This window comes from Siminovitchia thermophila, from assembly GCF_016909185.1.
Classification (GTDB): Bacteria; Bacillota; Bacilli; order Bacillales; family Bacillaceae_C; genus Siminovitchia; species Siminovitchia thermophila.
Window position 1 is genome coordinate 57,672 of the sequence record NZ_JAFBFH010000001.1, and the last position, 230,686, is coordinate 288,357.

The 230,686-nt window shown below is 41.0% G+C and carries 194 protein-coding genes, 1 tRNA gene, 10 pseudogenes and 1 riboswitch (2 of these 206 only partly in view); of the genes and pseudogenes, 53 read left to right on the forward strand and 152 right to left on the reverse strand.

Annotated features, from left to right (window positions below; all coding sequences use genetic code 11):
• Positions 1 to 282: the 5' portion of an alpha/beta hydrolase gene (locus JOC94_RS00285; RefSeq protein ID WP_077109851.1), read on the reverse strand. The gene continues 690 nt to the left of window position 1, outside the view; 282 of the gene's 972 nt are visible here — the first part of the coding sequence; its start codon is at positions 280 to 282; its stop codon lies beyond the left edge, outside the window.
• 195 nt (positions 283 to 477) lie between these two features.
• Between JOC94_RS00285 and JOC94_RS00290 the strand changes: the two genes are divergently transcribed.
• Genes JOC94_RS00290 through thrB form a run of 3 tightly spaced genes read left to right on the forward strand, consistent with a single transcriptional unit; the run spans position 478 to position 3,751 of the window.
• Positions 478 to 1,779, forward strand: a complete 1,302-nt coding sequence (locus JOC94_RS00290) for a homoserine dehydrogenase (RefSeq protein ID WP_077109850.1) — start codon at positions 478 to 480, stop codon at positions 1,777 to 1,779.
• Entirely contained in the window at positions 1,776 to 2,837 is a 1,062-nt protein-coding gene (gene thrC / locus JOC94_RS00295) for a threonine synthase (RefSeq protein WP_077109849.1), read from the forward strand. The genes JOC94_RS00290 and thrC overlap by 4 nt, the downstream gene beginning before the upstream one ends.
• A complete protein-coding gene (gene thrB / locus JOC94_RS00300; protein ID WP_077109848.1) occupies positions 2,834 to 3,751 on the forward strand; it encodes a homoserine kinase in 918 nt (305 codons plus the stop codon). The genes thrC and thrB overlap by 4 nt, the downstream gene beginning before the upstream one ends.
• Before the next feature lie 192 nt (positions 3,752 to 3,943).
• Here thrB and JOC94_RS00305 read toward each other — a convergent pair whose 3' ends face one another.
• The 14 genes and pseudogenes from JOC94_RS00305 to JOC94_RS00370 form a co-directional block, all read right to left on the reverse strand.
• Positions 3,944 to 4,411 (reverse strand): FixH family protein, encoded by a 468-nt coding sequence (locus JOC94_RS00305; protein ID WP_236016918.1) that lies wholly within the window; start codon positions 4,409 to 4,411, stop codon positions 3,944 to 3,946.
• A gap of 99 nt (positions 4,412 to 4,510) precedes the next feature.
• Positions 4,511 to 5,893 carry a sensor histidine kinase gene (locus JOC94_RS00310; RefSeq protein WP_077109846.1) on the reverse strand — a complete coding sequence of 461 codons (1,383 nt, stop codon included), beginning with the start codon at positions 5,891 to 5,893 and terminating at the stop codon, positions 4,511 to 4,513.
• Positions 5,890 to 6,567, reverse strand: a complete 678-nt coding sequence (locus JOC94_RS00315) for a response regulator transcription factor (RefSeq protein WP_077109845.1) — start codon at positions 6,565 to 6,567, stop codon at positions 5,890 to 5,892. The genes JOC94_RS00310 and JOC94_RS00315 overlap by 4 nt, the downstream gene beginning before the upstream one ends.
• Complete coding sequence (locus JOC94_RS00320; RefSeq protein ID WP_077109884.1) at positions 6,567 to 7,535, reverse strand: YncE family protein; 969 nt, start codon at positions 7,533 to 7,535, stop codon at positions 6,567 to 6,569. Before JOC94_RS00320 ends, JOC94_RS00315 begins: the two co-directional genes overlap by 1 nt.
• 260 nt (positions 7,536 to 7,795) lie before the next feature.
• Entirely contained in the window at positions 7,796 to 9,247 is a 1,452-nt protein-coding gene (locus JOC94_RS00325; protein ID WP_077109844.1) for an alanine/glycine:cation symporter family protein, read from the reverse strand.
• Between the two features lie 284 nt (positions 9,248 to 9,531).
• Complete coding sequence (locus tag JOC94_RS00330) at positions 9,532 to 11,715, reverse strand: malate synthase G (RefSeq protein WP_077109843.1); 2,184 nt, start codon at positions 11,713 to 11,715, stop codon at positions 9,532 to 9,534.
• A 76-nt stretch (positions 11,716 to 11,791) separates the two neighbouring features.
• Positions 11,792 to 12,964 (reverse strand): pyridoxal-phosphate-dependent aminotransferase family protein, encoded by a 1,173-nt coding sequence (locus JOC94_RS00335; RefSeq protein WP_077109842.1) that lies wholly within the window; start codon positions 12,962 to 12,964, stop codon positions 11,792 to 11,794.
• A 616-nt stretch (positions 12,965 to 13,580) separates the two neighbouring features.
• A complete protein-coding gene (locus JOC94_RS00340; protein WP_077109841.1) occupies positions 13,581 to 14,978 on the reverse strand; it encodes an NCS1 family transporter in 1,398 nt (465 codons plus the stop codon).
• A gap of 102 nt (positions 14,979 to 15,080) precedes the next feature.
• Complete coding sequence (locus JOC94_RS00345) at positions 15,081 to 16,382, reverse strand: uracil/xanthine transporter (RefSeq protein WP_077109840.1); 1,302 nt, start codon at positions 16,380 to 16,382, stop codon at positions 15,081 to 15,083.
• A gap of 51 nt (positions 16,383 to 16,433) precedes the next feature.
• Positions 16,434 to 16,817: a cupin domain-containing protein gene (locus JOC94_RS23300; protein WP_205177860.1), complete on the reverse strand. Its 384-nt coding sequence runs from the start codon at positions 16,815 to 16,817 to the stop codon at positions 16,434 to 16,436.
• Between the two features lie 18 nt (positions 16,818 to 16,835).
• Entirely contained in the window at positions 16,836 to 17,627 is a 792-nt protein-coding gene (gene allE / locus JOC94_RS00355) for a (S)-ureidoglycine aminohydrolase (RefSeq protein ID WP_077109839.1), read from the reverse strand.
• A gap of 34 nt (positions 17,628 to 17,661) precedes the next feature.
• Entirely contained in the window at positions 17,662 to 18,921 is a 1,260-nt protein-coding gene (gene allC, locus JOC94_RS00360; protein WP_077109838.1) for an allantoate deiminase, read from the reverse strand.
• Positions 18,922 to 19,219: 298 nt separating this feature from the next.
• Positions 19,220 to 20,605 (reverse strand): allantoinase AllB, encoded by a 1,386-nt coding sequence (allB, locus tag JOC94_RS00365; RefSeq protein ID WP_205177867.1) that lies wholly within the window; start codon positions 20,603 to 20,605, stop codon positions 19,220 to 19,222.
• A gap of 182 nt (positions 20,606 to 20,787) precedes the next feature.
• A pseudogene (locus tag JOC94_RS00370) lies at positions 20,788 to 22,015 on the reverse strand (pyridoxal-phosphate-dependent aminotransferase family protein).
• Positions 22,016 to 22,192: 177 nt separating this feature from the next.
• On the opposite strand from JOC94_RS00370, the gene JOC94_RS00375 reads away from it, so the two are divergent.
• Both JOC94_RS00375 and JOC94_RS23435 read left to right on the forward strand, forming a co-directional pair.
• Entirely contained in the window at positions 22,193 to 23,851 is a 1,659-nt protein-coding gene (locus JOC94_RS00375) for a PucR family transcriptional regulator (RefSeq protein ID WP_077109837.1), read from the forward strand.
• Positions 23,852 to 24,359: 508 nt separating this feature from the next.
• On the forward strand, positions 24,360 to 24,653 hold the full coding sequence (locus JOC94_RS23435; protein ID WP_077109836.1) for a YesK family protein: 294 nt from the start codon (positions 24,360 to 24,362) through the stop codon (positions 24,651 to 24,653).
• Positions 24,654 to 24,998: 345 nt separating this feature from the next.
• Here the strand turns inward: JOC94_RS23435 and JOC94_RS00385 are convergent, their stop codons facing one another.
• The 3 genes from JOC94_RS00385 to JOC94_RS00395 form a co-directional block, all read right to left on the reverse strand.
• Positions 24,999 to 26,735, reverse strand: a complete 1,737-nt coding sequence (locus tag JOC94_RS00385) for an AAA family ATPase (protein WP_077109835.1) — start codon at positions 26,733 to 26,735, stop codon at positions 24,999 to 25,001.
• Positions 26,736 to 26,820: 85 nt separating this feature from the next.
• On the reverse strand, positions 26,821 to 27,228 hold the full coding sequence (gene mgsA / locus JOC94_RS00390; RefSeq protein ID WP_077109834.1) for a methylglyoxal synthase: 408 nt from the start codon (positions 27,226 to 27,228) through the stop codon (positions 26,821 to 26,823).
• A 34-nt stretch (positions 27,229 to 27,262) separates the two neighbouring features.
• On the reverse strand, positions 27,263 to 30,007 hold the full coding sequence (locus tag JOC94_RS00395) for a tetratricopeptide repeat protein (protein ID WP_139345551.1): 2,745 nt from the start codon (positions 30,005 to 30,007) through the stop codon (positions 27,263 to 27,265).
• Positions 30,008 to 30,468: 461 nt separating this feature from the next.
• Here JOC94_RS00395 and JOC94_RS00400 point away from each other — a divergent pair, with 461 nt between their 5' ends.
• Complete coding sequence (locus JOC94_RS00400) at positions 30,469 to 31,626, forward strand: pyridoxal-phosphate-dependent aminotransferase family protein (protein ID WP_077109832.1); 1,158 nt, start codon at positions 30,469 to 30,471, stop codon at positions 31,624 to 31,626.
• Positions 31,619 to 33,229 (forward strand): phosphoglycerate dehydrogenase, encoded by a 1,611-nt coding sequence (gene serA / locus JOC94_RS00405; protein WP_077109831.1) that lies wholly within the window; start codon positions 31,619 to 31,621, stop codon positions 33,227 to 33,229. Before JOC94_RS00400 ends, serA begins: the two co-directional genes overlap by 8 nt.
• A gap of 294 nt (positions 33,230 to 33,523) precedes the next feature.
• On the opposite strand, the pseudogene JOC94_RS00410 reads toward serA, so the two are convergent.
• From JOC94_RS00410 to JOC94_RS00420, 3 genes and pseudogenes are all read right to left on the reverse strand, one after another.
• Positions 33,524 to 33,697, reverse strand: a pseudogene (locus JOC94_RS00410) (IS110 family transposase); the annotation flags it as partial.
• A 21-nt stretch (positions 33,698 to 33,718) separates the two neighbouring features.
• Positions 33,719 to 34,000, reverse strand: a complete 282-nt coding sequence (locus JOC94_RS22705; RefSeq protein WP_077109829.1) for a hypothetical protein — start codon at positions 33,998 to 34,000, stop codon at positions 33,719 to 33,721.
• Positions 34,001 to 34,250: 250 nt separating this feature from the next.
• Positions 34,251 to 35,393 carry an HAD family hydrolase gene (locus JOC94_RS00420; protein WP_077109828.1) on the reverse strand — a complete coding sequence of 381 codons (1,143 nt, stop codon included), beginning with the start codon at positions 35,391 to 35,393 and terminating at the stop codon, positions 34,251 to 34,253.
• A 139-nt stretch (positions 35,394 to 35,532) separates the two neighbouring features.
• Between JOC94_RS00420 and JOC94_RS00425 the strand changes: the two genes are divergently transcribed.
• Together JOC94_RS00425 and JOC94_RS00430 are read left to right on the forward strand one after the other, a co-directional pair.
• Positions 35,533 to 35,748 (forward strand): hypothetical protein, encoded by a 216-nt coding sequence (locus tag JOC94_RS00425; RefSeq protein ID WP_077109827.1) that lies wholly within the window; start codon positions 35,533 to 35,535, stop codon positions 35,746 to 35,748.
• A 145-nt stretch (positions 35,749 to 35,893) separates the two neighbouring features.
• Positions 35,894 to 36,382: a QueT transporter family protein gene (locus JOC94_RS00430; RefSeq protein WP_077109826.1), complete on the forward strand. Its 489-nt coding sequence runs from the start codon at positions 35,894 to 35,896 to the stop codon at positions 36,380 to 36,382.
• 286 nt (positions 36,383 to 36,668) lie between these two features.
• Here the strand turns inward: JOC94_RS00430 and JOC94_RS00435 are convergent, their stop codons facing one another.
• Both JOC94_RS00435 and JOC94_RS00440 read right to left on the reverse strand, forming a co-directional pair.
• Positions 36,669 to 37,955, reverse strand: a complete 1,287-nt coding sequence (locus tag JOC94_RS00435) for an MFS transporter (RefSeq protein ID WP_077109824.1) — start codon at positions 37,953 to 37,955, stop codon at positions 36,669 to 36,671.
• A gap of 40 nt (positions 37,956 to 37,995) precedes the next feature.
• Positions 37,996 to 38,823 (reverse strand): STAS domain-containing protein, encoded by an 828-nt coding sequence (locus JOC94_RS00440; protein WP_077109823.1) that lies wholly within the window; start codon positions 38,821 to 38,823, stop codon positions 37,996 to 37,998.
• Between the two features lie 196 nt (positions 38,824 to 39,019).
• On the opposite strand from JOC94_RS00440, the gene dpaL reads away from it, so the two are divergent.
• The 6 genes from dpaL to JOC94_RS00470 all read left to right on the forward strand — a co-directional run bounded on the left by dpaL (position 39,020) and on the right by JOC94_RS00470 (position 45,013).
• Complete coding sequence (dpaL, locus tag JOC94_RS00445) at positions 39,020 to 40,240, forward strand: diaminopropionate ammonia-lyase (protein WP_236016919.1); 1,221 nt, start codon at positions 39,020 to 39,022, stop codon at positions 40,238 to 40,240.
• A gap of 206 nt (positions 40,241 to 40,446) precedes the next feature.
• Entirely contained in the window at positions 40,447 to 41,160 is a 714-nt protein-coding gene (gene pxpB, locus JOC94_RS00450) for a 5-oxoprolinase subunit PxpB (protein WP_077109822.1), read from the forward strand.
• On the forward strand, positions 41,157 to 42,170 hold the full coding sequence (locus JOC94_RS00455) for a 5-oxoprolinase subunit C family protein (RefSeq protein ID WP_077109821.1): 1,014 nt from the start codon (positions 41,157 to 41,159) through the stop codon (positions 42,168 to 42,170). The genes pxpB and JOC94_RS00455 overlap by 4 nt, the downstream gene beginning before the upstream one ends.
• On the forward strand, positions 42,171 to 42,944 hold the full coding sequence (locus tag JOC94_RS00460) for a LamB/YcsF family protein (protein ID WP_077109820.1): 774 nt from the start codon (positions 42,171 to 42,173) through the stop codon (positions 42,942 to 42,944).
• A gap of 63 nt (positions 42,945 to 43,007) precedes the next feature.
• On the forward strand, positions 43,008 to 44,150 hold the full coding sequence (locus JOC94_RS00465) for an NRAMP family divalent metal transporter (protein WP_139345554.1): 1,143 nt from the start codon (positions 43,008 to 43,010) through the stop codon (positions 44,148 to 44,150).
• Between the two features lie 71 nt (positions 44,151 to 44,221).
• Entirely contained in the window at positions 44,222 to 45,013 is a 792-nt protein-coding gene (locus tag JOC94_RS00470; RefSeq protein ID WP_077109818.1) for a putative hydro-lyase, read from the forward strand.
• Between the two features lie 566 nt (positions 45,014 to 45,579).
• On the opposite strand, the gene JOC94_RS00475 is transcribed toward JOC94_RS00470, so the two are convergent.
• The 13 genes from JOC94_RS00475 to JOC94_RS00535 form a co-directional block, all read right to left on the reverse strand.
• Positions 45,580 to 46,545: a 2-hydroxyacid dehydrogenase gene (locus JOC94_RS00475; protein WP_236016920.1), complete on the reverse strand. Its 966-nt coding sequence runs from the start codon at positions 46,543 to 46,545 to the stop codon at positions 45,580 to 45,582.
• A gap of 301 nt (positions 46,546 to 46,846) precedes the next feature.
• Entirely contained in the window at positions 46,847 to 47,767 is a 921-nt protein-coding gene (locus tag JOC94_RS00480) for a DMT family transporter (protein ID WP_077109817.1), read from the reverse strand.
• 112 nt (positions 47,768 to 47,879) lie between these two features.
• Positions 47,880 to 48,305: a DUF2935 domain-containing protein gene (locus JOC94_RS00485; RefSeq protein WP_077109816.1), complete on the reverse strand. Its 426-nt coding sequence runs from the start codon at positions 48,303 to 48,305 to the stop codon at positions 47,880 to 47,882.
• A 229-nt stretch (positions 48,306 to 48,534) separates the two neighbouring features.
• Positions 48,535 to 48,906: a DsrE family protein gene (locus JOC94_RS00490; RefSeq protein ID WP_077109815.1), complete on the reverse strand. Its 372-nt coding sequence runs from the start codon at positions 48,904 to 48,906 to the stop codon at positions 48,535 to 48,537.
• Between the two features lie 553 nt (positions 48,907 to 49,459).
• Positions 49,460 to 49,813, reverse strand: a complete 354-nt coding sequence (locus JOC94_RS00495) for an OsmC family protein (RefSeq protein WP_328799751.1) — start codon at positions 49,811 to 49,813, stop codon at positions 49,460 to 49,462.
• A 236-nt stretch (positions 49,814 to 50,049) separates the two neighbouring features.
• The gene (locus tag JOC94_RS00500) at positions 50,050 to 50,781 is read right to left on the reverse strand and encodes a CoA-transferase subunit beta (RefSeq protein WP_205177869.1); all 732 of its coding nucleotides are present in this window, start codon (positions 50,779 to 50,781) and stop codon (positions 50,050 to 50,052) included.
• Positions 50,774 to 51,559: a CoA transferase subunit A gene (locus JOC94_RS00505; protein ID WP_077109812.1), complete on the reverse strand. Its 786-nt coding sequence runs from the start codon at positions 51,557 to 51,559 to the stop codon at positions 50,774 to 50,776. Before JOC94_RS00505 ends, JOC94_RS00500 begins: the two co-directional genes overlap by 8 nt.
• Positions 51,560 to 51,576: 17 nt before the next feature.
• A complete protein-coding gene (locus tag JOC94_RS00510) occupies positions 51,577 to 52,335 on the reverse strand; it encodes a CoA-transferase subunit beta (RefSeq protein ID WP_077109811.1) in 759 nt (252 codons plus the stop codon).
• A 2-nt stretch (positions 52,336 to 52,337) separates the two neighbouring features.
• Complete coding sequence (locus tag JOC94_RS00515; protein ID WP_077109810.1) at positions 52,338 to 53,363, reverse strand: CoA transferase subunit A; 1,026 nt, start codon at positions 53,361 to 53,363, stop codon at positions 52,338 to 52,340.
• 24 nt (positions 53,364 to 53,387) lie between these two features.
• Entirely contained in the window at positions 53,388 to 54,041 is a 654-nt protein-coding gene (locus JOC94_RS00520; RefSeq protein ID WP_077109809.1) for a methionine ABC transporter permease, read from the reverse strand.
• Complete coding sequence (locus JOC94_RS00525; RefSeq protein WP_077109808.1) at positions 54,031 to 55,032, reverse strand: methionine ABC transporter ATP-binding protein; 1,002 nt, start codon at positions 55,030 to 55,032, stop codon at positions 54,031 to 54,033. The genes JOC94_RS00520 and JOC94_RS00525 overlap by 11 nt, the downstream gene beginning before the upstream one ends.
• Positions 55,029 to 55,859 carry a MetQ/NlpA family ABC transporter substrate-binding protein gene (locus JOC94_RS00530; RefSeq protein ID WP_205177871.1) on the reverse strand — a complete coding sequence of 277 codons (831 nt, stop codon included), beginning with the start codon at positions 55,857 to 55,859 and terminating at the stop codon, positions 55,029 to 55,031. The genes JOC94_RS00525 and JOC94_RS00530 overlap by 4 nt, the downstream gene beginning before the upstream one ends.
• Before the next feature lie 487 nt (positions 55,860 to 56,346).
• A riboswitch (SAM riboswitch) is annotated at positions 56,347 to 56,465 on the reverse strand.
• An 84-nt stretch (positions 56,466 to 56,549) separates the two neighbouring features.
• Entirely contained in the window at positions 56,550 to 56,936 is a 387-nt protein-coding gene (locus tag JOC94_RS00535) for a DUF4870 domain-containing protein (protein WP_077109806.1), read from the reverse strand.
• 337 nt (positions 56,937 to 57,273) lie between these two features.
• Between JOC94_RS00535 and JOC94_RS00540 the strand changes: the two genes are divergently transcribed.
• Complete coding sequence (locus JOC94_RS00540) at positions 57,274 to 57,492, forward strand: hypothetical protein (RefSeq protein ID WP_236016921.1); 219 nt, start codon at positions 57,274 to 57,276, stop codon at positions 57,490 to 57,492.
• A 117-nt stretch (positions 57,493 to 57,609) separates the two neighbouring features.
• Here JOC94_RS00540 and JOC94_RS00545 read toward each other — a convergent pair whose 3' ends face one another.
• The 4 genes from JOC94_RS00545 to JOC94_RS00560 form a co-directional block, all read right to left on the reverse strand.
• Complete coding sequence (locus tag JOC94_RS00545; protein WP_236016922.1) at positions 57,610 to 58,212, reverse strand: cation:dicarboxylate symporter family transporter; 603 nt, start codon at positions 58,210 to 58,212, stop codon at positions 57,610 to 57,612.
• Positions 58,213 to 58,284: 72 nt separating this feature from the next.
• On the reverse strand, positions 58,285 to 58,542 hold the full coding sequence (locus JOC94_RS00550) for a transposase (protein WP_077109805.1): 258 nt from the start codon (positions 58,540 to 58,542) through the stop codon (positions 58,285 to 58,287).
• Between the two features lie 488 nt (positions 58,543 to 59,030).
• Positions 59,031 to 60,362: a hypothetical protein gene (locus JOC94_RS00555; protein WP_077109804.1), complete on the reverse strand. Its 1,332-nt coding sequence runs from the start codon at positions 60,360 to 60,362 to the stop codon at positions 59,031 to 59,033.
• Between the two features lie 451 nt (positions 60,363 to 60,813).
• Entirely contained in the window at positions 60,814 to 61,242 is a 429-nt protein-coding gene (locus JOC94_RS00560) for a hypothetical protein (protein WP_077109803.1), read from the reverse strand.
• Between the two features lie 1,033 nt (positions 61,243 to 62,275).
• Here JOC94_RS00560 and JOC94_RS00565 point away from each other — a divergent pair.
• On the forward strand, positions 62,276 to 64,330 hold the full coding sequence (locus JOC94_RS00565) for a molybdopterin oxidoreductase family protein (RefSeq protein ID WP_077109802.1): 2,055 nt from the start codon (positions 62,276 to 62,278) through the stop codon (positions 64,328 to 64,330).
• Between the two features lie 173 nt (positions 64,331 to 64,503).
• On the opposite strand, the gene JOC94_RS00570 is transcribed toward JOC94_RS00565, so the two are convergent.
• Both JOC94_RS00570 and JOC94_RS00575 read right to left on the reverse strand, forming a co-directional pair.
• Complete coding sequence (locus JOC94_RS00570; RefSeq protein ID WP_077109801.1) at positions 64,504 to 64,983, reverse strand: DUF7878 domain-containing protein; 480 nt, start codon at positions 64,981 to 64,983, stop codon at positions 64,504 to 64,506.
• On the reverse strand, positions 64,959 to 65,426 hold the full coding sequence (locus JOC94_RS00575; protein ID WP_077109800.1) for a hypothetical protein: 468 nt from the start codon (positions 65,424 to 65,426) through the stop codon (positions 64,959 to 64,961). Before JOC94_RS00575 ends, JOC94_RS00570 begins: the two co-directional genes overlap by 25 nt.
• A gap of 76 nt (positions 65,427 to 65,502) precedes the next feature.
• Between JOC94_RS00575 and JOC94_RS23440 the strand changes: the two genes are divergently transcribed.
• The gene (locus tag JOC94_RS23440; protein WP_077109799.1) at positions 65,503 to 65,796 is read left to right on the forward strand and encodes a transposase; all 294 of its coding nucleotides are present in this window, start codon (positions 65,503 to 65,505) and stop codon (positions 65,794 to 65,796) included.
• A 158-nt stretch (positions 65,797 to 65,954) separates the two neighbouring features.
• Here JOC94_RS23440 and JOC94_RS00585 read toward each other — a convergent pair whose 3' ends face one another.
• Positions 65,955 to 67,535 (reverse strand): glycerol-3-phosphate dehydrogenase/oxidase, encoded by a 1,581-nt coding sequence (locus JOC94_RS00585; RefSeq protein WP_077109798.1) that lies wholly within the window; start codon positions 67,533 to 67,535, stop codon positions 65,955 to 65,957.
• Between the two features lie 165 nt (positions 67,536 to 67,700).
• Here JOC94_RS00585 and JOC94_RS00590 point away from each other — a divergent pair, with 165 nt between their 5' ends.
• Positions 67,701 to 68,264, forward strand: a complete 564-nt coding sequence (locus JOC94_RS00590; RefSeq protein WP_077109797.1) for a glycerol-3-phosphate responsive antiterminator — start codon at positions 67,701 to 67,703, stop codon at positions 68,262 to 68,264.
• A 27-nt stretch (positions 68,265 to 68,291) separates the two neighbouring features.
• Here JOC94_RS00590 and JOC94_RS00595 read toward each other — a convergent pair whose 3' ends face one another.
• The 11 genes from JOC94_RS00595 to JOC94_RS00645 form a co-directional block, all read right to left on the reverse strand.
• Entirely contained in the window at positions 68,292 to 69,068 is a 777-nt protein-coding gene (locus JOC94_RS00595) for an HAD-IIA family hydrolase (RefSeq protein ID WP_077109796.1), read from the reverse strand.
• A 21-nt stretch (positions 69,069 to 69,089) separates the two neighbouring features.
• Positions 69,090 to 70,790 (reverse strand): ABC transporter permease, encoded by a 1,701-nt coding sequence (locus JOC94_RS00600; protein WP_077109795.1) that lies wholly within the window; start codon positions 70,788 to 70,790, stop codon positions 69,090 to 69,092.
• Positions 70,787 to 71,917: an ABC transporter ATP-binding protein gene (locus JOC94_RS00605; RefSeq protein ID WP_077109794.1), complete on the reverse strand. Its 1,131-nt coding sequence runs from the start codon at positions 71,915 to 71,917 to the stop codon at positions 70,787 to 70,789. The genes JOC94_RS00600 and JOC94_RS00605 overlap by 4 nt, the downstream gene beginning before the upstream one ends.
• A gap of 16 nt (positions 71,918 to 71,933) precedes the next feature.
• Positions 71,934 to 72,971 carry an ABC transporter substrate-binding protein gene (locus tag JOC94_RS00610; RefSeq protein ID WP_077109793.1) on the reverse strand — a complete coding sequence of 346 codons (1,038 nt, stop codon included), beginning with the start codon at positions 72,969 to 72,971 and terminating at the stop codon, positions 71,934 to 71,936.
• 1,104 nt (positions 72,972 to 74,075) lie between these two features.
• Positions 74,076 to 76,034, reverse strand: coding sequence for a hydantoinase B/oxoprolinase family protein (locus JOC94_RS00615; RefSeq protein ID WP_077109792.1), 1,959 nt, complete (start codon positions 76,032 to 76,034; stop codon positions 74,076 to 74,078).
• Positions 76,035 to 76,073: 39 nt separating this feature from the next.
• Positions 76,074 to 78,119 carry a hydantoinase/oxoprolinase family protein gene (locus JOC94_RS00620; protein ID WP_077109791.1) on the reverse strand — a complete coding sequence of 682 codons (2,046 nt, stop codon included), beginning with the start codon at positions 78,117 to 78,119 and terminating at the stop codon, positions 76,074 to 76,076.
• Between the two features lie 528 nt (positions 78,120 to 78,647).
• Complete coding sequence (locus JOC94_RS00625; protein ID WP_077109790.1) at positions 78,648 to 79,625, reverse strand: 5-oxoprolinase subunit C family protein; 978 nt, start codon at positions 79,623 to 79,625, stop codon at positions 78,648 to 78,650.
• On the reverse strand, positions 79,622 to 80,512 hold the full coding sequence (locus JOC94_RS00630; protein ID WP_083717254.1) for a 5-oxoprolinase subunit B family protein: 891 nt from the start codon (positions 80,510 to 80,512) through the stop codon (positions 79,622 to 79,624). Before JOC94_RS00630 ends, JOC94_RS00625 begins: the two co-directional genes overlap by 4 nt.
• Complete coding sequence (locus tag JOC94_RS00635) at positions 80,490 to 82,547, reverse strand: sigma 54-interacting transcriptional regulator (protein WP_077109788.1); 2,058 nt, start codon at positions 82,545 to 82,547, stop codon at positions 80,490 to 80,492. Before JOC94_RS00635 ends, JOC94_RS00630 begins: the two co-directional genes overlap by 23 nt.
• A 299-nt stretch (positions 82,548 to 82,846) precedes the next feature.
• Positions 82,847 to 83,071, reverse strand: a complete 225-nt coding sequence (locus tag JOC94_RS00640) for a sulfurtransferase TusA family protein (RefSeq protein WP_077109786.1) — start codon at positions 83,069 to 83,071, stop codon at positions 82,847 to 82,849.
• A 12-nt stretch (positions 83,072 to 83,083) separates the two neighbouring features.
• Complete coding sequence (locus tag JOC94_RS00645; RefSeq protein WP_077109879.1) at positions 83,084 to 84,145, reverse strand: YeeE/YedE family protein; 1,062 nt, start codon at positions 84,143 to 84,145, stop codon at positions 83,084 to 83,086.
• Between the two features lie 363 nt (positions 84,146 to 84,508).
• On the opposite strand from JOC94_RS00645, the gene JOC94_RS00650 reads away from it, so the two are divergent.
• Entirely contained in the window at positions 84,509 to 85,900 is a 1,392-nt protein-coding gene (locus JOC94_RS00650; protein ID WP_077109785.1) for an NAD-dependent succinate-semialdehyde dehydrogenase, read from the forward strand.
• Between the two features lie 22 nt (positions 85,901 to 85,922).
• On the opposite strand, the gene JOC94_RS23305 is transcribed toward JOC94_RS00650, so the two are convergent.
• Positions 85,923 to 87,920, reverse strand: coding sequence for a glycosyltransferase (locus tag JOC94_RS23305; RefSeq protein ID WP_205177873.1), 1,998 nt, complete (start codon positions 87,918 to 87,920; stop codon positions 85,923 to 85,925).
• 167 nt (positions 87,921 to 88,087) lie between these two features.
• On the opposite strand from JOC94_RS23305, the gene JOC94_RS00660 reads away from it, so the two are divergent.
• Positions 88,088 to 89,053, forward strand: a complete 966-nt coding sequence (locus tag JOC94_RS00660) for an MBL fold metallo-hydrolase (protein ID WP_236016923.1) — start codon at positions 88,088 to 88,090, stop codon at positions 89,051 to 89,053.
• Here JOC94_RS00660 and JOC94_RS00665 read toward each other — a convergent pair.
• The 11 genes from JOC94_RS00665 to desA all read right to left on the reverse strand — a co-directional run bounded on the left by JOC94_RS00665 (position 89,038) and on the right by desA (position 100,960).
• Positions 89,038 to 89,265, reverse strand: coding sequence for a hypothetical protein (locus tag JOC94_RS00665; protein WP_077109783.1), 228 nt, complete (start codon positions 89,263 to 89,265; stop codon positions 89,038 to 89,040). The two genes, JOC94_RS00660 and JOC94_RS00665, sit on opposite strands and share 16 nt — an antisense overlap.
• 83 nt (positions 89,266 to 89,348) lie before the next feature.
• Complete coding sequence (glsA, locus tag JOC94_RS00670; RefSeq protein ID WP_077109782.1) at positions 89,349 to 90,278, reverse strand: glutaminase A; 930 nt, start codon at positions 90,276 to 90,278, stop codon at positions 89,349 to 89,351.
• 68 nt (positions 90,279 to 90,346) lie between these two features.
• Positions 90,347 to 91,537 carry a cytochrome P450 gene (locus JOC94_RS00675; RefSeq protein WP_077109781.1) on the reverse strand — a complete coding sequence of 397 codons (1,191 nt, stop codon included), beginning with the start codon at positions 91,535 to 91,537 and terminating at the stop codon, positions 90,347 to 90,349.
• Positions 91,534 to 92,262 carry a dethiobiotin synthase gene (gene bioD, locus JOC94_RS00680; RefSeq protein ID WP_077109780.1) on the reverse strand — a complete coding sequence of 243 codons (729 nt, stop codon included), beginning with the start codon at positions 92,260 to 92,262 and terminating at the stop codon, positions 91,534 to 91,536. The genes JOC94_RS00675 and bioD overlap by 4 nt, the downstream gene beginning before the upstream one ends.
• On the reverse strand, positions 92,259 to 93,431 hold the full coding sequence (bioF, locus tag JOC94_RS00685; RefSeq protein WP_077109779.1) for an 8-amino-7-oxononanoate synthase: 1,173 nt from the start codon (positions 93,429 to 93,431) through the stop codon (positions 92,259 to 92,261). The genes bioD and bioF overlap by 4 nt, the downstream gene beginning before the upstream one ends.
• The gene (gene bioA, locus JOC94_RS00690; RefSeq protein WP_077109778.1) at positions 93,421 to 94,767 is read right to left on the reverse strand and encodes an adenosylmethionine--8-amino-7-oxononanoate transaminase; all 1,347 of its coding nucleotides are present in this window, start codon (positions 94,765 to 94,767) and stop codon (positions 93,421 to 93,423) included. The genes bioF and bioA overlap by 11 nt, the downstream gene beginning before the upstream one ends.
• On the reverse strand, positions 94,764 to 95,534 hold the full coding sequence (bioW, locus tag JOC94_RS00695; RefSeq protein ID WP_077109777.1) for a 6-carboxyhexanoate--CoA ligase: 771 nt from the start codon (positions 95,532 to 95,534) through the stop codon (positions 94,764 to 94,766). The genes bioA and bioW overlap by 4 nt, the downstream gene beginning before the upstream one ends.
• A 1,487-nt stretch (positions 95,535 to 97,021) precedes the next feature.
• On the reverse strand, positions 97,022 to 97,873 hold the full coding sequence (locus JOC94_RS00700; protein WP_077109776.1) for an STAS domain-containing protein: 852 nt from the start codon (positions 97,871 to 97,873) through the stop codon (positions 97,022 to 97,024).
• A gap of 193 nt (positions 97,874 to 98,066) precedes the next feature.
• Positions 98,067 to 98,678: a response regulator transcription factor gene (locus tag JOC94_RS00705; RefSeq protein WP_077109775.1), complete on the reverse strand. Its 612-nt coding sequence runs from the start codon at positions 98,676 to 98,678 to the stop codon at positions 98,067 to 98,069.
• A gap of 1 nt (position 98,679) precedes the next feature.
• Positions 98,680 to 99,816 (reverse strand): sensor histidine kinase, encoded by a 1,137-nt coding sequence (locus JOC94_RS00710; RefSeq protein ID WP_077109774.1) that lies wholly within the window; start codon positions 99,814 to 99,816, stop codon positions 98,680 to 98,682.
• 94 nt (positions 99,817 to 99,910) lie between these two features.
• Complete coding sequence (desA, locus tag JOC94_RS00715) at positions 99,911 to 100,960, reverse strand: Delta(5) desaturase DesA (protein WP_077109773.1); 1,050 nt, start codon at positions 100,958 to 100,960, stop codon at positions 99,911 to 99,913.
• 207 nt (positions 100,961 to 101,167) lie between these two features.
• Here desA and JOC94_RS00720 point away from each other — a divergent pair, with 207 nt between their 5' ends.
• The 5 genes from JOC94_RS00720 to adhP all read left to right on the forward strand — a co-directional run bounded on the left by JOC94_RS00720 (position 101,168) and on the right by adhP (position 104,655).
• The gene (locus JOC94_RS00720) at positions 101,168 to 101,359 is read left to right on the forward strand and encodes a YbxH family protein (RefSeq protein WP_077109772.1); all 192 of its coding nucleotides are present in this window, start codon (positions 101,168 to 101,170) and stop codon (positions 101,357 to 101,359) included.
• Positions 101,360 to 101,672: 313 nt separating this feature from the next.
• On the forward strand, positions 101,673 to 101,996 hold the full coding sequence (locus JOC94_RS00725) for a PadR family transcriptional regulator (RefSeq protein ID WP_077109771.1): 324 nt from the start codon (positions 101,673 to 101,675) through the stop codon (positions 101,994 to 101,996).
• A gap of 5 nt (positions 101,997 to 102,001) precedes the next feature.
• Positions 102,002 to 102,667: a DUF1129 family protein gene (locus JOC94_RS00730; protein ID WP_205177875.1), complete on the forward strand. Its 666-nt coding sequence runs from the start codon at positions 102,002 to 102,004 to the stop codon at positions 102,665 to 102,667.
• Between the two features lie 23 nt (positions 102,668 to 102,690).
• On the forward strand, positions 102,691 to 103,440 hold the full coding sequence (locus JOC94_RS00735) for an HAAS domain-containing protein (RefSeq protein ID WP_205177877.1): 750 nt from the start codon (positions 102,691 to 102,693) through the stop codon (positions 103,438 to 103,440).
• Between the two features lie 204 nt (positions 103,441 to 103,644).
• Positions 103,645 to 104,655 (forward strand): alcohol dehydrogenase AdhP, encoded by a 1,011-nt coding sequence (gene adhP, locus JOC94_RS00740; RefSeq protein ID WP_077109769.1) that lies wholly within the window; start codon positions 103,645 to 103,647, stop codon positions 104,653 to 104,655.
• 176 nt (positions 104,656 to 104,831) lie between these two features.
• Here the strand turns inward: adhP and JOC94_RS00745 are convergent, their stop codons facing one another.
• The 5 genes from JOC94_RS00745 to JOC94_RS00765 all read right to left on the reverse strand — a co-directional run bounded on the left by JOC94_RS00745 (position 104,832) and on the right by JOC94_RS00765 (position 112,371).
• Positions 104,832 to 106,265, reverse strand: a complete 1,434-nt coding sequence (locus JOC94_RS00745) for a sigma-54-dependent transcriptional regulator (protein WP_205177879.1) — start codon at positions 106,263 to 106,265, stop codon at positions 104,832 to 104,834.
• 16 nt (positions 106,266 to 106,281) lie between these two features.
• Positions 106,282 to 107,943 (reverse strand): sensor histidine kinase, encoded by a 1,662-nt coding sequence (locus JOC94_RS00750; protein ID WP_205177881.1) that lies wholly within the window; start codon positions 107,941 to 107,943, stop codon positions 106,282 to 106,284.
• Between the two features lie 11 nt (positions 107,944 to 107,954).
• The gene (locus tag JOC94_RS00755) at positions 107,955 to 109,088 is read right to left on the reverse strand and encodes an iron-containing alcohol dehydrogenase (RefSeq protein WP_205177883.1); all 1,134 of its coding nucleotides are present in this window, start codon (positions 109,086 to 109,088) and stop codon (positions 107,955 to 107,957) included.
• A 556-nt stretch (positions 109,089 to 109,644) separates the two neighbouring features.
• Positions 109,645 to 110,526 (reverse strand): helix-turn-helix domain-containing protein, encoded by an 882-nt coding sequence (locus JOC94_RS00760; RefSeq protein WP_205177885.1) that lies wholly within the window; start codon positions 110,524 to 110,526, stop codon positions 109,645 to 109,647.
• A 183-nt stretch (positions 110,527 to 110,709) separates the two neighbouring features.
• Positions 110,710 to 112,371 carry an ABC1 kinase family protein gene (locus tag JOC94_RS00765; protein WP_205177887.1) on the reverse strand — a complete coding sequence of 554 codons (1,662 nt, stop codon included), beginning with the start codon at positions 112,369 to 112,371 and terminating at the stop codon, positions 110,710 to 110,712.
• Positions 112,372 to 112,557: 186 nt separating this feature from the next.
• Between JOC94_RS00765 and JOC94_RS00770 the strand changes: the two genes are divergently transcribed.
• Positions 112,558 to 113,211, forward strand: coding sequence for a hypothetical protein (locus JOC94_RS00770; RefSeq protein ID WP_205177889.1), 654 nt, complete (start codon positions 112,558 to 112,560; stop codon positions 113,209 to 113,211).
• Positions 113,212 to 113,561: 350 nt separating this feature from the next.
• Here the strand turns inward: JOC94_RS00770 and JOC94_RS00775 are convergent, their stop codons facing one another.
• Entirely contained in the window at positions 113,562 to 114,371 is an 810-nt protein-coding gene (locus tag JOC94_RS00775; protein WP_205177891.1) for a S1C family serine protease, read from the reverse strand.
• 96 nt (positions 114,372 to 114,467) lie between these two features.
• Positions 114,468 to 115,961 carry an MDR family MFS transporter gene (locus tag JOC94_RS00780; protein WP_205177893.1) on the reverse strand — a complete coding sequence of 498 codons (1,494 nt, stop codon included), beginning with the start codon at positions 115,959 to 115,961 and terminating at the stop codon, positions 114,468 to 114,470.
• A gap of 162 nt (positions 115,962 to 116,123) precedes the next feature.
• Here JOC94_RS00780 and JOC94_RS00785 point away from each other — a divergent pair, with 162 nt between their 5' ends.
• Positions 116,124 to 117,041, forward strand: a complete 918-nt coding sequence (locus tag JOC94_RS00785; RefSeq protein ID WP_205177895.1) for a TetR/AcrR family transcriptional regulator — start codon at positions 116,124 to 116,126, stop codon at positions 117,039 to 117,041.
• Between the two features lie 216 nt (positions 117,042 to 117,257).
• On the opposite strand, the pseudogene JOC94_RS22715 reads toward JOC94_RS00785, so the two are convergent.
• Positions 117,258 to 117,479 (reverse strand): annotated as a pseudogene (locus JOC94_RS22715) (IS3 family transposase); the annotation flags it as partial.
• A gap of 545 nt (positions 117,480 to 118,024) precedes the next feature.
• Here JOC94_RS22715 and JOC94_RS00790 point away from each other — a divergent pair.
• The 6 genes and pseudogenes from JOC94_RS00790 to JOC94_RS00810 form a co-directional block, all read left to right on the forward strand.
• Positions 118,025 to 118,165 (forward strand): hypothetical protein, encoded by a 141-nt coding sequence (locus JOC94_RS00790; RefSeq protein ID WP_205177896.1) that lies wholly within the window; start codon positions 118,025 to 118,027, stop codon positions 118,163 to 118,165.
• Between the two features lie 75 nt (positions 118,166 to 118,240).
• Positions 118,241 to 119,026 (forward strand): polysaccharide deacetylase family protein, encoded by a 786-nt coding sequence (locus JOC94_RS00795; RefSeq protein WP_205177898.1) that lies wholly within the window; start codon positions 118,241 to 118,243, stop codon positions 119,024 to 119,026.
• A 557-nt stretch (positions 119,027 to 119,583) separates the two neighbouring features.
• Positions 119,584 to 120,123 (forward strand): integrase, encoded by a 540-nt coding sequence (locus JOC94_RS00800; protein WP_205177899.1) that lies wholly within the window; start codon positions 119,584 to 119,586, stop codon positions 120,121 to 120,123.
• A 250-nt stretch (positions 120,124 to 120,373) separates the two neighbouring features.
• On the forward strand, positions 120,374 to 121,060 hold the full coding sequence (gene dctP / locus JOC94_RS00805) for a TRAP transporter substrate-binding protein DctP (RefSeq protein WP_268920929.1): 687 nt from the start codon (positions 120,374 to 120,376) through the stop codon (positions 121,058 to 121,060).
• The gene (dctP, locus tag JOC94_RS23090) at positions 121,030 to 121,260 is read left to right on the forward strand and encodes a TRAP transporter substrate-binding protein DctP (RefSeq protein WP_328799752.1); all 231 of its coding nucleotides are present in this window, start codon (positions 121,030 to 121,032) and stop codon (positions 121,258 to 121,260) included. Before dctP (JOC94_RS00805) ends, dctP (JOC94_RS23090) begins: the two co-directional genes overlap by 31 nt.
• Before the next feature lie 40 nt (positions 121,261 to 121,300).
• Positions 121,301 to 121,669 (forward strand): annotated as a pseudogene (locus tag JOC94_RS00810) (isocitrate/isopropylmalate family dehydrogenase); the annotation flags it as partial.
• A gap of 134 nt (positions 121,670 to 121,803) precedes the next feature.
• Here the strand turns inward: JOC94_RS00810 and JOC94_RS00815 are convergent.
• Positions 121,804 to 123,021, reverse strand: coding sequence for a dicarboxylate/amino acid:cation symporter (locus tag JOC94_RS00815; protein WP_205177901.1), 1,218 nt, complete (start codon positions 123,019 to 123,021; stop codon positions 121,804 to 121,806).
• Between the two features lie 116 nt (positions 123,022 to 123,137).
• Positions 123,138 to 124,544 (reverse strand): FIMAH domain-containing protein, encoded by a 1,407-nt coding sequence (locus JOC94_RS00820; RefSeq protein ID WP_236016924.1) that lies wholly within the window; start codon positions 124,542 to 124,544, stop codon positions 123,138 to 123,140.
• A 238-nt stretch (positions 124,545 to 124,782) separates the two neighbouring features.
• Here JOC94_RS00820 and JOC94_RS00825 point away from each other — a divergent pair, with 238 nt between their 5' ends.
• Positions 124,783 to 126,036 carry a sensor histidine kinase gene (locus tag JOC94_RS00825; protein ID WP_205177903.1) on the forward strand — a complete coding sequence of 418 codons (1,254 nt, stop codon included), beginning with the start codon at positions 124,783 to 124,785 and terminating at the stop codon, positions 126,034 to 126,036.
• 4 nt (positions 126,037 to 126,040) lie between these two features.
• Entirely contained in the window at positions 126,041 to 126,976 is a 936-nt protein-coding gene (locus tag JOC94_RS00830; RefSeq protein ID WP_205177905.1) for a response regulator, read from the forward strand.
• A 99-nt stretch (positions 126,977 to 127,075) separates the two neighbouring features.
• Here the strand turns inward: JOC94_RS00830 and JOC94_RS00835 are convergent, their stop codons facing one another.
• Positions 127,076 to 128,293, reverse strand: a complete 1,218-nt coding sequence (locus JOC94_RS00835) for an MFS transporter (RefSeq protein ID WP_205177907.1) — start codon at positions 128,291 to 128,293, stop codon at positions 127,076 to 127,078.
• Between the two features lie 397 nt (positions 128,294 to 128,690).
• Between JOC94_RS00835 and JOC94_RS00840 the strand changes: the two genes are divergently transcribed.
• The 4 genes from JOC94_RS00840 to JOC94_RS00855 all read left to right on the forward strand — a co-directional run bounded on the left by JOC94_RS00840 (position 128,691) and on the right by JOC94_RS00855 (position 134,038).
• A complete protein-coding gene (locus JOC94_RS00840) occupies positions 128,691 to 130,283 on the forward strand; it encodes a sigma-54 interaction domain-containing protein (RefSeq protein ID WP_205177915.1) in 1,593 nt (530 codons plus the stop codon).
• Between the two features lie 163 nt (positions 130,284 to 130,446).
• Positions 130,447 to 131,595, forward strand: coding sequence for an iron-containing alcohol dehydrogenase (locus JOC94_RS00845; protein WP_205177917.1), 1,149 nt, complete (start codon positions 130,447 to 130,449; stop codon positions 131,593 to 131,595).
• Positions 131,596 to 131,615: 20 nt separating this feature from the next.
• The gene (locus tag JOC94_RS00850) at positions 131,616 to 133,013 is read left to right on the forward strand and encodes a hypothetical protein (RefSeq protein WP_077113502.1); all 1,398 of its coding nucleotides are present in this window, start codon (positions 131,616 to 131,618) and stop codon (positions 133,011 to 133,013) included.
• Between the two features lie 233 nt (positions 133,014 to 133,246).
• Positions 133,247 to 134,038 (forward strand): arylamine N-acetyltransferase family protein, encoded by a 792-nt coding sequence (locus JOC94_RS00855; RefSeq protein WP_077113503.1) that lies wholly within the window; start codon positions 133,247 to 133,249, stop codon positions 134,036 to 134,038.
• Between the two features lie 1,395 nt (positions 134,039 to 135,433).
• Here the strand turns inward: JOC94_RS00855 and JOC94_RS00860 are convergent.
• The 12 genes from JOC94_RS00860 to JOC94_RS00915 form a co-directional block, all read right to left on the reverse strand.
• A complete protein-coding gene (locus tag JOC94_RS00860) occupies positions 135,434 to 136,225 on the reverse strand; it encodes a 2-keto-4-pentenoate hydratase (protein ID WP_205177925.1) in 792 nt (263 codons plus the stop codon).
• Positions 136,222 to 137,256 (reverse strand): 4-hydroxy-2-oxovalerate aldolase, encoded by a 1,035-nt coding sequence (gene dmpG / locus JOC94_RS00865; RefSeq protein ID WP_205177927.1) that lies wholly within the window; start codon positions 137,254 to 137,256, stop codon positions 136,222 to 136,224. The genes JOC94_RS00860 and dmpG overlap by 4 nt, the downstream gene beginning before the upstream one ends.
• 52 nt (positions 137,257 to 137,308) lie before the next feature.
• Complete coding sequence (locus tag JOC94_RS00870) at positions 137,309 to 138,184, reverse strand: acetaldehyde dehydrogenase (acetylating) (protein ID WP_205177929.1); 876 nt, start codon at positions 138,182 to 138,184, stop codon at positions 137,309 to 137,311.
• Between the two features lie 13 nt (positions 138,185 to 138,197).
• A complete protein-coding gene (locus JOC94_RS00875; RefSeq protein ID WP_205177938.1) occupies positions 138,198 to 138,986 on the reverse strand; it encodes a 2-keto-4-pentenoate hydratase in 789 nt (262 codons plus the stop codon).
• Positions 138,987 to 139,053: 67 nt separating this feature from the next.
• Positions 139,054 to 140,520, reverse strand: coding sequence for an aldehyde dehydrogenase (locus JOC94_RS00880; RefSeq protein ID WP_205177940.1), 1,467 nt, complete (start codon positions 140,518 to 140,520; stop codon positions 139,054 to 139,056).
• 3 nt (positions 140,521 to 140,523) lie between these two features.
• Positions 140,524 to 141,021 carry a RidA family protein gene (locus tag JOC94_RS00885; RefSeq protein WP_205177942.1) on the reverse strand — a complete coding sequence of 166 codons (498 nt, stop codon included), beginning with the start codon at positions 141,019 to 141,021 and terminating at the stop codon, positions 140,524 to 140,526.
• Positions 141,018 to 142,028, reverse strand: a complete 1,011-nt coding sequence (locus JOC94_RS00890) for an amidohydrolase family protein (protein ID WP_205178081.1) — start codon at positions 142,026 to 142,028, stop codon at positions 141,018 to 141,020. The genes JOC94_RS00885 and JOC94_RS00890 overlap by 4 nt, the downstream gene beginning before the upstream one ends.
• Complete coding sequence (locus JOC94_RS00895; protein WP_408021894.1) at positions 142,025 to 142,570, reverse strand: 3-hydroxyanthranilate 3,4-dioxygenase; 546 nt, start codon at positions 142,568 to 142,570, stop codon at positions 142,025 to 142,027. Before JOC94_RS00895 ends, JOC94_RS00890 begins: the two co-directional genes overlap by 4 nt.
• A 527-nt stretch (positions 142,571 to 143,097) precedes the next feature.
• On the reverse strand, positions 143,098 to 143,625 hold the full coding sequence (locus JOC94_RS00900; RefSeq protein WP_205177946.1) for an FAD synthetase family protein: 528 nt from the start codon (positions 143,623 to 143,625) through the stop codon (positions 143,098 to 143,100).
• A gap of 34 nt (positions 143,626 to 143,659) precedes the next feature.
• Positions 143,660 to 145,162: a 4-hydroxyphenylacetate 3-hydroxylase family protein gene (locus tag JOC94_RS00905; protein WP_205177948.1), complete on the reverse strand. Its 1,503-nt coding sequence runs from the start codon at positions 145,160 to 145,162 to the stop codon at positions 143,660 to 143,662.
• A gap of 15 nt (positions 145,163 to 145,177) precedes the next feature.
• The gene (locus JOC94_RS00910) at positions 145,178 to 145,666 is read right to left on the reverse strand and encodes a flavin reductase family protein (RefSeq protein WP_205177950.1); all 489 of its coding nucleotides are present in this window, start codon (positions 145,664 to 145,666) and stop codon (positions 145,178 to 145,180) included.
• Positions 145,667 to 145,982: 316 nt separating this feature from the next.
• Complete coding sequence (locus tag JOC94_RS00915) at positions 145,983 to 147,377, reverse strand: L-cystine transporter (RefSeq protein ID WP_205177951.1); 1,395 nt, start codon at positions 147,375 to 147,377, stop codon at positions 145,983 to 145,985.
• 1,007 nt (positions 147,378 to 148,384) lie between these two features.
• Between JOC94_RS00915 and JOC94_RS00920 the strand changes: the two genes are divergently transcribed.
• The gene (locus JOC94_RS00920) at positions 148,385 to 150,289 is read left to right on the forward strand and encodes an endonuclease MutS2 (RefSeq protein ID WP_205177953.1); all 1,905 of its coding nucleotides are present in this window, start codon (positions 148,385 to 148,387) and stop codon (positions 150,287 to 150,289) included.
• A gap of 95 nt (positions 150,290 to 150,384) precedes the next feature.
• Here the strand turns inward: JOC94_RS00920 and JOC94_RS00925 are convergent, their stop codons facing one another.
• From JOC94_RS00925 to JOC94_RS22730, 8 genes are all read right to left on the reverse strand, one after another.
• A complete protein-coding gene (locus JOC94_RS00925) occupies positions 150,385 to 151,671 on the reverse strand; it encodes a TRAP transporter large permease (RefSeq protein WP_077109430.1) in 1,287 nt (428 codons plus the stop codon).
• Positions 151,668 to 152,153 (reverse strand): TRAP transporter small permease, encoded by a 486-nt coding sequence (locus JOC94_RS00930; RefSeq protein ID WP_077109431.1) that lies wholly within the window; start codon positions 152,151 to 152,153, stop codon positions 151,668 to 151,670. Before JOC94_RS00930 ends, JOC94_RS00925 begins: the two co-directional genes overlap by 4 nt.
• 11 nt (positions 152,154 to 152,164) lie before the next feature.
• Positions 152,165 to 152,767, reverse strand: coding sequence for a TRAP transporter substrate-binding protein (locus JOC94_RS23095; protein ID WP_253191826.1), 603 nt, complete (start codon positions 152,765 to 152,767; stop codon positions 152,165 to 152,167).
• Positions 152,768 to 152,795: 28 nt separating this feature from the next.
• The gene (gene dctP, locus JOC94_RS23100) at positions 152,796 to 153,185 is read right to left on the reverse strand and encodes a TRAP transporter substrate-binding protein DctP (protein ID WP_253191827.1); all 390 of its coding nucleotides are present in this window, start codon (positions 153,183 to 153,185) and stop codon (positions 152,796 to 152,798) included.
• A gap of 117 nt (positions 153,186 to 153,302) precedes the next feature.
• On the reverse strand, positions 153,303 to 154,049 hold the full coding sequence (locus JOC94_RS00940) for an IclR family transcriptional regulator (RefSeq protein WP_077109432.1): 747 nt from the start codon (positions 154,047 to 154,049) through the stop codon (positions 153,303 to 153,305).
• 206 nt (positions 154,050 to 154,255) lie between these two features.
• Positions 154,256 to 154,618 carry an MFS transporter gene (locus tag JOC94_RS22720; RefSeq protein WP_408021891.1) on the reverse strand — a complete coding sequence of 121 codons (363 nt, stop codon included), beginning with the start codon at positions 154,616 to 154,618 and terminating at the stop codon, positions 154,256 to 154,258.
• On the reverse strand, positions 154,512 to 155,084 hold the full coding sequence (locus JOC94_RS22725) for an MFS transporter (RefSeq protein WP_236016926.1): 573 nt from the start codon (positions 155,082 to 155,084) through the stop codon (positions 154,512 to 154,514). Before JOC94_RS22725 ends, JOC94_RS22720 begins: the two co-directional genes overlap by 107 nt.
• A gap of 230 nt (positions 155,085 to 155,314) precedes the next feature.
• A complete protein-coding gene (locus JOC94_RS22730; RefSeq protein WP_236016927.1) occupies positions 155,315 to 155,509 on the reverse strand; it encodes a hypothetical protein in 195 nt (64 codons plus the stop codon).
• 335 nt (positions 155,510 to 155,844) lie between these two features.
• Between JOC94_RS22730 and JOC94_RS23310 the strand changes: the two genes are divergently transcribed.
• Positions 155,845 to 156,720 (forward strand): M23 family metallopeptidase, encoded by an 876-nt coding sequence (locus JOC94_RS23310; protein WP_213088935.1) that lies wholly within the window; start codon positions 155,845 to 155,847, stop codon positions 156,718 to 156,720.
• Positions 156,721 to 157,156: 436 nt separating this feature from the next.
• Here JOC94_RS23310 and JOC94_RS00955 read toward each other — a convergent pair whose 3' ends face one another.
• Positions 157,157 to 158,728, reverse strand: coding sequence for an alkaline phosphatase family protein (locus tag JOC94_RS00955; RefSeq protein ID WP_083717189.1), 1,572 nt, complete (start codon positions 158,726 to 158,728; stop codon positions 157,157 to 157,159).
• A gap of 31 nt (positions 158,729 to 158,759) precedes the next feature.
• On the reverse strand, positions 158,760 to 159,329 hold the full coding sequence (locus tag JOC94_RS00960; protein ID WP_236016928.1) for a YkoP family protein: 570 nt from the start codon (positions 159,327 to 159,329) through the stop codon (positions 158,760 to 158,762).
• A 20-nt stretch (positions 159,330 to 159,349) separates the two neighbouring features.
• Here JOC94_RS00960 and JOC94_RS00965 point away from each other — a divergent pair, with 20 nt between their 5' ends.
• A complete protein-coding gene (locus JOC94_RS00965) occupies positions 159,350 to 159,841 on the forward strand; it encodes an endonuclease/exonuclease/phosphatase family protein (RefSeq protein WP_171973763.1) in 492 nt (163 codons plus the stop codon).
• Positions 159,842 to 160,102: 261 nt separating this feature from the next.
• Here the strand turns inward: JOC94_RS00965 and wrbA are convergent, their stop codons facing one another.
• From wrbA to JOC94_RS00995, 6 genes are all read right to left on the reverse strand, one after another.
• On the reverse strand, positions 160,103 to 160,714 hold the full coding sequence (gene wrbA, locus JOC94_RS00970; protein ID WP_077109435.1) for an NAD(P)H:quinone oxidoreductase type IV: 612 nt from the start codon (positions 160,712 to 160,714) through the stop codon (positions 160,103 to 160,105).
• Positions 160,715 to 160,929: 215 nt separating this feature from the next.
• A complete protein-coding gene (locus tag JOC94_RS00975; RefSeq protein WP_077109436.1) occupies positions 160,930 to 163,332 on the reverse strand; it encodes a transglycosylase domain-containing protein in 2,403 nt (800 codons plus the stop codon).
• A gap of 353 nt (positions 163,333 to 163,685) precedes the next feature.
• Positions 163,686 to 164,450, reverse strand: a complete 765-nt coding sequence (locus JOC94_RS00980; protein WP_077109437.1) for an ABC transporter ATP-binding protein — start codon at positions 164,448 to 164,450, stop codon at positions 163,686 to 163,688.
• Positions 164,450 to 164,740, reverse strand: coding sequence for a hypothetical protein (locus JOC94_RS00985; RefSeq protein ID WP_077109438.1), 291 nt, complete (start codon positions 164,738 to 164,740; stop codon positions 164,450 to 164,452). Before JOC94_RS00985 ends, JOC94_RS00980 begins: the two co-directional genes overlap by 1 nt.
• A 641-nt stretch (positions 164,741 to 165,381) precedes the next feature.
• On the reverse strand, positions 165,382 to 166,656 hold the full coding sequence (locus tag JOC94_RS00990; RefSeq protein ID WP_077109440.1) for a hypothetical protein: 1,275 nt from the start codon (positions 166,654 to 166,656) through the stop codon (positions 165,382 to 165,384).
• A gap of 286 nt (positions 166,657 to 166,942) precedes the next feature.
• On the reverse strand, positions 166,943 to 167,710 hold the full coding sequence (locus JOC94_RS00995; RefSeq protein ID WP_077109441.1) for a MerR family transcriptional regulator: 768 nt from the start codon (positions 167,708 to 167,710) through the stop codon (positions 166,943 to 166,945).
• A 170-nt stretch (positions 167,711 to 167,880) separates the two neighbouring features.
• Here JOC94_RS00995 and JOC94_RS01000 point away from each other — a divergent pair.
• A tRNA-Leu gene (locus tag JOC94_RS01000) sits at positions 167,881 to 167,963 on the forward strand.
• Positions 167,964 to 168,712: 749 nt separating this feature from the next.
• On the opposite strand, the gene JOC94_RS01005 is transcribed toward JOC94_RS01000, so the two are convergent.
• From JOC94_RS01005 to JOC94_RS01025, 5 genes are all read right to left on the reverse strand, one after another.
• Positions 168,713 to 169,225 (reverse strand): GNAT family N-acetyltransferase, encoded by a 513-nt coding sequence (locus JOC94_RS01005; RefSeq protein ID WP_077109442.1) that lies wholly within the window; start codon positions 169,223 to 169,225, stop codon positions 168,713 to 168,715.
• 165 nt (positions 169,226 to 169,390) lie between these two features.
• Positions 169,391 to 170,656, reverse strand: a complete 1,266-nt coding sequence (locus JOC94_RS01010; protein WP_077109443.1) for an erythromycin esterase family protein — start codon at positions 170,654 to 170,656, stop codon at positions 169,391 to 169,393.
• 604 nt (positions 170,657 to 171,260) lie between these two features.
• Positions 171,261 to 171,443 (reverse strand): ATP-binding cassette domain-containing protein, encoded by a 183-nt coding sequence (locus JOC94_RS01015; RefSeq protein WP_139345517.1) that lies wholly within the window; start codon positions 171,441 to 171,443, stop codon positions 171,261 to 171,263.
• A gap of 48 nt (positions 171,444 to 171,491) precedes the next feature.
• Entirely contained in the window at positions 171,492 to 171,842 is a 351-nt protein-coding gene (locus JOC94_RS01020) for a DUF2178 domain-containing protein (protein WP_077109444.1), read from the reverse strand.
• Positions 171,832 to 172,077 carry a helix-turn-helix transcriptional regulator gene (locus tag JOC94_RS01025; RefSeq protein WP_077109445.1) on the reverse strand — a complete coding sequence of 82 codons (246 nt, stop codon included), beginning with the start codon at positions 172,075 to 172,077 and terminating at the stop codon, positions 171,832 to 171,834. Before JOC94_RS01025 ends, JOC94_RS01020 begins: the two co-directional genes overlap by 11 nt.
• A gap of 1,941 nt (positions 172,078 to 174,018) precedes the next feature.
• Between JOC94_RS01025 and JOC94_RS23445 the strand changes: the two are divergent.
• A pseudogene (locus JOC94_RS23445) lies at positions 174,019 to 174,642 on the forward strand (hypothetical protein); the annotation flags it as partial.
• 158 nt (positions 174,643 to 174,800) lie between these two features.
• On the opposite strand, the pseudogene JOC94_RS01030 reads toward JOC94_RS23445, so the two are convergent.
• Positions 174,801 to 179,090, reverse strand: a pseudogene (locus tag JOC94_RS01030) (phosphodiester glycosidase family protein); the annotation flags it as partial.
• An 892-nt stretch (positions 179,091 to 179,982) separates the two neighbouring features.
• Between JOC94_RS01030 and ucpA the strand changes: the two are divergent.
• Positions 179,983 to 180,774, forward strand: a complete 792-nt coding sequence (ucpA, locus tag JOC94_RS01035; protein WP_077113977.1) for an SDR family oxidoreductase UcpA — start codon at positions 179,983 to 179,985, stop codon at positions 180,772 to 180,774.
• A 576-nt stretch (positions 180,775 to 181,350) separates the two neighbouring features.
• Here ucpA and JOC94_RS01040 read toward each other — a convergent pair.
• The 24 genes and pseudogenes from JOC94_RS01040 to JOC94_RS01150 all read right to left on the reverse strand — a co-directional run.
• A complete protein-coding gene (locus JOC94_RS01040) occupies positions 181,351 to 181,932 on the reverse strand; it encodes a hypothetical protein (RefSeq protein WP_205177965.1) in 582 nt (193 codons plus the stop codon).
• Between the two features lie 212 nt (positions 181,933 to 182,144).
• Positions 182,145 to 182,349 (reverse strand): annotated as a pseudogene (locus JOC94_RS22740) (ATP-binding protein); the annotation flags it as partial.
• Positions 182,350 to 183,056: 707 nt separating this feature from the next.
• Positions 183,057 to 183,638, reverse strand: coding sequence for a DUF4256 domain-containing protein (locus tag JOC94_RS01050; protein WP_205177967.1), 582 nt, complete (start codon positions 183,636 to 183,638; stop codon positions 183,057 to 183,059).
• Positions 183,639 to 184,009: 371 nt separating this feature from the next.
• On the reverse strand, positions 184,010 to 184,654 hold the full coding sequence (locus JOC94_RS01055; protein WP_205177969.1) for a lysozyme inhibitor LprI family protein: 645 nt from the start codon (positions 184,652 to 184,654) through the stop codon (positions 184,010 to 184,012).
• Positions 184,655 to 184,970: 316 nt separating this feature from the next.
• On the reverse strand, positions 184,971 to 185,456 hold the full coding sequence (locus JOC94_RS01060; RefSeq protein WP_205177971.1) for a MarR family winged helix-turn-helix transcriptional regulator: 486 nt from the start codon (positions 185,454 to 185,456) through the stop codon (positions 184,971 to 184,973).
• Positions 185,457 to 185,465: 9 nt separating this feature from the next.
• Entirely contained in the window at positions 185,466 to 186,269 is an 804-nt protein-coding gene (locus tag JOC94_RS01065; protein WP_205177973.1) for an N-acyl homoserine lactonase family protein, read from the reverse strand.
• A gap of 630 nt (positions 186,270 to 186,899) precedes the next feature.
• Positions 186,900 to 187,685, reverse strand: a complete 786-nt coding sequence (gene ant(9) / locus JOC94_RS01070) for an aminoglycoside nucleotidyltransferase ANT(9) (RefSeq protein ID WP_205177975.1) — start codon at positions 187,683 to 187,685, stop codon at positions 186,900 to 186,902.
• A gap of 73 nt (positions 187,686 to 187,758) precedes the next feature.
• Positions 187,759 to 187,978, reverse strand: a pseudogene (locus JOC94_RS01075) (aminoglycoside 6-adenylyltransferase); the annotation flags it as partial.
• Positions 187,979 to 188,547: 569 nt separating this feature from the next.
• Positions 188,548 to 188,934: a hypothetical protein gene (locus tag JOC94_RS01080; RefSeq protein WP_205177977.1), complete on the reverse strand. Its 387-nt coding sequence runs from the start codon at positions 188,932 to 188,934 to the stop codon at positions 188,548 to 188,550.
• A 238-nt stretch (positions 188,935 to 189,172) separates the two neighbouring features.
• Positions 189,173 to 191,242, reverse strand: a complete 2,070-nt coding sequence (locus JOC94_RS01085; protein WP_328799753.1) for a DUF5050 domain-containing protein — start codon at positions 191,240 to 191,242, stop codon at positions 189,173 to 189,175.
• Positions 191,223 to 192,458 (reverse strand): ABC transporter permease, encoded by a 1,236-nt coding sequence (locus JOC94_RS01090; protein ID WP_205177979.1) that lies wholly within the window; start codon positions 192,456 to 192,458, stop codon positions 191,223 to 191,225. The genes JOC94_RS01085 and JOC94_RS01090 overlap by 20 nt, the downstream gene beginning before the upstream one ends.
• Positions 192,452 to 193,324 (reverse strand): ABC transporter ATP-binding protein, encoded by an 873-nt coding sequence (locus tag JOC94_RS01095; RefSeq protein WP_205177980.1) that lies wholly within the window; start codon positions 193,322 to 193,324, stop codon positions 192,452 to 192,454. Before JOC94_RS01095 ends, JOC94_RS01090 begins: the two co-directional genes overlap by 7 nt.
• A gap of 50 nt (positions 193,325 to 193,374) precedes the next feature.
• The gene (locus tag JOC94_RS01100) at positions 193,375 to 194,574 is read right to left on the reverse strand and encodes a transcriptional regulator (protein ID WP_205177982.1); all 1,200 of its coding nucleotides are present in this window, start codon (positions 194,572 to 194,574) and stop codon (positions 193,375 to 193,377) included.
• Between the two features lie 13 nt (positions 194,575 to 194,587).
• On the reverse strand, positions 194,588 to 195,661 hold the full coding sequence (locus JOC94_RS01105; RefSeq protein ID WP_205177984.1) for a beta-glucanase/beta-glucan synthetase: 1,074 nt from the start codon (positions 195,659 to 195,661) through the stop codon (positions 194,588 to 194,590).
• A 50-nt stretch (positions 195,662 to 195,711) separates the two neighbouring features.
• Positions 195,712 to 196,890 carry a M56 family metallopeptidase gene (locus JOC94_RS01110; RefSeq protein WP_205177987.1) on the reverse strand — a complete coding sequence of 393 codons (1,179 nt, stop codon included), beginning with the start codon at positions 196,888 to 196,890 and terminating at the stop codon, positions 195,712 to 195,714.
• Between the two features lie 2 nt (positions 196,891 to 196,892).
• Positions 196,893 to 197,270 (reverse strand): BlaI/MecI/CopY family transcriptional regulator, encoded by a 378-nt coding sequence (locus tag JOC94_RS01115; RefSeq protein WP_077110405.1) that lies wholly within the window; start codon positions 197,268 to 197,270, stop codon positions 196,893 to 196,895.
• Between the two features lie 109 nt (positions 197,271 to 197,379).
• The gene (locus tag JOC94_RS23450) at positions 197,380 to 197,526 is read right to left on the reverse strand and encodes an aspartyl-phosphate phosphatase Spo0E family protein (RefSeq protein WP_408021892.1); all 147 of its coding nucleotides are present in this window, start codon (positions 197,524 to 197,526) and stop codon (positions 197,380 to 197,382) included.
• Between the two features lie 781 nt (positions 197,527 to 198,307).
• Positions 198,308 to 199,147, reverse strand: a complete 840-nt coding sequence (locus JOC94_RS01120; RefSeq protein WP_077110406.1) for a hypothetical protein — start codon at positions 199,145 to 199,147, stop codon at positions 198,308 to 198,310.
• Between the two features lie 35 nt (positions 199,148 to 199,182).
• Positions 199,183 to 199,611, reverse strand: a complete 429-nt coding sequence (locus JOC94_RS01125; protein ID WP_077110408.1) for a cytidine deaminase — start codon at positions 199,609 to 199,611, stop codon at positions 199,183 to 199,185.
• A gap of 53 nt (positions 199,612 to 199,664) precedes the next feature.
• A pseudogene (locus JOC94_RS22745) lies at positions 199,665 to 200,187 on the reverse strand (IS3-like element IS655 family transposase); the annotation flags it as partial.
• A 132-nt stretch (positions 200,188 to 200,319) separates the two neighbouring features.
• A complete protein-coding gene (locus tag JOC94_RS23110; protein ID WP_268920932.1) occupies positions 200,320 to 200,442 on the reverse strand; it encodes a hypothetical protein in 123 nt (40 codons plus the stop codon).
• A 1-nt stretch (position 200,443) separates the two neighbouring features.
• A complete protein-coding gene (locus JOC94_RS01140) occupies positions 200,444 to 201,424 on the reverse strand; it encodes a hypothetical protein (RefSeq protein WP_077110410.1) in 981 nt (326 codons plus the stop codon).
• Positions 201,425 to 201,583: 159 nt separating this feature from the next.
• Entirely contained in the window at positions 201,584 to 201,955 is a 372-nt protein-coding gene (locus JOC94_RS01145) for a hypothetical protein (protein ID WP_077110412.1), read from the reverse strand.
• Between the two features lie 782 nt (positions 201,956 to 202,737).
• Positions 202,738 to 203,781 (reverse strand): annotated as a pseudogene (locus JOC94_RS01150) (IS4 family transposase); the annotation flags it as partial.
• Between the two features lie 501 nt (positions 203,782 to 204,282).
• On the opposite strand from JOC94_RS01150, the gene JOC94_RS01155 reads away from it, so the two are divergent.
• The 3 genes from JOC94_RS01155 to JOC94_RS01165 all read left to right on the forward strand — a co-directional run bounded on the left by JOC94_RS01155 (position 204,283) and on the right by JOC94_RS01165 (position 205,991).
• Positions 204,283 to 204,552: a hypothetical protein gene (locus JOC94_RS01155; RefSeq protein WP_077110416.1), complete on the forward strand. Its 270-nt coding sequence runs from the start codon at positions 204,283 to 204,285 to the stop codon at positions 204,550 to 204,552.
• A 26-nt stretch (positions 204,553 to 204,578) separates the two neighbouring features.
• Complete coding sequence (locus JOC94_RS01160) at positions 204,579 to 204,854, forward strand: hypothetical protein (RefSeq protein WP_077110418.1); 276 nt, start codon at positions 204,579 to 204,581, stop codon at positions 204,852 to 204,854.
• Positions 204,855 to 205,592: 738 nt separating this feature from the next.
• Entirely contained in the window at positions 205,593 to 205,991 is a 399-nt protein-coding gene (locus tag JOC94_RS01165) for a hypothetical protein (protein ID WP_077110250.1), read from the forward strand.
• Positions 205,992 to 206,110: 119 nt separating this feature from the next.
• On the opposite strand, the gene JOC94_RS01170 is transcribed toward JOC94_RS01165, so the two are convergent.
• Positions 206,111 to 206,887 (reverse strand): hypothetical protein, encoded by a 777-nt coding sequence (locus JOC94_RS01170; RefSeq protein WP_077110069.1) that lies wholly within the window; start codon positions 206,885 to 206,887, stop codon positions 206,111 to 206,113.
• Positions 206,888 to 207,245: 358 nt separating this feature from the next.
• Here JOC94_RS01170 and JOC94_RS01175 point away from each other — a divergent pair, with 358 nt between their 5' ends.
• On the forward strand, positions 207,246 to 208,652 hold the full coding sequence (locus tag JOC94_RS01175; protein WP_077110068.1) for a recombinase family protein: 1,407 nt from the start codon (positions 207,246 to 207,248) through the stop codon (positions 208,650 to 208,652).
• A gap of 128 nt (positions 208,653 to 208,780) precedes the next feature.
• Here JOC94_RS01175 and JOC94_RS01180 read toward each other — a convergent pair whose 3' ends face one another.
• The 6 genes from JOC94_RS01180 to JOC94_RS01205 all read right to left on the reverse strand — a co-directional run bounded on the left by JOC94_RS01180 (position 208,781) and on the right by JOC94_RS01205 (position 216,704).
• Positions 208,781 to 211,501, reverse strand: coding sequence for an ATP-dependent DNA helicase (locus JOC94_RS01180; protein ID WP_213088936.1), 2,721 nt, complete (start codon positions 211,499 to 211,501; stop codon positions 208,781 to 208,783).
• 60 nt (positions 211,502 to 211,561) lie between these two features.
• Positions 211,562 to 212,758 carry a hypothetical protein gene (locus tag JOC94_RS01185; RefSeq protein WP_236016929.1) on the reverse strand — a complete coding sequence of 399 codons (1,197 nt, stop codon included), beginning with the start codon at positions 212,756 to 212,758 and terminating at the stop codon, positions 211,562 to 211,564.
• Positions 212,759 to 212,874: 116 nt separating this feature from the next.
• The gene (locus JOC94_RS01190; protein ID WP_205177993.1) at positions 212,875 to 214,443 is read right to left on the reverse strand and encodes a recombinase family protein; all 1,569 of its coding nucleotides are present in this window, start codon (positions 214,441 to 214,443) and stop codon (positions 212,875 to 212,877) included.
• A 1-nt stretch (position 214,444) separates the two neighbouring features.
• Entirely contained in the window at positions 214,445 to 214,861 is a 417-nt protein-coding gene (locus tag JOC94_RS01195) for a serine integrase family protein (protein WP_205177995.1), read from the reverse strand.
• Entirely contained in the window at positions 214,861 to 216,423 is a 1,563-nt protein-coding gene (locus JOC94_RS01200; protein WP_205177997.1) for a recombinase family protein, read from the reverse strand. Before JOC94_RS01200 ends, JOC94_RS01195 begins: the two co-directional genes overlap by 1 nt.
• Before the next feature lie 53 nt (positions 216,424 to 216,476).
• On the reverse strand, positions 216,477 to 216,704 hold the full coding sequence (locus JOC94_RS01205) for an SHOCT domain-containing protein (protein ID WP_186088529.1): 228 nt from the start codon (positions 216,702 to 216,704) through the stop codon (positions 216,477 to 216,479).
• Positions 216,705 to 216,936: 232 nt separating this feature from the next.
• Here JOC94_RS01205 and JOC94_RS23455 point away from each other — a divergent pair, with 232 nt between their 5' ends.
• The 3 genes from JOC94_RS23455 to ant(6) all read left to right on the forward strand — a co-directional run bounded on the left by JOC94_RS23455 (position 216,937) and on the right by ant(6) (position 219,444).
• The gene (locus JOC94_RS23455) at positions 216,937 to 216,999 is read left to right on the forward strand and encodes a tetracycline resistance efflux system leader peptide (protein WP_205178096.1); all 63 of its coding nucleotides are present in this window, start codon (positions 216,937 to 216,939) and stop codon (positions 216,997 to 216,999) included.
• 33 nt (positions 217,000 to 217,032) lie between these two features.
• Entirely contained in the window at positions 217,033 to 218,409 is a 1,377-nt protein-coding gene (gene tet(L) / locus JOC94_RS01215; protein WP_001574277.1) for a tetracycline efflux MFS transporter Tet(L), read from the forward strand.
• Positions 218,410 to 218,583: 174 nt separating this feature from the next.
• Complete coding sequence (ant(6), locus tag JOC94_RS01220; RefSeq protein WP_205177999.1) at positions 218,584 to 219,444, forward strand: aminoglycoside 6-adenylyltransferase; 861 nt, start codon at positions 218,584 to 218,586, stop codon at positions 219,442 to 219,444.
• 107 nt (positions 219,445 to 219,551) lie between these two features.
• Here the strand turns inward: ant(6) and JOC94_RS01225 are convergent, their stop codons facing one another.
• From JOC94_RS01225 to JOC94_RS01270, 10 genes are all read right to left on the reverse strand, one after another.
• On the reverse strand, positions 219,552 to 220,259 hold the full coding sequence (locus tag JOC94_RS01225) for an N-acetylmuramoyl-L-alanine amidase (protein ID WP_186088528.1): 708 nt from the start codon (positions 220,257 to 220,259) through the stop codon (positions 219,552 to 219,554).
• Complete coding sequence (locus JOC94_RS01230; RefSeq protein ID WP_186088527.1) at positions 220,256 to 220,666, reverse strand: phage holin family protein; 411 nt, start codon at positions 220,664 to 220,666, stop codon at positions 220,256 to 220,258. Before JOC94_RS01230 ends, JOC94_RS01225 begins: the two co-directional genes overlap by 4 nt.
• 76 nt (positions 220,667 to 220,742) lie before the next feature.
• Entirely contained in the window at positions 220,743 to 223,169 is a 2,427-nt protein-coding gene (locus tag JOC94_RS01235; protein WP_205178001.1) for a glycosyl hydrolase family 18 protein, read from the reverse strand.
• A 41-nt stretch (positions 223,170 to 223,210) separates the two neighbouring features.
• The gene (locus tag JOC94_RS01240) at positions 223,211 to 223,792 is read right to left on the reverse strand and encodes a hypothetical protein (RefSeq protein WP_186088525.1); all 582 of its coding nucleotides are present in this window, start codon (positions 223,790 to 223,792) and stop codon (positions 223,211 to 223,213) included.
• Positions 223,793 to 223,801: 9 nt separating this feature from the next.
• On the reverse strand, positions 223,802 to 223,996 hold the full coding sequence (locus JOC94_RS01245) for a hypothetical protein (protein WP_057995379.1): 195 nt from the start codon (positions 223,994 to 223,996) through the stop codon (positions 223,802 to 223,804).
• An 11-nt stretch (positions 223,997 to 224,007) separates the two neighbouring features.
• Positions 224,008 to 226,527, reverse strand: coding sequence for a phage tail spike protein (locus JOC94_RS01250; RefSeq protein WP_205178003.1), 2,520 nt, complete (start codon positions 226,525 to 226,527; stop codon positions 224,008 to 224,010).
• Positions 226,528 to 226,534: 7 nt separating this feature from the next.
• Positions 226,535 to 227,308 (reverse strand): distal tail protein Dit, encoded by a 774-nt coding sequence (locus JOC94_RS01255; protein ID WP_205178004.1) that lies wholly within the window; start codon positions 227,306 to 227,308, stop codon positions 226,535 to 226,537.
• Positions 227,309 to 227,323: 15 nt separating this feature from the next.
• Complete coding sequence (locus tag JOC94_RS01260; RefSeq protein WP_205178006.1) at positions 227,324 to 229,945, reverse strand: phage tail tape measure protein; 2,622 nt, start codon at positions 229,943 to 229,945, stop codon at positions 227,324 to 227,326.
• An 85-nt stretch (positions 229,946 to 230,030) separates the two neighbouring features.
• The gene (locus JOC94_RS01265; RefSeq protein WP_205178008.1) at positions 230,031 to 230,339 is read right to left on the reverse strand and encodes a hypothetical protein; all 309 of its coding nucleotides are present in this window, start codon (positions 230,337 to 230,339) and stop codon (positions 230,031 to 230,033) included.
• 287 nt (positions 230,340 to 230,626) lie between these two features.
• A protein-coding gene (locus JOC94_RS01270; protein ID WP_205178010.1) for a hypothetical protein crosses the window boundary here: on the reverse strand, positions 230,627 to 230,686 show its final stretch. 324 nt of this gene lie beyond the right edge of the window; only the last 60 of its 384 coding nucleotides appear in the window; the start codon falls outside the window, past its right edge; it ends in the stop codon at positions 230,627 to 230,629.

Here is a 230,686-nt window from a genome sequence, read left to right on the forward strand (position 1 = left end):
TGCCGGAACGGGAGGTTCAAGCACCCAGCCCGCCAACTTCGTTTTGGCATCATGGCTGAAAAAGTCGATATCTTGATAATTCATGTCATAATCGCCAGGGGTAATGACGATCGGTTTTTTCTCCGGTTTTGTCAAATTTGTTCCCACATATACAGAAATCGCGACGCAAGTTGCAGCAGCCAGGAAAAACAAGGCAGCCAGAGAACCGATCACAATGAATTTGGTGTTCCGTTTCTTTGGCCCTCTGTTGACCGTTGTTTCCCTGTTGATTTCCGGCCCCATAATGCCGTATTCCTCCTTTTGCTTTATTCTTTTATTCATATTTCTAGAAAAACGGTTGGATTCCTCTTTTCAAAATGTCACAATATGTTCATTTTACAGCAAAAACAGGTAAAAAACCCCTTGACTTTTGAAGTTTAAATGTCTACTATATAAAAACAAATGTATTTTACAGACATACAGAAAGGTGAGGAAGAAATGAAAAGCTATGTATCTATCGGACTATTGGGTTTGGGAACGGTTGGCTCCGGAGTTGTCCAGCTCATTCAAAATCACCAAGAGGAGTTGCAACATCAAGTAGGATGCGAAGTGAGAGTCAAAAGCATTCTCGTCAGAAACACTGATAAGGAACGTGATATTCAAATCGGCCAAACATTCCTCACCTCTAATCCGGATGATATACTGCAAGACCCCGATATTGATCTTGTCGTGGAAGTAATCGGTGGTATCGAAGAGGCACGGGAACACATGATAAAAGCGATCCAGTCGGGGAAACATGTTGTTACCGCCAATAAGGATTTAATTGCCCTTCATGGTCCGGAATTGCTTGAAGCGGCTGCTCAAAATCAGGTGGATTTGTTTTATGAAGCGAGTGTCGGTGGCGGAATTCCGATTTTAAGAGGATTATCGGAAGGTCTTGTATCAGACCGGTTGAAAAAAGTGATGGGTATTGTCAATGGTACGACGAATTATATATTGACAAAAATGGATGAAGAAGGCCAGTCCTATGAAGCGGCTCTGAAAAAAGCGCAAGAACTCGGGTTTGCAGAAGCAGATCCAACAGCAGATGTGGAAGGGTTGGACGCGGCAAGGAAAATGGCCATTTTAGCCAGGCTGGCGTTCTCAACCAATGTATCGCTCGATGATGTGGAAGTGGAAGGCATAAGCAATCTTTCGCTGCAAGACTTGCATTACGGGCAAAAACTGGGATATACGATGAAGCTCATCGGTATAGCCCAATTGGATGACCAAAAAGTGGAAGTCAGTGTACAGCCTACTTTCCTTGCGACTAGTCATCCGCTTGCCTCTGTTAAAAATGAATATAATGCCATTTATGTTAAGGGAGAAGCCGTTGGAGAAACAATGTTCTACGGTCCTGGTGCAGGAAGCTTGCCTACGGCAACCGCGGTGATGGCGGATGTCGTAGCGGTGATCAGAAACATGCGGCTTGGCGTAAATGGAAAAACCGTTGTAGCGCCTAGGTTTAAAAGTGTGTTAAAATCACCTCAGGAGCGGTATGGACAGTTTTATTTCCGTCTCCACTTAGCAGATGAAGTCGGGGCATTTTCCAAAATCACAGGCTTATTCAACGAATTAGGCATTAGCTTTGAGAAAATTTTGCAAACCCCGCTCAATAAAGGAGAATTGGCAGAAATTATTATTGTTACCCATACCGTATCATTGGAAAACTTCCAAGAAGCACTGATGAAATTAAGGGATCTCCCCGTTGTAAAAGACGTCATCAGTTATTATCGAGTAGAGGGGAATGGAGCAAAATGAATTGGCCGGGCCTGATTAAACAATATCAATCCTACTTGCCTGTTACAGATCAAACACCAGCGCTTACGCTTCAAGAAGGGAATACACCTTTGGTGCATCTGGCCCATTTATCTGAGCAATTGGGAATCGAATTATATGCGAAAATGGAAGGTGCCAATCCGACTGGATCTTTTAAAGACCGCGGAATGGTGATGGCCGTCGCCAAAGCAGTGGAAGCTGGCAGCGAGTCCGTCATTTGTGCATCTACGGGGAATACGTCCGCTGCCGCTGCGGCTTATGCGGCAAAAGCCGGGATCAGGGCGATTATCGTCATCCCAAATGGAAAAGTGGCACTCGGTAAGCTTGCCCAAGCAATGATGTACGGTGCCGAAATTGTTGAAATTGAAGGCAACTTCGACGAAGCATTGCAAATTGTCCGCACTGTAAGTGATACAGCGCCGGTTACACTTGTCAACTCTGTCAATCCATACCGGATTGAAGGGCAAAAAACAGCGGCATTTGAAATTTGTGATCAACTTGGAGCCGCTCCAGATATTTTGGCCATCCCGGTGGGGAATGCCGGTAATATAAGCGCCTATTGGAAAGGATTTAAAGAGTACAACGACGCAAAACAAACAGGACTTCCAAAAATGTTCGGCTTTGAAGCGGAAGGTGCGGCGGCCATTGTAAAAGGAGAGCCGATCGCCCAGCCGGAAACGGTGGCAACGGCCATCCGCATTGGAAATCCGGCAAGTTGGAATCTTGCTGTCGCCGCTCGTGATGAGTCTGAAGGTAAAATTGAATCCGTTTCTGACCAAGAAATTTTAGAGGCATTCCAGCTACTTCCGAAATCGGAAGGTCTGTTTGCCGAACCGGGTTCATGCGCCTCGATTGCCGGAGTAATCCAACAAGTGAAAAATGGCCAAATTGAAAAAGGAAGCAAGGTAGTGGCCGTATTAACCGGAAACGGATTAAAAGATCCGCAAACGGCTGTTTCTCAAATCAAATATGATCCCGTAGTCTTGCCAAATGATGAAGAAGTCATTATTGACTATATTAAAGGCGTGGTTAAGGCATGAACTGTTTGACCATTACGGTTCCCGCCAGCTCAGCCAATATCGGACCCGGGTTTGATTCCGCCGGTATGGCTTTGAACCGCTATTTAACATTACATGTTACACCGAATGAAGAGTGGATATTTGAACACCGCTCTTTGCATCTTCCGCAGGCCCCTCCTGCGGAAGATCATTTTATTTTTAACATTGCCAAACAGATGGCGGAACAATTCAACGCCAACCTTCCTCCGTGCAACATTATGGTGGAAAGCGACATTCCTTTGGCACGCGGCATGGGAAGCAGCGCATCTGCGGTAGTGGCAGGCATCGAACTGGCCAACCAGGTTTGCCAACTTGAATTAAGCGCGTCAGAAAAGTTGCGGTGGGCCACCAAGTTTGAGGGGCATCCCGACAATGTGGCGCCTGCATTGCTGGGTGGGCTCGTCATTACAGCAATGCTTTCTGAAGACCGTATCGAATTTTTTCAAACTACAAATATTGATTTGGATCTCGTACTTTATATCCCGGATTTTGAATTAAAAACGGAAGCAGCAAGAAAAGTGCTCCCAGAACAGTTTTCCAGAAATAACGCGACTGCCGCAAGCAGTATTGGGAACATGATGGTAGCCGCTCTCGTCGCCGGGGATTATCAGCTGGCAGGACGCATGATGGAAGCAGACTTATTTCATGAGCCATACCGTGCTTCCCTCATTCCCAACTACGCTGAAATCCGCCGCGAAGCAAAAAACCTCGGAGCATACGGAACAGTCATCAGCGGTGCCGGACCAACCTTAATCTCCTTTGCTCCCAAAGGCGGCGGACAAACCATTGTGGATCATTTACAAACAATGTTTTCCGACCACTCCGTTCAATTGGTAAAATTGGATAACGAGGGACTTCGTGTCAATCATCAAAGTGAAAATGCGATTTGCCAATAAACCGCTGGATAGGCAAATTTGTATTTTGAAACGAACATGCGAAAACCCGGGCGCCAGTTAACAACGTCCGGGTTTTTTACAATATAACAGCACATAGGTGTAAAGCGCATCGAAGTCAACCTATTTTTTTTATTGAAAAAGCGCACACCTGCTTTTCTCTATAAGCAGGCGGTTCCTTTTCTCTTACGAAGCTTAATGGTGCATGCCATTATCAGTGGACTCGGCTTGTTCATCTTGTCCGCCTTTACCCTGAGTCCCCTCACCAATGGTGATCGACTTTTTCGGCATATTGTGCATGCCGCGTGCGGTCACGTGGACTTGAACAGTAAATGCTCCTTCGCGATCAAACGCTTTTTCCATCTCATAAGTGCCGTCTTCATTGTTTTTCGCTTCAATCTTTTCTCCCTCTTCTTTTTTTCCTTCTTCCCAAATTTCAAACTCCACCTCATCGGCGTCTTTCACTTTTTCATCGCCTTGTGTCACCAAGGCTGTAAAAACGACTTTTTCATTTACATCGGCAGTATCAGGACCTTCAAGCTCTACCTCAAGTACCTCGGGAACCTTATCGCTAACTCCGTTGTTTTGATCTTGGGTACTTCCACATGCTCCCAATAAACCAATGGCGAAAGCCAAAATTAAAAACGAACGTATCCTGTTCAATTTATTTACCCCCAACACTATGATTCTTGTCATCAACTCAGTTTAACATGATTATGTGTGAAAGATGTGAAATCCGCGTTACCAATTAACGAAACAACGTTACATAAGCGGCAGCTTGATCGAGACGGAAGTGCCCTTGCCAACTTGGCTCGAAATTGTCATCGTTCCTCCATGCAGCTTCGCCAGCCTGTCTACAATCGCGAGCCCAAGCCCTGTACCGCCTTGCTTGCGTGTCCTTGCTTTATCAACCCGGTAAAAGCGTTCCGTTATTTGGGCCAAATCCGCTTCGGGAATTCCCTGCCCGGTATCCGCGATCGTAATAACTCCAAAGCGTTCGTCCTCCAAAGTAAGGGAAACGAATATGCTCCCTCCCGGATTTGTATAGTTAATCGCATTATCCAATATATTCATCAACATTTGAATAAGCCGTTCCTCATCTGCTTCCGCAATTAATTCGTAATCAAAACAGCTTTCCAAATGGATCCCTTTTTCATCCATTCGGTGTTTTACCTTGTTGATGGATTCCTCAATCGTTTGTGCAAGCGGAATCGGCGCCATCTTTAACGAAAATTCCCTGGATTCAAACCTGGCAAGATCAAGTAAATCATCAACAAGCCGTTCCATCCGGTTCGCTTCCCGCAAAATAATGTGCTCATATTTTTCTTTGTCTTCCGTTTTGGCGACACCCGTTTGGATGGCTTCCATATAACCAATAATGTAGCTGAGCGGTGTTCGAAGTTCATGCGAGACATTGGCCAAAAATTCCTTTCTCCGATCATCTTCCTTTTGGACAGATTCCGCCATTTCATTGAACGTTTTGGCAAGCTGTCCAATCTCGTCATCATGATAATCGGCTACCCTTACAGACAAATTTCCCGATGAAAGCTCGCGAGCGGCATTTTTCATGTCGGTGATCGGTTTAAGTGTTCGCTTCAGCCACTTATTCCCGATCGTAAGCGCAACGAGTAAAAAAAGAAATGCCCCGGCAAGCCAATACACAGAATACCGAAAAGTCATTTCACTTAAATTTTCGAGCGGATAGTATAAATAGATAATGCCCTCCAGCCTTTTGCCGTCAAGCAGCGGGACAACAACCGAAATGACATCCCGATCCAGCCGCTCCACATGCCCTTTTCGATAAACGGGAGCGCCTGTTAACAGCTTTTCCCGGTCCTCTCCGCTAATCAAAGCGTGATAATCTATTTCAAAAGGCAAACACATGCTCAATTCCCTGGGATTTTTCACAGCAAACACTTCAAACTGCGATTTTTCCCCGAACGCGTTAATGTCCTCTATCAAGGAGTTTTCCACAGCTCCCCCTTCATATGAAAGAGCCAGCCGCTTTCCGGTTTCAAGCATATCCTTTTCCAATTTTTTGACGTACAAACTTTCATATAGCATATACGAAAAAAAAGAAGCGTACACAATTGAGACAAGAAAAGCGACTAATAAGGCCAAAGACAATTTTCGAGACAGCCTCATTTTGGCACCTCAAATTTATATCCACAGCCCCAAACAGTTTGAATATATCTCCCCGCGCTTTCTCCAACTTTCATCCGCAAGGTTTTAATATGGGTATCCACCGTCCTTGGCCCTCCCTGGTAAGACATATCCCACACCTGATCCAGCAGGGCCTCTCTGGAAAATACTTTTCCCGGCTCGCTCATCATGACTTTCAACAGTTCGAATTCCTTAAATGTCAGCTCCGTTTCGATACCGAATATCTCAAGCCTTCTCCTTTCCAAGTCCATGAAATAGCTCCCTATCTCAATCGTCGCCTTCGTATTTCGCTTATAAGCGGATCTTCTTAAAACAGCTTCTATTCTGGCAACAAGTTCACCGGGAGAAAACGGCTTTACGATATAATCATCTCCGCCAAGCTTCAACCCCTTAACCTTGTCCCATTCCTCTCCTTTTGCTGATAAAAAAATAATCGGAATTTCGCTTTTTTCCCGGATTTCTTGACAAATATCAAAGCCATCCTTGCCGGGAAGCATAATATCGAGCAAAACAAGATCTATTTTTTCCTTCGTTAAAAAATGATAAAGCTCTTCGTGTCCCTTTGCTTCCGAAGTTTTATAACCGGAATTTTGCAAGTACATCGAAATTAAATGCCTCATATCCTCTTCATCATCGACAATTAAAACATGTACCATTATTCCACCTTCTCGCGTGTAAAAATTCCGAATGGACCTTTGCCCACCTTGGTTTTCCCTTCAATTTCCAATGTCTCCGGATCAATCCAATACACTTCATTACTGTCAAACCCGGCTACAATCATTTTTCCCGAAAAAGAACTGACTGCAAAAGGATTCGCCCCTACTTCGACTTGCGCTTTCAGCTTTTTGTCAAAATCAAAACGATACAACATGTTCGTTCCGTGGCTTAGGGCATACAAACCGTAATTATTTTCATAAAAATCAACAGGCATCAGCGGCGCGGGAATCTGTTCCTTCAATGCTTGTGTTTTTAATGAATAGACTGCGATGAAGGACTGGGGCTTCGTCCCTTCCCCATGTCCCCCTATCCATAATTCGCTTTCTTTGCTGCGCAACAGCATGCCGGTGCTTGATGCCGGAATCGAAAGCTCGCTTTCAATTGAATAATCGTCTAAATTGATAAAAGCCAACGCTTTTCCTTTGAAAGAAGCAACATATAGATACTGCCCGTCTGTTTCCATTTCAAGCGGATATGGCTTCGTCTTCACACTTTTGATTTCTTCTCCGTTTTTATTGAAAAATCGGACTGCATTGCTTTCCTTATCGGCAAAAGCAAATCCTAAATTGTTTTTAAGATAGACACCGTTGACAATGCCCTTCCCGGTCTTGAACGACCGCTTTAGCTTTCCCGTTTTCAATGAATAAAAGTCGACTTCTTCAAGCTCTGGCCCGAATAACAACAATGTATCCCCATCAGGAAGCAGCCTTGCGCCTGTATAGGCTTTGTGCAGTTCCCAGTGGCCAAATACTTCTCCTTTTTTGTTCAAAAAATCAATGCTGAACTCCCCCAAGTTTAACGTAGCGGCAAACTCTTGGCCTTCCTTTACAGGTTGATAGCTTTTATCTTGGCAGCCCGCCAGCAAAATGATGAACAATATAAAAAGAAGATGGGTTTTTTTCTTCACTTTCTCACCTTCCGCCAAAACAATTTCATCTTATTTTAGCATAACGGATATTTGTGATATTTAAATGAAATTCACATGAAAATTTCGGCGCCGGCCACCCTATTTCCAAATTTCTGTTGAGATGCTTCAGTCTGAAGATTTTACGTCTGAATCGATACGGAGCTATTTTGAGGTGGACGATGTATAGTGATATGCGGGGTTCCCATAAGCATTGTCGAGGCAAAAAAATGGCCGGACCGCTCAAGCAGTCCGGCAGTCTTTTAACTGACATCCCTTTTTTTAAAATCGTCACTTTCCCAAAAGTCGGCGTTTTTAATGCCCACTTTCTGAGGATCAAATACAGGATCCAGCCCTTGTTTCCTCTGTTCCTCGTAGTCTTTTAAGGCGATCATCGCTGGTTTAAACAGGATCAAAATGGCAATCAAATTAAGCCAGCACATGATCCCAAGCCCGACATCCCCGAGATCCCAAGCAGCCTTTGCCGTTCTGACACTTCCATAAAAAACGCCAGCCAACAAGACGATTTTTACAATGAACATGGGAATCTTTCCGTCTTTTCCCCGCGTCAAATAAGCGACATTCGTCTCGGCGATATAATAGTAAGCCATGATAGTCGTAAATGCGAAGAAAAAAAGCGCGATGGCCACAAAAGCCGAGCCAAATCCGGGTAAAGCGGATTCCACTGCCGCCTGGGTGTAAACTGGGCCCGGTTCCACATCGCCGAGGCGGTTGACGATAAAAGATTTGTCGGGACGAACCGTATTATACATGCCTGTAACGATGATCATGAAAGCGGTCGCCGAACATACGATCAAGGTATCCACATAAACCGAAAACGCCTGAACAATTCCTTGCTTTGCGGGATGCGACACTTCAGCTGCCCCCGCAGCATGCGCGCCTGACCCTTGGCCGGCTTCGTTTGAATAAATTCCCCGTTTAACCCCCCAGGAAATCGCCATTCCGAGAATTCCCCCGAAGGCAGAATCAAGCCCGAAAGCACTTTTAAAGATTAAAGCAATAACTGCCGGCAATTCCGTGATGTTAAACGCCATAACGATCAAGGCAACAAGAACATAGCCGATAGCCATGAACGGGACAACGAATTCAGCCGTTTTCGCAATTCTTTTAATACCACCGAAAATAATAAAGCCCAATAATAATACGATGACAATACCGGTAATAACAGTACTGATTCCAAAAGCATTTTCAAGTCCAGTCGCAATCGAGTTGGACTGCACCCCTGGCATCAGAAGAGCCATCGCAATACTCGTAGCCACTGCAAAAATGACCGCGTACCACTTTTTCCCCATCCCTTTTTCTATATAGTAGGCAGGACCGCCGCGGTATTGTCCGTCTTGCTTTACTTTATATATTTGGGCTAATGTCGATTCTACATACGCGGTGCTAGCACCCAAAAATGCAATCGCCCACATCCAAAAGACCGCGCCCGGACCCCCAAAGGCAATCGCTGTCGCTGTTCCTGCGATATTACCAGTTCCGACCCGTCCCGAAACCGCAACTGACAACGCTTGGAACGATGAAATTCCTGCACTTGAACTTTTTCCAGAGAATAATTGCTTAAGCATTTCCTTAATAAGACGAAGCTGCATAAAACGAGTCATGATCGAAAACAAGATGCCAATACCAAGCGACAAATAAATAAGGGGGGAACTCCATATTACGCCCGACAGCCATTCAATAAACGTTACCATCCGCATTCCTCCTAGCCATTATTATATTAATATATTTGTAAGCGCTTGCAAATAGAATTATATACCGCTTAAAAAAATAATACTACATCATAAATTCTTAACTATAAGAATGTTCAAATGGATAAAAAATCCCCCTTAACCTATACCTCGTCTAACACGGTATCCGGCTAAGGGGAGTTTATATAAAGAGGTTATTAGATTTTTGCGGCTTAAACATTTTCAAAATACGAGCAACTGTGTTTCACACCACATCATTTTCGAAGACTTCACTTAACCTGGTTCCCTTATGTGTGCTGAATAGATGTCTTTTCCTTGAATTCTAAACGGCGACGATGCAAAATGGGCTCGGTATAACCATTTGGCTGATCTCGTCCTTTAAATACAAGGTCACACGCAGCCTGAAATGCCACGGAACGATCAAAATCGCCTGACATCGGTCTATATGCCGGATCTCCCGCATTTTGCTGATCCACAACTTTTGCCATCCGTTTCATCGTTGTCATAACTTGCTCCTTCGTGCAAATGCCATGGCGGAGCCAATTGGCGATATGCTGGCTTGAAATTCGCAGGGTAGCCCGGTCTTCCATTAAACCGACATCGTGAATATCAGGCACCTTTGAACAGCCGACACCCTGTTCCACCCAGCGGACAACATATCCCAGTATCCCTTGAGCGTTATTATCAAGCTCTTTTTGAATTTCTTCTTTGCTGAAGTGGGGATTTTTTTCAAGCGGAATATCCAGCATGTCATTTTGCAAGTCTTTGATTGAACGGGATAGCTGTTGTTGTACATCCCAAACATTCACCTTGTGATAATGTAAGACATGCAATGTCGCAGCTGTCGGAGACGGTACCCAAGCTGTGCTGGCCCCCGCCTCGACATGGCCCATTTTTTGTTCGATCATGTCTTTCATTTTATCCGGCATTGCCCACATGCCTTTCCCTATCTGCGCCCGGCCGGGCAGCCCGGCCGCAAGGCCCGTGTACACATTGGATTGTTCATATGCACTGAGCCAATTGGCTTTTTTCATTTCATTTTTTCTTATTACGGGTCCAGCCTCCATAGAAGTATGGATTTCATCTCCTGTCCGATCAAGGAAACCCGTATTGATAAAGGCTATTCTTTCTTTTGCTTCGTAAATGCAATTTTTCAAATTTAACGACGTCCGCCGTTCCTCATCCATAATGCCCATTTTCAAAGTGTGCCGGGCAAGGCCGAGCAGATCTTCTACCCGATTAAACAGTTCATTGGCGAAAGCTACTTCTTCCGAACCATGCATTTTAGGTTTGACAATATATACAGAGCCTTTTTTAGAATTTTTCTTTGCGGTGTTGCCAAGCAGATCATGCTTAGCAATTAAACTGGTGACAACCGCATCCAAAATCCCTTCGGGAATCTCTTCCCCATTATGATCCAAAACCGCAGGCGTTGTCATTAAATGACCTACATTGCGGACGAGCTGCAGCGAGCGGCCGGGAAGCTGAAACGCTTCTCCATCCGGTGACATGTATTTCCGATCCTCATTCAGTACTCGATGAACGATTTTTCCATTTTTCTTAAATACAGCTGTTAATGTTCCTTTCATCAAACCAAGCCAGTTTCGGTACACATCGACTTTGTCTTCCGCGTCCACTGCTGTGACGGAATCTTCGCAATCCATGATCGTTGATAAAGCAGATTCTAGCAATATATCTTTTATCCCTGCCGGATCTGTTTTACCGACAGGATGTTGGGGGTCAAATTGAATTTCAACATGCAAACCATTGTTTTTCAACAGAACGGCAGTCGGATTTTCAACACTTCCACGGTAGCCAGCCAACTTTTTTTGATTGAGCAAACACACTCTATTTCCGTTATTTAATTGAACAGCAAGCTTTCTCCCGTCAATATAATAATTGACCGCTTCTTTATGAGATGCTCCGTGAAGGGGCGCGATTTGGTCCAGAAATTTTTTTCCGTACTGAATGACCTTTTGTCCGCGAACCGGGTTATATTCACTCATTCGGCGTGCTCCATTTTCCTCATCAATGGCATCTGTTCCGTACAGGGCATCATACAAACTTCCCCATCTGGCATTTGCCGCGTTAATAGCGTACCTGGCATTATTGACCGGAACAACCAATTGTGGTCCCGCCATATTTGCCATTTCTTGATCCACATTTTTGGTTGTGACTTTACAATGGTCTACAGGAGGCTCCAAGTACCCAATATCTTTTAAAAAAGATTTATACTCTGTCAAGTCAAAGTGATCTGTATGTTTGTGATGCCATTCATTTATTTTTCGTTGCAACATGTCACGCTTTTTTAAAAGTTTCCTGTTTTTGGGAGCAAGATCTTGAATAAGTCTGCTCAACCCCCTCCAAAACACCCCGCTCTCAACCCCGCTCCCGGGCAAGGCCTCTCTTTCAATAAATTTGTACAAAGCGGGAGCCACTTGAATTTCATTTACATTCAGATAGCTTTCCATCTCTTTCTCCTCCATTTCCGACGGCCAAATATATCATAAATTGATTTTTGCTTGCTTGATCATCACCCTGTTTTATTTACACCGGAACTTTGGAGAACTCCTCCTGAAATCTCGCTATCGCCCCATCAACATTTGCAGAATAACCCATTTCATTCAGCGTTTCACCAATGAAACGAACCGCCTTTTCAAGCATTTCTTTCGTTGTGTTGCCCATATGGCCAATGCGGAAGGCTTTGCCAGCCAAGTGAGCTAGCGCTCCTGCCACAATGAGCCCCTTCCCGGCTAATTGTTTACGGAAAGCAGCGTCATTGACTCCCTCTGGATAAAGAATGCAAGATAATGTCGGGGCCGCAACTTTTTCTTCTGCCAATGGTGTCATACCGTACGCTTTCAACGCTGCCCTGACGGCTCTTCCAAATTTTTCATGCCGTTCATATCTATTTTCCAAGCCCTCCTCCAACACGAGCCTCATCCCAAGTTCATACGCATAGACCAAATTGATGGCAGGCGTTGCAAAATATTTTTGCGGATCGTGCATAACAGGTAGCCAATTGTAAATATCGCAATAATAAGCAGGCACTTTTCCGAGTTTTTCACGGGCGGCCAATGCTGTTTGATTAAAGGCTACCACCGCTATGCCTGGTGGCACTCCAATAGCCTTTTGCGAACCTGTTAATACGACATCTATTTTATAAGCCGGGTTGCCCCCATACGCTTTTCCCATATTCTCTTCCATTGCGGCAGTAGCACAAACACCATCCAAAATGACAAGCGCATCATATTTTTTAATGACAGGAATGAGCGAATCCAAATCCGCTTTTACCCCTGTTGAAGTATCTGCATGCGTAATCGTAACTGCCTTGAAACCGCCTTTTTTCAACTTTTTTTCCACTTCGGCCGGTGAAACTTGTTTGCCCCATTCCGATTGGACTGTTTCAACCTCAATCCCAAATGCTGCTCCCAATTTGCTAAATCGATCTCCGAAAAATCCTTGGCTGATGACCAAAAGCTTCTCCCCCGGCGCAACTGTATTCACCAACGCCATTTCCATTGCAAGTGTTCCAGAACCGGAAATGACAAATGTCTCACCATCTGTTTGCAGCATTTCTTTTGTCTTGGAAATGGCACTTGTATACAGTTCGGCAAATCGGGGATCTGTATGACTCCGGGTTTCTTGGGCCAACGCCTTATAAATAGGATCAATGACCGGTGTTGGGCCGGGTATTAACAACATTTCTTTGTTTGGCATCATGCATCCTCCTCCAATATAGTTGTATTTTTTAAAAATATTCGGTGAAATTTGTCTTAATATATACATTAAGCGCTTTCAACTTCTGAATCATTATTGAAAATAACTAAAAAGGTTGGCCGGTTTTATTCATTTCAGATAAAACGAATACCAAAATGCTATTCTCGTTAAAGTATAAAGCCGCAGTAGAACCAGGCCTTCAAAATTGTGGGCCATGCAGACGCGTTGCCACACAACCTCTAAGCCCCCGTATCAGAAAGGGAACAAGATCGAAAGTGTCCTGTTGGCAAGCTCATGCAGCGATATCTTCGGAAAAAACTTATCCTTTTCCTCCGTGCGCTAACGATCATGTAGCTTATACTATAATAGCTTATACTATAACAACGAAGCTTTCCTTTGTCTGTCGCTTCGCTAGCGCTCATACACCCTGTACGTCGCGAAGCCTTTTGATCGACATTCTTGAAAAAACGATTGTTTCAAGTCGGCAGGACAAAGCAGCGGCATAGGCTTTTACAGGCTGTTGGTCCTCCACTCATCATTCTCGTTTTGCCCCGATTTCTTGAAGTCACGAGGCATACAGCCGGTTCATACCGGATAAATCCCTCATAGGGCCGGTTCATTGATCAAATATGGTTCCTTTTCTAAACTCAGACTGCTTATATGCATATTTCATTAACAGAATATAGACAATACCGGAAGTGATCGCTCCAACGACCCATGCCAGCTCCACCATGATAAAAGCCGCTGCCGCCCCGATAATCAGCGCCATGATGGCGGCCGGATTAAATCCGGCAAATGGGCCGTCTTCTTTATACAAATCCGGTATATGTACTTGTTGCGTTCTCAAAATATAATATTCTATCAGCAATATCGAAACAATCGGACCTAAAAATGCGGAATAGATCAGAATAAACATCCCAAGGCCTTTTGCGGATGAATCTTGCACAAGCACCCACGGGAATGAGCATAATGCCAGCAAACCCGTTATGATAACAGCTGGCTTGTAATGTAATTTTGTCAGTAACGTAATGACATAAGTTGGCGGAATAATATTTGCCATCATATTTACGCCAATGGCGCCAATCACTATAAAGGCGGATACAACGAATGTGATATATGAATTGTCAACTACGATGGCAAAAGCTTTTACGGGATTGGAAATCCCAGTGACAGAAGCAAGCATTGCGCCAATTGAAAGCGTCAGAACGAATGCCAGCATAATAGGGAAAAAATACAAAAATACGCGCGCTTTGTTGCTGATGCCTGTTTTCAATTCTCGTGAATAATCCGCCGCACTTAAAAAGAGTGCCGAATAATAACCGATCAACATCATAATAAACCCAAAAAACGGCAATCCCCAAGATCCCTTTGCAGCAACCCATTTTTCAACAATCAAAGCAGAGTGGTTCGTCAGAAGGACAAACAAGACATAGCCAAGGCCCAATGAAATCATAATGGATACAGCTGTTTCCACCCACTTCACAGCTTTAAATCCATGTAAGGAAAGCCCTATTTGCAAGACTTGAAGCAAGACAAAGCAAGCAGGGACACTGTCAAAAGCGCCTCCGGTCATGATCTTGGCGATTTCATTTAATGCCGTGCCGCCAATCCAACTCTGAAACCCAAACCAAATGATACCGGGAACCCCCCGAAGGAGCGCTGAAACAACAGATCCTTTTAAGCCGAATGACATTCTAAGCTGTATGACATAAGGAATCCCTGTTTGATATCCGACCCGATCATTTAAGGCAAATATGACCGATACGATACAGACCGCTATGATTGCTGCCATAAATGTTTGATAAACATTTAATGTCGCGATTCCGGCAACAATCAAACTTGCTCCCAGCGTCATATTTCCCAAATTGATACCTTCTCCGGTCCACATAAACATATAAGAAATTGGACCGACTGTTCTTCCCTCTTCTGTTTTTGGGCGTAATGATTCGTTTGATCCATATGGGTGTCCAGTATTATTTTTTTGCGTAGTAACATTTTTTATTTGTATCGGCATAGAGGTCAAACTCCTTATTTTCATCGCGTACCAAAAAAATTTGCCCATCGAAATGGCGGATAATTCCGCCGGCCAATACTTATGGTGGCAAGAGCAACATTATTATCCGGCTTTCAATTTGGAAGTCACTTTATTCCAATTCACAAATTTCTCCAAAAATATCGATATAAGAACTCCCATCATAAACCCATTTGATATAAGCGGCCGCATAAAAGGCGGTACGCTGCCAAATTGTTCTGGAGGTATATTCATTACACATACACCTATGATGACTGGAACCGCCAAACGATAGATTGTATGAGAATTAAAGAGCATGCCCTTTAAACTATTTAATGAAGTTCCAAATAATTGGAGGTAAGCAACAAATAAAACGGCGTTCCCCACGGTCAGCGGCATGGTTCCCAAAAAGGCGGCCAAGGGCGGTATAATTCCCAGCAACATAAACATCAGCCCGCCAATAAAGAAAGGATTCTTTTTTAATAGCTTTGTACTTTCCAAAAATCCGATCGTGGATGTAAAAGGCGTATAGGGCACCAGGCCGAAAACAGCCGATATGGACGTAAAAATACCCGTAATAAAAATCGACTTCCTATATTGGTGATGTTGGATCTTTTCCTTGTATATTTCAGCAGCAGCCCTAATTGAAACAAATGTATTCGTTAAGTTCATCAGGACTCCGAAAAAAGAGACAATGATGATGCCCAACTCCAAGTTTGGAACTCCAAAAGGAAAGATGATAAACTTCGCGGCCGCAACCCCTTCTTCAGGTGCATGAGAGGGAAAAAGAATCCGGTACAATAACCAGCCTCCGGTCATGCCGATCAAGATGGAAAAGTTGGCTATTCTTTTGCCGCCTTTTATCATCAAAAAGATAACGAAAATGACAACTCCGATTGAAAAAAAGCTGACAGGAAGGTCAAATGTTCCACTTTCGGTCATTTTAAACATGCCTTTAAAAAAAACAAAAGTAAGGTGAAAGGTAAGCAAAAATGTGTAGACGCTCATCACCATGGGTGTAATGATTTTTTGGATGATAGAAATAAGGTCAAACGCCGCCATAAAAATCAGTACAATGCCCGCCAACAGAACACCTGTTGCAATTCCCCCTCCGACTGTGGAGAAATCCATTCCAAGAGCGGAGGCAGAAATCCCCAAATTTAGGATAAGTCCCCACATTAAGCCTGAGTGGCTATCTAAAATGGGATAACGGTGCCCTGCCCAGGCCTGCAATATACAGGCGGCTCCTGTGATGATAAAAGAGTAGCGAATGGTCATTTCAACGACTTCTGATGGAAGCTGAAATGCAGCACCGACCGATATAGGAACCACGACTGTATTTACAAAGATAAATAAGAGCCATTGGAATGAGGAAAATAAAGTTATGACAGCTTCTTGCTTTGTCATTCAGACATCACTACTTCCAAATGGAGTTTACAGTTATAAACAGACGGCTGTTTAATATCTCGTAATATCCATCGGCAATGAGCCGGCTGCAAATCCAACAAACATAAAACGGCCTTTTCCAGTGTTTCGCATTCCGTGGATTTCGTTTGGTCTTGCCAATAAGACCATTCCCTCTCTGATTGGGATTTCATTTTCCAAGTCTGGAAAGTAGATGCCCTCTCCTTCTATGCAGACCCACATATCATCGACATTTGAATGAGAGTGGATGTATACTTCCTGCCCTGGTTCTAGACACCAAATAGCTCCAACTGTTTTGTCCGTTTCATAAAAATAGTTTTTCTGTGGTTCATCCGGGTCAAATTTGGCAATTTTATCAATCTCAAAGACTCTTTCTTTTAAAATCTGGGCAACGCTTAATGTTGTCTTATTTTCCACCTTTAGCTCCCCCTTTTTTTAAAGATCTTCATCACGATTGCAATCCTTGGAGTAAACATAAGTTAAATTTTCCTCTCCTACCGCGTACGCTGCTTGCTGTACATAGGGCCCCATGAAAATGTAATCGTCTTTTTGAACCGGAACCCACTGATTGTCCAAATTGTACATCCCTTGGCCGCTCAACAGATAGGCGCCATGTTCTTGAACATGTGTTTCTATAAAAGGATGGCTTGCGGCCGGATCAAAAGATAAAATATGAAAATTCATGTCAAAATCCAAATCCGCAGGAAGCAAATCCTTAATATGGACATTATGCAAGCCGTCATATATTTCATAATCGATATGGTCGGCATGATTGGAATAAACCCACGGCTTCCTGCCTTCAAGAGGCCGATATTTTTTCTTGTAAAGAAACAACTTTGATTGACCGTTCCGTAGATTTTCCAAATACATTTTTACTCCTGGAGGACAGTATAAATAGCCACTTTCCTCTAAAATGAATTCCTGTTCCCCCGCAGCGGCTTTTATATTTCCATCAATTACGTAAACAAACGTTTCTATATTAGCTTGGCCGCCAAAACCTTCCATGTTTTTCCCGCCGTCTTGCATCGTTACTATATAATCAACAAAGCTCGCCCCAAGCTTTGGAGAAGCCAAAATGGAAATGATACAATTCTCAAATCCCGGGATGATGTTGTTCACCAAACCTTCAGGTGTAATCAGTGCGTATTTTCCCGGTTCAATAATGGATCTGCTTGATAATAACTCTTTAACGGTACTGCTCGTTAATAGATCTTTCGGATAGCTCATCTTTATAAACTCCTTTTTATTCTTTTATTGAATCCTAATATGCCAATTCGTATAAAATACCAATCAAAGTCTTAACTCCTTTGCCCAAATCCCGGTAATCCGTGTATTCTGCGGGATTGTGGCTAATCCCCTTTCGGCTTGGAACAAATATCATTGCCGTCGGGATCGTTTCGGCCATCATTTGAGCATCATGCCCCGCCCCGCTATGCATCAATTTGTAGCTGAATTTATTTAACTTGCAACCGTTTTCAATCAGTTCTACTAATTGGGGAGCCATCGGGACCGGATCGGTATCGAGCTGCATGTTAATGGATATTTCTACTTCATGTTCTTTGGAGATCCCTCTTATTTTCTCCTTGAATAAATCGGAATACTGAACGATTGCCTGTTTATCCGGGTGGCGAACATCCAATGAAAAAACCACTTTTCCAGGCACAACATTTACATTATTGGGAATAAATGTGATTTTTCCGACGGTAGCTACCAACGGATCTCCATATTGCTCAGCCAGTTTAATCATTTCATAGATCATATGGCTGCTTGCATAGGCCGCATCTTTCCGGTATTTCATCGGCGTTGTTCCGGCATGGTTTGCTTCGCCAGTAACCTCTATAGAGAACCTTCTTTGGCCAACGATGCTGTATACAATACCGATACTCTTCTGTTCTGCTTCAAGCACCTGTCCCTGTTCCACATGCACTTCGATAAATGCCTTTAAGTCCTGCCGTGGAGGTTTTGATTCATCCCTGAAAGTAAATCCCGACGCTTTCATTGCTTCTATAAAAGAAATACCATCTGCATCTTGAATACGTTCTACTTCCTTCCGTGATGCTTTTCCAATGACATTTTTTGACCCCCAAAAAGTATAGGGAAACCGGCTCCCTTCTTCTTCCGCAAATGAGATGACTTCGATATTCCTTTTTGGCTTGCCGAAATGGTCTTTGAGATATTTAATAGCAATCATGCCTGCCACAATGCCATATTGGCCATCATAGAGCCCGCCATTTGTCACGGTGTCAATATGTGATCCGGTCAGAATGGTTTCATCTGCGTTGGCGCCCTCTAAAATGCCGCTTAAGTTCCCAACTTCATCGAAACGTGCTACAAACCCCTCGCTCTCCATCCATTGCTTTAAGGCCCTTTGAGCTTCCACCCATTCTCTTGAATAAAGCAGGCGGGTGACGCCCCCTGCCGGATCCTTTCCAAATCTTCCGAGCCAAACGAGCCTGTCAATAGCCTCTTTTCCCAACTTTTCTATGTCATGGTTTGTGGCATTTTGTAATTGGGCCGCCATACTCTTATCCCCCCTTTGTTTGCGAGTCATTTCCCAGTTTATGTTTCATTTTAAATATTTTTCTTTTATTTATCATTAACACTAACAGCTAAAAAACGTTCAGCAAATTAGCCATTATCAATAAAGAAATCTATTTTCCATACAAAAAGTGGGGATGTCCGCAAAGTATAATTCAAACTTGAAAACTAAAAAACAAAACCCAAGAATGCTGTAAATCAACATTCTCGGGTTTTAAATTTTAATGCGTTTACTCTGATTGGACTTTTTTAGACATCTCCACTATGCCTGCATGATTTTTTTAATTTGCCATGTGGGGCGTTTTTTTATGTGTGATAAATTGGCCGATCGGCTCTCCTATAAATCCACGATTAACATCATAAACGAGATTCCCCCGAACGATTGTCTTTGTGATGCGGCAATTTATTTTTCGGCCGATATAAGGACTGTGCTTATGTTTATAAAACAGATCGTCTTTCTGAACGATATAGGACTGTCCTGAATCAATCAATATGAAATCAGCATCCTTCGCTATGGCAATGGTTCCTTTATTCGGTATATTGAATCGTTTGGCAGGATTGGCGGCAATCATACGGGCAAATCTGGCAGGCGGAACCCCACGCTTTAAAACGGCCTCGTCAAACAGTAAGTCCACACTATTTTGACACCCCGAGATTCCCCCCCACGCTTCAAACATATTATTTGCAGGGTTTTGTTTTAGGTCTGTTGGACAAGGTGAATGATCCGAGGCCACTATATCAATCTTTCCTTCTATCAACTTTTTCCAAAGTTTTTTCTGCTCCTCTTCATTCCGCAATGGCGGCGAACATTTTGCCGCCGGCCCGATAGCCGCAAACTGGGCGGCGGTGATCGTAAAATAGTGGGGGCAAGATTCAATCGTTACGTCCTGCCCGCCGTTGCGGGCTTTGACAATTTCTTCTACCGCCTCTGCCGAGCTGATGTGCACAAAATGAAGCATACAGCCTGTTTCCTTGGCAAAGTACAAGGCTCTTTTGACCGCATCCACTTCTGTAAAAACGGGACGCGACGCGGTATAATCTTCAGCCGAAGTTCTTCCCTGCTTTTCCATTTCCTCACCGAGGCGGTCTGTAATGACCGCATTTTCAGCATGGATCGCTAATACTTGCCCCAGTTCAGCCAGCTTTTTCATTCCTTCGTATAAAGTGTGATCATCGACATTTTTAAAATCCCCTGGCAGATCAGATCCACAAGTGGCCATAAAACATTTAAAGGCAACGGCTCCTTCTTCAACGAGTTCCTCTAGTTGATCCAAATTCCCCGGAACAAGGCCGCCATAAAAAGCATAGTCAATATAGTTTTTTCCTTTTGCCGCTTCCCTTTTTAATCGGAAAGAAGCCCGGTCCACCGTTGCTGGAAGGACATTTAGCGGCATATCTATATAACAAGTTGTACCGCCCGCAGCCAAGGCTTGCGTCCCTGTCACAAACCCTTCCCATTCGGTTCGCCCGGGTTCGTTCATATGTACATGGGCATCCACCATGCCCGGCAGCACATATTGCCCGCCAGCATGTATTTCCCCATCTGCAGGATCGGTTATGGATTCGGCCATTGCCGCTATTTTTCCATTTCTGACCCCGATATCAACTTTCTTAACTTGGTCTGAAAACACAACATTGCCGCCCTTAATGATCAAGTCATATTTCATGTTCTTCCTCCCGCTTGATATGTCATTTCGATGAAGCAGTTGATTATAATGATATTGTAACCGTTACCACAACTGACTTCATTATATCTTTTATCCAAACAGAAATTCGACGTTTAGACAAAACATACAAAAAAAGGATGCCTCCAACTTTGTCAGCACCCCTTTCCAGAAATCTCTTGATATTACTGAATGACAGCAGATTGATTTTCATATACATCGAGGGCGGCTTGCGCTGCCGCGCCTAAATGAACTTTTCCCCCTTGGCGATAAACAGATGCTTCTAATGCTGTCAATACCTTTAAAATATTTTCTTTTCGGCAACTGTATCCCATTGAGCCAATACGCCAAATTTTTCCAGCCAGCGATCCGAAAGAACTCGCAATTTCGACACCAAACTCATAAAGCATCATATGACGAACTTGATCGCCGTCCACCCCTTCGGGAATGTTCACACAAGTGACCACGGGCAATTTATAGAACGGATCTCCAAACAGTGTGAGCCCCATCGCTTTCAATCCTTCCGTCAGTGCCTTCTCATGTAATTTATGTCTGGCAAAGCGCGGTTGCAGCCCTTCTTCATGAATAATGCGCAGCCCTTCCCGCAATGCATAAAGCATGGATGTGGCTTCAGTATGGTGATTCAGCCGCTGGGGGGCCCAATATTCCTGTATCTGGCTTAAGTCCAAATAATTACTTTGAATTCTTCGGTGGTTGACCGATGAAATATCCAGACCCTGTTCAATTTTCTGCCGTTCTAATAATATTTTCTCCACTTTTTCATTATAAGTGATCGGAGCCATCCCCGTTGGAACCCCTAAACATTTCTGTGTTCCGGATATAACGGCGTCAACATTCCATTCATCCGTTTTAAAATCGGTCCCGCCCAAGGTTGCGACCGCGTCCCACAATCAATAAAATTTGATTGTCGCGGCAAAACTTCCCTACTTCTTCTATCGGCTGCATGATGCCAGTGGACGTTTCTCCATGAACTAAGGCGACCACTTTTGGCTTCACTTTTTTTATCTGAGTAATCATATCTTCTTGCTCAAAGGCTGTCCCCCATTCGCATTCAATCGTAGAAACTTCCGCTCCACTTCGATAAGCTATTTCCGCCAGCAAATGGCCAAACCTGCCGTAAATCGGAACTAACACTTGATCACCCGGTTCAATTACGGAACAAAGAACAGCTTCGATCCCGGAGCGCGCTGTGCCATCAATCGGATAGGCCCAGTGATTCTTCGTTTGAAACAGCTTTCTTAATAAAGCCATCGTCTCGTCCATTATTTGGAGGAACTCCGGATCAAATTGTCCAATGACCGGAATGGACATCGCGCGCAAAACCCGCGGCTCCGCCTCCACGGGTCCCGGAGTCATTAACGTACGTATTGAAGGATTCAATTCTTTTAACATGTTTATCCTTCCTTTCTATCATAAGAGATAAAAATTTTAAACTTTTAGTTGAAATATGGTGATTTCCGTTTAAAATTGATTTTATAGCAATAAAATTCAAAATTCATTATCCACTCTGAACAATTTGGCTTCCCAAGTTTGTATATTTCATATTTTTAAAGAAGGTGAGGTGCAAAAATGAAAAAAGTCGAGGATTTATTTTTAGTAGATGTTTTCCAAAACGTAAAAATTATAGCCGGACATGCGGGTGTAAAAAGAGTTGTTGAGTCGATCGAAATATCGGAAACACCCGATGTCATTCACTTTTTAGCGGAAAATGCCTTATTGCTGACAACCGGGTTCGCCTTTAAGGAAGACCCTTCTGCGTTATACAATCTTATTGCGGAGTTGAGTGAATACCCTTGTGCGGGAGTCGCGATCAAATTAAAAAGATTCATCGACGAAGTCCCCCAAAACGTGATCGACCTGGCTAACGCAAAAGACTTTCCCATTATGAAAATTCCAGAATCATTGACACTTGGTACGGTTGCCCATCAATTATTAAGTTTTATATGGAATCATCAAATCGAAGAGCTGACGTATGCGATTCATGTCCACAAGAGATTTACCAATATGATGATAAAGGGATATACACTGCAATCATTGATTGATAATATCGGCTTTTTAATCAAATGCCCTGTCCTTCTACTGGACCCTATTGGGGATATTGCCTCTTTTTCCAAGCATTTTCAAAAAGAGGATATGAAAAACATCATGAACAAAACGGAGGAAATCATTAAAAAAAAGAGAGAGCCATTTCAAGTTCAAAAGCGTTTTTCAATCCCCGATCCAAACAAAGAAGGTGACTACATTTCAGCCAGAATATTCCATGTCAAGACAATGCATCCGTACCCATACCTGCTCATCATATTTTATATGGACAAACTTTCCCATCCCTCTTCACCGTTGGCCATTGAACAGGCATCGACAGTCATTTCTTTTACACTGCTTAAAAATGAAGCCATTCGAGAAAACAGCCGTATGCTGGAAAATAATTTCTTTACTTCCCTTGTTGACGGGAACATCACGAATAGACAAGAGATCATTCATAGGGGAAAGCAGCACGGCTTGCTGGACAATCAGAAATACGCTTGCATCGTTTGTAAAATGGATGAGGAAAAGCAGGATCCCTTTTCGCAAAATACAGAAATGATGAACAGACTGTATGATTATTTAAACAGATTTTTGGATAAATCCATTTTAAAAGCTGATGCCAAAAATTTAGTGTTTATGAAAGATGAATTCTTTGTCATTTTGATGCAATGCCCCAAAGACTTGGATGATCCGCTGAAAAACAAAATCGAAGAATGGCTAAAAGAATTTCAACGTGAAGCATTCTCCAGTTTAAACATTTCACTTTCATTTGGGGTAGGCAATTTTTTTAACGACATTGCCTATATACCGATTACATATAAAGAAGCGGTAAACGCCTGGGAAGATGGAGCAGAGCTGTTCCGGTTTTCATTTATCAACTTTTACGAAACAAAGCAATTGCAAGAAATGATTCGCTTGATTCCAGAAGAAAACTTGCTCAAATTTTATGAAAATACTTTACGCTCACTTTCTTATCCACAAAATAAAGATGAAGAAAGTTTATTGAATACATTAATGGTGTATTTGGACCATAATTGTGAAATAGCGATCACGGCGAGAAAATTGTACGTACACAGAAATACTGTTAAGTATCGAATTGCCAAATGTGAGGAAATGTTGGGGTATCCGATCGAAGATTCACAAAACTCACTCAATTTACGCATGGCTTTGCTGATGCGGTCAATGTTTACGGAGGGAAAATAAACATATAAAGTGATCGGCGGTTACTACTTGTGAGGTACGGGGCACGCAGAGAGAGCGTTCCTTATCCTAGTAACAGAAAGTGAGATCCCTAAAAATCAAGCAACATGCAGAGGAATATCAAGGAGAGATAATACATCACTTAAATTTTACCTTTTTGTGTCTTGACAAAAGGAGGGCATTATACTTTTTGGGAACCCTGAAATGTGAACAGTATTATTTATATACAACGTTTGAGGAACTCCAAAAAGCCGTGAGTTATCCACTTCTATAATCACAAATGTCTATAAGAAAGACTAAATGGTCTCAACCCGTTTGAATACAGAGCGTAAGTCGTATAATCCTGTTCAACTGTCAACTTAACGAGGAGACAGTTCACAGTGATTTTCATTTTTGCAATTTGCGCATAATATACAGTAAAAACATATTTTTTTGACTTTAATTGCTTTCTAATGATCGTTTGTTTTATATTAAGGGGAGTATTCAGAATGCAAAAAATGCGAATTGGGGGATGGTTATAATCGGAGGTTTGCATGTTTTTTTAATCGCTGGTTTACTATCAATATTTATTTTCTATGTTGCTTCCTATTACTTAAAAAAGAAATATCCACACAGAATCTATTATTTATTGCCAGCCATTATCATAACAGTTTGCTTGGCTTTATTTGCAATCTTTTCAATTTTTACAGCAATAGATGGTTGGGTGGTTATGGGGAATTTCTTTTTCGCATTCGCCATTGTCACTGGAGCTTTTATAGGGACATTCCTTCCGTTTTTATTTCTAAAGTCTAGTAAATTAAGGTAATAATTAATTAGTTGTTATCACTGGGTCGCATACTAGTATAGTTATCCTGTATTGGCTACAGGAAGGCTTTTTAAGACAATCCAGCACGGCAGTCACCGAATGCTTTCCTTACAATCGTCCCGGCAGTCTTACGATGACGAGTGAGACAAAGCAGATAGGAAGTGGGTGAAGAGGACGGGATTTGGCGCTTGAGCCACTACCTCACGATAACACCTTGTCTTCCGCTAACGGTTCCTACTGCCAAGCCTGTAGCGGACTTTAACCACCGAGTATTCACCCATGCCCCGTGTACAATAAAAAGGGGCGTCCAACATCGAAAAAATCGACTGATTGGACACCCCTTGTTTACACAAGAACCAGTTCTTCCGAACCCTCCACGGTTTGGCCCCCTACGATTTGCTGGACTTCATGTCCGTCCAGCGTTTCTTTGTGAAGCAGGGCTTCCACCAGGTTTTCGTACTCGGCTTTATGTGATTTGATCAAAGCTTCAGTTCGTTCGATCGCATCATCAAACAGCTCTTGCATTTTGGCTTCTTTTTCTTTCTTGTCAAACGTCAAGGTAAATCCATCCTGCAGCATGCCCGTATCGACCATTTGTTCCAAAATATGCTTGGCTTGCTGGACATCACCGCTTACTCCGATACTGTGTTCACCAAGGTAAAGGCGCTCTGCAACACCGCCGGCAAGAATCATACTCACTTGGTCAAGCAATTCGCTTGTCGTGGACAAGTGCAATTCCTTCTGAATTGGTGCCACATAGCCAAGCGCTTGGCCACGCGGAATGATGGTTGCTTTTCTTACCGTATTTGGTTTTGTGAGAGCTTGGACAAGCGCATGCCCCGCCTCATGTATCGCCACTCGACGTTTTGTTTTCGGATCTTTCAATGACCGGGATGTACTGCCAAGGATCGTTCTGTCGATCGCATAATCAAGGTCTTCCTTCCCGATTACGTCTCTTCCTTCCCGTACGGCTTTTCTGCTGGCTGATTCAAACAATGAACTAATTTCAGCACCGGAAAAACCCGAAGTACTTTCAGCCAGCATGTTTAAAGACGCAGCAACTTCCGGTGATAAACTTTTGCCTTTTACATGGATGTCAATGATTTCTTTTCTTCCTTGCGTATCGGGAAGCGGAACGTGGAATGAAAAATCAATCCGTCCCGGACGCAAGAAAGCATCATCCAACATGTCTTTCCGGTTTGTCGCCGCTATAAATAAAATTCGGTCGTTGGAATGGCCGCCATCAAGCTGAACGAGCAGTTCCGTCAGCGTTTTTTCGGTTTCTTCCCCGCCGTGGGCTTTCCGTTTCCCGGCAAGCGCATCTACCTCATCAATAAAGATTACGGCCGGCGCCTGCTTGCGGGCATTTTCAAACAGTGAACGCACCCGGGAAGCACCAACACCCACAAATAGTTCTGTAAAGGCGGAACCCGATGAAGAGAAGAAAGAAGCGCCAATCTCATGGGCAATGGCCTGTGCCAACAGTGTTTTTCCCGTACCGGGAGGCCCATATAATAAAATTCCTTTCGGAGCCTTGATTCCAAGCTTGTCTGAACGATCAGGATCTTTGATAATTTCCAGCGTCTGAAGAATCTCTTCTTTCATCTCTTTTGGCAATCCACCCACATCATCTAATGTAATAGATGGAAGAGGCGTTTCTTTAGCCGTGCTATTCTTCATGGCGGAAACGCCAATTTTTCCTTTTTTATGCAAAACGAACGCGGCACCAACCATGAGGACAATCAGGCCCCCAATGAGCCAATTCCCTGCTTGGTTGCCGTCCGTATATTTATAGCTTATATGGTAGTTTTGAACAAGCTTTTCTACCATCGGACTATCCGGTCTGACATGGGAGATGAACTTTCCTTCCGGTGTCTTCAGGTACAAAGTTCCATCAGAAGTTTCTTTAAGTGAAACCTGCTTGCCACTTTGGGCTGCTTGTATCGTTTTTTCCATTTGCGAAAATGGAATGACGGTTCCTCTATCGAAAGATTGAACCGCCCACACAATGCATGCCGCAATGACAATCACACCAATGGCTAGAGGAACAATCTTCGCTGTGATCTTGGAATTCGATTTCACTCTTCCATCTCCTTATAAATGTAAAAATCTATGTTCTAGTATAACATCTATAAAGAGATTAGGCTATAAGTCATATTATGGCATGTCAGTGGATTTCTTTATGAATAATAGAGCGCCATTCCAAGTCACCGCGTTCTAATCCGCGAATCAGCACCTCGGCTGTTCCCATGTTTGTGGCCAGCGGTACACCGTAAACATCACTCAGCCTCATCAATGCAGAAACATCCGGTTCATGAGGCTGGGCTGTCAGTGGATCCCTCAGAAAAATAATCAAATCAATTTTGTTCTCCGCGACAAGAGCCCCAATTTGCTGATCCCCTCCAAGCGGGCCGGATTGAAAGCGTTGAATATCGAGACCCGTAGCCTCCATGATTCTCGTTCCTGTCGTTCCTGTTGCAAACAACTGATGCTTTTTCAAAATATATTTATAAGCCATGGAAAATTCGACTATATCGTCCTTTTTCTTGTCATGCGCAATCAGAGCAATCCGCATAATCGTCCCCCTTTTTCGTCATGCGTCACATATGTTAGCCGTTCACGCTGTTATTTGTCCGAGAACCTGTTTTACTTTTTCCTTTCATCCATTCAAGTTGGCGGAGTCTGACGTCAAACAACTTCAACGGGTTGTGGAATTTTTCCGGATTTGATTTCATGTCATCCAGCTTTGCTTTATTTTTGTCCACTGTCTCTTGGAGTTCATCCGCAGATTTCCGCAACACATGATACGGATTGCGGAAGAACAGTGATATATCCCTGGGAATTGCTTTTTCAAACAGTTCAAATTGCCGAAAAAACTTTTCAGCGATTGATTCTGCCGTATCATCATAATTTTCGTTTTCTATATATTGACGGTAACGTTTATACATGATGGATTGATTGGCCGGTATCACTCCAAACAGCTTCCCGGCACTTTTTAATAGAACTTGCGCAGGCGTTCTTTTTAGTAATATGTTTTCTTTATCTATCTGAATGGTGCCTGTCATACGATCGGCGTCTCTTCGCCAGTCCCCAAGAATTTGAAAATCGCAAGCAAGTTCGAGTCGCTCTTCTCCGAACATAAGATTGAACCCTTCATTCCACTCGATTAATTGCTCTTGGGCCTTGTTCAGTTCCCCTTCGGAAAAACTGATCCAATCCTGAAGCGAGCTGATATATGTTGGATGGACCGTATACTGCAAATAATCGGAAATCCGCTTGTTCATTTCATCATTCAATTTTTTGTGGATCGTCCCAAAGTCGCTGTCCTCCTGAAGAATATCGGCAGATTCCTTAAGCAATTTCGGTACGGTTTTTAACAGATCAGATTTGATTTCATCCTTAAATGATCGGTAAGCATCGCTTAATACTTTTGTTTTTTCCTCTTCCAGATCATACAATTGATGGATGGCGCCCTGGATCTTAGTCAGCACCTCTTCATCAAACTCAATCGCTTCGGTAAGTTCCCTTTGGATTTTTTCGCGTTGTTTCAGCAGGCCCCCGATCATTTTTTTGATTAAAAAGATCAGGTGTCCTGTTAACAGCAGCCAATTTTTCTTTTCGTCGACCTCATTTAATATGCTTTCCAATTGGCTGTCACTGATTGGATCGGAACCGGAAATGGCGAAGAAGTTTGCGTCAGGAAAAAATTGAGAAACATGTTGCTTCACGCTGTCAAGCTTTTCGTTCGTGATGGGTCCATTCGTCTGTAAAATAAAATGGACCGGATATTCCGGGATATGCTCTTTAATTTCATTTAACAGTTCTTGCTCATCAATAGTGAGTGAAGCATCTTCATTTAATATGAAAAACATACACGCGCTCATCCGGATACTTTCAATGACACTTTCCTTCCTTTTGGGAAAATGCAGCACCGGAAAATCAATGACAGATAACCTATGATCTGCCAAAAAGCGGTTTGGCCATATATATTCGATCAAGGCGTCGGGCTTGCGTTCGCCTTCCACCAATTCGTGGCTAGTAGTTACCGTTGCGATGTTTTCGTTCGTAATGAGACGAAATGCAGTCGTCTCTCCGTGCCCATAAAGTACTGGAACAGACGTGTCAAAAAAATCTGCTTCCGTACTGCCTAGCAGCATATTAACGAAGGAAGACTTGCTGCCTGCAGACGTACCGGCTATCAAGACCGTTTTATGATCCAACATGGACAGTTTTTGAAACATCCATTTTACTTTTGGATTCATGGCAGCATTCATAGCGGATGCCCATTGTTCAATCGACTTGAATAAATTTTGGCTGTCCATAAACAGGTTTGAGCGATCTGCAACTCCAGAAAGCCGTCCAAGAATATCTTGGGCTTCCTGTATTGAAGATTCCCCCACGCTGGCAGGGAATACGTCGTTCCAGGCAAGCACCCCGGCGGCGGCTGCAGGAGCCGTTGCGGAGTCAGCTACTTGAAGCCATGATGATAATAAAGATGGTACGACTTCTTTGAGCCGCTCTAAAGGAAAATCTTCTAAAAGCAGCTTCCTAAAGGAATCGGAGAATTTGGCAGGCAGTTTATTCCACCGATATGATGCTGTTATCTCCGATTTGGCGATCACCGCACTTAATTCTTTCAACCAGGACAAGTAATGATCCCGTTTCTGAAAATTGTCCCATAAAACAACCGTCATTTGTTCAAAAAGCGAAAAGTCTATTGCCTGCAATGCGGTTAGCGCCGGCACAAAAAAGCGCGGCTCCTGGGCACTGGCATGCCCGTTTTCTATATAATCGAGCAGCTTTCTGAACCACTGCCGGGATTTTGTCCTAACCGCCTCACTTATCGTCAGATCCAATGCGCTTTCCCAGTCCTGCTGCTCTTCAAAAAATGCGCAAGCAAGTTCCGTTACATTTTCATAGTCAGGATTTAATACAACGGCATTTTTGATCATTTGGTCTGCTTCTCCGGCTTTGCCCTGCTGCAAGTATAAAGAGAAAAGCTGTAATGAAATTTCCGTGTTTAAGATCAGAGAATCGGACGAAATAGATTTATAAATTTCCTCCGCAGTACTTAGCAAGTCCAACTCCATATAAGCATCCGCTATATTTTTTTTCGCCCACGGCTCCAGTTCATTATGTATATTCTCCCATTTGAAGATGGCCGCTTCATAGTCATTATTTAAAAAGTACACTTCTCCTTGGGCAAAACGAATGTAGGAGAGGTCCGCCATTTCTTTCTTTTGCTCGGATACATATAGTTCGCCCAGCACCCGAATCGGATGTTCAGACTCATCCCCCTTCAGAAAATGTTGTTCATGGTAAAGCTTTTTTACCAAATATTGTTCCTTTTCCACTTTCATCACCCGCCCAATTAGAATATAGCATATATTAATAATACTATATTTCATTTCTTGGTTTCTTGCATCGTTCAGCTAATGTAATATAAATGAAATAATGGGAGCGGTTACAAAGTTTTTTTATCATTTAAGTCTTTTTATTGCGAATGCGTTGTGTTAAAATGATCACAAACATAGGAAATAAATGATGAAAGTTATGATGAAGAAGGCATGGAGTAAAACCTTAAGAGAGTCGGTGGCTGGTGAAAACCGATGCTTTTGCTTCAATATTGCCCAGCACTTCTGAACTGGCTTTGCAGCCCGGCGCTTCGCCGTTATTCACTCGAGACCGCTCTTTGGAAAAAGTGGCGGTGAACGAGGGTGGCACCACGGAGATTACGTCCCTCATAACAAGGCAACCATGCCTGTTATGAGGGCTTTTCATTTAATTTTAACTTTTTGAAAGGGATGAACAACAAGTGTTTCTAGACAAAGAATATTTATTTACACCGGGGCCGACTCCCATACCGGATCGGGTAAAAATTGCCATGAACCAACCGATGATCGGGCATCGGGGCGCTGCTTTTCCCGTGTTGCTGGAAGATGTAGCCACAAGGCTCCAACCAGTCTTTGGGGCGGACAACCCTGTTCTCATCATTTCAGGCAGTGGAACAGGCGCCCTTGAAACAGCAGCTGTAAATGTAATAGATCCTGGAGATGACGTAGTTGTTATTGTCGGTGGTGCTTTTGGCGACCGTTTTGCAAAAATTTGTGAAGCTCACGGTGCCAACGTCCATAAGCTTGAAGTTGAATGGGGTACTGCTTGCCAGCCCGAACAGCTTGAAGATTTTATAAAATCTCTTGATGCGAACGTAAAAGCCGTTTTTGCCACTTATTGTGAGACATCAACAAGCATTATCCATCCGATCAAACAACTCGGAGAAGTGACCAAGCGCCTGACAGACGGGCTGTTTATAGTTGATGGCGTCAGCTGCATTGGCGGTGTTCCTGCGGACATGGCAGGATGGAATATTGACATTTTAGTATCCGGATCACAAAAAGCGCTCATGCTTCCTCCGGGCCTTGCATTCGTGGCTGTCAGCGACCATGCGAAAGAGGCGATCCAAAAAACAAAAAATACCCGGTTTTACTTTGACTTAAACCGCTATTTTGACAATTATGACCAAAAAAAATCAACTCCGTTCACTCCTGCCATCTCTTTAATATATGGGGCGCAGGAAGTATGCAACATGATTGATGAAGAGGGTTGGGAAAATGTCATTAAACGCCATGAATTGTTAAAAACAATGACGCGCGAGGGAGTGAAAGCTCTTGGCATCCCGCTTTTGACAAATGATAAAGAGGCTTCTCCGACAGTTACAGCTGTCATGCCTAAGGACGATCAAGCGAATGCTATCAGAAAAATCATGAAAGACAAATATCATATTTCCCTTGCCGGCGGACAACAAAAGCTATCTGGAAAAATATTCCGGATCGGCCATATGGGCTATTGCAATCCGTATGATGTCCTCACCGTTTTGGCGGCATTGGAAATGACCATTAAAGAAATGGAAAACAAAGACGTACTTGGTCTAGCGACCAAAAGAGCACAGGAGGTTTGGGCAGAACATGTATAAAGTATTAGTAACGGATGCAATCAGCGACAGCGGATTAAAAGTATTGTATGATCATCCGAATTTTACCGTCGATAAAAAATCAAACTTGTCCCCTGCGGAATTGAAAGAAATCATGAAAGACTATGACGCTCTCATCGTCCGGAGCCAAACACAAGTAACGGAAGACTTGCTTGATGCCGCGGACCGACTTCGCGTCATTGCCCGTGCGGGTGTAGGTGTGGACAATATCGACGTCGCCACTGCGACAAAAAAAGGCATTATCGTCATCAACGCACCAGGCGCCAATACGATTGCAGCCGCAGAACATACGATGGCGATGATGTTATCGATGGCACGCAAAATACCGCAAGCCCACATGTCCACTTCTGCTGGAAATTGGGACCGAAACGCGTTTAAAGGCGTTGAATTATACGAAAAAACACTCGGCATCATCGGCATGGGCAAAATTGGTGCGGAAGTATCGAAAAGAGCCAAAAAATTCGGCATGAGCATTTTAGGCTTTGATCCTTATTTGACAGAAGAACGCGCCAACCAACTCGGCATTACGAAAGCCTCTTTGGACGAAATTGCTGAACAAGCCGACTTTATTACGGTTCATACTCCGTTAACGAAAGATACAAAAGGCCTCATTAACGACGAATATTTGGCCAAAACGAAAAAAGGCGTTCGGATTGTTAACTGCGCACGCGGCGGCATCATCGACGAAGCCGCTTTGGTAAGGGCATTAAACTCCGGACAGGTAGCAGGTGCTGCCATTGACGTTTTTGAAACCGAACCGGCATCCAATATGGAGTTGCTTACGCATCCAAATGCCGTTGTAACACCACACTTGGGTGCTTCCACAGTAGAAGCACAAGAAAAAGTAGCACAAGAAGTCAGCCAAGAAATCATTAATATTTTTGAAACAGATTCAATCCGCCACGCGATCAATATGCCTCAAGTTTCCGGGGAAGCCCAGAAAAAACTTCAGCCGTATATTGATCTTGGCGAGCAGATTGGCATTTTGTCCATTCAACTTTTAAAACATGCTCCGGACAAAATTGAAATCAACTTTTACGGTGAATTGGCCAAACAAGATACTGACCTGTTGTCGAGAACGATGATTAAGGGAATCCTTTCCCATCATCTGAGCGACTCTGTTAATATGGTCAATGCCCTTCACCTATTAAATGACCAGGGAGTTGCCCTTAACGTGGTGAAAAATCCGACAAGCAAAGGTTTTGCCAACTATATGGAACTCACTTTATTTAAAGGTGATGAGCAGGCAAGCATCGGTGCAACGGTCCTGAACGGATACGGCGGCCGCATCGTAAAAATGAATGAATACAGGGTTGATGTGCGTCCCGAACAATACTTGCTGTACATTGAACACCACGACGTTCCAGGAATGATTGGCCGGGTTGGATCAATTCTCGGCAGCCACGAAATCAATATCGGAACGATGCAAGTCGGAAGAGCCGTAGCCGGCGGCGAAGCAATCATGGTTCTTACTTTGGACAAAAAAGTGGATGAAAGTGTCGCAAAAGATCTCGTCGCCATGGACGGATTAAGGGCTGTCCAGTTTTTGGAACTGCCCACTGCAAATGTGCCGGTTTATCATTAAGAAAAGAAACTGGGACATAAGCAAATACGAAATATCAAAGGGGCCGGGACCAAGTTAAAAGCTGATTGATTTTCGTAAAAATAATGAGGATTAAACCGCTTGAAATCAAGGCTTTTAAACTTGATTTCAAGCGGTTTATTCATTTTTACAGGGTTCTATCCCGGCTCCTATTCTTACGATTAGTCAAGTGTATTTCATCAATTTCTTTTATTGTGACTAAATTTTCACATGACGAAAAGACCTAACGATTTTTATTTTTTTCAAGAGGTCTGTATGGTATAGTTGAGTTATGTTTTAATACGATTTCTGAGCTGGTAGTGCGGACTCATAATCGTATGGAATACCTTGCGTCACTAACTGAAATGTTACTTTTAGAAATGTATTGACGCAGGCGATGATCGCAACCTTATGAGGCTTTCTCTGAGGTTGCGTTTTTAATTTATAGTAGTAATCCACAAAATGATTTCGCTTCTCTTTTAAGGCTCTATACTAAATGTTGGGGTTTTCACACAATTTGCCCGTAAAAAAATACACGCAAACATCCAATTCTTTTTGAATTGACGAGAAACAAGAAAAGATTGGAGTTGCGTGCAAGTGAATTTTACCATAAAAATCCCCGGTCTTGAAGATGTATGGATCACAAAAATGGAAGAAGCGGAAGATCGCATTGCGCTTATGGAGTTCTCCTTCAAATTCACATTGACAATAGCCATCATAAACGACCATCGAACTTTTCCCTTTACTTACATCTAGTGCAATGACATGTTTCATATCGTTTCTCCTTTTTCGCCAAATATAGAAGTCTTCACAGTACCTTCTCGATTCCACTTTCTTATACACGATCTCTTGGACCCGACAAACTAAACTGATTCGCATAAGGGTGTGAAGTTAGCCGGTTTTATATACGGACTCTCAAATGGTCCCAGAGGCTGGTCGACTTTCCTTCGCTTCTATTATAAAAATAGTAGCACAAACCATGGCCTTGGTTTGTGCTACTAATCTTAGCATGTTTTTATTGTCTTTATTTCACAAGGGACAGCACAATCTCTTTTACGTCAAGAACACTGTCCAATATATAATCTGCCTGATGTTCCTCAAATTCCGGGCGCGCATCTTGCCCTGACAATCCCGTCAGTACTGCCGCAAACAAGCAGCCCATTTCCCTTGCCGCCAGTAAGTCAGCGAGCGAGTCCCCGACAATTAATGTTTCTTTCGAATGATCAATGGGGAGTTTTTCGGCAAGGCATTGTTCTACCGTTTTGGTTTTTCCGGAAAGTGCCAAAATATATGTAAACGGGTGGGGCTTAGCCAAGGCGGGGATATTATTGTTTTCTCGCTCCGCCTTTAATACATCATCTGCTGTCACGATATAATTACGATCAAAATGCTGTAGCCAGCCCAATATTCTAAACGGTTCAATCGTCTCTAGTTCCGGGCGCCCTGTTCCAACCCCGATTCTTACACCGTGATTGTTTAATGCCGCAAACAACCCGGCAATTTCTTCTTTGGGCGCAAGCACTTTTTCATCGGACATAAACCCGGCTTTTCCGGTTTGTACTGAAGGCTTGCCAGTCGATTGAAAGACGTATTTGTCTCCCACATACCATTCTTGGGAAGCATGTTCGCACGTCGACCATAACGCATCCGCTTTGCCAAAAATATCCGTATCCACACCGAGCTTTTCTTTCGACAATGTGTCCAAATGCCCCAGTAGCCCCTGTTTGGACGGTTCGGCCGTTTTGAAATCATCAAGAAATTTCGCGTAGTCAAGCTCAACCCGCTTTCCTTTCAAGTTCGCGCCTATTTCAAGCAAAATATCACGATTGATCTCATTTGTCAGCCACCCTTGTATTTGATCCGCAAATTCATCTTTTACCTGTTCCAACACATGAATCAACTGGTAACCGACTGCCAAATATATCATGTCCCAGTTCGCGTTTAATCCGCAGGCCTTCATAAATTTCAAGGCTTGGTCCTGAACAAACACTTGTGAGCGAATGTCATCAATCTCGCGATCTCCAAGATCTGTTTTAAATGTTTCGGGTTCGAGCCCCAAATATTTGCTACTGTTCAATACTTCCCACACCGTAAGTGCAGACATGTCAAAATATCGTTCTTCACTTAATAAAACGCCATCCACATCAAATAAAACCGTTTTTACCATGAGTATCTCCTTCGGCTGCTTTTTTCCTTTAGTGTAGCATAGGAAGAAAATAATGTCTTTAGCCGGGCCAACTTTCACACATTTCATATGCATATTCAAAGAGCTTTTTCCCATGCTAAAATAAAAGGAGTTGAACAAAATGCCGAGAAAAACCGAAAATGTCGGTAGCAAAACAACTGGCCATCATGATGGAACATATGAGGGCGTCATCAATGACCCCGGATTGCAAAGCCCTGGCATTGGGATTGCCGCAAACAATGAGAAAACGCCCAATCCTTTTCGCCTGTCCAAAACAAAAAACAAGGATATGACAGAATTCGAACAATATATGCGCGGCGATTCTCTTGATAAATAATCGTCATAAGTGAACAGGAAAGCCTTGTCAGCTTCCTGTTTTTTATTGACGAAGCAAGGCGTACGGCGCTATTATAAAGTCTCGGGCCTTCCGCCCGCGTGGTTCGAAACCATCCCACGTTATCAAAACTAAGGAGAGAGTTAGATTGAAGTTAAAAACGTTGGCCACAAACGGCATTTTGGCGGCACTTTACATGGCCGTATCCTTTTTTATCCAGCCTTTTGGATTTACGAACATCCAATTTCGTGTTTCCGAAATGTTTAACCATCTCATTGTTTTTAACAAAAAATATATTTTTGGCATCGTAATGGGCGTCTTTTTAACGAATCTGCTGTTTTCTCCCCTTGGCGTATACGATCTTGTTTTCGGCGTCGGACAATCATTGATCGCCCTGCTCATTACAATATTTTCTTCTAAGTTTTTGAAAAATATTTGGCTCCGGATGATATTTAATACGGTCGTCTTTACTTTTACCATGTTTATTATTGCACTTGAATTAAAGCTTGTCCTTGGTTATCCATTTTTCATTACTTGGTTTACGATCGCGGCAGGGGAATTTGTCGTCATGTTCGCAGGAATGCCCATCGTTTATTACTTGAATAAGCGAATTGGCTTTGACAAGCTTTTATCTTAAAAAACTGGAAGCTTCAGCTTGTAGGGAAAGCAAGTGTTTCTTTTCTCTGCAAGCTTTTTCCTATTGCTTCATTCCTAGTTCGTTACGAAGTCCTCTCCATACTGACTGTTCGGGCACAATTTTATCCTTGTTCTTATAAGTAAACAGATATGCGTGCCCCCTGTTCTTTATCAAAGAAGTACAAAGCTTCGGGAGCGTTGATGACCAAACCATAAAAAAGCGTGCAACAGTAAAAAGGCTGCCGAGAATTTTCTCAACAGCCTGGAAACGGATCATCCGCGGTTCCTTATCCTGCCTCTTCATCCAAATCCTCGTTTTTCCGGTCACGCACCGTGGCAATGGCAATCAGTGAAATGAGAGAAGTGAAAATGATGTACAAAGCAACAGGGACATACGAATTGTTATATGCATTCAGCAATGCTGTAGCAACTAACGGGGCGGTCCCTCCCGCGACAGCGGCACCAATCTGGTAACCGAGAGATATACCCGTATATCTTACGTTTGACTTAAAAATCTCCGAAAACATTGTTCCAAGGACAGCCGTGATCGGCGCCCAAATAATTCCCAAACCCACAATAGTAGCCACGATCAACAGCACTTTGGAATTTTGGTGCAACAGCCAAAAATAGGGGAATGCATATAAAATCATCAAAACGGTTCCACCTACATAAAGCGGCTTCCGGCCCACTTTATCCGAAAAACGTCCCATCACTGGAATCAGCAGTGTTGTAACAACAGTAGCAATTGTAACCGCATTCAACGTAACTGTTCTTGAAAATCCAAGATTGGCCGTCGCATAGGAAACGATGAAAGTCGAGAAAATGTAAAATGGCGCGGTTTCCACCACTTTTCCCCCGATGGCAATCAGCACCTCTTTCCAATGGGTACGCATCGTTTCAACAAAAGGCAATTTCGCAATTTCCCCTTTTTCCTGGGCTGCCTTAAAGGATGGTGTTTCATCAATTCCTTTACGAATCCATAAACCGAAAAAAACTAAAAATGCGCTTAAAATAAAAGGAACCCGCCATCCCCATGTCATAAAGGCATCTTCCGGGAGCAGTGACATGAGTGAAAGTGCCAGCGTACCGAGCAGCATGCCGATTGTTACGCCCATTTGCGGAATACTGCCAAAAAATCCGCGTTTTTCTTTCGGTGCGTATTCAACAGCAAGCAAAAGGGCTCCTCCCCATTCTCCCCCAAGACCCAAGCCTTGAATGAGGCGAAGCAAGATAAGCAATACAGGAGCCATTGTGCCAATAGAAGCATACGTCGGCAGCAATCCCATTAAAACAGTCGCTCCCCCCATTAGGGACAACGTTAACACAAGTGTTTTTTTGCGTCCGATTCGGTCTCCAATATGACTGAACACAATTCCCCCAATCGGGCGGATAAAGAAAGCCAACGCGAATGATGCATATGCCAACAATAAACCGACCGCGGGATCATCCGCGTGAAAAAACAACTCATTGAACACAAGAGCGGCAACCGTCCCATACAAGAAATAATCAAACCACTCGATGGAGCTTCCTACAAGACTGGCAATGAGTACCCTTTTTGTCACTTTATGTTCCAATCAGCTTGCCTCCCCTTTCAGCTCATCTTTTGTCAATCACTTATGGTAAAAGATAATCACGGATTGCCTGTTGCAGTGTCCCTTTTAAAATGGCTTTATCCCCAAAAGAGACGCCCAGATCAATCACTTTCTTCACTACAACCGGGTGCAGTCCGGTAATGACCGCTTTGCAGCCCATCATTTCAATTCCGTCAATCATTTTTAAAAATTGATCAATGACATATGGCTCCATTTCGCCAACGCCCGACAAGTCCATAATCAATGTTTGAATGCGTTTGCTTGAAATCTCCATCAGCACTTTTTCAGTAATGGAAGCTGAGCGCCTGTTGTCGATGCTTCCAATTAAAGGAAGCACGCTAATCGAGGCATCAATTGGGATAATCGGAGCAGATAAATTTTCGACCATTTTCCGCTGCGATTCAATCAGCTCATCTTTAAACTTGGAATAAGCAATAAAAAAGCGGTTGAGAAACTGGTCAATTCCTTGGTTGATCTCTTTTTCCACTGCATAAAATTGATCAATAGGCACTTCTTTCCCTTTCAAATAATCGTACTGATGGAGGAAAGCCCAAAGGGTTCTGCGAATCGCCTGCACCCACTCGAGTTTAAATGACAAAGTAAGAGAAAATCGCGCCCAGGCCTCCCCTTCCTGATTGGCAAAGGCGACCACCTCTTCTCCCCTGCCCTCCACAACGAATAAAACAAGCTTATGGGCATTTTCTAACAGATTAATATTTCCGATTTGGCGAATTTCTTCAATTTTATCACGGACATTGACTGCTTCTTCTAAAAGGCGCTTCTCAAACTGGTCTCTATTTTCTTTTAAGAAAGCTTTAATATCTTGGTCTTCATGATAAGTCAATTCCATGTGGCAGTCCCTCTTTCATCCTAAATGTAGAAAAATAACTTATGAAAATAATTCATAATTTGTTCATATTTTAGCAGATACAAAGCTTTTTTTAAAATAATATGGAAACCACGGCTCAGTCCCTGGACTGGCAAAATATGTCCGTTTCCCCTATGGTAGAAGCAGAAGCCTATTTACAAAATGGAGGAATGAAGAATTGATAGATAAGTTGTCGGAACACGTCAAATGGGTATCTAATCATAAACACGCAAAGAAAGCCTCAGAAGACTTGATCTATTTTTCCCGTGAGAAGATAGAGTCTGTATTGCGTTTTCAAATGTCCCACAAAAACTATTCCAGCACTCCCCTTATTGCATTACATCACCTGGCCAAAAAATGGAATGTAAAAACAGTTCAAGTAAAAGATGAATCTTGGAGATTTGGCTTAAACGCCTTTAAAGTGCTGGGAGGCATTTATGCCATTGGAAAATACTTGGCAGAAAGGTTAAATAAACCGATTGAAGAACTGTCATTTGCAGAATTGACTTCCCCAGAAGCAAAGAAAAAGCTCGGTAATATCACGTTTATTACGGCTACTGACGGCAACCACGGCCGGGCAGTCGCCTGGGCAGCCCGTGAACTGGGACAACATTCCGTTGTATATATGCCGAAGGGGGCCTCCAAAGCCCGCTTGGATGCGATCCGGAATGAAGGCGCCCACGCCGGCATAACGGATGTAAACTATGATGAAACAGTAAAATTATGTGCCAAATTGGCGGAAGAAAACGGTTGGATTCTCATCCAGGATACCGCATGGGAAGGATATGAAGAGATCCCTCTTTGGATTATGCAAGGATATGCCGCCATTGCTCTGGAGATCATTGATGAAATAGAGCATAATGACGAACAGCCGCCGACACATATCTTTCTTCAGGCGGGCGTCGGCACGTTTGCCGCCGGAATTGCCGCTTATTTCGCACAGCATTACAGAGCAAATCAGCCATCTATTATCGTCGTGGAACCGGATCAGGCCGACTGCTTTTACCGTTCATTTTTAACAGGAAATATGAAAACCGTTACAGGTCATTTAGATACGATCATGGCAGGGCTGGCCTGCGGCGTTCCTAATGAGACGGCGCTCCGAATTTTAAACAGCACAGCGGCTGCGGCTTTTTCATGTTCCGATCCCATCGCCGCCCTTGGTATGAGAATATTGGGAAATCCGCTTGGGGATGACCGAAAACTAATCTCCGGGGAATCCGGCGCGGTCACAATGGGATTGTTGTATTATCTTTTGACTGCCCATCCCTGTTTTGCGGAAGAACATTTACAGCTTAATAAGGAATCGAGAATCCTGTTGATCAACACCGAAGGAGATACAGATAAACAGCGCTACCGTGATATTGTGTGGAAGGGAACCCATTCAATAAGCTTTTGAACAAAGGCTCCATTGAAATATTTACATGTTGCATGCTAAAATGCATGATAAAAGAATGCTATTTTTGGGCGAAAAAAACTTCGAAAACATACATTTATTTTTTCAACATCAATGAAGGCGTTTACAGTAAGCGTCTCCAATTATAGGGAAATTCCCCCACTTAACTTACGCTTGTCCACTATATATAGAAAAAATGGGGTGAAAAAATGAATTATCATCTTAAACCATTTGGTGATAACGCGGTAGTGATTCATGGAGGCGATGAGATCAATCCGCAAACGCAAAATCTTGTTCAAAGTATTTGCGAAATTCTTGAAAGACAGCATGAAGAGTGGTTGATCGAATATGTCCCGGCTTATACAAGCGTGACACTTTTTTATGATATTTATAAAGCTTCCAAACTAGCGAAGAAACATGAGCCGCCTTTTGAAACCGTTTCCCGAAGAATTCATGAACTCCTTTCTTCTTATACGGCCGAACAAAAAATAAGGCAAAGAGTGATTGAAATCCCCGTGTGCTATGGCGGTGCATTCGGGCCGGACTTGTCATATGTTGCCGAACATAATGGACTCACCCCCGAAGAAGTTATCGACATTCATTCCACTGGGAATTACACCGTTTATATGATTGGGTTTGCACCCGGCTTTCCTTTTGTTGGCGGTATGCCGGAAAAAATCGCCACTCCAAGAAGGAAGACGCCCCGGCTGAAAATTCCACCAAGAACAGTTGGGATCGCGGGAAAGCAAACAGGAATCTATCCGATTGAAACACCCGGTGGCTGGCAACTTATCGGCAGAACTCCAATAGAGCTATTTTATCCTGGTCAGGAGCCTCCCACCTTGCTCCAAGCAGGAGATAAAATTCAATTCAAGCCGATCAGCTTGAAGGAATACAAGCAGTGGGAGGTACAGAGCCAATGATCAAAGTGCTACGTCCCGGTCTTATGACAACCGTTCAAGATCTCGGAAGGACCGGCTACCAAAAATACGGAGTCATAACAAGCGGAGCAATGGATCCGTTGGCGCATCGGATCGCCAATTTGCTTGTCGGGAATAGCGGCAATGAAGCCGCCCTTGAAATCACATTGGTCGGACCTGCCATTCAATTCGAAGAAGATACGCTCATCGCCATTACCGGCGCAGACCTCTCCCCCACTATAGATGGAGAACAAGTAAGGGCATGGCGGCCTGTTCTTGTCAAAAAGGGAGCCCGCCTCGATTTTAAGTATGCGCAAAAAGGATGCCGGGCCTATTTGGCCATCGCGGGCGGATTAGATATTCCCATTGTGATGGGAAGCCAATCCACTTATCTGCGCGCGAAAGTGGGTGGATACAAGGGACGTGCCTTGGAAACAGGGGATCGCCTATCAGTCGGTTCCTCTTCTGCACTTTCCAAACAGATTCTGAAGCAATTGGCGATTCAATGCGGAAATAAGCCGTTTGCAGAGAGTCGTTGGGCCGCTTCCGAAAACCTGTACCCGCCTCTTGAAAAACGCAGGTCTGTTCGGGCAATGAAAGGCCTTCAATTTCATTGGTTTCAGACAGCAAGTCAAACAGGCTTTTTTGAAAAGCCCTTTTATGTTACGTCCGAATCGGATCGGATGGGGTACCGATTAAAAGGCCCTGCCTTGCAACTAAAACAAGCAAAAGACATGATATCGGAAGCCATCAATATCGGCTCCATACAAGTGCCGCCAGATGGAAATCCGATTATTCTTTTGGCAGACCGCCAGTCTATCGGCGGATATCCGAAGATTGGACAAATTGCTTCCATAGACTTGCCGCTCGTTGCCCAGACGAAGCCCGGAGAACAGATCAGCTTTACAGAGATATCGTTGGAAGAGGCGCAAGAATTGTATGTAGAAATGGAAGTTTCCATCGAACAATTGACACAAGGCATTTATTTAAAAATGACTCGGGAGGGAGCTTAAATGTATACTGTCGATTTAAACTGTGATATGGGAGAGGGCTTTGGAGCCTACATAATCGGACATGACGATGAAATCTTGAATTATATTACCTCTGCAAACATTGCCTGCGGCTTTCACGCTGGCGATCCTTCCATCATGAAAAAAACAGTTAGAAATGCGCTGAGAAAGAATGTAGCCATCGGTGCCCACCCCGGCCTGCCCGACAAATTGGGATTTGGCCGTAGGGAAATAAATATTTCCCCCGAAGAAGCATATGACATCGTTGTTTATCAAATTGGGGCGCTCCATGCGTTTGTCGCGTCAGAAGGCGCAAAGTTACAACATGTAAAGCCGCACGGGGCGTTATTTAACATGGCCGTAAAAAATGCCGCTCTTTCAAAGGCAATCGCCGAAGCCGTATACAAAGTGGATCCGGAACTAATCCTATTTGGTCTTTCCGGGTCAGAACTCGTAAAAGCCGGAGAAAAAATCGGGCTAAAAACGGCAAATGAGGTGTTTTCGGACCGGACATACCAGGAAGATGGGACACTAACTTCCAGACAGGAAACCAATGCGCTCATTACCGATCACGGAAAAGCGGTCAACCAGGTGATCCGGATGGTAAAAGAAGGGAAAGCTCCCACCCTTCAAGGGAGGGATATTCCGATTAAAGCTGAAACTGTCTGCATCCATGGAGACGGCCAAACAGCCCTCGAATTTGCCAAATATATTCCGGAAGCATTAAAAAAGGAAGGCGTTACTGTTACCGCGATTGGAAACTTCATACATCAATAGTTGGAGGAATGATTAGTGGCTAAGAAAGGAAATACGAGCCTCTTGCTTGGAGCTGCCTTCCTAATGGCAACTTCGGCAATCGGGCCAGGATTTTTGACACAAACAACTGTATTTACTGAAAAATTATTGGCAAGCTTCAGCTTCGTCATCCTCATGTCAATCATTATTGATATTGGTGCTCAACTGAATATTTGGCGTATTATTGCCGTTTCGGAAAAGCGTGCCCAAGATATCGCAAATGACGTATTGCCTGGCTTGGGCTATTTGCTTGCCGCTTTGATTGTGGCAGGAGGGCTGGCCTTTAATGTCGGCAACATTGCCGGAGCCGGTCTGGGCGGGAATGTTTTGCTTGGGTTGGATATCAAGGTAGGAGCGCTTTTAAGTGGTGCTGTCGCCATTGGCATCTTTCTCGTACGAGAGGCTGGCAAGGCGATGGACCACTTTGCCCAAATCATGGGCTTTGTCATGATCGGGCTAACCGTTTACGTGATGTTTACCGCACAGCCCCCGGTTGGAGAAGCGCTCATGAAAACATTTGCGCCAGACCAAATCGACATATTGGCCATTATTACCCTCGTCGGCGGCACTGTTGGGGGCTATATTACGTTTGCAGGCGGACATCGTTTAATCGACGCCGGATTAAAAGGGAAAGAGGCACTGCCTGAGGTGACGAGAAGCTCGGTGAGTGCCATCGGGATTGCGTCTATTATGCGTATTTTCCTTTTCTTAGCTGCGCTCGGGGTTGTCGCGCAGGGATTCACACTTGACCCAGGCAATCCGCCGGCATCTGTCTTCCGACTGGCAGCCGGCGATATCGGCTACAAAATATTTGGGATTGTTATGTGGGCGGCGGCCGTTACTTCTGTTGTGGGCTGTGCTTATACTTCCGTTTCTTTTATCCGCACCTTTCATCCGACTTTGGAAAAGTATCATAATTGGATCATTATCGGATTTATCACTGCTTCAACACTTGTCTTCATTTCAGTTGGACAACCAGTCAAAATTTTGGTGTTGGTCGGTTCCTTAAATGCGCTCATACTCCCGCTTGCGCTCGGAGTGATGCTTGTTGCTGCCCACCGCGCAAAAATTGTCGGTGATTATAAGCATCCCCTGTGGATGACCATTTTTGGCATCTTTATCGTCATCGCCATGTCATATATGGGTGTGTATTCGCTTGTCAACGGAATTCCGCAACTCTTTAAATAAGGAGCCAATGAAAATTTGAGAATGAGCGAGTCTTTTAGAGATCATTTAACTTTTTTGAAGGAGGACAAATCATGAGTTTAATGGCCGACATGAATCCGGCAGAGATCAGACAACTCATACGAAGGAAAAAGTGGGTAAAACCAACGTCGGGATTGGCATCTGGGTTTGTACAAGCAAATTTGGCCATACTGCCGAAAGAACTGGCTTTTGAATTCCTGCTGTTTTGCCAACGGAATCCAAAGCCTTGTCCGTTAATCGATGTGACAGAGCCGGGCTCTTTCATTCCAACATTATCTGCGCCAAATGCCGACATCAGAACCGACTTGCCCAAATACAGGGTATATCGCAATGGCGTATTAACAGAGGAACGGACAGACATCTTTGATTTTTGGAATAACGAAATGGTCGCTTTTCTTCTTGGCTGCAGCTTCACTTTTGAAGAAAAGCTGCTGGACAACGGCGTGCCGGTCCGCCATATGGAAGAAGACTGCAATGCTCCTATGTATATTACAAATATTCCTTGCCAAAAAGCAGGACGTTTTGAAGGCCCGACTGTCGTAAGCATGAGGCCGATGCCTCCCAAAGACGCCATTCGCGCTGTGCAAATTACGAGCCGCTTTCCAAGTGTCCACGGAGCCCCCATACATCTAGGAGACCCTGAACAAATTGGAATTCGAGATATCAATCAACCTGACTTTGGCGATAGCGTCACAATCAAAGAAGGAGAAATTCCTGTATTTTGGGCTTGCGGAGTCACCCCGCAAGCAGTCGCCATGCATGTAAAACCTGATATGATGATCACACATGCACCCGGGCACATGTTTTTGACCGATTTAACAAATGAAAGTCTGAGTATTATGTAAAGTAAAAAACGAGGCTCATCTAGCTTATAGAGAAAGTGGGTATTCATTTTTGTTACTAGTAAAAATGCATAAAAACCTGTCTCTCCTGTTTGTTACTGAAAAAGCGCATTGGCAGATGGAAAGCATTGCACCAATATTGTGGAAGAGGCGATCATCCGGTAATGATTTCGCCTTTATCATTACCGATAAGGCGGAAGTCACGCACGCTCCCCACTTTATCCCTTGCCGAAATAGGGGAAGTAACGATCATCCGGGCACGGATTTCTTTTTTATCTTACCGAGGAGTTTGGTATAATTCCTCTTTTATCGTTACTGAATTGCAAAACAGATATGGTTCGGGCGCGTTCTTAAGAAATCGCAATCATTCTGTCTTTTGCTAAAACGGCTGTTACTAAGAGCTGGAAGAAAGGGCTGTCCAAAAAGTAAAATTGCAGCTTGAAAATAAAAAAACAAAACCCAAGAATGCTGTAAAATTAACATTCTTGGGTTTTAAATTGTAGTGCATTTACTCTAAATTGGACTTTTTAGAATGCCCCTGAATCAGCCTATTCAGGCTAAATTTTGCTTTACCACACGGGGTCGATTGGTTTTTGGCCAGTCAAGACGGCAACCATGTTCTGAGCCGCCCGCATGGCCATGGCATCGCTTGTTTTTTGGGTGGCGGATCCGATATGGGGAGTTGTTACAACATTTGGCATTTGGAGCAAAGGGTTGTCTTTTTCCACTGGCTCTTGATCAAACACATCCAGTGCGGCCCCATGAATCTCCTTATTTCGCAAGGCAGTGATCAAGGCCTGCTCATCGACCGTTTGGCCCCGGGACACATTGATGAAAATTGCCGTCTTTTTCATCAGCTTGAATTCTTTTTCCCCTATTAAATGGCGGGTTTCCGGAGTAAGCGGTGTCATTAACAAAACGAAATCAGATTCCTTTAATAAATCTTCGAAATGACTGTATGTAACGCCGACCTCTTTTTCAACCTCGGGCTTTTGGTTCCGGTTGTAATAAAGAACATCCATATTAAATCCGAATTTTGCCCTTCTGGCAATCGCTTCTCCAATTCTGCCCATTCCTATAATGCCGAGAGTCGCATGATGCACGTCTACACCCATAAACGGATCATCACCATTCTCTCGTTCCCATTTCCCCTCTTTCACAAAACGATCCAGCTCAGCGATGCGGCGGGCAGAAGCAAGAATGAGCCCAAAAGCCAAGTCGGCAACGGTTTCATCCAAAACATGCGGTGTATTAGTTCCGATCACGTTCCTTTTTTTCATCGCCTCTAAATCAAAGTTGTTATAGCCAACAGAAACATTGCTCACAACTTTCAACTTCGGTGCGTGATTTAGTAGATTCTCTGTGATTCTTCTTCCAGTAGTCATCAAGCCATCTATATCAGCAAGCTCTTTCAGAAGCATGTCCCTCGGGATCGCTTCCTTTCTTTCCCATTTGCGAACTTCACAATGTTTGGCAATATATTCTTCCACTTCTTTTGCCACCGGAAGCGTAATATACACTTTGGGTTTACTCATGGCACTTTCCCCCTGTTTCATCATTGTCCTCAAACTCATTTTAACATTGATCACCTGAAAATAAAGGGAAATGAGAATCCCTTAGTCTCCCAACACCCATACCGCACGGCAAACATTACTGATCCGATGCAGGAGACTTTTCCCGATGAGGAGCAAAAACAACCTTTTTTATATCCTTCAACTGTTGAAAAAAACAGTAGTGAAGGGAAACGCTTTTTTACAAAATCCGCATCTCATAAGTGTTAAGTTCCCTCTATCTTTAGCTTTCAAACACTGAACGCCTGTTTACGCGAATCCATTGTTATGCCTCACTTTTTGATTGTTTGTTATTTACTTTAACCGAGTTTCTCTTCCCTTTTACCCTGGTCGTCAATAATACTCCGCCAATAACGGCCAACGCACCGACAATTTGGGTTACAGTGACTGTTTCCCCAAGCCAAAAATAGGCGCCAATCATCGTGATGACTGGGAGAAAATTCAAGAAAATGGATGCTTGGGAGGGATTTAAAATTTCTACAGCGCGATTGTAAAATATAAGAGCAAGAACAGACGGAAAAATGCCCAAATATAAAAGCCCCCCTACGGTTGGAACAGTAAATGCCGGAATCCCCATAACGAACCATTCAATAAGAAGAAATGGCAGCAACATGATGAGGGATAAACCCGACATTACGAGTAATGCGCCATAGAAAGGGAATAAAGGCATATATTGTTTAACAGCAATTGTATAAACAGCCCAAGTGATAACAGCCCCAACCATGATGACGTCCCCCACATTCCAATCAGACGTGGCCAGCTCCAGCACATTGCCATTCATGACGACCCAGACCGCTCCCGCCATTGAAAGGAGAATTCCTGACCATTGGCTGATATTCAAGCGCTCTTTTAGCATATACGCGCTCATGATAACCGTTACAACGGGAATGGCTCCCTCCATCACGGCCACTTTTGTGGAAGTCGTAAATTGCAACGCCCCGTAAAGCAAAATGTTGAATAGAGCAATCCCCGTCACCGTCATGATCAGCAGCGGCTTTTTATGCTTTCTAAATTCTTCACGATGGCGCAATGCGCCTGAAACACCGATAGGAAGCAACACAATAAAAGCAGTCAGCAGCCGAAAGAAAGTGATGGTAAAGGGCGGCAATTCATTTATTGCTTTTCCCACTAGGATATTTCCTGCATAAAAAATCACGGCAAACATCAATAATATGTAGGGATACATAAAAATGCCCCCCTTTGCATTTTGTTTTATGTAATCGCTTTCTAACGTATCCTATTTCATTGTATCAAAAAAAGAATAGTCCCGGGACTCTAACAAGCCCCGAGACTATTTTTTATCTGGAAGTCAGCAGCGCACGAGCTATACCGATAAAATATTCCGATTCACGTATAATATGGTCCAAGACGACAACAGCCGTTTGATTGTTCGCCACAACCGCGCTGTCATTTTTTATTTGCCGGCATAACTCGATAAAACGTTCACTCTCCTCAAGACAAAATGTCACGAGCTGAAGTACTTGCTGATACAATTGAACAGGAATATAGTAACCGGAACGGACGACAGACTCAATAAAACTGACGACTTGCTGATGGGTGTTTGACAGCGCTTTCTCCCATTCAAACAGCGCTTCGACATATTCCGGCTCTAAACCTGTCACTAATTCCCGGATAACGACTGTATGTTCTTCTTCTTGATGCTTCCAAAACTCCGCCTCATCCAATATGCGCAGCGGCATTTGCGGGCCGTAATAAAACTGCATGCCACTCCCCCTCCCATTTTCAATATATGGGAAGGAGGACAACTATATTCTTCTAACTTCCTATTCATCCATCTTTCAGTGGGTACTTGTTTAGATAGGCAGATGAACGAAGCCTTTACTTCCCAGAACGGGAAAATGTTTTTTTCGAATTCAACGTGTAAAATGACCAGTCGCCCTTGTTTCTTATGAACGTTTCTGTTTTTACGGACGACCTGGCTTTCTATGCAATTCAATTAAGTTGTAGCGTTTTCTCAGAATTCATGATGGAATCTATTACATCGTCCGCCTGAATCACTTCACTGCCTTCAATGAGGTTTTCTTCTTTTACGCCGTTATGTTTCATGCATGCTGAACATACTTTTATTTTACCGCCTTGTCGCAAGAAGGCAGGCAATAATTCTTTGATGGGTTGAAAAGGTTCGCCAATATCAATCTTGTCAGCATAACCTGTTTCAGCCAGATAGACAGCATCTGACAGAAGCAGCAATTCAACGGTATGTCCTTTTTCCAACGCTCTGGTACCCATCGTAAAAGCAATCGTTACATTGTTTGGATTGTTTTCATATGCGGTCAGTGTAATGAGCAAGTCTGCGTGCGCCAAAACAAACCCCTCCTAAATTTTTCAATCATTGTAACATATTGGGCATCGATATCAAAATGTCAGTGGTCATCCTTTAATATGAAGAAAAATACCAAATCTGTAGGTTCAACTAATGGCCTCATTGTCACCCTTCCGGCATGAACATGGCAAATATCCGCGCCACACTGGGACACCGATCTAACGATTGAGCAACGAACAATAAATGGTTTATAGCTGCTCATAACAGAAGCTTTGACACAGCCCTTCCGGTTAATGGAATTCGGCTTTATACCCTTCTTACAATAAGCCATGAAATAACTACCTCGTGTAGTCTTTTGGTTTTGCATCCAGCGGCAATGAAAGGCTGTTCATACCATCAAGAAAGACTTTCCATTATAAAAAGCCGCTACTCGAGCGGCTTTCCGTTTGTATGGATAGGGTCGAAAGTAGATCGTACATCTGGCGAGTCAAGCGGAATTCTCAAAAATTCGTCACGTAAAACCGGAAAATAGCAAAGTAAATCGAAAAGTGTGAATGGCTTGCTATCACCAGCCTCTCGAACAGCATTTTCCCCTTATACCCTTATCCATTCACCTTGAACATTTACACCCGCATCAACCAACAAATTAAAAACAGGGCATCTTTTTTCCACTTCACTTTTTAAAGCATTTATTTTTTCTTCGCTTTCATTCGTTTTAATGTGTACCTTATAATGAACCGTTTGAAAGTGGGGAGAAATTCCTTCAACTCCCTGCAATCCCCGTAAATCAAGCGCTCCTTCATTTTGAAATTCCACACCTTCATACGAGAATTGTTGTTCCTTGGCAATGAGCGCAATCATGACGGAAGTACAACTGGATAACCCGCCCAATACAAGCTCAACCGGGTTTGGTCCTTTGTCCGTCCCCCCCCAGACTGGCTGGTTCATCAACAATTATTTTTTCAAAATCCCTGATGAAAATGGAGGTTTGCAATCCTTTTTCCCATTTACCGCTTGTTTTTACTTTCATAAATTGTGCTGTTGCCATTTCAATACACCTCTTCTTTAATTATTTTTACTTGGCCGTCTTGCGTTGGGGAATCGACTAGACTGTTTACCCCTTTGATTCCCGAAAACTGTAAGTTTCAAAACATAAACCCACTCTTTAAATATACGAGCGAACATCACTTAAATTCACTAAATCTTGTTCCGTTGGGATCAATCGATTGCAGTATTGACAACTCTTCTTTCGTAACCGGAGGAAATTCAATGAACTCCTCGTGCTTTTCCACAACAAATCCCGTGTTCTCTTGAATTTCTTGCAAAGAGCTGTTTGGAAAAATAGCGTAAAGACGCAGACGCCCATCCTCCTTTGATTTTTTAAAAATGCCAAGTGGCGTGATGACAAATTCCGTATTGCCCGCAGCGGTCACAATATCCAATTTCTCCACTAGGCTCCTTTTATCATGATTCGTTTTCCAAAGGATGCCCCTCTTGGCAGTTGGAAGCAAAGCCGCACTGCCCGCCCCGCCCGGCAATCGGACTTTCGGTTGGTCATACGTTCCGATTGCACTCAAGTTCATCCTACCATACCCATCAATTTGCGCTCCACTTAAAAAAGCTACATCAAGCCCGCCACGAGCCGATAAGTCGAAAATATCGGAAAGCGGAAAATCAGAAATGGACCCTTCCCGCAATACAGGATCTGCCGAAGAATAACTTGAAAAAGCTGCAGGTACAGCATCCACCCCTCCCGGGATGCTCAAGTACACCGCTGTTTGGGCATGCAACTTTTTCGCCAATTGAATCGCTACCGCGGGCATGGGAGAGGCTACTCCATGAAAGACGCGCTCACCGTCTTTGATTAGACGGGCCATCGCAATCGTGATGTTATCAGCCAATTGAACATTAGACATGGATTTCAGCCTCCTTTACTTTTTCCACGAACCCTTCGCAATTCTGCAAATATGCCACAACACCGGCTTTGTCGATAGAATACAAAGGTGCACAACTGCCTGGTGCCGCTCCGTTTTCAGCCAAGACGACATGCTCGACGAGGAAGCCGGGAACTTGCGGCCTGACAGTCCAGCTTTCGGAATCAATTACTTGTTCGGCTGTGACGATTACTTTTTTCGCCGCCCGTACCATAATCAGATCTTCAAACACTGCTCCTTCGATAAAAGCATTTCCTTTTTCATCGGCAATGTTAGTGTGAATCACCGTGTAATCTGGACGCAGTGCGGAAACTACGGCTGTTTTTTCACCTGTAAAAGGACAGGTAACATAGCGAACCTCTCCCGTAAGCTCCGGAAGCTCGCTTCCTTGAAATCCGTTGAGTGGCTGAAAAGGGATACCATAAATGCTTGCCCGCAAAGCCGCGATGACACTGGCACATGCATGTTCATACACTGTAATGTCTCCTTTTTGGACGCCTTTACGATAGCTTTGCGCCAATCCAAACATTTCAAAGCCAATGTAGCCGCCGTATACAGCCTTTAGCGATTGAGCCGCCGCTAACAGATCGACATCCAAGGCGCCGGCTGTTTTAATAACGGAAAGATTCTTCTTTTCTTGACGGATCAACTCTTTGACGAACGCCACCGGAGAGCGGTGCAGCGCATTTCCGCCAAGGGCGAGCAACGCTCCGTCTTCAACGGCTGCCACCGCTGTTTTTAAGCTTGTTTGTTTTGACATTTGTTTTCTCCTCCTTTTTATGCAATGACAATGCCATCAGGATCAAGCGTCCGCAATGTTTTCAAGTCAGCTTCTGTCGGAGGATCCACATAGGACCAGTCGTCGGCTACTTCAATTGGGAAGCTGCTGTTTGCCTGAACATCATCCAACGTATATCCCCTAAATAATTGAAGCAATGTCATTTTCTTTGTTTCTTCAGCAAATCCGTACACACCGATCTGTGTAATGACGCGATATGGTCCCGTATTGGCCGGCAATCCGGCTTCCTCCCGCCTGCCTGGCCCTTGCAAATACCCGGGACTTGTTAAAAAGTCGAGCCTGTTAACAAACTTTCTCTTATCCTGACCCATGATGATGATCGTACGTTCACACAAGGATGCGATATCGGCTCCGCCGCCGGAGCCGGGCAACCTTACTTTCGGCTTTTCCCAATCACCGATTACGGTTGTGTTCAAATTTCCGTACTGATCGATCTGGGCGCCACCCAAGAATCCGTAACGGATCCAGCCTGCTTGCGCCAAACTCATCACATAGTCCATAGAGCCGACTGTCACGCCGTTTTCATATGTCAACGACTCACTTACCTGAATCGGCAGCCTTCCGGTTGGCTTCCCTCCCACTCCACCGCCTTCATAGACAAGCAACAAATCGGGTGCATGAGTATTTAAAGCCAAAACAGAAGCGAGAAGCGGCATGCCCGTTCCTACATAAACAGCCGCATCTTTCGGTAAAAGACGCGATGCCGCAATAATCATTTTTTCTGTATCGTTTCCCATTTTTATCCTCTCCTTTTCGCCACTTTTGGATATGGCGCCAATTTCTTTTCAATTTTCTCCAACTGTTTCAACACACGGACACCACCAATTTGCTCCAAATATTCGTAGTGATCATGGCTGCCATACACATATTCCTGCAAATAGGTTTCAACGCCTTCATCACTGATAGATGCATCCAGCCAAATTTGCCAATGATCTTCATCGAATGAATAAAGGCTCGGCACTTGATTTGGATGAGAACCGTATGGTACTTCAACAACCGCATCCACAACGAAATAAGGAATTTTCGTCAAGTCCGGACGACTTGAAAATACTTCGTCATGTACGATTTCTTCCGCTGTCACTAAGACGAATTTTGCCGCGTGGGCCAGTTCAATGTCTTCCGCGACATTCCCATCAATTTGACAGTTTCCATATTGATCAGCACGGTGGACATGGATGACCGCGACATCCGGATAACAAGCGGGCAGAAGCTCCACTTTCTCGTTTGTAAAAGGGTCCGTGATTGTTTTCGATCCGCTGTAATGTAAAGTATCCGTGCCAAGCGAGGATCTCGTCGGGTAAAAAGATAAACCTTTCATCGCCGCGGTAAAGCGCCATTGAAAACCGGCATTTGTAATCTCGGATAACACTTTCAACCGGCCGGATTCAACCGCTCTTCTCGTTGGAAGTGACAGTCCCCGCACTTCATCGGCAAAACCGTAGGAGACTTCCGCTTTTGTGATGTTTCCCGCTGCCGCCAACAATTGCCAATCATGCTGTGATCCTTTCGTGCCAATTGTCAGATTCCCTGTTTTTTGGCGGATGATTTCATGCACCGCGGCAATCGGGTTGCGCACCGATCCCATTCCGCCAAAAACGATATAATCCCCTTCTTTCACCCCACGCGCCACCGCTTCTTGCAATGTGGCTCTCTTGTCTTTTTTCACGAGTGATTTATTGTTTTTTCGGAACTCCCTTATTTTGTCCGGATGCTCCCACCCGAAAAGCCTGGATGTGGTATCTTCCTTTATGAATGTTTGAGTCATTGTTTTTCCTCCTTTGATATACCATTATCTTTTATCTACTGCCCTGGCTGCCCGGTCGCCGACAAACTGGATCAATTGAACGAGAATAACCAATATGATCACCGTGGCAATCATGACATCGTTTTGGAAACGGTAATAGCCGAAGCGAATGGCCAAGTCGCCAATTCCTCCGCCGCCGACGATGCCAGCCATTGCCGAATAGCTTAATAGACTGATCACCGTCACAGTAAGTCCGGCTATCATGCCCGGCTTCGCTTCAGGAAGCAGGACATCTTTCATAATCAGCCACGGGGAAGCGCCGCATGATTCCGCCGCTTCGATCACCCCTTTATCAATTTCCCGTAATGATGTTTCCACAAGGCGGGCGTAAAAAGGGATGGCGGCGACGGTCAGTGAGACGCTTGCAGCCACCGGTCCCATCGTTGTTCCCAGGATCAATTTTGTAAACGGAATAAGAACAACGAGTAAAATGATAAATGGGATCGAGCGAATGATATTGATGATGCTTCCAGCCACGCTTTGTATATAGCGGTTTTGCCAAAACATGCCTTCACTTGTCACAAAAAGGGCTACCCCCATAGGGACGCCGATGATGACCGCAAACGCAACAGCAATGCCCATCATCCATGACGTTTCAACAAATGCTTTTCCAAACTCATTTACCATTTCAGGCAACATCGGCAAGCACCTCCAATTGATTCGTCCTTTTCGTTATATATCGAATCGCCTGCCGGACATCTGATTGACTGCCAATCATTTCGATGATGAGTGTTCCGAGCGGACGTTCCTGAATGTAAGAAATTTGACCATGCAGGATATTCACAGAAATATGAAATTGTCTTAATGTCTCCGAAATGACCGCCTCTTCGGCCGAATCTCCTTTGAAAGTGATTTGGACAATCGCCCCTTTTCTTCCTAAAAGAAGTCTTTCAGGCAATTCCAGGGAGTGGACCGTTTGAACAAATTGCTTGGACAAGGCCGTTTGCGGATTGGCAAACATATCATACACATCAGCCAGTTCAACAACCTGCCCATTTTCCATAACAGCCACCCGATGGCATACATTCTGAACCACTTCCATTTCATGTGTGATTAACACGATCGTGATCCCAAGCGTTTTGTTGATTTTTTTCAACAGTTGCAATATTGACTTTGTTGTTGTCGGATCAAGTGCCGAAGTCGCTTCGTCGCATAGAAGCACTTTCGGTTCATTGGCCAGCGCCCGGGCGATACCGACCCGCTGTTTTTGTCCTCCTGAGAGTTGAGCGGGATAATGAGCGCTACGATCGGACAGCCCTACCATCTCCAAAAGCTCCGGAACCCGCTTTTTAATTTCAGCTTTCGTCTTGCCTGCCGCTTTTAATGAAAAAGCGATATTGTCATAAACGGTTTTCGAACTAATCAGATGAAAATGTTGAAAAATCATGCCGATCTTTTGGCGCTCTTTCCGAACTTCCTGATCAGATAATGCCGTCAATTCTTTACCGTCAATAACAATGATGCCTTGTGTCGGCTTTTCCAGCAGATTCAAGCATCTGAGCAATGTGCTTTTCCCGGCCCCGCTGTAACCAATGATGCCAAAAATCTCACCTTGGCGAATGGACAAGTTGACATGGTCGACAGCCGTCAACTGTTTATACCGTTTCGTAACATTCACAATTTCGATCATTCATTTTCCTCCTTTTTCACTTGATAGGGCGGTTTCACATATCCCTTTGCATGCTTGTTTGTATAGTCTAAAAATTCATCTGAGTGATAGGCTTTTTCGAGAGCTTTTGCGAACGGCTTTTCAATATCTTCTTTTCTGAGCGTCACATAAATCAAATAACCTTCCGGTGTTTTTTCGATCTCCACTGCTTCACCTAGTTTTAATCCCGAAGCCAATGCAAAATTTCCGTTAATAAAAGCAAAATCAGTATCTCCCAATGAACGCGGTGTTTGGGCGGGATCAATTGGTTTGATGTGTAAATGAAGCTTATTTTCCACGATGTCTTTTTCAGAAACGACAGTTGGATCGGCCTTTTCATTCACAGTGATCAACCCGAAATCCGCAAGCATGTTCAACGATCTGGCCAAGTTGGTCGGATCATTGGGCATCGTTATCGTCATCCCTTCTTTCAGATCATCCAACGAATCATGTTTGTCGGAATAAAGTGCGATAGGGGCAGTCGGAACCGCGTAAGAAGCAACAAGATCCACGTCATGATTTTTATTGAACTGTTTTAAATAGATGCTGTTCTGAAATAGATTGGCGTCTATTTCTCCTTCGTTTAATGCGATGTTTGGCTGGATGTAATCATTGAACTCCACAATATTTACTCGATATCCCTCCTTTTCAAGAATCGGAATGATGCCTTCTTTCAATTGATCGCTGTACGGTCCTGCTGTGGCGCCAATGGTGATTTCTTTCTTTTCATCCCCTGCTGAAGTGCTTCCACACGCTCCCAAAGCAAGTAAAGTAAAAATCAGGCTAATGGTAAGTAATGTTTTTCTCATTTGATGATTCTCCCTCTTTAGCAAATTTATTTTTCCCATGTTATGCCAACAAATCGCAATATAATCGTTTTAAGATAGGAATACTATGTTTTTTTCCATGACAGTATCCATATTCTTTCCGGCCCTGGCTACGTATCAATGGAAAGCGTCGTGTCACTCAAAACAATTCGCAATCCACTTTTTTCATAAAAAAGACCCCTTGATTCGCACAACTATGCCGTACGTGGGCAAACTTGTGTAAATCAAGAGGCCTCCGGTTGTCCGGTCAGCTTCTTTATCATCTATAGATGTATCAGGCTGGAAATTTCGGTTGTTTTGGCGTCGTCATGGGCAACTATTGATTTTGTAATGACCTGCGACTTCAAGATTCATTTTTGCTTCAACACTCCCTTTTACGAAAGCATCTATCATTTCAATAAATGCCCAAATAAAAAGACCCCTTTACACATAAGAGGTCTCCGCTTTAAATCATATTTATCAGCTTCGCCCCTTATCTGTCAGACTTCGAACAAAAGTCTGCTGGAATTGGCACCGTTTGAATATAAAATATATTCAATGGTTGCCGAGGCTTCACAGGGCCAGTCCCTCCACCTCTCTTCATAAGAGTCATAAAAATCATTTGATTTTGTTTGGAATGTTGAAACCTATTCTATTCCGAATCTTCCCGGTTGTCAACTAAGTTTTAAAATTTTATTGGCTTCTGCCGTTAAAATGTTGAACAAGGTTTTCCGCGATGTCACCAACGACCGGCACTTTTATCCGCTCACGATGATATGTCTGGACCATGAGCACCACCCACAAAATGAAGCCAACCAATGAGATAAGCAACTTGAATAACCATCCGACAAAGGGTACATAACTAACGCCTGTCCCTACAATCCACAGAGTTGCATAAAGGACCATTGACTGCATTGCATGAAATTTTACAAAAGGGCTTTTCTTTTCCAAGATAAAGAAGATAATGCCCGTCACGAATGTTCCCAAATAGCATAATAAGCCCGCGACATTTTCTTCAAGGCCGGTGGATGATTTCCTGTCGTTCTCCTTTTGGGGGCCAATTTCATGATGATCGTCCATTCACTGCTCTCCCTTTCAAGTAATTTTTGCTGACACGAGTGTCACAAATCACACCATTTATTCAACCTTACATAAAAAAGTGAATCTAATCAATCATAATTTAGCCAAAAAAAGAACCCATAGCATGATAGCAGATTTTTCCCCACGTTCAACGGGCAAGGTCCAGAGCATGGTATAATCTATGAATAATGAGTCTGACAGATTTATGAAATAGGAGAAGTTCGTTCCGCCGTACAGCCAACGACGGCTTTGAAAAGAATGGTGGAAGTACATGAAAGCGCTATAAGCTAAAAAAGATATAGAATGAAAACGACACATTTTAGGGGAGTTGTTTGTTTTGAATAACGAATTGAAACTTTTGATAGCTATGTTTTTAATTATCGTCCCTATTTTACTTTCAATTTTTTTCAGTTTTAAAAGTGAGCTCTTGTTGCCCAAAGGTTACGATTTAGCACTTGATGGATATGTAATATCTAAAACGATGGTGATGATTTTTACCTTTTATTTACTGACTAAAACAGGATTTTTTATTTTGCGACATATTAAAAAAGACTAGCTGTATACTAGTCTGAGGCTGGCGACAAAGCATTTGGGACTGTAACAGTTTTTCCAGGTTTATTCAAACTATACGATTATATTTCGTCCTCCTAGAAATTTTTGATGTTATTCCCCCTTATAAAATTATATAAATGGGGGTGGAATGATCACTTAAACCAATCATCTCATATATTTGAGCAATAAAAGGCGTTGCAAGAGCTTGATACAATGTAGAGTCATCCAAGTTAAAGGAATAACCGGTCGGAACTACAAAAGAAACAATATTTTTTGGACATCTGAACTTTTCCATTTTATGCATCACTTTTGGCAATACTGTTTCAGAGCTAGAAGTTGAATATGCCAAAAGCAGCTCATCTTTCAATAATTTCAATGTGGAAAATATTAGTAATAAGCCAGCTTCTCGATACCTCCAAGCACAACAACAATAAAAAAGAGCATAGTTGCAAAGACAAGAATCATTAGTTTTCCAAGTGGAATCAATGAATCTAAACCAAATTTTGACACCGATACACCAATTAAAGAAAATACACCGAATGGGGCAAAACTTCATAATAATATTTGTCACCCAAAACATAGCATCTGCTCCACCTTCAAAGAAGGCAAACACAGTTTTTCCTTTTTCGCCAACCACTGTAATCCCTAAACCGAATAAGACAGAAAAGAAGATAATGGGAAGCATATTCCCATGATTGGTAATACGTACTTCTTGGCACTTCAAGCACTTCGCACATTATTCGAACCGGGTGGTTTTCTTTCTCCTGCTTGATATGGTCGATGATCTCTTGGTTGGTCACTTTTTCGCGAATATGGTCATAGCCTTTTTTAGAATGTCGCCCTCTTGTTTAAGGCGAAGGTTTTCTTTTTGGATTTCCGCAATCTCTGCTGATGATAAGCCATCACTTCCTTCAGGAGAAAGTGCTTTGATCCATTTATAAATCGTTACTTCAGATACCCCATATTCGCGGTTGAGATCGCTCACAGATGTGCCAGATCTGTAAAGCTCGACAATTGTTTGCTTACATTCTTGATTATAACGTTTTTGTTTCATTCCGGACACGTCCTCTCTATTTTATAGGATAGAGACTTAACTAACATGTGTCCATACATCTATACTAGCTCCACACTTCATCCAGCAGGTGATATGATGAGAAAATTTATGATTGAAACTACTAGCGGACGGATTACAGCCCATACAGGTTTAGCCATTGCTTAATTCGGCCTTCTTCTTCGTTTCTGCTCTTCTTGTTACTTGCCTTCTTTTTCCGATAATGAGCCGAGGCGGAGCATCTTCTGTGCATTTCTAATCATATCCTTGCATGTTTTTAGCTGGTGCTTTTTGAAAGTAAGCTATATAGATTTCATAAGAATATACGTTCTTATTTGGTTTAAAAGAAAAGCCCGAAATTGGGCCATTTTGTTACATGTTTAAAATTTTTTCTTTTTGTGCTTGACATTCTTCTTGTGTAACGATGCCCTCATCAAGCAATTCTCTGAACTTTTTATCGAAAAATCCCAATTAATTTACCTCTGATTTTATTATTTCCTAAGTCCCGTCAGTTTTAAAAGGCTTGATAAAAATCCTTCTTTTTTACGTCTCGTCTCGGGTTGTTTATTGACATCTACTGTTATTGTTATGGAATTAACGTGAGCAAGATGATTTTTTGGCTCAACACCTTCATTCACCCTAACCCAATCCTTGTCTATTTCTGGATTAATAAAGTCTGGCAGATCATCTAACGCTTTTAGTATTCTTTCCATGGAAAATGCTGGACAGTGAATATAAGGAGTGGAATATTCTTTGATTCTATCTAAAATCTCGTTTTTATTTACATGCCATACTCCATTAGTATCAAATCTGCCAAATTTCCACCAAGGGTTATTAAACTGACTTATTTGTAGCCTATGGCAACCGAATGGATTTATAGTATACTCACTAGCGCCGTAACAAAAATCAGACTTACCAGACCTTAATTTATCTCCATAACAATAGTTAATTCCACCAACAATTTTTCTGTCTACAATTTCACCGTTTATTATAACAAAGCATGATTTCCAATTATTTATTAGCTCATATAAACTAATAAACGCGAGGTAATCACTGGTCTGCTCCGAAAATACAGCTTGATGAATAATGTTATTATCTTCATCAAAAGATTCAATATATTGCGGCGCTGATTTCGCTAATGTGACTGCCTTTTGATAATTCTTAGAAGTAGAATAACCAAAACTTATTGAAACATACCATTTTGGAAATAATGATACGTTAATGTTTTTTTTTGCTAAACTTAAAACGTCTTCATTCATTACTACATTGTTATTATCAACAATTTCCTGTATCGGTTCCTCTGGAATATCCTGACCTTCTAACCACAAAGAATATGTACTTTTGATTTTTCTCTTTATTAATGAGTTTGTGTTTGCTAAGTACCATTTCAATGCATTTCTATCCAACTCTGGAAGAATAACGTATAAGTCTTTTTGCAAAGTTCCTGGATATTCTCTTACTCTAGATTGGACAGAAATATATGCACTTTTAACATTGTTTATAAACTCTAATTCATCGTTTCCTCGTCTTTCATCCCAAGCTCGACATTCAACTGATCTATTAACTACACTTCTTGCTTTCTCAAAATCTGAAATAATCAAGTAGCATTTTAACAAAACATCTCTACAAGGAATAGAGGGAGGAATTATTACAGAGTGATCTTTGTATTCTATATGGCATTCTCTAATAAAAGCTGGGAGGTTATCCATTCCCATTTCGCAAACACTAATGCATTTTTCGATATCCCCGTCTCCATTTCGTTTTGGTCTATATTTTTCGATTTTCTCATGAAGACTAAAGTGAAAATCAATAGCATTCTTCACAGCGATCACCCCTTAAAGAAATATTTTTTTTACATATTGATCAGAATAAGGGGGCGACAAATATTACAAGTAAACATTCAAAAAAATTACACTTCTTGAGTTTAACAAACTCTTATGGGACTCCAAAAATACATAACATGCAATTTCATACATGGATAGTCTCATAATATTCCTTTAACTGATTGTCAGGCATGTAATTCAACAGCAAACTTGTGAGCTTCCGCCTCAATCCTGCTGACTGAATAAAAGGTGTTTTTACGCGCGCAAACGTACTTTTGAATTTCATAGCATAAGTCCTTATTAATCGCGATGAATTTATTTAAATATTTACGTGGTTAGTCGTTACTTGAATCATGAAATGAATGGCTTTTAAAAATATCAGTTAATAAGTAGGGATCATTCGTTTTGTGTTTTTTGATTAATTCATTAACTTTTTTACGAATCAACTTAACTACGCCCTATTCTTTATTTTGAATATCTCCCGTTCATGTTGAGAAATCTTTTTATCAAAATAATCAAGGTCATCCTTTGTGGCGAGCTGTTCAAGATGAGACATGGTTTCAGAATGGTATTCAGTTAGCTTTCCAGTTTGCTCATAAATAATTTGTTGCTTAGATTCTATGCTGGTTAAACGTTCGTTTGTTTTTTGTTGTTCTAGTTTAATTTCAAAAACTTCGGTCTTAATCCCGGCAATTTCTTCTTTGACGCCTTTTAATTCATCTAAAATCTGCTTCAACAGCTGCTCATTCATCGCTATTCTCCTTTCTGTATTTTTTGGTGTGTATTTTCTTATTAATTTTTTTAGTGTTCTCACGATATATTCCATGGATTTTGAAAATGATTTCTGCGCTTCTTTTGAAAATGGTTCATCATCAAACACTAACCCTTCTGCATGCTCAAGATCGTTTTTTATTTCCTAAAGTCTTTTGGCAATGTCCTCTTCGTCTTGGTCAGCAGGGCGGTGTAGAGAGTATCTGGTTTCATTTTATCAGTTCTGCCGAGGTGGGAACAGTTAAAACTTTATAATAATCAGCTATTTTTTGTAATGTTTCATAATAAGGTTCTCGATTACCCTGTTCATACATAAGGCAACATCAATTTTTTGAAAATTTTTATTGAGTAAGATTAGTAGTTGAATGAGCGGTCGCTTTCTTTTGCCACATAGCTTCGTTTCTCTATTTTCGCAGAAAGGCGTTTTCCTTTCTTGTTTTTGTAGTATTGCTATATTCTATTGCCATATATTGGCCGGCGATGATCTTTTCAAAGGAAATCATTGTAATTAACAGCCCATTATTAAAGGACAACTATGCTATTTCTCAAGATATAACTGATAGTGCTTCTCCTGAAAAAGTATTAATGAGCGTTGAATTATAAAAAGAGGTTTATCCTCTACTCTATAAAAATCATGGAACGAAAATGGAATTGGTTTCCCAGAAAGAGGATTCAACAAAAAGATGTATGTCATTAGTGATGATGGGAAAACCCTCTCTTATGGGAAACTAATCGTGCCCTAGAATAAGAACAAATTCCGCTGTTGTTTATTCATTTAAAACATCGGTTATATAGCCAAAACCCTTCCTTCCTCTTTTGTGTAATACGGTACTGGCAACTCTGGGCTCCTTAACATATCCCTTAACCACATGAGCAACTGAATTCAAATATACAATGGCATCGTCTTCCGCTCTTGCTTTACTTGATTTGAATTTCGTTTCGAAAAAGCGACTATATTAGTTCTCCAGTTATTGGCGTTTTCACAGACTTTTGTTAGAAAATGTCACTTTTTTCAGTGGTGGTATCATGCTACTTTCTTGTGCCTTTTTCTTTATCACCCATCTAGGCTCGCTTATTTTTTCAACGTCCGATTGTCCGTAATATGATATAATCTATGAAATTATGATGTTAGGGGATGCTATATGGAATCTTTTGCACATATAAAAGATGGACTATTTCCTGCGGTTTGCTCCCTTGATTGCCCGGATCAATGCGGATTGCTCATCCATAAACAAGATGGGAAAATCGTGAAAATTGACGGAGATCCGGCTCATCCCGTTACGAAAGGGAGTATTTGCAATAAAGTTCGGAATATGGGAGCGCGACTTTACGATGAAAAAAGATTGAAAACACCTTTAAAGCGGGTTGGACGAAAAGGCGAAGGTACTTTTGTTCCAATCAGTTGGCAAGAAGCGATTGAGAGTATTTGTAGTAACTGGAAAAAGCTGATTGCTAAACAAGGCCCTGAGTCCATTTTGCCGTATAGCTTTTATGGAAATATGGGCAAGATCCATTCGGAGGGAATGGACAGGCGATTCTTTTACCGGCTCGGGGCAAGCCAGTTAGAACGAACCATTTGTTCAGATGCCGGAAGTGAGGGCTACCGCTATACGATGGGCGGCAGTTTCGGTACGGATCCCGAGGAAATGACAGAAACAAAACTATTTATTTTTTGGGGAATCAACGCGGCGAGCACAAATATGCATCAGGTGATGATCGCGCAAAAAGCGAGAAAACGAGGGGCAAAACTCATCGTCATTGATGTCCATAAAAACCAGACCGGCCGGATGGCGGATTGGTTTATTCCAATCATCCCCGGAACCGATGCGGCATTGGCGCTCGGCATCATGCACATTTTATACAACGAGAACCTCGTTGACCGCGCTTTTTTAAAAAAGCATACCGTAGGATACGAAGAACTGGAACACCACGTAAAACAATATGAGCCGGATGTTGTCTCTGGCATTACCGGAATTCCGGTTGAAGATATTTATAAACTTGCCCGGCTGTACGGGGGTACTTCCCCTTCCATGATCCGGATCGGCAACGGATTGCAACACCATGACAACGGGGGGATGATAGTCAGAACCATTTCTTGCCTCCCGGCTTTAACGGGTCAATGGCTGTTGAATGGCGGCGGCGCAATTAAATCAAATTCCGCTTACTTGAACTACAACACAAGGGCATTACAGCGGCCGGATCTGCAAAGAAAACCAACCCGCTCCATTAATATGATCCAATTGGGCCAGGCGCTTATGGAGAAGGACAACCCGATATACTCCCTGTTTGTATATGGCAGCAACCCTGCCGTGGTTGCGCCTAATTCCAGTAAGGTAAGAGAAGGATTGATGCGTGAAGATCTGTTTGTAGTCGTCCATGACTTGTTCTTAACGGAAACGGCGGCATATGCCGATATCGTTTTGCCTGCAACGTCATCCTTTGAGAATAGAGATATTTATACATCGTATTGGCATCATTATTTGCATTTACAGGAGCCAGTAATCCCTCCTTACGGGGAAAGCAAGTCAAATGCGGATGTGTTTAGGTTGCTGGCGGAAGCGATGGGATTTGGTGAAGAAGCTTTTAAAGACAGTGATGAAGATATGATTCGCCAGGCGATATCAAATGTGTCCAACCCATATTTTCCCGATGTTACCTTGGAAGAACTGCAAGACAAACGCTTTGTCAAAGCACGTGATCCGCAAAGCCGCTTACAACGGTTGAACACACCAAGCGGGAAAATTGAATTGTATTCGCATAAAATGGCGTTGGACGGGCATCCGCCACTGCCAACGCATATACCGTTGAAAGAAGAGCATTCCGACTATCCGTTTCTATTTGTACCAGGTCCGAACCATAACTTTTTGAATTCCACTTTTTCACATAACGAAAAACATGTACGATTGGAAAAAGCGCCGCAACTGTTCATTCATGAGGAAGACGCGCTGCGGCTCGGTATTGAAAATGGTGATTGGGTCCGCATTTGGAATGATCGTGGAGAATGCGAGCTGCCGGCATCTGTCGGAGACCAAGTTCTCCCAGGCGTTCTGGTCACTCAAGGACTCTGGGCCGATGCCCCTGGAGCAAAGCGACTTGTAAATTCATTGACTCCAGACCGGGAAGCAGACATGGGCGGAGGCGCAGTGTTTTTCTCAGGCAAAGTAAATGCCGAGAAGCTGGTTGTGGTGAGCAAATAAAGATGGAGTAAAGATTAAATGAAAAATAAGCCCATGGTTTTAGGCTTGAAAGTGGCGGGCATACCCCGGCTACTTTCAAGAGGAAACCCCACAAATGCAAAATCAGTCGTGGAAAAATGGTTCGTTTTTTACGACTGATTTATTTTAGGGGCTTTTTAGACACGCCCTTTTCCTTAACTCTCGATAAGAGTATGTGAAATATATTTTATAAAATTCATTAATTTGATATCAAAGTATTCTTCTATATCTTTTCTTAGCTTTTGCTCTAAATCAACAAACTCAGTAACAATATAATTCAAATCAAATACATTATAAATATCTGATTCTGCCCATATTGATTTAACCCTTGCCTTATCAGAAAACGGTAGCAAAGAAATAATAGCCCCATCTTCATAATCATCATATTCAACAGTATAGTATTGGAATTTCGGTATATTATCTTTTGTAATTTTTTCCTTCCATCTAAACAAAGCTTTGTAAAACTCAAGTATAGCCAACTCTGATTGAAAATATATTTCGTCATTAATTTTAATTGTAAACATTGCCTCTACAGCTAAAATAGATGGTACGTCCTTATTATGTTTATTAGAAATAATCTCTTTATTACTAATAAATTCATATTCAAAACTTATTTTACTGGAAATGCTGACCATATCTTACCATCATATCCTATCACTATTCTAATTTTAGTTTCTCCTTTTGTTCCAACTTTTTTTCCTAAATTGACATCAACTCTAAATGATAATTTTTCATTTTTATTCATTTCAAATTTGGAGACTGATGCTTTCTGCAATGCTTCCTTAATACATTTCTTATCAGTAGTTTGACTATTTGCATTAAATTTACTAAACCTTTGTTTGCTACTCTTTAAGTGCTTACTTTTAACTGTTAGTTTTGCAACGTTTTTTATTGCGTTACTTAGAGCATATTTTCCAAATGCACTTATAAGAGCTCTTTTTCCGTATTTTTTGATAGCCCACGTTGCGCCTTGTCTTAAAACTAAAGCTAAAACTGGTATTGCAGATGCTTGTGCATCAATTGTATTTACATTATATATCTCTCCACTACTTCTAAAAACTGGACCTATCTGGCGCACGATGATCTGCTCAACTGTCCAAATGGCCGGAAAGTGATCTTTCAATCGTACAAAAATAAAAAGAATGCCTTAGGCCATGTCCAAAGCTGAATGCGAGGATTGTTCCGATTGCCCGCTAAAAGCTCGATGTATAAAAGCCAAAGGTAACAGGCAGGTCCATTTGAATATGATCTATGAAGAAATGAAAGCAAAGGCCAAGAGAGCCCTTGAAAGTGAAGAGAACGCAGAAATCTACGCCCAACGCAAAGTTGGGGTAGAAAGTGTGCTCGGTCACATCAAGGGCAATCGGTCGTTCCCCCGATTTTCCTGCGGGGCCTTGAAAAGGTCCACTTGGAATTCGGGATCGCGGCCCTTGCCCACAACTTCTTGAAAGTAGCGGGCATACCCCGGCTACTTTCAAGAGGAAACCCCACAAATGCAAAATCAGTCGTGGAAAAATGGTTCTTTTTTCTACGACTGATTTATTTTAGGGGCTTTTTAGACACGCCCTTTTTCTTTTGCAATCCTTCGTCCAAATGAGTCCGCCTTTCACTTATGCCTATCCGCCAGTTGTTTCATATAAACCGTTACCGCTTGTTCCCACTTCTTCTTCCAGTCCACGTTAAAAAGACTCGCCCCAGTTCTGCGTGTGAAAAAATCTTCCGGCGTTATGGCCATTTCATACATCATGGCGTAGTAAACAAGCAATTTAATGGCCAATGGCAGATCGCCATCCGGTAACACATCTTCTTTGAGCGAAGCGAGAATATCTGCGTTTGTTCCATAAGTTGCGGCCATTTTCCTCGCTTCTTGTTCATCTAAACCCAACGCTTGCAATTCTCGGCTTTTCTGGTCAACAAACAGATCATAATCCCTCGGACTCGTAAAGTCTCCTCCGGAAAGCCGCAGGTTTTTCGTTACGCATTGTCCGCTTTGAACCCCTTCTTCTTCAAGCTTTTGCGCCAGCATATCCGTAACGGTTTCAGCCATTTTTCGATAACCTGTTAATTTCCCGCCAGCAATAGTTATTAATCCGGTATCAGATATCCAAATTTCATCTTTACGAGATATCTCGGAAGGGCCTTTGCCTTTTTCCTGAATTAATGGACGAACTCCAGACCATCCCGATTCAATGTCATCTATAGTAAGATCAAGTTCAGGAAACATAAACTCAATGCATGACAACAAATATTCTTTATCCTCCTCCGTAATGGGCGGATTTTTCAAATCACCGTCGAAAAAGGTGTCTGTTGTCCCAACATAAGTTTTTCCGTCTCTCGGAATGGCAAAAACCATCCGGCCATCAAGCGTATCAAAATAAATAGCCTGTCTAAGTGGAAATACCCCTTGATCAATTACAATATGGACACCTTTCGTATGTGTCAGACCTTTTCCTTTTACCTCTATATCTTTTTCAATAAGACTCTCCACCCACGGACCTGTTGCATTGACAACCTTACGGCCCACTGCTTCATATCGTTGATCCGTCAAGACGTCCCGAACCTTAACCCCCGAAATGTTTCCATCTTCATATAAGAAGCCTTCCACCTTTGTATAATTGAGCAGGTCGGCTCCCTTTTCAAAGGCTTTCTTGGCCACTTCTATTGTCAGGCGGGCATCATCCGTCCGATATTCAACATAATAACCGCTTCCCAGGAGACCATCTTTTTTTAAAAGCGGTTCCTTTGCCAATGTTTCTTCCCTCGTCAACATTCGACGCCGTTCATCCCTTTTGACTCCGGCTAAAAAATCATATACCCGCAAGCCAGCAGAAGTCGAAAACTTGCCAAATGTTCCTTTCTTATAGATCGGCAGCAACATCCATTCCGGATGTGTCACGTGGGGCGCATTCTCGTAAACAATCGCCCGCTCCTTTCCAACCTCTGAAACCATACCGACTTCAAACTGCTTTAAGTATCGCAGCCCTCCGTGGACTAGCTTTGTCGACCTGCTGGAAGTTCCCGCGGCAAAATCCTGCATCTCGACGAGAAGTGTCTTCAATCCTCTTGTTACACAGTCAAGAGCGATCCCGGTTCCTGTAATTCCCCCTCCCACAATGATGACATCGTAGTTTGTATCACCTAAATGCTCCAATAATTGGTTTCGTTCCTTAAATGAAAATGTTCTCACTTTAAAATCCTCCGTATAATAAAAGCCACTCCAACCGCCCCGTTTAAAAACGGGGGATTGCAATGGCCTTTTCTCAGAATCTCTGACCCTATATCATATTTTTAACAAATCACTTATGTGATAAACTAAAACTATTAACAATAAAAAGGGTGTGATTTGTACTACATGAGAATTGAAGACATGGTTGAATCACAAATTATCGCTTCCGTTAAAAGTGAAGCCGATCTGGAAATGGCATTAAAGAGCAACGTCAATATCGTCTTCTTGCTTACTGGGAACCTGTTATCCGCTGAGCGCTACATTTTGCAGCTAAAAGAAGCCGGAAAACACGTCTTTCTCCACCTTGACTTTATTGAAGGTCTTTCCAATTCCCGCAGTGCCGTCAACTTCATTGCTGAGGCATGGAAGCCGACAGGAATCATTACGACGAAAGCAAACATGGTCAAATTCGCCAAAGAAATGAATCTCATGACCATTCAACGGATCTTCCTTTTAGATCGCAGCGCCTTGTACAAAGGAATTGAAATGGTAAAATCATGCAGTCCCGATGCTGTTGAAATCATGCCGGGTATCATGCCGAAAATAGTTGATCAGCTTACATCAGAGCTTCCTTATCCCATTATCGTTGGTGGACTAATTTCGGAACTTCAAGAAGTTCATGACGCATTGAGAGCCGGGGCACTCGCGGTTTCTTCCGGCAATCCGAATATGTGGCATTTCGACCTGTAATCTTTCCTCATCCATATGAATTGATTTTTACACAATCTGATCAATGTCCTTCACGCTGGAGAGTGTATATTTGGGTCGATCCACCGTCCTTTCAAGCATAGATGAATCCGTGATTCCTGTCAACACAAGAACAGAGTTCATCCCTGCTTCATTCCCCATACGAATATCTGTTTCAAGCCGGTCCCCAACCATATAAACGTTTTCTGCGGGAAGCCGAAGAACTTGATCCAATACATAGCTGGCCATAAGATGAGACGGTTTTCCTATAATCATTGTCACCGTTTCTCCTGTCGCACCTTCAATGGCGCCAATCATCGCACCGCAATCGGGTAATTCTCCTTCTTTAACCGGACAAGTCCTATCCGGATTCGTTGCGATGATTTTCGCACCATTTCTCCACGCTTGAAAAGCGATGTTTAACTTATTATAATCAAATTTTCGATCCCAACCGATAACAACATAAGAAGCTAGGTGGGGATCCTTCGCTATATGGATGTTTTCTTCCGCGAGCTCGTCAAATAACGGCTCCTCCCCTATAACGTAAGCCGCATCCCCTGGCTTCATGCTATTTTTTAAATATTTTGCCGTTATAAAGTTGGAACTAATCACTTCATCTAAAGTGGTATCTACTCCAAGCATGTTGAGTTTTTTAACATAATCGGTCCGGCGTGCGATCGACTTGTTTGTCAAAAAAATCACTCGATCCCCCCGGGATTTCAGCCTGTGAATGGCGTCGGCGGCTCCTTCAATCATTTCATCATCAACATAAATCGTTCCATCCAGATCAAATATAAACCCCTTCATCACTGTCACTCCTGTAGTCTGCTATAACTGCTTATTCCCCAGCCTGTTTGCAAGTGCCTGTAACACAAGTACAAGGACAACTAATACGATCGACATCGCTGCGGCTGTATAATATTCTCCCCGCAATATATTTTGAAAGATCGCCAAACTCATCGGTGCCCACTCAGCCGGAGCCAGAAGGATTGAAACACTGGCTTCCTTAATGACAGTAACGAAAACAAGAACCGATCCAGCCGCTATACCCGGAAGCATAAGTGGTCCAATAATCGTCATCGCCGCTGTAAGCTGTGTGGCTCCAAGATTAATGGCGGCCTCTTCAATATCCTGCTTGATGGCACGCATTGTTCCCATCGTCGACCTGATCATGTACGGAAGACGCCTGATCGTATAGGCGATGATGAGCAAGATAGCTGTTCCCGTTAATTGGAGCGGAGCGGTATTAAACGTTTGAATCAGCGCAATGCCAAAAGCAATACCTGGAACAACCAACGGGATTGATACCATAAAGTCCAGCGCAGAAGAGTTTTGCCGGACAACGAAATACGAAACGAAAGTTGAAATGATCACACTGACCACAAGCGCGCCCAGCGCCAGAATAATGCTGTTTTGAATATTTCCCAGCGAGGTTGAGAAAATTGTTTTATAATGCTGCAGTGTATATCCGTTCGGCAGCGGATCTTTTCCCCATGTTGTCGCAAAAGACTGAATGGCGATTGAAAACATCGCCAAGCATGGAATGAGCACAACGATTAAGGAGTAGATCGAAAGTGTCCAGTTTAATCCTTTATGATCACTAAGCTTTTGCTGCTTAGGCTTTCCGGAAACTGTTCCGTAATTCTTTCCTTTTGTAAACAAATGCTGCAGCCAAAAGAAGAAGCCGGCGACCAGCACCATGACGACCGTTAAGATGGCTGCACCTCCCCAATTAAAGAAACCGGCCATTTCGCGGTAAGCCTCCACAACAAGCAAATTTGTTTCTTTAGGCGCCAAGATGATCGGCGTGCCAAAGTCGGAGAAACTCACAGTAAAAATAAGAAGCGCGCTCGAAATAATACCTGGCAATGCAAGCGGAAACGTTATAAAAGCAAAGGTGAAGAGGTTTTTCGCCCCGAGATTTTGCGAGGCTTCTTCCAAACTTAAGTCACTTACTTTAAACGCGGCTACGAGCGGCCAAAGTGCATATGGAAAGAAGAAGAAAACTTGAACAAGCATGATCCCCGACATGGAATACGGGTTCATCAACATTCCTTCTCCTCCAAGCGCATTGTAAATCTGCGTAACCCAACCTGAGCGGCCAAGCATAATAATGAAAGCATAAGCAGAAATAAAGGTTGGTACGATGAGCGGAACCATACATAAAGCTGATATCGTTTTCTTAAATGGCATTTTGGTGCGGGCAATGCCGTATGCAAGTGGTATACAGACGAGAGTTACAACAATCGTAACGAGAAACGAAAGCAGCAAACTATTTTTCAAAGCGGCAAAGTAACTTCTTGTTGTAAAAATCTTTTTATAATAATCAAAAGACGCCCCTTTAAACTTCTCAACCGTGGAACTGAACGTAGCCGGATCGGTCAGCGAGCCAAGCAGATTGATCGGCTGTCCGGTAAAACTGACGAGAATAACCGAAATAAGCGGAAGAATCAGGAATAGTCCAAAAAATATATAAATGAGGACTTTCACGACCGTCAGACCATTAAATCTCCCTTTTATCTGCTTCATATCAATAGCACCCTCTCGTGTTCCACCGTAAGCTTTACCTTTTTCCCTTCTTCAAAAATGCCGGTTCCAGCAGAATACGTTGTGTCTACAATAAGCTGATAACTTCCGACTTGGACGTCATATCGGACGATTGAACCAAGATATGTTGCCATTATAACGATTCCTTGAATAACGTTTGTATCATCTTCGTTGACTGTTTGATTTGCATCAGCCACTTTCACATGCTCAGGCCGAATAATGACATCCACTTCATCTTTATCTGTCCCGTTTGAGGATCGCAATACAAAACCATCCCCTTTTACAACGGTCAATCCGTTCTCTTTTCCGTCAACAATGGCTTGGAGAATGTTGGATGTTCCAACAAAATCGGCAATGAATGGTGTCGCCGGATGACTATAAAGTTCGGTTGGTGTTCCCACTTGGACCACATTGCCATGATCCATAACCGCAATGCGGTCAGCCATGCTCATTGCTTCTTCTTGATCATGGGTAACAAAAATCGTTGTGATCCCAAGATCCTGTTGAATGGAACGAATTGTATTACGCATCGAATGGCGTAGCTTCTGGTCCAGATTAGAAAGCGGCTCATCCATCAGAAGCACTGCCGGTTCCATAAGAAGGGCCCGCGCCAATGCGACACGCTGCTGCTGGCCCCCAGAAAGCTCGCTCGTTAAACGATCCGCATACTGTTCGAGTTCAACATATCGGAGCATTTCTATGACTCTGTCTTTAATGTCCTTTGGAGTCCTCCCAAGCCGTTTCGATAAAAGCCGGGCATATATCGGTAATTTTGCAAGCCACTTCTTTGTATTTAGCTGTTTGATGTTCAAGCTGTACGCAACGTTATCAAACACATTCATATGTGGGAACAAAGCATAACTTTGAAATACCATCCCGCAATTCCGCCTGTTGGCAGGAATCCCCTTCATTTCGCGGTCACCTATGTAAATGGAGCCGCTTGTAGGACTCTCGAAACCCGCGATACATCTCATTGTCGTTGTCTTTCCACAACCCGACGGGCCGAGAAGGGCGAAAAATTCGCCTTCTCGAATGTCGAGGCTAATGTTGTCCAAAGCTGTCATCTCTCCAAATTTCTTTGTTACGTTTTCTATTCTCACTGACCCCATATTGTTTCATCCTTTTCTACTGAAATTTATCTTTCCACTCATTTCGAATGCGGTCATAATTTTCGTTGACCCAATCGATATCAAGATCTATCGCATGCGATTTCACGCTGTCCAAGGTGAGTGGTGTTTTAGATTCTACTTCAGGATTAATTGGAATATGGTACCAATTCGCCAACACTTCCTGTCCTTCTTTAGATAGAAGGAAATCAATAAACTTTTTGCCGCCCTCCTCGTTTGGTCCCCCTTCAACTAGTGATACAGGATTAACAAGAATGGGCGTTTTATCCGGAACAATAAAATCAACGCTTTCTCCCTTGGCTTTTAATTCATACGCCATGAAGTCGAAACCAACCCCAATATGAGCCTCCCCCATGGAAACCGCTTTTGTAGGAGCTGAACCTGAATCCGGCATAGAGTTTGCCTGCTCCGCCAGTTTCTCGAAATATGTCCAAGCTTCGTCTTCTCCCTTTTGCATCATCTTGCTCATAACCATTAAAGTGGCTGTGCCTGAAGCTGCCGGGTTGGAAAATTGGATTTTTCCTTTCCACTTCGGATCAAGTAAATCTTCCCACGTTTTCGGCGCTTCTTCTTCGGAAACAAGTTCAGTGTTATATGAAAATCCAAGGACAAAGATTTCCACACCGACATATTTGCCATCCTCATGTTTCACTTTTATGCCGTTTTCTACCACTTCCCAATCAGCTGCCAAGTCGGGAATATAAGAACCGATAATACCTTTTTCAACAGCAGCTTCAAATGGGAGAATGCCTCCACCTCCATACCAAACATCAGCTTTTGGATTGTCTTTCTCTGCCATCATTTGGTTGACAAGAACATTAGTCCCCGCATAGTGCACATCAACCGTTTCATCATTAAGCTCTTCATATTTTTGCTTCAATTCTTTCGTCATATCTGGTGTTTCCGGGGAATAGAGCGTTATCCGCCCCTCGCCCTTCTCGCCGCCTTCACCTGAGCCCGACGAATCACCTGCACATCCTGCCAACATGACAGCAACCAAAAAAACACTTGCCAAGAATCCTACTACCTTTTTCACTTCGTTCCCCCCTTAATAAATGTGGATAACCAAGACAAAAAAATGAGATAAACGTACTGAAAGAAACCCCGCACACTTTGTAAGGGTTTTCAATTCAGGCGTTCATCTCATCGTCTCTGCCTTATATTGGATTTACATACATTATACTCTATTTTTATAAAACATCAAGTGTAAATTCAGAATAAAAGAATATTTGTCAGTGTTAACAATTTTTTGTTTTATCCCGCGTGTAAGGTGCCGTAAGACTCCCACTTCAAAATCTTGAGTGAATACAAATGGTCTAAGTGGGAGAAAACGGCACCTACATGCCCGATTGGTTCAACTAATAACATTCAGTAGAAGCCCTACTGAATGAAGTTTCTCTTTATCTGCTTGTTTACAAAGCAATAGCAACACTTGCAAAGGAATGAATCCCAAATTTTTCGCGCGATCCGTCCTCCCCTTGGATGATAGGCAGGAACTGATGCATAACCAATGCCGACTACAATGCCATGAGTCAGAAACTTATAAAGCGTATGAAAATCTATTAGAACGGAAAGTGATGGCAAGCTTCTCGGGCGTTTTGGATGTACGTCAGACAGTAAAATAAGGCCAACCACTTTTTGTTTGAATCCATATTTGACCACAAAATACCCCAAAGGTTAGAATTGGTTTGTCTAACTTTTGGGGTGCATATCAGTATGGATAGTCTAGTCTTGCTTATTAGTTTTAAATTAAGGTAAGGTATAAATCAAATATAATAAAGTTTAAATATAAGAAATATCCCAACAGTGTATACTAGTTGAGTCAAAACAAATAAAATATATCCTTTATTGAGATTTTTTTCTTTATATTTTTGATCATAAATACTCGCTGGTGAAACAAATTTGGATGTCTTAAGGATTGGATTTTTCACTATTTGTAAAAGCCAATGAAAACAGTATGATTGAAATGGCTAAAAATATATACGAAAATCGGAAATTTTTGAAATACCCCCTTTAAGCATCCAGGTTTTCATTTTTTACAAGTCTACTTAAAAGGGAGCATATCAGCTGACCCCTCTCATTCCGGCATTTTTTCTTGTTCCATATTCTTATTAGGAAAAGAATGAATCTCCTTTTTTCTCTATCCCCAATAAGCCAATGTGCGTTTTTTCATCGCTTCCCTGTATTGGGCGGTTGACTTCGGAAGCAGTTCATTTGTTTTTTGATCAATAATAATGCCGTAATGACGGATCAGATCCAATAGATCCAATTCACCATTATGATATTTTTCCATGACGCTTTCCGGATCTTGTTCCAGCCACTTTCTGCGGTTAAGCCGAATATACTCGCGAGCCGTTTTCGTTGCTTCTTCATCAATTTCAAAGAGGTCGATTTCTCTGTCAATTTCCTTTATGACGACACCATAATCTTTCTTCGCTCTTTCAATGGACACATAGTCGTCAATGACGTCTTCAAGCACATCTTGCGGATCTCTTTCAAGCGGATCGCCAAGACCGCCGCCGCCAGCAGATGGTCTTGTGAATTCATCTCCTTTGTTTACTTTAACATTGGAAAAAATCGTTCCCAGGAATTCGCTGTCTGCTTCACCCCGCATCAGTTGAACACCATGCGGAGTGGAGGGTAAACCGCCGAAGATTCCCCACGTGACAGAACGGGAGCGGTCACAGCAGTAAGACATCACAGCATCGTCTGCTTCCGTCAGGATACCGCCTTTTTCCACGCCGCAGCCGCCGCGGAATTTTCCAGGGCCGCCGGAATCAGTGACAATTTCATGTTTGGTCGTAATGACGGGGGACAGACGTTCCTGCCCTTCACATGGCTGAATGCTCAATCCGACACCGAACACCGGGGACAATGCATTCGCCCCATCTTTTGTGCTGCGGCCTCCATGGCCTCCGGCCATCCAGTCATACCACATGAAATAGTTGTTATAGCCGTTCCGTTTATCGTCTCCGCCGATAAGAAGATACTCCAGGTTGAAAGAACAGGCAAGGGCGCGCTCAGGCATGATCTGCGACCATAATTCAAAGCACGCATTCATGATTTTTTCATACGCTCCCGAACAGAACCCAGTGACAGCCACCGGCCAGCAGGAATTGACGACTGTATTTTCCGGAAGATCCACATGGACAGCCCGGTAAAATCCGGAGTTAAGCGGTATATCCGGGAAGAACGTTTTCGTTCCGGCGTATGCCGCGGACATCGAAGCACCAAATGCCGAATTCAAGAAACAGCCGATCGATTCATGAGAACCGGAAAGATCGTAAAAAATTTCATCGTCTTTAATCGTCATTTTTACTTTTATCGGTATCAGGCTGTCCCCAATCTCAGGATCCATGTCGATATAATCAGTCGTTTCCCACACACCATTTGGAAGCTCTTTTACTTTTACGCGGGTTAAGCGTTCCACATAATTTTGGACTTCTTCAAATGCAGTCAAAATCGTATCAAGTCCATATTTTTCGATCAATTTGATCAACTGTCTTTCTCCCGTTTTGGTCGCTTCCGCCTGGGAACGGAGATCCCCGAGCCGTTCTTCGGGTACACGCATGTTGGCAACGAGCAAGTGAGCCACATCATGCAAGTACTCTCCTTTGCTCCAAATTCTGAGTGGAGGAATCCGGACTCCTTCCCCATAATGGTTTTTGGCGTTAATATCAAAGGAACCCGGCGTAGATCCGCCCATATCTGCCCAGTGCCCATTCACTTGCATAAAAGCGATGAGTTGGCCCTCATGAAAAACTGGACGGATAATCCGTGTATCATTAAAATGCGTTCCCCCTCTATAGGGGTCATTAATGATAAATACATCCCCCGGATGAATATCGTCACCAAAATCCTCAATCACCGCTTTCGCTGTTAAATGCAATGTCCCGACGTGGACGGAAATATCCTGAGTTCCCTGCATTACGGTGTTTCCTTGGGCATCACAAAGCGCCGAGCTGAAATCGCGGTTGTATATCACAAAAGAATAACAAGTTCTCAATACTTGCTCTGACATTTGGTCAACCAAATTGACAAAGCCATTTTTTAAGACTTCAAACGTTACCGGATCTAATTTTGTATCCACTTTCAACATGATATCGCTCCTTCTCTTCATTATAGAATTTGTCTGTTTTTAAACCCGATTCATAATAATATTGCGGTATTCGTCTATTTTGACGTTGTAATCCGCCGGCACAACGATCGTCGAATCAAGCTGTTCAATAATTGCCGGGCCTTGGAATTCCGACAGAACCGGGATTTTCGAACGGTCGTAAATCTTCGACTCTACCATACCGCCTTCTTCTTGGAAATAAACAGGGCGAATTTCTTTTAGGGCATCTTCCAAAGTTCCGGCCGGCTGCTCTTTTACGAATTGAGGCTTTTTGACAGTACCAATTGCTTCCACACGCAAGCCGTAAATTTCAATGTCTTTTTCACGGTCCGTAAAAGCGAATTCACGCTCATGCTCAAGATGGAACTTTTCAATGGCATCTTCCAGATTGAAAATCGGTCGGTCAACTGTGACGGATAAAGTTCTCCACTGTCCGACATAGCGCATATCAATATAGCGAATCAAATTCATTTGATCGTCTTCAATTCCTTCTTCCGCCAAAAGTTCAGTTGCTTCTTTTTCCATTTCGATAAACTCATTTTCTAATTGTTCTTTTGTAACTCCTGCCGCTTTGGCAAAATACGTTTTTGAAATATCGTGGCGAACATCCACAAGCAGACAGCCCATAGCCGCAGCAACGCCCGGATGGGCGGGAACGATCACTGTGGGAATTTCCATTTCCCTTGCCAAATCTGCGCCATGAAGCGCACCTGCACCACCAAATGCCACAAGAGCAAAGTCACGGGGGTCATAGCCGCGACGGACGGAAATTAAGTTCAATGCATCGCACATATTGGCGTTGGCCACTTGGATCATGGCATTGGCAGCACCGAGAGTATCATAACCGAGAGGCTTCGCCACTTTTTCTTCAATTACTTTGGCGGAAATCCCTTTATCCAGTGACATCTCGCCATTAATCAATTTCGTATTCAATCTGCCAAGAACCAGGTTGGCATCTGTATTTGTCGGCTCCATGCCGCCATTTCCGTAACATGCAGGCCCTGGGTCCGCTCCGGCACTGTGCGGGCCATTCCGCAAGGACCCTCCTTCATCAATCCAAGAGATACTTCCGCCCCCCGCGCCAATCGTCAAGATTTCAATGCTCGGGAAACCGATCGGATAACCGTATTCAATGTACCAATCTTTCGTGATCCGGAGTTCATTGTCATACATCAATGAAATATCTGTACTTGTCCCACCCATATCCAGACCGATCGCATTTTTAAATCCGCACATATTGGCAATATGTTTGCTGGCGATCGCGCCTGCCGCGATACCGGAGCTTGCCAATCTTGCCGCATACTTTGGAACCGTTTGGGAGGTCATTACCCCTCCCCCTGAGTGAAGGACAATAATATCGCCTTCGTACCCGATATCTTTCATATTGCTTTCCAAAAGATGAATGTACTTGCTGACTGTCGGTCCAAGCACCGCGTTGACAATTGTCGTGCTCATCCGCTCATGCTCAAAAATTTCCGGTAAAGTATCGGAAGAAGTGCAAATATAAGCATCTGGCAATTCTTCTTGTAAAATTTCCTTCGTTTTCTGCTCATTTTTTCCGTTGACATAAGCATTCATAAAGCAAATGGCTACTGATTTAATTTCTTTTCTTCTTAAAATTCTGGCTAATTCACGGACTTCTGCTTCATTTACTTCCTTCATCATTTCCCCGTTAAAGTCGACACGCTCGTCCAATTCGAAGCGGTTTCTCCGCTTAATATAAGGCTCTGCCACATCATTATATGCATCCCATAGATCGAGCTTCGTCCCGCGCCGTATTTCAGGAACATCTCTGAATCCTTTTGTCGTAATAAGCGCTGCTGTTGGAAGCTTCCTTTCGATTAATGCGTTGGTCCCCACTGTCGTACCATGGGAAAACATTTTTATTTGATCGCCTGTCAACTCGGCTTTCATAACCCCATTAATAATCCCTTTTTCCGGATTGGAAGGCGTAGAAGAAGTTTTGGTGACAAACATCTCACCGGTTATTTCATCAAAAACAAATACGTCCGTAAAAGTACCTCCTACGTCTACTGCCACATGATAGCCTGATTTTTTGCTCAACATAATCCCCTCCGTTTTAAATATATTTATTGATCCCGCATGTAAGGTGCCGTAATACTCCCACTTTCAAAATCTTGAGTGAATACAAGAGGTCCATGTGGGAGATAACGGCTCCTAAATGCCCGATTGGTTCAACTAACATTCAGTAATAAGCCCTACTGAATGAAGTTTCACTTTATCCCGCATGTAAGGTGCCGTAATACTCCCACTTTCAAAATCTTGAGTGAATACAAGAGGTCCATGTGGGAGATAACGGCTCCTAAATGCCCGATTAGTTCAACTAACATTCAGTAATAAGCCCTACTGAATGAAGTTTCACTTTATCCCGCATGTAAGGTGCCGTAATACTCCCACTTTCAAAGTCTTGAGTGAATACAAGAGGTCCATGTGGGAGATAACGGCTCCTAAATGCCCGATTGGTTCAACTAACAGTCAGTAATAAGCCCTACTGAATGAAGTTTCACTTTATCTAAATAATGCATTGCTTAATTTTTGCAGAGCTGTTTGACGAAGCATCACCACCTAACATGATTAAAATTGAACACTTTCCCGTACTCTTTCAATCAATCTTTCTTTTTCTCTCCTCATGGCAATCGCCTGATCGACAGTAATCGCTTTAAATTTCACCGTTGACAATGGTCTCATTTGAGATAATTCGTTGATATCCTGCCATATGACGGTTCCGATCGTGACGAATCCGCCTCCGCCCGTTCCATCTGTTAATAGCACAATGATTTCTCCTTCGTTGGGAACGATGACTGCTCCAATCGGATAAGGAATATCAACGATATTTCCCGGATTTCCCCCTGAGCCAAACGGTGGTTCGCTCTCTTTGTAGCGAACGTCCCCGCCGTTTAACCGGCACGCTGTCCGGGTTGATTGCGGTTGTATCGTCCAGGGCGTATTTAAAAAGGAAACCAATCCTTCGTCACTCACCAAGTCACATGTGATCCCCAAAACAATATGGGCCGTTCCCGTTCTGGCAAATATTGGCTTTGCTTCTTCAATCACTTGTTTTCCCACAAGCTGAATGGCCCCGGGAAGCGGTTCAGCCATTCTGATTTCATCACCTGCCAATAAAAGCCGGCCAGTGATGCCATGAAAGCCGCTGGCTAAACAACTGGATCTGCTTCCCAGCACCTCCGGCGCTTCCAATCCCCCTGAAACACACAGATAGCTGAACAAGCCTTCCGAAATCTTCCCAATTTCCAGCACATCGCCTTTTTTGACTTCAAATACTTCCCACATTGGCTGCATGTTCCCGTTTAACCTGACTTCGGCCGGGGCGCCTGTTATGACTACGGTCGTTCTTTTTTCAAATTCAACACTGGCACCCTTTACCATCATCTCCAATCCCGCGACATCCGTTGGATTACCGATGAGTACATTGCCAAGCATAAAAGACAATTTGTCAGCAGCTCCGGATGGAGGAACTCCCAAATGAAAAAAACCTGTCCGTCCAAGATCTTGTATAGTTGTCCGTATTCCGGGATCAATTAGTTTCATCATGAACGGAGTCCCTCCATTAAATCTGCGATATACAAATCTCCTTTCTCCTCGTAGCGGGAGGCAGAGAAAGTGACATGCTTTATATTGAATTCGTAAGTGCCGCTGGACACTTGTTCACGGATATTTTGGTATTCCGCCTCTGATACGGGCCGATATTTCCATAAATCACCGGGCCTTGCCAGGAAAAAGCTTTCTTTAAACGGCTCCAGCTTTTGATTGACATCGTAAACGGGGACTGCCGCCATACCGATCAATTGGTAGCTTCCCGGAGAATCGGAAGGGTAGACCACCGTAAAGGCGCCACCCAGCCCTACCGCTCTTTCCGGAGTGAATGGGCGCGGGCTTTTATACTTGGGAACTTCGATAATTCTTTCCCTTTCCTTTATTAATGGAAAGCACCACGCAGTTCCTGGTTTAAACCCGAGCGATGTGACAAAGTAAAGAGGGCGGGAATGGGCTTGAATAAAATCTTCCTTGCTGCTATATCCCGTGAGCTCCATGACATAATCAAAATTCGACTTTTCTTCTCCCCCATGTTGGGCTGAGTACTTTCCGGACACTTCTTTTGTCCACTCATCGTTATACAGAACGGGAATTTCAATGATCCTTGATTGAAAGTTCAAGCTTTCATGTTCATTCTTCATGGAATCCACGTCCCGCAAATATTCAAGCAGATGATGCGGAGAAATGGTGTTTGGATCATAGCGAATTAAATAGGACGTATTATTCGGGTAAATCTCTATGATTCCCGGAATCTTTCTCTCTTGCAACTCGTTCGTAATGGAAAGCGCCTTTAACGTGCTCTCGATCCGCATCTCTCTGGAAATTTCGGCGTAAATATATTCATCGCCACAAAAGTCAAATTTAGTTTCGGAAAAAAAGATCAACTTCCGCACCCCCCGCACCGTTAAATCTTTTCATGCGCCGACTGACAGTAGATATACTAATATCAAGCGCCTTAGCCGCTTCAGTGGCTGTTCCAAATTTCGCCACTGCTTGCTCAATGAGCTGCCGCTCCACTTCATCAACCGCTTTTTTCAAAGGCATGATCCCTTTAACCGTCAAGAAGCTTTGTTCATCAGCATCATTGGCCCAAAGCACACGATAGACGTCAGTTTCGGTAATCAGTTCTTCTTTGGAAACGACTACAAGCCTTTCAATCATATTGCGCAATTCTCGAATATTTCCTGGCCATTGGTAGCTTTCCAATGCATTCAGGGCATCAGTTGAAATTTTTTTCCTCTTTCCAAACTGCTCGTTTAATTCTTCCAAAAAATGAATCGCCAGCGGCGCGATATCTTCTTTTCTTTTTCTTAACGGCGGAATAGAAACGGGAACAACGTGCAAACGGTAAAAAAGATCCTCCCGAAACTGATTTGCCTCAACCATTTTCTGTATGTTTTTATTGGATGCGGCAACCACCCTTACATTTACTTTTACAGGAATAACCGAACCGACTTTGGCAATCTCTCTTTCTTCCAAAACCCGCAACAGTTTCACTTGCATCAGGAGCGGCAATTCAGAAATTTCATCCAAAAATACCGTGCCGTTGTGAGCTTCCTCAAACAGGCCGATTCTTCTTGTATCTGCTCCCGTGAAGGCGCCTTTTTCATGGCCGAATAATACGCTTTCAATCAAGTTTTCAGGGATGGCGCCACAGTTCACCGCTATAAAAGCGTTGTCTGACCGACTGCTTAAATCATGAATTTTTCGGGCGATGACTTCCTTTCCGACACCCGACTCGCCGTGGATCAGAACTGTGGAATCCAAAGGAGCAACCGCTTTCACTTCGTCCATAAGCCGATGCATTTGACGAGAGCGGTAAATAATGGAAACCATACTCGCGGATTCATGTACCGGCTCTTCGTTTGTCCCCATCTCTTTGTCTGCCGATGTGATGTCTTTTGAAAAAACGATAACCTTCTTTAGTTTTCCTCCGACATATATCGGTGCCGCTGTTGATAAAACAGCCCCTTTTTTTCCTTCCTGCGTTAACGACACCCTTGACTTCTTTTCGATTGCTGCGGAAACAATATCCGGAATAAAAATGCCCTTATCCACAAACTCTTGAATACGCTTTCCCTTTAAAGCTCCCGCATCCTCTTCTCCCCAAAAATGCCGAAAAAAAGCCCCAGCTGCCCGTGTAATTGTTCCGGAAGCGCTCACAACCAAAATCTGCTCATTGGCCAGTGTATAAAATGCCTGAAGGTCTTCATTCATCTCCTGTACAAAATCCACTTCATGAACAGCTTCTTTAAGCTGTTCTTTCAAGTAAAAATTATGAATAATCCCGATGATGTTTCCGTTTTCATAAATAGGAGAAAATTGGCCTGTGATCACTTTAAAGTTGAACATATTTTCAATCCCAAACCACTTTTGCCCCTCGAACACTTCATCAAAGGATTCTTCCATGCGGATGATCTTCCTGTAATCTCTCCCTTGCAAAATTGATCTTTTCATGCCAAGGATTTGTTCCGCCTTTTCGTTCATGAATTGAACGTGGAAGGAAGCATCCATCGTGACGATCCCCATCTCCGCACTATTCAGCGCATCATTAAAGCTCTTTAACTGCAATTGATTCATTTGATGTTGCAGGTCGTCCATCAGAATATAACCCGTTGGTTTTTCAGAGTGATCCACTCCAATCACCAGAAAACAGTTATGAATCCGTTTCGCTTGTGTATCTTCCCTCACGAACAGAAAATTGTTTTCAGGCTTGATCAAGCCGTTCTTATCATCCCCATTCACAAGTTGGTTTAATAAAGAAGAGGGGGTTACGTAGCCGATTATTTCTTCATTATCGGCAACAAAGCCAACCTCGAAGCCTTCTTCTTTTAACAGAACAATCGATTGTTCCACAGTCCAGTCAGGAGATAATATAACCGATAAGGGTTGCAATACATCTTTCCAATCCCAACTCATGGATCCCCCTCCAAACATCTATTTGTATCTTCTTGACGGTGCTGTTTTCGATTTTCTGTTTTGCAAAGTTATTTTGCAATTTGCGTGCCAACGAATGTTGAAAATGCGAAAACGTGCTATCGTTAGCGTTTTCAAACGGAAAATCTATAAGTACAGCTCCGATCTTTTTCATTTTTGAAAAACAATTTTGCAATTCTGCAAAATTATGTGGTTTCATCATATAGGAAAAAAAACGTTTGCGCAATAGCGCAAAAAAAAAAAGCGGGAGTCATCAACTCCCCGCTTTCACCATTCTTCTTTTAATTTTTTTGTACAGTAATCGTCCAAGCCGCTTCATCAATTTGTTCAAAGTTGGTTACAGTGTGGCCAGCCTCGGCTGCCCAGCGCGGAATACTTTCCGTCGCCTGCGTACAATCAAATTCAATGACAAGCTCGTCTCCTGGCCCAATTTCTTCGATTGCTTTTTTTGCTTCAACGAGCGGGAAAGGACATACCTGCCCCATCACTTCCAATTTTTTTTGCATGTTGCTTCCTCCTTATGTTATCACTGTTTTTTCCGCCACAACAGCGTTTTTCTTCTTCGCATATGGACGGATAAATACAAAGTAAGATGACGTCCACGTTCCAAGAATAATAAACAATAGCGATATCCACCCTTGCCATGTCATCATCGCCGTCATAACCAAACCATTACCAATCGAGCATCCTCCGGCGAGACTTGCTCCAAAACCCATTAAATTTCCTCCAATAAAGCTTGTAATGCCTGTTTTGGCATCGGGCATTCTAAAGCGGAATTCTTTGCTTGCCTTGGCCGCAATAAATGAACCAAGAAAAATACCAAGGACAAGAAAAACACCCCAATTCACAAACTTCATGTCACTGGTGACCAAGTATTGAAGGATATTGGCTGATGGTGTCGTAATGCCCAACCCATACATTCTTCCAGTTGCTTCACTGAGCGGCCAGGCGAGAATCGCGATCAATCCCACCAACACCGCCGTAAAAAATGGATGCCAACGTTTCTCAAACAACAGATGGGAAAGTCCCGAACGCTTTGGTTTCATTGCAGGAATAGCAACTTTTGGTTTCTTGAGCTCTCTGATGATCACCCATAATACGATGCCGACAAAGACAATGATAAAAACCCACACGGAAATACCTGTTGTTTCCGCAATGGAATTCGTGGCAAACTGCACTGATTTCATCGACTGATCAATAGGGGCAAGTACTCCCGTTCGCATGACAGCGCTCATGAACATATAACCGAATAAAGCAATCCAACTGCCAAGCAATCCTTCACCCGCACGATACCACGTACCGGTTGCGCAACCGCCGGCAAACACGATGCCGATCCCGAAAATAAAGGACCCAATGATCGTGGCAACCCACGAAAAAGCCCCTGCTGAAAATTCGATCAATCCGAATTGAATCAATGCAAATACACCAATGCTTTGAACAGCAATAGCGATGAGCAAAGCATAAAACATTCGATTGTCTTTCGCAATATACATATCACGGAATCCGCCGGTAAGGCAAAAGCGGCCTCTTTGCATGACAAAGCCAAGCAAAGCCCCACATAACAGACCCGTAACAACCATTTGAAGCAATCTCATTCTCCTCCTTTACTACAAGCAAAAACATAAGTAAACCGCTATGATTTATAAACATAATTGTATATCCATTTTACCTCTTTCGTCAATAGGCTAAAATAGAGTAAAAACTCCATTTGCAAACAGGGACTTTTTCTTTTAAAATGATATTGTTTAACGCTACATAAATCGAAACAGTTGTTTCGGCAAAATGAGGTTTCCCCAGTGTACGGCTGAACTCCGAGTCACATCGTATACCGGTTATACGGATACTCTGTTACAATAAGGGAGAGGTAAAATGAGATTGCAGGTTATGTCTTTCCGGCATAGAACCTTGTAACCATTGACTACTATAAAGAAGGAGAGAAAAACATGGCACAAACTTTTGAAGTAAAAAACCCAGCAACGGGTGAAGTAGTCGATGAAGTGAAAATCGACACATCCGAAGAAGTCAAAGCAAAACTGGAAAAAGGCCATAAAGCTTTTAAAGAGTGGTCTAAAATCAATGCTCACAAACGGGCCGAGCTTCTTTTCAAATGGGCCGATAAAATTAAAGAAAACAAAGAAAGCATTGCAGAAATCATGACAAAGGAAAACGGCAAACCTCTTCACGAATCACTAGGAGAAGTTGACTATGCAGCCAGCTATGTCATTTGGTATGCCGAAGAAGCAAAACGCATTTATGGAAGAACCGTTCCCGCTTCAACGGAGTCCAAACGGATAATCGTCACAAAACAGCCAATCGGCCTTGTTGCCGCCATCACTCCATGGAACTTTCCGGCAGCGATGATGACAAGAAAAGCGGCTCCCGCGCTTGCAGCCGGTTGCACTTTTATCGTCAAACCTGCGGTTGAAACACCGTTAACAACAATTCGTCTCATTGAACTGGCTCATGAAGCAGGCATTCCAGAAGACGCCGTTCAAGTAGTCAATGGGAGCGGACGGGAAATCGGCGGATTGTTCACTGACAGCACACTCGTCAGAAAAATTACATTTACAGGCTCTACGCCTGTTGGAAAAGCCTTGATCAAAGACAGCGCCAATACAATCAAGCACGTCACAATGGAGCTTGGCGGACATGCCCCGCTCATTGTTACCGAAGATGCCGACCTTGATTTTGCCGTTGAACAAACAATGATCACCAAATTTAGAAATGCGGGTCAAACTTGTGTTTGCGCGAATCGCCTCCTCGTTCACGAAAGTGTCGCCGATGAGTTTTCCAAAAAATTGGCTGAACGCGCACGCCAGCTAAAAGTCGGTAACGGCTTGGAAAAAGGCACAGATATCGGTCCGGTTATCAACAAAAAAGGCTACGAAAAAATTGCTTTCCAAATTAATGACGCCATTGAAAAAGGCGCAGAAGTGCTTGCCGGCAATAAATTTGATGTAGATGAAGAAAAAGGCAGCTATTTCATTTATCCTACAGTCCTTAAAAACGTAACGGACGACATGGACATCATGCAGGAAGAAACTTTCGGACCTGTCGCACCCATTACAACATTCAGCACATTGGAAGAAGCGGTTGAAATTGCCAACAGCACGCCATACGGGCTTGCCGCGTACTTCTTTACGAATGACTACAAGGCTGGCACTTACCTTTCCGAAAACCTCGAATTCGGGATTGTCGGCTGGAATGATGGAGCTCCATCTGCAGCCCACGTACCATTCGGCGGTATGAAAGAAAGCGGTCTTGGACGAGAAGGCGGTCCCGAAGGAATCGAACCCTACTTGGAAACAAAATATTTGTCCATTGGCGGACTATAAATTCGAAAAAATGCTCCCTGCCTCAGGGAGCGTTTTTCATCTGAATTTCCTGCAAAATATCCCGGAATTTTGCAATGGATCTGGTGTAAAAAAGTTTTGGCCGCCGCTTAAAGTCGATCTGTTCCTTACGTCCCGACCTATATATTTTTATGCGGGGGCCATCTTCGTGTTCCAGGAAGCGGAGCACCGCTCTCCCCATATTCTTTTTTACTTTCGGAATATCCGCCCCCTTTTTTATCACTGGCTGAATCATTCTATGATCGTTTAAACAAGATACACAAACAAAGACATCCCATTTTCCTTTAGGAAGATTCATACACGAAAGACGCCCCTTAAATTCGGCTGTCCCCTTATCCAGCCAACGCATCTCAAGTGGAACACATATGTCTTCCAGCCGCTTTTTCCGTCTTAATTGCAATGCCAAAGAGATATCCTGTTTGATGAACTTTTCCTTGACCTGAACGCGCCCCTGTAAAACAATCTCTTTTGCATTCGGATATGATACTTGTTCCAACTCGCAATCAATTTTTCCAAGTCTGATACGCCTGTCTTTTTGCTTTACCGCTTCTTCAAAAACAGTCAACCACTTTTCCGCGATCACTTCCCCGCAATGTGTTTTACTGGCCTTTTGCGCCGCGAGGCTGAGAGCGCGACGCTTTTCCTTGTTCAAAAACAGTCCAGTCATGGCCTCCGCCAGTCCGTTGATGTGATCTGCTTCGACAAGAAGCCCGTTTTTTCCATGTTCAATCAAATCAGAGGGACCATACTTGCAGTCATAACAAATGACAGGCGTGCCCGCTGCCATACTTTCCACGATCGCCATGCCAAAAGCTTCGGATTTGGAAGTCATAATCGAGAAAGCCGCCCGCCTGAATACCTTAAAAGGCTGGTGTGTAAATCCCATTACAAATACATGGTTTTCCAGCTTTAACCTTTTGATTAACGCTTTGTACTTGGCTTCGTCCTTTCCAAACCCCCAAATTTCCAGTCTTGCTTTTGGTACTTGTTTCACCACTTTCTTGAACGCCTTAATGGCATGCGGGATTTGCTTGATTCTTTGAAATCGTGACAGCATCACCGCTGTATAAGGATCATATTCACCCTTTATGTCCTCATTCATGACCGCTGGATGACCAATGACATGAATGGTCGTCCTGTCTCCGAACCTTTTGCGAATATCTTCCGCCTGGCTTTCTGTCAGCACAATCAGCCCATCGAGATTGCTCAATTGGTATAACAGATTGCCGTTTCTTGGCACAAGACTACTGCCATATTCAAACGGAAACTGCAAATGATTGCTATGAAGAACGGCGAGTTTGGCAATTTTTGGATTTCGAATGGGAAAAAGCACCCTGTCGGAAAAGCGGCTGTCCGAAACCAACACCGCCGCTTCATCTTGTTGAACGATCGCGTTGATAAAGAATTCCCGGTAATCTCTTACCGCCCGAAAGGCTTTCACTTGTTTTCCGTTGCGGTCGAACCAATAACACCCTGCCGACTTGCCGGTCACCGGATGAAAGAGCCGTTTAAAAAAAAGCCGTCCGTTCTTTGTAAAGAACATTTCTTTCGTTATCTCGGATGTTTTCGGGTCATAATGCGCCACTTGCCGAACATTTCCATACTGATCAAAAAGAATTCTCTTTTCTTTTTTCCTTTTACCGGACAAACAATTGATCGCATGCAAACGATTTTCCTTAAACTCTTTCTCGAGCCGATAGTTTCCGTAACGAAGCGCTTGCTTTCGATAGCTCTGCCCTTTTTCAACAGGGATATCATCTTCACCGCTTTGCTTTTCAAAAAATTCATATACATTGAAATGGCCTATCTTCCTGTTCCAAAGCCCAATAGAACAGTAATGCTCGATCACATCTCCATAATCGGGATTAAAATCGAAAGTGATAATGCCTATTTCTTTTCCCTGCCCGGACAATAAAGAAGCTCTTTGGATCATTGCCCTCGTCATGCCCCCTCTTTGGGTTTCGATCGAGTGAGTCATAAAGTAGACGCCATAATTATTCACATGATTTCACCTATCATTCCATAGCATTGATATATTAACCTTTATAGTCAACAAAAGAACAAAATAAACGGATATCCACGTGATTGAACTTGGCATCCACAAACGTTTACAATAACATCATAGGAAAGTGCTTCAAGATAATACGAGCCAATAAGGAGTGACAGTATTTGCCAATCGTACAACATATGGACATTTTTCCGATTCATGTACCAGTTTCATCATCTTTGCGATCCATTAACTTTTACCTCGTACAGAGCGGACAATCCCTTATACTGATCGACGCCGGATACAACAATGACGATTGTCGGAAGGCGCTTGTCGATACTTTAAAGCAAAATGAATTTGCTTTAAAAGATTTGACGCATATCATTTTGACCCATCACCATATAGACCACGCAGGCCTTGTCAATTGCCTAACCGCGGAACACCCAATTCCTGTATATGCGCACCCGCTTTCTTTTCCAAGATTAAAAAGAGCGTCCGTTTTTTTGCAAATGCGAATACAATTTTTTCAAGAGCTATATGAAACAATGGGGTGCGGCCAACAAGGGAAGAAACAGATTGAACATTTGAAAAAAACAATGAAGGAAAACGAATCTCAAAAAATAACGGCGGAACTGGTTGAAGTTGGAGAAAACTTTGGAGATCATTTCGAAGTGCTGGAGGTACCCGGGCATGCCCCAGATCAAATCGCTCTTTATGACCGTAAACAAGAGCGGCTTTTTGCCGGAGATTTATTAATCAGCCACATCTCCAGCAATGCCCTTGTCGAGCCTGATGAAAACGGAAAGAGAATTCCCTCCTTGTTGATCCATATCGATTCTTTGAAAAAATGCTTGTCGCTATCGCTTGAGCAAGTCTATTCAGGTCATGGGAAAGTCATCCAGCAACCAAAAGAATTGATACAAAAAAGACTGGATGGAATAGAGAAAAAAGCGGAGCGCTTTTTAACATTGATCAAGGGTGGGAAAAGAACGGCCAACGACATTGCCGAAACGTACTATAAAGATGTTTACGACCAGCAGTTTCCGCTTGTCATGTCAGAGGTGATTGGACATTTGGATTATTTGGAACAGCGGGAAAAGATACAAAAAGAGAAAGTGCATGGCATTTGGCGTTATACTTCCTCATAAATCTGCTTTCTTTGGCCAAACGGCGCCACCGAAAGGATATTTTCTCTTTTAAAAGTCCGACATTGTTTTTTAAAGTAACAGTACGCCTTAACAGTCGTTTCAGACACAAATAGGACTTTAATGACACGCTGGGAAAGCTGATTATTTTCCGACAAATAGATGATTTCCAGCCTTTCTCCTGACAACGCAGCACGCATGAGCAGCCTTTTCATTTGCATCACCCCGAACTTTTGTTTGTGTATATTATATGCAAACAAATGTTCTTTATTCAAGTGGAAAATGTTGTTATCAAAGTTTAAAACATGCTTAAACGGTAAGCTTTTGCTAACAGCTCCAACAGCTTGATACCTGCCGCACTGTTCCCCTTTTCATTCAATGCGGGACCAAAAATGCCGATCCCGCAAACCCCCGGAACAGCGCCCATGATCCCGCCGGATACGCCGCTTTTTGCCGGAATTCCGACTTTAATCGCAAACTCTCCGGAAGCATTATACATCCCGCATGTCACCATAAATGTTTTACAGATACGGGCAACTTTGGGCGGCATAATCTGTTTTCCACTCACCGGATCCAGGCCGTTCATCGCGAACACCATTCCGATTCTGGCCAGTTCAAGACAATTCATTTCTATCGCGCACTGCTTCGTGTACAGATCAATCAGTTCTTCCACATCTTCCTGAATGACACGATGCTGTTTTAAAAAATAAGCAAGGGCACGATTTAAAAAAGATGATTGATATTCAGACAAAGCAACTTCTTCACTGAAATCAACCTGGCTGTTATCCGCCATTTCCCGTGTAAAGGAAAGCAATGATTGTAACCGGCCTTCAACACCGTTTCCTTTTAGCAAGTGCGTAACGACTAACGCGCCGGCGTTGATCATTGGGTTTAAAGGCTTGGCTGGCGACATTGTTTCCAGTTTGGCGATCGAATGAAACGGATCCCCAGTCGGCTCCATGCCCACACGCGAAAACACCTCTTTTTCTTCCCTGTCCATGAGGACGAGCGCCAGGCTTACGACCTTGGAAATACTTTGCAGTGTTATCTTTTTTTCAATATCACCTGCCGATACGCATGTTCCATCGGGATAAAAAATAGCAATCGATAAGCTATGGGGATCCGCTTTTGCCAGTGCCGGAATATATTCCGCAACTTTTCCATGTTTGGCAGCTTCCCTTGCTTCTTTTACAAATTCTATTAATTCTTCGTTCGAGCGACACAACATATTCATCACCAATAGCAGTATGATCAAAAAGCGCGTGATCCAACCGCTCATTTAAAAAATCGAGATCGCTACGAGCGTAAAATAACAGGTAGTTCCGACAATGACCGAAATCCGATCAACTTCCTCCACCGCGGCTTGGAATCGGATAATCGAAGACCCGGCATGCGCTGTAATAGTATTTGAATTGCGATTTGAGCTTCCATTCGCGCCAGTGACGCACCTATACAAAAGTGAACACCATGTCCAAATGCCAGATGAGGGTTGGGTTTCCTCGTCATATCAAATACATCGGCCTTGGCAAATTTCTCTGGATCCCGGTTTGCCGCCCCTAAAAGAACATATACATGGTCACCTTTTTGAACGATAGATTCCCCCATTTTTATATCTTCTGATGCCACTCGGGCTGTCATCTGTGTAGGGCTTTCATAGCGAAGAACTTCCTCTATCGCCGTTTCGATCAGTGCTGGATTTTCTTGTAATGCCTTATACTGCACCGGATGATTCAATAAAACGAGGACAGTATTACTAATCAAGTTTACCGTCGTTTCATGTCCGGCTATCATCAGCAAAATGCATGTTGCCAGCAATTCTTTTTCAGATAATTCGCTGTCCTGCTTTACGAACATGCTAATCAGATCATCTTTGGGAGCTCTTTTCTTCTTGTTGATTAATCTCTGAAAATAATCCAACAACACACCAATGGTTTCGTCGCCACTTGCCAATATATGTCTGGTGCGGGTAAAATCAATCGTTCGGATTAAACTGGCCGACCATTCTCTAAATAATGGCCGCTCTACTACCGGAACACCAATCATCTTTGCGATCACCAGACTTGCCAGAGGAAAAGCATAATCAGATACGACATCCATTTTGTTCTTTTGCTCTGCCTGATTAAGCAAATCATGAGCAGTTTCTTCTATATAATAGCGAATATGTTTCAGCTTGGAAGGTACAAAAGCCGCGCTGGCAAGTCCGCGCAAGCGCCTGTGGTCAAGCTCATTTTTAAACAACATCATATGATTTTGAACTTCTTTCAGGCGCTCATATTTTTTCGATGTGAGTGGAAGCGGTATCCGATTTTTAAACCTTGTGTCCAAAAGGACTTTTTTGACTTCCTCATAACCGGTCACATACCAACCCGGATATGGAAACGAATCCAGCTTGTATAACGGCCCCATGGAACGCATCTCGTCATAAAACGGATAAGGATTGTCTATAAACTCCGCGGAAGTAAGTGAAATTGACTGCTTTGTCGTCATGTCAAACGCACTTCCTGATCAGAAGCCCCGTCTACTTTCAAGCGGCTTAGCAATAATGGCATATCCAAGTAAACTTGAATCATGCTTTGAACCTTTTCCTTCGTGACTTTTTCAAGCTTCGGCAGCATGCCTAAAATGGGCACGCCACACATATCCTCCATCAATTTCGGGCTCGTTACCTCGGCAATATCCGGGTGCTCACTTCTACCATTAATGACGATGCCGGCAATGGGAAGACCCATGCTTTTGGCGTATTGAACCGTTAAAAAAGTATGATTGATTGTCCCAAGATTGGGCCGGGATACAATTAACAACGGCAACTGTAAAGCTTTTATCAAATCACTCACCAAAAAGTCTTCGCCGAGCGGTACAGAAATGCCGCCCGCGCCTTCCACGATAAAAAATTCATGCTTTTCTTTCACTCTCTCCCAATGAGCGAGCACATCTTCAAGAAACATCTTTCTCTCTTCCAGGCGTGCCGCCACGAGCGGGGCGAGAGGTTCCGCAAATTCAAATGGGGTAATCTCCTCATGGGATAGCGTTGTTTGCGACATTTGTTTCAACAAGCTCGTATCACTCTCGGCATGTTCACGCGAAATACCGCTTAACAGCGGTTTATATACGCCAACATCCAGCATTCGTTCTTTTAACACTGCCGCAATCCCGCAAGAAACAATTGTTTTTCCAACTCCGGTATCTGTCCCCGTTACAAATATTCCTTTCATTTGATAATCCTCAACTCTCTTCCTATAAAATCAAACACCTTTAACAAGTATGTTATTTCTTTTACATCATGGTCGGCGGTCACTGTCAGCCGGATACGGCTTTCCCCTGCCGGTACGGTTGGCGGACGGATGGCTGGCGCGTATATTCCTTTTTCCTGCAATTTTTTGGAAAATGTAACTGCCGTTCTGTCATCACCAATGATCACGGGAATAATCGCAGTATTTTCCCCTTTGACTTGGTACCCCAAACTACATAATCCCGTTTTCAACTTCTTGATGTTGTAATAGAGATGTTGACGCTTTTCCCCCTCCTGTTCGATGATCCCCAAAGCAGTATACGAAGCCGCACAGCTTGCCGGAGGAATGGCCGTTTGAAAGATAAATGTTCTGGCGTGATTGATTAAAAATTTAATGAAGACATGAGAACCGGCGGCAAAGCCACCTTCCGTACCGACAGCTTTGCTTAAAGTGCCAATCACTATGTCAGGTAATACGCCAAAATATTCACTCGTCCCTCTGCCATTTTTCCCCACAACACCAGTGGCATGAGCATCATCGACAATCACATAGGCATCATAGCGGTTGGCAAGCTCGCTGATCCGGTCAAGAGGCGCTATCGTGCCATCCATGCTAAAGACACCGTCTGTCACGATAAACCGCCGTTGATAACAAGCCGTATCAATCAGTTTTTTTTCCAGATCCTCCATGTCGACATGTTGGTAAATAAGTGTTTCCGCCCTGGATAGCCTGCAGCCGTCGATAATGCTGGCGTGATTATATTGATCACTTAAAATGACGTCTCCTTTTCCCGGCAATGATGACAAGACACCGATATTCGCTAAATATCCGCTTGAAAAAAGCAGAGCGGCTTCCTTTTGCTTAAAGTCCGCAATTCTTTTTTCCAATTCTTGATGCCAATCAGAATTTCCTGTCGTTAACCGTGAACCGCTACTTCCAACCCCATATTGATTCAATGTGTTCAGCGCGGCGGCAATTACCCGTTTATCATTCGCAAGCCCCAAATAGTTATTGGATGAAAAGACGATTTGCTTTTGTCCATCTACCATCATTTCGGGCTGGGGAGCCGTCTCCATTGTTCGGAGCTCCCGGTACAACCCGGCGGCTTTTACCTCGTTTAAGCGGCCATGCAGCCAGCCATCAAACGGCAACACTTGTCACCTCATGAATGGCTTTTTTCATAATGGCGATCATTTCCTCAAGCTCCTCAACGGTACTGGCAAGTGGCGGCATGAAGACGATCGTATTACCGAGCGGCCGTGTCAACATACCGAGTTCCCTCATTTTTAGAGAAACACGATAGCCGACTCTTTTTTCATTAGGAAAAGGTTCCTTCGTTTCTTTGGATGCGACAAGCTCGACACCGCACATAAAACCGAGCTGTCTAATATCTCCAACGTGTGGAAGTGTATACAACGTATCGAGAAGCCGTTCCAGCACCTTGGCCTTCTTGGCCACCTCGTCAACAATATTTTCGGTTTTCAATAACCGCAAATTTTCAAGGGCGACTGCGCACCCGAGCTGATTTCCTGTATACGAATGACCATGGAAAAAAGTCTTCATTTGATCATAATCATCGTAAAAAGCTTCGTAGATTTTTTCGGTGGTGAATGTTGCGGCAATCGGCAAATACCCTCCCGTTATACCTTTGCCGACAGCCATAAGATCCGGCTGGACATGTTCATGTTCACAAGCAAACATTTTTCCTGTTCGTCCAAATCCGGTCGCCACCTCGTCGACAATCAGCAAAACATCATATTTCGTGCACAACTCACGCACACCTGACAAAAATCCTTCAGGCATCACAATCATCCCGGCGGCCCCCTGAATCATCGATTCTATGGAAAGTGCCGCAATCTCCTCATGCTTTTCAATCAGAAGCTGTTCAAGCTCATACAGGCATTCATCGCGACACTGATTTGGATCGCCGCTTTCAGAACGATAAACGTATGGAATGGACGACTTGTAACTGTCAAACATCAACGGCCCGTAGACTTGATGAAAAAGCTCAATGGAACCGACGCTTACAGCACCAATCGTATCTCCGTGATAGCCGTTTTGCATGGCGATAAATTTCTGCTTCTCCGGCCTGCCGATATTGATCCAATATTGAAAGGCCATTTTCAGGGCAATTTCCATGGCTGTTGCCCCGCTGTCTGAATAAAAAACACGCGTCAAATTCTCGGGGCTGATTTCAATCAGCTTTTCGGCCAGTTCCGTTGCAGGAACATTTGTCATACCGAGCAGCGTGGAGTGGGCAATTTTTTCAAGTTGGTTCTTGATCGCTTCGTCCAACTCTTTTTTACGGTGCCCATGCACATTTAGCCAAACAGAAGAAAAGCCGTCATAATACTCCTTCCCAAATATGTCTTTTACTTTTACTCCATTGCCGCTCTCGATGATGAGGGGATCATGATCATAATCTTTCATTTGCGTAAAAGGCAGCCATAAATATTTCTTGCTTTTGTCAATGATTGCTTTTGTCATTTTTCTACCTCCCATTGAATCATTACAGGCTGATGTTCCAAATAATGTATGTAAGAATCCACATCTTCCTTGCCGTCAATAAAAAAGATCCGGCACCCCTGTTCATCCCCATATTCTTTTAGTTGGGTGATGCGCTGATAGCCAAGGGTTTTACTTGCCACATAACCAGTTATATAATCCGGATCATCTGACCAGCACAACTCCGCCACCGCGACTCGATGTTCACATACCTTTGTGGCAAGAGCAAGCGCTTCTTTTATCCTTGAGTGGAGGGGCATATGATGACAGCCAGCCCATTTTTCATAATGTCCGTTCTGCCAATCCATTCTGGAAGCCCGCACCCCTTTTTCTCCCCTGTCATCCAGCCGTTTTCCTGAATGAACATCAATCAACATGGCCCCTCTCATGCTTGAATATTGCGAAACAAGCCTATCGGCTTCATCAATGATGTTTCTTGGAATTCCTGATTGTTCCAGCAAACTCCATGCCAGCGCTCGTCCTTCCTTTGCACTTTTCACCTTATTCGTCGTCACGCTCAAAGGTTCCACGCGCTTTGCCGGTTCCTCAATGCATTCAAATTGAATTTGCATAAAGTCCGGTTTGCCTTTTGAATGAACCAATCCTTTTTCAAGCAAATACATAACCGCCTGTTGTATATCACTGTAAGCTGCCAGCATCTCTCCACCAGAAACATGAGTGCTGCCTCGTTCATGTGCCCCACCCTTGGCCGCCCTCATTCTAACACTGAACAGCTCTTCCCTTTTCATCGCATTCTCCCCCTTTCCACACTCTATTGTTAACCATTATGTAAATATAGTTAACAATAAGGATTGTATGTCTCAAATGGCTATCTGTCAATACGGCAAAACAAAATGAGGAAGAAAAGCAGTAAAGGAAAAGAGGGAGATAATACGGAAGGAAAGGTTTTTTCTTGTGTACGAGATAAAAAATAATTGTTAACATTTTTCTGTTTATCGTAAACATTCAACCGGTTATAGTCTAGTAAATTGAAAAAGTTATAAAATTCTTTTTTTCATGCAACCAATTGGACTCTCTCCTAAAATCGCCAAGGGGGTAGTGGAGTGGGATCATGAAAAGCCTTGGTCATAAGGGCAAAAAAGGAGACGACGAGGAGGATATTTCACTTATAAAGCAGGGCCGAACAGCATTGTTAAGCAATGAAGACGGTGTGTTTGATCTGATGTAAGAAACTATTATCGGAAAGAGCTGTTCCGAGTAACCAAACGTAACGGCGACATATGGAAAATGCAGGATTAAACATCGGGTATTCATGCTTCCGAAGCTTATGCTAATCCAACATCATTCAACCTGGCTTTTTCATGGGAAGGGATATATATGAGGCTGAAGATACCTTTGCATATCGAATGAAAGTCAGCGATGAAACGGACAATGAGTATCAAGCAAAAGGATCTCAGATGAGTCCATAAAACATGATTTTTTTACTTATCTACTTCAAAAACTTAAGCTAGTATTAGAAATATAGGATAAGGGGAATTGTTGAAACAATAGCCAGCCCGAAAAAAACCCCTAAATTTGTGTTAAGACAGCGTTCGGAATTTTTTATAAATCCGACTGTAGTACACTTTGAACCGTAATACCCCTACGCAAACAAATCAAATTCCCTGATCACAAAACTTGGAACATCGCCTTATGGTAAAAGGAAAAATGGCATGATTTAAACGCGGAAAATTCAGTCTTATTTTATGATGAATTGGAATGGAATTTGGGAAGTTATATCATCTAGTGAAATTCGGAGTACACATGCGCCAATACTTTGGGGATCGGAAACGAAAGTTCTTTAAAATACGCCTCGCGAAAAATTTCACTGTAAAAAAACTATTTTACGAAAGTCAGAATATTAGGTTAGTCCCTGGTGCGGGGAGCTTCTCATTCAGTTACCATGGTTTATTAGGTAAAAAGAGATCATGATATATTTGCCCAAAAATTACGGAGGCTTTGCCATTGTATGTTGAAAGAGCTTGATAGACTTCCTCGGTAGAGCCAGATTCGCGGGGGTATCTGGCTCCCCTTCATACTGGATGAGGCTCCCTATCATGAGAATGTTAGTTGCGCATTCACCGGTGGAATATCTTACATCTGCACCGAAAGGAACCGCTATAAAGTCACAACGGTTGCAAATCATTCGTGAATGAGGGAAAGTATCCACTTGCTGATTGAAGTTTTAACAGCTCCCTTATTGCGAACGGTGGACAATGAAGAGCAGTACACCTTATTATTCCGCGACGATTAAAAACTCTTCCGCCAGCACTTGCTGGAGTGACCCATATGTATCGATTGAACTGAAATCCAATCCAAGTTGTATGGCCGTTTGGGCAATTTCGGGACGGATTCCTGTAATTCTCGCTTGAATCCCCAATAAATCCAAAATTTGAGCCATATCATATAATTGGTGAGCAACCATCGTATCAATAATCGACACGCCCGACAAGTCAATGTATAAACGCGTAATCCCAATATCAACACTTTTTTTAGGAACATATTCAAGAATCTTCTTTGCCCGATATGTATCAATATCGCCAATAAGAGGGAGCACTCCGGATTCTGAAGTTATTTTTATGACGGGAGTACTTAGCTCATCAATCAAATTGAGCTGTGCAGTAAGCCGATTCGTCATTAATTTAAAATACATTTCGGAGAATTCGACATACAATTCATCAAACGCCAGATGAATAACTTCCCCCCATCTTTGCAAATCTTCCTTCGTCACCACTTCTCCCTTTAAAGAAGAAAATTGCTTTACAAATGACCAATAAATTTTCCTGACTTTACTAAGTGCCCCTAACACTTCGTAAATCGGCGTATTGCTTTGGATTCTGCTCTTTGCAACGATTTGGGCCCATTTTTCCTTGCTTTCTTGAAATTGCTTTTCATCAGCCAACAAACTGCTGGCAATGGTTACATTCGTTAAACGATTTTGTTCTCTCAAAGTATGTTCCACTTCTTCGCCCGCATCGACAGAGTAGATGGAACCCTTCTCCTTTTTTCTAAGAGCGAGCCATTGATCGGAAATCGCATCCAGATGATCGATCAAATATCCGTAAAGCTCAATATCGATGTCGCTCATATAGGTAACCTCCCCATAACTAAGAAGTCTCGTTATCCATTATTATAACATAACAGAAATTGTAAACTCTTTAGGGAAATGCACGCAGTCCATAATTTTATGCAGAAACAACCATTCATTTAAACGTATACAATACGATCCTTCAGTATCATGAACTAAAAATTCACCAATTGGATCCAAAGCTGTTCCTATACTATTTAAACCATCCTTTTTCCTTAAACCTGGAAATCGCCTCAATCCGATTACCAACGCCCAGCTTTTCAAGAATCGAAGATATATAATTTCGGATGGTCCCCGGAGTCAAATATAGTTCTTTTGCAATCTCTTTCGTTGTTTTTCCTTCGGCGACAAGGGCAAGGACTTCACTTTCCCGCTCCGTCAGCGGATTTTCCATCTCCTCCCCATCACCATAAGCGATATCTATGAGCTCAGGTGCATACATGCGCCTACCATCCATAATCAAGCGAATGGCAGATACCAGTTCTTCAATTGGACTATCTTTCAATAAATACCCGCGTACTCCCGCTTTTCTGGCGCGCTCAAAATAACCCGCCCGTGCAAAAGTGGTTAAAATAATGACTTTACAAGTACTGCCTTTCAGCTCTTGGGCGGCTTCCAACCCTGTTTTTACCGGCATCTCGATATCCATAATACAGACATCCGGCTCCTGTTCTCTTACTAATCTGACCGCTTCTTCTCCATTTTTTGCCTGCCCAACGACTTCCATATCTTCTTCTATGTTCAGTAAAGAAGCAAGCGCACCCAGCATCATCCCTTGGTCTTCGGCGATCACAATACGAATCATATTAATCAGCCTCCTCCATTATATGCTTTAAGACAACTGGCACCCGAATAGTCAGCTTTGTTCCTTTTTCCCCTTCAATTTGCAGACTCCCATTTACAAACTCCAGCCTTTCACGGATTCCTCTTAAACCGCTCCCGTTTTGCATCTCTCCCCCACCTGCTAAACCAACTCCATTATCCTCAATACTAATGACAAATTCATTTGGCTGTTGTTCAAATGTAATGCGGCACGAAGTTGCTTGGCTATGTTTGACTACATTTGTCACCGCTTCTTTTAGGCACATGCTTACAACACTTTCGACAATCGGAGGAATGTGATGGAAAGAAGGATCACCGGCAATGGTCAAGTCCATTTCAGCCGCTTGAAACATCTGTTTCGTCCTAAGCAACTCTTCCTTCAACTTTGTTGCCCGAATGTCGGCGACCAGCTCTCTTACTTCCCGGAGTGCCGCACTGGCAGTCTGGCGAATATCTTTCAGCTCTTTTTCAGCAGCATGAGGGTCGCGATAAATCAATTTCCCAGCCAAATCACTTTTCAAGCCGATCAGCGATAACTTTTGTCCTAAAATATCATGTAAATCCCGGGAAATACGCTCCCTTTCCTCTATAATCACAAGTTCCGAAATCCGCTCGTTGGCGTCCTCCAGCTGGCCTTCCAAGTTCATGTTTTTATTTCTGTAATATAAATTAAACGGCAACAGCACGGTCCCCAGGACAGAAATAACAATGAAATGAATCTGAGGAAGAAACAAATCCATATCGATAAAAAAGCCCGCAACAATCGCGCCGACCGTCAAGGCAATATGAAGTCCATACATAATGAAAAAGCCGACTGGATTGCGGATATTGCCGATGAAAAAAGCCGTAAATATGGCTAAATATACATATCCAAACAACAGTGTCATCACAATGTTGATGACAACTTCAAAACTGATCCACATATAAACGAGACCGCTTTTCGACTTATAGGAAAACCGGTAAGATAAAAAATACAATAGTAACAATGATATCCCAATGGAAATTTCTATGGGCGACGAGGATCTGAAGATAAAAAAGAACGGCAAAAAACAAAAAATAACCCACGCGTATATACTGATCCAGGGATTTTTCGGAAAAATGCTTAACCAACTGCTCTGCATTTGAAGTCACCGCCTCGTCTGATTGCCTTATTATTATATCATGAATCATGAAAAAGCCATTCCCAAGAAGCAGAATGGCTCATGAACACCCTCTTTATTTCGTATCAAAACTGACATGTTTTGTTTTTAAAGGAACGCGGTTCTTTTCAGCCTGAAGCTGACGATGCGCTTCTTTGAAAGTGACAAACATTTTCTTTTCAGGGTCATACAATCGGAACTTTAAAGACTCCAAGCTCGATTTTATCGTGATGGTCGTGGCATGATGAAGCGGAGGATTCTCGTTATGCGCCTTTTCCAGATGGTAATTCGGAACGCGGGGCGCCAAATGGTGCACATGGTGAAAACCGATATTTCCCGTCACCCACTGCAATACTCGCGGCAATTTATAATAGGAACTGCCCTCAACCGCCGCTTTTACATAATGCCAATCTGATTCTTCTTCAAAGTAAGAGTCTTCGAACGTATGCTGGATATAGAACAGCCAAATCCCTAATGCCGTTGCAACGAACATGATGGTCCCCTGGATGAGTGCAAAAGCCTGCCAACCAACGAGAATCGCCATGAAAGTATACATCACCAACACACAGGCATTCGTCAAATACGTATTGAACCGCTCTTTCCTTCTTGCGTCTTTCCTGTTTTTCCTGTTTATAATCAGCATTAAATACAAAGGACCCAACCCGAACATGACGAGCGGATTTCGATAAAAACGATACCATAGACGCTCCCATTTAGATGCTTCTTTATATTCATCAATCGTCATCACCCAAATATCGCCGACCCCCCTTTTATCAAGGTTGGAACTGGATGCATGATGAATAGCGTGTTCCCGTTTCCACTTTTCATATGGAAAAAGTGTCAATATTCCTGTAATCGTTCCGACGATATCGTTTGCTTTTTTACTTTTAAAAAAAGATCCGTGGGTGCAATCATGAAAAATGATAAATGTCCGTACCAAAAAACCCGCCGCAACGACAGCTAGTCCCAACGTCAGCCAAACCGATATGGATAAGCTTTGGTAGGCCAAAAACCATAAAATAATAAAAGGTAAAACTGTATTGATTATTTGCAAGATACTTTTCTTTTTATCAGATTTGGCAAAAACAGCAACTTCTTTGAATAATTTCCTTGTTTTTTCTTTCATCGAATCCTCCTCATGCTGATGAATTCATTTGTTATATCTAATGATAAGATTCTTCTTGCTTCTCGAAAAGACATAAACGTCATTACTTTGAGATGATAAACGTCATATATTGTGAATCACTTCACAATTTCTCCTGCATGACAGGTATTTTTGCCCGTTGTTCGTGAAATAATAACCAAAAAATATAACCTTCGGAGTTGATTAACATTGGGTGCCATCGAAAGGAACGGATTTATATTTGAACCTGAATATAGTGTCATTGAGCAAAATGGAGCCATTCATGTATACCATGAAGGAGAATTTATTGAAGAAATAAAGTTTACTTTTTCTGGAAAGTCCCCCGATCTTGACGGAATTGAGCGGCTCGTTGACGATTATTGCGATCAAAAAGGCATTTGATGTTTTTTAGCGTTAAGTATTGACAGCTATAGCGAAACATTTTACAATAAAAATAGCTACATTGTATAACAAAGTAGTTATTTTTTTATGACACTATCTCGCTTTGTCAAGTACCGGTCATGACATCTTTTTTATGATCAACTATCTTGTATGGCAATATAGCATCAAAGGAAGGTGCGTATATGTCTGTACATGGCAATGATAGTAGCTATTTTTTTATGACACTATCTTGCTTTGTCAAGTACCAATCATGACATCTTTTTTATGATCAACTATCTTGTATGGCAATATAGCAACGAAGGAAGGTGCGTATATGTCTGTACGTAGTCAATTGCTGAAAGGAATTTTAGATGGCTGTGTATTGGCAGTGATTGAAAAAGAAGCCGTATACGGCTATGAGCTGTCCAAAAAGCTGCAAGACATTGGCTTGCAAGATGTGAGTGAAGGCACTATTTATCCGGTATTATTAAGACTGCAAAAAAACGGCTTAATAAGAGGCGAAATGCGGCCATCCGATTCCGGGCCGAATCGGAAATATTATTTTTTAACGGATACAGGGCAGGAAACACTAACAACAATTATTGAGGAATGGCACCGCCTCTCTGGTCCTGTCAATACATTACTAAAAAGAAGGTGAAAGATATGAATGTTGACATGCTGATTGAAGAAAACAACAGAAAAAGAGAGTTGCTGACACCGGAAAATGAGAAATACTACGACGACATGTTGATATATATCCGCCTTCAATGGCGCCTTTCTGAACAGCAATCCGAAGAAGTGTTAATGGAAATCCTGGACCACCTCCTTCAAGGTCAGGAGGAAGGAAAAACGGCAAAAGACATGTTCGGCCATAACCCGAAGGCTTTTGCGGATGAAATAATAGAACAGCTTCCAAACGAGAAGAAGCGGGAAATCATCCCTTTTTATGCCAGGATCATTGGTAATATTGTCAGTTGGTCGTTAATAATTAGAGGGATTCTGCATTTGATTTTATCGCAATTTATTGAAGTCAATTCAGAAATCAATTTGTTTCAAATGGCTATGAGTTTCTTGGCTATCACATGCTTTGTCAGTTTTAGCATTTGGTTTATTTTGAGACTTGTCCACAACTCTTTATTTAAAGAAAACCGAAACATAAAGCTGCTGACGATAAAAGCCGGATTCGTTGGTGCGGCTGGTATGGCAGTCGTATTGCTTGTTGCCAAGTTCACCCCTGAGATCGGACCATCTTATAACTTGCCTTGGCAAGTATCGTTAATCGCGGGGGCTATCCTGTGGCTCATTTTATTTGTGGAAAAGAAACGGTAAAGAACTGGGGGGGGGAATCAACATTGTTATCAGTCAAAAGCAAAGCATTTATTGAGAATCTGCGGCTTTATTTAGTGACATCCGGAAAAAAGCAAAAAGAAATAAATGAACTAATCGATGAATTAAAAGTTCATTTAATAGAGGCGGAAAAACAAGGGAAAAGTATCGACGAGATGATTGACTGTACGCCGGAACAGTATATGAACTCATTAAAAAGAGAAATGGATACAGACTATAAAAACCTTATCAAAAATGTGACAATTATTTTTGCAGGTGTTATTGCTTACTTAATCATGGGATCTGCCATCAAGGGAGAGTTCTCGCTCAATATCGTGCAAGTCATAGCTTTCCCTCTCATCATCATCGCCGGCCTGCTTATTTATGTATTCTTTTTGCAACAGGCGGGAAAAAAGCAATTCTCAACCAAAAAATTATTTGTCATGGGCATGCTTGCCACCACAAGTGTCAATACACTCTTTATACTAGTATTGCTGGGAAGCACTCTTATTGTTGAACCTTTTTATATAGGAACCACTTTTGTCAATTGGATTGTTGTTGGTGTTTGTGCCAGTATTCTTATCATCTTTGCTATTTGGAGCAAGACTTGGTTCTCCATTTTGATCCCCGTCCTGCTGTTTATACCAGATATGCTTTTCCGCTTTTCAAATTTGAGTGATACGACTATTTTCATCATTGGCTTAGCATCTTTCATGCTTATTTTTATCTTCATGATCATCAACCTTCTTATCATGGATAAAAGGAAGAAGAGATGATCTTGAAGTTGATCACCGTTTGGACTATATCATTTTTGATTCAAATGCCAACATTTCGTCCTATTAAGCCGAAATGTTGGCAAAAAAGAACAATATAGCGGCGGCGACTGTAAGTCATCGTATATTGCCGGGGAAATAATGTTGGCATTATTTTTGCAATATTAAGTAATTAGTTAGCCGATTAAATCTAAGGAGGAATCAGAATTGAAAGCAGCAGTCGTTAATGAATTCCAACAAGAACTGGAAATAAAAGAGGTGGATATTCCAAAGCCGGAGCATGGCGAAGTGTTGATCAAAATGGAAGCGTGCGGTGTTTGCCATACCGACTTGCATGCGGCCCACGGAGATTGGCCCATTAAACCAAAGCTTCCGGTTATTCCTGGCCATGAAGGCGTGGGAATTGTTGAGCAGGTAGGACAAGGCGTAACTTCCTTGAAAAAAGGAGACCGTGTCGGGGTTCCGTGGCTTTTTAAAGCATGCGGTGAATGCGAATACTGCCTATCCGGCAATGAAACCCTCTGTCCCAACCAATTAAATGGCGGCTATTCTGCTGACGGCGCCTTTGCCGAATATTGCGTGGCACCCGCCGATTATGTGGCAAGAATTCCCGATGGTGTGGATTCCGTTGAAATTGCCCCCATATTATGTGCGGGGGTGACCACTTATAAAGCATTAAAAGTCTCCGGGGCAAAAGCGGGAGATTGGGTGGCCATTTACGGCATTGGCGGACTGGGCCATATCGCCTTGCAATATGCCAAAGCGATGGGGTTTAATGTGGTGGCGGTTGATATTAACGATGATAAACTTCAGCTTGCAAAGGAGCTGGGGGCTGATTTGACCGTTAATGGAAAAGCTTCAGACCCTGCGCAAACAATCAAAGATAAAGTCGGCGGCGTGCAGACCGCCATCAGTGTCGCAGTGAACAAAGCCGCGTTTGAGCAGGCTTATCACTCTGTCAAACGCGGCGGATCAGTTGTCTTAGTAGGATTGCCTAATGATGAAATCCCAGTGCCCATTTTTGATACCGTGTTAAATGGCGTAACTGTCAAAGGCTCCATTGTCGGTACAAGAAAAGATATGCAAGAAGCCTTGCAATTTGCTGCGGATGGAAAAGTTCGGGCTATCGTTTCCACCGCCAAGCTTGAAGACATTAATCAGGTGTTTGACAAAATGGAAAAAGGGCAAATCAATGGACGGATTGTGCTAACTTTTTAATGTATCCGTTACTTGATAAACAAGAAAAAGCGTAGCCAATGACATACTAAGGCTTTGCCATTGATAACTATAAAAAGCGGGGAGACAATGACAGCAATCCCCGGGAACCGCTTCCAACGATTGATTCGGGTAGGCAATTCCAAGGTGCATTACCCAACATCAGGCATCCGCTCATTTCATGGACGGGTGCTTTTTTCATTCAATAAGTACCTGAGCTTACGCATGCTTATATTCAAACGCTTGGCTGCATCCTGTCTGTTTCCGATCGTTGCCCTCAGCATTTTTATGACGAATGCACGGCCGATTTCACGTTCCAGCTCTTTTACGTTGTGCAGAATCATTTCCATTTCGACTTTGTCTTCACTTTTCCAAACGGCAATCATGTTATCTGTCCATTGTTGCATATATTCCTCAAAGTTCTCTTCTTCAGGCTGTTTTTTTTCAACAAGACGCGGCTTGCCGATCCGCATTTTCTCGGGCAAATGTTTAGGGGTGATGATGTGGCTGTCTTCATCCATAACCGTTAATGCCCGCTTGATAACATTGGATAATTCCCTTACATTCCCCGGCCAATCGTATTGCTCGAATATGGCGGCCGTTTCTGCACTTAACTGGAAGACAGTTCCCGCCTGTTCCAACAAATGATTTGCAATCAGATGAATGTCTTCCTTCCTTTCCCGCAAAGGAGGGATGACCAACTTCACAACATCCAACCGATACAAGAGATCTTCCCGGAATGTTTTGCTTTTGACCGCTTCTGCGAGATCGACATGCGTGGCCGAAATAATCCGGGTGTTTGTTTTTTGTATTTTTTCACCGCCAACCCGCATAAATTCACCTGTCTCCAATATACGCAGCAGCTTCACCTGTGTGGCTAGCGAAGCCTCACCAATTTCATCCAAGAACAATGTCCCTTTTCCCGCCAGTTCAAACACGCCTTTTCTTTCTTTGAGCGCACCTGTAAAAGCGCCCTTATCGTGGCCGAACAGTTCGCTTTCCAGCAGTGTGTCAGATAAAGCGCCGCAGTTAATGCCGATAAAAGGCTGTTCATTCCGCTTACTCGCTTGGTGAATGAAATGAGCCAACAGTTCCTTTCCCGTCCCTGTCTCACCCTCAATGAGAACATTGATATGTTTGGGGGCAATTTTATAGGCAAGAGCGAGAAGACGCTTCATCGTTTCACTATTTCCCGTCACAATGCCGCTCTTTTTAGCCAGTACTTGAATATCACTTTCCGCCATGGTTGTTTTGTTTTTCAACAGATGGTCAATGGTTTTTTCTAATACATCTAAATCGGCAAACGGCTTTTCAATAAAGTCGTTGGCACCAAGCTTAATTGCTTCTACAGCCACTTTTATCGTACTATATCCGGTCATAACGATCGTTTTGCACACAGGCATTTGTTCCGTTATCTCTTTTAAAATATCCAATCCGCTCGCATCGGGCAGCTTCACATCGATCAACGCCAAGTGGTAGGACTGCTGCCGAAATAACCGTTGAAAATCTTTCCCGTTATATGCTTTGTATACTTCTAAGTTTTTTTCTTTTAAAAAATAACTTAAAAAATTGGCGACTTCTCGATCGTCATCCACTATCAATATATTGGCCACAATCCTACACCACCTTTTATGCAGGGTCCTTTTTGACCGGCAAACGAAGAGTGAAAACACTCCCAATCCCCGGTTCGCTTTTGACATCAATCGTCCCGCCATGAGCTTCCGCAATACCAAGGCTGACTGATAGACCAAGTCCTGTTCCTTTCAAAGCTTCTTTCGTCGTATAAAACGGATGGAATATTTCCTTCATTCCTTTTGAATCAATTCCCGGCCCATTATCACTGACCGATAGGGCAACCCCTTCCCGGCTGCTTTCCGTTCGAATGATGATTTTTTTGTCATTCTGCCTCGCTGTCTCATCCAGCGCATCCCTGGCATTTAAAAGCAAGTTGATGATAATCTGCTCAAGCTGCTGGATGCTGCCATCGACAAGGGGAATATCGGGATCGAGTCTCACTTTTACATCAATATGGCTCTGGCGAATTTGATACCCGACGAGGCTAAGTACTTGTTCAACCGCCTCATTGAGGGAACAAGTTTGGAATAAGTATTCGTCCTGTCTGGAAAAAGTGAGCAAATTCCGAATAATATCTTGACATCTTTTGCTGCATTTCAAAACATCTGCCAGCAATTCATGCGAAGGATGACCTTTATCCGCTTTTCGCAGCAATAACTGAGTGTTTCCTAAAATCGCCGTCAAGGGATTGTTCAACTCATGGGCCACTCCTGCAGCCATTTCACCAAGAGCCGCCAGCTTGCCGGATTGCATCATCCGCGCCTCAAAATGGCGTTTTTCGGTCACATCTTTTATATAGGCGATCACCCCGTACATGTCATCTTTTTCGTTTATGATCGGGTATGTATGCACTTCACAAATCGTCTGGCCAAACATTGTTATTTCCCGATAGGCAGTCCTTTTCGTCTTCAAAGTTTCATAAAGCGGACTTTCCTCTTTCATCTGCTCTCCATACAGCAAATTGTCCAATGTGTAATCGGCGGCCTCCACCCCATCCAAACGGAAAAAAGAAGATGCCGCTCCGTTGCACCGCAAAATGCTTCCGTTTACATCGACTAACATAATCGGATCTGCCACCGCAAGAAATGTCTGCTCCCATTCTTTCTTGCTATTCAATACTTCGTTATATAAACGGACATTCTCAATGCATACTGCCAATTGGTCCGAAAACTGCTGTAAAAACACAAGATCTTCTTTGTCATATGCTGATTGCCGCTCACTCCCCAGACTTAAAACACCGATAATCCGCCCTTTGCCATAAAGGGGAAAAACAAGCACTTCGCGCAAACTTAATTTTTCAAAAGCCACTATTTCCGTGTACGTTTCCCGATCATCCGCATTCACAAAATACACCTGCGAAATACCAGACTCCGCCACCTTCCAATAAAGGGACTTTTCCTTAGGTATCGCACTCCCGATATCAACATGGGCGTAATCACGCGGATATACATTTGTCAGTATCAGTTTGCCGCTTTTAAAAATGGACAAACTCAATCTCTTAAGAGGAAATATTTTCCGCAATTTTTCCAGTATGTTTTTCAGCATGGCGTCCATTGACATATCAATATTAAAGCTTCGCATCACTTCATTGATGATCTCAAGCTGTGTATTTTTCTTCTTCATTTCATCAATCGTTTTTTTGAGTTCCGTATAATAATTGATTTTCGATGAGGAAACCCCGACAAGCCGTTCAATCAACTGCTGTCTGTCTGACATTAGATGCCCTCCTATAATGCGAGTTTAAACAACCTTTCCACATCTGCCGCTGTGATGTCACGGGGGTTGGTAATCATGCAAGCATCTTCTATTGCGACTTGCCCGATAATGGCCGCATCCGAATTTTGCAACCCCATGTCCGATAACCGCTGAGGCGCCCCGATATCCAGCGACAGTTGCTTGACATATTCGATCGCTTTTTTCCCTGAATGGCGGCCGTCTTCGCCAAACAGCTCCGCAATCTGATAAAACTTTTCCGGACAAGCTAAATAATTAAATTCCATGACGTAGGGCAGTAAAATGGCATTTACATCACCATGTGGCAGAAGAAATCGTCCCCCGATCGCATGACTCATGGCGTGGACTGCCCCAAGAATCGCGTTCGAGAAAGCCAAACCGGCCTGTACGCTTGCCATGGCCATTTTTTCTTTCGCTTCTTTATTCATTTTGGAAGCGACAGACGGCCGTAAATATTGCGCTACGAGCGAAATCGCACTTTTTGCCTGTACGTCCGTCAAGGGAGTTGCCGCAATGCTGACGAATGATTCGATTGCATGCGTCAACACATCCAATCCTGTTGTCGCCGTTAAGTGGGGACTTTTCGTCATCAATGTCTGGGGATCCACTATGGCAATATCAGGGACAAGGGATTTGGAAATGATCGTCAATTTTTTCTTTTTCTCCGAATCCGTTATAATTGAAAATTGGGATACCTCGGAACCTGATCCGGCAGTCGTCGCGACCATCACTTGGGGAGGAAGAGGAAATACGATTTTGTCCACTCCTTCATAATCATGAATGCTTCCGCCATTTGTGGCAACGATGGCAATGGCCTTCGCCACATCAATGGGACTGCCGCCGCCAACCCCTACAATGGCATCACACTCCTCTTCCAAATATATTTGTACACCCCTATCCACCTCATCATCTTTGGGATTCGTTGTGATATCCGAAAAAATGACATAGGGAAGTCCGGCACTTTTACAACTGTCTAGTACCTGCTCGAACCAGTTCAAAGCCAGAACCCCCGGATCCGTCGTAATAAACACTTTCCTGGCACCAAGCCTTGCGCAGCTCTCGCCCACCCGCTCAATGGAATCGCTTCCAATAATAAGTTCCGGCATGACGAATTTATTAATCTTCATAAGCGGGCGATCCCCTCCCACAACTCTTTTATACTATTATAACAGGTATTTTTCTTGACCACCGCATAAAAATTCCAGAAAAGTTGCTCTCCATGAATCAAAATGTAAATCGCGACGTTTTCAACTTGAAGCATACTTATATACGTTGAGCTGATCTTATACCTGTCGACACGGTTGCTGTTTGTAAAAAATACACCGACTCATGTCATGGCTTATTAAGACTAAGTTAAAAGCAAAGCCGCAACTTCGGAGGAAGCCTCAAAAGCTGCGGCCATTTGCTTGCGGCTATTATATTTCTGTACCTAAAAAGAATATACCATCTTTTGGCCCTCTGAAAAAAGTTCTATTTGGCATGCTCAAGGGGGAGCTCCCCCCAATAGGTCATCCGATAATTGAAAAGCGACATGTTGGACAGCCTCTATGTGAATCTACAGAATCCATTCTTTTACATAGGAAAAAATAACATTTCCTATGAGAAATTTTAAAGCGATGATGATGAAGAGTCCCATTAACAAAACCATTCCTGCTTTCTTGTTATTAGCCATGCGAATCCTCCTTATTCTTCAAACGATAAATTGATAGGTTCATCCAATAACTCGCTGGTGAACTCTAAGTTTGTTGTAGGTGTATTGTGGTCAACTTCTTCAAATGTTATTTCATCCACCCAAACATGGCCTTTCCCTGAAAGCAATACGCCGATAGCAATGACCGCACTATTTTCCGGCACATCCAAAACAATGGCGTAATGGTTCCATTCATTGTCTCCCTTTATCGGACGATCACTCATATTATCAAATTGCAAGACATCTTGGAGATGGTCATCAACCCGCATCCATAATCCGCAAAATCCATCCACTCCTTTTGATTTGATAAAACCGGAGAGCTTTAATCTTTTCCCCAAATATTTATCCGCTTTGAATTCCTGCATCATCGTTGCAAACTCCCCAACTTCTTCTACAGTGACAGATTTTAAATACCCCGATGCTTGCCCTTTATGGAATATCTCTCTGTCAATCCCCATTTCATAATGAAATGGATGACTACCGCTTAATTGCCATCCTTTTAATAATTGGTCATTTTTCAACTTCATTTCCTCCTTTTGAAATAGCAATTTACCCATGATTTTCCGATATTGGCCCGGTGGCAAATGATAATACTTTTTAAAAGAGCGAGTGAAAGACTCTTGTGATTCAAAGCGATAAAAAAGAGCAATGTCGATGATTTTTTCATCCGTATACAGCAATAATGTAGCAGAATTGGCAATGCGCCGATAGCGCACATACTCGGAAATAGATACACCCACTTCACGGAGAAAAATCCGGTGATAATGATATTTGGAAAAACCAGCCTGCCGGGCGATCCTGTCTAACGATAAATCTGTCTGTAAATGATTCTCGATATAATGAATCGTTTTTTGAATAATCGGGTTGTAGCTCATCACCGTGCCTCCTTGACTATAAGATAACAAAAAGAACGAAAGACTTTTTGACATAAATTGCTCTCTTTTGAAAAGGAAAGCTGGGAATTGCTATTCATACAAATCGTGAAAATAAAACCGCGTGAAATCAAGATTATTACATTTGATTTCATGCGGCATGTTCATCTTATAGGGTATTGTCGCCTACATTCTTCCGGACTTGAAAATCGAGTAGATCATAAATAAAAACATGAGTGTAGCCACGACCGAACCTATTTCAATGGCAGGAAGCCTGAATAAAAAGGCCGTTTTGTCAGCAATAGCGGTCCCGATGATTAAGCCGACCATTAAAATACTAAAAGAAAGCAAAATGATACTAAAAGAAAGCCGATTGCTGATTTTATCCAATCTTTGCAGAAAAGTTTGCAACTCTTTTATATTAATATCAAATCGGAGTCTGCCTTTTTTGACGGTTGTCGAGATTTCTTTTAAGTCCTTCGGCAGATCCCTGATGACTTCAATATTCTCAATCATATCCTCCAAAGACCTGCTCAGAATATGTTTTGGGCTGAACCTTTGTTTCATCAATTTTTTGCCGAATGGCTCAACCGCACTCATGACACTGAATTCCGGATCCAATGTTGAGATAATCTCCTCCATCGTCAAGATCGCCTTGCCGAGAATCGCAATTTCGGTCGGAATCCTCACCCGATGCCTATAAGCGATGGCGAACACATCGGTAAGCGCTGTCCCCATGCTGATTTCCTTAAAAGCAGTATCATAATATTTGCTGATCAAGCGCTCCAAATCATACTGAAGATCGTGTGCATCCGTATCCCCGTCAAGCAAATCCATCGCAGCAAATGTCTTGATCATCCCCTTGGCGCTTCCTTGCTGGAGATTCATTAAAAGAGAGGCAAAGTGATACTTCAAATCCTCCTTCAACTGCCCCACCATCCCAAAATCCAAATAGGCAACAACATTATCGGGTAAAACATAAATATTTCCGGGATGCGGGTCCCCATGGAAAAAACCGTGCTCCAACACTTGGCTGAACATCGAATCGGCCAGCCGTCCTGCAATCAGTTTCCGGTCATATCCTGCTTCATCCAACTTGTCCACGTGCGTCACTTTAATTCCTTTGATTAATTCCATCGTAAGAACCTTCTTAGATGAAAAGTCCCAGTAAATTCGTGGAATATGGATAGACGACTCATTTACAAATTGCCTCGCAATACGTTCTCCATTACGACCCTCCACTTCGTAATTCAGTTCATCGCGCAAAGAAGCGGAGAACTCTTCGATCATTTCACGAATCCGGTACCGCCTGGCCAGCTCCATCCTTTTTTCGACTCCTCTGGCCAAATCATGCAAAATGTCCAAATCAGTTTCAATGATCGACTGGATGTCAGGCCGCTGAATTTTCACAGCCACTTTTTCACCCGTGAAAAGCTGCGCAACATGTACCTGTCCGATCGAAGCAGTCGCAAGGGGCGTTTGCTGAAATTCTTGAAAAAGATTTTCAATTGTATCCCCGAGCTCCAACTCTACAATTTCAACCACTTTTTCATAAGAAAAAGGGACGACATCATCCTGAAGCTTCTCCAATTCAGAAGCAACCTCTTCCGGAATCAAATCCCGGCGGGAGCTTGCGATCTGCCCCAGCTTGATAAAAGTCGGTCCCAATCCCTGCAAAGTCGTACGAAGCCTGATCCCCAAATCCTTCATATTGTCTTTTGTATCCCGTGTCTTTCCAGTACGGTCGATCAAACCAATACGAAACAACAAATGTCCGAGTCCATTTTTTAAAAAAGCATTGATAATTTCCTGATAACGCTGGGTGTGCTTCATTCTTCTCCCCAACATCTTTATCCCCTCCAGCAGCATATATTAAAAATAAGGTTGCTTTCATTTAAAAAAAACCAAATGTGATTGCAAAACTTTCATTTTATAGCATAAATGCGCTTCAAAATTACATTTTGCCTGATTGACTATGCCCAAAGCAATTGTATAATAAAGGCATACGAACATAAATAGAGAGGGGGTAATAATGTGGAACAAAAACTCGATTTGATTATCAATGAGCTGCAAGCTTTGAATAAGAGGGTTTCAACCGTAGAAGAAAGAATGGCCACAAAGCAAGACCTGAAAGCCGTTGAAGAAAGAATGGCCACAAAGCAAGACCTGAAAAACGTTGAAGAAAGAATGGCCACAAAGCAAGACCTGAAAGCCGTTGAAGAAAGAATGGCCACGAAACAAGACCTGAAAGCCGTTGAAGAAAGAATGGCTACAAAACAAGACCTGAAAGCCGTTGAAGAAAGAATGGCCACAAAACAAGACCTGAAAGCCGTTGAAGAAAGAATGGCCACGAAACAGGACTTGAAAGCTGTCGAAGAGAGAATGGCCACGAAGCAAGACCTGAAAGCTGTCGAAGAAAGAATGGCCACGAAACAAGACCTGAAAAACGTTGAGGTAAGAATCGATTCCGTTGAGGACAAACTGTCAGCAAAAATCAATCATGTCGAGAAGAAGCTCGATCGACTGTCAGAAAAAGTCGATGATCACCATATAGAAAGCATTAATGCTGATAATATTCTATTAAATGAAATCAGGACTTTGCGGGAAAATGTTGTCTTTGTAAATCGCAGGATCGCTGATGCCGAATTGGAGGTTAATGCTCTAAAGCATCGTGACTCCACCGGTTGATTGTTGCAGGCTTAAAAAGAAAGCATAGCCATTTTCAAAAGCATAGAAACATGAAAAATCCGGATTAAATACCTTTAAAAACAGTCAATACATACAAGAATCCGGATTGTATTCTTCCAAAATGAGCATATTGGCCCAAAAATAGACAGAAACACCCGAAAACCGCATAGCCCTATTTTACGAAAACAGATCAGAGGCTGTATGATTGTAGGAGTTTAGTTGGTTTATTTTTAAGTGCAAATATCTTTCTTTTCTGAATATACAACCATCATTTCCAAGTCATGTTTTGTCCCTTCTATTTTGCAGATTCTCGCTGACAGACGGAAAAACAACTTTGATCCGCGTGAGATTTATTGCTTTGCCTCTTGATACAATTCAATCGGCACTGCCAATCCAACCTTCCCGTAAACATCATGTTTCATCGTCGCAAATACCACTCCTATCACTTTGCCATTGTCATCAATGACCGGGCTGCCACTGTTTCCCCGGTAAACCGGAGCTTTTATTACGATGACTTCCTCCTCCCAATCATTTAACAAAATCGAATCGACGATAGTTCCTTCATTCACAATGCCGTGAAAACGGAGAGGATTCCCGATAAATGTAATCATATCATTCTTACTCATGTGAGCTGGCTGTTCCGCCAATTTAAGAAAAGGCAAGTTTTCACCTTTGACTTTTAACAAAGCTAAATCTATCTCTTCGTAAGTGTCCACCACGTCCGCCATATATACGCCCTCCTCAGGAAAATCAACTTGTACCTGTTCATTTCCTTCGATCACGTGATAGTTGGTTAACATGAATCCATTGCTCGAAATAGAAAAGCCCGTTCCCTTGCTATCCCCCGCTGCAATAGTGACGACTGATTTTTTATATGATTGAATGTTTTCATTCGCCGACAGCCTGGCGGACGCTGTCAAAAATTCAATGGCGGGTATGGAGTAAGTTTGAAAAATGAAAGAAAAAGTGCTGAAAAGGAAAATAACCGATATCATCCAAAATAGCCACCTTGGAAAACGGCGGACCGGCTTTTCCGCTTCTTTTTCGAGTGCAGCTTTACGAATTGCTTCCTCTTGGGCATCGTGAACCAGCTTGCTCATTTCCTCTTCGTCCAACTGCTCGAACAAATCGCTGTCAACTGTATTTTTTCTTTCCTCCATGCACTCCCACACTCCTCCGTTTCATTGTAGCATACAGGCTTTTTGGGGACTAAAAAAGAAACGAATTCATGCGAAAAGAACTCGTTTCTACCACAATTATTCGGTCTGAAATTTTTTTACAATCGCTTTATCCGTTTTGGGCGGTTTTACCCGTTTCATGAATAAAGCCAAAAACAATGCGACAGCCGCGATGAAAGTTGAGACTAAAAATGAGAATGTGATTCCATCCAATGTTGCTTGCTGTGCTAATTCCTTCATTACCTCAGGGCTATTTAATGATTTTCCGGATGCTGCAGCGGCTGCCGCAAGCTCAGTACCCTTTGTTTCCATTCTACTGTTCATCACTGTAACAAGAACTGCCGTTCCAATTGCTCCTGAAATTTGCTGCAATGTATTGTTCATCGCGGTACCATGGGGGTTGGCTGACATCGGCAGCTGATTCAATCCATTCGTCATCACCGGCATCATGACAAGAGACATCCCAAGCATGCGAATCGTATAGAGAAGCATAATATGGTAAAATCCCGTGTCCACAGTAAGTTTATGGAATAAATAAGTTGTAATCACTGTAATGGCAAGACCTATCGATGCTATCATCCGTGCTCCGTATTTATCAAAAAGCCTTCCTGTAATCGGAGACATGATTGCCATTAAAATCGCCCCTGGAAGCATTAATAACCCGGCATGGAATGGCGAAATCCCCCTCACTGTCTGAACATAAATCGGAGTTAAAATCATCCCTGAAAACATGGATGCAGAAACAACAACCATGATAACCGAAGATAAAGCAAACATAGGATATTTATAGATCCTGAATTCTAGCATCGGATCTTCCATACGAAGCTGACGAAAGATAAAAGCTATAATCGCAGCCGCTCCGACGATAATGGTTCCATACACTTCCAAAGCACCCCATCCTTTATCACCGGCCGTACTGAATCCATACAGAAGACTGCCGAAACCAATGCTTGAGAAAATGAGTGACAAAATATCCACTTTAATATCGCGGTTTGGGGTTATATTTTTTAATTTTAAGAAACCAATCATTAGAGCCAGTGCAGCAAAAGGAAGGATAATTTCAAAAAGTGTCCGCCAACTGTAATGTTCCACTACCCAGCCTGATAGTGTCGGCCCAATCGCAGGAGCAGCCATGATCACAAGACCGAACATTCCCATTGCTGTCCCACGCCTTTCCACTGGGAAAGCGGCAAGCATGACATTCATAAGAAGCGGCATCATCATGGCGGAACCTGAAGCCTGAATCATCCTTCCCGCTATCAGTACGCCAAAAAAAGGTGCAAAAGCGGCAAGTGCCGTTCCCAATGTAAACAGAGACATAGCTGTCAAAAACAATTTGCGGTTCGTAAATTTTTGAATAAAAAATGCACTTGCCGGAATGAGAATTCCATTAACGAGCATATATCCATTGGTAAGCCACTGCACGACGGCCGGTTTTACGTTGAATTCCTCCATAATGGTCGGAAGCGCCACATTTAACAATGTATTATTCAAAAAAGCCACAAACGCGCCGAAAAAAAGTATGGCAATCATGCCATATGGGGGTCTTTTATGTAATTCTTGTATATCCATTCCATTTCCCATCCTTTATCATGCAGCCTTGTTCATTTACCTTTCACATTTTATACTCTATGTTCAATTTTTTCAACAAAAAAATTCCTATCGAGAAAATCATTGATAATTAAAGGGATAATGGCTACTATAAAATTATACTAACAGTCTATAGGTGATAAAATGAATGCTCGTAAGCATCGAGTCTTATTAACAGCACAGCGGCTTTTTATAGAAAAAGGCTTTGCTGCTACTTCTGTCCAAGATATATTGGACGAAGCACACATATCAAAAGGAACGTTTTATAACTACTTCTCTTCTAAAAACGAATGTCTGATGGCTATACTCATTCATGCATATGAAGTTGCAACCGCCCGAAGACACGAACTGATGATTGGAAAAAACCGTTCAGATAAAGATGTCTTTATCAAACAGATTGCCATCAGGTTGGAGGTAAATCGGGAGTACCAATTAGTGCCCCTTTTCGAAATCATTTTCCATTCCAAGGACCCTGAATTAAGAGACTTTATCCAAAAGCACCACTTAACTGAGCTTTCTTGGCTTTCACACAGATTGGTTGACATCTATGGCGAGGAATCAGCACCTTATTCCTTAGATTGCGCCATTATGATCGTTGGAATGTTAAAACATTTCATTAACATGTGGGTGACCGGCTTAAAAGAAGAGCTGGATACACATAAGCTCATTCGCTTCATCATGCGCAGGACGGATGTCGTTATGGAAAATATGATTCAGGTCGATGATCAACTGCTGGGAGATCGTTTATTTTTACCACGCAGGGAAGATTTGACTGAAGATACGCTTACTAAGGAGCGAATACTTGAAAGACTTTCAAATTTCGCCAACTCGCTTGACGATGATCATAAAAGGAAACAATATATCGAATTTCTTATGGAGGAAATAAAATCAGGGCACCCGAGAGAGTTTCTGCTTGAAACCGTCCTCCGCGCCTTCGGAGAAACGTTTACAGGCACCCATATGGAATTAGAAGCCAAGGAAATGGTGTACGTTATATACAATTACTTAAAGAAAAGCGCAAGCTCTTTGCCCATGGACAATATAGGGGGAAAAACGAGATGAAGGAAACACGTTCAACCAAAGGAGAATTGATACTTGGTTTTTGGTGGGAAAGCTTCTCATTTTGATGGCTTCAAGTGAAACTTCTTCTTACAAGCATCATGCAGCTATGAAAGTCTAGGCCACAGAGTACGAAGCAAAATCTCCCAATCAGTAGGCACTAAAAACAAAGCGGGATTCCATTTCAGACAAGTTTTTATGAAAACCATTTTTCCTTGCTTAACTTTTGATAAAAGCCCGGTACTGATAAAAGTTCTGTTGGCTGGAGTGAAGACGGTACTGAACAGGACTCATGCCAGCCAATTTCTGTATGAAGCACTTAGTATTGTGATAATGGATGTATGTTTAATTCCGTTAAGGATGCTTTTCCATCATACTCTCCTGTTTCAATAGGCCGAAGAAGTTTTCCATCAGCGAATTGTCTAGGCAGTTCCCTTTGCGGGGACATGCTTTAAAACACTTTTAAAAGACTCACATATTGAGCCATAATAAAGCACCCCAAAAATGACTTTTTTGACCCTAACTTTTCGGATTCTAGATCTCAGAGTCTGTTCTCTTTTTTTCACTTCTACTATAAAAAATAGTAGCATAAAGCCATGGCCTTGGTTTTGTACTACTAATATTAGTATGTTTCAATTGATTGGCTTCTTGATTTGCTTTAAATGAACATGTTTCGATCCTCCTTGCGTTGGCAGTCCTCTCTTCTTATTCAACCATTACATCGTTTTTGGACGGGAAGTGATGTGTTTTGAAACAATTTTTGGATTGTTCGTCTGTAAAAGAATCGATGAAGAATTCGTTCATTCCATCCAACCCGATCGATTCTGATACGTTAACCCCCCCTTATTTTTTCCTCTAGATTTCTGTGTCTGACAGCCTGTGTAAAAATGCCAGGCACAAAATAACACCCCTTTCCAAACCTGCGACAAACACCATTCCTGTCATCAAAATCGTATCATTTGGTAAGTTGTTGAAGGATGAAATGTATGAGTAATTCCTTTGATAACCTTACACTTAGAAATACGCAAATCCGGTTTTCAATCGCAATGTCTTTCGTGATGGAGAAAGTAGCATTGGCATTTTCCATCATGATTGTGACAGGCATTTGTGAAAAACTTGGTATTTAAGTCCCCTGTATATTTCGTCTGTTTTTACAAACGATATTTTCTACAGATTGCAAAAGCAAAGGGTGAAATAACTCCATGAAACGTTTTTTGCTGTTGTCGTGCCTGTTCTTGTTATGCGTCAGTTTCGGTCCACTTAACAAGCCAGTACAATCAAACGTTCTCCAGGAAAAAGCGCAGCCTGTGTCTGCTGCTGATCAGCCTGTTGTTTGGCCAAGTTCTAAAAATTTTAAAAATAAATTCCAAAATACATTCCTAATGAGAGGACCGGGAACAAAACGTGAAGTCGCTTTAACTTTCGATGATGCACCCGATGATATTTTCACACCTAAAATATTGGATATTTTGAAAGAAAAAGAAGCCAAAGCGACCTTTTTCCTTGTCGGGTTTCGAATTGAAAAGTATCCGGAAATGGTGAAGCGAATTGTGCAGGAAGGGCATGCTATTGGCAATCATTCGTACAACCACCCGGACTTTTTGAAACTCACTGATGCGGACTTCCGGAATCAAATCATTAGAACAGATCAACTGATCATTCCGTTTACGGGATTTGCACCAACTCTTATTAGGCCGCCCTACGGAAACATAAGTGAAAGACAAATTGAATGGCTGGCAGCAAAAAACAAGATCATTGTGAACTGGGATGTAGACTCTCTCGATTGGAAAGGAATAAATGCAGAACAAGTCGCAGGCAATATTCTCCCAAATGTCAATCCCGGATCGATTGTATTACAGCACTCTGGCACGGGAGACGGCGGGGATTTGTCTGGTACAGTCCACGCACTGCCAAACATTATTGATGAACTGAGGAAAAAGGGATATAAACTCGTTACGGTTCAGGAAATGCTCGACATGAATCAGTGAAAAAGATATCTCCTCGGAAACGGCATAACATGCTCCCTTTTAAGTAGACAGGTAAAAAAACTGAATACTTAAAGGGGCCATTTTTATGTATAAACTACATATTCACTAAGCGAATTATAACGAAAGTGTAATGTGTCATCTGATTCGACTTCGGAATAGGTGTACAAACATGAAAATCCAAAATGTCGAAAAAGCATTCTAAAAAATGAAAGCTGGCTGTCATAGATGATATAAATCCGGCCATTACTCCCTAACAGAGTTGTAAAAAAGTATGATGTTAAAATTTTTCCTCTTTATGCAGCTCTTAGACCGCAAATATGGAGATGAAACTGGCCTTAGCCTAATCGAATACAGGGCTAAAACCGCTGAAACACTTCCTACTTGACAGAGTGCAGAACTACTCCGGGTATTTTTTCATTTGCTTCGTTAAATTCCCAAACTATCTTCAAGTTTTACAACAGTCGTGATAAAATAATAGGCAATATTGATAAGCTTTTCTTCATCAAATGCATCGTTCCTTTTACACTTAAAATAAAAGAAAAGGACATTGGGGAAAAATGATGACTACAATAAAAAAGTTGATTGAGGATACTCTCTTTGCTGTCGGTATGGATGTGGAAATCAAGCATGAGCAATGTGGAATCAACATGAGCTATAATTTCATTCTCCATTACATCGGATTTGACGCAAAACGAATTCAAACTGCCATGAAAGCGATCAAGCCCGGCGTCACACTCGAACAATATGTAAAGGCATTTACTTTGCATGAACTGGGGCATGCGCTGGATCGAGACGCTTTGTTTGGATCGTTAACGAGAACAATGGAGGTTTACGACATTAAATGCGGTTATTCAAAAGAAGAAAGATATTCAAACCCTGAATTGCTGGCTCTGTTACTTGAAGAACATGCGATGAACTTGGAATTTGAGGAAACAGCATGGAACAACGCCGAAAAACTCAATAGAATGTATGGAATCGTCGAATGGAATGTTTTTGAACAGATCAAACGACATGGGCTCATGACTTATCAGCAAGCTTACCAAAAAGATTTAAAGATATACGAAAAACTTTTGTCTGCCCAGTCTGAAATCGCCTAACTACAGGTTGCTCCCATTTTGCCACTTATAGCAATGGGAGCAGCTTTCTTTTATGATCTCCCTTTCCTCACTCCCTTTTTAGCGTTGGTGAGCTAACAATGACTTGCCAATTCACTACACCTTCTAAGCCTCACTAGAGAATTTCAAGTATTAGACATAAATAACCTTTATAATGCTATAATTATAAAATTTCAATCTTTTTTTAAAGTGTTGAGGGGGAGTCTATTTCCTGAAAAATAAGAGTTATTGGTTGTTACTCATCCTCCTTGTATTTATCATGATGGGCGCAGCGTGCGGTGGAGAATCAAGTTCTGGGCAGACTTCTTTCAAGGAAGAAAAGGACAAGCCGGGGAAAAGTGCCAATAGCGAGACTTTCAATTTTAAGGCAGGGCACTCCTTAACGGAAGATCATCCTTATCATATCGGTTTGACCCAAATTGCAGAAAATGTAAAGGAACGCACGGACGGAAAGATCAATATTCAAGTATTCCCGCTAAGCCAGCTAGGGGCTGAACGAGAGCTGACGGAAGCACTTACTTTGGGAACGGCTGATATGTCTATTTCCTCAACAGCTCCGATTGCAAACTTCTACCCGGAAATTGGCAATTTACCGTTTTTATTTGAATCAAGGGAACATGCTTACAAAGTGCTTGACGGTGAAATTGGCCATAATCTGCTAGGCGGATTAGAGGATGTGGGAATTGTAGGATTGGCCTGGGGTGAAAATGGCTTCCGCCATATGACGAATGCGAAAAAACCGATTGAAAAACCCGAAGATCTAAATGGGCTGAAAATCCGTACACAGGAAAGTCCTATTCACCTGGATGCCTTTACAGCCCTTGGAGCAAAGCCGGCGCCGATGGCGTGGACAGAAGCGCTTACAGTACAGCCTTGCAGCATGGAGTCGTGGATGCGCAGGAGAATCCCATCGTTGTAGCAGATACGTACAAACTTTATGAAGCAAAGCAAAAATATATGACATTGACAGGCCATGTATACTCGCCTGCTGTCATTTTGTTCAGTAAATCCGTTTGGGACACACTTCCTGTCGAATTTCAAGATATTTTACAGGAAGAAAGCAAAAAAGCCGGGGATTATATTCGCGAGCTCATGAAAAGTCAGACGAAGAATCACTAAAAGTTGTCAAGGAAAACGGCATAGAAGTATTGGAAGATGCTTGCGTCCTGTAAAGCTTTTAAAAGGCGTTCCTTCCCCTCTTGCCAGCAAAAATAATATTGATTTCACCATTATCCGGGAAAATGCCGAAGGAGAGTATTCCAACAGTGGCGGAATCCTTTATCCGGGATTGGAAGAAGAAATCGCTGTTCAAAACACCATTTTTACAAGAGTTGGCATTACCAAGACAGCCAAATTTGCCTTTGAGTATGCAAAAAAACACGGAAAAACAAAGGTGACGAGCGTCACAAAATCAAATGCGCTTGTCCACTCCATGAAAATGTGGGATCGGGTTGTTGCACAAGTGAGCAGTGGCTATCCAGATGTTTCGTTTGAAAGCTATTATATCGATGCGTTGGCTGCATACCTTGTGTCCAGGCCGCAAGACTTTGAAGTCGTTGTCGCTTCCAATCTATTTGGCGATATATTTCCCTGCGCAATCCTTTACGAAGAAAAACCAAAAGCCGAAAGAAGACAACTTCTTCCTGCTTTTGGTTACAAATTTTATTTCTCAAAAGCTTTCCGATCGATTTCTCCTTCAGTACCCGCTACAACAACAGCTGCCGAAGCATCTCCCACTATATTGACCGTTGTACGGAACATATCGAGGATCCGATCAATTCCAGCTATTACAGCAATGCCTTCCAGCGGCAAGCCGATAGCGCCCAATACCATTGCAAGCATGATCATGCCTGCCCCGGGAACGCCGGCTGTTCCAATGGAAGCCAATACAGTTGTGATGACCACCGTAACAATCTGCATAAAGGATAATTCCAGATTATAAAACTGCGCGATAAAGAGAACGGCGACCCCTTGGTAAATGGCGGTGCCATCCATGTTAATCGTAGCCCCCAATGGAAGGACAAAACTGCTTATTTTATTTGATACCCCCAAGTTTTCTTGCGTATTTTTGATCGTGACCGGCAGTGTCCCGGCACTGCTTGCAGTACTAAAGGCGACAACCGCTGCGGGTGTAATGCCTTTAAAGAAAGTCAAAGGACTCATCTTTGCAAAAATTTTTACAGAAACAGAATATACCGCAATGGCATGCAGTAGGCAGGCAATCCCGACTGCAATAATAATTTTAAGCAACGGCAATAATACTTGGGTCCCATACTGTCCGATAATGGGTGCAACTAGCCCCAATATCCCGATCGGCGCAAAGCGCATCACAATGCCGGTAATCCGAAACATGACTTCAGCAAACCCATCAAAAAATCGGTAAACGGGCCCCGCCTTTTCCCCAACAAGCGTGATCGCCAAGCCAACGAAAATGGCAAAGAAAATAATTTGCAAAATATTACCTTCCGTTAAAGCCAAAAACGGATTTTCTGGAACAATGTTCAGAAAGGTTTGGATGACTCCCTCTGTTTCATTGACTTCTACTTCTTTTTCCTGAACCTCAATAGACAACCCTTTTCCGGGAGAAACAATAAATGCTGTACCAAGGCCGATCACAATAGCGACAGCCGTTGTAATTAAATAATAGCCGATTGTTTTTGTTCCCACCCGGCCCAATGATTTAGGGTCACCAATACTCGCAACTCCAATGACGAGTGTAGCCAATACCAACGGTGCAATAATAAATTTAATCAGCCGTAAAAATAAATCTCCCAAAGGTTTTATCACTTCAATTGATTGTCCAAATATGAGACCAAGAATAATAGCGGTTACAAAAGCAATTAAAATTTGTGTTAGAAGATTCATTTTAAATAATCTCATATTTCTCCCCTATTCCCTATGTAAGCTCTACATAAATTGTTATGGACAAAACGTTCTTGCGGCAAAGAGGCATCTCTGCCGCAATAGGCAAGTAGAAAGTTGTATTGCATTGTCATTCATTGTTGCCACTTTTCAATCAAATAGTTGGAATCACTCATTAGCCGGTTATAAACCGCATCTGATATGAATCTATTTTCTTTCTGTTGATCAAGCAGTAGCTTAAAGCTCTTCATGTGTTTCACAACCTTGTTCGCCTGCTCCTTTTCCTCATAATGGTTTACAGCGATCAAATGCGTTTTTAAGGAGCGTGCCGCCTCATCGCCCGTAATCTCACCTTCTTTAGCATAGCGCTCAACAAGTGCCAACATGTCAGATACATGTGACGTCCAATATTTTGGCAGTTTTAGAAAATCATCGCCATTCAAGCGATCAATTGAATGATCGGCCATACGGGCAGCAATGCCCCACAGCCCATTCTCAACACGGTCTATTAATTCTTGATCATAACCAAATCTCGGTTGTTGGCCGGGCATCTCGAACAACACAGTAGAGGTCCCATTAAGGGCAAAGGAAGATCTGGCCTGACCGGGTAAATCCCGCTCTTCTGGATGGATATAGCGGGCAACACCAGGTTCCTCCTTATCCGAAAATTCTTTTACACCTAAAGCAGCAGCCAGCGCATACTTTCGAGATCTGTCTTGATTTAATTTAGGCCAATCAGCATACTTTGGATTGTCTTCCGGACCCAGCGGCGGATAGTCGATCGCAATCGTAACATCTTCACCTGTTTCAATCATCTGTGGAGTCCCCATATGATGAATGTATACAAAAGCTTCCACCTCGCCAAACTCGGCTTTCAAATCAAGATACACATCCCTGAGAATGCGGGACTCATTCGTCAAGAAAAAGCCAAAATCAGCACCAGTCCCTGGCAGATCTTCCGGCACAGGTTCGTAGCTTACATTCGGATGAAAGTCCCGATTGATATCAAAGCCACCGTTTCTCTCATGATAGTACCAGGGAGGCATAGCGCCAACGAGCTGAGGAAACGCTTCCATTGCGTCCTTCCAAGGGAAGATATTCTGCCGTTGGGTTACCTCTGCGCCGTCCACATTAAGCCGCGGGATCGCAACGATTGTAACTCCCTCACGAACTGATTGTGCCAAGGAATTATCGCTTGTTCCAAGCGTCCTGAACATCTGGATCAATGCTTCTGGGCCGCTCTTCTCGTTGCCATGTATGTTCCCATTGATCAACAGCACTTTATCTCCTGTTCCCACACGTGCTCCATAGATTTCTCGCCCTTGGTATGAGTACCCGACGACATCGACTTGAACCTTGCCAGCACTGTCCTTTTCGATTTGATATAAGTTTTCCCTCAGTTTCTCATGGCTCATCCATCGATCATCCACACTGACGCTATTCACTTTGTCCTGGCTTGCCAATCCAGTAATTGGCCCCATTATCACCAGAAGCGATACAATGACAACAATAGAAGCCAGCTTTTTCCCAATGGTCTTCATGAGAACCTCCTCCTCGTTTCATATAAAAATCCACGAAATGGGATTGTTTACCTCCCTGCTAATCTGCATCCCTTTTCAAGATTTTTCCAAGCACTTTACAAACCGTAATGAGTATTATAAAATTCAAACTACATAAAATTACAGAAAACTACAAAAAAAATAAAGAGGGATTGTGTTAAAAAAGGGGGCGAAACCAATTTTAAACTTCCCTTTACGAAATAAAGAGATTTTTATACTCATGATGATGGTCGTACCCCTGGCAGGTGAAATAAGTTTTTACCCCTTTAATGAATCTTTTCGTGTTAGTTTTGGCACACCAACGTTCTTCTTTTTTTTATTGCTGTTACGTAAAATACCTGCTTTAGTATCAGGCTTCATCATCGGCATTCTTGTTGTTGCATTTCGAATGACATTGGGTCTGCTTTTATTCGGCGGCGATATTTCCTATTTGTTTCAAGCTCATTATCCTACTTTTTTTTACTATTTTACTTTCGGGTGTTTTTTTCAATTGTTAAAAGTGAACCGCAATCATCTTTCTTTACTCTTGGGCTTTCTTGGAATCATCCTTGAAATTTTGGCAAGTATTGCTGAATTAGCCTTCCAATATATTGCTTTCAGTTCAACATTTACCTTTGCGGACATGTGGAAGGTGAGCATTATCGCCATTTTTCGCAGCTACTTTACGGTCGGATTTTTTAATTTGATGAGACTTTACCAATCCCGGTTAAGGGAAGAGGAAATGAGAAAACAAAACGAACAACTGATCACACTCATAGCGACCTTATATGAAGAATCTATCCATCTCAGTAAAACCTTAATCAACAGCGAAAATATCACAAAGGAATCCTACCGTTTATACCAATCTTTGAAAAATCTCAAAAACAATAATAACCAACCCCAAATTGATCTATTATGTGAAAAAGCATTGAAGATTGCCGGTGAAACCCACGAAATAAAAAAAGATAACCAAAGAATATACATAGGTCTTTCAAAACTGATATCGAATAAAAGTTTTTCGGAATATATGGACATAAATGAATTAGTCAATATTGCCGTAAAAACGAATAAAAAATATGCTCATTCACTGGGGAAAAACATTGAGTTTTTGCTAGATATTCAAGGTCTACACCCCCATTATCACGTATACAAAATGTTATCCATTGTGAATAACTTGATTGTGAATTCCATCGAAATCATTTCGGAAGCAGGAACGATCACGATATGTGTAAACAAGCTGCCCGATTGTGTAGAAATCAAAATCGGGGATAATGGTCCAGGCATTTCTCCAAAGCGAAGGCATATCATCTTTAAGCCGGGATTTACGTCTAAGTATGACAAAAGCGGCACCCCTTCTACGGGTATAGGTCTCACCTATGTCCAAGAAATGGTTGAAAGACTCGAAGGAAAAATGATGCTGGAAAGCAAACCGGAAATCAATGGCTCTATTTTTACATTATGGCTGCCAATCCAACATTTGGTTCAGAAAGGATGATTGTATGCTCTTTTATATTGTGGATGATGACGAGGCAACCCGTTCCATGTTGACTGAAATGATAGAAGATGAAGAGCTTGGCAAAATAGTCGGCGAAGCAGAAAATGGGGCACTATTAGATGAAGATTTCGCATCTTTGAAAAGGGCAAACATACTGTTAATTGATTTATTAATGCCTGTAAGAGATGGCATTGAAACAATCCGTCATATTAAACCTTCATTTTCAGGAAAAATTATTATGATTTCCCAAGTGGAATCAAAAGAATTGGTGGGGTGCGCCTATTCACATGGCGTTGAGTACTATATAACCAAGCCGATCAACAGGTTTGAAGTCATATCGGTAATAAAAAGGGTCATCGAGCGGATTTATTTGGAACAAACGATACAAAATATACATAAATCAGTCAGCAATGTGTTTGAACCGCAAACGTCTGAATATCAAAAGGACAAATCCTTGGAGCATCAATTCATGCTTTCGGGCCAATATCTTTTATCAAAATTGGGCATAGTCGGTGAAAATGGTTATCAAGATTTGCTGGATATTTTAAACTATTTATTTACCGATAGCGCCAAGAAAAAAGCGGAATATGACTTCCCCCATCTGAAAGATATATTCTTGGCAGTTTGCCGAAAAAACAAGGAGTCTCCTCCGGACCCCTTAGACTTAAAACGAGAAATAAAAGCGGCTGAGCAACGTGTCCGAAGGGCCATTTACCAATCATTAAATCACTTGTCAGCTCTCGGATTAACCGATTTTGCCAATCCAATATTCGAACATTATGCTCCCAAATTTTTTGATTTTACAATGGTTCGGAAAAGGATGGCAGAAATAAAAAGTGGACAAGCCAACCCCTCTTCCAATATTCGGGTAAATACGAAAAAATTTATTCAGGTTCTTTATTTTGAAACACAATATGTCACTTTTGAGAAATCACGGTAACCAATGATTGTTGATTTCTTTTTAGTCCAGGCTTCAATTGCTGCACGATGAGCAACTGAAGCCTTCACTTTTGATCGGAATGAATCCAAAGATGTCAACTTATGAATATGGAGGGGCTCCTTTTTTAAAATGGGCCGGAAAATGAACTGTCATGTACAGCGCGGCAATTGCCAACAAGAACCCGGCGCCAATAAACACCATTTTCACACTCACATACTCGGCAATCGCTCCAAACATAAGCACAAACAATCCGAAGATTAAGGATATCAATGCATGTTGAGCGCTATATATTTTCGGCAGATCCTCCAAAGACGCTTCTGTTTGTATATAAGTATTGATGATGATCCTCTTTACTTGCTCCAAGAAACCACTGAATGCGACGAGAATAAGCGCAATCCATGTAATGGAATTTAGCCCAAACCATATTGTCATAATAGATATTCCAATAGATACGCTTATGACTATTTTTCTCATATGCCGTTCCATACAGAATGCAAATTTCAAACAACACAGCCCTCCAGCCATGAGCCCTGTAAAAAAAGCGGCATTGATATATCCCCAAAACGCTTCTGTTACATGTAACACTTCAGATACGAACACATAGAGAATGGCAGCAACCCATACGACACTTGCCGCCGTTTCCAGTACAATAACAATGTGAATACTTCTCATGAATCGATTGTTCCATATTAACAACCAGCCTTCTTTTATTTCGTCCCTTTTTCCGCATTTTTTTCGCTTGGCTTTCAACGATGTTTCATCTACAATTCCTTTCATCATGATGGAAGAAATAACAAACAGGACAAAGGTCAGCCAAATGATATGTTCCCCATGGAAAATGACAGTAAGAAGCCCCCCAAACGCCCACCCTCCAAGTTGAGTCGTTTCGTATATGACCGCAACAAAACTGTTAGCCTTCACCAATTCTTCCCGTTTGACCAATCTTGGGACCAAAGCATTCATTGCCGGTGCTGCCCAGCCATCCAGAAAAGCAATGATCCATATGCAAATAAAAATAGGCCAAACAATTGAGGGTGGCTGAAAACTGATCCACAAGATTAATATGAACAACACAACCGTTTTATAACATTGGGAGCCTGCCAAAAGGCTCGTTAAACGATACCTGTTTAATAATATGGGGAATAACAGTCCTCCTGCAAATCGGCCGAACGTGTTAAGGAAGGGCAGCATAGCCAAATAAAACGCGGACTCCTTTGCAGCATATAAAATGGAAATCAACCCGACAATATACAATACATCGCCCAAATTGGCGAATAACTGGCCCAGCCATAACAATCTAAAATGTTTACTTTTCATCTTACCGCCCCTTTATCGTTTTTTCATTGATAAAAAAGGCAGTTATTTACACTGGAAACGTTCGCCTCCCTTCTATCACATTAACCATGGCAGACGCTAACGGCGTTAACAGATCATATAAAGTGCAGGCAGTAAGATGAAAATATTCAATATTCCATTGGCTCCTTAAAAAAGATTTAGTAATCGAGCCTGCTACAAAGCCGATGGGCAGCAGTCCTTCTTCTCTATACCTTTATTATATTGTAGCAGGATACGCTTGAATTCAGCCAGATGTGTTCATCTTCTCATGATAAAAAATCCCCGGCATTTTATGAAACATGCCAACATTCGATATAATAATCTTTATTCACTTTATGGTTTCTAAAGACTTCAATAACTGAAAGTTGAGGAGAAAAAAATGTATTTATTTGCAGATGATTCTTGGAATGATGTCATTTCAAAATTTCTTTCCAATAGCACTGAAGAAATTGAAATTAAAAATAAGAGCGGAGATACAGTTGGCATTTTAACGACACAGGAATTAATAAAAACAATATTGCACGGAGAAGATCAAGTAAAATTAAAGGATAAAATGTCTTCCCTCCATAAGGAAGATCCGTTTCCCATCCTCCATAACGATGATTTTATCAAAATGATTGATAGCCCTATTTTTACTAAAATCATTGATTCGTTGTACGATGGCGTGTACATCACTGATGGCAATGGCATTACAGTAAAAGTCAATCAAGCTTACGAACGGATTACCGGGCTGCGCAGAGCAGAACTGATCGGCCATCATATGAACGATATTGTAACTTCAGGCTTCATCAATAAATCAGTTTCATTAAGGGTTATTTCGGAAAAACGTCCGATCACGATTATGCAGACGATCAAACAAGAGAGAAAAATAATCGTTTCAGGGATGCCTGTTTTTAATGAACACGGAGAGATCCTATTTGTTGTCACAAATGTCCGGGATATCACGGAGCTTCTCCATTTAAAACTGGAATTGGAAGAGCTGCAAAAAATGAAAGAACTAAAAGATGTATCAAAAGAACTTTCAGGTATCAATACCGATTCTCTTATCATTAGTGAAGAATCAAAAGAGATGTTTTTTATGGCTGAAAAAGTCGCCAAAACGGATGCGACAGTTCTCCTTCAAGGAGAAACAGGTGTCGGAAAGAGTGTTGTGGCCAAATTTATCCATCAGAATTCCAAGCGAAAAGGCGCGCCTTTTATGGAATTAAACTGTGGCGCCTTGCCTCCCAGCTTAATCGAAGCGGAACTTTTTGGCTATGAACCCGGTGCTTTTACCGGTGCTCTTGCAAAAGGTAAAAAGGGATTATTGGAAATTGCCCATAACGGGACCCTGTTTTTGGATGAAATCGGAGATTTGCCGTTGGAAATACAGGTAAAGCTGTTAAAAGTCCTTGAGGATCAAGCATTTATTCCCGTCGGTTCAACGAATGTAAAGAAAATAAATGTTAGAATCATTTCTGCCTCCTTGAAAAACTTGCGGGAGTTGATACGTCAAGGAACATTTCGCGAAGATTTGTTTTATCGCCTGCATGTCATTCCCATCGAAGTTCCTCCTCTTAGAAAAAGAAAAAAGGAATTAATTTTGCTAATACAGCATTATATTGATTTCTTTAATCAAGCATACGGATTGAATAGAACCGTGTCATTGGAAGCATTGGAATTATTGCAGCATTACCAATGGCCGGGAAATATTCGGGAGTTAAAAAATGTAATGGAACGTATTGTCATAATGGCTGCCACCGATACGATCGAACCAAGTGATTTGCCGGCAGAAATCAGACATACGAGTAAAGAGCCGGAGTTATTGGGGGAAACGATTATTCCATTAAAGGAGGCTGTTGAGCGCGTAGAAAAGCATTATATTTTAAAAGCAATAAAAGAGTTCAAAACAACGCGAAAAGCAGCCGAAGCTCTTAACATCAGCCAGCCAACGATTGTTCAAAAAATGAAAAGATGGGACCAAATTGATTAATTCTACAATCAATCAACCGATAATAGATCAAAAAACGAATCATTTTTGTCGATAAAATGACAAGGAATTGACATTCCTCGTCATTTTTTGTTGTCATAGCTATATTCTTATATGTTGGCGCGATTATTGCATATTATTTTCCGTTGAAAGGAGAATGAGCAGCATGTCTATATCATCATTCAAAATTGCCAACAAACTGATTACCGGGGAAGGAGCGACTTCCTGCATTCCAAGTGAATTGGCAAGACTCAAGATCAATAATCCCTTAATCATTACTGATAAAATATTGATAGAAGTCGGGACTGTCAAAAAAATCACCAATTTACTGAAAGGGATACCATATGGTATTTTCGACGGAGTCTTGCCTGAGCCTGAGTTCTCACTGGCCAAAGAGTGTACCGAAACCTTTATCAACGGCGGTTATGATGGATTGATCGCTATTGGCGGAGGAAGCGCTATCGACATCGCGAAAGCGGTATCAGCTTTTTCGAAATACGAAGGAAACGTTGAAAACCTTGTCGGAACCGATCTTGTTCCCGCCAAAGGGGCGCCGATTATAGCCGTTCCTACAACTGCCGGAACTGGATCAGAAGTAACGAACATCTCCATCCTCTCAGATTCGAAAACCCAGTTGAAAAAAGGAGTTGTAAGTGATTTCATATTACCGGATACAGCGATTGTTTCACCGGAAATGACGATGTCCATGCCTCCTTCCGTTACGGCGGCCAGCGGCATTGACGCACTTGTGCACGCCATTGAAGCGTATATTTCTGTCAATCGCTCTCCGATTACAGATGCTTTGGCTTTACATGCGATGAAACTGATCTCGGTCAATTTGCCGAAAGCTTATTGCAACCCCAACCATATAAAAGCAAGGGAAAATATGGCAACAGCTAGTTTAATGGCAGGCATGGCTTTTGGAAATGCCGGAGTAGGAGCCGTTCATGCACTCGCATACCCATTGGGTGGCCGCTATCATATCCCTCACGGTGTCAGCAACGCCCTTCTCCTTCCCTATGTAATGGAATGGAACAAAGCAAGCTGTGTTGAAAGATTTAGAGATATTGCCGAGGCCTTGGGTCATGACACTCGACAGTTATCTGATATGGAGGCGGCTGATATCGCCGTGAAAGGAATGAAAAAGTTGTGCGAAATCGTTCGAATTCCCGACGGTTTGCGCTCATTCCAAATTCCTGAAGAGGACTTGGAAGAGATGGCGGAAGACGCCAGCCAAATTGATCGTTTATTAAAAAATAATCCCCGTGTCCTAACGAAACAAGACATATTTGCCATTTATAAGGAAGCGTATTAAACGAGGAGGAAGGAACGAACATGCTCTGGAAAAATCGGCAATACGGTGAAGAATCACCATTCATTCCATTAGGGCCTTTTAAACTGAGGCTGCCCTTTGTTCATTATAAGTTTGAATGGCCCGACTATGTTCAGGGGCTGCTCATGTGTGCGGTTGACTTGGCGGCAATCCCGCTTTTGATTGAACTTTTGGGAATGCCTTTTGAAGTCGCGCTGGCCGTGGTCATGCTAAATGGACTTTTCTATTTAACCCATCATTTACTGGGAGATCCAGTCATTCCCGGATGGATTACACCAGCCATCCCTTTAATTATGGCATACGTTTCAACGTTCCCGGAAGGACAGGAGCGGGTATATGCATTAATCTCTTTTCAATTAATGCTCGGGATCCTGTCGCTCTTTTTAGGAATTACAGGCTTAGCAAGCAAGGTTGTAAACCTCATACCTCCTGCCATGAAGTCAGGGATTATTCTTGGTGCAGGTTTTGCGGCAGTGATTTCTGTCTTCCAAGTCGGTGGAAGGTTTGAGTCATTTCCTTGGACGATTACCATTGCAGTAGGCATTTCTTTTTATTTACTGTTTTCAAAGCATTTTAATTCCATCAAAAATCGCAATAAATATTTACAGCTTTTAGCCAAATTAGGGATCTTTCCTATTATCGTGATAACAGTATTTATCGCCCCGATATTTAAGGAAGCGCCATGGCCCACAATTGAATGGGGTTTCAGTAAACCTGACTTTGCTGCTTTGTGGAGTGAATATACCGTCTTTGGACTCGGATTCCCTCCGCTTGAGATGTTTATAACCGCCTTGCCAACCGTTTTAGCCACTTATATTGTTCTTTTTGGAGACGTTTTGCAAAGCAAGGCATTAATTGATGAAGCAGATGAAATCCGGCAAGATGAGAAAATCGATTACAACCCCAACCGCGCCCACCTTGTGTTTGGAGGCCGGAATTCAATTATGAGTATTTTGGGACCGGATGTCACAATGTGCGGACCGCTATGGGCAGCCATGCAAGTCGTTGTGATTGAACGCTATAAAGAAGGCAAGAAAGTAATGAACTCTCTCTTTGGAGGATCGGGATCGTTTCGCTGGGGGACGAATACAGGGCTGCTATTATTGCCCATTGTGAGTCTTCTTGAACCGATTTTAGGGATTGCTCTTGCCTTAACCTTACTTATTCAAGGCTATGTCAGCGTCAGGGTTGGAGTTTTGGAGGCAAAAAGCCAACGCGACCTTGGAATAGCAGGTATTATCGGCGCCATATTGGCGACAAAAGGAGCGACGTGGGCTTTTGCCGCAGGCATCATTCTTTGTCTTTTAATTTATGGCAAACAGTTCTTTAAAGGGGAAAACGACGAAACCTTCACAAAGGATATGAAAAAAAAGGACGAACGAGCTTCCCAGGTCAGTTAAAGTTGGAAGCTGAAAACGTAGAAAGCGTGTATCGGGGCTCCGTCTGCTCCGGTACACGCTTTTTTTGACCAACATATCTTCCTCGTACAACATGACCATCAATGTAAATACCTTCTTGTGAACAGCTCGCTTACAAAGCATGAAGATATTTCATATAATCAAAGGAAATGCTTTAGAAAAATTCCTCTTGTTGATAAACTGAATATACCCTTTTATGAAAGGAAGATGCCCGCATGGAATTGTTCATAAGAAAAATATATGAGTCCGGCTACCCTGAGGATAAGCCGCCAAAAGACCGGGTAACTTTTATTTTACAGAAATTTGCCGAATGGTTCCCGTTTGAAAACACCGATGTCATGAATCACAATATCGATCCCGTCACCCCGGCGTTTTTAATAAAAAAGATGGTCACGGCCAGCCGCGGCGGTCTTTGCTATGAAATAAACCCTTTGTTGTATCTTGTCTTGAAAGAGCTTGGATTTCAGCCAACGCTCGCGGCAGCAACCGTCAAAAATAAGGATGAGTGGGTGTTGGATGGGACACATGCTCTTGTTCTTTTGGAGATCGATCATGAAAAATATATTGCTGACAGCGGATTTGGCAACCGGCTGGCACTCGCTCCCCTTCAGCTTGATGGACCTGAAGTCATCTCCCCGGCAGGCGCATTCCGATTACGTTCGGTTTCAACAGAGAAAGGCGCCGTTGTCATGGAGCATTCGGCGGACCATAAAGAATGGAGCATTTGCTATGCCTTTGATTGGGCTCCTGTTACATGGGAGAGCCTGAACCGCATGAAAAAAACGATCCACGAACATCCCCGTTCTCCATTTAATAAGGAACTGCTCATTGCGTCTGTTCTTGAAGATGGAACAATATCCATCAATGAAAAACGTCAGCATAAAAAATGGATGGATGGACGCGAAGATACCATTTATTTAGAAAATGAACAATGCTTATTAGACAAAATAAGAGCGCAATTTCATCCGTCTCTTGTAAAAGAAGTTGAGAAATACAAATTGAAATAACCGGGGAGAGAAACATTGGATTGGGTCATCATAGAAAAAATATCGTATTCATGGAAACAGAAAATGAATATTTGACGGCGGATACTGATAGGTCGGACCGGATATCGAAAGAGAAAAGATACGGCAATCATAGTTGCATTACAAACTAGCTCGTTTCGTCTTACCTTTACAAGCCAAACCCTAAATGCCGGGCTAGCTGCGCCCGGCTTCCTATCGCTATAACGGACCAAAGTCCCCTTTAACGAAACTTCCCATCCCTTTCTCCTCCAGTGTTATTCCGCCGGCTCCCCAATGGGTATCGTTAATGTCCGACACCAACACTCTAACCCGCTCGGGATAAACAGATAATGTGAAACTTCTTTCAGTAGGAATTTCCTTCCATCTCCTACTGAATGTTAGTTGAACCAATCGGGCATTTGGGTGCCGTTTCTCCCACTTGGACCTTTTGTATTCACGCAAGTTTTTGAAGTGGGAGTCTTATGGCACCTTACATGCGGGATAAAGTGAAACTTCATTCAGTAGGAGTTTCCTTCCATCTCCTACTGAATGTTAGTTGAACCAATCGGGCATTTAGGTGCCGTTTCTCCCACTTGGACCTTTTGTATTCACCCAAGATTTTGAAGTGGGAGGCTTACGGCACCTTACATGCGGGATAATGTGAAACTTCTTTCAGTAGGAATTTCCTTCCATCTCCTACTAAATGTTAGTTGAACCAATCGGGCATTTGGGTGCCGTTTCTCACACTTGGACCTTTTGTATTCACCCAAGATTTTGAAGTGGGAGTCTTACGGCACCTTACATGCGGGATAAAGTGAAACTTCTTTCAGTAGGAATTTCCTTCCATCTCCTACTGAATGTTAGTTGAACCAATCGGGCATTTAGGTGCCGTTTCTCCCACTTGGACCTTTTGTATTCACGCAAGTTTTTGAAGTGGGAGTCTTACGGCACCTTACATGCGGGATAAAGTGAAACTTCATTCAGTAGGAGTTTCCTTCCATCTCCTGCTGAATGTTAGTTGAACCAATCGGGCATTTAGGTGCCGTTTTCTCACACTTAGACCTTTTGTATCAACTCATCAAGTCTTGAAGTGGGAGTCTTACGGCACCTTACATGCGGGATAAAGTGAAACTTCATTCAGTAGGAGTTTCCTTCCATCTCCTACTGAATGTTAGTTGAACCAATCGGGCATTTAGGTGCCGTTTTCTCACACCTAGACCTTTTGTATCAACTCATCAAGTCTTGAAGTGGGAGTCTTACGGCACCTTACATGCGGGATACATTTTTTGCACATGCATTTGTAATGTCTGTAATGAGACTTTTGATTTGCCCTTGCTTCTGCCCTTTAAAATCTGAACTTGAATAATCGGCAATCGTGAAACCTCCAGACGTTGTGAGTTACTCGCAAGATAAGAGGACACTTCCCAATTCGGCAAATTGGGCGATAATGGTATCCCCGGATTCGAAGGAAATGGCCTCAGACATGGCGCCGCTCAATACAACATCGCCTTTTGTAAACCCTCTTCCACGAGCCGCCAATTGTTTTGCTGCCCAGGCAATAGCCGTGGCCGGATGGCCCAGTACGGCAGCACTTGATCCAGTTTGTTCCACCCTCCCGTTTTTGGTCATCACCATGCCGACATTTCCTAAGTCAAGATCTTTAGGACTTGCCCATTGACTGCCAATGATAAACTTTGACGATGAACAGTTATCAGCGACGACATCAACAAGTGTAAAGCGAAAATCCTTATATCTGCTGTCAATGATTTCAAGTGCGGGAGCAACATATTTGGTCGCATTCAGCACGTCTTCTTCCGTAACGTTTTCCCCTTGAAGATCCTGATCCAAAAAGAACGCGATCTCCGGCTCAGCCTTGGGATGAATCAGCTCTGATCTTTTAACCGGTTCCCATTCATAGGCAAGCATATCGGCATGCAAATAACCGTATATAGCTTCTTTAACCCCCATCATTTCCTGTTTGGCCTTGCTTGTTAATCCAAGTTTCAGACCAATTTGTTTCGTGTGATTCTTTTTGGCTCGGTGTGCCAGCAGGCCATCTTGCAGTTCGTACGCTTGTTCAATCGTCAACTCCGGATACTGATCAGTGATTTTGACAACCTCTCGTACATCCCGCTCCGCACAATATAAGTACTCGATTATCTCTTGATCACTACTCGTTTTAAGAATCATCGTGTTGCCTCCACTTTTCTTTTTTTAGACAAATCGGCAGCCACATCCAGTATCATATCCTCTTGTCCACCCACAACTTTCATCTTGCCCAATTCTATTAAAATATCACGGGGATCCACATCATACATTCTTCCCGCGCGTTCAGCATGAAGCAAGAAGCTGGAATAAACACCCGCATAACCAAGGACAAGGCTGCCTTTTTTAATTTCTTGTGAACCACGAATAAGTGGTCCGACTACGTCTTCAGCGAGATCCATCATTTTATACAAATCGATTCCGACATCGTAGCCTAGACGATTCATCACCGCCAACAATACTTCCGTTTGCGTATTTCCGGCCCCCGCCCCCAAACAGCGAACACTCCCATCAATTCTTGTAGCCCCTTCTTCCATGGCCGCCAAGGTATTTGCCACCGCCACTGACAGGTTATTATGTCCATGGAATCCTACTTCAACATCCAGGCTCTCCCGAAGCGCCTTCACTCTTTCCCGCACTTCATGCGGAAGCAAAGCGCCGGCAGAGTCGGTAACATAGACAGCCTCTGCCCCATAACTTTTCATCAACTTTGCTTGTTCCACCAGCTTTTCCGTCGATACAGAATGAGCCATCATCAGAAATCCCAACGCTTCCATGCCAAGTTCGCGGGCCTTGTGTATATGTTGAGCCGAAACATCGGCTTCCGTTGCATGGGTAGCCACCCTGACAAGCTTGGCTCCGAGCTTGCTTGCTTCTCGCAAATCATGAACAGTACCGATCCCGGGAAGCAACAATACAGCTATTTTTGCTTGTCTACATTCTTCAACGGCGGCCGCGATCAGTCGCATTTCATCTACAAGAGATTTTCCATACTGGATCGTTGAACCTCCCAAACCATCTCCATGGCTCACTTCGATATAATGCATGCCGGCATCGTCCAAAGCACGTGCAACAGCCCGCACCTGTTCTTCCGTAAATTGGTGTGCGACAGCATGGCTCCCGTCCCGCAAACTTACTTCCGTTATTTTAATATCTTTACAAGCAGGTTGTTTCATCTCATGAACTCCTTTCGTTTCCCGTCACCACTTCCAACCGTCCAATAGATACTTAGGATATTACATGCAATTTGCGGGCAATATCTTCTCCTGCACGCGCGGCAGCAGCCGTCATAATATCAAGGTTTCCTGCATAAGGAGGAAAATAGTCTCCAACCCCTTCCACTTCAATGAAAACCGTGACGATATTTCCGGAAAATAACGGTTCCTGCTTCAAACGGTACCCCGGGACATATTCCTGAACAGTGCCGACGATGGAATCAATCGCTTCACGGATGGCCTGTTCATCCATGTTCTTCACTTCGCAATAGACCGTATTCCTCATTAAAATAGGCGGTTCCGCAGGGTTTAGGATGATGAGCGCTTTTCCTTTGTCCGCTCCTCCGACTCTTTCAATTCCCCGCCTTGTCGTGATCGTAAATTCATCAATGTTGGCCCGGGTTCCCGGTCCCGCACTTTTGCTGGATATCGTGGCAACAATTTCAGCATAAGCAACATCTGCTATCTCATTCACCGCACTAACAACAGGAATGGTAGCCTGCCCGCCGCATGTAATCATATTGACATTATCAACCGCAGCATTTTCAAGCTGGCGATTGACCGCGGGGCTAAAGAAAGGACCTACAGCCGCAGGCGTTAAATCAACCACTTTCTTGCCCAATTCTTTTAATATTTTTGCGTGGCGGACATGAGCTTTTGCGGAAGTAGCATCAAAAATGATGTCCGCAATATCCGGGTTATCCACCAATCCTTGGATGCCATTGTAAAAAACGGCATACCCTTTTTCTTGTGCCATCTTCAGCCCTTCAGAATTCTTATCAATCCCGATCATGGCAGTCAATTGAACCCATTCACTGCGTTCCAGCTTAAACATTAAGTCGGTTCCGATATTACCCGATCCAATAATGGCCGCTTTTATTTTCCCCATAAAAATTCCCCTTTCAGTCGTCCAATTGGAATGTCACAGTAACGGTGCCCAGTCTGCCAAAATCCGCTTTCACCTCATCACCTGCTGACACCGTGATCGCTCCCGATAACGCTCCCGGTAAAATCAACTCATCTTTTTTGAGAGTGATACCGTATTCAAATAGCTTATTAGCCAACCAGGCAATCGCTTCGGCCGGATGCCCCAAAGCCGCCGCTCCCGCCCCGGTGGCAATCAATTCATTGTTTTGAAATAAAGCCATTCCATTCGTGCGTAAATCACTTCCGGACAATCCAGTCTTTTTATCGCCTATGACAACTTTGGATGAAGAGCCGTTATCTGCCACTGTATCAATTAATTTGATCTTCCAATCCGCAATTCGGCTATCAATGATTTCCAACGTAGGGACTACGTATTTTGTAGCCATTAGGACGTCTATATAAGTGATGTTGGGTCCTGTCAGCTCCTCTTCCAATACAAAACCGATTTCCGCTTCTACTTTTGGTGAAATCAACGTTTTTATATGAACTGTTCCGCCATTTTCAACACACATGTCATCAAATAAATGTCCATAATCAGGTTCATTGACATTCAACATTTTTTGCATGGCCGCGCTTGTCAAACCAATCTTTTTTCCAATGACCTTCTTCCCTTGCCCCCTTTTCAAGCTGACCGTCTCCAACTGTATTTGATAAGCTTCCTTTACAGTCAACGACCTATCCCGTTCAGTTAAAGGTTGAACTTCCTTTACAGATTGTTCCGCATCCAACAGCTCTTTTGCAAAATCGATCAGTTTTGGTGACACGTCTTTCGCCCTCCCGCATGTAAAACAAATGAAAGGTGAACATAGATCACCTTTCGCTTTGTTTCATTTACTTTTTCATTGTGATTGTTTTCGCCTCGGTATAAAATTCAAAGCTGTGTCTTCCGCCTTCTCTTCCAATCCCACTCGCTTTTGCTCCGCCAAATGGTGTTCTCAAATCGCGTACATACCAGCAATTAATCCATAACAGTCCGGAGTGAATGGACGCAGAAACCCGCTGTGCCCTTCGCAAGTCATTTGTCCAGACTACTCCAGCCAAACCATAAATCGAGTCATTGGCTATTTGAATCGCTTCTTCCTCCGTTTTAAACGGGATGATGACCGGAACAGGTCCAAAAATCTCTTCCTGCGCCACCCGCATTTTGTTGTTTACATCATATAAAACAGTAGGCATGTAGAAATTTCCTTCTTCCAGGCCTTCCACTCTTTTTCCTCCGTAAGCAAGTTTTGCTCCTTCGCTCATACCGATTTGAACGTAATGGTCTACGGTCTCGAGATGGCTCTTCGAAACAAGCGCGCCCATATCCGTCGACTCATCCGTCGGGTCTCCGACTTTGATTTTCTTAACAGCTTCAACAAACTTGTCCAAAAATTGATCATAAACGCTCTCTTGGACTAAAATTCTTGAGCCGGCTAAGCAAATCTCCCCCTGATTTCGGAAAGTGGCTTCTTTTGACCCTTCGACAGCTTCATCCAAGTCCGCATCTTCAAATACAATATTGGCAGATTTCCCTCCAAGTTCGAGTGAAACGGGGATCAGACTTTTTGAAGCATTCTCCATTACTGTTTTACCCGTCTCGGTTTCCCCGACAAAAGCGAGGCGCCGGACAAAAGGATGGGTGGACATTGTTGTGCCGACCGTGCTTCCGGGACCGGTGATAATATTTAAAACGCCTGGGGGCAAGCCGGCTTCATTGGCAATTTCACCAAGCATGACGGCACTTAGCGGTGTATAGGAGGCTGGTTTAATGACAATTGTGTTGCCGGCCGCGAGCGCAGCCGATGCTTTCCACGTCATCTGCATAAAGGGAAGATTCCATGGAATAATCAAGCTTGTCACACCTGCTGGTGTGTACTGTGTATACGACATATGTTTGCTCATATCGTAATGCTCATGAACCATATACTTGGCCATTTCTGCAAAAAAACGAAAATTGGCGGCGGCCCGGGGAATGTCAAAATCCCTGCTCTCTTTTATCGGCTTGCCTACATCCAACGTTTCCACATAAGCAAGCTCGTCCACATTTTTCATAATGAGATCAGACATATTGCAAAGGATTCGGGATCTCTCTTCCACGGGCATATTGCTCCAAACTCCGCTTTGAAAGGTACGTCCTGCCACTTCGATTGCGCGTTTGGCATCATGTTCCGTACCGTTTGCGACCGTGGCCAGTTTTTGATTCGTTGCCGGGTTAATAGAATCAAAGGTTTTTCTTGATTCTGATTCAACATATTCGCCATTTATAAAGAGCTTCGCATTTTTAACCATTGGTTTTTTTACTATATTCTGATACATGTTTTAGTCCTCCCCGCCCTCCACTTCAAGAATCATTTCAATTTCAATCGCAGTATTATTCGGTAATTGAGCCATACCGACGGCAGACCGCCCGTGCTTGCCCTTATCTCCAAAAACTTGTCCCAGCAAGTCGGAAGCACCGTTCATGACGGCAGGCTGATCTGTAAAATCTTCGGTACTGTTGACCATTCCGAGTACCTTTACAATTCGTTTTACCTTGCTTAATTCACCGAGCTCGGCTTTCACAACACTTAATAAATTGAGCATCGATTGTCTGGCGGCAAGATAACCTTCCTCTGTTGTAAGATCCCTCCCCAGTTTTCCATGGAATTCATCCACTCCCTGCCCGGCTGTAAATAATAAATTTCCAGTTCTGACACAGCTCACATAGCTTCCTACAGGAGATCTTAAAGCGGGCAACTTCAAGCCCAAATGTTCCAGCTTTTTTTCCGGTGTATCCGCCATTTCTGCAATACTTCCTATATCTGGTCTATCCATCATTTTTGCAACGCTTCCTTTATATTCATATTTAAAAATGACAAGGCATTCCCGCCCAACATGGCAGCTTTTTGTTCCTCTGTGAGACCGAGCGTATCGTCTATGACTTTTCCGGGCGGTATCTCCCTCAAGAGGAAGGGATAGTCAGATCCCATGACAATTTTTTCATATCCAAAACGCTCTACTAAATATGATAGATTTACAGGGTCATAGTTAAGCGAATCAAAATAAAACTTTTGCGCATAAAAGCTTGGAGGCTTTTGAATCTTCCGGATGTGGGGCCATACGTTCCACCCTTGATCCAGACGCGGCAATATATAAGGGAAAGAACCTCCCCCATGGGCAAAACAAACCTTCAAGGTCGGATATTTTTCCATGACCGCCCCATTAATCAAACTGGCGGCGGCCAAAGCGGTTTCACTCGGCATGCCTACTGTATACATAAAGTTATGGCGGGGCATTCTTTCTCTTCCAAGCGTCTCCCATGGATGCACGAATAACGGCACATTCCATTTTTCCGCCATTTCGAAAAAGCCAGAAAATGAAGGATCGTCCAAGTTTTTGCCATTCACATTCGTTCCGATTTCAATCCCTTTTAAGCCGAGTTGAAACATACACCGTTCCATTTCGCGAATGGAAACATCCACATCCTGAAGCGGGACAGTCCCAAGGCCAATAAATCTTGAAGGATACTGCTTCACCGTTTCAGCAATAAAGTCATTTTGAATATGTGCCATTTCTTCAGCGGCATTTGGCTCTGCCCAATAAGAGAACGTCACCGGAATGGGGGACAGGACTTGAAGATCGACACCTTCTTTGTCCATATCTTCTATTCTTTTTTCAGGGCTCCACACTTGATCGGTCACTTCCCGGAAAACTTTCCCGGAAACCATTATATTAGCACCGCATGAGCAGGTCTTTTCTAAAACTGGCCAACGGCCGCCACCGTATCTTTTTGTAAAGTCAGGTATGTCTTCAGGAATAATATGTGTGTGAAAGTCCACTCTCATTTCCATATCCCTGCTTCCGCCGGCATCACATATCCACATTTATCACATGTTCTAAGTTCTTCACTGCTATCAAACTGTTCAATTCCGGCTTTTAACTGAGTTTCAATATTGGTAAGCTGCATCGTCATTCGATGAAGTTCATGATCACATTGATCACAGAACCAAACCATGGATTCCAATTCGCCCGGACCGCGTTTTTTCTCAATCACCAAGCCATATGTGTCTGCCACACGATGCGGGGAATGAGGGACATTTGCCGGAAGCAGGAAAACTTCCCCTTCTTGGACAGTAACGACCTCTCTTTTTCCCTCGTCATTGATTACTTCGATATAACAGGCGCCTTTGATTTGATAAAAGAACTCTTCGGCAGGGCTGACATGAAAATCACGGCGCTTGTTCGGCCCCCCGACCATCATGTAAATGAAGTCCGACTCTTCCCAAAGCATTTTATTATTCACTGGCGGCTTTAATTGACCCTTGTTTTCTTCAATCCATCCGAGCAAACTGAACGCTTTAAAATTTCTTGATTTCAACTTTGACATCATGATTCCTCCATCATTTTGTTTATAAGATACCCACTTGTCATTTTCCCGAGACTGTAGCTTGAAAAAGCAGGACTGCTTTCCGTTTCTTCTTCCTTTATCTTTTCGCAGGTGTCGCACGTTCTAAGTTCTTCACTGCTGTCAACTTAACTTTGTTTTCTATTGGTAAGCCGCATTGTCGTTCGATGAAGCCCACACTCACATGTATCACCGAATTAAACCATGGGCCCACCGCGCTTTTTCTCAATCACCAAGCCTATGTGTTTGCCACACGATGCGGGAAATAAGGGCTATTTTTTGGAAGAAAAAAACATTTTTTTAACTAAAATCAACCTCTTGTTTTCCATGATTACCGCAACTTTGATTTTGCCAAATGATCGCTTCTCTTCGAGAGCCGATATGAAGATCACGGCGCTTGTTCGGGCTTCCGACTACCGATTCTCTTATTGTTTATAAGCGGCTTTACTTGCTCTCAATCAAACTCACTTTATCAAGCCCCATTTCATCCATTTCTTTTAACCATATCCTCACATCCATCCGAGCAGAGGCAGCACTTGTTCTTGTTTCCCTTTTACAATAAGCTCTCTAATTCTAGTTGAAGAGATTCGCTCTCCCCGCGCACAACAAATCGGATTGATTGATTGGACGTTAAAATATGATTTTAATAGCGAAACATCACCGGCTCGATTGTTTCCAAAGCGAAAATCATCTCCGACAATCATGCATTTCGGATTGATACGTGACAGCTCTTCAACAAACTCCAGCGCTGTCCGCTTTACATACTCTTCATCAAACTTTGCGAGTATCGTGTGGGTAACACCTAAACGCTCCAACAATGTAAGCTTTTGTTCAGGGCTTGTCAGAGTACGGGCTCCTTGAAAATAGACCCGGGGAGGAGGGCTGAATGTATAAACGACAGTGGGCACTCCTTCCAAGTTTCCTTTTCTCACCATCTCGCGGATCACTGATTGATGTCCGCGGTGAACGCCGTCAAAAGCGCCAATGGCAACCACCGATCTCGATAATGTAAGGCTTTCGGCTTGAAAAAGTTTCAACTGAATCCCTCACTTCCGCAATACCACTTTCCATTCATGAATGTAATTGCTTTGTTTGCTCCTGATGTTCCTCCGATAATAAGAGAGACTCTTCCAGCACCCGCTCCACCAGCGGGTAAGAAAGATTGTTTCTTTTATGGACATTGTAGAACATTCCCATTTTTCGTACCGGATCACCGGAATAATAACGCTCATACTGCACCAACCTTTGGCCGAACGCTTCCCCGCACAGATCCCATGCCAGTTTAAATAATCTGACCCGTTTTTCCGAGGAGACTCCAGAACGGCCGGCATAATATTTATTCATATCGTCACTTATTTCCGGACGCGCGAAGTCCGCGCCCGTTGGTGACATCAACAGACCTCCGGCACCGATAGTCTGTAAGACTTCAATGGCCCTCGGATACATTTTCGGCAATAGCCCCCGGATCGTTTCAAGCGGCACAATATTGGGAAGGGCTTCCCCTTGATCAGTGATTGAGTACTCCCGCTCGGCGGTACGCACTAAAGCCCGGATTGTCTCGACAGCTTGGATCAGTTCCGACAGGAGATTTTGAACATTCAAGTATCCATCAACTCCAATGGAATCCGCAAGGGAGCACGCCACATCAGTTACAAACGAAAGTTTGCATAATCCTCTGACCGCCGATTGATGTGACGGTTGGAGATTGATCCCTGTTTTCGGATAGAGTAAGTTGCCCGCTTCAACGTTTTGGTTAATAAAGACCCGCTCCCACGGTACGAATACATCGTCAAAGACAAGCAATGCGTCCATTTCTTCAAATCTGGAAGCCAACGGATGATCCCATGTCGAACGGGTTCCACTTTGTGTCTCTTCTCTGCAATAAATGCGCAGGCCCGGCGCATCGATTGGAAGAGCAAACGAAATGGCAAACTTTTCGTCTCCCGGCTTAAAGCTCGGATATGAGTAGATGATGACTTCATCAGTGATCGGCGCAAGCGTTGCTAACATTTTCGCCCCTCGTACAATCAAACCATCTTCCGTTTCTTTGCAAACTCCCAAGTGGGCATACTCCACTTCTTGCTCATGGGAAGCTTTGCTTCTATCATTTTGCGGATTAACAATCGCATGGGTAAGAAACAGGTCGTTGTCTCTTATATATCTGTAATAGTTGATGATATTGTCACCGTAACGTTCACCATACTGCCGGAAAAACCAATCGTTTGTAGCCATCGATGTGACTACAACATTTAGGAAGTCCGGTGTTCTGCCCATTAAACCGTAAGTGGCTTCTGCCCAGACTTCAAACAATCTCCTCCTTGCTTCAAGATCCTCCGCATTCCTTGGAATCAGGAAACCATTATTTACCCGCTTTCCAGTTTCTTCGCAAATATGGATGATATCGGCCTGATACTTAGGGTCGTGCTGCATATCAAATAATCTCGCCATCTCCTTAATCGGCTGTTTAAACACCGGATGATTCACCAAATCTGTCACCCGTTCACCACCAAGCCAGACCTCCGGCTGCCGCGACTTCAACCCTTGAATATATTGCTCTCCCGTTCTGATGCTCATCGTTTTTTCCCTCCATTATGAATTTGCAGCAAGAATGGAACGATCTGCTGTTTCGAAAAATTTTCCCCTGTAAAATAATAAACTCTCTTTTTGATTGTAGGAAAAATCCTCCACCTTCCCCACAAACAAAAGATGATCTCCGCCTTCATACTCCTTCCAGGGCGAACACTTAAAATGAGCTACTGTTCCTTTTAGTGCAGGCAGCGGGCCAAGCGTTTCTTCCCACTCCACCTCCAGATCCGCCTGTGGCCGTCCCGCGAATTGCAGTGCATAGGCAGCCTGATCAGCAGATAATATATTGATAACAAAGGACTTGTTTTTCAATTCTTCAAAAGCCTTTGTCTTCTTATCTATGGAAATAAGTACAAGCGGCGGGTCCAATGAAACAGAAGTGAAGGAGTTGACGGTTATCCCTCTTCTTTGGCCATCGTCATTCATCCAAGTGATCACCGTGACACCGGTTGCAAAACAGCCAAAACAATTCCGTAATTCTCTCGTATCCATAGACTCCATCCTCCAATCTTCAGATTTGTATTTACTATATTGAAAACGCTGACACCCTACAACGCATAGATTTCAGATGATGAAATCTATTAAAAATTTTCATAGAACCATTAATAAAGTAGGAAAGGGGTTTGGATATATGTTGAAAGCTGATGGATATTCGTAAAAATTGCGAGAATAGGGGCTGGGACATAAACAAGTACGAAATAAAAGAGGGACCGGAATCATTTCGAATATCAGATACAACTCCGAATACTCACTATTTTTCTGCAAAAAAAAAAACGAACCACCAAGAGGATGGTGATTCATTTCTTCCTTAAAATGACGAATTATCTTCAATTGCTGTTTTATCATTGAATGTTTTCAAATTCAGTTTCCCCAAGATTCGTGCTGTCAATGTGCCGGAAACCATGCTGTCATTTACATTGACAGCCGTACGTCCCATATCAATTAGTGCCTCGATTGATATGAGTAAACCAGCCAAAGCTACAGGGAGCCCCATAGAAGACAAAACAATCAATGCGGCAAAGGTAGCACCCCCACCAACACCGGCAACACCAAATGAACTGATACCGATAATTAACACCAATTTGATGATAAATGCTGGTGCAAGTGGATCAATCCCGACTGTAGGCGCGATCATGAATGCCAGCATGGCGGGATACATTCCGGCACAGCCGTTTTGCCCGATGGTCGCTCCAAACGAAGCCGACATGTTAGCGATTCCTGAATCAACACCAAGGGAGTTTTTCTGTGCTTGAATGTTCAGTGGAATCGTACCCGCACTCGAGCGGGATGTAAAAGCAAAACCTAGCACTGGCATGGCCTTTCTTAAGTATGTCAGCGGATTTAAACCAAAGAGCCCCACTAATAAAAGATGGAAGATCATGATGACAAATAAACCGACATAAGAGGCAATCACAAATTTACCAAGCTGAACAATACCAGCAACATCTGTTTTAGCCACCGTATTAGCCATCAAAGCTAGAATTCCAAATGGTGTCAGGCGCAAAATCAATGTTACAATTCGCATAACAACTGCATAAACCGCATTCACGATTTTTTTAAACATTTCCGCTTGTTCCGGATTTTTTCTCCGTAACCCAAGGACAGCAATCCCAACGATGATGGAGAAAATGACCACCGCAATGACCGAAGTCGCCCGCTCTCCTGTCATATCCAGAAAGATATTGGATGGAATAAAACTGAGGATTTTCTGCGGCGTTGTTAGATCCTCCACTTCTCCAAGTTTTTCTAAAAGCATATCCCCTCGATCTATTTCCGCTTGTCCCGCATCAATTTGATCTGCATTCAAATCAAATAATGCAGCAGATCCAATTCCAATCAAAGCGGCCACCATAGCCGTCGAAACTAAGAAACCAATAATCCAGGCAGACATTTTTCCAAGGTCTGCTGATTTTTCCAGGTTAATAATGGATTGAATGATAGACACCATGACAAGTGGCACGACAATCATCATCAACAGTTTGATATATCCGCTTCCGACAATACTATACCAATCTGCTGTAGTCGTTAAAACTTCCGAATCTACTCCATAGATGGCTTGTAAAATTGCGCCAAGCACAATCCCTGTACCTAAGCCCGTAAATACACGTTTTGTAAACGATACATGTTTCTTTTGCATAAGAATAAGAAGACCAATAAACGCAAGTAAAGCCACTATATTCAAGCTAATGAACCATATATCCATAATATGTTCCCCCCTTTGTTTTGGGCTTCAGTTGGTTTTTCATCATATGCGCCACCGATTTACTGTGCCACCACAAAAACCAATAATCCCTATGAAATTAGTATCCTTAATAAGTGTATAATATACATACCGCCAACGGTTCTGTCAATGTTTTGGTTTAAGGATCAACTTTATGAGTCACTGCTGTAAAAAGCTGTGGGTGATCTGTTCAAACTGAACATATAGGATCGGCGCAGTCACAAGCACCAATGTTCCTGGTCCTCATCATTAAAGAGGAACAACATCCTTTCTGTAATGAAAAACCCCAGAAGGTTCAAGGGTGTAAGTGTAAAATCCCGTATGATCCTTAATTAAATGTCTTCCTTTATATAAAGGTTTGATCCGGCATTCTCTTTTTTCGGTTATCCAGACTATTGACCGGGTCCTTTCTTTGTCAAACTCCCTGCTTTTCCCCTGGCCTTCCTCAACACCTTTATCCTCACAATCATAAACAAAACCTAATTGTAATGAAATAACCAATTTTATGATTCAACACAACCTGATGGACCTTTTAAATCTAAAAAGTACTTTGGAGTTAAACAGATAAAAGCCATGATTTACTTTTTCAACATCACCGAGTATAATTAGTTTTATAAAGTGGATTTCAATGAGATGAACAATCCGATTAATAAGAGGTGCTTTTTGTGAGTGCGGTAGTATCTAAATAGGAAAATGTAAAAGGAAATAAGGAAATTGTAACAACAGGGGATTTTAGCTCATTTCATACCCCTTGTTTTACTATGGACTTATTTCCACCTATGAAGATACCTACCCTACTTTATAAACAAGCGCGCCATTTCGTAAATAGAACGAACTTTACGGATGGTTTTATTCTCTTTTGCCTTGTAAACGTAAAAAAGCTGCGGTAGATGCCGCGGCTTTTTTTATTGAACAACTCATTGAAATCCCGCCAGTAGGTTTCTTCATTGCTGATCAATTCAATTCATCACTTTGAGGAGAATCAAAACATGAATAAAAATACTTTTGAAAAATTACAATACAACGAACTTAAAGAGATCGTAAAATCATATTGCGTGAGCGGACTAGGCAAACAACTGATCGACCAATTAACACCGAGTTCTAACCTAAAAGTAGTAAAACATCGCTTAACCGAAACATCTGAAGCACGAGCCATTCTGGATGCAGGTGGAAACATGCCTTTTATTGGTGTTTCCCAAATTGAACATATCATCACTAAATTAGATAAAGGGATTATTTTAGACCCTGGGGAACTTTTAAGTATTGCCGATTTTTTAAGGGGTTGCCGGAAAATAAAAATGTTCATGTCCAACAAAGAGTTTGTCGCGCCTACCTTGGCTTCCTATGCTCAATCCATGACAGAATTCCTGGATGTGGAAGAGGAAATCCATTTTTCCATAAAAAATAATGAAGTTGACTCGGCAGCCAGCAAAGAACTTAAACGTGTTCGTTCCCATATTCAATCCACCGAACAAAAAATAAAAGAACGATTAAATAAATTCATAAACAGCAGTGCCCATAAACATTACATTCAGGAGTTCATTATTACGATCAAAGATGACCGCTATACAATCCCTATTAAAGCCTCCTACAAAAATAAAATACAAGGAACGGTCATTGAAATATCTTCTAAAGGTTCGACAGTCTTTATAGAGCCTAGCGCGGTAGGAAAATTAAGTGCTGAATTAGCGGCTTTAAAATCCGAAGAGGCCATGTTGGAATATCAAATACTAGCGACTTTAACAGGGCTCGTAGCAGAAAATCTCCGGCCTCTTAACATTAATATCGAGCTTATATCCCAGTACGATATGATTTTTGCCAAAGCGAAATATAGCAGACATGTCGATGGAATTGAGCCAAACATTAATGAACATGGATATATTTCATTCGTTCATTGCAAGCATCCATTATTATCAGGACATGTTGTTCCGCTTCACTTTCAGATTGGAAACAGTTATCGCAGCTTGATCATAACCGGTCCTAATGCCGGGGGAAAAACAATTGTGCTGAAAACAATAGGCCTTGTTACTTTGGCAACGATGTCCGGGTTTCATATTACAGCTTCAAAAGAAACTGAAATTGCGATATTTGACCATATTTTTGTGGATATTGGTGATAATCAGAGCATAGAAAATGCACTTAGCACGTTCTCTTCTCACATGCAGAACTTATCGGAAATCCTTCGTTCCGTAAACAACAATACGCTGTTACTATTCGACGAGATTGGCAGCGGGACAGAACCAAATGAAGGGGCGGCTTTAGCCATCTCCCTGTTAGAAGAATTTTATCTGAAAGGATGTATAACCGTTGCGACAACCCACTATGGCGAAATAAAACGCTTTTCCGAACTGCATAGTGATTTCATGAACGCTGCCATGCAATTTAATCATGAAACACTTGAGCCATTATATAAGCTTCTGATCGGGCAATCGGGAGACAGTAACGCCTTATGGATCTCTAGAAAAATGAATGTACCGGAACATGTATTACAAAGAGCAGAAGATTATATGAAAAATAAAGAATACCGCTTAGAACGAGTACATGAAAGTAAAATACGAAAACCTAAGCAAGCTGCTGTAAAAGCAGAACATCGTATCCACTATCAAAAAGGAGACCGCGTAAAACTGCTGGATCACGACGATTTTGGAATTGTATATAAAGAAAAAGACCAATATCAAAACGTCACCGTTTTTTATCAAAATCAATTGATTGAAGTACATGAAAAACGGTTGGCCATAGAAGGAAAAGCCGCGGACTTATACCCGGAGGGATATGACTTAGACTCTTTATTCATTGACCATAAAACGAGAAAGCTCCAGCATGACATTGAACGCGGCTCAAAAAAAGCGCTTCGTAAAGTTGAAAAAGAAATACGAAAAAAGAACAGATTATAATGGTGAAAAAGCTCTCAGGCTGGGCCGAGAGCTTTTCACTGCTGTGATTCGAGACACTTGGCGAACCCCTCCCAGACTCACAACCATGTACAATTTTATGGCTCATAAAGGCTTGGAATCCAAAGCACTGCATCTTTCCAATAAGTGATGACCAGCAGTAAAACAATCGCTGTCAGTAAAAAAGGAATGATGGCCTTGACAAGATCTTCTATTTTAACTTTTGCCACGGAAGAAACAATAAACAGACCTGTTCCAACAGGCGGAGTCAAAAGGCCGATGGTGAGATTAATTGTCACGATAACCCCAAAATGAACCGGATCTATTTGATAAGTTGTCAAAAGCGGAGCAAATACCGGCACTAAAATAATCAATGCCGCAATTCCATCCAAAACGGTTCCTAACAACAACAATAAAATATTGACCAGTAAAAGGAATACAAGTGGATTGTCCGATAAACTCAACATTGAGTTTGCAATAAGCTGTGGAATTTGTTCGTAGGCGATAATATATCCGAATAAATTGGCTGTCACAATAAGGAACGTGATGGTGGCAGTATTCACCACTGTGTTTAATAATATTTCCGGAAGATGTCCAACCTTTAACTCCTTATAGGCAAAGCCAATGATAACGGCGATTATACAGGCTACGGCTGCCGACTCAGTAGGTGTAAACACGCCGCTTAATATGCCATAAATAATTATAAAAGGAATCAGCAAGGCAGGAAGCACGCTCAAAAAACTTTTCAGCATCGACCTCAATGTTCCCCGCTCGCTTTTTGGAAATTGTTCCTTCACACTCATGAAACCGATTACAGCGATAAATCCAATTCCCAGTAAAATTCCCGGTATGATACCGGCCATAAATAAATCTCCTATGGAAGCACCCGTCAATGTCCCATAAATGATAAATAACATACTCGGTGGAATGACCGGAGCCACAATCGATGAAGCCAATGTTAATGCGGCGGAAAAGCTTCGGGAATATCCTTCCTTTTCCATCTCGGGAACCATGACCTTACTCATCATGGCAGCTTGCGCATTGGCAGAGCCCAAAATGGATGCGAGAAACATGTTGGCGATAATGGAGACATACGCTAATCCTCCTCGGAAATGTCCGATCAGCACCTTGGCAAAAGTGATTAATCTCGTGGTGATGCCCCCAAAATTCATTAATTCACCGGCCAACATAAAGAGGGGAATGGCCAGTAATCCAAAGTTATCCAGCCCGGAAAACATTTTCTGTGGAACCGATCCCAAGACGGCGACGGAATCAGTCAAAATGAGATAAGCCAATGAAATAATTGCTAAAACAAGCGAAATCGGGATGCCGATTATCAAGAGCAAAATAAATATGATGATCGTTGCTAATAAGTGGATGGTCATGATGCTTCACTACTTTGTGGTGTATTTTTACATAAATCGATAAAATAATCCAATAGATGGATAAACGCAAATGTCAATCCCACTGGTACAGAAAGATAAGGGAGCCACATCGGCAAGCGCATAGAACTCGACTTTTGCGGAGACAAGGTAAATACCCATTGATAGCTCAAATACAGTAAGAACGCCAACGCTATTAAAATAATGATATGTGTCATGATAAAAAGAATTTTCCTTCCTTTTTCTGAAAAACGGTCAACCAAAAAAGTGATGGAAGCCTGGGACTTATACTTAAGCCCCAAACTTCCTCCGATAAAGGTAAGCCAGGCCATCATAAAGATACTGGCTTCATTCGCCCAAAAAAGCGGGGCGTTTAAAAAGTACCTGAATATGACAGAGATAAACAGGACCACTGTCATGGCAGCAATTAACAGGATGGACGCCAGCTTTTCAAAAGCTTCAATCCAGTTGCTTAATGTCTTCATGTTAACACCTCCTATTTACGAAACGTTTCAATAAATTCTTTTATAAGAGGATCCATCTCCTTATATTTCTTATCAAATTCTTTCATGTGAGGCTTAAATAAAGCGGTATCTATCTCGTAAAGCTCCATCCCTCTATCTTCAAGTGTTTTTTTGAATTCTTCTTCCTGCGAAGCACGCTGCATTGTGGCATACTCGGATGCAACAGCCATAGATTCTTCAATTATTTTTTGATCATCTTCAGACATGTCTTCAAAACGTTTTTTATTAATGATCATCACTGCCGGCCAAACCATATGATTTGTCAACGCCCCGTAACCAGTCACTTCATTAAAGTTCGAAGTGATAGCGGCATCCAAATCCATTTCCATCCCGTCGATAACCCCTGTTTGTGCCGATTGGTAAACATCCGGCAATGAGATGGACTCCGGGTTTACCCCGAGTGAACGGTACCAATCTTCCAAGGCCGGGCTTGGTGTCACGCGCAATGTTAGCCCTTTCATTTCATCAGGTGTTTCAATTTTTTCCCTAAACATCATTGTCCGATGACCCGAAAAGAAATAATCCATTGCTTTTAGTCCTTGATCATCCAGCGTCGCCAAAATCTTTTTGGCCACATCCGAATTGCTGGCTTCAAAGGCTTCTTCATAAGAGCCAAATAAATAAGGTGCAAACCATGCGCTTTAAAGCATCCGACTTTGATGTCAAGAAAGCATTTGTAATGAAAGCTATGTCCAATGACCCTGTTTCAAGCTGCTGTACCATGTCAGAATCACTCCCAAGCTGACCACCGGGATACAGATCTACTTTCATACGACCATTGGAACGTTTTTCCAATTCTTCACCCAGCTTTTCTGCCGCTTTATTCCAAATATGGTCAGGAGGCGCAATATGTCCCAACTTTAGTTCGTAAGTCTGCTCTGCTCCGCCGCCGCTTGCCTTTGTTGATTCTTTGTCTCCGCCGCTGCCGCATGCGGCTAATAACAGAGCAGCCATCACCATTACAATAAAAATGCGACTTTTGTAAATGTTCATTTGTTCATGCCCCCTCAAGCTTGTTTGTATAGAAAAAAGGAAGTCTTTCTTTGGAACCTTTAAAATAGTTTGTTTATTTTTCTGAATATTCTCTTTATTACAAGGCGTTGAAAACTATTAAATTTCGATGTAGCCCAATTCACGCGAAATTGATTTCGCTGTATTGATAACACACTGGATAATGTGGCCCTTATGAAGCCCTTTCATATAACTAATCGGCCCCACCAAATTGACAGATGCGATCGTTTCCCCCGAATACGATTGAATCGGTGCTGCTATCGCATAAGTACGTGTGTCATTTTCATTATTGCTAATAGAGTATCCCTGCTCACGAACCATTTTCAATTCCTGTTTTAAAGTTTCGATATTCGTAATGGTATTGGGACCCTGCCTCGATAATCCCTTGGCAATCGTTTCTTTCAAGTAAGCGTCATTATAGGCGATGAGAGCTTTTCCGGCGCTTGTACAATAGGCGGGTTTTCTTCCTCCAAGATAAGTTGGTACATCATTCGCCTCCATGGAAGAAATCCGGAGGACAAAAACGACGTCTCCTCGATCAAACATGCCAATATGGGCTGTTCCCCTGAATCTGTCCGTCAATTCTTTTACCAAAGGCATTGCCTTATTATAAAAATCATGTTGAAACATGACTCTGTTATTCCATTCCAAAAGCTTCCAACCAAGGCGGTATTTTCTACTGGCATCCCTTATTAAGACACCTTCATTGCATAGTGTAGTGATTAAATGATGTGTCGTACTTCTGCTTAATCCCAGTTTTTCAGCAATTTCTGCATTGCCCAATACAGGCTCCTCCTGAGTAAAACAGCTTAAAATATCAATAGCTCTGCTAACAGAAGCAATCATACTTTCCCCTCTCCTCCTATTTATTTGTATGATTTTTCTTGGAAAACAGCGGACAATTAGCTGATGCTGAAATTTGTCATTTCACCTCCTTCTACCGGGAAAGCGTTGTCATTTTCTGAAAAACTCAAAAGATTAAACATTACTATAGTCACTAATGAACCGCTCCTCAACCACTCAATTTAAGATAGTGAAACTTTGTCATTTTTTTAGGAAAAATGTTTTATTTTCTTGGATTCTTCTTGTTTCACAGACATCACATTCAACAGCAACATCACCACAATGCCCATCATGAATGAAATAAACAGCCAGCCTGATATAAAAGAACCGCTCATATCCACAATGAATCCAAAAAAAGGAGGACCTGCCACAACACCCCAAGACCCGACAGTAATGCTAAAGCCCGTTGCAATGCCCAATTGCTCCTCTGGAACTAATTCTGTTGTCGCATTCATCCAAATGCCATTAAACCCGGAAACACCAAACCCGAATAAAAAGGCGACGGGCACCATCACAATGTAAGATGTCCCCGCCGGAAGCAGGGCGACAATCATTGAAATGGCGGCAGCCATCACGGCAATGATGAAATAACACCATCAAGCGCTTACTGTTGAAAAAGCGGTCACTGATCACACCCCAACAGATCCTTCCCACAGAACCGCCTGCTTCGGACAAAACAAGCAATGTTCCGGATAAAAAAAGACTGATGCCCAGCCTTTCATAGGAAAACAAAACAAGATATGTATTTACGATCATTTGAGTACCGCTTAAAATCAAAGCACTCAAACTGACATACACAAGCGCTTTATGTCGTAACAGCGTCCAACATGTCATTGGATTTCTTTTCACTGTCGCTGCCGTCGGATTTGTTTTTTGGCGTGGTTCATCATACATGATATAAGTAAACATACCGGTCAATAATAAAATCGAATTTCCCGCCAATATGGCCGGACGCCACCCCCAAACACTTGCCAACGGCAGCAGGAGCAGGGCTGCAAGGGCAGATCGGAGAGTGACGCCCATTTGTTTGATTCCCATAGCGATCCCCCGTCTTTCTGCCGGAAACCACTGAGAATACCCCGGTTAGTTGCAGGATGAGAGGCGCCATAGCCAAGTCCCCTGATAACAATTGCACATAACAATAGAAAAAGTGATGACGTAAAAGTCATTATCAAAAACCCTGTCCCCAGACAAACTGAGAGAAGTAGCAGTACTTTTCTAGATCCCATTTGATCGGTCAGTAGCCCTGCCGGTATCGACACAGTCGACTACCCTAAAAATAACGCGGCAGGCAGCATTCCAATCTGTGCTTTCGTCAATGAAAGATCTTCCCCGATTAAAATCCCCAAAGGAGCGATACTTCTCCCGACAAAAGCGACAAGCACCTGAATGACAAGCAACCACCCGAGCATCATCCAAAGCATGTGATTTTTATTCAATTTGTAATTGATACGCATCATCATTCCATCAGCTCTTTTCAATGAACCCTATCATTCATTTAGTAAGAACCTTATCAATTTATTGAGCAAAACCACCATGTTAAACGTTGAGTTTATCCCGCTTATTGGACAAAGGCGCAAAAGCCCATTCGCGTCAGCACACTTTTCCTTCCCTATATGATTTTAAATGGATGGCTACCTCATTTAATAGAGATGTTGTAATAATTTCCATTAAAAATCTTAACAAGAATATCCGAGTTCATAACAGGAAACAAATGAAGGTTTAGCGGAACTTTTTAACGAGCATTTCGTATGAGTGTATAAGTACACTTTTTAGAAATAATTTGGAGGTTTTATTTTTGATTGATGGTTCTATTAACCCAGAAGAGTTTGGAAGAATATTTCAATGTGAAGATTTTGAAAAAATATACCGTTGCACCTCTGAAGATTTTCAGCAACTAATATCTTTAAAGCAATTTGTTGAGCTAGCAAAAACCTTTAATGCGGGCGTTACACATTACCAATTAAAATGGAAAGCAACTTTACAAGGTTTGTATTACTATACTTGGTTAGATGACCGAAATGAAAAGGCCATTCACGTTTCTTTCGATAGGCACCATCAGATACAAAGCCTCTATATAAAGCCATTTAGAATTTTTCCAGAGAGTGATAATCGCTTTACGCAAATGACTTATAGTATGCCAATAAAAGGTGAATCGTTTGTCTTTTGGGGCGGGACAAATGAATTCATCAATTATCATTATCCATATGAAAATCAGCGTTATGCTTATGATTTAGTAAAAGTACAAAATGGTTCATCTTATAAGGATACACGAACTCGAAATGAAAACTTCTATGTTTATGATAAAGAAATCATAGCCCCGGCAGATGGAAAAGTGACAAAAGTGGTTGATGGTATGAAAGACAATATTCCTGGCGAAGTGGATATGGATGCCGAAAATCCGGCCGGAAATTATGTCATCATAAAACATGCGGAAAAAGAATATAGCCTGTTAGCTCATTTAAAAAAGAACTCAATACGAGTTAAAGTAGGTGATTTTGTAAAAGAAGGACAATACATTGGAAAATGCGGCAATTCCGGAAACTCTTCAGAACCACATTTGCATTTCCAAGTAATGGATACGTCAGATTTGGAAAGTGGAATATCAATTCGGATTAAGTTTAAAAATGGAATAGAGCCAATTCAAGGAGATACCATTTCGAATGTCCAATAGTTCGCCAAACGAAATCTTTTGAATAATGGCCCATTCAAGGAAGAGATTGCAAACCATTTGCTCTAACATCGAATAGGAGGCGGACATTAACCGCCGTCCATTCCCGCCACCAAGCATACACTTTTTGTACTTGGTGGTTTTTGTTAACGACGATGTTAATCCATTTTCTATAAAATAGCCAGCCTAACTTTTCGGTAATAATAACGTGGCCGATTGATCGCACCGTCCCCTTTTGCGAAATCGATTAAAAGTAAGCGTGACGAAGATTCGCGCCTGCCCCCCCTTTTACACTGGCAATGTAACCTCATTCATCTTTCCATCAAAACGATTAAAAGATAATCTTGACCGAAATTCGCACCTCCCCCCTTTTACAGGCAATGAAAAGACGGTCGTGACCGCTGGAGCAGCTTCCAATATGAAAACCATGCAAATACCGTTATCGATTTTTCGTCAAGTCTATCATCCACGCATATAAATCAACGATCCGCATATGGCGCGGTTTTGTGTCCGTGCCCGTTACGATCACGGGAACTATTGTATCCTGCTCATGCAACGCGCCATGCGCAGCTCCACCAAGGTGAATCGGGGTTCCTTCGCCTTGAAACTCAAACCCGGGCTTGGCATCCGCAATGATGTAAGTGCCCGAATGTGAATGAAGCGAACTATGAAGCCGCGCAAGCGCATCAGGGTATGTTTTATATTCAATCACAACACCATGAACCGTCATATCCAGCACAGAAGGATCTCCTTTGATTGTCCACGTTTGCCCGTATGAATCCCTATACGGGCCGTCGGGGCGAAAAGTAAAAATTTCTTTGTGGCCGTTTGCAGCCACATGAACACTAGACCCGTCTTTCCAGGCGAGAAACCCAATTCTTTCATCCTTTTGCAGTTTTTTTACAACTTCCTCCTGTCTGATCGCCTCATCCAAAATATATATGAACGCCATCCTTTCATTGTGCCCTAGGACAATTTGGTCATCTTTTTTAACCTGCTCTGTCACTTTGTATATGTTATAATCATCCAGCATGTCTTTTAAGCGAATAAGGGATTGATTTTTGTCATTTCCCACTTCCGCCTGACCGCTGTCTCCCATCACAATCCAAATGGCGCTATTCAGCGCTTCGTCCCACGATTCATACGTATTCAACACTTCTTGAACCTGCTTGTCTGTTTTCGCAATGGCATCAATATGTTCTTTAGGGCCATTTTTGTGGACTTCTTGGTCAAGCTCCGGAAAATAGGCAATTGTAAAAGCGGGAAGCTTATCATTTTGAATGAGATGCTTCAATTCTTGGGCGGAAAAGGCATCATTAAAACCAAACTTTTCAAACGGGCCGATATGTTGATCGTTTTTTGGGCTGAATTGCGACAGCATGCCATAGGAAAAAAGCGCAGGCGTTTTTATGTGTAATGTTTCCGGCGCCAATTTCAATTTTGCTGCGACTTCGGGAATATGCAGCGTCTTTTTTTCGTTTCCACGGTAAACGAGCGCATTGATCGACGCGCTTTGCTGCCCCGCATCCGCTAATGTTTCATGAATCGTCTTGACATCACGATTTAAATGCTTATGGTTCAACTTATAAAGATTGTCCTCCGCCACTTGCTTGACGCCAAGCTTAAACACTTCTTCTCTGGCGCTTCCATAATTGACGAGCCGTTTTTCATTTTCATCATACCAAACGAGACCCGGAACACGATGCTTATCCGAATACGTTCCCGTTAATAATGTGCTGTCAATCGTCACAGACATTGTGGGATAACTGCTGACAACATCAGGATATAGCCGGCCATGTTCCATCAGAAATTGAAGCGCCGGCGCACGGTCTTTTTTTACTGCCTGCTGCAGCGGTTCATTCATCAGGGAGTCGACGATCAGTAAAATGACAGGTTTCCCTGTTTGCGTCATTTCTGTTTGATCCAAAGATTGTCGATTAGGCTTAACAGCCGTTTTTATCAAAATGATGATCATGACAACGACAATGATAACGATCATTAGATAGACCATTCTCTTCATCCTTTTTCATTTCCTTTTCGTATCAATTATTGTGTCCATAACGGCTCATTAATGTATCCCTTGACATAAATAAATACATGGGAGACGGAATTTCTTTATTGAATGCTCTTGCGGAGGAGAGAAAATAGATCGGAAGAAGAGAAATCTTTTTGAAATGTTTATAAAACGGGTGAATAATTGGGTACGGCTCAAACCCTAATCTCTTACATCCTTTATAAAGCATCGTAATGCCGATCAGCCCTTTTATCTGCTCATGATTCTTCTGAGTCTGGATATAACGGATAACGAATGGAAGCGACTCTTTAACCGCTTGGTAAATATATAAAGCTCTTCTAATTTCGCTATGACACGACTCCATTTGCTGCAAAAGCTTGCTATTATGCAAATGAATTTTCACAAGTACGTCATTCTTCTTGATAGGAGTCCCGTCTGATAAAACGATATCCCTTCCTTTGTATTTCGTTAACCGGACACGTAATATGGATTGATTACCGCATGCTTTTTGAATATATTGCAACCGCGTACATTGAAAATAAACCGGATCGATGATATTCCATGCCGAAAGGCAATATTGTCTCATCCTAATGTCCATTGGCAATTCCCCTTACATATTTGGCGAAAGAACGGCAATTTGGAAACGCCCTTTTATCGAGATATCCCATTGTCGACAAAGCAACCCATTCATTTACGATGCCGGGACTCAGCGAGGGAAGGTCTCTGTTGGAGGCAAAAGTTCAAATCGAAACATTATCCTTGCAAATAATCGTCACCCACTTAAGCCTTAACCCATTGCTCCACAAAAAACAAACAGATTATATATTGAAGTTACAGCAAAATAAAGCCAAACCGGTCGTGATAATGGGCGATTGGAACATGAAGCCGGGATCGAAACGATGGCAAAATTTGACGAAAGAATTTCAGGATGCGTGGGAAACAGTTGGAAAAGGAACAGGCTTTACATATCCTGCACATCGGCCAAGAACGCGACTAGATTATATCTTTGCCAGTCATCATTTTGACATAATGGATGCTGGGGTTGTTAACATAATGCCAGAAGCTTCTGACCACTTGCCTGTAGTGGCCACGTTGTTTTTTTGGGGGTAAAACCACCATTAAGTACGATTAGTGGACCGGCTTCTTTGAAAAAAGATACTTAGATTGACCTTCTTTTATCGAGACATTGACCAATTAAATTCGGCAAAATACACTCGTCACAAGCCGCCACGCACCATTTAGTTCATTTGAATCGGCGGGTGCGCAAATCTTTTTATTTCCGGAACATTTTTTTGGAAATCCAAGCAAGTCATGAAAAAGTTCCAATGAAAAAAGCTAACCGGACATTTGCCGATTAGCTCCCGATTACCGTTATTGATTCGCTTTTTTCACCCATTCCGCGACGGTTACGGTGCGCTTTGCCTGATGCTTAACCGCGGCTTGGACATCGTCAACCATGTTGCCATCTTGATCCACGGTTACACTTGTGCCGTATGGATTTCCACCGGCCCCGAAAACCGATTGATCTGTATAACCAGGAGGTACAATGATCGCCCCCCAGTGCATCATCGTTGTATACAAAGATAAAAGCGTTGCTTCTTGGCCGCCATGCGGGTTTTGCGCTGAAGTCATGGCACTGACCACTTTGTTCACTGTTTTACCCGAAGACCACAGCCCTCCTTGAATATCGAGAAATTGTTTCATTTGTGAAGGCATGTTGCCAAATCGGGTAGGGACACTGAAGATTATCGCATCCGCCCATTGAATGTCGTCGCCAGTAGCAATGGGAACATCTTTTGTTGTCTCTACTGTTGATTTCCATGCTTCATTTCTTTCAATAATGGATTCCGGGGCTAACTCCTCCACTTTCAGCACTTTAACTTGAGCTCCTGCTTCTTTTCCCCCTTCTTCAGCCCATTTTGCCAATTGATAATTCGTTCCGCCCATGCTGTAAAAGATGACTGCTAATTTGACATTGGACATGTTCGTTCTCCTTTGTTGATTTATTGACTAAGTCTTATTATTTCTTTTATTCCGTTATCGATGCACCATTAAACCTCTTTCAGGAAAAAATGCCAGAAAATCCGAAGGTTATACGCCTTTTGTTCAGGCGCATATCCTACATAAAAAAACCGCTCAAGAAGAGTCTTCTCTTCCTGAAACGGTTCGTTTTAAAATGAGGATAACGTTGCTCCATCCTAACCGTCATCTTTTCTGGGCGGCGGACTTTGAGTAGCCGGCTCCTCTTTTTTCTCGCCGGAGCCGTCCGTTCCGCCAGTGTCCCCCGGGGGCGGGGTATCCTTATTTCCCGGCGGATTATTTCCTGGATTGCCTTTATCATTGTTCCCAGTATCCTGCTGATCATCGTTTTGCTGGTTATCATCTTCTCCAGGCTGCTGATTGTCTTGAGCAGGCTTTTCTCCACCAGGATTTTCTGGTTTATTCGTGTCGGGTGTTTCGTTTTCTTGTTTTTCCTCGTTCGGATTAGGCACTTTCTCTTTCTCCTGCTCCGGTTCTTTCTCTTCTTCTTGCACTTCATCCTGTTTCTTCTCTGTCTCTTCCACTTCCTGTTGCTTGTTTTCCTCTTTATCTTCGACTTTCTTTGGCTTATCGATATTCAACTGTTTCCTCTTCGGCGCGGTGCCTTTGACAAACAACTCAACCTGATTGCCAATCGTCACCTTTTCAACCGAGGGCGGCATCGTAAAATCAGGTGTTTCGATTCCTTTCGAAACTTCGGACATGATGTGTTTAAAGATCAATTTGGCATTGTGGGAGTCCTTTGTTCGAACATAGCTTTCCTGCGTAATCTCATCGTATCCCGTCCATACCGCAGCGGTATAGCGGGTTGTATATCCGGCAAACCAGGCATCCGTTACCCCGGAACCCCTAATCGTATCCGGCAGTTCGTTCGTTCCGGTTTTTCCGGCCAAAGGAAGTCCTGGAATATGGGCCATCTGTCCCGTTCCTTCTTCGACCACTGTTTTTAGCATATCGGTGATCATGTAGGCTGTATAATCGCTCATTGCCTGAACAGGTTTTGGCTGAAGACTCTTTTCCTTTCCACTTGGATAGACGATCTTTCTCACTGTATGTGGTTCGTTAAAAACACCGTCGTTACCGAAGGCAGAATAAGCTCCTGCCAACTGCAGAGGCGATATTCCGTCACCAAACCCTCCGATAGCATAAGATGGAAAAACTTCCTTTAAGGGAATCCCCAGCTTTCCGGCAAACTGCTTGGCCTCTTCAGTGCCCACTTCCATCATCGCCTTGATAGCCGGGATATTATATGACCATTGCATCGCCTTACGCATGGAGACGTTTCCGTGAAAACGATTATTCCAGTTTTTAAATACCTTGCCATTCAATTCAATGGGTTCATCTTTAATTTGCTCATAAGTAGACCATTTCAACTTTTCAATCGCCGGTCCATAAGCCATAACCGGCTTAGCCGTGGAACCGGGTTGGCGCTTTAATTGAGTGGCATAGTTGAATCCCCTTTGGACTTCTTCCGAATGCCGGCTACCGCCGATTGCCCGTATTTCTCCTGTTTTTGTATCTAACAGCACAACACCCGCTTTGAATTGATCATCGGGAAATTCGATATATTCATTTGTCTTTAGCACTTTTTCCGTTATTGACTGTGCTTTTGGATCAAGCGTTGTATAGATTTTCAGTCCCTGTGTAAAAAGTTCCTTCTCATCAATCCCTTTTTCTTTCAGCTCTTCAATAACCCGATCCGTAAAGCTGTTATAAAAAGTTTTATTCTCCCGTTTTTTAAGAAGCTTCTCTACAGGGATCGACTGGGCTTCTTTTTTTTCTTTTTCCGAAATATATCCATGCTCTTCCATTAAAGAAAGGACAATATTTCTCCGGTTCTCGGCAAGGTCAGGGTGATTGTATGGATTATACCCACTCGGCCTTTGCGGCAACCCCGCCAGTAGCGCAGCCTCGCTGATATTCAGATCCTCAACCGATTTACCAAAATACACTTCTGCGGCTGTCGCTACACCATAAGTTTTTTCGCCAAGATACACTTTGTTCAAATACTTTTCCAATATTTCTTTTTTTGTATACTTATTTTCCACTTTTAAGGCAAGATACGCTTCCTGTACTTTCCGCTCAATCGTTTTTTCCGAGGATAAAAAGGACATCTTGACAAGCTGCTGTGTGATTGTGCTGCCCCCTTCTGCCCCAAAACCTTCCTTCACATTGGCCACCGCCGCGCCGGCAACCCGCTTGACATCAATGCCGGGATGGTTCCAAAACCTCGCATCTTCAACGGACAAAAACGCATTTTGCACTTTTTTTGGTATCTGATCCAAAGGAACGACCTTGCGATATTCCTCTCCGGCGATATCTGTCACTTTTTTGCTATTCATATCATAGATCGTGGATGACTGCGGGGAATTCAGCAACTCGGGATTTAATTGTGGAGCATCCCTTACATAAGCCACTGCGGCAAACGCAAGCACCCCCATCAATAAAACACCGCAGATAAAAAATGCCATCACGGTGTGAATGGCTAACTTTTTTAATATTTTTTTTCCCTGCTGTCTTTTCTTTTGATACTGCCTGCGACTAGGATAACCTTCCTCCATGACCACATTCCCCCTAATATGTAATCATATCAATGAAGGAATACCCAATTTTTCATTTTCGCAAACCACTGAGCAGCTCCTATATGTGAAAAAAGAAATACAAATGATTGACTTTTTCAGTTTCTTCCACACTCTTTCCTGATTGAATCTCTGCGATGTCGTTTGCAAACATTGGGTTGGCGAACATTCCTTCTTTTTGTGACTACTCTCTTGACCCGTAAACCATACTGATTGCGATCCTTTTCACTATATATAATGAATACGATGAAGTTGCATGTCTTCCTGTAAAAAACTTTCGTCATAATCATCCATTAATCTTCATTGTAGGGAATACAGTGTCAAATCGTGCGCCATCACCCGCTTACTTGCGAAAGGTCTTCACGCTGCATCTTCATATAGGCTTCCTCAAGCGTCTTGGAGCCAGTTAATGTGAAGAGTTGTGTTTTTTTGCCTGCAAACAGGAGCCTGCCGTTTTCCAAAAAAATAACTTCAATAAAATCCTCATCCAGTTCAATGCTGTCAAGTATCGCCAATTGATGTGAACTCATGATGAAAGTGTGCTGCGATTGTTTGATCTTATGGACGAGATAATCTTTTAAAAGAAAGATAGATGTTGGATCCAACGCGGTAAATGGTTCATCCAAAATGGTAAATGGGCTGTCCAGCATTAATGCAGCAATATGAGAAACTTTTCTCTTCATCCCGTTGGATAACGTAAAGATAAATTTGTTTTTTTGTTCATTTAAGCTGAATCTTTCTAATAAGTCAGCAATTTTTTCTTGAATAGATATGTTTTTACGATACATATTGGCTACAAAATGCAAGTATTCAATAATGGTTAAGTCATCAAATAATGAATAAACCTCTGGAGAGTACGACATATCATATTTAAAATCTTTTATAAGGGAATCTTCGCCATAATAAAGGATTCGGCCAGTATCCGATTTTTTCAATTTCATAATGCCCAACAACAACTTCATTAGTGTCGTCTTACCGGCTCCGTTATGACCTAACAGTAAATAGATTTTCCCCGCTTTAAAGTGAAGCGATACATTTTCCAATGCGCATAATTGACCGTATCGTTTCGTTAAAGAGGATATTTCGACAGAATGCAGCATTACTGATTCCCCCTGCTATATAAAAAACGGTTAAACAATTTTTGGATCAACTGAAGGATAAAATATACTGGGATGGTTAAAACGAATGCCAAAATCATTACATGAAACATATGAATGGTTACTTCTCCGGTACCCTCTATAATGTATAGAGCGAATCGTTTATTTGGTATAAATGATGTAGTTGTCGTTTCTTCTATAAGACTTTTGGAAAAAAATATATACCCTGAAAAAAACAGCAGCAAAAACAGACCAATAAATATAATAAGCGCAGTCCTGATTTTTTTAATCAACACGATCTACTCCTTTATTTTAATCCCGATGACTTTTTCTAACGCTTGGCCATCCTTTCCAAAAGTAATTCCATATATTTCACTCAATAAGAGAAAGAATAGTAAAAACCAAATTTCACAAAGCCTTAGAACTTCACGAAAAGCTAGTATAATGAAAAATACTGTAATAAGATATACCACTGAAAAAACTGGGCCGCCCAAGACAATCACAAGCTGTTGTTTTCGTTTTAGTTGTGAAAATGACTGTTCTTCAACATCAATATAAAGTGAAACTTCATTCAGTAGGCGTTTTCTTCCATCGCCTACTGAATGTTAGTTGAACCAATCGGGCATTTAGGTGCCGTTTTCTCCCACTTAGTCCTTTTGTATCAAATCAGGTCTTGAAGTAGGAGTATTACGGCACCTTACATGCGGGATAAAAAGCCAGATGTTTAACTCTGTACAAAAAAGAAATTTGAAACTTTTGAAGAAAAAGGATGTGCCCCATTTCATGAACAAATATGTAAAAGGTAATTATTAGGATGGTTAACATTGAAATGAGCAGGTCACCAGAAAAATAGTATACGATGATCAAAATGACCAAAAGCATGATGATTGATCTATAAATGATTTGAAACAGTAAGTTCATATAGAATGAAATGTTATGTATTAATTTCATGGTTCCTTACCAATAAAAATTGAATTCCTAAAAGGATGAATATCATACCGATCATTGCCAGCGTGACACTTCCCTTTTTGGCGATATTGTCGACGACTTTCGGAATAACCACATAACTCCCCATAATCACTACCCCTGTACCAATCGTTTTTGCCAGGATTCCGAAGAATTCATCAAATAGAAATCGTAAGATGATGGTTAAAATAGGCGCAAGACATAAGATAAAAATATAAAAATAGAACTCAGTAATCATTAAAAAATACGTAAATGAGTAATCATAAAATAGAAATGTGACAGCCGTGAAACCCATAAACGACAAGAGGGCAACGAGAAAATAAAAAACTTCTACCGCAAATGTATATTTTAAAAGGGACGCCCTTATGTTAATCAGTGATATGAAATGTTGTGTTTCCAGCCTGTCAAAAATAAAACTGGAAATAGCCATTAATAAAAAGAGTTTGAAAAATGTCAGCATCATTAAGCTTTGGTTTGAAAAAATGCCAATCAATTGTAAGAAAAGAAATAGCATGAAGATAAACACGATATATTTGTTTATGTTGATCATGGCGATAGCGGAATACGTATACTTTTGCCGCAATAATATGCGTGGATTGGCTCTTTCATCTTTGATATGACTCTGTGGTTGTTCTATTTCAAACAGTTGAAGAAGCAAATAAGCGGCAATAGCAATCACAAATAATAGAATAGATGATAGGATTGTACTATGATGAAGCCAATAACGAGCGATGACCTGATGAAACGGCAAAGATAAAAAAATTAATAAGTATACGATGAAACCAATTTTATAAATAGACATGAAAGAAAGCTGAATAGACTGAATTAAAGGCCGAATCAAAAGCAGTGTCACCTTACTGCTTACGATACTCATTGTAAAGATGAACATTGAAACAGAATGCCAATACAATATTGAAGAAAAGAGGTCAATATTGCTCATCCTGGATAATATTAGGAACAATAATCCGAAAGTGTAAACACTTGAAGCCAAAAATTTTACCATTTCATTTAAAAAAAGAAACTTTTTATGCCCCATCATGAGTTCAAATATGCTTTGCTCTTGAACAGGTTCACCACGTTTCAGTTCAAAAGCACCATATGGAAAAATGACCGCGAGTACCAATGTATAAAACATTGTAGGAAATAAATGTATATGCACTTCAAAAGTGGTATCGGCAAACGTATATAAAGTCAATAAACTCATCAGAAGAACGACAACCAGCAACACAAAAAACAAGATCACTTCCGGCCTCTTTGCTAAATGAATCAACGAATCAATATTCTATTCTTCATTCTTGTAAAAGTCATTTTTGTAAACAACAATAAATGATCCATTTTATCACCTTTGACTGTTCATTTTACGTAGCTGCTGAAACTATATACTCCAATATACGTTACCCATTGTGAAAATCCCTTCCAATCATGATATTAATCGGAAGGGATTTCATTATTTTTACATATGGCTGGGACTGGTTTTAAAAACTTCCGGAAACTAATCAGGTGGTAAGAATCCCTTTTTCAATAAGCATTCATTCCTGTTCTGCTTCCTTCATATAATATTCCATCGCCTCGTTAAGCCATTTCTGCTCTTCTTCCGTAAATGGAAAAGGCGACATATTCTCCAGTTCTTGAATATCCGTTTCTTCGATATTTGCGTCCGCCAGTTGGTGAATCAAGTCTTCCCCCAGAAAGGAAAAAGCATTATGAAGATAAGATTCAAGCATTTTTTTTACTTTGGGATCGTCTACCGGACTGCCGTATAATTGTTTGACTTCCTTATAAAAAGTAATAAACATTTGGTCCAGGGCGATTTTTTCTTCTTCGGATCTCCCGGACAACACTTCCATTACTTCTGTCAGCTTATGCTGATCCATCCATTCTTTTTGCTTTTTTGTCGTTTGCATATTATGAATGAGGCTGAATAATACGGAACTGTCCACTTCCTCTTCTTCCTCAAGCAATCTGATGACTCTCTTTACCGCATTCAGTGATGCCTCAATTCGCTTTTGATCTTCTTCCAAAGCCTTCATATGAAGAGTCAATGTGTCAGCCAAATCAACCGTAAAGCTCGATTTATTCAGCAAGGAAGCGATTTGCTCCAGACTGAAACCGAGGAATTTAAGACTTAAGATTTTCTGCAAGGTTACAATATCTGAATGACTGTAAATGCGATGGCCTGATTCCGGGTCCTTTTCAGGTTGAAGCAACCCAATTTCATCATAGTAATGCAGCGTACGAACAGACAAGCCTGTCTTTTTGGAAAACTCTCCAACGGAGTACTTCGTATTCTCTTTCATCAAAATCCCTCCTACGAAAAGTATATACTCATCATAAAGCCTCACGTAGCTGGAGGTGCAAGAGGGAATGTGGAAAAGCATGCAATCAACCAAAAAGACGCTGGATTTTCAAAAAAACGTCAAAACATTTTATGGTCATATTATGTTATAATAATGGAGCTATCATTTTTGCCGCGGTGGCGGAAAGGCAGACGCGCTAGATTCAGGTTCTAGTGTCCGCAAGGGCGTGTGGGTTCGACTCCCACTCGCGGCATCAAATACCAGTTATATCAAGGCTTCTACGAAACGTAGTAGTCTTTTTTGTTGTCCTAAAACAGCTAGATTTTTCAAGGCGGAATCTAGTGGGAGATGGAATTTTTGAAAAGAAGACGTCAGATTGGTAGAGCGCTTGTTTCGGGATCAAAAGGCCTCAGGTTCAAATCCTGTCATTCTTACTTTTGGCTAAGCGTAATGGAAGGTCCAGATCCTTCCACCACATCTAAAAATAATTGATCTTCGTACAAGTCGTGAACATAAAGTGAAACTTCATTCAGTAGGGCCCCTACTGAATGTTAGTTGAACGAATCGGGCATTTAGTGCCGTTTTCTCCCACTTACCAACTCAGGTCTTGATGTGGGGTATATGGCAGCTTACATGCCGGATAAAATGCGGCCTTAACCGGTACCGCAAACCGAAACAACCTGGCCCCAAAAGTAAACCCGGCATCCTGATTCGCAGAATTTTCGCTTTATATCTTATATAATAGTGGATATTAAAAGGACCGCACATTTTAGAGTTGTCTAAATGGTGGTCCCAATTTATTTCAATACCGCCCGATTGCGGTAATTTAACTTTCCTTCAAAAATTTCTCATGCGTTCTTGAAGTATTTGCAATGTCAAGATGAGACTTGCAAATAAAACAATTCCACTGTCATTACCAGAAAACCCTCTTTACTTTTTCACAATCCGATCCAATTTTTTCACCTTTTATTGACGAAGAAAACCTTGTGAACTCTTTATCGTTCATTTGAACTCCTCTTCTAAAATGGCGTAATAGTATTCATCCCACCATTCATTACCGTTAGGAATACATTTTTTAAAAAAGCCTTCCCTTCTCATTCCAATCTTCTCCATTACTCGGTATGAAGGAATATTCTCAGGCTGACATGTAGCTATAATCCTGTGTAAGTTCATTTCTTTAAAGCCATATTCCAAGATGGCTTTTGCCGCTTCAGAGGCATATCCTCTGTTTTGGTATTTTGGATTAAACACCCAGCCAATCTCATAAGTATGCTCACCAAAATACTTATGAAAAACAATATGCCCTATAACAATATCTTCCGCTATTAATACTACAGGAAATTTTTCGGCATCATCACCTGTGTTTTTACTTACAAATTCTTTGGCATCTTTTTCAGTAAAAACGCCTTCAGGTATATACTTCATAACATTACTGTCCGACGTATACGCGTATACAGCTTGCCAATCCTTGGATTCAAATTCTCGTATCAATAACCTTTTCGTTTTTATGTGCATTACCCAAACTCCTATCAAAAATACTTCCTTACTATTAAGTCAACAATAACCACTGCAAATACGAATGAAACGTTCTACAATCTGGCCCTATTTGTGGAAAAAAGAAAAGCAAGTCGGACACTTATAGAATTGGATTATTTTATGCTGTGTTATCAATAAATAACGCTATTCTATGACATTTGTTGGTGTTGCTGCCTTTACAATAATAACACTGTCATATGCTTTGTCGGGTGTCATTTCAATCGTGTAAAACTTCTTTAAAGTCTTGTACCACCAGCGGAAATCATCCCCAATATTCGCCATTTTTTGTTCCCTCGAGATGATATCCGATAACTCATCCGACTTCCTTGCTTTTGCAAAATCAACATAGAAAACATTTGATTCCACTTCACTGAATGCATCAACTAAATCATTGTGATTCTCCAGTGTATGAATTTGTCGTTCACCAGAGCCGCCATTTTTCGCCTGAAACTCGCTGCTGATAAAATCAGTACCAATTGCAAAGTATTCTTCACCATACAAATCATCCAAATAATTTCCCATCGATTTGTAACCAGCTAACGATGCAGACGTTTTTTCAATATGCCCATTATGTCCGGTCATAAATATTTTATCGTGACCTCGCTCTGCTTCAAATTCAACAATCCATTGTAAATTATCCGCCAAATATTGATCACGAAGTTTTGTATAATCTCCTTCGTTTAAAAATAACTGTGTACGCTGTTTCATGATTTGCGCATATTGTAAAGCAAAGAGATAAGCTTCAGTAGATGATTGCTCCACGTAATTCCCTTCATTTGTTTGCAGGTCTGAAAGGATGTTTTCTATTGTTTCATCGATTTCCTTCAATTGCTCTGTCGTTAACTCATGCATTTTATCATTTGAAACAGGTTCCATCTGTAATGCATATTTTTTGAATGCATCTTCATTTACAACTTTATAATAGTCTAGCACGCCTTTTTTACTGTAGTCATAGCGTTGCATATCATTTCCATAAAAATAAATTTTCCTGTCCTCGCTCACCGTCGCGTTATAATCATGCATCCATTGAACAAGCTCAATCATTTGTTCCGTTTTATAAATACCATAATCAAGGGCGTTCACTGCCTCTTCCGCAGTACCAGTTCCATTTAAAATGAATTGATTTATTTGCTGTCCGCCCCCAAAATCACCTTCTAAGACAAAAACACGGACATTTTCATTTTTTACCAATACTTCAAAAACGTCTTTTTTCAACTCTTGAAATTCAATATTTCCATGTGTTGCCTCACCCAGTCCGATAACCTTTATATCATCTGGAATATCGATTTGTTCAATAGTTGTTATGTATTGATCTGCTCCTTCAACTGCTTTACCTGCCCCGCATCCAGACAATAAAACAAATAAAGATATTGCTAGAGCCAATAAAGAATACTTTTTAAAAAATTGCATTTTATATCGCCCCATATTCTCTAAAATTTTATAATACACATATAGAAATATTGACTAAATAGTGGGGCTTACAAATAGATGGCTTTGTCCAGCCACTTGTCGCAAGATTTAGCGGACAGCCCCCGCCCAGTCAAATTCAGCTAATTCACCAAGCGTCCGTCTGGCGGGCATTGTCAGTTTATTCTTGAGAACATCGTCTTTATACCCTCGCCAAAAATTAATTTTTTCCAAGAATGGGAATTATACATATATTTTGGTGTAAAAGCTAACTTCGTCCATTCTTTATGAATGTACTCCCATTATCAGAATAATACCCTTTTTCAAAGGTTTATCTTTTTCGGATAAAGCAGTCCGAACAGCTACTTTCCTCAGTAAGTTCGTGCCTGAATCGTTTATTGTATATCTTTAATGCCCAAGTGATGATTAAATCGTACGTTAGCATGAACATCTTTGGAGAATTTTTTGAAATTGCAGGTTCCGTAAGAGCCCCGCGTATTCATTGAGTTTGAAGGTGTTTCCGTAAATTCCCGAAAAATAAGTTAGGTGGAATAATCCCGTCTTATGACTGAATCGCTTTGGTTCTTCGATCAAGTACCCCACTTGATCATTGTCTGTTACTGATCCACCATAGGTTCAGATAAGTTCCGTGATAATCTTCATTCAAGGTACTTTTGCCAGCACCATTTCTTCCAATCAGACCAACGATTTCTCCTTGGTTAAATTCTAAAGAGAGATCTTTTAAAACGATTGAATTTCCATATCGCTTCGTTAGCTTATTTACCAGCATTGTCTAATCCTCCATCCATGGCTGAGCCTCGCTTCTCAGCCTTTTTTCTTATGAAAAATCCTTTTTATATTGAACGGCCAAGTAAATTCCACCAGCTAAAAATGCCAGCGCATATTTGAACGTGAAAAAGATGTTCCACATATAGTCTTTTGGAAAAATGATGTCACACAGCACAATTGTCAATAGCATAAAGTAAGCACTCTTCAATGAGATCTTACTTGTCCGTTCATCGGCAGGTCCCATCTTCCTATGAAAGATATAGACAAAAATCGCACTGCCCATCACCAGTAAAAAACCAACTACAACGAGAATATTCCAATTTCCTTGAGATTGTTCAGCCCAGGACCTTAAAGGGGAAAAAATGGCGTCGTGGATATTTGAGAAAAATTCATGGATCATTTTGATCATTTCCTTTCACATAAGTAAAAATATCATTTACATCGACATTAAAAAAATCGGCAATTCGAAAAGCTAACAGCAAGGTCGGAACATAATTTCCTTTTTCCATTACGAAGATGGTTTGTTTGGAAACCCCGACTTTGTTTGCTAATTCTTGCTGAGTCATTCTGGCAAGTACACGATATTCATAAACTTTATTGGATATCGAATCACCAAAATCTTTCTTCACGACCATCACCTCTTCAAATCAAATTATAAACTTATCTTTTATAATAGTAAAGTAAACTTATACAAAACAATGAAAAACTTTTATTTTTGATTAGATTACTTATATTTAACAAGAGTCATAATGCTGAAAAACCTGACGAAATTCACGATTCCATCAGGTTCACATATCGAATCTGGGGAATTTATCGTTTTGGCTGTGAAATGCAGTGGTGTAAAAAACGGTTAGAGTGGTGCAATCGGGTGATCATATTCAAATTTTTTCCTGGATCAGCTGGCAGCACTTTACTTAAAAGTAGCTAAGATGACCAAAGCAACTAAAACGCAAACTACAACGTAATAGGGATTATTGATTTTGATTCCTTCCGTTGACATAACTAAATCAGCTGATAAAAAACGAACAATAAAGTGAAACTTCATTCAGTAGGAGTTTTCTTTCATCTCCTACTGAATGTTAGTTGAACCAATCGGGCATTTAGGGGCCGTTTTCTACCACTTGGACCTTTTGTATTTCTCAAGATTTTGATGTGGGAGCCTTTACGGCACCTTATATGCCGGATAAAGTGAAACTTCATTCAGTAGGCGTTTTCTTCCATCTCCTACTGAATGTTAGTTGAACCAATCGGGCATTTAGGTGCCGTTTTCTACCACTTAGACCTTTTCGTATTCACTCAAGATTTTGAAGTGGGAGGCTTACGGCACCTTACATGCGGGATAAAGTGAAACTTCATTCAGTAGGGCTCCTACTGAATGTTAGTTGAACCAATCGGGCATTTAGGTGCCGTTTTCTCCCACTTAGACCTTTTGTATTCACTCAAGATTTTGAAGTGGGAGGCTTACGGCACCTTACATGCGGGATAAATGGTCCTAGTATATAATACGCAAGCTTTTAGCGTAGTCAACATATGTAGACTCCTGCGGGAATAGCTCGAGCTGAAGATACCGCAGGAAAGCGACCTTTGCTTTCCAAGGAAGCTGAAGGCGGGCCCGCGGAAAGCGAAATATGTTGACGTAGCGATGATAGGGATTTTTTTATCATAAATAAACCGAACAATTATAAATGAATTGGTCGTTTTTTGCTATTTCGTATTTGCTTATGTCCCGGCCCCATAATAAAGGATCAGTCACTAGGACTGATCCTCACATTACCTATACGTACAACTACTTATTTTGTCTTGTTCTTTTATTGATAAGAACAATAACAATACCTGCAAATAGCAATACGATCGCTACCGTTAACCAAAGATACATATTTGTTGCAGTGTTTGGAAGTTTTTCTCCTGCTTTATCTTTATTGTCCTGATCACTCTGTCTTTCTGTACGTTCTTTGTTCGCTACTGTTTCCTTTTTTGATTCAAACACTGTAAATTCACTAAAGTGATTCGTCGCGGCAGTAACGACACCAGCTTCATACGTACCGCCAATTAACTCCCACTTCTTGGATTTTTCATTGAAATAATAAACATGGACATTGCTGGAATCTTGTATTTTTCCGTCAATGGTAAACTTCATCGTTACAGGTGTTTCGAAATCCTGAATCACTTGATCTCCTTGAATGATTGTAAAATCGTAAACATCCGTAAGAGCATCTTTAACTTTTCCAGTTTTCGTGATTTTAATGACGACTTCTTCATCCTGATGAACAAAGTTTATTGCCGGAATTCCTAACTCGACATTCGCAGCTTTCACGTTCAATGTCGCATTTTTCTCTCTTAACATCTGGACTTGTTTTTTCGTTAATTTCACAAAACCTTCTTCATTATTCCTCAAGTCAACGACCAATTTTCCTTGTAATGCGAGCTGTTCAATAGAGCCATTTTTAATTTCGAATTGATCGTTCTTATTTTTAGATGGTACTACAGTAACAACTTTTTTCCGTTCTTCCTTATCATCCGGCTTCTCACCTTTACCCGGCTTCTCACCTTCGCCCGGTTTCTCACCTTCGCCCGGCTTCTCACCTTTACCTGGTTTCTCACCTTCGCCCGGTTTCTCACCTTCGCCTGGCTTCTCACCTTCGCCCGGTTTCTCACCTTCGCCTGGTTTCTCACCTTCGCCCGGTTTCTCACCTTCGCCTGGTTTCTCACCTTCACCCGGTTTCTCACCTTCGCCTGGTTTCTCACCTTCGCCCGGTTTCTCACCTTCGCCTGGTTTCTCACCTTCACTCGGTTTCTCACCTTCGCCCGGTTTCTCACCTTCGCCCGGTTTCTCACCTTCGCCTGGTTTCTCACCTTCACCCGGTTTCTCACCTTCGCCCGGTTTCTCACCTTCGCCCGGTTTCTCACCTTCGCCCGGTTTCTCACCTTCGCCTGGTTTCTCGCCTTCGCCCGGTTTCTCACCTTCGCCTGGTTTCTCGCCTTCGCCCGGTTTCTCACCTTCGCCCGGTTTCTCACCTTCGCCCGGCTTCTCGCCTTCGCCCGGTTTCTCGCCTTCGCCCGGTTTCTCACCTTCGCCCGGTTTCTCGCCTTCGCCTGGGTCTTTATCTTGTTTGACCATTGTAAAGGCGTCTACCGTATCACCTTCTCTTGTTGTTACTTTAAACGTTAATTCATTCTTATCAATCGTAACACCAGAATAAATTTGGATATCGTCATCAAAAGCGACCCGAATCCATTCCTGATCACCCATTTCATAAAACTTAGGGCCTGCGGATCCGCCTATGATATACGTAGGACCTTTACCTTCTTCCACCTTCTCTCCATTGTATAACGGCCAACTCCGCATATACGCATGGTCATGACCGGAAAGAACAAGATCAATACCAACCTCATCAAAGACTGGCGTCCATTCATTACGAATATCTTCGCTGCCACGAGAGAAATGACTGTGGTATGGAGAACGGTGAAAAGAAACAATTTTCCATTGCTTATCACTGCTGTTCATATCCTGCTTCAACCATTCTGCCTGCTTTTTCAGATCGCCTTCTGTATTTAAGACAGCGATATGAAGATTCCCATAATCAAACGAATATGCTTGCTCCACTTCACCTTCTGGACCATTTAAAGGCAATTGGAACTGAGCCTTGAAGTTGGCATTTCCTCCGCCCACAACATCATGGTTCCCAAGGACGGGCACCATATTAATGTTCGGAAGATATTCCTTCGCCGCGTCAAACCAATGTTCCCAATGAAGCTGTTTGTCGCCATAATCAACGATATCCCCAGAAAGAAGCATAAATTTAGCGTTTGGATATTCTTGTAGTCCTTTACCAAAAATTTCTCCCCAAATACCGTAACCATCTACCGCTGTTTCGTTCGGAATGGCTTGTGTATCTGATGTGAATAAAAATGTAAATGCCTCATCCTCTTTCGCTTCGGTCGTAAATGTGGCACTTTCACTCCATCCTGCGTCTGTTCCATCCCCAACACGATATGTGTACGATGTCCCTGGCTCTAAATTAACGGCGCTCGCTTCGTGAATTTGCATGACACCAATGTCGGTAGCAAACGGATAATTCTTTCCTTTTATCGTATCGACATTATCCGCTTCAAACCCTTTAAATTCATCGGTTTTTACAATTTCAACTACTGTGTTTGTAACGGTCGGTGCCGTTCTCCATGTAAAGCTTTGTGTTGTTTTTGGGCTTTGTTCCCAAGATAAAGCCAAATGTTCCGGCTTTGTTGATCCAAGATGCGGCTTCACTGTCGTAGTTGTCTTTTTACTATAATGGGACCCTTTTTTCGCTTGCAGGTCATACGAGCCTACAGCTAAAGTAAGATCTTTCGTAACAAATTCTCCATCTTTATTTGTTACTCCCAAAGGTTGTCCCCAAGAAGAAATCGACGCATGTTCTTTGAGGATCCATCCTGCATTGCCGTTCGGCAGTTTCACGTTAATCCATGAGTCGTTATGATCGATCACTAATAACTGATCATACTCATTTACTGTTTCTAACACTTTTGATTCCGCATTACTATCACTAAAGACTTTTACACTATCGCTCTTGATTCGAGCTACTTGATTTACATCCCCCAGTACAAAAACCCCAACTCCAGCAAGTGGTTTTCCATTTTCGTCTGTTGCTTTAATCGTTGTGGGTGATTGTACAGATAAAGCTTCCAACTCTAATTGAACACCATAACTGATTTCACGGCTAAAATCAGGCAAGTTTATCGGCTTGGCATTCTCTTTATCGTCCTGTAAGCGAATATGGCCTTCTTTCCAAGCAACGGTCACATCGTCTTCAGCGTTCGGCTTCACTTTCCCGATGATCGATATAACCTCTTCTTGTTCGGTAAGATCTTTTATTTTCTCCATGTTTTCTACTGAGAATGTAATTATGCCTTTATCGGCATCGACCTGGTTCGCCGTAATCGTCGCTTGCTTTAATTTTTCAGCAACAGCTATTTGAATACCTTCTTTTTCTTCATCCTGGTCTACGATCTCTACTTTACTAGGATCATATGTAAATGATAGAGACGAACCATGAATATCTTTTAATTTATTCGCTTGGACCTTTAATTCAAATGGGTTTCCTGCGTATACTTTTTCGGGAGCAGAAAGAGATAATTGGGCACTGTCTGTATCTACTTCAAAGCTCCACTTTTTTTCCACCGGATTTCCAAAATTATCTTGGACGGCTAAGTACACATGGTGGATGCCATCCGCATAAGGCTGTTTAGATGTATACGTGATTTTTCCAGTTTTTTCATCGAATGAAGGTTTTACAGAAACATTATCTACTTTCATTTCGATTCGATCTTTATTGATCCCCGTTCCTTCTTTATCATCTGTTGCAACGGCCGAAATTTCAACGGTATTCTCTTTTAACACCGCTTTATCGGCTGGTGCAATATCTGATATCGTTGGATTGGTTAAATCATCATTCGTTTCGCCATAGACTGCGCGAATATTATCAATATAAACCGTTCCCGCGTCTTTTTTATCGTTGCTCGTTTCCATATAACGAAATGCTAAGTCTAACTTTAGCGGCGTCGGCCTGCCCTTTGGAACGGGTGCTTCAATGTATTTCCAGCCTTTAAAGTCCGCATTCGTCACAAAATCTATAGCAAATGCTTTGTTCTCACCATCTTTTAATTGAGAACGAATCCAGTGTCCTTTACCATCACCATATACCCACATACCAATTGCTTCCGGATATCCTTCAATTATGATATCTTCTTTCGGAAATGCGTATGCACCCGATGTGCCCAGCTTTCCGGTAAAATCGTAATCCAATTGGAGAGCATGATTTCCGAAACGAGCCGGTTCCGGATACGTTGTTTGCCGAATATCAACTGTATTGTATCTTGCCCCTCCAGATGCCCAGTGGGATATTCCTTTTTCAAAGTCTTCTAGAATAATGGGCGGCTTGCCAACTTCAATCGTTATCGTATCTTCAACACCGCCATAGGAAACTGTTACCTTTCCTTTTGCGACTTTGTCTGTAGCAGTAAATATTCCTTCGTCATTAATCGTGCCAATTTCGTCTTCTACTTTCCAATTAAATAAGCGTTGATCTGCCACTACTTTTTTTCCCTTATGATAGACAGCAGCCGACAAATCAAACGTTCCACCACGATCAAGCGTTAGTTCTGATTGTGGAAGTTTAATTTCATCAATTTGATCAACAATTTCTACTTCTGCACTGCCTTCTACTGAACCAGTCGCAGCAGTAATCTTTGTTTTACCAGCTTCTTTCGCGGTAAGTAAACCTTCAGCTGAAATATCCGCAATGTTTTCAGATGAAGACCAAGAAATAGTGTCGTTAATGGCAACTGGATTGTATGCAGCATCTAATCCACTTGCCTTAAATTGCATCTTACTGCCTTTTAATATGAATCCTTTATTCGGCGTAACTGCTAAACTACTTAATTGTCCTACCGGAGCAGAACTTACAATCAATAATGAGTTGGCAATGAGTCGCTCAGAACCATCAGAAGGTGTGTTCACAACAGAAACAGTCTCTTGGCTTGGTTGCCTTGCTACTAGAGTGGAAGACCCGCCGCCATCTAAGTTAAGTGCATGAACAGCTCCCATTTCCTGCATGATTTTCTGTAATTCATGCACGGTAACTCCTTCACTATATCCAGGGTTACGCCCATCAATGACGACAAAAAAGAACGTCCCATCTGCTTTAATACCAACAGCCGATCTTGGTGCAACCGCGTCATTAAAAGCGTTACTAGGAAGATCCGTTAATGTATTTGATTCTATTAATAACGGATGCCCGCCTACCGCTTCTTTAACATTATTCCATGGTTCGTTGGCAGCCATGGTAATGACCACCTCAGCGCCTTCTTTAAATTCATTTACTAAAAATGATTTTGCGGCACCGTGTCCAGACAGAACGATTGTCCCTTCAGCTAATGGAGTATCTCCTTTATCACTGATCACTTCTTTTACTGTAGCTTTTACAGTACCAAACTGATGGGCATCTCCCTCCACATTTTCTAAAACGACTTCAGCTCCGCTCGAATTCGTTTTTGTAGACGCTCCTTGCTTCGGAGTATAAAGAACTAATTGATCCGTCCCTCTGGCTTTATTTGTTCCGGCTATATCAAAAGATTTGTCTCCCAACGTCACTTGATGGCTAAATGAGGGTGTGCCAATAATTGGTTTTCCATCTTCAGTAATGCCAAAAGCCGGTCGAGTAGACATATGTAACCATTCTTTGTTATGTACAAATAAACCGACAACTTCACCTGTACTCATGTTATAAAAGTCGGCATTAATACCACCTACAACCACATGACCAGGCTTTGATACTTGCTTCGCTTGACCTGTTAATGTTTGCATACCTGGATATTTACCGTTAGGGATTCCAGTTTCAATGGCTAAATCCCCTTTACTTAAATCAACCGATAGCATCGATACACGTTGATTACCCCGATTATTCGAAACATGCATCTTTTTTTGCGTTACTCCTGGTGCAATCGTTGCCTCTTCTTCTTCAACAAGTGTCCCCAGTTGAGACGACTCTGCTTCAACCGAAGCAACGGGTGTCCCTACATAAGGAGCAACAGGAGAAACGATAAGAAGCAAACTAAATAAGGCAATCAAACTATTACGTAACAAAAGTTTCATGGAATCCTCCTATTCTAACAATTGATGTCAATTTTTGACGACTCTACCAACTTAGCAAAGAAATGTAAATCCCATGTAAATTTTTTGGAACAAAATAGAAAAGAATGTTATGTTTTTGTAAATTTTTCATTTTTAGCTCTCACGCTTGATCTTCCTTACATATTGGATGTATAAATCATGTAAGGATGTGAATTCGCCACAAAATACCTCAACATTCATGGAGTTAATTTCAATTTCTCAATTATATGAGCACATCGTGATGTGGATGAGATAGGAAAAAGGACATTGAAAGTTGAACTTCTCGAGTAAAAGAAGTAGCACCTGCCATGGGTTGGGGCTACAAATTTTTTTAATAGAAATGAAGAAATACGGAGCAGTCCGTATCATAAATGGGCCGGACTCCCACCCTTATTAAAGTCACATGTATATGACGCAGACTGTTTTAAATGAAGGATGTTTTCGCATGTTTACCATTACGACCATCAATGAAGACTTACAGGAGCGATTTCACATACTAATTTGCTAAATACAGTTCTCCGAGCGTTACAGGCCAAAGTTGCCCAGGCACACAAAATTGAATTTTGTAATGATGAAACGTTAAACTGCGGAGACCCATGGTTTAACGGTTGAAAAATGACTTTATGGCGCATGTTTCCTTGCTCTTTCATTTTTTCACCATTTCCCACTTGTTTCCGAGTTCAGTGGCCAAGGCTTTGAACGAAGAAGCAGCTGATCGCCAAAACCTTCTTTTATGTCAATAAAGTGCCACGTAAGCGCCTTTGTCGCCTCCCTTTATAAAAACGAAACAACATTCTATATTTAAATATTTTTGTAAATTAATTTAGGTACGATATAATTTTTATAGATCCTAACTTTTAAGGGGGTAGATGGAATGGGAAAGATGGAAAATAAAGTTGTGATTGTAACTGGAGCGGCTATGGGTAATGGATTTGGGATCGCCAAAGTGTTAGCGAAATACCGTGGAAAAGTCGTTTTAACTGATATTTCATCAAAGGTGCACGAAGCGAGTAAACGATTGAATGAAGAAGGCTATGAAACAATGGCGGTTGAAATGGATGTCAGTAATCCAGAAAGTATTAATGCCGCCGTGAAACAAGTAATGGAGCAATACGGACGGATCGATGCCCTTGTCAATAACGCCGGAGTCATACGGTTAGGCTCGTTGTTGGATACTACAAATGAAGACCGTGACTTTCAATTCAACATTAACATTAATGGTGTGTGGAACGTTTCAAAAGCCGTCTTGCCTTATATGAAAGAGAAAAAATATGGGCGGATTGTCAATCTTTCCTCCGTAACAGGCATGATGGTTGCGGATCCTGGAGAAACTGCCTACGCAACATCGAAAGCGGCTGTGATTGGCTTTACAAAAGCTTTGGCACGAGAGGTCGCCGAACACGGAATTACCGTAAACGCGATAATGCCAGGGTATATCCATACACCAATGGCCGAACAAATTGCCCATGATTCCAATCCGGAAAACCCTCAAGAAGTGATCGCCGGAATTGCGAGTGGCGTACCTTTAGGACGGCTTGGAAAAATTGAAGAAGTGGGAGAATTGGCGGCGTTTTTAGCATCGGACGAATCCAGCTACATAACCGGCGCTCAAATTGTAATAGACGGCGGAAGCTCATTGCCGGAAACTGTTTCGGCCGGGGTGTGAAAGTTATTGCCAACGGTTGAGCCCGAATCCCTTAGATAGAGTGAAACTTCAACCAGTGGGGGGTTCGAGGCTGACACAAAACCTTATAAAAATGAATAAGCCGCACATGAAATCAAATGTAAAAACTTTGATTTCACGCGGTTTTCTGTTCACGACTTGTACGAATATCATTTCGTTTTCAACTTATTCCCAGCTAGTCTACGAACCTCCATTCCCCCTGATAAGGTACAGCAAGACAGGCAGGCTGGGCAGCGACACCTGTGAAAGCGATGATCAATGTATCAATGAAAAGCGGGGGCGGGCGAAAACTGTTCCTGTCTATACAAGAACACCGCCGTACATCCTTGATGGACTTTAACGCTCAAGGACATGCCATATCTCCCCGGCTTGAAGTACACCAATAAATGGGAGGTTACTATTACCATTCGAATGGAAATTTCAATGCCTTATTAGAACAAAAGGGCAAATATCTACAGGAGTTTATCCTGTGAGTATTGCCCTTTTTCCAATTTATACGGCTAACTGATTATACATGAAAAAAGTTGGAGCAAACCAAACTGCTTATCTTGGTGGTATTTACACTTTTAGGTCGAAGCTAGAACTAGCGGCCCGACTGTAGTTTTGTGTCGGGCTTGTTTTCATCTCTGCTCTTGCGGCTTTATAGGCTTCATAATAAATTGCCGTTGTTTCATCATAAAACTGACTTTCTGCTCTTGTCTGCCTCTCTGCCCATCCGGAATTAGTGCCATAAGATAATACTTCTTCGCCGTTTTTATTATAAATAAACATAGATGCCCCAGTTGCACCAACACATATTTGCCCTGTAAACGGTAATCCCGTAATCTTAAAAAAGAATGGTGAACCATTTGTATATGTTGCATTCATTAACCTGGGTGTCGTCAGTGATATAAGTCTTGAACGGTCAGGAGATACATGTTGTTTCTTATAAGAATTGATATAGGATATATAATCCTTTCCCATGTACACGCCTTTCGCCGCACCATCCTGCGCCATTTCCTTAATTCTTCTTACAACGTTATCTGGCAAAGAGCTTGTATTTTTCTTTTCAAAAATGCTTTTATCTGCTTTTGCTTTATGAGTCGCATGAGAATTTATACTTGAAAAACGGTCCAAACCACCAGAACGCACCATCATCATATCACCCCTTTTTATGAATAGTCACAATCATATTATCGTCTGTTTTTAGTAAAACTACATATCTATAAAATGAGCAGGACGTTCTTTATAGTTTTCTCTTCTGTATTAAAACAGGCTATTCCAAATAGTAAGGAATGGACATTTTGAAAAATCAAGGAAATACTGCCAAAGAACAGAGATCAAGAATTGAGTCTCCTGTAAGGCATGCACTTTTTTCCACGTTCCACTTTTGCCTCGACAATCACGGCCTAACCGCCAAAGAAACACATAATAGACAAGTAAATGAGTAAAAAAAGATTTACCCCCACCAAGCGAACTTAAAAAGGCAGTAGCAAGAGCATTGGTAACGGATCCTTCTACACTCTGACTAGCAAGACTCGGATTCAAATATCGAATGACATTACAACCAACAGATATAGGACAAACCATGCCATTTGGGTAAACGGCGCAGAAGTAGACAAGCGAAAGTCATTAATCGCCTAAGTAAACTTTCCCCCGATCAGATACTGGTATAGCTTTTTAATTTCTTCCAATTCGTTTAAATTCAAATAAAAAATAGGGCCGGGACATAAGCAAATACGAAATAGCAAAAACCGAACAATTCATTTGTAATTGTCCGGTTTATTTGTGTTAAAAAAATCCCGATTATCGCTACGTCAACATATTTCGCTTTCCGCGGGCACGGCTTCAGCTTCCTCGGAAAGCAAAGGTCGCTTTCCTGCGGGATCTTCAGCTCGAGCTATTCCCGCAGGAGTCTACATATGTTGACTACGCTAAAAGCTTGCGTATGATACATTGGGAAAATTTATCCCGCATGTAAGGTGCCGTAAGACTTCCACATCAAAATCTTGAGTGAATGGAAAAGATCTAAGTGTGAGAAAACGGCACCTAAATGCCCGATTGGTTCAACTAACATTCAGTAGGAGATGGAAAAAAACTCCTACTGAATGAAGTTTCACTTTATTGTTCGTTTTTTATCAGCTGATTTAGTTGTGTCCCAGTCCTAAATAGTTTTGCTGTTGAACTTTTTATTTTAATTTTCTACTGTTCCTCCACAATCGTTCCCGTTTGTTAAAAACCTAGGTGATCTGTTCTCACATTCAAACTTAGCTGTCTACCAAAATTCAAACCCTTAGTGAGCCGCGGAATCCTCTGGCAGCATAGTAAGAGTCCGCACCGTTGTGATACAAAAAAACGTGGCCGAAGCGATAATCGCAAAAAAGGGCACCGCCAAGTTCTCGAATATCAGACGGTGTTTGCACCCAACTTGACGTTTTTTGATCGAATTTTCCGAGTTTTTGCAACTCTCGATATTGTTCTTCTGTCAAAAGTTCGATGCCCATGGCCGTTGCCATATCAATAGCGTTATTTTCTGGTTTATGTTTTTTCCTTGACTCTAGCGCTTCACGGTCGTAACAAACACTTCTGCGCCCTTTGGGACTTTCCGCTGAACAATCATAAAAGATGTATTCATCCTTCTTTTTATCATAACCAACAACATCCGGTTCACCGCCCGTTTTTTCCATTTCATTGAGCGACCATAGTTTTAGAGGAGTAGCTTCCAACTTCTCTTGAACTTTCGTCCATTCAAGACCTTTATGGCGGTCCATGTTCTTCTCAAAACGGGCTTTCAATGTTTTAAGTAATTCTTCACGTTGTTCTAGGGACAATTCCTTTTCACTGCTGATGTTATTTCCCTTTGTCATGTTCATTCCTCCTTATCGTTTTTACTCATTATTTCAGAATATACGAATAGCCAGAATTCCATACAGTCATCTACATTTCGGTTTTGACATAATAATGATCAATGTTTCATAGATCAATTATATCAAGTACGAGCTTTGTTTCATATATTCATGTAAAGTGACAAGAGATGTTCCCATTGATTGACAAGGTAATATACAAAACTATATCACTTTTCTAAATATATGGCGGCGCTTCATTAAAAGCGCCTGTTTCTTCAACCAAATACCTTGCCATATCAGGATAACAGATAGCGCTCGCCCCATTCCCAAAGCTGTCAAAAAGGCAAATTGAAACTCTTTCACTTCTACCTTCCATACATTAGATGAAAAAATTATTCCATATAGTCTTCAACTAATTCAAAGCATCTTTCTTCTGTAATATCTGCTTGCACAGCCACAAATTCTAATTGTTCCATCGTACCACCTTTATATGTAAGAGATGCCTCTTTTGCAGAGTTATCTCGGTAAGCTATCCATTCACGTTGTTCTTTTCTTAGTTGGTCCATCTCTTCTGAAGGAAGTTGCTTCTGTAAAACTTCATAAACTTCATTTAACAATCCATCCCAAACGTCATATCTATCTCCCTCAACTTTTTTCAAAGCGTATGTTGAATCATCTTCTGGATTGTTTTTTAGCTCATCCATTTCTTTTTTAGTTTCATTTAATTTCTTGAGATATTCTTCCTTCAAACTCGCTGTTTGATTCGTTGAAGCGTCTTCTTCTTTAAGCTCATTGGTTGATATATCTGCTTTTTCGTTTGTTTCACTTCTTGTATCAGCGGTATTCGCTTTGTCGTGATGTGAATCATTCTCTGCCGAATCTGCACCAGAAGAATCGGTGTTTGGGTTTTGAGTGGTGTTATTTGGAGACTGTTTGTCCAAGCCAGCACTTGACTCGTCGGATGAGTTGCCACAAGCAGCCAATATAACGAATACGACTGTTAACATTCCTAATAAAAATGTACGATTATTTTTCATGAAAATACTGCCTTTCTTTTTCTATAATGTAGGTTATTCTGTATCCACAACTTTAACCTATTGTTTAAAACCATCTTTTTCCATCTCTTACTCTTTGTTTATGTTAACATATACTCAATATGCATCCCAAACTCATTCCGAATTGTTCAATTTTTACCAATTTCATTTTACGACTGTTTCATCCTTCTACTATCCTGAACTTTTGATTTTAGATGGGGAAATCCTCCCGAAACTATTTCAGTTCTTTTTTACGCTCTTCTTCTTTCTCTTTATACCGACATTTTAGCAGCGGGCGGGAAGATCGTTCCCTCATTTCTTAATTTCGATCATGATTGTGATGTAAGCTAAAACCACGTTGTTCAAATTTATACTCGAACTTTGTGTCTAATAACAACTTGCTTAGCACCCTGTTTGCCAGTTCAATTTCCTTCGTTGTATAAAGTTGAGTCATTTTTCGATACATTTGCTCTTCCGCTTTTGTAATGAGTAGATGTTTTTCTTTACCTAATGGACTGAGTGTCATTCTTATAAACCGGGCGTCATTTTTATCCTTTTCCCGCCTTATGAGGCCTTCTTTTACCATTCTCTCCACTAACCTGGAAGGACTTCCATCTTCACAGATTAGTAACTGTCCCAACTCTTTCAGAGTAAGGAACTCCTTTTCTGCTAAAATACGTATTACTTCAGCTTGTGAAGGTGTAACGCCAATTTCTCTTAGTAATTCCATTAAGATTTTATTTCCTTGTCTTTGTGCAGCCAAAATCAAATACCTGAACTTTTCTATCTCGCGATACTTTTCCATTTTTTCACCTTATCGAATTATTTCTGGCACAATCGCTGGATCATGGTTACAAATGATTCTTACACATTCTTCTCTTTTTGCAAAGTTGTGCAGCCACTTTAAAGAATCATAAGCAGCCGTTCTATCTGTAGTTATACCAGGCAATATCATTTGCGTCCATGATTTTTCTGAGTAACCCACATCATTTGCCAGTACCACCCAGCCTTTTTCCATCTTAACCATCAAAGCGACCAAACCAGCACTATGGCCCGGTGTATGAACGATATAAAGCGAATTGTCACCAAATAGGTCATATCCTCTTTTATAGGGACCATAAGGTATATCAGTGAAACGAAAGGTATTTATAGGCACATCTTTCCACATTGATTGAATGTAGCCTAATTTTTTATGGGCCACCTTCCATTCGATGTCACTAACAAGGATATTTTTAGCGTCTTGAACATGTTTAATACCACTGACATGATCAGAGTGCATATGTGAAAGAATAACATAGTCCAAGTCCCTTGCCTTAATGCCAAGGTGATTGAGCCGTTCTGCTACTGAATGCCCTTTTGGCAATTCACCCTTAAACATAGAAAAAGCTAAACTCCCTAGATGTTTTCTCTGATTCACTCTCATATCTTCATGCCAGCCCGCATCAACTAAAATGAGCCCTTTAGGGTGTTCAATCAAATACGAAGAAACCGGCACCCATATCTTTTTCCCGCTATTCCTAAACCATCCCGTAAATGGAGCTGGGTGTAGGCCTCGCTCTTTATAAGCTAATGCTCGATCAATCTGTACTTTCCCTGTGTGTAAAATATGTATTCGCACTTCAAATCCCCCTTCAAAATAGATGACGCGTCATCTATTATTCATATTAAATGACACATCATTTATTTGCAATAAGGAATGTTGATATATTCTCCTGTAAAAGTCCTTCCCCTTTACCCTCAAGCAAATTGATTCGATCATAAACATTCAGCAAATCCCCCCGTATTCAACCGTACATTATAAAATGTTATGATTGAACCCCAAAAAATCCAGGTGATAATGGACGGTTTTTTTTGAAAAAGTTTGTCCCAACTCTAAAAGAAATCCTTTTCAACATACGATCCGCATACCCGTATTCCTCCATTGTCGTTAAAATAAAGTTTTTCCGTTTTTGGAAAATAACCCGCTTTCTGAAAAACCAGTTCTACTCTGGGGTTGATCATTAAAAAGACCCCGACGAAAATCGAGGTCTGAATCAAAAATAGATGTTTAAAGTGGGAAATGCTCATTTTAGGGAGCCAATTGTCTTTGTAGAAACGCTATTGGCCGAGCTGATGGCATTGATGTCTGAGGCCATTTGGGAACCTATTAATTGTTGAGATATCTGTATGAAGGAACATATCGAAAAATCCTCGACAATCATGCCAATAGCAATCAGCTTTTTCATCATTAACACGATTGGAAAAGTACTCAAATGTTAAGACAAGACTCTATAGACTTTTTCATATAATGAACAAGTGACGCCACCTCGATCTCCCTTCCTTCCCACTTATCAACACGCTCTCCTAAGTAAGCCTTTCTCGCTAAATGGAGTAAAGCCGCATGATATTCAGGTAATTGAGGTATTGCCCATTCCGCGGACTGATCTTTAGAGCTAATTTCACTAGTAGATGCTGTAAACCACATTCTGGCTAAAGTTAAAATGACATTGCGTTCGTCACCTTTTATATCCTCAATCAACCCAGGTAAAGATTCTTTAATAGCCCTTTGAATATCTTTTATTGGCACAGGATCAAGGATTTCTGCTGCATTTACTCCCAAAAGAGTCATGCTATTCTCTCTTGCAAGAGCTAAAAGAATAGCTAAATCAGGATCATAAGTGGGCGGAGGGATATCTCCCTTTTCAAACTGATCTCTCAGCCACTCTCCATACATAAATTCATATTTGGGAGGAAATTGCCAAGGAACAACATCTTTTTGATTGATCACCGTCACTTCAAGTGGTCGAATCGCATGTGCATTTCCTATTTTTCCAGATATAAGCATCAGCCTATTTGTAAGCTCTCTCCGGGTTTTTTCAGATAAACTCTGATTTGTTACCACCAAAATATCTACATCGCTATTAATGCGTAAACCTCCCATCACAGCAGAACCATATAAATATACCCCCACTAATATCCTATCAAGCAGTCCCTCTATCATTTCGATTGCTTGAATGGCTTCCTTTGGTATTTTCTTCAGCGAATTGCCCTTCAATTGTTATCCCCCTTTCATGAAAAAATAGAGCATATTTATGAAACTCTATTGCATCTTAATCTCAAATTTTCGCTTCATCTTCAGGTGGAAAAAGCCCCATATCCTCTGGCTTTTGCATCATTATGATATTCCCAAATTGATTAAGCCAAACATCATTCATATCCGCACAAAATATGTAATATCATCATCCTGGAATTCATCTTTGGGTATATTAATATTTGTATGAGACCTTCGATCGTTACAATTCTAATTCGCTTGTCCTGATTTGCTATGGAAAGTATTATATTCATCATTTCCTGTTCTATTCTCTTTTACATGCTCCCCGTCTACAAAAGCACCATAAAACAGTTTTTTTAAGAATGTCGCTACTTAATAGTACTAAAGCGGTTTAAAAAGATTGTAAGTCCTATTGAGATAAAACAGCCTAATGGCAGAAGATTTAACGTACTGATATTAAAATCGAACCCTGTTTCATCTGCAGTAATTTCATACACTTTAAAAAAAGTCTCCAAATAAAACAAATGAGCTAAAATCCTTCATTTTTAAATAAATAGTAAAGAGAAACAACAGAACAACAGTTAATATTGATGGTAAAAAGTGCCCGGTAATAAAACTTAACAGTTTGCCTTTCATTTTTTAATCAACTCTTATTTTTCTGTTGGATTTGTTTACCATCTTTCAAGTAATATAGCAATTTCAAAATATATATCAAAAATATTTTGAGATATACTCGATTATTACGGCTGTAATCTTTTCCAGGTTTCCCCACCTATAAAAAAGAAATGTTTATACCATGCAGATAAAGTATATACAAACTTTATCCACATTAGTATAAACATTCTTTTAATCTACAATTATTCAATTAACGATGTGTATAGGTATATACTGCCGCAGCTTTATATTTACTTCCACCCTGCACACCGTGTGTTCCATAAATCACATAAACATTTGATGGTACAGATGACCATGAGCCTGAGAAATAGGTTCTTCCTCTTGGACTCTTAATTTCTTGTGTTGAGACAACTGTTTTTCCATTTCTATCCTGCATAGATCCCTTTATTGACAGCTGTGCAGAGTCAGGGTTTTGGGTTACCTTTGTAATATAATTCGAACCCGATAACGTTCCAGTCAGTGTTCCATACCCAGTTACCGGTTTAGAAGAAGTGTTTGCAAATGATGGGGCAGCCAATGACAAACAAACCAAAATAGCAGCAATACTACTTATTAGCGTTTTCTTACTTAATACCATAGTAATCCCTCCTATTTTTTTCGTAAACATTCACTAGACCCAACAACATCTCAAAAACTATTTAAAACCAATAGATTTATTGGATATAACATGCCTCCTTTTCTACTCATTACCACCACCATACATGACTTACCTTAAAAAGTCCAGATTATTTAGACTTTTATTAATTTTACAACCCATTCTATTCAAGGGATTTCTCTGGGTACAGTGTTGCAGTCAATGCACCATCCTACCAAATTTAATCATTTTGACCCTCTAATAATAGATCATTTTCCCCATCCCTATCTATGCGATATTTTTTGGAGTCCGTCCTCGCCTCGTAGAAAATATATTGATCATCACAAGTAAAGTTCAGTACAGATTGCTCCGTGATTTTTCGGGTTGCAAAATCGTCCAGACTCATGGCATAGATTTTATATTGATCTTTACGATTCAAAAAGAGCAGTTCTGTCTCCGTTAAAATAAAATGTGTCGTTATGATATCAGGCAGAACTGTTTCCGAATCCGTCTTCGTATCATACTGAACCACTTCATATTTTTCATTAAAATAATAAATATGCTGACCATCAAAGGCCACACTTGTTAATAACGGCGCACGAATGATGACATTTGATTTGCCTGTCCCCCTATTTACCCGCCTAATCTCGTTTTGAACGATAAAATAGATACTCTTCTCATCCAAAAAGAAGGAATCTATTTCAAAGTAAAACCCCGAGTCAGCACTGTCCGCTGAATGAGGTCCTAGAAAATGATCTTCATTGGAATTCATGTTTTTTTCAAAAATGATCCACTCATCAAACGTCCTCGTATCCACTTCCATAACAAAAAACCTGCCACGTTCTTCATTGCGGTAGGCAAAACCTCGCAACTTATCAAACTCTTGCTTGATATAATAGACAAACGGACCATTTCCATAAATAGAGGTCTCAACCTTTGTGAGTGATTGCATCGGATTTCTGATCAAATGATTCATTTCACCAGTTTGCTTATCTTCAAATACAAGTTTCATATCATCCAAATCCGTTTCATCCACATAAAAACGATATTGCTCATTTTCAAAGGACTGCCTGGAAGAATAATTATAAATATCAACGTCCTTCATATTTTGAGTGGAGGTGCAGCCGGCAAAGGTAAATGCGGTCAGGCAGAGGATCACCATCATACTTAATGACTTTAACCTTCCGCCTCTTCTTTTCTTGACACTCCATACATTCGTATGCCGGATCATAATCACTATCATGGCCCCGATGTTAAGGCACAATGTGATCACGAACAGGATCATCACGGTCAGCATCGAAATTTCCTCAAACGTCACATCCATCTGATCTGTAACGATATTATACTCAGCTTCACTCCCTCTGAAAAACCCGGTGGCAATCATAAAGGCAAGCGGCCCCGGCAAAAAATATTTAGTGGATTCCATACTCAGTCCAACATAAGGTAACAGAATCACGGCAGTAGATGAAAATAAGGTTAATGCGTATTTTTTCGTCCATACAGAAAAGAGCATAATGAGCACGGAGAAGCTTAGGTTGCCGAATATTTTTAAAACCGTTACCCATATAAAAGTGGAAAAAAGTGTGCTGTTTTTTGTAGAAGTTCCAAAATAAGATAAACTCTGTAGGGGATAATCACCATTCTCTAAGCCATATTTTATGTGAAAGAATCCATACCTTAACAGCGAGGTTAAGAAACAAAGCACAATCACCGTCATGAATACAAGAACAACTTTTGAGACAGCATGCACGCGCGTCCCTTTCTTTACAGTCAAGTGAAGGGAATCCATCTCACTGGCAAACTCCGCACAAAAAACGGGCGTAACCAATACTAACAATAATAATAGAAATAACAAATCCAAATGATCCGTGGCCAATAGTCCATTCCAACCATTCGTAGATAAAAAATACCGGTTGTCCGGATTTTCGCGAATATACGAATATTGGTCAAAAATGACTTTAAAGCCACTTTCATTTTTTACGATTTCCTCCAATGGACTTGCTATTTTTAGTAACTCATCCTCGGAGATTTTTCCATCATAGTAATCGTTGTATGCCCTTTCTAATGCTACGTTTGCTTCAGAAATTCTCTTTGCTTCCGTTTTAAAGAATCTCTCTGTTTCGTCCGTAAGTGCCCCCTTAACTTGGTTTAAATAGAAAGCATACGGTTCGGAATTCATCTCAATTTCCGGGTTTTTTGGCGTGTCAAAAATCAGTAATGTCGCCATGCTTAAGACGAAAAACAAACTGATAAAGTACAAACCTTTCTGATAGAAAAGCATTTTCTTCCATTCATAACTTAATAGTGACACGCTCTCTCCCCCCTCTTCTGGTGACAGTATTTTTCCTAATGAGCAGCATTATGCCTAATATACAGATCGCTCCCCAAGCTACCGCAAACAATAAGGCTAGGGTATAACTCACCACGGGGTATCCGAAAAGATTGACAAATTCCGTTTTACGAAATAATTCCCGATTGACCACAAGCACAAATGGATTTAGAACTTTGAACAAGACTCGACCAGACCCTATATACAGTTCCTGGATATAATTGAATCCAAAGGTAGCGAGCAGGCTGATAATAAACGGAAATAAAGCATTTTTAAAAAAAATGGAAATCAATAAAAACACGAAACTCAGTACTAGAATTCCCATTGTTTTTATGAGATTCGATAAAACGGCATACGCTCCTAAACGGATACCAATCGATGAATTTGCAAAGTTTTCAATCGCATAAAGCGGGGAAAAGGTTGCTTCCACCGATCCAAAAAAAGTCGCAAATGCCACAAAATCAAGCAACCAAAACCAAAAACAGACAACAAAGACAAAAATGGCAGAGGAAATCAGTTTTGCCCAAACAGTTCTATTTCCTCCTGCTTGCGTCGTCAATAAAAGAACATCCATCTCCGTTTCCTTTTCGGAGACAAATACATAGATTAAGACATACATACAAATCAGTATGACCAAAAAAGATGAAAAGTCGTAATGAATAAGGTTTTCATACATTTCCGTATATGAAAAATCCGATATCATCCGTCCCGCGTAACGATCCGCAATCGCTGCATTCTTTCTATATTCGTATTGATTTCCGAGCGATTCAAAAAATGTCAGATTCTCTTTTGCCGTCATGACAACATCATTTGCATAACTTTTGTACATATAGGCATATTCCATTGGATTCACAAAATTCCAACGGAAGAATAAGGTGTCGTTGTATACATTTCCCGTATATGTATTCGGATTATCTGTTGCTGTGCTTGCGGTTTTATCCGCTGTTTGCTGGTCAAGCGGTCCGTAAATCGACATGAGTTTCTCGATTTTTTCCTTTGTAATGGTTCCCCCAAAATCCTCATACATTTCCCAATATAAATCATGCCAATCCGACCCTGTACTTTTGGAAAGTAATGATGTTTGGTCATAAACGCTATATATTTTAACAACATTCAGTATACTAAAAAGAAGAATCGCCAGGACAACTGACTTTTTAAAGAAATGTTTACGGCATTCAAAAAGAAGTAACTTCACCATCGTTCGCGTTCTCCCGAATAGTACAAAAATACATCCTCCAAATTGGGCTCTATATTCACCGCATGGGGATCCGGTTTTTCATCATCAATCACTCTTAAATGAATGCCATCGTGATCCCTCATCATGTTACTAATGTGAAAATGATTGAGCTTTTCTTCCATCGTTTCATCTGTCACTGTCACCATCCAGACTTTCCCCTCGATTTCACGCGCAAGTGCCTGAGGCGAATTCTGTTTTAAAAGCTGTCCAGCTTTTAGTAAAAGAACCTGATTGGCGATATATTCAACATCGGAGACGATATGCGTTGCCAGTAAGACAATTCGATTCTCTGAAAACTTGGTAATCAAATTTCGAAAACGAATTCTTTCTTGCGGGTCAAGTCCAGCTGTTGGTTCATCCAAAATTAAAATATCAGGATCATTCAGCATCGCTTGTACAATACCGACGCGCTGGCGCATGCCGCCGGATAGTGCGCCGATTTTTTTATTAGAGGCGTCACTTAAATTGACGATATCCAATAATTCCTTTGCTCTTTTTTCACCTTGTTCTTTCGGAATATCTTTGAGGACACACATGTATCGCAGAAAGTCCATCACTTCAAAGTTTTTATAAAACTGCGGGTACTGTGGTAAATAGCCAATATGGGATAAAAAATCGATTCCTAAATGTCTCACATCCACATCATTCATGAGCACTTGCCCTTTGTCGCTCTTTAAAATGCCCACAAAAATATTAATCAGTGTTGTTTTGCCCGCACCATTCGCGCCCAACAGACCATAAATCCCATTCTCTAGTTCTGAGGAGAAATCTTTGAGTGCATACTTGCCCTTATATTGCTTTGAAATATCCTTAAACGTGACTTTCATAAACATGCCCCCCTTATTTCCCGCTTATCAGAAAGAACATTTCATTACCATTAAAATTGACTAATGATTACTTTCGATTCTATATCGTCTCGTTTTGACCCTAATAACACAATACAAGTCCTCGTCTCGTCTATCAATTTGATCACTGGTTCGTGAGACATAAAATGATCGTTTCCGTCATTTGAAACCTGTTGCTCCGCTTCCAACTTTCCGGTTTCCGTATGATACACCCGAATGGTCCAGCCGGTTTTATGTGCAATCGGAGTGGCAAAATAACGACCGGCATTAGAACCCGATATGAATCCGCTTTCCGCTTTTTCCCTCAGAGTATGCAGTTTCGTTTGATTGCTTGGCATCTCCATCACCAATGCTTTTCCGGATACAACGGTCGGATCTTCTGCAAATAACAGCAAATGATTGTAAGCCGTTAAATTCTGACATGAAAAATTGTCAAATGTACGATTTAACAACTCTGAACCATCTATATTTACGATCCCGCAAGTTGCAAAGGAAGGCTTGTCAGGGTCAGCTGGAATATCAAAGCTTTGCGCCTTAAATGCGATCCGTTGATCCTCATTCGTGAAGCCAATTTGTTCAATGTTGACCATACCAGAACGCTCCTTTGCGTCTTCAGATGTCAAATCGATGATCGTATTCTTTGTTTCTGTTGTAAAATCATAGATATATAATCCGGAATAGGTTGCAAATGCCACTTGGGTTCCAGAGGCAGAAAACGAAATCGCATCTGTTGACATCAACATATCGTCGTCCGCTAGCAATTGATTCAAGTCAAATTCTGAAACGATGTTCAAGTCATAATCGTAAAACGCGGCTTTATAACGAAAAGCCCCATCCGTCATCACCGACTCACCATGATCGCTCGTTGATGATTGTCTAACTGCCACATAACCATTGTCAGTCACCCAAAAACGTTCACTTAAAACTTCTTCGTGCGGGGCTTCTTGTAGTATTTTCTTCGTATCTGTATCATATAGGTATAGCTTATCAGCCACTATGAAAACCTTGTCGTCATCAGCATAATAAACATGCTTGATATCTCCCTCTAATTTCAATTCTGAAACAACATCCGGTGTCGTCGGCTTGGGTGTGGTTGTTTCGCGGACTTCATCTGCTCTATTTGAATGCTCTTGACCATCATTTGAGGGACCAAAATGTTCATTATTTTTTGAACATCCCACGGAAAAGAACACAAATATGCTGAATATAATGCTGAATCGTTTATAATTCATCTTGATCCCCCGATCATTTATACAATAAGACGGATTCACTTTTTAGTAGAAAAGCATTATCAGGGAAATCCGCCGTATTCGTAGGTACGGAAACAACATAAAACGTATTGAAATCTTCCAATCTCTCTAAGTCAATCTCCACATCAATCACGGATACCTCTCCTTTTGCTAAAGTTGTTTCAAAAGAAGTGTCGCCATCTACGGTTGCTAACGCTTGATGGTTGATATAAAACGTATTTTGGTAGTGTATCCCTGGGTGGCCGAATAGTTTAAATGTCACGTGAAGGGTTCCGTTATCATTTACCTGTAGGTTATCGACATTCATCGCACGATCCCCATCAAAATTCACTTCATTTATTACGAGCTTTTCCAATGTCTCCAAGTCTATTTTCATCGCACTATGCTTTTCATGTTTTTCCAACAATTCCTTCGTCACTGGTTCTGTTGACAGACGAACATTCCTTAAATAGTCTTTTTTAGGGATGCTAGAAGCTTCCAGAACATCTGCATCTTTTTCAAAAACCAACGAACCTAACGACTGCAATGTAGAGTGATATCCTCCATAAGAACTCGTTTCTTTCATGTCTGGCATAAATGCTGGATTGTAAACGCTCGTAATATTGACATCCAAAGTATCCCCTTGCTTCCCTGTTATGGGGGTAAAGACAAATGTGAATGGTGTCTCTTTGTCGTCCTCTTCCAAATCAAGAATATGCATATATTCGTAAGGTGCTTCCGTTGTATTAAATTTATAGGGTTGCGGGATGCCGTCCACGAAAATAAGAAAACCGACATTTTTAGCTTTCCCTGATGCAGCTACGGAATAGTCTATTTTCAACTCTCCCCCATGATATGGAATGGGGAGCATTTCTTCATTTTCATCTACTTCTGGGTTATCAAAACCATGAACCATAGATCCCATAATACCCGTTTCTTCGTCATTTACTTCAAATGGATTGTCCGTTTCATGATGGATGGTGCCCTCGTTATTTTTATCAGAATTTTGATTGGAACAACCTGCCGCCAACACCATCAATGCGAGTAGTAATAATGCCAATGCATACCGAGAGAACCCGCATTTCCCCATACCTCATTTCTCCTTTCATATTCTGATGATTGACTTTTCTCGCTGTAGCATTATTTACTCTCTATCAACTTAGGATTATCATATTCGAACATCTTTTCATCATTATCTATTAATAGATTCCTATCTGTTGTATTTCTTGATACATCTTCGTCCACTTCTAGAACCGGTTTATCCTTTTGGGGGAGTGTCTGATCAATCTTTCTATTTTCCTCATGATCCATGCTCGGATCGCTTTCATTCTCAGGTACAAGTACAGATGGTTCGGGAGAGGCGTCTGGAGTGCTGATTTTTATCATCATACTTGTACTAAAAGTCGCCACAACAATCATTGCGAAAATTGAAAATCCCCATTTTTTGTTTCTGACATCCATAATGGAGAAAACTCTGTGTTTCATCCCCTGCTTCCCACTATAAAAATTGGTGGAAAATGTACTTCGTACCTTGGATTGTTTGCGGATGACCCCAATAATTGTTTCAACATATTTTTGTCGACCATCCACATTCGTATTTTTGACTACTTCTTCGTCACAAGCAATTTCACATTGAATAGAAACTTCTCTTGCTATCAGGTAAACGAATGGATTGAACCAATGCAGCGCAGTCGCTAAAAATACAAGTGCTCTAAACCAAATGTCTCTGCGTTTAAAATGAATCAGTTCGTGCTTTAAAATAAGCGGAAGCTCATCCGGCGGAATGTTGCCCGTTGGGAGCAATATGGTTGGCCGGATAAAACCAATTAACATGGGACTGGAAATACCGGGACAGATTTGCAATTCTACTTGTTGCTTGATTCGCAACTTTTTTTGAACATCGTGCAACAGATTCAGTACTTTCAAATCCTCGACTTTCATGCTCCAGCGTTTCACCATTTTCAAGAAGTGTCCGTGTCGAATGACATGAATGATGATAAAAACAACCACACCGACAAGCCATAGCCCACTCAATAGAACAGACCATGGAATAGCTGATGACATCGCCATCTCATAGGGTGCTACGAAATGACTGTTTGTTGTCTTTATGGCAGGTATGAACTTATCAATAGAAATTGCTGATTCTTGTCGGTGAAATCGGAAGGGAATAATCAGCCCGATAATAATGACCAACCATGTATAGTAACGTCCTTTTGCTGTAAATATTTTGCTTAATAATGGAGTGACGGCCATGTACACAAGCGCGATGATTGACATGGCAATCGAAACTTCAAGCAACGAAAACAACAATTTCTGCAATATTACTCCCTCCGTTCTTTCGCCCATTTTAACAACTCATCCAACTCTTCTTCGGTAGGCGGCTCCGTGTTATACAACGTATTTACAAAACTTAAAAATGAGTTTTTGTGATATTTCTTCATAAATTGTTCTGTTTCTAATTGAAGATAATCTTCTTTACTGATCAACGGGTAATACGTGCGCTCTTTCCCTTTCTTTTCTGTTCGTAAAAACCCTCGTTCTACCAAACGCCTCATAAGGGTGAGTACAGTAGGCGCTTTCCATTTACGTTTATCTCCTATTTCTGCCATAATCATCGCTGTTGTGATAGGTGGTTCGTTCTCCCATACAACCTTCATGATTTCAAATTCTGCATCAGGTAACTTTTTCATTTTCTCCATACAAATAACTCCTTTTTCTACAATTGTCTTCCTCATATTCTACACTTGTAAAATATGAAGGTCAATTATTTCATGAATATTTTTACATTTGTCTAAAAGAGGGGCGTATTCATTTGAAGTGATGATAACCGCTGCATTGCACAAGCTCTTTACGTAATGCCGTTTGCTTTGTTTCATTCATTAACCCATCTGATTTTTGGCTGGCTTGAATAGTGAAAGGATGATTCAAGCCTTTTTCATTACTGGATTGAATCATACTGATTTTTAAAGACTTATTTTAGGATTTTATTACAAAACAAGGGGATAGAAGTAGAAAATTAAATCCTGCTTAGATAGGTTAATTTAATATAACTACTTTTGTGGTTTTTTTGGAAAGTATTAACAACAATCGTGCCCTTTCTTACTCAATATTTTTCATACGCACATGCGTCATAAACGTCTCTCATGTAATGTACACTTAAACGTAGAGTCAATGTATGAGGGGCCATTTTTTAATGGAAATGGGGTGCTCAGAAAACAGTGTGGAGAAATGAAAAACAAATCTCAAACTACTAAAACATTTTCATGATCCTTACGAGCTATCCTGTTTTTTTCCACAATCGCAACCGATTGTGGAAAGCAGCATGAAAAAGATAAAGTGAAACTTCGGGGCTGTCCGAAAAGTAATATTGCCGCTTGAAAACAAAAAAACCAAAGCCAAGATTGCCGTAAAATCAACATTCTTGGGTTTTACATTTTAATGCATTTACTCTAAATTGGATTTTTTAGACAGCCCCGTTAGTTGAACCAATAGGGCATGTAGGTGCCGTTTTCTCCCACTTAGATCTTTTGTATCAACTCAGGTTTTAAAGGCGGAGTCTTATGGCACCTTACATGCGGGATAAAGTGAAACTTCATTCAGTAGGGCTCCTACTGAATGTTAGTTGAACTAATCGGGCTTTTAGGTGCCGTTTTCTCCCACTTAGACCTCTTGTATTCACTCAAGATTTTGAAGTGGGAGTCTTACGGCATCTTACATGCGGGATAAATATTTACATTTATATCACCATATTTACAATTTCATTCACCCGTTCTGAATCATTTTCGATTTCCAATAGTTCACAAAGTGTATCATGTACTTTTTTAAATTCAAGTACGATACTTCTCATAACACTCATCATTTCTATCGTTTCTCTTCCGCATTCCCAACTTTCAAGTAGCGACTTCTGCCAGTCTTTTAACCGACTTCTATCACCTTCGTATTTAGACCAATCACCAAACGTATTTGGTTGAATTCCTGAAGCCATATACCAAGCTGTTGACATGGATAATCGTAATGTATCAATACAATCCAAAGCATAATAATATTCTTTTGTCATTGCCTTCCGATAAGCTTCATGTAAATACGCAAAAAATTTTGTTCTCCAAGCTTCAAATTCAGCGATTGTTGGTTTGTAAGTCATTTCCATGGATTGTCTTTGTATAGCTCTCATCACTTCATTGGTGTCCTTGATTATTTTAATGTTTTGTAACCAAGGAGAGGGTTGAATATCGTCCAAAGTAAAATAAAAAATGTCCACTTTAACAAAACAATCGTAATGGGCAACAGTATAGATTGACGAAGGATCAGAATCCTCAAAATACAATACATTTCCCCAGTTTTTTGCGCGCATCTGTTTATTTGCAATGTATTTGTTTATTTTGTGAGGTTTCACAACGATTCTAAGGTCAATATCCGAAAAAATATTTGTATTTTCATTACCGATGGAACCACCATAAAAAAATGACAGAACATTACCATCGCTTAATAAATCACTTGCAATTGCATCTAATAATTTGTTTCGGTTATTTGGTAATTCTAAGTCTCTCTCTCCATGTTTACTTACAAATCCACACATGAACAGGAATGCTCCTTTCTTTATCAGGAACTTCTTTAAACATCACTGGTATATTTTTCAGGAAGTAATTCCAAAATCTTACACTTTACTAATTTGTCATTATAGGGAATGATGACATCTGTATTTTTCCCATAATCACTAATTAACTCCCGACACATGCCGCAGGGGGCAACCACCCAACATTTTTCTATATTTTCATGAGGGTGAGGATGAGCCACGGCTACAATTGTTTCAAATTCATGATCTCCTTCAGAAATAGACTTACCGATAGCTATTGCTTCCGCACAAACGGTGATTCTTCCCACATTTGCTTCTACGTGAACGGCTGAAAAAATAGCACCAGCTCTAGTTCTTACTGCGGAACCAACATGGTGTCGTCCATACTTATAATTTTTTTTAATAACTGTTTCTGCTTCTTTGATCAAATCATAGTCTCTATCCTCTAAAGGGCGTACCTTTAACATCATATTAACTCCTTAGTCATTTTAACCTTTACTTTATAATCCTACTATCAGCATTGCTTTTGAAGCTCAATCTTTATTTTTCTCTGGCCGTAGTTATTTCTGCTGGATTTGAATATATCTTTGATAAGCCTTATCAGTTCCTCTTCTTCCTGGCCACCTTTGATTTTGGCTTCATACATAATACGTACTTCTAGGGACTTGCAGGACGTCACACATTGCACCTGCGGTTACTCGGTGCAGTAAAAACATGTGCTGATACTGAGTATTTGTGAGCGTTATTTCGAATCACATCTACTTTCGTCCCATGATCAGCGCGGCTTGCTTTAAAATGTCATTCCCCATCGCAAGCCTTTGGTTTTCTTTACGTAGCTTAATCAGTTCTTCCTGTTCAGGCACTCGGTTATCTTTCTCTTCAAAAGAGTCAGTCATATTGTGTTAACGCACCCATTTATCAAAGGAAGAAGGTGTTAGATCATACTCCATGATGATTTCGGTTCGTGGCTTGCCAGTTGCATACAGCTGTACGATTTGTTCTTTAAATTGTTCATTCTCGATTCTCCTCCGACTAGATTGAATCGAGTCTATGACCTTAACAAATCTGTCCAACTAAGTGTAGCCGATTCAAAAAGATTCCTTATTGAAATGGATAGAAAGGTCTAAGTCTTTCTCGAATTAATTGCAGTATGCTTTGCTATAGAACCTGAGTATTTAAACTTTATCACCAAATTTCTCTCTTATTGCTGTTTCTACTTCATCTCTTTTTTCTTCTTTATTTTCATCGTCAATTTTTTCCTCTTCAAGTAATGATTCTAAATACTCTATTACTGACATATTAATTTCCCCTTTCATATGATAGTGCATTAGCCAATGACATCATATTACTTGTAAGGCTTGTCGGCATATTCGCCATAACTGAAAATGGGTAAGAATTTACTGAATGAAGGTCTTCTCCATCTACTCTTGTACCATGAGGAGCATAAACTACAATGGGAATTTCCAAGTCCAAATCTTTTAGCTTTTTTATGTATTTCCTTATAGTTTCTTCTTGCTTTTTCCCACCAGCTTTTTCATACCTATATATAATAATATCTATTTCACCACTAGCTATCGCCTGGTCAAATTCTTTGAAGTTTTCCAAACTCAATAACCGAGCTTCATCTACTATTCTACGAATTCTCATTACTTCAAGTCTTTCCATCTCTTCTTTTTTATCTTGGGGGCTTAAAACCATTACTCTGCTCTTTCTAAGAGAGTGTTGATTCTCCATAAACCTTTCTAACTCACTGTATTTTGCTTCAAAGTCTTCCATTTTAGGATCAATTAAAAGTTTAATTTTAGTTTTAGCTTCCTCTTCAATTACCTTTACGGAATCCTTCACTGTTGAGTCAGCACTTTCTTTTATCTCATTAATGGATGATTTTATTGTTAAATTTGCATTTTCTTTTACTTCTGTTTTCGTTTGACCAAAAATCCAATAAAGGACTATTGTTCCACCTGTTACCAAGACGGCTAATGCTACAAAAAATAAGCTGACTAAGTTCATGAAGCTTTCTCGGTCATTGTTTGCAAAATCCTTATAGTTTATATATTCCTGTTTAAGAAAATCAATCGTTTTATCAGCACTACTATTTCCTGTTGTTGAATTGTTTTCCTGCAGATCGCCTATTTGACTACTTAATTTGGTAAGTCTTTCTTCTAATTGCTTCTGCTTTTCGTTCATTGAATTATTAATGTGCAATAAAAAGAAAAAATTGAAGGCTAGTAGGGCTATGAGCAATATCCCTAACACCTTTTCAATGTTGTTTTTCAACATACCACCCCCAGCATTTACTATCAATTTAACCACGTAAGAAATAGAATTATCAAGGGAGAGAATAAAGAAAAAAAATTGCAGCCATTCTCATCCCTCATTCCATTAAAGCACCCCATTAGTGGAAGAGTGTTTTTGCTTAATACAAAAACATCCCGTTGCTTATAGACTTGTCACGTTATCAAAGGGTATTGATTCCCGATTTACTAGAACTTCTATTACATCGTGTTCTGGGTCTGTCGTTAAATAAAATGTATGTTGCTTTACAGCGTCTTCTGCTAAATTGGTTTCATTCAACTTTAAAGTAACTTTATCCCCTTGTGTTTCTAAATCAGTTTCTACATCTCCACTTGAATGAAAAATGATATAAGAACCTTTTTCTCCATCATTGATTAATTGAAGTTTTAAATTGGAATCAATTCTGTCTTGCACATGATTAGGTACATTTTCAATTTCACTAAAACTCAATGCTGATGAATTACAAGCCGATAAAATCAAAATCACTAAAGTTACAGATATATATGTTTTCTTCATTGTTTTGACTCCTTCTGCACTTTACTTTGATACAGTTAAAACAAATATAAGTTCCACTTTTGATTCAATTTTATTTGAAATAACAAAAAATCCATTGGTGCTTATTAAAGAAACCTGCTTCGTTAGTACAATAAAAGACACGATAATCCTTCTTAGTTCAATTAGTTCAACAGAAAAGTGCGTTAAACCTTCTTGAAATCATCATAATTTTAAAATAGTTTACCGCAGCCTACGGGAAAATTGAAAATCCATTGGTTTGGCATCATTATATTTATATAACCACTACCACCAGTATGTATTACCTTTTCTCTTTTTTTCGCATATTTGCCCCGAACTAAAACCTGATGCACGTGCTCCGAGCTCCTGATACCTGAATATAATTATTATCAGCCATGATTTCTCCTTTTTATATATGATACGGTAAATATATGAGTGGGTTAACCATATTTAATCACTACATGACCATAATAGAATTTTGTGGATAAATCGGTATGACAATATTTTTAATGACAGCTTTACTAATTTTTGTTGAACATCACGTTGCTTAGTATTACTTATAGATTTGCTATGAATAAAACATTTATAATTTTTGAGCACATTGACGAGAAAATAGTTTATTTAAACAGAAATAACCTCACTACTGTTGCATAAAATTTGATAGAATTTCCCATTTATTCACTTTCCGTGTTAAGAGCTAAAAAAGTAAAAACCTAACTAAAGGTGGTTCCATCCACTTGGGGTTTATTTACAATTAGACTTTAAGAACGACGACGACTTACTTATCAGGGAACGCCTTTTCCTTCAATTTTCCGAAGCCAAATATGCGCTAAGCAGCCCGTAATAACGGCTGATTTGCAAGGTCTTTCGTTTGCTTCCTGTCTCTATTTGTACGAGAATATGTAGGCAAAAAACAATCAGTGCGATGAACACTTGATTTTGGATGGCCCACTCGCTTTGACCGTAGAATTTTTTTATGTTGAGATGTTGTTTGATCAATTTGAAAAATAATTCAATTCCCAACGTGATTTATACATCTCTGAAATTTCTTCGGCGCTCAAATCAAACCGATTTGTAATGAAGTGTAGTACATTCCCTTTTGAATCCATCCCTTTTAGAAAACGAAAGTAATTTTTAGCACTATTTTGAGTCGTAGTCGTACCAATCAGCACCATTTGATCAGATAAAACAGTCGTATCCTCGGGCAATTTAAAATTGTAAATTGCCCGTATGACAGCGCTTTTACGTAGTCTTGATAGAAAAAAGTAGCCGTCATCCTTCATGCGGTCAAAGCGCTCGTAGTCCAGATAGCCACGGTCAAACACATACATGCATTCCTTGTCATCCACCATGAATTCAAGCTGACCACGGTCGTGTTCTTTTTTTGTTATGACGGCTTTTTCGGGATAGGAAGTTCCTTTTTCCATAAATACAAGGCGTAGATGCAGTTTCACACCGGCTTTTGTCTTGCGGAACTTTGCCCCACCCATGGTTGTTTAAATTCAGTGACAATGTGCTTGAATCTATGTTTTTTAACGGCATAACAAGTTTTGTATAGTGAGTTTTGGCATGCATTTATGAGACTAAGTCATGGAAAAGCCTTTGAAATAGATCTGGATTCATACCATTTATTCGGCGTGACAGCTGCGAAATACTGATCGAATCAAGGTCAATCTCTTTTTGAAGATGATCATCGAAAAGACAATCACTTAGCGCATAAAGACTTTCTACTTCATGTAGCTAAGAAAAAAGCAGTAATTTTAGGAATGACTCTGTCGTTAATTTTTTAGTATAGAAATCTAACTTCTGGTTTTCACCTGTTCTTCAAATTATGAAGTTTTTCATGTAATCTTGTCCATGAGTTTGTGTCCTTTTTAGTGGATTTGGATGGGTTACCACATGACTTATCCATTATAAAAGACTTTTTCTATGCAAAAAATAAAAAGTGAAATTTAATTAATGCAACACTAGTGATTTCAGAATCATTATCAAAACTAGCAATGATGCCAGTTGATAAAAGTAAGATTCCACTTGCAATAAAAAGTTTTTTAGCTTTCAGCCAAAAAGGCCGAGAAAGAAAAAGAGAAAAAAGAAGCTGAAGAAGAACAGAAAAAGCTCGAACAAGAAAAACAGAAAGAAAAAGAGCGACTCGAAAAAGAGAAAGAGCAAAAAGCGCTTGAGAAGGAAGAGGCCGAAGCAAAAGCCAATGCCGAGGCGAAAAGCGCTGAATCAGCGAAAGAGTCTCCCCGTGATGAAGAGATCAAAGAGGTTATTAAAAAATCGCAAAGAAATATTTCGTTGAGATCAAAGAGATTAAAGCAAATGAAAACATGGGTCTTAATGACGGGAGTTATGTTGTACTCCCCCACTTCACTTGGAATGTAAAAAACGGTGCTAAAAATACACGTAACATGCTATCAATGTACAGTGAACATCTAGCTGCAAAGTTGGCCAAAGAATCTGATGTAAGTGAGATTACAGTATTCTGGGAGGTTCCCTATCATAAAGAAGCAAACAATGTTGCCAAGTTTAGTTATGAAAGAAATGGTGAACAAATGATGGTTGGCGAAGAATGGTTTGATCAGGTGATTCGTGAATAATATAAAGTGCGAGGTGAAATAAAATAATGGATGACAAAATAAAAACTGAGATGGAAATACAGAATGAACTTGAACAGTTAACTATTGAATTTCGTCGTGAATCAACGATTACAAACTCTCAAACGAAGAAAGATAAACTAAAGTTTATAAAAAACAAAGCGAAAAATCTAAGTATGAGAAGCATGCCCTTAAAAGGTTCAAACTTATATACCGAAATAGTGGGTTTGCAATACGACGTTGACCAAAGTTTAAAAGAAGAAACAAATAAATCAAGGAAGCGACACCTTGATCTTGAACGGTAACATCGCTTGATTTTAAGCCCTCTCGAAAGGGGCTTGTTTTTTATAAAAAACATTAACTTTTTTCATAATATCTGTTTACAACGTAAAGCGGTGGTATAATTTGTTATAGAAAGGAGGTGAAAAGTTGGAGGATGTAAGAAATATAGTCCTCACCGTCGCAGGAATCATCGCTAGCATCAAGGCGCTACTTGATATATACGATAGATTCACTAAAAGAGACGATAAGGACTAAACCACAGGGGGAGGCAATCCCCCTCCCTACAAATATTATAACACATCTTTCTCAAGCTTATGAATAAGATAAACAGTACAGACTTATTGGCGTTTGTTTTAATGGCCATACTGCTCTTGGAAATTGACTTCAACAACATGACTACATTAAACTGGATCGGTTTAGTAGTAAGTTTATTATGGTTTATACTCTTTATTACTAAAATGATATTACCAACAAAAGAAAAGAAGTGAGTGCGATGACAACTTACCAAAACTATACTCTAAAGCCGACTTAGCTCGGCGTTGGAACGTAAGTAGACAAGTCGTAAAAAATTGGGAGTTGAGACATGACGATTTTCCAAAACCGGCGATGTGGGTACATGACAACTCCCTCCCTCTTTATATTGAAAAAGACATCAACGAATATGAAGAAAAACGAGGTCTGTTAAAAAATGAAAATTAAAATCGGTCCCCGTAAACCCAGCTTAAAAAAGCGTATCAGCGGACAACGTTTTTACACGGAATATGACTGGAACAACAAAAAATAAAGAAGGGAAAGTGATTGGTATGACTTTTAAAGATACGAAATATCTTCATATTTATGCTCAATACATGCCACACCACGAGTCATTTATAGTGGGGAATAAAACAGCATTATTAGAATTAAAAAGAGTAATTGATGTAGCATTAAGTACGGGAGAGTCTCAAGGTGATTTTTCTGCATCTGATGGAGAGGGTTATGAAGTAATTGTGATAAAAGTTTCAGATGACAGCATGAAGTTATTTGAATCACTTGAAATGCCTTATACAGAACAATACGGAGAAATTAATAACCATATGTATTTTGTGAATGAAACGAAAGATAACAGTACACCTCATCCTCCTGCGATCTTGTTGAAAAATAAAAATGAGGATGGGAAATAAGTAAAAAATCATCGGAATTGGTACAAACCCAGAAAGTAAAACCGCATAAAATCAAATTTGAAAACCCTTGATTTCATGCGGCTTTTTTGATTTTCACTGGGTTTTACCCAGCATCATTTTTAAAATAACGTAAGGCCTGGTTTAGGTTTATATTTTGAAGGAATTATAGCTCTTAAAGAGTAATGATGTTTCATTGCGGCTGGTGTTCCTCCTATATGGAAATGCCAGAACCATTGTGATGTACCAGGTTTTAAATATGCATGTAAACTACCATTATCTAATCTAAATACAATTTGTTTTGTAGGTTTGTGTTGAATACTTAATAATGTTGTAACTTTACCTTTAGAATTTTTAATATTCCAGATTAATCTGTAATTCTTTCCTACTTTTTTTAGATTCTTTTTTAAATATGAGGATGCAACACGAGTTCCATGTCTTACAACAGTTTGTAATGCAATTCTTGCAACATGGGCTAGAATTGGAACAAAAATTGGAGCTATTGCAGGTTGTACTTCTCCATGTTGACCCTCAAGTGCTGAGTATACTTCCCCATGTTCTCTTTCTAGTTCTAGAAATTCCTCGCTATAAAAATATGTATTAAAAATCTTATCAAACTCTTCATCACTCATTGTTTCAAATTCTTCTTCGGTATAAGGAATTGTTTTAAGATAATCATCAATTTCATCTTCAATATTTGATAACTTTTGAGTCAAAATAATGTTTTCTTTCTCGCTTAGCGCAGAATTATACTGGTTTTCATCCTTGATTGAAACCTTATTAGTTTCTGCGCTAACCACATTGGTAAAAAAAGGTAATGTCATTCCGAAAACTAAAAGGAAAGCGCATAGTAAAGAAATTACATTCTTCATCCTCTTTTTTGAAAATAAACTGTTCATTTTCAAATCCTCCTGAATTATAAATTTGTTTAATTATAACAAATTTTTTTAAAAAAACGAATAAATAAATACAGGAAGCGATCACTGCTCTTTATATTAATCGACGGTGTATTGGGTGCTGAAAGAGACCAATTGTGGTAAAAAGCATATTTTAAACTAATTAAGGATCCTTTGATTACCTGAGCATTTTGTAGTTATAAAGGGACTGTCTAAAAAATCCAATTGAGAGTAAAGGCACTAAAATATTAAACCCAAGAATGTTGATTTTACAGCAATCTTGGGTTTGTTTTATTTAGTATTCAAGCTGTAATTTTACTTTTCGGACAGCCCGCCTTTTTTTAAAAAGGAGGGATAATTTATGAATGCAGCTATATATGTAAGAGTATCTACACACGAACAGGCTGAAGAAGGTTATTCTATAGAAGAACAGAAAGAAAGGCTAAAATCTTTTGCTGAAGCTAAAGGTTATGATGTTGCTAAAATATATTCGGATCCTGGATTTTCTGGTTCTAATTTAGACAGGCCAGCTATGCAAGAAATGATAAAGTTAATAAAAACTCGATCCATTGACGCTGTGTTAGTCTACAAAATAGATAGGTTAAGTAGATCACAGAAAGATACTTTATTTCTGATAGAAGAAATTTTTCAAAAAAATGGGGTAGCCTTAATTAGTATGAGCGAATCATTTGACACATCTACTCCCTTTGGAATAGCTATGATTGGTATACTTTCCGTTTTTGCACAACTAGAGAGGGAACAAATAAGAGAACGTTTTATAATGGGAAAAGAAGCGAGAGCAAAGAGTGGAAAGTGGCATGGTGGAGGTGGTGGTGCAAGGATAGTCACAGGATATGATTACATTGATGGCAGTTTGATTATCAATGAATACGAGGCACAATGCGTCAAATACATCTATGATAGGTACAACAAAGGTCACGGTATTTTTAATATATTAGAAAATGTTAGGGAAAAGTTTCCTGGGGTTCTTTCTTCTGAAACAACAATAAGCAACATTCTTTCTAATCCCATTTATATAGGAAAATTGAAATACAAAGGGGAAATTTATGAGGGCGAACATGAACCTATAATAGAAGAGGATTTGTTTAATCGAACTCAAGAATTGTTAGCAAAACGAACAAGTAAAACGAATCCTTTTAGAAAAACCTATCTATTATCTGGGATAATCTATTGCGGTTTATGTGGAGCTAGAATGAACGGAAGAAGCGGAGGATTGCTAAAAAATGGTGAAAGAAACAAATACTACAAGTGTTCTGATAAAATAATTAAAAAAAGGAAAGGTATTGCCGACGAATATTGCAATAAAAAAGAAGAAGCGAAAGAAGATATTGAAAATTATATCATAAGTGAGATTAAAAAAGTCAATATTGGTAACTTCGAGCAATACAAAAGAAAGAATAACGATAAAAATAAAGAAGTCTCAATACTTAAAAAGAAGTTGGGTGGCATCGATAAACAAATATCCAACTTGGTTGATTTATACAGCTTAGGTAACATCCCTGCCGAAGTAATATCAAATAAAATCAAAAAACTAAATGAAGACAAAGAAGGTATTTCAAACAGAATTAATGAATTAAAAAAGGAAAAAGATGTGAAACACTTAGAGCAAATAAAAGAAACAGTCTCTCAATTACCCAATTTCGACTGGGAGAACGAAGAGACTGATAAGAAAAGATTAGTCATTGCAACGCTTATAGATAGAATCACGGTCTTTGAAAATAAGGTTGTTATTGATTGGGCTTTCTAATTATGTTACAAACGCATTCTACATGGGACGAGTTGATAGAATTGATGTATTTGCGAATTTTAGCAAAACGGTCGTATGCGGGAACATATCGACTTATTTGTACGTTCGCGGGAACATATCCAAAATCTTCATCTAACTTTTTGCTTTTCCAAATCATTTTTCACTGAAATTAAAGCAACATCTTTTGCAAGATTCTTTTTATTGAAATTTGACAGGATTGTTTTTTCTGTTTCAGGGGTCCAATATATTTTTAAATTTTCCCTTGCCCGTGTTATAGCTGTGTAAAATATATTATGAGTGATTTGCTCATCAACTTCGTCAGTTATTACAACTTTTACCGATTCATATTCTAATCCCTGAGCTTTATGTATCGATATTGCATATGCTACTTGAAATGGGACAATATCATCACCGTTTTCATCATCATCTTCATCTGTACTTTTATATTTATTTACAGTAAATCGTATAATTGAGTTTGCATCTTCAGATTCATTTATCAGTTCAAAGTCGTAGCCGTATGCTTGCAATTCATTAATTGGTCGGTCTAATAATATATCAAATTCGATTTCTTTTTCGAACACCTTAATATCTACTATTTTCCCCTTTGAATTATTATATATTAAGGGATGGAATCTGTTAGACTCATTAAAAAGTATTGGATCTCCTACTTTATAGGATTGCACCCCCCATATAATCTCGGGATTAGGATTACTACCCTGAAGGAATTTATTAATATTATTTATTCCGTAAAGTCCATCATAATTCAAACAAAGTACGATTTCATCATCTGTCGTGCGTTGAAATATTGATTCATCTAAATTAGAAGAATAATCATTTCGGGTTAGATGTTCTAGTATATCATCATCAAGTTCCCTAACCTTTCTCCATACATTAAGTAAATTATCACTTTTACTTCGGTATGGTTTTTCTAATTCGAAAACTGATGTCTTGGGAACAAATGAACGTATAATATTAAACCAATTTCCAAAGGTTATTGATTCTATCTGAAATACATCGCCTACTAATACCAGTAATTTAAACGTTGATTTACTTATAACCTCATACATTTGAGCATTACTAACGGTACTACACTCATCAATAAACAGAACATCGCAATCTGTATCATTATGAGAGTACGTTAAGTATTTCGCTATTGTGTAATGTGAACAATTTGAAGCGTGTACTTTTTGTTTTAAATTATCTACCGCTGGGTTAGTATTTGCTAAGTATATTTTCTTTTCCTCATTAAAAAAATTAGAGATATGGTCAATCAAAGTAGTTTTACCAGTACCAGCCGCCCCATATATTAAAGCGACTCTAGATTTGTCAAATATACTTCTCAACGCACTTTTCTTTTCTTCACAATCTATTGAATGCGATGTATTTTCCAACCAATAATCTACAGACAACTCGTATCCCCCGATACCTTCATCAGTTAGTTCGTTTAACTCTTCTATGATTTTTACTGCATTCTCCTCATAACCTTTAATAAAAAGATTTCCCTTGTATTCTTGTATTTTTCGATTTTCATGTTTATAGTATAGTCTGTTATTATATTTTAATATCAAATAATCAACATTCTCAAAGTTAACTATATCTTTTTTACTTGTAAACAATTGTCCTTCTATCTCGGTATTATTTTTAATCATTCTAGCAAATAACTCATGTTCTCTATCATCAATATCGATACAAGCAAATAAATCAACCAATCTGGGATTATGACTCTTTAAAGAAGTATTAAACGGCATCTGATCAAACGGTATACATCCATAATCTAAATTTAAATCCGATAAAAGATGACAGGCTCTGTAATTTAGTTGATTTTTTATAACTTTATTGTTCATTTTATATAGTAAGTATTTTAACGTATTTGCTCCTGGGGAATTGTTAAGTATTATTCCTCTACACTTATCTAACAAATCGAAAATCCTTGAATTCTTTGACTTAGAATTTACTTCCTCTTTTATTTGTCTATAGTAACTTTTCGGCATACTTACAAATTGACTAAGATCCATACCAGTACTGAATATAAATAACATTAATTCCTTATACTCAACATGACCGGTTGAAATTTTCGAATTCAAACCAAAGATACTAGCAAAGTTGTTTAATTCACATGGTCGTATAGACACCTCATAATTCTCTATAATCCTAATTGGCATTCTTTTTCCTAAGACATCTATAACGTCATGCCTAATCCAAAATTTCACTGCATAATTAGACATTATATCAATATCAGTAAAGGCTATAATTCTATCAAATTTACTTACATAATCATTCGCTGTTGTAAATGTTACTTCATAGTATACTTTTTGATCTACAAAAAACGGTTTTATTTTCCGTATATAATACCTGTCATTGTATACATCATTATAACCATTCATTGGAGAAACTTTGATTTTTTCCGCAATTTTTTCGTAATATTCATTTAAGTGTGGATCAAGCTTTAATGGAAATTCCTCAATATTCGATAGAATATTTATATTATATCTCTTTTCTAGTAGTTCTTTTATTTGTAACATATATTTGTAATATTTAAGCATTAATCGTTCCGAATTTCCTTCATCAAGAGTGTAATGCGAAGTTGTTATTTGAAGGAATCTATGAAATTTGTGTAAAAAATTTAAGTAGCTAACTGTTTTCACAAACTCATTTGCTTTTTGTATGTTTTCGTATGTGATTTCTATGTCATCCCCGCTACTAAATGCTTTTAAAGAGGTATGTTCTACTAAATCACGTAAATCAGACAAAATGTTTTGCGACAAAAAACCACGATCAATTGTTTTAAAATGTTCAATATTCCTACAAATCTTTTTATCAATTACCCCTATTGCCTTATCAATTTTCAATTTACTTTTCACCTCATGCTAGTTTTTATTATATTTATAGTTTGGTTTGGTTAGATTACTTTACCAACGGTTCATATGATTGGATTTCTTATTAAACAATTTCTCTTTTTCATTCTCCGTTAACAATTTATCAGGATGTTTTTCTGAATCCCGAATCCAATTGGCCTTTTCTATCGCCCATCTATACTCCTCTGAATCTTCTTCCATTTCAGCAGTAACATACTCCTGAACTAATTTAGAATAGAAGTAATTCAAGGAATTGTTTATGAGTTGCTGTGTTTTTGTGTATTCATTGTCCCGCTTTTCCTGTAAGATTAATCTTTCTTCCTCCTCTTTCAAACGTTGTTTTTCTTGTATTATATACTCCTTTTCTCGCTCATCAATTATTTCTGGTAATGAAAAAATATAGACAAATACTTTTCTTAAAAGATCCTCAGTAGACATTCTTTTGGTTTGATTTATATTTTTTTCACTTCTTCCCCAGTTACGCCAATACAGCTTATAACCAACTTCCACATTTATTGTTCCTTTTGTTTCATATTCAAACGTATGATATGTAGAATATCTTTCATCTTCTGGTGATAAGTTAATTTTTCTACATGGCAATTTAAAGTTCAAAGTAATAGTATATTTATCTTTCAATATAATTTCCGTTTCCTCATATTTGGGAACAATCTTAGCGTCCGCTCTCTCAAGAGCTTTGAATAAACTATCTATAAAAGGTAAAACTTCTGGAAATATTTCTCCAGATGCCGATTTAATTCTCAATCTATCCTCTCGATAGGATTGATTTTTTTTACGATACCCAATTATCGCCTTATGTGGTTTTGAAGATAGTGTTTTATTTATTTTTAAATTATTATAAATATCTATTAACCTATCTTCATCTTGTTTAAAGTAAGAAAAATAACTTTTTTCCTGTTCTAATAATTTGCCGTGATTTGTTTTTAATGGTGGTAATTCTTGTTTTTCTTTTGTGGACTTAACAATCTTTTTTGGAGCTAATTTAACTTGATGCTTTTTCGCTTTTTTAATTGTAATCACTACACTATCTTCCGCATTCGGTAATTTTGGCTGCGGTGGCTTTTCATTCCCCATGTATAATTGACTCCAGTAAGATTGGGTAGGCAGTGGTATGCCATAATCAACACAAGCCTTTTTCAGATTATGATAAGGTATATCAAGTTTCTTAGCTGCCTTTGTCATTCCAACAGACCAAACTTCATCATATAAATCTTTCCTAGAAATTGATAACAAATATACCACCCCATCTAGTAGCGTTTACTTACATTTTATACTATTAAAATTTTCGGTCAATTTAACACTAATAAAAGCCCATGCCTGATCCGACATGAGCTCGTTAAGTATTCATATTATATTTCTTTTGCAATCTCAATCCCTGACTTAAATTCAATGGTTAATTGTCTTGCGCGAATTGTTATTTTCTCAATCAATCGTCTTACAAGTAAATCATCATACGTTTCAAGTTGCTGCGGTTGCTCTTTTAAAAACTTTGTCATTTCTTCAATCCGTTGTCTCAGTCCCTCTCGTGCTGCATTTTTCATCATGACTTCTTGCTTCAGTTCCCGCAACCCGTATATTTCTTCTGCCACGTCATCATAATCTTCTTTTGAATTTGCAAGCCTAAGCAGTTCCATTTGAAGTTCTTCTAACTTTTCATCAATGTCAGCTGTTGGTCTATCCGCATTTTCATTTAGCACTGTTTCAATATTTTCTATTAAAATATTCAAATAATCATCTTTGCTACTCAACACTTCATTGATGGCTTGTACTATTGCTTGGTGAAGTTCATCTTCTCTGATTGTTTCTGCACTGCAAAGATGTGTTTTTCTTTCTAGCCTGCTAACGCATCGCCACACGATAGATCTGTATCCTCGGTTATTCCAATGTACCCTTCGGAAAACATCTTCACATTCTTTGCAAAAGACAATGCTCGACAAGGCATACTTGCTGCTATACACTCGTTTCTTTCCAGTTTTTCCGTTTCGAATATTTGCCCTTCGCATCATTTCTTCCTGGACTTGTAGATAAATAGCTCTCGGTATGATTGGTTCATGGTTATTTTCGACATAATACTGTGGAACATGACCGTTGTTTACAACTCGTTTCTTTGTTAAAAAATCTACGGTGTATGTTTTTTGAAGTAGTGCATCTCCGATATATTTTTCATTTTGCAGTATCTTTTTAATCGACTCTGGCCGCCACTTGGACCGTTTAGCTGCGGTAAGTATTTCATCCGCTTCAAGTCCACGTGCTATTTGAACCAAACTTGCTCCTTCTAAATATTCTCGGTAAATTCGTTTAACAACTTTTGCTTGTTCTGGATTGATGACTAGTTTGTTGTTTTCATCTTTTGTATAGCCTAAAAAGCGGTTATGGTTCACTTGGACTTCACCTTGCTGATATCGGTATTGAATTCCAAGTTTTACGTTTTGACTAAGTGACTGACTTTCTTGTTGTGCTAGGGATGCCATGATGGTGAGCATAATTTCACCTTTGGCATCCATTGTATTGATATTTTCCTTTTCAAAAAACACAGGTATTTCTTTATCCTTAAGTTGTCTAATGTATTTCAAACAGTCAAGCGTGTTTCTCGCAAAACGACTGATGGATTTTGTAATGATCATGTCGATTTTTCCATTCATGCTATCCTCAATCATCTTATTAAACTGCTCACGCTTTTTGGTATTTGTCCCAGATATTCCATCGTCCGCATAAATGCCTGCCAACTCCCATTCAGGATTGTTCTGAATATAGGTAGTGTAGTGTTCCACTTGAACTTCATAACTAGTTGCTTGTTCTTCGCTATCTGTTGATACACGACAATAAGCTGCCACTTTTAATTTTTTCTTATCCTCTGCATCAACATTTCTCGTTCTTCTCCTAGCTGGGATAACTGTTACGCTTCTTGCTAAAGCCATTTTAAGTCACCTCTTCTTTAATTAAGCTGTATACATATTCTGCTTGTTTAATTGGATTGTCGTATTTGTCTTCCACTTCTCCGATCGTAAATTCAAAACATGGTGTAAATGACTCTTCCTCTTTCGTTCTATTTAATCGTCCTAGTTTTTTCGCTCGTTTAAATCTTTCGTTTTTTAATTGTTCAAATTGTTCTTTTGAAATTAATCTCGGAAACAATTCATTTCCTAGATACCTTTCATCTGTTAATATTCTAGTAATTCCGCCATGTGACCGATTAATACCAGATTCCCTTGCTGCATTAGCTAAAGATTGGCCCGATAAGTATGATGCGATTAAAAGCTTTAATTGCTCAGCTTCTTTGGCATGAACTTCAATTTTTCCGTTTACTATTGCATATCCAAAAGGTGTATGTGCCATCAGCGCTTAACCCCTTCCCTTAATGTAATGCCACAATTCAAATGAAATCCTATCTCATTTGGTGAATATACGATTATCTTTTTTACAATGTCTTGAAAAGATTCTTCATCAAATGCATCTATAAATATTCCTTGTTTAAAGTATTTAATGAGCCGCTTTACTTCACTTAGCTGATTTGAACTGTCATTGATTAAATACAGTAACTGCTCTCTTTCTTCTTTTAGCTTCATATTCTTTTGGGACAATTCAATTTTCTGTTGATTGAAAATAGCAGGTTCTAAAAAGCCTTTTGTCATTAATTGAATTAATGTATTCAGTTCATCTTTTGTAACTTCGAGTTGTGTTTCTATTTCAGAAATCATTTGATAGTTTTCATCTTGATTTGACGTTTCTAGTTGTTTAGATAGTGGTATTAATACATAACTATAGCCAAACTTTAATTTGTTCATCATTGTAATAAAAGCTTGATGAATACGTTCTTCCCTTATAAATAGCATCGAACACTCATCTTTGTTTTTAATATGTGTAGAACAGCACCAGGCAATATATTTACTATGCGTGGAAGTGTGTATTCTTCTTTTAAATGTATCTCCACATTCCATGCATTCAATCTTCCCTGAAAAAGGATAGCGGTTTAAATATTTTCTACTGCCAGCAGCTACATTCTTTTGGCTTGCTTGATATTCTAACATTCGATTAGCTGCTTCAAAATCAGCATGTGTGATAATCGCTTCATGATGATTTTCAATTAGGTATTGATCAAGTTCACCTTGATTTACCTTTCGATTAAAATGCTCATCAGTAAAGGTTTTTTGAAGTAGCACATCTCCCGTATATTTTTCATTCTTAACAATTCCACGTATCGTAGAACCTGTCCAATTGCCATTTCGCTTTGTTGGTATTCTTTCTTCGTTTAGCTGTCTGGCAATTCGTTCTGTTCCTATTCCTTCAAGTACACTATTGAATATTCGCTTGACAACTTGTGCTTGTTCTTCATTTACAACCACCATTTCATCGATATAATCGTAACCGTATGGCGGGTACGATATCTTGTAAGTCCCTCGTTTAAATCTTTGTCTAATCGACCATTTACTATTTTCGGAAAGTGACACTGATTCATTTTCTGCTAGACTACTTAAGATTGAAAGCATAAGTTCACTTTCCATCGAATTCGTATTGATGTTTTCCTTTTCAAAATAAATGTGCACACCCAGGTCCATCAATTTTCTGACTAACTCTAAGCAGTCAATTGTGTTTCTCGCAAATCGACTAATCGATTTCGTTAAAATGAAATCAATCTTTCCTTTTTCACAATCAGATATTAAGCGAAGCAATTCTGGTCGTCTATCCTTTTTCGTTCCTGTAATACCTTCATCACTGTAAATATCAACTAGCTGCCATTCATCATTATTTTCAATTAAAGTTTTGTAGTGTCGTCTTTGCGCTTCTAAGCTAATCAGCTGTTCCTCGTTTGATGTCGATACCCGTATATATGCAGCGACCTTTTGTTTCGGTTTTACTACTGAAAATGTTGTCATATCAAGTGTTGTTATCTTTCTCATCCACTCACCCTCCTTTCTTGTACGTGACATATTAGCGTTAGAACACTGTTATATCAAGGTTTATCGCACATTAAAGGACCTAATAATGGATTGAATTTTTGACGATTTAATTTACTTATTTGATCGAATTCTTCCTGAGAAATGAGTTCTTTTTCGCGTAGTTTCATGAGCATTTTTTCAGCAAGATGAAAATGAAGTTCATTTTGAAGTTGTTCTTCAGTTGGTTTTGATGGTTTATGATTTGGTGTTTGATGCTCAGATGAGAGTTGTGTCATTCGCATATGGTTTTCCTCCTAAATAGTCTTCTACCTATATGCGATAAAAAGATAGGATTCGAACCCTTGTTTCTGTAATATGTTGATTAATAGTTGATATGTAATTGAAGTTCTAGATATAATGAAAGTAGATTATTCAACAAACGGGCCATATTGTTGTATAAGTGATGAAATACTGAATTTAAAACTTAGTTTATATGTGGTAAAATGTTTTAATCAAGTTTAGGAGGAATTAATTATGAAGCGTAATGAATGTAACAGGGTTCAATTAAAAGAGGGAAGCGTATCATTAACCCTATAAACTACGTCTGCCCTCATTATTGGAGGGTGAAATGTGAATACATCCTATTCACAATCGAATTTACGACACAACCAAATTTTAATTTGGCTTTGCATTTTATCTTTTTTTAGCGTATTAAATGAAATGGTTTTGAACGTCTCATTACCTGATATTGCAAATGATTTTAATAAACCACCTGCGAGTACAAACTGGGTGAACACAGCCTTTATGTTAACCTTTTCCATTGGAACAGCTGTATATGGAAAGCTATCTGATCAATTAGGCATCAAAAGGTTACTCCTATTTGGAATTATAATAAATTGTTTCGGGTCGGTAATTGGGTTTGTTGGCCATTCTTTCTTTTCCTTACTTATTATGGCTCGTTTTATTCAAGGGGCTGGTGCAGCTGCATTTCCAGCACTCGTAATGGTTGTAGTTGCGCGCTATATTCCAAAGGAAAATAGGGGTAAAGCATTTGGTCTTATTGGATCGATAGTAGCCATGGGAGAAGGAGTCGGTCCAGCGATTGGTGGAATGATAGCCCATTATATTCATTGGTCCTATCTTCTACTCATTCCTATGATAACAATTATCACTGTTCCGTTTCTTATGAAATTATTAAAGAAAGAAGTAAGGATAAAAGGTCATTTTGATATCAAAGGAATTATACTAATGTCTGTAGGCATTGTATTTTTTATGTTGTTTACAACATCATATAGCATTTCTTTTCTTATCGTTAGCGTGCTGTCATTCCTGATATTTGTAAAACATATCAGGAAAGTAACAGATCCTTTTGTTGATCCCGGATTAGGGAAAAATATACCTTTTATGATTGGAGTTCTTTGTGGGGGAATTATATTTGGAACAGTAGCAGGGTTTGTCTCTATGGTTCCTTATATGATGAAAGATGTTCACCAGCTAAGTACTGCCGAAATCGGAAGTGTAATTATTTTCCCTGGAACAATGAGTGTCATTATTTTCGGCTACATTGGTGGGATACTTGTTGATAGAAGAGGTCCTTTATACGTGTTAAACATCGGAGTTACATTTCTTTCTGTTAGCTTTTTAACTGCTTCCTTTCTTTTAGAAACAACATCATGGTTCATGACAATTATAATCGTATTTGTTTTAGGTGGGCTTTCGTTCACCAAAACAGTTATATCAACAATTGTTTCAAGTAGCTTGAAACAGCAGGAAGCTGGTGCTGGAATGAGTTTGCTTAACTTTACCAGCTTTTTATCAGAGGGAACAGGTATTGCAATTGTAGGTGGTTTATTATCCATACCCTTACTTGATCAAAGGTTGTTACCTATGGAAGTTGATCAGTCAACTTATTTGTATAGTAATTTGTTATTACTTTTTTCAGGAATCATTGTCATTAGTTGGCTGGTTACCTTGAATGTATATAAACATTCTCAAAGGGATTTCTAAATCGTTAAGGGATCAACTTTGGGAGAGAGTTCAAAATTGATCCTTTTTTTATAACAGGAATTCAAATCTTTTTGTTCCATTAAAGGGCGCTGTTCTGGAGCAAGGATCTGCGCCATGAATTACAGAATTGGGCTATATTGTGGAATAACTTATTGTGAGAATAGGGAGATTTAAATGCGCAAAGAAAAAGAGATGATAAACCTTTTTAAAAATATTGTTATGAATGATGACGGCATCAGATTATCAGTCCTTGAAGGTTCTAGAACAAACCAAAACATTCCAAAAGATGATTTTCAAGATTATGATATTTCCTTTTTTGTCACAGATATCGCACCCTATAAGAAAGATGATGATTGGCTAAATATTTTCGGCAATATGGTTTTCATGCAAAAACCAGAGGATATGGAATTATTTCCGGCAGAGTTTGAGCACTGGTTCACCTACATTATGTATTTTAACGATGGTATAAAGATTGATCTGAGTTTAATTCCTTTAGATGAGGTAAACAAATACTTTTCCAACTCAGATGGCTTAGTAGAAATATTGGTTGACAAAGACGATCGAATCAGTAAAGCGATTATTCCAAGTGATATTAAATACTGGACAAAAAAGCCCAATGAACAAGAGTTTGATGATTGCTGTAATGAATTTTGGAATGTATCAGCTTATGTAGCAAAAGGATTGTTTAGAAAAGAACTTCTTTTCGCATTGGATCATTTTAATCAAATTCTCCGTCCTGAACTTTTAAGAATGATATCTTGGGAAGTTGGTCTACGTAAAGGGTTTAATTTTAGTGTTGGCAAAAACTACAAATTTATTGATCAGTATCTACCCGAAAAGGAATTTGACAAACTAACTAAAACCTTCTCACTATCAGGTTATAGAGAATCTTGGGAATCCTTTGAGTTGTGTTGTCAAATGTTCAGAACATATTCTAAAAAGGTCGCTTCCTCATTAGGTTACAAGTATCCTGAATACGATCAAAAAATGACACGCTTTATTCGCAATGTTTACGAAAAATTGAGTGAAAAATAATCTTATGGAATGTAACCTGTTATTAAGCTAACGGGCGCGATTGTGGAAGAACAAATAGTCATTTAAGTTACAACCGAAGAGTTTAACTACTCCTCGGTTGTTTTTATTTATTCATACTTCACAAACGCATCTTTAAAGCCAGCTTTCTTTGCTTTTTCTAGTTGCTTATCTGCATTCTTTTTAACACTATACGCACCAACCTGAACCCGATATAGTTTCTTTCCACCAGTTGATGGCTTTGAGGTTGACGCACCTTTCGATAATTCCTTCTTCACATCTGCCCGAAACGTATCCATTGATTTTCCATGTTTTGAAAACCAATGACGTGGGTCACCATGATTACTAGCAATTTTCTTCTGATAGCCTTCATAATGACCGATGATGTTTTTCTCCGTCAGTTTGTATTGTTTACAAAGATAAGCACAAAGTTCAACCGCTTCTTTATAAACCTTATTAAAGTAAGTCTTATCAGTTAAACCATCTTCACAAATTTCAAAACCAATATGTGTATTATTCGCATCACCGCCCGCATGCCATCCGCGATGATTCCAAGGTAAAGTTTGGTAAGTTGCAATTGATCCATCTTTTAACTTTCCGATAAAAGCATGAACACATACTTGTCTTCCATCTGGACGTGGCTGGTTCCAGTGATTGTTGTATTGATTCTTTCCTAACAAACCATCATCTGGGCCAACGTAACGTTTTAAATTGGGATTGTTTGCCCCTGTGCTATGGACCATGATTCCTTTTGGTGTAATTTTCCTTCCTGCCTTGTAACATTCATTCTTCGTTAAAAATAATTGTTTTAATTTCATTCTTCATTTCCTCCCTTATTGTTTAACTGAGCAAGTACATTTTTCAACTTCTCAGGTATTGGTAAACCTAATTGTGAAGCATTTTCCAACATAGAAATACCTTCATTCGAGCAATAAAAAAAGATGACTGCTGTTCTTAGAACGCTGCCATCCCCTATCAAGTGAGTGTCAATCATATGTCCGACACCTACCAATATAAAAATTAATACCTTTTTAAATATCCCCCGGTAACCAATTTCACTAGATAGTTCCTTATCGACAATTGCACACATAACTCCAGTGATATAATCAGTAACAACCAATATGATCAATGCATACAAAAAGCCATCTAACCCTCCTAAAAACCAACCAATAAATCCACCTAGCGCTGTAACGATGATTTGTATCCAGTTCCATATATCCTTCATAGAAAAGTTTCCCCCTTTAATTTTAAAAACATCTATATAAAAAGGATGTCCACATTTTATAGACACCCTTAAATGTTTATATTTGTTTTGGTAATGCTTCCCAAACTCGCATATCCTCCTGCCCTAATGACCAAATGGCAATGCCTCGTAATTTCCACCTGTAAGCTGCCTCATTTGCCCAATAAACCAAGCTATCAACATCTTGATAATAAAGAATTGAAAAACCATCCGCATCTCCTAAAAATAAACGTGATATCCAAAGGTTAATGTCCTTTGGTTTTATTTTGACGGTATAATCATTTCCCGCAATTAGTGGTAATTCTTGTGAGTGGAAGAAATCATAGTCCATTGATATATCATCACTTCTTGTGCTTATCTCCTCCACATCATTATTTACTTTAAAGACCTGAAACTCGTTATTCCAAGTAACACCTATTCTTGGTATCCTTCCGAATTCTACTGTGTTTCCATTTGGAAAAGTTATATCTACACTTTCATATGGTTCGTATGTCCATGCATCTCCTAAACGAAGTAAGTCAGATATCATGCGGTTATCTGAACGAATTCCTGCATACCCTCCACTGAAATCATTTATATCCACTTTAAATCTGAATGTGTTTGCTGCCCCGGAATACACCCTGACAGAATTATTACGAATTCGCATTTCAATCGTGTACAGATTAGGAGCAGTTCGTAAATTAGCGTTTGATGTTCGTTCAATTTGAACATTATAACTACCCAGTAATGAATTACTTTTATACAACTCTAGACGTTGAGATGTATAATTTAAACAGCAAAACAAATCTCCACAAAAAACTCCTGCTCTCCCACTTCCGTTTTGTGGGAATCCAATTCTTGCTCTAATGTGTATATCTTTAAAATCTGAATATCTCCATGTCAATTCACCTTTTCCATCAAGCTGTGCATAAGGACGTGGATTGTTAAAATCATCTTTTTTCCATACTTCCCATTCACCACTTAAGGTTGTCCAATAATTGCTAGGTAGCGGATTTTCATCCCTGAAGTCTTCATACCAAATAAGTGCGGAATCTGGTTTCCTTCTTAATACTTCTGTTGTTAATTTAAATGCCCGATCAGGTTCCACCATTTGACCATTTACCCCTTTAAACTTTCTAGGTGCAAGTAAGAACTTCGCTTCACCCGCGCTAGATGATTGTTGAAAGTCTGAGCAAACTCTAAAACCATAAAACTGTACACCAGGTATTCCTGCTTTAACTTTGATGGTATGTGCACCTGCTGTTAAGGATATATTCTTCTTTAACGTTAACCAACAAGTTGTTCTCCAATAAGGCCACCATAGCCTACTTTCCTTAAAGGTTGTTTCATCATTATCAATTGATATTTTAATCGTATTTTTATCCCAAAAAGGAAAACCAATCCTTACTGCAATGTCATAAGTTCCACTAGATTGCAAAGTGAAATTATATGTCGTTTCACCGTTTTCACCGAGAGTAACCATCTGAGAAGAATCAGATACAATTCCCGCATGACTATCATAATTACTTCCTAGACGATCAATAAACACACTTCCAAACTCTGTCTTTTGTTGTTTACTATACGCTGTTAAAAAGCTTCTTCGGTTATAATCTTCTGCAATTAATGGATTGGTTCTCGTAACTGCATCTGGACCTTCCATGTAATCATAGACATGTGGCAATGCCCATGGGACTTTATCGTAATCATCCCAATAAGCAATGATAGGAATCATCGGTTGCGGTGGTGCATCATTTGTAAAGTTATAACCACCTGTCATCCAAAGTTGTGCAGCATAATAGGTGTTGGACGTACCACGATAAACCCTATTTAAATTCTGAGGAGTATCATCAATTCGCCAGTTCCAACCGTAACCTGGAAGACCTAAGAATATCTTCTTTGGAGACATGACGCTTGTTGCATAATTATAAATACCTTCCAACCAATCTCGCGGGGAAACAGGACCAGGAGCCGAACCTGCCCAAGCCATCCCATAACTCATAATCGCAGCTGTATCACAATAAGGATCTAAATCTTCATATACACACCAGTTTTCTCCTCCAACTGAGCCTTGAACCCCTGTCATTCCAGGTAAGCATATATTGACTAGTTTTGATGAGTCGTGCTGTTTGACAGTTTGATAGATATCTTTAAATAGAAGGTTTGCAGCCTCTTTATTTTCATAACCACCACCACGTTCTAAATCAATATCAACACCATCACACCATGGATACTTATTCATGATCCGAACGATTTCTGATAAAAATTTATCTTTTGCACCATTTGTGTTATTTCTGATTGCTGTAAATATTGATGCCGTTCCATGATTCATGATTGTTAGCAGCCACTTTATATGAGGCCATTTATTAATATACGGCATCATGCTCGATATACTTGTCCCTGTTTCTTTAATAGTACCTGTAATATCTACCTCAAATGTAAATATACCTACCGTATCAAGCCTATCCCCGTATTTGTTTAAAGCCTCATACATTCTTGCGTTTCCCATGAAACTCCACACCATTGTCTTTTTGCCTTCTAGATATTGACTCATTGCTTGCCACTTCCTTCTTGCATTTCCTGGAATTCAAATAAAACTCGTGCTGCTTTTCCTTCTTCGAGTTCTACAATGTGCTTACTATCAGATGCTGCGGTATATTGATAAAACCCTTCTTTTTCTGTTTTGCTTTGATTTCGCAACGCTTGTCTACTTGAAGCCAATAATGAAAATGTGTCATCTGGATTTGCTACAGCTTTAAATTTCATATGGTGGGATCCATATCCTTGCGAAAGTTTAATACTTCCTGCTTTCATTGATTGAAGGGGTGTGATATGACAATCCAGTCCTGCAGATGTTGTTCCCAGATTAAATATGACAATCGTTTCTTTACTTCTAACCACTCCATTATAGAAACGAACTGGGAGAACCCCGCTTTCTTCTCTATATTTTTCAAGTGAGGTTTCTGTGTTTAAGACATATCCCGTTAGCTTATCGCCTTCTTGAAGTTGTATATCTGTATAATAAATCGTCCCCGTACAGTCTGTAACGAACAATTTCAAAGTTACATTTACGACTCTTTTATCTTCTTTCACACGTATTGTTTCACTAAATCTAGTAAATTGTATCGCCATTCAAATCACCTAACCATCAAGGGTCCACTTTATTTCTGATACATGCCCAACCCACCCAGTAGCGATTGAACCACCTTGCAAAAGAATATCTGTAAAATACACTGTCCCAGTGCAATCTTTTACAAATAATCGAATTGTTAATTTCTTAATTTTCCCAGATCCTTTTGGAGTAATTGCATGTGCAGTTTGAGTTAAAAACACCATTGCCAACACCTCTAATATAGATCAATGATTCTTTTTTCAATCGAACCATCTTCATATTCAATCTCCACCTCAATACCTACTTGTCCATTTGGTCCTTTTTCTAAATTCTCAGAACCAATTTGAGCAGATATAGTATAATTCTTTCGATTTGCTGGATATACAGTTTGATACATACTTTTCGTCATTCCCAAAACACCTTCTGCTTTAAAAGATGCATCACCGCTTGCACCATTGTTAGGGTCAACTGTAAAACCAGAATTCACCCAATACGTAAATCCATCATCTGCCCTTGAATTTCTCAAATGATTAAACGGTACTAAATCCTTTATTTCCTGCCGATCAAGCACATCTGTATCATGTAGCATATCCGCAGCTTTATCCCACTGAGCTGATGAATCACCTAATTCTTTTAATTTTGTCGATAATTCAATCACTGTTTTCCATGGTTCCTGTAAATTATATTGTCTACGCACAATACGAGTTTTTACTTGTAAATTTAATTCTTTATCGTTTACCGTAACAATATCTCCTAGGTCCCACTCCTCGTGTTCATAACCTGTTAATACAGATAAGTCCATTGCTGTTAAAACATAAGACACCCTCGGTTTTGCATATTGTCCTAATCTCATATTTGCAAACTCTAACATTTGATAAGGATTGCTAAATGATGAGGCATCAAGTGTTGCAATTCGAACTTCTGATGTAAAACTATAATCTTCTACATATGCTTTGTTATTATTAATAGATGAAAATGTCATGCCATCTTTACCGTATGCATATAATCTTGTCACTAAACTTCTTGTATCAACTGTTCTTTGAATACTTTTCATATTCTTTCTATAACTAAAGAGCGCACCACTATCTTTACCGCCAAATGTTAATAAATGAACTAAACGATTTGCGCTATCAAATATCAAATCTCCACCATGGATATTTTGCACTTCACGTAATATGGATAATGCATTTTTCTCTTCCGATTCCCATGTTCGCTTTGTTGTTACATTTACATTCCCAACAGACCACTCTGTTCCTTCTAGCGCGTATTTCATTGGAACATCTGCAGTATCTGCATTAAATTCAATAGGCTGTTTATCTGTACTAAAAGCTAAGTCATAAAAATCTGCTTCTGCATATACGTGAGTGATGATATTACCTTCTTGGCTTTTTTCATCCGTAATCGTTCGTATGCGATACACATCGTCTACGATTTGAATTTGTTTTTCGTTTTCAATACTTTCCCTTTTTAAATCATGAAAAGGAATCTTAAACTCTAAGATGTCAGCACCATTAATTTCACTTGTAACAATGACATCAAACGCATTTTCTAAAACTGCATCCCATGCTCCATTACTATCCAAAACGACAGGCCTAGCAAATCCAAGTTTTTCATAGGCAGGTTTTGGGATATCATGCAATATAACTTCTATTAGTTTCGGTGTTTTCGTTTCATCTTCTGTCGTTAAAGTAATGCGATAGCGGATATAAGCTCTATTAGGTGAAATTAATTCACCTGTTGGTCCAATTGTTTGCCACGAAGTCCAATCCTCAAGGTCATCTGATGTGGATGTTTCAACTAAACTAATCGCAGTTGTTCCAGCAATATATTCACTAGTTACTGAAACTCTACCATTGCCACCTAAACTACACTTTTTAGGTATTGTATAGAGCACACCACTACCTGGATACTTGTTATCTTCTTGCTTTAAAATAACAGCACCTGGTTCCGTTAATGCATCGACTTGGGATGCACTATCTGCACCATTTGCTTGAATAGAAGATTTAAAGTATAAGTGTATATCTTCCATCGTTAACTTTGAATCTTTCTCAAAAAACCAATCATCAAAACCTCCAGCATAGTAATACGTATCTTGTAACATACCCATGACAATGTCAGCGGTACATTCTTCATTCAATACACCTGTATAATTTCTTACAAGTGATTGCCAAGTCGTCCCATTCGACCTATCACCGATAAAGTTTTGAATTGTTTTATTGTTTCTATTAATAATTGTTGTGATAAAATACCAGCCATTATTTACAAAGCTAATACTTGGTGTCTCGGATGTATCATAAATTAATGTCCCAGCATTGTTATAAAGCATTAATCGTAGTCTTCCTTGATATAACGACATATATAGGATTGGTTGTCCGGGTCCATTCCTTGTACTAAATATAGGAATAAATGTTTGACCAATTGAATAGGTTGTCGGATTTATCCAGCCACCAACTACAATTTTCTCCCCTAAATCAGTAAAAAAGCTACCATCATTGGTAGCGGTAAGATATGTCTTTTCACTTGTTGGATTGACAATATTCTGCCTGAAAAATCGCCCAAACCTTCCTGCTACTAAACTTGCAGATGTTCCAGACCAATTTGATATCGTAAAATGATGATTATTCATACTGCTGTCTTTTAACTGATTATTATTTGGTTGTGATTCATTAAAATGCCATAATGCAACTGTTTCATCATGAATCGGAAACTCACCAGTAAAATCTGTTTGAGATGTTACAACCGATTTAATCGCCATAATAAAATCACCTCCATCTACTTTGACTTAATACATGAAGTTCCGTAAATGCTGCTCCTGTACTACTTACTTCCATTTCATTACTGCCAGGATATAAAACTGGAAAGTTTAACTCGTCTAAAATAGACAACCCATTTCGGATTGTATTACCACTTGTATCTGTTATTTTTGCCGTCAGCAATCCACTATCAACGATTAATATTTCATTTGATGATAATGGTCCATTAACTTTTAAACTCTCACCATTTGTAGTAATCGTTAAAAATGTCGTTCTTGAACTACTGATGTTCCCTTTCATCCGATATATCGGGAAGGACTCTATATTGCCTAACTTCCTTTCAACTACATGGCTACCAGTAGAATTAATCGTAAATTGCTCATCTGTAATCGCATAACCATAAGGGTCTGGACAAACAAATGTAAGTTCAAAGGAACCTGCACTTCTTAATATTCGTTCACAATCCACTTCCTCTACTAAACGTGCTAAAAAATATCTGTTTGGAATATCGTCTAGCACTAATTGTTTTAATCCTAAATTAGGGTTCAACCATTCAGCTACATCATCCAATAGATGAATCACTTCGGTAAATGAATGCTGCGGAAAAATATTACAAATGACTTTGATATATTTTTCTGATGTATCTGAACCTAGATCGGCAATTCCCATTCGACCAGGTATTACTTCAAATGCATTTCTAGGAGCGGGAGAAACTTGCCAACTAACAATTCTTGCAGTGATTTTCATATTTTTCGAATGAACGCCATCAAATGTAAACCCCATGCAGCCCACTCCTTTCTAACTTGGCACAAACCTTCCTTGTGCTCGAGATCCTGTTTGAATCAAGTTATATAATTCTTGTGAAACCTTTCTAATATCATCTTCACTTCTGACAATCATTTGTTGGATTGTAATTAAGGAACCATAGCCATCTTGACTCGTTGCGATACCATTTGCCCCAACATTCACGTTTGATTGAATGTCGAAGTCTGTCGGAACTGCATCTTGAATATCTTCAGATACTTGACTCATTGCCTTATCAAAACCAACCCCTAAACCTTGAGCCATATCATCACCAATACCAGCAAATACAGTTGATGGTGATTTAATACCAAGTAAACCTTTTACTCCACTTACAATTCCACCAACAAAATTACTGATTTTATCTTTGATCCAAGTAACCATAGAGGCAATTCCATCCCAAAGACCACGTACAATATTTCGACCGATATCGACAATTGCAATCGCTGCTTTTCCTATTCCCGTAATTAATGCCATCACAATTTGTGGTAAAGCAGCGACCAGGGAAGGTATAGCTTTAATTATGCCTACTACTAATTGCAAAATGATACGGATCCCCATATCGATAATCATCGGTAAGTTTGAGGTAATAAAGTTAATAATTGAATTTATTATTTGTGGTAAGGCAGCTATCAATCTAGGTAAAGCTGCAACAATACCTTCAGCTAAAGCCATAATAATTCGAAGAGCCGCATTTAATATTTGCCCTAAATTATTGATTAACGTATCTACTATTAAAATGATTGCATCGATGACTGCTGGAATTAGCTGTGGTAAGGCATCTGCTATTCCGTTCGCTAATGCAATAACAATTTGGATAGCCGCATTAATTAAAATAGGTAAATTTTCAATGATAAACTCCGCAACAGTTGTTACTAAATATACGACCATTTCAACTAACGGCTCGATATTCCCTACAATCGCTTCAATAATTCCTGTTAATAAAGCAATCGCACCTTCTAATAAAGGTGGCAATAAAGTAGGCAAAAGTTCTACCAATACATTCACCAGCTCTGTTAGCATTGTGGCTATCATATCAATGGCACCCGGGATATACTCTGTAATTCGATTAATTCCTTGAATTAAAAAAGATGATATTCTCTCGCCTATAGCAGTAATATCACCTTCTTGAAATCCATCATTTAATATTTCAGTTATATCTCGAACTAATTCTGTTACATCACCAACTGCTCCTTGGGCCATTTCTGCAAACTGTTCTCCAATAACAATTTGTAAACCTTCATAAGCTGATTTTAAGCTCCGAACTGAACCTGCTAAACCACTTTCCATGGTATCCGACATTTGCTGTGCGGCTCCATCAGCATTTTCAAGTTCCTTATATAGATTATTCATCTCATCGCCAGTTCCAGATAATAATGCATTCACGCCCGCTAGATCTTGTTTATTGAAAATATTACTTAATGCGTTCATTTTATCTGCTTCTGACAATCCATCAAGTTCTTTATTTAAATCTGTAAATATATCGTTCATATCACGAATATTCCCTGATGAATCGGTAACGCTTATGCCCAGACCTTCTAATTCTTTTGCAGCAGCCGATGTGGGAGATGTCAAAGACATAATGATGTTTCTAAGTTTCGTTCCACCTTCTGCGCCTTTTATCCCGCGGTTCGCTAGGACTCCCAACATCACATTTAATGTATCTAAATCTTGGCCAGCATTTTTCATTGTCGCTCCCGCAACAAGTATTCCTTCACCTAATTGCTGTACATCTGTGTTTGACTTTTGTGACGTCTTCGCCATTTTGTCCATGTACATGTCCATATCAGCGATTTCAAGGCCTAAAGCCGCCATCGAGTCTGTTACTAAATCAGATGCTCTTGCTAAATCCATATCACCCGCGGCAGCAAGTGTAAGCACACCTGGAAGTGCTCCTATCGCCTGTTCTGTATCATATCCTGCTAAAGCTAGGTAATTTAATGCCTCAGCTGATTCCGATGCCGAGAAACGTGTAGTTGCTCCCGCATCTTTTGCTGCTTGAGATAATTTATTAAAGGCTTCTTCCCCTTCTTCTCCTGTAAGTCCCATTGTTGCTTGAACTTGCTTCATGGCATCTTCATATTCGCCATATACATTTAAAGAGTCCTTTATAAACTTACCTGATGCAACTGCCCCTGTTCCGATTGCAGCCATTGCTGCGGCGGCTGCTTTTAAGCCTGCTACCAATACTTTACCCGCAATTTCACCCGCTGTTTTTAAACCATTCACAAGTTTTTCTACTTTTTCTCGATTAAGCTTCTTTACTTCTTCTTGTGAGTCCTTCAGTTCACGTTCTAAGTTATTTAACTCAGCATTCGCATTATTTAACTGGGTTTGCCAAGAAAGTGTTCTTCTATCATTTTCTCCAAAGGATTCAGCAGCATTGGCAAGAGCCTTTTCTAGTGTTGATACTTTTTCCTTTTGTGCATCAATCTCTTTATTTAATACTGCATTTCTTGCGGTTATTGCTTTAATTGATTTATCATTTCTATCAAATTCTGATGTCACTAATTTCATTTCAGAACCTAGCACTCTGAAACTTTGGTTAATTTCCCGTAGAGATTTCTTAAATTCTCGTTCCCCTTCAACACCAATTTTAAGACCAAAATTGTCTGCCATACTGCCACCTCCTCCTAAAATAGACATAAAAAAAGAACAATCTATTGATTGCTCTCAAATTCATGTTCTCAGAATGTAAAAATATTTAATTCTCTTTATAGTTTTTTATTATTTCTCCAAGGTTCTCATTCAAATATTCGTAAGCTCGCATTTTGATTACATCTTCTTCTGAAGGTTTATTATAGAAATTCTTTTCTTGGAGCTTTTTCTTCTCGATATTAATGTTCCGCTTAGTATTAAAAAGTATGTTATCCAATGTATCGTCAACTTGTTCGTTATACATGTCTAATCGTCCTTGATCATATGCTTCTTTTAATTTCTCTTCTAAAACATCTCGTGCTATTTCTGCACCTTGTGATATTATCCAGTCAGATATTTGCTTTAATTTATCCATACAAGAACTCCCTTCAAAATAACATCTAATATAATTGTTTGATGAATACTTCAACTATCCACTCTTATAGTAAAAAGTATATCACAGTCAATAAATATTCTAAATTCCATAAGGAATGATGTCATCAATGGATAGTTCATTTTTAGGTTTTGTAAGACCTGTGAATTGTTTGTGGATTTCCCATTGATCAAGTAAATGGCCAATAGGCATTAACCACACTTCTTCTTCAGTCCTTTTTAGCTGAGTGACTCCATAATAAATAAGTCGAGCAAACATTTCTTCATCGTTTACTCGACCACTTCGTTTTTTGTATCGGTTTCCTCCGACTCAATATATCGTTTTGTCCC

Excerpts from the sequence above, each read along its gene's own strand:
- JOC94_RS00600 (WP_077109795.1), bottom strand. The coding sequence starts at position 70,790 with ATGAAGCAGATAAAAGGGAGATTTAATGGTCTGACGGTCGTGAAAGTC.
- JOC94_RS01235 (WP_205178001.1), bottom strand. The coding sequence starts at position 223,169 with ATGGGAAACGCAAGAATGTATGAGGCTTTAAACAAATACGGGGATAGG.
- JOC94_RS00515 (WP_077109810.1), bottom strand. The coding sequence starts at position 53,363 with ATGACTCAAACATTCATAAAGGAAGATACCACATCCAGGCTTTTCGGG.
- ucpA (WP_077113977.1), top strand. The coding sequence starts at position 179,983 with ATGGGAAAGATGGAAAATAAAGTTGTGATTGTAACTGGAGCGGCTATG.
- JOC94_RS00795 (WP_205177898.1), top strand. The coding sequence starts at position 118,241 with ATGAAACGTTTTTTGCTGTTGTCGTGCCTGTTCTTGTTATGCGTCAGT.
- JOC94_RS00325 (WP_077109844.1), bottom strand. The coding sequence starts at position 9,247 with ATGGTAACGTTTATTGAATGGCTGTCGGGCGTAATATGGAGTTCCCCC.
- JOC94_RS00820 (WP_236016924.1), bottom strand. The coding sequence starts at position 124,544 with ATGAAGACCATTGGGAAAAAGCTGGCTTCTATTGTTGTCATTGTATCG.
- JOC94_RS00440 (WP_077109823.1), bottom strand. The coding sequence starts at position 38,823 with ATGGAATTGACTTATCATGAAGACCAAGATATTAAAGCTTTCTTAAAA.
- JOC94_RS00625 (WP_077109790.1), bottom strand. The coding sequence starts at position 79,625 with ATGATGAAACTAATTGATCCCGGAATACGGACAACTATACAAGATCTT.
- JOC94_RS00455 (WP_077109821.1), top strand. The coding sequence starts at position 41,157 with ATGATCAAAGTGCTACGTCCCGGTCTTATGACAACCGTTCAAGATCTC.
- JOC94_RS00905 (WP_205177948.1), bottom strand. The coding sequence starts at position 145,162 with ATGAGCATCAGAACGGGAGAGCAATATATTCAAGGGTTGAAGTCGCGG.
- JOC94_RS00635 (WP_077109788.1), bottom strand. The coding sequence starts at position 82,547 with ATGAGTTGGGATTGGAAAGATGTATTGCAACCCTTATCGGTTATATTA.
- JOC94_RS00335 (WP_077109842.1), bottom strand. The coding sequence starts at position 12,964 with ATGCCAAACAAAGAAATGTTGTTAATACCCGGCCCAACACCGGTCATT.
- JOC94_RS01175 (WP_077110068.1), top strand. The coding sequence starts at position 207,246 with ATGAATGCAGCTATATATGTAAGAGTATCTACACACGAACAGGCTGAA.
- JOC94_RS00870 (WP_205177929.1), bottom strand. The coding sequence starts at position 138,184 with ATGGGGAAAATAAAAGCGGCCATTATTGGATCGGGTAATATCGGAACC.
- JOC94_RS01170 (WP_077110069.1), bottom strand. The coding sequence starts at position 206,887 with ATGAACAGTTTATTTTCAAAAAAGAGGATGAAGAATGTAATTTCTTTA.
- thrC (WP_077109849.1), top strand. The coding sequence starts at position 1,776 with ATGAATTGGCCGGGCCTGATTAAACAATATCAATCCTACTTGCCTGTT.
- JOC94_RS01025 (WP_077109445.1), bottom strand. The coding sequence starts at position 172,077 with ATGGTCGTGAAGAAAGATTTTGGTGATTCGATATCCAATAAAGTTTAT.
- JOC94_RS00675 (WP_077109781.1), bottom strand. The coding sequence starts at position 91,537 with ATGACGACAAAGCAGTCAATTTCACTTACTTCCGCGGAGTTTATAGAC.
- JOC94_RS00710 (WP_077109774.1), bottom strand. The coding sequence starts at position 99,816 with ATGCAGAGCAGTTGGTTAAGCATTTTTCCGAAAAATCCCTGGATCAGT.
- thrB (WP_077109848.1), top strand. The coding sequence starts at position 2,834 with ATGAACTGTTTGACCATTACGGTTCCCGCCAGCTCAGCCAATATCGGA.
- JOC94_RS00500 (WP_205177869.1), bottom strand. The coding sequence starts at position 50,781 with ATGTCTAATGTTCAATTGGCTGATAACATCACGATTGCGATGGCCCGT.
- JOC94_RS00960 (WP_236016928.1), bottom strand. The coding sequence starts at position 159,329 with ATGGACATTAGGATGAGACAATATTGCCTTTCGGCATGGAATATCATC.
- JOC94_RS00930 (WP_077109431.1), bottom strand. The coding sequence starts at position 152,153 with ATGAAGACATTAAGCAACTGGATTGAAGCTTTTGAAAAGCTGGCGTCC.
- JOC94_RS00920 (WP_205177953.1), top strand. The coding sequence starts at position 148,385 with ATGAATAAAAATACTTTTGAAAAATTACAATACAACGAACTTAAAGAG.
- JOC94_RS00495 (WP_328799751.1), bottom strand. The coding sequence starts at position 49,813 with ATGAACCAGCCAGTCTGGGGGGGGACGGACAAAGGACCAAACCCGGTT.
- JOC94_RS00860 (WP_205177925.1), bottom strand. The coding sequence starts at position 136,225 with ATGATTCTTAAAACGAGTAGTGATCAAGAGATAATCGAGTACTTATAT.
- JOC94_RS00520 (WP_077109809.1), bottom strand. The coding sequence starts at position 54,041 with ATGTTGCCTGAAATGGTAAATGAGTTTGGAAAAGCATTTGTTGAAACG.
- JOC94_RS00775 (WP_205177891.1), bottom strand. The coding sequence starts at position 114,371 with ATGGAGGAAAGAAAAAATACAGTTGACAGCGATTTGTTCGAGCAGTTG.
- JOC94_RS00345 (WP_077109840.1), bottom strand. The coding sequence starts at position 16,382 with ATGACAAAGCAAGAAGCTGTCATAACTTTATTTTCCTCATTCCAATGG.
- JOC94_RS00480 (WP_077109817.1), bottom strand. The coding sequence starts at position 47,767 with ATGTATCCCTACATATTATTGATGTTTGCCGTGATTTTTTATGCAGGA.
- JOC94_RS00645 (WP_077109879.1), bottom strand. The coding sequence starts at position 84,145 with ATGGTTGTTACGGGTCTGTTATGTGGGGCTTTGCTTGGCTTTGTCATG.
- dmpG (WP_205177927.1), bottom strand. The coding sequence starts at position 137,256 with ATGAAACAACCTGCTTGTAAAGATATTAAAATAACGGAAGTAAGTTTG.
- JOC94_RS00565 (WP_077109802.1), top strand. The coding sequence starts at position 62,276 with ATGGAATCTTTTGCACATATAAAAGATGGACTATTTCCTGCGGTTTGC.
- JOC94_RS01080 (WP_205177977.1), bottom strand. The coding sequence starts at position 188,934 with ATGGTATTAAGTAAGAAAACGCTAATAAGTAGTATTGCTGCTATTTTG.
- JOC94_RS00330 (WP_077109843.1), bottom strand. The coding sequence starts at position 11,715 with ATGGAAAGCTATCTGAATGTAAATGAAATTCAAGTGGCTCCCGCTTTG.
- JOC94_RS22705 (WP_077109829.1), bottom strand. The coding sequence starts at position 34,000 with ATGAAACATGTCATTGCACTAGATGTAAGTAAAGGGAAAAGTTCGATG.
- JOC94_RS00825 (WP_205177903.1), top strand. The coding sequence starts at position 124,783 with ATGATGATGGTCGTACCCCTGGCAGGTGAAATAAGTTTTTACCCCTTT.
- JOC94_RS01115 (WP_077110405.1), bottom strand. The coding sequence starts at position 197,270 with ATGGAGAAAATGAAAAAGTTACCTGATGCAGAATTTGAAATCATGAAG.
- JOC94_RS00530 (WP_205177871.1), bottom strand. The coding sequence starts at position 55,859 with ATGAGAAAAACATTACTTACCATTAGCCTGATTTTTACTTTACTTGCT.
- JOC94_RS00460 (WP_077109820.1), top strand. The coding sequence starts at position 42,171 with ATGTATACTGTCGATTTAAACTGTGATATGGGAGAGGGCTTTGGAGCC.
- JOC94_RS23450 (WP_408021892.1), bottom strand. The coding sequence starts at position 197,526 with ATGATTCAATCCAGTAATGAAAAAGGCTTGAATCATCCTTTCACTATT.
- JOC94_RS00790 (WP_205177896.1), top strand. The coding sequence starts at position 118,025 with ATGAGTAATTCCTTTGATAACCTTACACTTAGAAATACGCAAATCCGG.
- JOC94_RS00510 (WP_077109811.1), bottom strand. The coding sequence starts at position 52,335 with ATGGGAAACGATACAGAAAAAATGATTATTGCGGCATCGCGTCTTTTA.
- JOC94_RS00815 (WP_205177901.1), bottom strand. The coding sequence starts at position 123,021 with ATGAGATTATTTAAAATGAATCTTCTAACACAAATTTTAATTGCTTTT.
- JOC94_RS00615 (WP_077109792.1), bottom strand. The coding sequence starts at position 76,034 with ATGTTGAAAGTGGATACAAAATTAGATCCGGTAACGTTTGAAGTCTTA.
- JOC94_RS00590 (WP_077109797.1), top strand. The coding sequence starts at position 67,701 with ATGAGAATTGAAGACATGGTTGAATCACAAATTATCGCTTCCGTTAAA.
- desA (WP_077109773.1), bottom strand. The coding sequence starts at position 100,960 with ATGAAAGAAAAAACAAGGAAATTATTCAAAGAAGTTGCTGTTTTTGCC.
- JOC94_RS00940 (WP_077109432.1), bottom strand. The coding sequence starts at position 154,049 with ATGATTGCTTCTGTTAGCAGAGCTATTGATATTTTAAGCTGTTTTACT.
- JOC94_RS00910 (WP_205177950.1), bottom strand. The coding sequence starts at position 145,666 with ATGGATACGAGAGAATTACGGAATTGTTTTGGCTGTTTTGCAACCGGT.
- JOC94_RS00800 (WP_205177899.1), top strand. The coding sequence starts at position 119,584 with ATGATGACTACAATAAAAAAGTTGATTGAGGATACTCTCTTTGCTGTC.
- JOC94_RS01255 (WP_205178004.1), bottom strand. The coding sequence starts at position 227,308 with ATGGGGTTTACATTTGATGGCGTTCATTCGAAAAATATGAAAATCACT.
- JOC94_RS23435 (WP_077109836.1), top strand. The coding sequence starts at position 24,360 with ATGGTTATAATCGGAGGTTTGCATGTTTTTTTAATCGCTGGTTTACTA.
- JOC94_RS00475 (WP_236016920.1), bottom strand. The coding sequence starts at position 46,545 with ATGAGTAAACCCAAAGTGTATATTACGCTTCCGGTGGCAAAAGAAGTG.
- JOC94_RS00465 (WP_139345554.1), top strand. The coding sequence starts at position 43,008 with ATGGCAACTTCGGCAATCGGGCCAGGATTTTTGACACAAACAACTGTA.
- JOC94_RS01055 (WP_205177969.1), bottom strand. The coding sequence starts at position 184,654 with ATGAAAAATAATCGTACATTTTTATTAGGAATGTTAACAGTCGTATTC.
- JOC94_RS23110 (WP_268920932.1), bottom strand. The coding sequence starts at position 200,442 with ATGTCAGTAATAGAGTATTTAGAATCATTACTTGAAGAGGAAAAAATT.
- allB (WP_205177867.1), bottom strand. The coding sequence starts at position 20,605 with ATGAAATATGACTTGATCATTAAGGGCGGCAATGTTGTGTTTTCAGAC.
- JOC94_RS01095 (WP_205177980.1), bottom strand. The coding sequence starts at position 193,324 with ATGAAAGTCACGTTTAAGGATATTTCAAAGCAATATAAGGGCAAGTAT.
- JOC94_RS00980 (WP_077109437.1), bottom strand. The coding sequence starts at position 164,450 with ATGCTGCATTCTGTCGAAATATCCTCTTTAACGAAACGATACGGTCAA.
- JOC94_RS01155 (WP_077110416.1), top strand. The coding sequence starts at position 204,283 with ATGGGTCTTAATGACGGGAGTTATGTTGTACTCCCCCACTTCACTTGG.
- JOC94_RS00765 (WP_205177887.1), bottom strand. The coding sequence starts at position 112,371 with ATGTTGGGGAGAAGAATGAAGCACACCCAGCGTTATCAGGAAATTATC.
- JOC94_RS00310 (WP_077109846.1), bottom strand. The coding sequence starts at position 5,893 with ATGAGGCTGTCTCGAAAATTGTCTTTGGCCTTATTAGTCGCTTTTCTT.
- JOC94_RS00955 (WP_083717189.1), bottom strand. The coding sequence starts at position 158,728 with ATGGTCTATCTAATGATCGTTATCATTGTCGTTGTCATGATCATCATT.
- JOC94_RS00315 (WP_077109845.1), bottom strand. The coding sequence starts at position 6,567 with ATGGTACATGTTTTAATTGTCGATGATGAAGAGGATATGAGGCATTTA.
- pxpB (WP_077109822.1), top strand. The coding sequence starts at position 40,447 with ATGAATTATCATCTTAAACCATTTGGTGATAACGCGGTAGTGATTCAT.
- JOC94_RS00620 (WP_077109791.1), bottom strand. The coding sequence starts at position 78,119 with ATGTTGAGCAAAAAATCAGGCTATCATGTGGCAGTAGACGTAGGAGGT.
- allE (WP_077109839.1), bottom strand. The coding sequence starts at position 17,627 with ATGAGCTATCCGAAAGATCTATTAACGAGCAGTACCGTTAAAGAGTTA.
- JOC94_RS00895 (WP_408021894.1), bottom strand. The coding sequence starts at position 142,570 with ATGTCAAAGTTGAAATCAAGAAATTTTAAAGCGTTCAGTTTGCTCGGA.
- JOC94_RS00420 (WP_077109828.1), bottom strand. The coding sequence starts at position 35,393 with ATGGTAAAAACGGTTTTATTTGATGTGGATGGCGTTTTATTAAGTGAA.
- JOC94_RS00855 (WP_077113503.1), top strand. The coding sequence starts at position 133,247 with ATGGAATTGTTCATAAGAAAAATATATGAGTCCGGCTACCCTGAGGAT.
- JOC94_RS01225 (WP_186088528.1), bottom strand. The coding sequence starts at position 220,259 with ATGAAATTAAAACAATTATTTTTAACGAAGAATGAATGTTACAAGGCA.
- wrbA (WP_077109435.1), bottom strand. The coding sequence starts at position 160,714 with ATGTCCAATGTCAAATTAGCAGTCATCTTTTACAGCATGGGCGGAACG.
- JOC94_RS00425 (WP_077109827.1), top strand. The coding sequence starts at position 35,533 with ATGCCGAGAAAAACCGAAAATGTCGGTAGCAAAACAACTGGCCATCAT.
- JOC94_RS01010 (WP_077109443.1), bottom strand. The coding sequence starts at position 170,656 with ATGCAATTTTTTAAAAAGTATTCTTTATTGGCTCTAGCAATATCTTTA.
- JOC94_RS01250 (WP_205178003.1), bottom strand. The coding sequence starts at position 226,527 with ATGGCGATTAAATCGGTTGTAACATCTCAAACAGATTTTACTGGTGAG.
- JOC94_RS00340 (WP_077109841.1), bottom strand. The coding sequence starts at position 14,978 with ATGCCGATACAAATAAAAAATGTTACTACGCAAAAAAATAATACTGGA.
- JOC94_RS01200 (WP_205177997.1), bottom strand. The coding sequence starts at position 216,423 with ATGAGAAAGATAACAACACTTGATATGACAACATTTTCAGTAGTAAAA.
- serA (WP_077109831.1), top strand. The coding sequence starts at position 31,619 with ATGTATAAAGTATTAGTAACGGATGCAATCAGCGACAGCGGATTAAAA.
- JOC94_RS00605 (WP_077109794.1), bottom strand. The coding sequence starts at position 71,917 with ATGGGGTCAGTGAGAATAGAAAACGTAACAAAGAAATTTGGAGAGATG.
- JOC94_RS01265 (WP_205178008.1), bottom strand. The coding sequence starts at position 230,339 with ATGGATAAATTAAAGCAAATATCTGACTGGATAATATCACAAGGTGCA.
- JOC94_RS01120 (WP_077110406.1), bottom strand. The coding sequence starts at position 199,147 with ATGTGTGGATTTGTAAGTAAACATGGAGAGAGAGACTTAGAATTACCA.
- JOC94_RS00925 (WP_077109430.1), bottom strand. The coding sequence starts at position 151,671 with ATGACCATCCACTTATTAGCAACGATCATCATATTTATTTTGCTCTTG.
- JOC94_RS01090 (WP_205177979.1), bottom strand. The coding sequence starts at position 192,458 with ATGGTGAAGTTACTTCTTTTTGAATGCCGTAAACATTTCTTTAAAAAG.
- JOC94_RS00640 (WP_077109786.1), bottom strand. The coding sequence starts at position 83,071 with ATGCAAAAAAAATTGGAAGTGATGGGGCAGGTATGTCCTTTCCCGCTC.
- JOC94_RS00570 (WP_077109801.1), bottom strand. The coding sequence starts at position 64,983 with ATGGTCAGCATTTCCAGTAAAATAAGTTTTGAATATGAATTTATTAGT.
- glsA (WP_077109782.1), bottom strand. The coding sequence starts at position 90,278 with ATGTTGTGTCGCTCGAACGAAGAATTAATAGAATTTGTAAAAGAAGCA.
- JOC94_RS00915 (WP_205177951.1), bottom strand. The coding sequence starts at position 147,377 with ATGGATATATGGTTCATTAGCTTGAATATAGTGGCTTTACTTGCGTTT.
- bioW (WP_077109777.1), bottom strand. The coding sequence starts at position 95,534 with ATGAAAAGGGAAGAGCTGTTCAGTGTTAGAATGAGGGCGGCCAAGGGT.
- JOC94_RS00845 (WP_205177917.1), top strand. The coding sequence starts at position 130,447 with ATGTCTATATCATCATTCAAAATTGCCAACAAACTGATTACCGGGGAA.
- JOC94_RS00665 (WP_077109783.1), bottom strand. The coding sequence starts at position 89,265 with ATGAAAAGGCTGCTCATGCGTGCTGCGTTGTCAGGAGAAAGGCTGGAA.
- JOC94_RS01105 (WP_205177984.1), bottom strand. The coding sequence starts at position 195,661 with ATGGGGAAATGCGGGTTCTCTCGGTATGCATTGGCATTATTACTACTC.
- JOC94_RS00835 (WP_205177907.1), bottom strand. The coding sequence starts at position 128,293 with ATGAAAAGTAAACATTTTAGATTGTTATGGCTGGGCCAGTTATTCGCC.
- mgsA (WP_077109834.1), bottom strand. The coding sequence starts at position 27,228 with ATGCGGATTGCTCTGATTGCGCATGACAAGAAAAAGGACGATATAGTC.
- JOC94_RS00890 (WP_205178081.1), bottom strand. The coding sequence starts at position 142,028 with ATGAGAGTGGACTTTCACACACATATTATTCCTGAAGACATACCTGAC.
- JOC94_RS00705 (WP_077109775.1), bottom strand. The coding sequence starts at position 98,678 with ATGATTCGTATTGTGATCGCCGAAGACCAAGGGATGATGCTGGGTGCG.
- dctP (WP_253191827.1), bottom strand. The coding sequence starts at position 153,185 with ATGAACATTTACAAAAGTCGCATTTTTATTGTAATGGTGATGGCTGCT.
- JOC94_RS00785 (WP_205177895.1), top strand. The coding sequence starts at position 116,124 with ATGAATGCTCGTAAGCATCGAGTCTTATTAACAGCACAGCGGCTTTTT.
- JOC94_RS00290 (WP_077109850.1), top strand. The coding sequence starts at position 478 with ATGAAAAGCTATGTATCTATCGGACTATTGGGTTTGGGAACGGTTGGC.
- JOC94_RS00470 (WP_077109818.1), top strand. The coding sequence starts at position 44,222 with ATGAGTTTAATGGCCGACATGAATCCGGCAGAGATCAGACAACTCATA.
- JOC94_RS22730 (WP_236016927.1), bottom strand. The coding sequence starts at position 155,509 with ATGATGATGCGTATCAATTACAAATTGAATAAAAATCACATGCTTTGG.
- JOC94_RS01060 (WP_205177971.1), bottom strand. The coding sequence starts at position 185,456 with ATGGAAAAGTATCGCGAGATAGAAAAGTTCAGGTATTTGATTTTGGCT.
- JOC94_RS00650 (WP_077109785.1), top strand. The coding sequence starts at position 84,509 with ATGGCACAAACTTTTGAAGTAAAAAACCCAGCAACGGGTGAAGTAGTC.
- allC (WP_077109838.1), bottom strand. The coding sequence starts at position 18,921 with ATGGCGGCCCAATTACAAAATGCCACAAACCATGACATAGAAAAGTTG.
- JOC94_RS01005 (WP_077109442.1), bottom strand. The coding sequence starts at position 169,225 with ATGCACATAAAAACGAAAAGGTTATTGATACGAGAATTTGAATCCAAG.
- JOC94_RS00760 (WP_205177885.1), bottom strand. The coding sequence starts at position 110,526 with ATGAGCTACAACCCGATTATTCAAAAAACGATTCATTATATCGAGAAT.
- JOC94_RS00755 (WP_205177883.1), bottom strand. The coding sequence starts at position 109,088 with ATGAAGATTAATAAATTCGTCATGCCGGAACTTATTATTGGAAGCGAT.
- JOC94_RS01125 (WP_077110408.1), bottom strand. The coding sequence starts at position 199,611 with ATGTTAAAGGTACGCCCTTTAGAGGATAGAGACTATGATTTGATCAAA.
- JOC94_RS00850 (WP_077113502.1), top strand. The coding sequence starts at position 131,616 with ATGCTCTGGAAAAATCGGCAATACGGTGAAGAATCACCATTCATTCCA.
- JOC94_RS00375 (WP_077109837.1), top strand. The coding sequence starts at position 22,193 with ATGAAAAAAGTCGAGGATTTATTTTTAGTAGATGTTTTCCAAAACGTA.
- JOC94_RS01205 (WP_186088529.1), bottom strand. The coding sequence starts at position 216,704 with ATGCGAATGACACAACTCTCATCTGAGCATCAAACACCAAATCATAAA.
- JOC94_RS01195 (WP_205177995.1), bottom strand. The coding sequence starts at position 214,861 with ATGGCACATACACCTTTTGGATATGCAATAGTAAACGGAAAAATTGAA.
- JOC94_RS01145 (WP_077110412.1), bottom strand. The coding sequence starts at position 201,955 with ATGAAGAAAACATATATATCTGTAACTTTAGTGATTTTGATTTTATCG.
- JOC94_RS01040 (WP_205177965.1), bottom strand. The coding sequence starts at position 181,932 with ATGATGATGGTGCGTTCTGGTGGTTTGGACCGTTTTTCAAGTATAAAT.
- JOC94_RS01230 (WP_186088527.1), bottom strand. The coding sequence starts at position 220,666 with ATGAAGGATATATGGAACTGGATACAAATCATCGTTACAGCGCTAGGT.
- JOC94_RS00535 (WP_077109806.1), bottom strand. The coding sequence starts at position 56,936 with ATGGACGATCATCATGAAATTGGCCCCCAAAAGGAGAACGACAGGAAA.
- JOC94_RS00485 (WP_077109816.1), bottom strand. The coding sequence starts at position 48,305 with ATGCAGTTTTATTACGGCCCGCAAATGCCGCTGCGCATATTGGATGAG.
- JOC94_RS01240 (WP_186088525.1), bottom strand. The coding sequence starts at position 223,792 with ATGGCGATACAATTTACTAGATTTAGTGAAACAATACGTGTGAAAGAA.
- JOC94_RS00525 (WP_077109808.1), bottom strand. The coding sequence starts at position 55,032 with ATGATCGAAATTGTGAATGTTACGAAACGGTATAAACAGTTGACGGCT.
- JOC94_RS00880 (WP_205177940.1), bottom strand. The coding sequence starts at position 140,520 with ATGTATCAGAATATAGTAAAAAAACCAATGGTTAAAAATGCGAAGCTC.
- JOC94_RS00700 (WP_077109776.1), bottom strand. The coding sequence starts at position 97,873 with ATGAGCGACATCGATATTGAGCTTTACGGATATTTGATCGATCATCTG.
- JOC94_RS00730 (WP_205177875.1), top strand. The coding sequence starts at position 102,002 with ATGAATGTTGACATGCTGATTGAAGAAAACAACAGAAAAAGAGAGTTG.
- JOC94_RS00840 (WP_205177915.1), top strand. The coding sequence starts at position 128,691 with ATGTATTTATTTGCAGATGATTCTTGGAATGATGTCATTTCAAAATTT.
- bioA (WP_077109778.1), bottom strand. The coding sequence starts at position 94,767 with ATGACAAAAGCAATCATTGACAAAAGCAAGAAATATTTATGGCTGCCT.
- JOC94_RS01245 (WP_057995379.1), bottom strand. The coding sequence starts at position 223,996 with ATGGTGTTTTTAACTCAAACTGCACATGCAATTACTCCAAAAGGATCT.
- JOC94_RS00885 (WP_205177942.1), bottom strand. The coding sequence starts at position 141,021 with ATGATGGATAGACCAGATATAGGAAGTATTGCAGAAATGGCGGATACA.
- JOC94_RS01140 (WP_077110410.1), bottom strand. The coding sequence starts at position 201,424 with ATGTTGAAAAACAACATTGAAAAGGTGTTAGGGATATTGCTCATAGCC.
- JOC94_RS00595 (WP_077109796.1), bottom strand. The coding sequence starts at position 69,068 with ATGAAGGGGTTTATATTTGATCTGGATGGAACGATTTATGTTGATGAT.
- JOC94_RS00780 (WP_205177893.1), bottom strand. The coding sequence starts at position 115,961 with ATGGATATACAAGAATTACATAAAAGACCCCCATATGGCATGATTGCC.
- JOC94_RS23440 (WP_077109799.1), top strand. The coding sequence starts at position 65,503 with ATGTCCAAAGCTGAATGCGAGGATTGTTCCGATTGCCCGCTAAAAGCT.
- JOC94_RS00995 (WP_077109441.1), bottom strand. The coding sequence starts at position 167,710 with ATGAAAGAGAATACGAAGTACTCCGTTGGAGAGTTTTCCAAAAAGACA.
- bioD (WP_077109780.1), bottom strand. The coding sequence starts at position 92,262 with ATGAAAGGAATATTTGTAACGGGGACAGATACCGGAGTTGGAAAAACA.
- JOC94_RS00975 (WP_077109436.1), bottom strand. The coding sequence starts at position 163,332 with ATGGAGGAAGGTTATCCTAGTCGCAGGCAGTATCAAAAGAAAAGACAG.
- JOC94_RS22725 (WP_236016926.1), bottom strand. The coding sequence starts at position 155,084 with ATGGGAATCAAACAAATGGGCGTCACTCTCCGATCTGCCCTTGCAGCC.
- JOC94_RS01190 (WP_205177993.1), bottom strand. The coding sequence starts at position 214,443 with ATGGCTTTAGCAAGAAGCGTAACAGTTATCCCAGCTAGGAGAAGAACG.
- JOC94_RS22720 (WP_408021891.1), bottom strand. The coding sequence starts at position 154,618 with ATGGCTGCCGCCATTTCAATGATTGTCGCCCTGCTTCCGGCGGGGACA.
- JOC94_RS01050 (WP_205177967.1), bottom strand. The coding sequence starts at position 183,638 with ATGACAAAGGGAAATAACATCAGCAGTGAAAAGGAATTGTCCCTAGAA.
- JOC94_RS01015 (WP_139345517.1), bottom strand. The coding sequence starts at position 171,443 with ATGCTGGTAAATAAGCTAACGAAGCGATATGGAAATTCAATCGTTTTA.
- JOC94_RS01260 (WP_205178006.1), bottom strand. The coding sequence starts at position 229,945 with ATGGCAGACAATTTTGGTCTTAAAATTGGTGTTGAAGGGGAACGAGAA.
- JOC94_RS00725 (WP_077109771.1), top strand. The coding sequence starts at position 101,673 with ATGTCTGTACGTAGTCAATTGCTGAAAGGAATTTTAGATGGCTGTGTA.
- JOC94_RS00550 (WP_077109805.1), bottom strand. The coding sequence starts at position 58,542 with ATGAAACAAAAACGTTATAATCAAGAATGTAAGCAAACAATTGTCGAG.
- JOC94_RS01100 (WP_205177982.1), bottom strand. The coding sequence starts at position 194,574 with ATGAATTATAAACGATTCAGCATTATATTCAGCATATTTGTGTTCTTT.
- JOC94_RS01165 (WP_077110250.1), top strand. The coding sequence starts at position 205,593 with ATGACTGGAACAACAAAAAATAAAGAAGGGAAAGTGATTGGTATGACT.
- JOC94_RS00505 (WP_077109812.1), bottom strand. The coding sequence starts at position 51,559 with ATGTCAAAACAAACAAGCTTAAAAACAGCGGTGGCAGCCGTTGAAGAC.
- JOC94_RS00830 (WP_205177905.1), top strand. The coding sequence starts at position 126,041 with ATGCTCTTTTATATTGTGGATGATGACGAGGCAACCCGTTCCATGTTG.
- JOC94_RS01020 (WP_077109444.1), bottom strand. The coding sequence starts at position 171,842 with ATGATCCATGAATTTTTCTCAAATATCCACGACGCCATTTTTTCCCCT.
- JOC94_RS01160 (WP_077110418.1), top strand. The coding sequence starts at position 204,579 with ATGGATGACAAAATAAAAACTGAGATGGAAATACAGAATGAACTTGAA.
- JOC94_RS00750 (WP_205177881.1), bottom strand. The coding sequence starts at position 107,943 with ATGTCAGACAGACAGCAGTTGATTGAACGGCTTGTCGGGGTTTCCTCA.